The organism is Streptomyces sp. NPDC017095 (assembly GCF_044332325.1).
GTDB lineage: Bacteria > Actinomycetota > Actinomycetes > Streptomycetales > Streptomycetaceae > Streptomyces.
Map to the genome: position 1 here is coordinate 372,071 of NZ_JBIROU010000002.1, position 220,923 is coordinate 592,993.

Consider the following 220,923-nt stretch of genomic DNA (forward strand, 5'->3'; position numbering starts at 1 on the left):
GGTCACCCGCGGCTTCCAGCCGCCGCTTCAGGTCCGGCAGCTGCCCGTCGATGCACCGGGCGTAGGTCGCCAGCAGCACGGCGACGCTGTTCCCGGCCCACTCGGCCACCTGGGCGGGCGGGATGCCGTCGTTGAGCCACTTCGTCAGGCGCGTGTTCCGGTTGTCGTAGACGCGCCGTCCGGTGGGTGACTCGAAGACGTGCGGGGGCAGTACGGCCTTACGCGCGCTGCGCCACGCCCGGCGGATGACGGAGCCGGCGAGGATCCCACCGAACTCACCCTGGAAGAGCAGATCACCCGGCTGGAGCTGTTCATCGGCGATGTGCTGCCGCAGGATGCGCGTCAGGGCCGGATGCCCCGGCACCGTGCGCGTCTCGCCCTCCGCACGGCCCTTCAGGTCACGTTGCTCGTGAATCTCGCCCGTATCGGTCCACTGCTTCCCGACCTCCGGCGTCGCCGTGTGAATAAGCAACTCGCACCACTGGTCGGAGGCGTCGGGTTCTGGCAGGGTCACGTCCTCCACCCTCATGGCTACGGCTTCCTCGGGCCGGGGGCCGCAGTAGTACAGCGTGGCGAAGAAGGCGTGGAGCCGCTTGCCGCCCCGCGGCCGGCGCCGGATCCAGTCGAGGATGGCCGCCGCCTGCTCGGGATTCAGCAAGGACCGCTTGTCTACGGCGTTAGTGGTTTTCGTGACCGCCGTCGACTCCTTGCCCTTGGGAAGAGGATTGGCCCGAAGGATGCGCCGCCGGATCGCGTACTTCATGGCGACGTTGAGAATCCGGCGGTTGCGCTTGCGGGACCAGGCCGCCGCCTGCTTGCCGTCGAGGCGGGTGTCGATGGCTTGCAGGACCTGGTCGACCTTCTCCGGGTCCTCCCAGGCGGAGACGGGCAGGGAGTTCCGCTCCACCCACTTCAGGATGGCCACCACGTCTCGGGGCGCGTCCGGACGTCGGTTGGTGTTGAACGCCCATTCGCGAAGGGCCGTCCGCACAGCCGCAGGCGCGAACTGCGTGGGCTTTGCCCTCAGCAGGGCGATGGTGGTGGCGGTCAGAGTCTTCGCGATGTTCTTGCGGCTGTTGCCGCCGAGTTGAGACCAGCGGGCATCCACGTACTCGACGGCGAACTTGTACCAGCTCATGGCAGCCGACTTGGAGCGATGGGACACCGGGAGACCCGTGGCGACGACGAATGCCTCGCCCTTGCCCGTGGCCCTGATGAGTTCCGAGCGGAAGCCCTCGGCGAGCGCGACGGTGTTGAACGGCTCACGCCAGCGCTTGCCCGCGACCACCCAACGCACGGTGTACGTGGTCTTCCGGGCGCCCTTGTAGGTGAGGATCTTGTAGATCTTCACGTCATACGTCGTCTCCATCAGGCGGCGTCCTCGCGGTCGTCGAGCCAGTGATCGAGGTCGCTCCGCCGGATCCGGAGATCGCCGTTCGGGAGCTTGATGCAGCGCGGCGCGCGGCGCTTGGCCCGCCAGTCGTAGAAGGTTGAGCGGGAGATGGCCAGTTCCTCGCAGACCTCCGCGAGGGTGAGCATGGTGCGTCGTGACCGGATGGCCGTGGTCATTCCGTGCTCCCTTCGTTCAGGAGGGCGTCGCGGGCGGTTTCGCGGTTGGTCTGGAGGTCGCGGGCGATGGTCGCGGCGAGGGCGGCTTCGCCCGGCGTGTGGCCGTGGCCGGCGTACTGCCAGTCCGCCAGGACGAGGACGGTGTCCGGCTCGCGGTCGTCGAGGCCGAGGACGGCGGCCTCCTGGGCGGCGCGGTAGTCGGCGCGCTCCTGGCGGAGGGCGCCGAGGGTGGTGGAGTAGGTGCGCGACTTGGACGAGAAGTGCCCGCGGAAGCCGAGCATGTGGGCCCAGGCCCAGAGGCGCCGGTCCGGGTAGAGGCTGTCCAGATCACGGCACGCGGTGATGAGCCGCCGGGTGTGGTCGGGGACCTGGTGGCGGTCGAGTTCGGCGAGTTCGCCGATGCGGCGGTCCAGAGTGCCGGTGTTCTCGGCGGCCTTGGTGGCGTACTTGGCGACGTACGAGGCGACGGCCTGTTCGGTGATGTCGGAGCCGTCACCGAAGGCCTTGACCGGGCGGACGTCGAGCTGTCGGCCCCAGCGGAAGGTACGGGCGGGCTCGTCACCGGCAGCCGGGACCGAGACGGACGTGTACGAGTGCGCCGCGGCGGCACGTACAGCGTCCGTGAGGACATCGACCGTGGCCCAAGCGGGCGGAGGTGTCCCGGGCCCCTCCGGGCCGTCGAGGCGTACGACGGCGTGGAAGTGCAGGGCGCCGCGCTTCTGGAACTCGGCGACCTTGCCGTACGAGACGCGAAGGTGTTCGGCGAATTCACGGCGGGGCAGGCCGGCACGGGCAGCGAGTTCGCGGCGGAGTCTCGTGGTGAAGCGCTGCCAGAGCTGACCCGCGTAGTTGTTGAACAGCACGGCGCCCGCGTAGTCGTAGCTGTCCGGGTCGAGAGCGGTGCCCAGCTCCGGAGCATCGGACGTGTGCGGGGTGCCGCAGCGGCAGGTGCCGTGATCGGGGCGGTTGTGGACCGGGCCGAACGAGGGGGCCGTGAGGGTGGCGAAGACGCGCGGATGATCGCGGACGGTGGCAGGGACGTCGCGGCGGTCGTCTCCGGCCAGGCCCGCACGGATCAGGTGGTACGTGTCGCCCGCGTAGGTCCAGGCGCAGGACGGGCAGCGGGAGGCGCGGCGGTTGCCGCAGGCGAGGCGGAGGCGTCCGCCCGGCTCCTGCTCGGTGGAGTAGTGGTGCAGGGTCTCGCCGGTGGTCTTGTCCTTGTGGAGGACCCAGCCGGTGAGGTGGATCGGATCGGAGCAGCCGCCGGTACGGCGGATCTGGTCCTCCCAGCGGGCGTAGTCCGGGGCCGCGGCCACCCGCAGCACGTCCCCGAGGGTGATCGGGTCAAGCAATGTGTCGGAAATCGGCGCACTCGGTGTCGCGGATGAGGCGCGGTGGGCCATGCTTGGGGTTCCTTCCGGTTGCGAAATCGGACGGGGACGGCGCCCGGGCGGCGGATGCTTGGCGGTATCGAGGCCGCCCGGGTGCCGGTCAGCGACGCTTGGCGTCGGAAGTGAGCAGGGAACGCAGGACGACCGCGCAGACGGCGACCGAAGCACCGGTGATGGCGACCGCCAGGAACAGGGAGACCAGGACGGCTCCGAGCACCAGGACGACGGCCGTGCCTCCGCCCACGAGGGCGAGGACGGTGCCGGGGGTCAGCTGGACCGTGGGCCGGACCGGCGTCGGAGCCGTCGGGGCGACCGGCGGGGTCCCCGCGTTCGGGGTGATGGCGGTCGGCTCTACGACGGCGGGCGGTGTGCCGAGCCCGGTCGGCGCGGGCATGGTGGGGATCTTCGGACGGAACATCGGTGATCTCCTCTCGCGAGCGGCTACTTGACGAGCGCGTCGATGGCCAGGGCGAGGACGCTGTCGGCGAGGAGGAAGCCGCCGAGCAGGAGAACGCCGATGAGCCAGGCCGGCGGGCGGATGAGCTTGACGCCGAGGTAGCCGACGGCAAGCAGCGCGAACCAGAGCGGGACCTGCATGGCGGATGTCTCCTAGCGGACGCGGCAGCGGTGGGTGCGGGCGGCGAGCTGGGCCGCGGACTGGCTGGAGTAGTCGGCGGACCAGCCGCAGTCGTCGGAGCTGCACACGGCGGTGTGCTTGGTCTGACCGTTGCGGTCGCGGTGCGTGCCGATCTGCACCGGGCCGATGCGCATCACGGAGTGGAAGTGGTCGCGGGCAGGCATGTCAGTCGGCCTCCTCTCGGGTCGTGGTTGGCGAGCAGGTGGGCGAGGAAGGGCCGCCACTGGTCTTCCTCTCTCGCCGATCAGGCGAGGTGGGCGGCGATGGCGTCGGCGAGGTGGGGTGGGACGCCGAGGCGGGAGCGCAGGGTGTCGGGGTCGATCGGGGCCCCGGTGCGAGCGCGGTACTCGTCGGCGACTTTGCGAGCGTGGTCGACCAGGACGGCGGGGACCTGAGGAGCGGGGGCCGCGGCGGGAGCTTGGTCCGAAGGGGCTTGGGCCGCGTTAGGCTCGTGCACGGCTTCTGTGGCCGAAGCGACTTCGAGGTCAGGTTCCTGCTGCTGGGCTGGGGGCTTCGCTCGCTCCGCCTCCACGACGGGTGCCGACGGAAGCGGCTCCGACTCCGCAACCGACGAGTGAGCGAGAAGCGTGCCGCCGAGGAAGGCAAGAGCAGGCCATCCGGCAATGCCGAGGCGGAGCAAGGCGGGCGGGTCGGCCAGGTCGAGGAACCCGGCAGTGGCGACGTTGGCGCCGAGCGAGGCGCATAGCGCGACCAGGAACCAGCACCAGGCCAGCCGAGACGGGCCCTCACTGCGCAGGCGCCGCCAGGCGGCCACCAGGAGCAGGTCGACGCTGACCGGGTAGGCCCACGCCTTCCAACCGTTCTGTCCGGCGGCGGAGGCCAGGTCGTGCAGATGCGCGAAGGACAGTGCGCCGGCGATGACGGCCTGCACCAGGACCGCGTCGACGCGGAGGCCGCGACGGGCGCCCATCAGGAGTCACCCGGGTAGGCGGGGCCACCATCGGGGTCGTAGCCGTCCGGGAACACACCGGGCGGCGGCTCGGGCAGGGAGACGGCGAGGGATGGACTGACGGCTTCGACGAAGTCCAGGTCGGCGCCGGTCGTGTCGGCGTAAAGGGCGAGTTGGCCGAGCAGGAGCACGGTCCGGGCGAAGTCCTCGCAGTTCGGGCACACAGTGGGATCTCCCTCTTTGGGCATGGCGAGGTAGGGACTTGGCGCGAAGGCGGTCACGCCTGCCGGTGGGAATCCGAGGAGTCAGGCGGTGGCCGGGGAAGGCTTGGCCGCCGGCAAGGGAGCATCGGCCGATCCGGAGAGAGTGGGCCGGAACGGAGCCAGCTCGGGCAGGTCCGGCGTCCGGTCGGCATGCCGGTTGCAAATGTTCACGGCCTGCCGGAGCGACGTGTGTGGGGCACGGATGCGGTGCCACCCTCCGGACGAGTCGCCCGCGATGGCGAGCCCTCGCATCTCGGCCGGGATCTGGATGGCGGCGAGGACGGCGTCCGGGGCGATGTCGCCGAAGGCCATGTTGGCGGACGTCTCGTCGTTGACACGGTGCGCGGTACGGCCGGTGAGCTGGGCGCGGAGCATGGTGATGCCCTTGCCGAGTTCGGAGCCGAAGCGCTGCCCGCAGACTTCGAGGTAGATGCCGGCCGCACGGCCGAGCTGGGCGAGGCGGACCAGGGCGGTGATGATGCGGTCCCGGCGCTTCTCCTCATCCTTGTCGGCGTACAGGGCGAGTTCGGCAACCTCGTCGACCAGGACCACGACCGGGGTCGGGCGCAGATCGGACGGCAGGTCCCAGATGTCTGCGGCGATCTCCGCGTCCGGCACGTCCGCGGCGATGCGCTGCTGAGCCCGGATGACCTGATAGATGCGCTCCATCCGGGCCACGAGCCCATCAAGCACGTCAGCAGCGGTGTCGGGGTTGTCGGCCAGCGCGGAGAAGCGGCGGGCCAGTGGGAAAAGCTCAACCCCCTGCTTGCAGTCGATGCCGACGAGGGCGACGTCCATCGGGGCGAGCCCGGCGACCAGATTGCGCTGGTAGACGGACTTGCCGGACTCCGTGGCACCTAGGGTGAGGGCATGGGGTATCGCCCGGTAGTCGCGGTAGTGCACCGAGCCGTCCTGCCGCAGGGCGACCGGAACCCGCATCGGCCGGGTCTCGGTCTCGGCTGGCATCTGCACCCGCTTGAGTACGTCGTACCCAGTCATCCGCACCTCTACGACGCCGGAACGCAGCTCCCTCGAGGTCACGCCGTACATGGAGAACGAGTGCCGGAGCCGGTCCGACGCAGCGGCGATGTCGAAGGCGTCCTGTCCGGGACGGAGCTTGAGCCGCACGACTAGGCCGGTGCGAGTCGGCCGCAGCCGCAGGATGCGCGGGGCCCGTGGTCCCGGTATCGGTCGGTTGGTGGCACGGGCCAGAGCGAGCCGCCACCGCGCGGGCGGCACGGTTAACCCGCACGCATCCATGACGGAGCCGTACCGGACCAGGACCCGCACCACGGCCAGCGCGACCCCGAAGGTCAACCAGTACCAGGCGGGGCGCCGCCACCGCAGAAGACCTACGGCGGCGACGACCAGCACCAGGCAGACCGTGGAGCCGGTCACGATCAGGCCGCCTTGGGCCTAGCAGCGGCGTCGGCGAGCGAGGTGACCGCGACCGCGCGGAACGCGATGCCGTGCCGCTTCTGGCCGTTGAAGTCGTTCTCCCAAGGTCGGGCGATCAGACCGGTAAGCGCGACCGGCGTGCCCATGGCCAGGTCACCGGTGACGCCGGGCTCCGGGACGGTGATGGAGAGGATCTCCACCTCCTCGTTCGCCGCGAACATCACGTCGACCGTCATCAGCATGGCCCCGGTCTCGGCGTCGGTGGCGATCTCACCGGTGCGGCGGTCACGGACTTTGACCTGCGGGGACTTGGCGACCATCACAACGGCGCCGGAGGTGTCAACGGGGATCTGACGCACAGAGACTACTCCTCTATAGATGCTGGACTCCGTCACTCATGTACATGAGTGACACGAAGAAGAGTGCCCGACTCCTGTACATGAGTCAACCCGCCACGAAGAAGAACTCGTGACGGGCTACCGAGAGTTGAGTGCGCGTCAGTCGGCGGCAGGGATCCGGTACTCGAAAACGAACTGGTCAGCGGCCATGAGGGTGTCGCACACCTCGACCACGAGACCCGCGGTCGTACGAGCCTCACGGATCAGATGGACCACAGGCGCACCCGGACTCAGCGCCAGCTCCGAGGCTTCCGCCTTGGAAGCCGGCCTCGCTTGCAGCGTCTCGACGAATTCCGCGAACTCGTGTCCGTGGTCTTCGAGTCGGGCGTAGATGCCACCGCCGCCGGGGTTCTCGGCGAACAGCTCCGGGATGTCCTTCACGACGTCCCAGGGCAGGTACGACGTCGCGGTCTCGACCGGGGTGCCGTTGCGGAAGTAGAGACGCCGGCGAGCCAGTACCTGTGTACCCACCGGGACGCCCAGTCGCTGGGCCGCATCCTCGGGCACCTCCATGGGCCCGATGTAGAGGACGCTCACCTTGGCGGTGGCGCCGGACTGGGCGGACTCCGCGAGGTAGGCCGCCTGCCCGCCCTGCCGGAGTGAGCGGCGGAAGCGATCGGAGGAGCGGTGCCGCACCGGAGGCCGGTTCTTCACGATCGAACCCTTGCCGTGCCGGGTCTCAACGAGCCCGCTCGCCCGCACCTCGACCATGGCCTTGCGGATCGTCCCGCCGGACACGCCGTAGCGCTCCACCAGCTCAGACTCACTCGGCACCATGTCGCCAGGCTTGAGAACTCCCGCCCGGATCTGTTGCACGATCTCGTCCGCGATCTGCACGTACCGAGGTCCGGATCCGACCCCTCCAGCCGCAGTTCCCATAGTCCTTCTCTGCCTCCTATGCTCCTCTACATGAGTCAAGCACAGGAAGTGACACCCTCTCCCCTGCACTCCGTCTCCGTGGCCGGAGTGGTGGTGCGCGAGGACGGCCGCCTCCTGGCAATCCGCCGAGCCGACAACGGCACCTGGGAACTGCCCGGCGGCATCCTCGAACTCAACGAGACCCCCGAGGCCGGCGTCGCCCGCGAGGTCCTGGAGGAGACAGGCATCCACGTCGAGGTGGACGAGCTGACCGGCGTCTACAAGAACCTCACCCGCGGCATCGTGGCCCTGGTCTTCCGCTGCAAGCCGTCCGGCGGCACCGAGCGCACGTCGAGCGAGTCCACGGCGGTTTCCTGGCTCACGCCCGACGAGGTCAGCGAGCGCATGTCCGAAGTCTTCGCGGTCAGGCTCCTGGACGCCTTGGACGGCAACGGCCCCCACGTACGCAGCCACGACGGCAAGCGCCTCATCCCAGCGGGATAAAACCTTCTCTCCTTCATCAAGGCGGCTCGCTCCGCTCACCGCGCGCGGCCCGGCCCCCGGCCGGGCCTGCGCTCCTGTCTCCGCCCCGCTCCAGCCCGGCCGGCGCCCGTGCCGCGCGCGTGGCAGCGAACCTAAGGCCACAGGGCGAGTACGACCGAGAGCGGCCATGGGTCAGAACGATGCCTCCGGCGGGGGATCGGCCGGCACCGGGATGGAGGGGGCACCGTTGCCGACTGCGGGTTCGTCGTGGCGTGCGCGGGGGCTCCCATCCCGTACACCGTCGACCCAACCAGAGCCGAGCAGACGCGGGCCCTGGCGTCCAGGTCGTTCGTACAGTGGCGCGCTCCACCTGGACGCCAGGAACCACGCCTGCTCCACGGTGTGTGGGTCGACGGCGGACGGGATGGGAGCCGGGGTGAGTGGTGGGTTGAGGTTGGAGGTGACCGACTGCCTTGGAAAGCGGGCATACAGAACCGGTCGCCAGCCGTGACAAGGCCTTCACTGATCCGTCTACACACGCCAGCGCCATAGCTCAAGTGAATAATCTTGGCAGATCACTACCCACACACCCCAATGAGGCGGCATCATGATCTAGCGCCTTGATCGGCATGCCACTACAAAGCATGGGGGGACCATGTACTTCAGTGAGCTTTTCGAAATCGAGTACAAGGCCGAGTGTGACTGGTTCGACCCCATACTTGAAAACGACACACTGCTTTTCGTAGACCCCTTTCTTATCTTCGCGGACGCGGACGCTGACTGGCAACGGGCGTACGACGAAATTATGGACTACTTCCAGTCCGCGTTTAAGCTCCTCGCGAGCAGCAAGCTCAATCAAAAGCATCAATATTTTAAGCGTACACTATCCCTCATGGAGTTCCCGGAACCACGTGAATTCCGTCTAGGGTTCGCAAGCAAAAGTAGCGGGGGGTCCGGATCAGGTCCCGGCCTTGCTAAAAAAGTGGTCGAAGCGATGAGTCAGGCCATCCGTCGCGGAATAGAAGATATCGAGCACTTCGAAGAGCTAGGCATCTTGGTCTCGGGAATCAACAAGGACCGCATCTCGGATATCACCTGCAATCTCCTTAAACCGCGCCTCATCAAGTACACTCAGGACATTTGCCACACCTACGACGTTCCCATGCACGTCCGCAAGATTCGGCACAGTCATTACGACGATACACGATCGCGCTGGATGGATACAAAGCATCTAGTGCCCATAGATCCCGAAACTGATAAGCCTATCCTGCTCGTACCGAAGCGATTCTTGCGCGAACTTCCGACACTTTCCTCTGATAACTGGGGCGACTTCCTGGACACTTCACTTAGGGATGATCTCAATATTAAAATCTCTCAGGGGATGAAGAAGGACGAAATCATCGACCTGGCCCGCACTCATCCGGATGCGGTCCGCCGCTGGGTACAGTACATGCAGGAGCGTGGATCGAGTGCCTACGATGTCGATTCAGACCCGATGTTGCATGTCAACTGGCAGCGTCTCGCACGTGAAGCCGCAGACGAGTCACCAATCGAGGAAAAGCCCCAAATCTCCGATGCCGAAGACCTTCTCGCTTTCGCCCATACGGCAATCGAGCACTTCCGCGACTGGGCAGAGAAGAAGGGGGGGTGGCGGGTTTTCTGGCGAGATGTCAAGGAACTCAAGACGATCCCTGAATCGAATATGCAGCTCCTCTTCCTGGGGGTTTTGGAGCGCTACTGCTCGCAGGCCGGAGTTCGCTTGGACCGCGAAGTCGAGACCGGGCGCGGCCCGGTTGACTTTACGTTCACCTCAGCCGATGGCATTCGTGTATTGCTGGAAATGAAGAAGCTCACGCATGGTGAATTCTGGCATGGTCTTCGAACGCAAACGCCAATCTACATGGAGAGTCAGGACGTTAAGCATGCCATTTTCCTAACCGTTCGGGATTCCATGAGCAAGCCAATGAAAGAGCGTTGGATGAAACTTGACGCAGAAGCGAATACGGCAAGTAAAGCTAACTCATGCACGATAGAAGTGGCTCGCATCGACATCATGCCGAAGGAATCCGCTAGTAAATCTTGACGAGGCGGTGCATGGCGCCCGATAGGCCTGCCGCACAGACGCCCCGTCAAAGCAGTGCGCCGGCACTTTAGGCCGCTATCTGTGGTTTCAGGGCGATGCCACACTATGCCGAACGGATGTTACTCGCGCCACACAGATGGGTCTTGTCGGGGTGGCGCATATTGCCTCTGGGGGTCAGGGATGGCGGACGACCGAGATTATCTGACATGGACGCCGAAAGCGGCCACAGCAGCAGCATGCAGATTTTACGAGCAGCATGCGCGAGATATACAGCATGCCGCAGCAGCAAGCATGATTCTCAACGAGTACGAACGCATTTTGAAAGGCTTGGGTGCTGCCTTCGCAGAGATTGCTCCGGACGGCCCCGGGCACCTTTTCCCGGAGTTCTTCCGGCGTCGAGATCAACTAAGAAGCACCGTCGATCTGATCACGCCTGCGGCGGCTGAACTGGGATTGACTCGGTGCGTCGAGAACTTTCTATGCTACATGTCAGACATCATCACTGACACTTTGATCGCACGTCCTGAGCTGTTGAAGACTCAAGAGCAAGTGACGCTTGAGGACGTGCTGCAGCACGACTCTATTGAAGGCTTCATCTCCTGGGCCGCAGAGAATCGCGTAGCGCAACTTTCCTTCAAAGGCCTTGAGGAAATTTCCAGCTACATCAAAAAGCGCCTCGGCTTGGACCTCCATCAAGATGAAGAAGACTGGAGGAAGTTGAAAAAAGGTGTCGCTCTCAGAAACTTGATCGTCCACCGGCGCAGTGTAGTAGATCAGCGATTCATTTACCTGACGGGAGAAAAAGGCCTCATGAAGGGGGCGGTTTATGAAACAACGATGAAAGACTATGTGCGAACCGCAGAGGCCGCCATGAAGATAGTTGGCCAGTTCGATGAGAAGGTGGCTGAAAAGTTCTCGATAACCCGTCGCGGCACCGAAGGGGAGCATTGGTACAGCGAAGGTCGGTGGGGGCCTGAGGGGAGAAAAGGGCGAGAGAAGATACGTACTGTCGACGGTCAGCCGGTTCGAGAAGGGGCAGACGATCAGAGTGGTCAGGCGTCCGCCTCCGGTGTCGATGCAGGGGGGTAGCTTCTGCGAGCAACACCGGGCACGAGTAGCAGCTAACAGGGGGCGCTTCAACTGGACTGGCCAGTCCGTGCCATAACCGTGCCAGATCGTACAGGGAACCGCGGGGAATGGCGGGGACCAGGACGTCGGCCTGCCAGGCCCTCAGGGCCGCTCCACCGCAGGTCGACTCAGTAACTTACTGTAGGCAACCCAAGCTTCCCAAACTGAGGGCTTGGGGCGATCGGCTCCGGCTCGTCCCCACGGCCTGGCCGGCGTGGCTGCTCCCGTCGACGGCGCTGCACCGTGGTTGAGGCCGGTGGGGGTGCAGCGAGACATGCGCGCGCCTGGTCGGTTGGCGTGTCCGCCGTCGTGGCTGGCTGTCGGTGGCTGAGGTTCATACGGCCTGTTCGATGGCGCCGCTGTCAGCCGATGACCGGTACCTGGTGATCGACTCTGGGCCGTCCCTGGGCCGTGCGAGGGTGCCCGAAGCTGACCGACGGCGACCGGCAGTGACAGACGAGACGCAGCGCGCCACAGTGAAACCCCAGGTCAGGGCCCCCGGACGGAACGGGTTTCCCCGTAGGGCTGGCGGTACGGCAAGATAGGGTGTTTCTCTCCATGCCCGTCCCGATCGCCTGCGACATCCCGCATCTCAGCAGCAGGCTCGGTAGGCCCATCGAGTGATTGTGAGCATTCGGCCAGCAGGGTACGTTCGCACGGACCGTTACGACAGACAGGGGGCGGGGTGTCTGCATATGGCCGCAACGACAGCGAGTGGGACTGCCTGGTGGACTCAGGGCGCGAGTTCCTCGTTGAGCGGGCGAAGTTGGGCAAGCTCACTTCGTACACCGAGCTCAACGTCACTTTGGCCAGGCGAACTGGCTGTCGAATCTTCGACTTTGAGCGTGCCGACGAGCGAGCGGCTATGGGACATCTGCTCGGTCTGATCGTGGAACGAGACCAGCAGATTGCACCCTCTGATCCCCCGCTGATGCTGTCGGCTCTCGTCAACTACCTGACCGCCAACGATGCCGGCCCCGGCTTCTACCAGCTCGCCAAGGAGCTTCAACTCCTCCCCATGAGTGCATCAAAGGAGGAGAAAGACAGCTTCTGGATCAAGCAGGTACGACGACTTTACGAGCGCCACGGGGCAAGGCCGTCCCTGGCCTGAGCAGCACCCCTGAGTGTCTAACTGAGTGACAACGCCGACGAACACCGGCGGACGAGCGTGAACGTCGGCGGACCAACGACGCAGGTGAGACACGCGGTGGCCCAAGGCAGCACCCCCGTCCCAGTTGCTTCGGGACGAAGAGGTCATCGCAGAATGCCACACTGCCACGCTTCAGCCGCCGCGCAGCCGCTCTGACGGACGTCGTCGAGCAGCGTGGCTGAGGGCGCTGGGGGTGCAGCGAGGCACACGCGAGTCTGGTCGCTCGGCGCACCCGCCGTCGTGGCTGACCGTCGGCGGCTGAGGGTCGTGCCACAGGCGTGTCAGATGCAGAGGTCAGCCACGATCAACGTGGGTATCTCACAGTCGAGTTCCCATCAGAATGTCCAGGCATCAAAGCCCCACGTCAGCGGCCTGGTTTTCCCGCCTTGACAAAGGACACCGCAACCTGGCATCTCCATTGACGCGCCCCAATCAATCGACCTGGCCCCGCCACTCCGCTTCCCTTACGTAGCAGCCTGAATATTTGCTGGAGGACATGGCCTTGGGCATGTCATCGCGCCAAAAGAAGATGTCCTCCCGACTTGCTCCGTCGCGGATTTCATCAACGGCTTTTTTTGAAATAATCAGGCAGAAACTCTTGGTTAGTGGACTGTGATTCCCGGATCGATTCAGCTGAAGCGATCCCTCATACCGGCCGGGTTGGAAGTTCCAGCCATCTGCCTGGAACAAGAAGGTCGGCTGCTGAGGTTTGTCCTGACTGACGAGGAAGGGGGCGGGATCACCAGACCATCTATACAAGATCCTTTCAGCAGTGGGGTCGAAGTTCCATGTGCCGACCTCTTTCCAGTAGAAAACCGGTCTTTTCGATGAGGAAATCGAGCCGACGGGCGCCAGTTGGAGACGCGCGTCTCGAATGACCTCAACATCCTGGGTCTTGACCCTAGTGGAAACTGTCGGCTGAAGGTAGAAGTGACTGTCCTTGCCCATTAGGCCAATGCGCACGAGATGGGGGAGCGCCAGATCGATTTCAGGTTTCTTTTGAAGTTCAGCGAAATTATATAGTGAAAAGGCTAGGGCGACTACACCCGCAGCTGTAGCAGCCCATTTGTGCACGGCGTCGAAACGACTCCTCCGGGACGTCGTCACTGCGTCATCGCTGTCGACCATGCTCTCAACCTTGGCCAAGATCACAGCCTTCAACCCGTTGCACTGCTCCATATGGCTAGCAGAACCATCACCCAACCAGTTGCGTTCACTCGTCCTGGCCGCACTCCCAGTAACTCTGGAAGTGCGAGCGGTGCGACGCCTGGGCCGTCCCTGCCGACGACGTCAGTCGACGCCGGCCGACAACGACAGAAGCCCACGGCATCCGACGAGGTCAAAGCCGTGGGCTTCCTCTGTTTCGCTGGTCAGCAGTCCTCAGGAGCGATGAAGGTCGCTCACTGCCAGGAGGTGACCGCGGCTGACTGCAACGCGGAGAACATCCCGCAACGCCCTGGTCAGGTCCCTCGTCAGCCGTTGCAAGTCTTCCGGGCCAGCGTCCTGGTCGTCGAGGGTGTCGGAGGCATGCTCCAGCAACTCGGCCGCCGTTCCCAATTGCTCCGCTTCAATGTTGTCCGCCAGGCGGGACATGTAGCTGGCCTTGTCGTCGGTGTCCAAGTAGCAGGGCTTCCCGCCGGGCCCCGACCACGGGAGGAGACGCAGTTCGTTCGGTGCCGTCATCGTTGGGTTGCCCTCTCATCGGTGACGTCGTGGGTGGTGAAAACCGCGTCGACGCGGTCTCCCGGGAACACGAGGAGCGCGGCCTCGACGACTCGACCGGTGGAGTCGGTCGCGACCCGGGTGATCGCGAGGGCTGACGCCGTTGGGCCGATCCGGAGGGTGGATGCCTCGTCCGGTGTCGGTGGACGAGCGCATACCGTCTCCCGGACAGTTGCCGGTGCCGAGCCGAGGACGGCGAATCTCGTGGCCGTGTTCCGCCATGCGGAGTCGTCGCCCAGCACCCCGGCTGGCGCCAGGTCGCGCGGGATGTAGATGCGGGCCAGACCGTGCGGTGAGTCCCCCTCGTGGCTGATGCAGAAGAACTCAGCGACAGGGCTGCCCGTCGGCACCCTCAGCAAGGTCGTCAGGTGGCCGTCTGCCTGCACGGTGGTGGTGCGGACAGTGACGCGCATTGCCGCTTCAGCGGCGGTCCAGGGATCCAGCGTTCCCCATCCCCCGACGTACACAATCTTGCGGAGGGCCCGGCGGACGAAGTTGCCCTTTCCGTGGATCTTCTCGACAAGACCTTCGCCCTGGAGGACTGCGAGCGCACTCCGCAATGTGGTCGTACTGACCTTGTACCGGTCGGCCAGGTCTGCCTCGGAGGGCAGGCGTTCACCCGGTTTGGCTGCGCCGGTTGTGATCTGCCGCCGCAGATCGTCGGCGATGTCGTGATGGCGTGAAGGCACGGACCGGGTCACCGCCTTCTCTGCACGCGAACGGCGACGAGCCGGGTTCGCGTGTGTATGGTCAGCAGCTCGCCCGACTCGAAGAGAATTCGTTTGGCGCCTTGCGGAAGCTGGATGAGGTCCATGACCCGGCACGCTCTGCCGCCCAGTTGAATGACGTCGCCACGCTGCACGGTGGTCGCCGTGACCTCGACCGTGGAAACCATGGCGCCGCCCGGTGCCCAGCCGCTCACCGCTGTGTCTCCCTGGGCGTGGAGTGGTTCGAGATCAGGTGACACGGGCAGGCGCACGTCTCATAGACAACCGGCAGGTCGACCGGCGCGGAGACGGGAGATGACTCCGTGCAGAGGGGGTGTGTGCCCATACGGCAGGCGGTCGACCGGTAGGGGACGGCCGAGGCGTCGGCGACGCGAAGCTGCTGGCGTGGAGACATCAGCCGGCCCCCGCGAGGGTCGCCCAGGCTTCAGCCGGCAGGTGGGAAGCGACGACCACCGCCCGTGGCCGTACTCGTTCCTCCCAGGCCAGCACGTAGGGGCGGACGAGTGCGGTGTCCTCCGCTGCGAGCGGGGGTCGATGGTCGGCACTGTCGGAGAACCGGTCCAGTGGTCGTCTCGACGCATCGGCGGACGCCGGGAAGGTGGGGGCGACCGTCGGCAGGGAGGGCGTTAAGGCGCGGCGGTGCCTGCCCTTGGGGGCGTACCGCGCTCTGGCGAGCGAGACGGCACGGCGGATACGGTTGAGCACGCTGCTCAGCTCCTATCGCTGATGGCTCGGTCCCCCGACATCGCCCGTCGTGGGGACCGCTTTGTGTACGACCGCCCAGAGGGTGCGGCCGTCCAGGCTGGTGGCGAGGAGGCCGAACCGATCTGCCTCGGCCACGGCTTCCAGGGCCTTCCGCCATGAGTCGGCGGAGAGCGCTTCCGGTACCTCCGCTTCGATCGACGTGTACCGGTCGTGCTCCTCCGCGCGCGCGGGGAGTCCGATGGCGGACAGCCGGGCGGCGATGGCCACCGCGCGAGATCCCGAAGCGGGCACAGGGCAGCCTCCGTTAACCGGCGATCACTTTCAGTGAAGCTAGTTAACTAGATTAGAGCTAGTGGACTAGATTTTCCATATGCCTGAGCAGCCGCCCTATCTCCGCATCGCCGACGAACTCCGGCGCAGGATCGCGGAGCACGTATGGGAGCCCGGGGACCGTCTGCCGTCCCGCGCCCAGATCGGCCAGGAGTACGGGGTCGGCGAGAACGTGGTCCGCCGGGCGCAGGAGTTGCTGATCTCCCAGGGTGTGCTGGAGGGCCGCGCCGGTTCGGGCACGTACGTCGCCGAGCCCCGGCAGCGCGTGCGCATGGTCCGGTCGTCGGCGCGTGAGCGGCCCGACGGATCTCCGTTCCGGACGGACATGAAGGCCGTGGGCAGGCAAGGGGACTGGGAGAGCCGGACCGAGGCCAAGGTGCCGGCTCCGGCGCACATCGCGGCCCGGCTCGGCATCGCCGAGGGTGCTCTGTGCGTCCGGACGACGTACGAGTTCCTGGGCGACGGCAGGCCGGTGCAGCTGTCCACGAGCTGGGAGCCGTACGACCTCACCGCCGGCACCATCATCGTCCTCCCCGAGGGAGGCCCGCATGCCGGGGCGGGTGTCGTGAACCGCATGGCCGCGATCGGGATCACCGTCAGCCACGCCGTGGAGCAGCCCGAGCCGAGGCAGGCGACCACCGAGGAGGCGTCACTCCTGGGCATCCAGAAGGCCGCGCTCGTCACGCACATCCGGCGGACGTACTACAGCGACGAGGGGCGGCCCGTGGAGACGGCGGACATCGTGGTGCCCGCCGCCCACTGCGAGATCGTCTATGAGATTCCGATCAACCGGTAGCGGGCCCGCTTCCCGGCAAGGTCGACTCTCTCGGCCCGTATCGTGACCGCATGCGCAACGAGCGGCACGGCGAGCGGCTGTCGGACGAGGAGATGGAGCTGTTCCTTCAGTACCTCCACAGGTTCGCGAACCACGACCTTGATCTCTTCGCGCTCATGGAGGTCGGCGACCCTGAGCACCCCGCGTACGTAACCTTCGCCAGAGAACCCGCAGCAGGTGTCGACTCCTCGGCGTACCAACGGCCGTAGCCTGGAGCCGACAGGCCCACCAAGGGCCGTGTCGAATGCGTGTCGACGGCAGGTGGCATGCGGCGAAGGGAAGGCGTGACTGCGCAGGTCAGGAGCAGGCCCCAGGCAAATACACCAGGCGCCTTCTAAGCGCTTGGCCGCAGGTTCGAGTCCTGCCGGGGGCGCACACAGCCCCTCACCTGCGGAAACGCGTGAGGGATTCTTTGATGTCCGGATGCACAGCGCTGTGAGACCAAGCGCCTTGACTGTCCACGATCGTGGATACATACCCCGACATCGGTGTGACAGTTCGCGCCGACGGACGCCTGGCTACCCCTCCTCGTCCAGCACCTGGGCGGCCGCGCGTGGGTCCATGAGGTTGGACCACGCCTGTTCGGCCGGGAGCAGGTCCCGCTCCGGCAGGGCGTATTCCGGATACCAGCCCTCAGCCTCGCAGCCGGGGACGTTGCGCAGGATCAGCACGGTCAGGTTCGGCGGTACGGAGCCGGTGATCCGGACGGCGAGATAAGTCTCGTGGCCGTCGTCCGCACGCACCTGGAGGCCAAGGGTGAAGGTGTCGAACTCGCGTGTGTGCTCACGGCCGTCGCGTAGCGGCGTGCACCAGGTCCAGCAGAGCTGCCCGCAGACGGCGCACGAAGCGGACACCGGCCTCGGCGCGGTACCGGACGTGGTCCTCGCGCGCGGGCAGGAGGTGAGCGGTGTGCGTCGCGGTCTTCAGGCCGTCGGAATGTTCCGCGTTGTAGCGAGCCCGGGCGGCGCGGCCATCAGCCTCAAGCGCTGCATAGAAGTCATCGCCCGAGCCATCCTCGCGCCGGCCCGCCGAGACCAGCCACGGCAGATCGGCGTCCAGCCATACCGCGCCGCGCCACCGCTGCACCTTGACCTTGAACAGCACCTGGTCGTCCACGGACCGGATGCGTTCGTGCTTGCCGTCCTCGTCCGCGAACTGCTCGGACGCCTTGGTCAGCACCGGGTGGTCGATCTCGTCCAGCGGCGCGGTGACGGGCGGCACCGCGAGGCACAAATCCTCGCGTAAGCAGCGCAGCGTCGGGCGGGCCGGGCGCAGCGGGCCGGGTCCGCTCATTCCTCGATCCCCCCGACCGCGTCGATCTCCTCCGCGGTCAGCCCGGTCAGCAGCATCACATCCGACTTCAGCGAGCCATCCAGCACACTGAGCGCCTCCACCATGCCGGACCGCAGATCCTCACGGCGCTGCTCCAGATATGCCCGGACCGCCTCGGCCACCAGGTCCTTCTTCGTCAGCCCCAGGAAATGAGCGCCCTGGCTGATCAACTTGTCCGTCGCCGGGTCCACCTTCAGCGGGGACTGGCGCACCGGCTTCGCCGCCATCGTCATCGTCAACACCTCCGCTGCCATAGTACCTAAATACCTCACGGTAGAGCTGCTCCGGCGTCACCCTGTCGAACGCCCTGGTTCCAGCCGATGGCACGCGCCTTCGCCACCCGAGACGACCATCGAGCAGGCATCCCGGAATCGACAGCAAGCGCTTTGACGCTTTCCGTTCGTGGACGACCTGCGAACACGCAGGCGAGCACATCGCTCAGGCCCGCGCACCTTCTAACGAGCTGGTGCGTGATAGCAGGTGAGGCGGTGATCACGTGTCGTGTGTGCTGGGCGCGGGACGAGGAGCCTCAAGGCGTAGCACGAGTGCGCGAAGGGCTCGAAGTTCGGCGTCCAGGGCCTGCGCGCCATCATGGGTGAGGGTTACCCATGTTCGGGGGCGTCGACCGGCGTAGCCCTTCTCCACAGTGATCATTCCGGATTCCTCCAGCACCTTCAGGTGGCGGGAGAGATTTCCGTCGGTGACGGCCAGTTGCTTCTTCAGAAAGCTGAAGTCGACCCGGTCGGCTTCACGGGCAACGGTGAGGACGCCGAGCCGCACGCGCTGGTGGACGGTGTCGTTTAGTGCCTGGGTGGGATGCAGTTCCTCTTGGTCGTCCTGCGTAGCAGTCGAGTCTTCGACGCTCATGAATCGACCGTACCCTCGCTGGCGACACCGGGCGCGCCTCGGAGGCGGAGCGCTGCCCACTCGCACAGACCGGCGAGGAGAAGGATCGCGGCGAGCAGAAAAGCCTTGACTTGCGGTCCGTCGGCCCAGCCGGGGTGGACGGGGTGCTGCCAGGGAAGCCATCCACTGCCCCAGGAGGCTCCCAGGTAGCCCGTGAGCAGCAGGGCATGAGCGGTGCCGGCCGCCGCGGCGATCCAACTGCGTTCGGCAATGCCGAGGGCGAGGAGTCCGATGCCGACCAGGTACCACGGGGAGGCGTAGTAGTTCTCCAGCAGCACGGCCTCCCACGGCTGGTCCTTGCCGAACAGCAACACCACCAGAGCTGTCGTGATCACAGTGGTGGCTGCGGCGGTCGCGCGGACCCACATGCCGCGCCGGGGGACGACACCCCGGGCCTCGCCACGCAGGCGGTACCAGCGGGCGAAGACGAACCATGCGAGGGGGAGGAGCGTGAACCACACGCCCCATGCCGCGAAGCGTAGGACGGCTCCGTCGAACTCTCCCTTCAGGCAGGGGGTTCCCGGTTCGTGGACGACGCACAGGCCGGTCAGCTCGGCATAAGCAAAGGCCGGATAGGACCCGATGGAGCGCCCGTGGGCTCCGAAGTTGAAGGCGTACCGGGCGACCGGAATGGCCGCCAGGGCAAGGAGCCCGAAGCCAAGGAGGGGAGCCCATGCTCCGTTGGTCTGCGTGCGGGTCCTCGCCCGGAGGCCTTCCGTCGCAGCCAACAAGGCGGCCGCAGCCGCTCTCGACTCCGATCCCGCGCTGCTCGGTGCGGATGTCCCCATCTGTCCCCCTTGCGGCCGGCGCTTTGGCAGCGCTCTTGAGCGGGCCGTCAGATGATCGCCCCCGCTCCGACTTAACTTTGCAGTACAAAGTACCTGGCAATCAAGAGCTAGCTGTGTCCTGACAACATCGGAAGGCCCTTCCAAGGGGCAACGCCAGGCAGGCCAGCTGATGGCCCGAAGAGACGTCAGCCACTGCTTCTCTCACAGTTCGGTCCCAAGGGGTCGTGCCACACGCGTGCCAGGTTGTACGGGGGAACCACGGGGGATCGAGCGGCAGCCCACCAGGGGCTCCGGCGCTCTTGTCCGCGGGTCAGCAGGTCAGCAGGGCAGCAGGTCAGCAGGGCAGCCGGGCAGCCGGGCAGCCGGGCAGCCGGGGCCAGGAAACACGAGCTTCTCAAGGTGATGTTCAGGCATTGCGCTTCGGACCGGCCGTCGCAACTTCTCCGGTCGACGACATCGCCAGCGTGGCTGAGGTCGGTGGGGTGCGACGACGCACACGCGTGCGTGGTCGGTCGGCGCGCCCGCCGTCGTGGCTGGCTGTCGTCGGCTGAGGTTCGACGGTCAGCGGACAGTGAGCCTCTCCCTGCCTCGATGCCCGGCGTCCAACAGAGGCCGGCATAACGCGACGGGGAGAGGGCCGGTTGGTGCTCCGGCTCCCCTCCCCGCGGGCCCCGCGGGAGATGGAGGGACGTCGTCAGCAGGCGCTGCTTGCGCCCCCGCTTCAGGAGTGGTGAGGTTCCCTCACAGTAGATGCGGGCCAGCCCGTGCGGTGACTTTCCCTCGTGGCTGACGCAGGAGATCTCAGCGAGGGGGCTGCCCGTTGACACCTTCAGCAAAGTCGTCAGGTGCCCCTTCGCCTGCACCGTGGAGGCGCGGACGGTGACGCGCAGGGCCGGTATAGCGGCGGTCCAGGGTTCCCCATCCGCCCACGTACATGACCTCGCGGGGTGAGCGGCGCACGAAGGTGCCCTTGCCGCGGATCTTCTCGACGAGGCCTTCGCCCTGGAGGACCGCGAGGGCGTTCCGCAGCGTCACCGTGCTGACCTTGTATCGGTCGGCCAGGCAGGTCTCGGACGGAAGGCGTTCGCCGGGCTTGATGCGGCCGGTTGCGATCTGGTGACGGAGGTCGTCGGTGATGTCTTGATGGCGTGAAGGTATGGGCCGGGTCACCGCCTTCTCAGCATTCGCACAGCGGCGAGCCGGGTTCGCGTGTCCTGCGCACGGTTCGGTCGTCGGCGCGCGAGCGGCCCGACGGGTCGCCGTTCCGGGCGGACATGAAGGCCGCGGGCAGGCAGGGCGATGGGGAGAGCCGGCCCGAAGCCAAGGTGCCGGCTCCCGCGGACATCGCGGCTCGGCTCGGCATCGCCGAGGGTGACTTGTGTCTCCGGACGATGTACGAGTTCCTGGGCGACGGCAGGCCCGTGCAGCTGTCCAGCAGCTGGGAGTCGTACGACCTCACCGCCGGCACCCTCGTCGTCCTCCCCGAGGGAGGGCCGCATGCGGGGGCGGGTGTCGTGAACCGCCTGGCCGCGATCGGGATCACCGTCAGCCACGCCGTGGAGCAGCCCGAGCCGAGGCAGGCGACCGCCGTGGAGGCGTCGCTACTCGGCATCCAGAAGGCCGCGCTCGTCACGCACATCCGGCGGACGTATGACAGCGACCAGCGAACAGTTGTCTGCCAGGCAGCTTGGGGGATGCAGCGATCATCGCGGTATCGGACGGCCATGACCCGGTCTACCAGCTCGAGACCAGCGTGTGCACTCTCGTCTTCGGCATCGCACTCATCGGATTTGGTCGAATGCTCCGACGAAGCGGCCGGTTGCCCGCCCCTCTGAATTTCGGGCAGAGGATCTCAGGCTCGTTGGTAGAGCGAGAGGAAAAGAGCGCCGGAGTCGTCAGGCTCGGCGTCTTCATGATCGGATTAGGCTGCTTCTTTCTCTTCGGTACGGCGTGTCTCCTGCTCGGTGCGCTGGGAGGCCCGTCATGAAAGGCCATGCCGTGCCCTGTCCCGCGTGCGGTCAGTCCATGAAGCACGATGGGTGGGCTCGCGCTTTCCCGACGGGACGGCCAAGGCGTATCGAGTTGTGATCGTCGGTGGTCCGGTGTGAGGTCTTCGATGCAGAGCATTGAGGAACACAGCCAGCGATGCCAGGGCATTAAGCCTGTTGATCAGGCTCTTGAGAGTGTTCTTCTCCTTGTAGAGGTCGGTGTCGTGATGCGGCGCTCGCCACGCGCACGCGGCCGGTCGGTCGACGCGTAGGTCAGATCAGCTGTGTGTGGTGGCCGGTGGGCCGGCGAAAGCGGTGAGCCGTAGCTTGGTTTCGTCCTCGCTGCCGGGTACGGCGGTCATGATGACGATCTTGAACTCGGAGTCGCCGTCGGTCAGGACGTCGCAGTCCACCGTGACCGGGCCCACCGACGGGTGGTCGATGGTCTTGTGGTCCTCGCGGTGCGCGGCCACCTCTCCGGTCGCCCACAGCTCGGCGAACCTCCTGTTGCCAGCGTTCAGCTCCGTGATCAGCGCGGCCAGGCGGCCGTCCTGGGGGAAGCGGCCGGTGGCGCGGCGCAGGTCTGAGACGACGGCTGCGTCGGTGGCGTCGCGGTCCGTCTCGGCCACGGGCCACAGCGCGAGGCGGGTGGTCCCGGCGTCTACCGGGAACCTGTCGCGGGCGAAGTTGCGCAGCCGCGGTGGCGAGGCGGAGGGATCGCCCAGCAGGCCGGCCCATCCGCTGTTCCACCACACCAGTTGCCAGTCCGCCGCGAACACGGCGACCGCCACGTCCCCGAGACGGGCGAGCACCCGTTGCAGGCCGGGCGGGAGGTGGTCGGCGATCGTGCCGTCCGCCGGCGGTACGAGCTGGGCCAGCCGGTAAAAGTGGTCCCGTTCGGCGGTGGACAGTTGCAGGGCGCGTGCCAGGGACGCCACCACCGACGCCGAGGGTGTCGCGGCCCGCCCCTGTTCCAGGCGTACGACGTAGTCGACCGATATCCCGGCCAGGTCAGCCAGTTCCTCGCGGCGCAGCCCGGCCGTCCGGCGGCTGCGAGCGGCCGGCAGCCCGGCGGCCGACGGGGGCAGCCGGTCCCGCCACGTGCGGATCATCACGCCCAGTCCGGTTCCGGGTATCGCCGACATGCCCTCCATCCTCCTGCATTCCCGGTCGTGCGGGTGGGCCCGAGGGTGGTACTGGTCTTCCTACCGTCGAAGCGTCCCTGGTCCGCCTCCCTCGTGGGGATCAGCATCGAGTGCATGACGATTACCTTCATCACCGGAGCCAACAAGGGTCTCGGCCGCGAGACCGCCCGCCGCCTGGTCGAGTGCGGCCACACCGTGCTCGTCGGAGCGCGCAACCGCGAGCAGGGCGAGGAAGCCGCCGCTGCGCTCGGCGCACGCTACGTCCCCATCGACGTGACCGACGACGCGTCCGTGGCCGCCGCTGCCGCGAACGTCGCCGGACACGAGGGCCGTATCGACGTCCTGATCAACAACGCCGGTGTCCACGGCCCCGTCGGCGACCCCGGCGACCTCACCGCCGCCGACGCCCTCGGCGTCCTCGACGTCAACGTCATCGGCGTCATCCGCACCACCACCGCGTTCCTGCCGCTGCTGCGCCGCTCGGACGACCCTGTGATCGTCAACGTCAGCAGCGGCATGGGCTCACTCGCCCTCACCCACGACCCCGACCGACCCGAGTCGCACGTCGTCGCGCCGCTGTACACGGCCTCGAAGGCGGCACTGACGATGTTGACCACGCAGTACGCCAAGGGGCTCGAGGGCATTCGCGTCAACGCCGCCGATCCCGGCTACACCGCGACCGACCTCAACGGTCACAGCGGCCCCCAAACCGTCACCGAAGGCACGGACGCGATCGTCCGCCTCGCCACCGAGGCGCCCGGCGCCGGCAGCGGACGCTTCGTCTCCCGCCATGGCGACATCGCCTGGTCCTGACACCGGCCGCGCTGGATCAGCTCTTTCGGGCGCCGAGGACATGGCGCAGTCGTTGCGGTGTCCGGGGCGCTCCAGCGTGGGCTATCGAGCGCGCCTCCGTCCTGAAGGCGGCAGCCGCAAGGGGTCCGGCACTTGTGTGAGCGAAGGTGTACTCGACGGGGTCGAGGCCTGCCTGTGCGGAAGGTATCGGGTGGTTACGCACAGCGGTGGGGTGGCCTGGTGTCTCAGGCGCCGTGGGTCCCCGGCGTGCCGTATCGGGCGAGCATGGTCAGCACCGCTTGGTCGACCGCGTGGGTGAGGGCGGAGTCGTCGGGCTCCCAGCGCGCGAGCAGCATCCGTGGCCAGAACACGTAGTTGGAGATCATTCCGAGGAACTGGGTCGCCGCCGTCTCCGCATCGTCAAGCCGGGCTGTACCAGCGGCGTTTTCCGCTTCCAGGTAGCGGCGGACCGAGTCGAAGTAGGGCATCTTGCCGAGCTTGAACTGGGTCTCGCCGAGCTCGGGGAAGCGCGGTACCTCGGCGATGACGATGCGGAAGAGGGCGGCCATGCCGGGCTGGGTGAGCAGCGCCACGTAGCGGCGTCCGATGGTCTCAAGTCCCGCGCGGAGGTTCCCTGGCTCGGGAAGCGGCGCCTCCTCGTCGTCGACCTTCCAGTATTCGGTGACGATCGCCTCGAACAGGGCCGCCTTGGTGGCGAACTGCTTGAACAGTGTCGCCCTCGACACTCCGGCCGCCTCGGCGATGCGGGCCAGCGAGGTGCCGTCGTAGCCGGAGTCGAGGAACAGCTTCGTCGCCGCCTCGATGATGGACGTCCGCTTCTGCGCTGCCACGCGCCGGTGGTACTCCGAAGGCTGTGCCGTCATGCCCTCAGTATGCCTCTCGCTGCGAGGTGAGTCACTTGACTCGCCTCTGGTCCAGCCCCTAGCTTGAGAGAGGAGGTGAGTCACTCGGCTCACCATTAGGCGTAAGCCTGGAAGGAAGCATCATGGGACGCTTCGAGGGCCAGACCGTCATCGTCACGGGCGGCAGCGGGGGCATGGGCAGCAGCCATGTGCGGGGCTACCACGCCGAGGGAGCGAACGTCGTCATCGCCGGCCGCGACGACGACGCGGGTCGCGATCTCGCTGCTCAGCTCGGTCATCGGGCTCTGCCGGTTCACCTGGATGTCACCAGCGAGGACGACTGGGCGGCGGTGGTGCGAGAAGTCGAAGGGCACTTCGGACCGGTCACCATCCTGGTGAACAACGCGGGCGTCCAGAACCCGGCCGCCCCCATCGAGCACACCGAACTCCGCGCCTGGGAACACACCCTCAGCGTCAACGTCACCGGCCAGTTCCTCGGCATCAGGGCCGTGGCTCCGTCGATGCGCAGGGGCGGTGGCGGAACCATCGTCAACATCGCCTCGACCATGGCCCACGTCGGCACGGCCTTCTACGCCCCCTACACCGCCAGCAAATGGGCCGTGCGCGGGCTGACCAAGACGGCCGCGCTGGAGCTGGGGCGGGACAACATCCGGGTCAACTCCATCCATCCCGGCGTCGTCTCCACACCGCTGATCAACGAACCCACCATTGCAGGCCAGCCGGCCATCGCCGACCTCTACTCGCCCGATCCCTTCGCCATCCCGCGCCTCGCCGAACCCTCCGACATCACCCGCCTGTTGCTCTTCATCACCTCCCAGGACGCGTCTTTCGCCACGGGCTCGGAATTCGTCCTGGACGGAGGCCTGCTGCTCGGCCCCGCACTCCAGCCCGAGGCCGGCATCGCAGCTTGAACCGGCATTGCGGTGGGGACCGTGCAGTCGCGGGCGCCTACGGAGGGATAGGGCTGCACGCCATAGTCAGCCGCCGGCGCCTACGACGGCACTGACGTCCGTGACGGCAACGCTGACCGCGCCCTTTCGCGGCTCAGCTCCGCGCGTCGGGGAAGATCAAGCGGGGCGAGCCGCTGACCAAGGCCAGCGAGGACAGCGCCAGGGTCACGCGGCCGAGCGCCTTGGTGCCGTGCCAGTGGTGTGGGGCGCCGAAGACCACCCAGGCGCCCAGGGCGATGCCCGCGATCATGAGTGCCAGTCCGCTGATACGTCGTAAGCCGTGGCTCATGAGGCCATCCTTTACGATCACGAATCGCTGCTTAACGGCCGGAACCGGACGCAACCGGTGGGCTGGCGGGAAAGCTGTCGGCCGCGGTCGGACGGCGCCTGCGCGACGGTCAGCACAGGGTCGGCAGGAAGCCGCCGCGGGTGGCGTCCGAGGCGAGCAGCGCCGGCCAGTCGAGCGTCTCGGGGAGCCGGTCCAGCGACAGGACGACCGCACCGCCGGCCCGTTCGGCGTCGTCGCACCAGTCGGCCATGTCCCCCGGTGCCGTACCGTCCCCCGTTCCGTCGATCACCGGCGCGGCGAGAGCGGGGACCACGACTCCGTGGTCCCCCGGACCGTCCACGACACACAAGGTCAGCCGGGGCAGGATGCCCCAGCCCTCGCACCGGACCGGCTCCCCTGCCGTCGCGGTCAGGCGCGGCAAGGCGTCGTGGACAGACGCCTGAGCCAGCAGCAGCGCGGGCGTGACACCGCGGACGAACAGCGTGTTCCTGGGATCGAGCAGCACGGGTCCACATTCGCAGGCCGGGTCCGGGCCGAGGCGCGGGAGGGGTACGGGAGCGGGCGGAGACATCGGGCGCGGCAGCGGGCGGTCGTACGGCTGCGAGAGCACGCACCGACATCCGGAACGTTTCGCCTGGTCAGCGCCGTCCTCCTGCAATCCCTCACTTCGGTGAAGCGTGTCGCTCCCCCGCAACGGACCGGCCCGGACTCCGGTTGCCCCGGTGTTCCAACAGGCACCCACCGGAAGGGGACCTCCTTTGGCCATGCCGTACTTCAAGCGTCTGGCGCCAGCCCTGGCCGCCGCAGCGTGTGAGTGAGGCATGACCGAGCAGCAGCACAGGACCGGTCGGAAGCAGGCGGATGAAGTGCGGCGGCGACGGGTCGGAGGTGCCGTCTTCGCCGGCGGGGTCGCGCTGACCCTCGGGTTCTTCGTCTTCTTTCCCGGTCTTCCGCACGTCATCGACTGGGGAGCCGTTCTCGTGGCCCTCGCGGTAGGCGCGGTCGCCCGCTGGGGCTGGCTGGTGTGGGGGACCCGGAGGGGAGGGCGGGGAAGGTGAGCGGCGTCGGGGGGTGCCTCGGGTGGGGGCGTGCTGTGCGCGGTCGTTAGAGTCCTTCCCGGGAGGGAGATGACATGCGACTTCGCTGTGCGGTGCTGGATGACTTCCAAGGGGTGGCCCTCGAGTCGGCCGACTGGTCGGTCCTCGATGACCGGGTGGAGGTGGTCGCGCTGCGCGAGCACCTCGACGGTGAGGAGGCCCTCGCCGCGGCCCTCGCCGAGTTCGACATCATCGTCACCCTGCGCGAGCGCGTCCCCTTCCCCGGGTCCCTGATCGCCCGGCTGCCCCGGCTGAAACTGCTCATCGCCTCCGGGATGCGCAACAGCGTCATCGACTACGCCGCCGCCCAGGCGCACGGCGTCACCGTGTGCGGTACGGCGAGTTCGAGCACCCCGCCGGTCGAGCTGACCTGGGCGCTGCTGCTCGGGCTCGCCCGCGGGATCGTCCAGGAGAACAACGCCCTGCGCGCCGTAGGACCCTGGCAGTCCACCGTCGGCGCCGATCTGCACGGCCGCCGGCTGGGACTGCTCGGGCTCGGGAAGATCGGCGCCCGGGTCGCGCAGGTCGGGCTCGCCTTCGGGATGCGGGTCGGCGCGTGGAGCCGGAACCTCACCCGGGAGCGCGCCGAGGAGACCGGCGTGGAACTGGCCGCCTCCAAGGAGCAACTGCTCGCGGAGAGCGACTTCGTCTCCGTCCACCTGGCCCTCGGCGACCGCACCCGCGGTCTCGTCGGTGCCGCCGAACTAGCCCTGATGAAGCCGACCGCCTATCTGGTCAACACCTCCCGCGCGGCCATCGTCGACCAGGACGCGCTGCTGGCCGCGCTGCACGCGGGCCGGATCGCCGGCGCCGGCATCGACGTCTTCGACACCGAGCCACTGCCCGCCGGCCACCCGATGCGCACCGCGCCCCGCCTCCTCGCCACCCCCCACCTCGGCTACGTCTCCCACGCGAACTACACGACGTACTACGGCCAGGCCGTGGAGGACATCCAGGCCTATCTGGCGGGCTCGCCGCTACGACTGCTGCCCTGACGTCCGTCAGGCGGCCGGCGGCCGGCCCCGGGCGGCCATATCTCGGCGGTCCGTCTCGCGGCCCCCCATCTCGCGGCCCCTCGTGTCGCGGCCCCCGTGTCGCGGCCCCCGGTCGGTGGCCGGCTCCCGGCCCCGGGCGTCCGTGTGGCGGGTGTCCGTGTGGAGGGTGTCCGTGTGGAGGGTGTCCGTGTGGAGGGCGCCCCTGTGACGGACGTCCATGTCGCGGCCGCCCGTATCGCGGCCGCCCGGTCGGCGGCCGGCACCCGGCCCCGGCCGTCCCTGTCCCGGCCGGTCCAGCGGCCCGCGGCCCGGTCGGCAACCGCACCAGCCGGATCTCCCCCGCTCCCCCGCACGAGAGCACTTCGGCGGTGGCACCCTCCGTGTCCCCGGGGCTCATCCACGTCCCTGCCCGGAAGCCAGGTGGACGGCTTCACCGGGCGTTCGTGGACAGCCGGTGGTGCGGCACTCCGGTGAGCGCTGCCGATGAAAGGGTGATCCCTTGCTGATCACCGTGACCCGCTTCGCGTGCCGCCGTTGAACGGGGAGTGCGGCGGCTGGTCTGCCGGCGTGCTTCCCCCGAGCTACAAAGGAGAACGTGATGTCTCGCATCGCGAAGGCAACCGCTGTCGCCATCGGCACCGGTGCCGTGATGATGAGCGGGGCCGGGCTGGCCCTGGCCGACGCCGGCGCCGGCGCCGCAGCCGTCGGCTCCCCGGGCGTCCTGTCCGGCAACGTCATCCAGGTCCCGATCCACATCCCGGTCAACGTCTGCGGCAACACCATCGACATCATCGGGCTGCTGAACCCGGCGTTCGGCAACGCCTGCGTCAACGACGGTGGCCACGAGAAGCCCGGCAAGCCCGGCAACGCCGGCCCCGGTCACAACGACGACGGTTACGGCCACTGAGCCGACCGCACACCCAGGCACGAGCCCCGGCACTCCGAGCGCCGGGGCTCGTGCCGTTCACGCCGGTCACCCCGATGAGGCGGGTCACGCGTAACGGTAGATCCGGCTCATGTCCTCCAGCCGGTCCGGGGTCTCGTCCCACGGCGGCAGCTTCTGGTGCCGGGCGACGACCCGGCCGCGCTGGGCGTCGCCGGCCCGGGGCGGCTCGGCCGGGAGATAGCGGTGACTGCGGTGCGCCCGCTGCCAGCGGTACCACTGCAGGTCGATGAAGGCGTGGTGCAGCCAGAACACCGGGTCGTTGACGGACGCGCCGCCGAGCATCACACCGCCGACCCAGCGGTGCACCCGGTTGTGGTTGCGCCAGGAGGCGCTGCCGCTGCCGCTCCCCCAGCCCTCCAGCTTGTTGCGGAAGCCCTTGCGGACGGTCGAGTCCCAGGGCGCCGCGTCGTAGACGGGATCGTCGAGCGCCCACTGCAGCTCGCTCTTGGTGGGCAGCTGGATGGGCGCGGCCGCGCGGCCCAGGTCCCGGGTGAGGAACCTGCCGTCGGTCACGCCCTCCTTGATGATCCAGTGGCCCGCCGCGTAGGCGAACGGGCCGGTCATCACCTGCCGGTCGGATCGCCGCCCGTTCCCGCCGAGCAGGTCCGCCGTCCACGGCACGGAGTTCGTCGTACGGTCCCGGGTCCAGTCCCAGTACGGCACCGTCACCGAGGAGTCGACCCGGCGCAGGGCCCGTTCCAGCTCCAGCAGGAACCGGCGGTGCCAGGGCAGGAACGACGGGGCCATATGGGCGCTGCGCAGCCCGTTCTCGCCGTCGGCGGTGTAGTAGTCGATGTGCATCCGCACGAACTCGTCGTACTCGCCGCGCCGCTTCACCGTCAGCAGCGCGTCGACGAGCCGCCGCCGCTCCCCGGCGGTGAGGGCGCGGACGTTCTTACGCACGTACGCCATGCGGTCCCCCCAGGTGCGTGAGACCGCCCGGGTAGGCGCCGGACCCGTCGCCGCCGAACCCGTGGCGGCCGGGGCCGTCGTATCCGTCCGGCCGGCCCGGCATGGGGTCGCGCAGCCGCCGGCCGGGCCCCATCTCGTCCACGGCCGCCCGGGTCGCCTCCAGCGGTGTCCGGTACGACGTGTAGTGGTCGATCATGCTCAGCCAGGTGCCGTCCGCGCGGCGCATCAGGTGCAGCGGGCGGCCGTCGACGGTGATCCGCCACCCGGCGCCGACCGCCGCCTGGTCCGCCGCGGACACCGGGACACCCCGGATACGGCGGCCCCGGTACGTCTCGTCGAAGGAGCCGTCACCGGCTCCCTCGGACGGGGGCGCGGGCCGGGAGGCGGCGATGACCGGCGTCAGCGCCAGCGCCGCCGCGGAGGCCAGCAGCCCCCGCGCCACCTCCCTGCGGGAGCGTCTGGCCGCCCCCGTTCCGCTCTGCTGCTCGGGACCGACCGCCATGTCGCCGACACCGGTGACCATATCCGCTCCTCGTCCGGGTTCAGATGTACGTACCGGCTAACCGGTCGAGGGCGCGCGGGGTCACCGCCGTAGAGCCATACGGCGGGTACGGGAGGCGGAGCGGATACGGCGGATGGGCGGTCGGGCCGGGCGGGACGGACGCCCGGCGGATACGGCGGGTACGGCGAATTCCGCGGCTACGGCGGCCACGGTGGCTACGGCGGTGCTGCGGGCCGGCGCCGTTAGCGGCCCGGGCCCGGGCCCGTGCCCAGGGTGCCGTCGGCGTCGGTCTGGAGGACCGGGGCGAGGAGGCCGGCCTGGGGCAGCTTGGTGCCGGGGAGGCCGGAGTGGCCGCCGTCGGGCGCGGTCAGCGGGGCGTCCACCGACAGGCCGGGGGCGAGCGCGCGCAGGTCGCCGCCGGGCGCGTCCACGCCGAGGTGGTCGAAGCCGCCGTCGCCGAGGAGATGCGGCAGCGGGGCCGTCGCGTCCAGGCCGGGCAGGCCACTGTTCACCGGCACCTGGGGCAGGGTCCGGGCGGGCAGGAGCCGGCCCGTGACGTACCGGGGCCCGTCGGGGGCACCGGGCGTCGGCAGCGGCAGCTGGGCGCCGAGCCTGGGCACCTCCATGCCGAGCGCCGTGGAGACGCCGCCCAGGGGCAGCGTGACGGGGACCGTGCCGGCCGCGGCGGCGGGTCCGGCGGCCCCCACGGTGGCCGCGACGCCCGTCACGACGGCGGCAAGGGTTCCTCGGGTGATCGGCTTCATGTCAGGCACGGTCCTTTTCACAGGTGCGGGAGTTCGACGTCCGTACCGCGTAACGAGCGGAGAACTCTCCCATGTCGCAATTCCCCCGGGTGCCGTAATAGTCGGCTCGGCAGGGGCGGTGCCGGCCGGGGCAGCGGGCCGGCCGTGCGGCGGGGTGTCAGGCGCGCAGGCCGCGCGCGGGCAGGTACACGTGCGCGGCGGCGTTCGTGGTGTCCGGGGAGCCGGCGAACCGGGCCAGGTCCTGTCCCACGACCGGTCGGCGGGGCGCCGTCGACGGGCAGATCCGGGTGGTGAACATGAAGTAGGCGTACCCGAGTTCCTGCACCGCCCGCACCCACTCCGCCGGCGGCGTGACCTGGCTGTTGATCTGCGGCATCTGCAGGACGATCTGGCCGGCGACGACCAGCATGCTGACTTTCAGGCTCGGCCGGGTCGTACCGTCCACGGGCTCGCCGCCCACGGGCAGGCCCATGTCGTGCAGGAGCCGGGCCACGGCGGCGGACGCGGCCTCCGGGCCGTCCGGGCCGTCGCCGAGGGAGCAGGCGAGCAGACAGGGTGTCCGGCCGTCTCCCACCTCGTTCCTGGCCATCCAGGCGAGCAGCGCGAGCGTGCCGATGTCCGCGGCGCGGAAGGGTCGGGTTTCGCTGGGTACTGAGGTCACCGCGCGACCATACCGACGGGCTGTGGTGCGGCCCGGCGGCTTCTCACCCGTCCGGAGCAGCGCCCGGGAGCGCGCCACACGATCGAGGGAAACCGAGGGAAATCAAGGGAAATCGAGGGAGCCAGTCGCGGACCTGCCCGCGCCGGTGCCGCGCGTGTGCGGCACCGGCGCGGACGGGAAGCGGGGCGGTAAGCCGGGCGTCAGTGCCCCAGGGGCAGGCCGCCGAGCAGTCCAGGCTGGTTCAGCGAGGTGGTGGCGCCCTTGACGCCGTTCAGCACGGAGTCCTTGTTCTCGGTGTCGAGGGCGTCCGACTGGTGCCGGACCGGCATCAGGTCCTGGAGGGCGGGCGGGTGGGCGGCGAGGTGGGAGAGGCCGCCGTTGAGGCTCAGGGGCGGCAGGTGCTGGGCGTCGTAGGCGAACGCGGGTGCGGCGACGCCGGCGAGGGCCACGGAACCGGCGACAACGGCGGCAGCCTTGAGGGACTTCATCGTGTTCCTTTCTTCGGCAACTCACGTCACCCAGGGTTTTCTGACGCCCTGCTCAACGATGTCCGGCCCGGCCGGAAACCCCGCCGTGCGCGTGGATTTCGTCCCGCGTCAGCCGATCGCCGGCTGGGTCCCCTGCCCGGAGAGGGCGGGCAGCGACGGCAAGGAAGGCAGAGAGGGCAGAGAAGGCAGAGAAGGCAGCGAGGGCAGGGAAGGCAGGGATGCGGCGCCGGGAGTGGGCGCGGCGTCGTCCAGGAGGTCCGTGCCCGTGAGGTCCGTACCCAACAGGTCCGTGCCGAGGTCCTTGTCCAGCAGGTCGTCCAGGCCGGACACCACATCGGTGGCGGGCGACAGGAGATCGCCGAGGCCGTCCGTGACCGCCTTCACCAGATTGTCGATCGCGGTCCGCAGCGCGGAGAGCACGTCCGTGATGGGGTCGCCGGCCAGGGACGCACGAAGGTGCGCGTGTCGCGCGGCCATCGGCGCGGTGCGGGCCAGCGGGGCGCCGGAACCCGCGGGAGCGGTGGGGGACGCGGAGGTGGCCGGTGCGCTGGGGGACGCGGACGTGGCGGGGCTGGTGGATGCGGCGGGCTTCGCGGGTGCCGTCGGGGACGCGGGCGCGGTGGGTGCGGCGGGCTTCGCCGCCGTGGTCGGCGTCGCGGGCTTGGCGGGGGTCACCGGCTGGGTCGCCGTAGCCGGCCTGGCGGGCGACGCGGGCTGGGTCGCCGCGGCCGGCTTCGTTACCGGCTTGGCCGCCGTCGTCGGCGTGGCGGGCTTCGCGGCCGACGCCGGTGCGGTGGGCGTGCCCGGCTTCGCCGCGGGCGTCGGGGAAGCCGCGGAAGGCGACACCGGGGCCGATGACGCCGCTGCCGGGGAAGCCGTCGTGGGCTTCGCCGGTGCCGTGAGCGACGCCGGCTCGGCCGGTGTGGCCCGCTTCCGTTCCGCTGCCGCCCCGGCGATCGCCGCCTTCGCCGCCGCGCCGAGCCGCTCGGCCTCGGCGGCGGGGAGCCTGCCCTGCTCCAGCGACCGGGCGAGCAGGTCGACGACCGGGTTCAGCGCGGGGTTCGCGGCGGCCAGGGCTCTGGCCTGGGTGAGCAGCCGTTCCTTCGCCGCCGCCGGGACGGACGCCCCGGACGCGGCGCGCCCGTCCGCCCGGGCCGCGTCGGCGGCGAGGGCCGCCGGGCCGGTGACCCCGACCAGGACGGACGCGCAGAGGACGGTGGACGCCAGACGCCGGGCGGGCAGATCACGCATGGGGGTTCCTTTCGGTGAACAGTGGGACCTGAGCCCACCGTCTGTTCACCGATCGCGTGCCGCAACCGCTCGTCCGCCCCGGGTGATCCGTCCGAGGGAGCGCGAAAACCGGCCGTCCGCCCAGCGGCAGGAGCGCGGGGCGGACGGCCGGCCGAAGGGGTGCGTCCCGACGTCAGTCGTTGACGCAGGTGTTGCCGAAGGCCGGGTTCAGCAGGCCGATGATGTCAATGGTGTTGCCGCACAGGTTGATCGGCACGTGAATCGGGACCTGGATGACGTTGCCCGAGATCACGCCCGGCGAGTGGGCGGCGACGGCGCCCGCACCGGCGTCGGCGGAGGCCACACCGGCACCGCCGGCGACGGCCGCCATGGCGGCGGAGGTCAGGACCAGGCCCTTCGCGATACGCGACATGGAGAAATGCTCCTTGGGATCGACACAGACATCCGGGCGGGATACCCGGCGCTGTGTCAACGGGCGGCGCGGCCGGGGAGTTGTGCCGCCAAAGGGGTGACGTACGCGGGGACATCCGGGCGATTGCGGCGCACTTGACGGTTGGTCGGCTGGCCGGGTCCGCGCTCCCGGTGCTCAGCCCTCCCCGCGTGCGCCGGTCGCATCGGGCGGCCCGGCCGCTCCTCCGAATGACGTAGCGCGCCCCACGGTCCGCGCACCGGGTGATGTACCGGTCAGGCGGCCGACGGCCTACGCCGACGCGCCCGGTGGTGTCCACGCGCTGGCCCATCCAGGCCCGGCTGCGTGCCCTGGCGGTGACCCGCCGGGCTCCCGGCTCGTTTGGCACGCGGACGCGGCGTGGGTCCGCGCGCTCTTCACCGCCGTGGGCGCCCGGAACCCCGGGCGCGTCCACGACCGCAGTCCCGAGCGCCTGTGAGCGAGGTAACCCGCGCATGCACCAGCCACCTTCCGCCTTCCGGCCCCGGGTCCTGCACCTCGCGCAGCCCGTCGACGGCGGTGTCGCCCGGGTCGTGCTCGACCTGACCCGGGCTCAGCTCGCGGCCGGCCTGCGGGTCACGGTCGGCTGTCCCGGCGGCGCGCTCGCCGCGGGTGCGCGGGAACTGGGCGCCGAGGTGCGGGACTGGCCGGCCGGCCGGTCGCCGGGACCCGGACTGCCGGGCGAGGTGCGGCGGCTCGTACGCCTGCTCGACGAGGTACGGCCCGAACTGGTGCACGCGCACAGCGCCAAGGCCGGCCTGGCCGCGCGGCTCGCCGTCCGCGGCCGCGTCCCGACCGTGTTCCAGCCGCACGCCTGGTCCTTCGAGGCGGTCGGCGGACTCCCCGCGGCGCTCGCCCTGCGCTGGGAGCGGTGGGGCGCGCGCTGGGCGCACCGGGTGGTGTGCGTCAGCGAGGCGGAGCGCGCGACCGGCCTGCGCGCCGGGGTACGAGCCGCGTACCGGATCGTCCCGAACGGCATCGACACGACCCGCTTCTCCCCTGCGCCGGCGGTCCCCGCGGCTCCTCTTCCGCCCGCAGGGACCGGGCAGCCCGGTGATCCCGCCCGGACCGGCGACGGCCACCGCACCGCCGGCGAGGCAAGCCCGGACCGGCGGCCCCTCGTCGTCTGCGTGGGCCGTCTATGCCGGCAGAAGGGCCAGGACGTGCTGCTGTGTGCCTGGGACGCCGTCGTGCGCGCGCTGCCGCGGGCGCGCCTGGTGCTGGTCGGCGACGGCCCGGACCACGAGGCGCTACGGCGGCGGGCGCACCCCTCGGTGGAGTTCACCGGCGCGGTCACCGATGTCGTGTCCTGGTACCGGGCCGCCGATCTGGTGGTGCTGCCCTCGCGCTGGGAGGGCATGGCGCTGGCCCCGCTGGAGGCGCTCGGCTGCGGCCGGCCCGTCGTCCTCACCGATGTCGACGGCGCGCGGGAGAGCCTGCCGCCGGCGCTCGCCGCGCGCTGCCTGGTGCCGCCGGCGGACCCCGGCGCGCTGGCCCGGGCGATCACCGGGCTGCTGTCCGATCCACCGCTGCGCGCGGCCCTCGGCGACCAGGGCCGCCGGCACGTCGTGTCCCGGCACGACGTACGGCACACCGCCGCCCGGATCACGGCCGTCTACCGCGAACTCCTCACCGCCGCCCCACCGCCCACCCCCTCCGGCACACCGCACATCCACCACCCCTCGGCACCGCCCGGCCACCACCCGGCCCCGCCTCCGCCCCCGCCCCCGGTTCCCGCCCCGGACCGGTCCGGCCGGGGCCCGGCGGAGAGCGGTGGGGCGGGGCGGCTCGTGCCCGCCGAGCGCAGGGAGCCCAGGCAGTCGTGACCACGGAAACCACCGTTCCCTCCCCCGGCGCGCAGCCGCGGTCCTCCGGACTCCCGCTCGTCTCCGTCGTACCCGCCCGTCCCGCCGGCGGCTTCCCGTTCCCGTCGCGGCGGCCGCCCGCGCGGTCCGCCGCGCCGCTGCCGCTGCTCGCCGCCGACCTGCTCGCCGCGCTGGCGGGCGCGGCAGCGCTGGCGGAGGCCGTCCGCCGGCCGGCGGCGGTCGCCGCACTGGTGGCCGGCGCGCTGCTGCTGCGCCCGCGCTCCGTCCGCCCGGTGCCCGGGCTGCTCGACGAACTGCCCGCGGTGTGCGGGCGGATCGCGGTGACCTGGCTGGGGCTGGCCGCGCTGCTCGCCACCTACGACCCGGGACGCGCCCTGACCGCCCGGACCCTGCTGCTGGGCTGTGCGCTGCACTCGGTGGCGGCCGGTCTGGCCCGGGGCGTGGTGCACTGGCGGCGCCGGGCCGCGCTGCTGCGGCAGCCGCGTACCGCCCTGGTGATCGGGCCCGCCGCGACCGCGCAGCGGGTGGCCGCCGCGCTGCTGCGGCATCCGCGCTGCGGGGTGCGGCCGGTGGCCGTGGTCGCCGGGCACCCGGAGGGCACCGGCGGACTGCCGGTCCTCGGCACCGGTGACGAGGTGGAGCGGGCGCTCGTCCGCGACGGGGTCCGGATGGTGCTGACCGTCCACCCGGACGTGCGCACCGAGCGGGCTCCGCTGCTGCGGGCGCTCGCCGAGTCGGGCTGCGCGCTGTGGGAGGTGGACGCGGACTGCCCGGCGTACGGGACGCCCGACCAGCTCGCCGGGTTCGCCGTGCGCCGCCTGGACTCTGGCGGGGGGCGGCGCGGCCGGGCCGGCAAGCGGCTCCTGGACGTGGCGGTGTCCGGGGCGCTGCTGGTACTGGTCAGCCCGCTGCTGCTGGTGTGCGCGACCGTGCTGCGGCTCACCGGCGGGCCCGGGGTGGTGTTCCGGCAGGAGCGGATCGGCCGGGACGGCCGCCCCTTCACGATGCTGAAGTTCCGCACCCACCGCCCGGCCGACGAGCACGAGGCGGCCACCCGGTGGAGCGTGGCCGGCGAGCGGCAGATGAGCCCCTTCTGCCGGCTGCTGCGGCAGACCTCGCTGGACGAGCTGCTCCAGCTGTGGAACGTCTTCCGCGGCGATATGAGCCTGGTCGGCCCGCGGCCCGAACGGCCGTACTTCGTCGCCCAGTTCAGCCGTCTCCATCCCGGTTACGCGGCCCGGCACCGCATGCGGACCGGCATCACCGGGCTCGCCCAGGTCCACGGGCTGCGCGGGGACACCTCCATCGAGGACCGGGCCCGCTTCGACAACGCGTACATCGACAACTGGTCGCTGTGGCAGGACGTCTGCATCCTGCTGCGCACCGCCGCCGCGCTCGTGCGCTCCACGGGGAGCTGACCCGATGGCCCTCTGTCCGCCCGCCCCCCGCCCCGCGCGGTTCTCCCCGGTGCTGCCGGTGGTGGCCGTGGTGGCGCTGCTCGCGCTGCCGGTCGCGCCCGGCGACGACGGCGGCGCCGGTCCCGCCGACGCGCTGTCCGCGCTGGTCGTCCTCTACTGCGCGGTGCGGCTGCTGCGCGCGCGCCGCCGCCCGCTCCGCCCGGCCGCCGCGGTGATCCTGGCGCTGCCGGTGGCCGGTCTGGTGCCGGCCGCGCTGCACGCGGTGCCGCCCGACGCCGGGATCAGCGGCCTGGGCCGTTACCTCCAGATCTTCGTCCTGGTCCCGGCCGCCGTCGCGCTGCTCGTCCGCGGCCGGTCCGACTTCCGGCTGCTGGCCTGGTCGTTCGTGGCGCTCGCGGGCTGGCAGGGCGCGGTCGGCGTGCACCAGTACGTCACCCGGACCGGCGCCTCCTACCAGGGCGAGGACATCCGGGCGGTCGGCACGTTCGGGGTGACGGACGTGATGGGCATGGCGACGGTGGTGTCCTTCGGGCTGGTGTGCGCGGTGGGCCTGGCGCTGGGCCCGTCCGCGGCCCGGGAGCGGGCGGTCGCGGTCGCCTGCGCGCTCGCCCTGGCGGTGCCGCTCGCCCTGTCCTTCAGCCGGGGCGCCTGGATCGCCACCGTGGTCGCCCTCACCGTCCAGCTGTTCCTGGCCGGTCCGCGCCGGGCGGTGCGGGTCGCGGTGGCCGCGGTGGCCGCGGGCGTGGTGCTGGTGGGCGGGCTGGGCGTGGGTACGGCGATGCTGCGGGAGCGGATCGACAGCATCACCCGGGTCGCCGACGCACCCGACCAGTCGGTCACCGACCGGTACACGATGTGGGCGGCGGCCACCGGCATGTGGCGGGGCCGGCCGCTGACCGGGGTCGGTCTGAAGGCGTTCCCCGAGTACCGCGACGGGCACGCCTCGCTCGCGCTGTCCTCGGGCAGCGACACCGAGGGCGCGGGCGCCGCGTTCCGCCGGCAGCCGCTGCTGTCCCCGCACAACATGTACCTGCTGGTCCTGAGCGAGCAGGGGCTCGTCGGGCTGCTGTGCCTGGCGGGCGGCTGGCTGGCGCTGCTGGTGTGCGCGCTGCGCGGGCTGCGGCGGGCGCGGGCGGCCGGCGGCCGGCGCCTGGACTGCGCGCTGGTGGCCTGCGGGATGCTGGTATGGCAGCTCGTGGACTTCGGGTACGCCGACATCGGCGGCCCGTCGACCGTGCTGACGGCGGTGTGCTTCGGCCTGATAGCCTGGTGGGCGCTGCTGGCCGGCGACGGCCTCGGCCCGGACGGGCACCGCCCGGTCCCGGTCCGGCGGGCACCGGCACCGGCACCCGCGCCGGTGCCCGCGCTCGCCCCCGCACCGGGTACGGCGACCGGGAAGGCGGCCCGCCGATGACGAGCCGTACGACCGGTGAGGCACCGGGCCCCGAGGTGCCCGCGCCCATACCGGTCCACCCGCCCCACCGCGCCCCCGAACCGACACCTCCCGCACCCGCGCACGCCCCGACGACGGCACCCATCGCGCCCCCACACACCCCGGCGGCGCTCCCGCACGCCCCGGCGGCGCCCCCGCGTACCCCCTCACCCTGCCCCGCCGACCCACGCGTTCCCTCGCCCGGCCCGTCCGACCCACGCACCCCCTCACCCCGACCATCCGACCCGTACCTCCCCTCACCCAACCCCTCCGACCCCGCCGCCCCCACCCGTCGTTTCCTCGCCCGGGCCGCTGTGCTCACCGCCTCGCTCTCCGTCGCCGCGGCGCTGCTCGGGCTGGTGCGGGACCAGTCGCTGGCCCGGCTGTTCGGGGCGGGGCGGGACACGGACGCCTTCCTGGTCGCCTGGACCGTGCCGGAGTTCGCGGCCACGCTGCTCATCGAGGACGGGCTGGCCTTCGCGCTGATCCCGGCGTTCAGCGCGGCCCTGGCCCGGCGCGCGCGGGGCGCCGCCGGGGATCCGGTGCGGTCGCTGGTCGCCGGCACCCTGCCCCGGCTGGCGCTGGCGTTCACGGCGGCCGGGGCGCTGCTCGCGGTCGCGGCCCCGTGGTGCGTCGCCGTACTCGCGCCGGGTCTGCCCGATCCGGGCCTCGCCGTGGACTGCACCCGGCTCACCGCGAGCTGTGTGCTGAGCTTCGGACTGGCCGGGTACTGCAGCGCGGCGCTGCGGGCGCACCGCCGCTTCCTGGCGCCGGCCGCGATCTACATCGTCCACAACGTCTGCATCGTCACGGCGATGTACGCGCTCGGTGGCCGCTGGGGCGTGCGGTCGGCCGCGTTCGGGGTGGCGGCGGGCGGCTGTCTGATGGTGCTGGTCCAGCTCCCGTCGCTCGTGCGCGAGCTGCGCCGGCACCGTGCCGCCGGGCCGGAGCCCGCCGGTACCGCGCGTCCGCTGGACGTGCCGCTGCTGGCCACCGTGCTGCTGTTCGCGCTGGCCCGGCAGTCCCAGGTGCTCATCGAGCGGTTCCTCGCCTCCGGGCTGCCCGCCGGCGCCATCTCGCACCTGAACTACGCGCAGAAGGTGGCGCAGATCCCGATGACGCTGTCGATGATGCTGTCCACGGTCACCTTCCCGGTGGTGGCGCGGGCGCTGGCCGACGGCGACACGGAGCGGGCCCGGGGCCGGGTGGAGCGGGACCTGGCGCTGGCCGCCCGGCTGGTGCTGCTCGGCACGGCCGCCGTGGTGGCCTGCGCCCCGCAGCTGATCGGGCTGCTGTTCCAGCGGGGCGCGTTCACGGCCGCGGACACGGCGGCGACCGCCGGGGTGATGCGCGTCTACGCGCTCGGGCTGCTCGGCCAGACCCTGACCGGCGTGCTGGTGCGCTCCTGCTTCTCGGCGGGCCGCGCCACCTGGTACCCGGTGGCCGCGATGGCCGCCGGGACCGCCGCGACCTGGGGCCTCGGCGCTCCCGCGGCCGCTTCCCGGGGCGCCGCCGGGATCGCCGCCGCGAACGCCGCCGGCATCACGCTCACCGCCGTCCTGCTGCTCGCGGGCACGGCCCGCCGTGGTGTGCCGCTGCGCACCGGGCCGGTGCTGCGCGCACTGGTCCGGCCGCTGTGGGCGGCGGCCGGGGCCGCGGTGGCCGGCCGGCTGGTGGCGGGTCTGCCGGCGTCCGCGCCGGCCGGGCTCGTCGCCGGCGGGGCCACGGTGGCCGTCGTCTTCGTCCTGCTCGGCGGGGTCCCGGGCGTCCGTGACCTGGGGCCCGCGCTCCGTTCCGTCCGCAACCTCACCCGGAGGCTCGCCCATGTCCTCGTCCGTTGAGACCCCGGCACCCGCCCGGACCCCCGCGCGCGGCCCGGTCCCGTGGATCGCCATGTACCACTCGGTCGGCGACTGCTCCGACGACCCGTACCGGATCACGGTCGGCCCCGGCCGGCTGGAGACGCAACTGCGCTGGCTGCGCCGGCGCGGGCTGCGCGGGGTGTCGGTGGCCGAGCTGCTGGCCGCCCGCGCGCGGGGCGGGGGCCGGGACCTGGTGGGCCTCACCTTCGACGACGGGTACGCCGACTTCCTCGGCAACGCGCTGCCGGTGCTGGCCCGCTGGGAGTGCACGGCCACCCTGTTCGTGCTGCCCGGTCTGCTCGGCGGCGACAACGCCTGGGACCCGCTGGGCCCGCGCAAGCCGCTGCTGACCGCCGAAGGCGTCCGGCGGGCCGCCGCGGCGGGTGTGGAGATCGGCTCGCACGGTCTCACCCATGCCGACCTCACCCGCGCCGGCGACGCCCTGCTGGCGGACGAGACCGCCGGGAGCCGGGCCGTCCTGGAGGAGCTGACCGGCGGCCCGGTCACCGGGTTCTGCTACCCGTACGGCACGGTGGACCGGCGTGTCGTGGCGGCGGTGCGCGAGGCCGGGTACGGCTACGCCTGCGCCATCGACCCGGGCCCGCTGAGCGGCCCGTACGCGCTGCCGCGGGTGCACATCGGGCAGCACGACACCGCCGTGCGCCTGTTCCTGAAACGGCGGCTGCACCGGCTGCGGCGGCGGCCCGTGGCGGGGCTGCGGTGAGGGTCCTGCACATCATCACCGGGCTCGGCACGGGCGGTGCCGAGCAGCAGTTGCGGCTGCTGCTGCGCCGGCTGCCGGTCGAGTGCGAGGTGGTGACGCTGACCAACCCGGGGCCGGTGGCCGACGGGCTGGCGGCCGACGGGGTGCGGGTGACCCACCTCGGCATGGCCGGCAACCGCGATGCGGGCGCCCTGCCCCGGCTGGCCCGGATCGTCCGGCGCGGCCGGTACGACCTCGTGCACACGCATCTGTACCGGGCCTGTCTGTACGGCCGGATCGCCGCCCGGCTGGCCGGGGTCCGGGCCGTCGTCGCCACCGAGCACTCGCTCGGGGACACGCAGATGGAGGGCCGGCCGCTGACCGCGTCGGTCCGGGCGCTGTATCTGCTCGGGGAGCGGCTGGGCCGGTCCACCGTCGCGGTCTCCCCGGCCGTCGCCGCCCGGCTGGCCCGCTGGGGCGTGCCCGGGCAGCGCGTCACGGTCGTGCCCAACGGCATCGACGTGGCCCGGTTCGCCTTCGACCCGGCGGCCCGCCGCCGGGTGCGGGCCGGACTCGGGCTGGCCGAGGACGCCTTCGTGATCGGCGGTGTCGGCCGGCTCGTGCCCGGCAAACGCTTCGACGTCCTGGTCGACGCCGTCGCCGCGCTGCCCGCCGGCTGCCGGCTGCTGCTGGTCGGCGGCGGCCCGCAGGAGCCGGCCCTGCGGGCCGCCGCGCGCCGGGCGGGCGTCGCGGACCGGGTGGTGTTCGCCGGGGAGCGGCCGTACCTGCCCGACGGCTCGTCCGGACCCGACCTGCCCGCGCTGGCCTCGGCGATGGACGTGCTCGCCGCTCCCTCACCCGAGGAGGCGTTCGGGCTCGCGGCCGTGGAGGCGCTCGCGGCCGGGCTGCCGGTGCGCTACACCTCCTGCCCGGCCCTGGAGGACCTGCCGCCGGGGGCCGCCCCGGAGGCGGTGCGCGTCCCGTGCGACGCCGGCGCCTACGCCCGTGCGCTCGCCGGTGTGCGCAGCGCCGGCCCCGGCCCGCGCACCGCCGCCGACGCGGTCCGCCACTACGACATCGACCGCAGCGCCGCCCGGCTCCTGGACGTCTACGCGGCGGCGCTCGCCCACCCGGTCCCCCCGTCCCGATCCCGGCAGAAAGTCAGTCCGTCATGACCGAGAACCACACCCGGCGCCACCGCACCGCTCGCGGCGCCCGTTCCCGCGCGCTGCCGCCCTGGTCGCTGGTGGCGGCCGGCGTCCTCGCGGGCGGCCTGCTGGGCGGCGGGTACGGCGTGCTGCGGCCCGCGCAGTACACGGCGACCAGCTATGTGGTCGCCGTGCCCGGCGAGCGCTCCGATCCGGCCACCGCGCTGGGCTTCGCGCAGGCCTACGGCCGGGTCGCCACGCAGATCGCGGTGCTCGGCGACGCGCAGGCGCGGGCCGGGGTGCCGGTGGCCACGCTGCGGGCCTCGGTGCGCACCGCGACCTCGCCGGACGCGCCCATGGTCGCCGTGTCCGCCACCTCCGAACGCCCGGACCTGGCCGCCGCCATGGCGGACGCGGTCGCCGCGGCCCTCACCCGGCACGCCGACACGGCCCCGACCCGCACGCAGGTCGAACTGGTGCGGTTCAGCCGCGCGGTGCGGCCGGACGAGCCGTCCTCGCCGTCCGCCGGCCTGACCGGGCTGGTCGGGGCGAGCGCGGGCGGGCTGCTCGGCGCCCTGGCGCTGCTGGTACGGCCGGGGCGGCGGCCCGCGGAGGCGTTCGCGCGCCCGGCCCCGCTGCCCGGACCGGCCGTCGCCGTCGCCGTGGACGCGCGCGGCCGGCGGTGACCGCCACCGTCACGGCGCGCGCCGCGCGCGCCGCCCTCACCGTCGACCTCGTCACCGACGAGGACGCCTTCGCCGCTCTGGCGCCGGACTGGGGCCGGCTGTTCGGGCGGTGCGCCACCGCGACCCCGTTCCAGAGCCACGCCTGGCTGCACTCGTGGTGGCTGTCGTACGGCCGGCCGGGGCGGCTCAGGCTGCTGGTGGTGCGCTCCGGCCGCCATCTGGTGGCCGCCGCGCCGCTGACGCTGGTCCGCCGGCCGCTGCCCGCGCTGGTGCCGCTGGGCTGGGGGATCTCCGACTACGCGGACGTCCTGCTGGACGACGGCGACGACGGCCGGGCGGCCGGCGCGCTCACCGGGGCGCTCGCGGACGCGGCCCGCACGGCCCTGGTCGACTTCCGCGAGGTCCGCCCGGGCGCCGCGGTGGAGCGGGTCTACGACCGCTGGCGCGGGCCGCGCCGCACGCTGGGCGACTCGCCGTGCCTGGAGCTGCCCGCCGTGCCCATGGCCGAGCTGATCGCCCGGCTGCCGTCGGGCAAGTCCGGCCAGCGGGTGCGGGCCAAGCTGCGCAGGCTGTCGGCGCTGGGGGTGCGGCGGCGCACGGTGGGCGCGGCGGAGGTGGACGCGGCGCTCGCCCGGCTGCTGGAGCTGCACCGGTTGCAGTGGCAGGGCCGGCGGGTGACGAGCGAGCATCTGCGGCCCCGGTTCCGGGAGCACCTGCTGCGCGCGGTGGGCCCGATGGTGCGCTCGGGGAACGCGGTGGTCACCGAGTTCCGGATCGGCGACGAGGTGGTGGCCGTCGATCTGACCCTGCTCTCGGGCAGCCTGGCCGGCGGTTATCTCTACGGCGCCCATCCGGGTCTGAGGGAGCGCCGGGCGGACGTGGCGGTGATGCTGCTGGACGCCTGCGCCGAGCACACCGGCGGCGGGCGCGGCACGCTGAGCCTGCTGCGCGGCGAGGAGCCGTACAAGTGGCACTGGCGGCCCGAACGGGTCGTCAACCGGCGGCTGCTGCTGGCCCGGCGGCCCACCGCGCCGCTGCTGACGGCCGCGCTCTACGGGGCGGCCGTCCGGCAACGGGGCCGGGAGGCCCACCACCGGTGGCGGGACCGGCGGCTCGGAGGCCGGTAGTAGCGGTTCGGGTGCGGCGGCCGGCTCTAGGAGTCCAGCGGCCAGCGGCCGAAGCGGGGGCAGAGCGTGCGGCCGAGCCAGTACGCGGTCCAGTCGCCCAGGTCGAGCGGCGAGCAGACGGCCGGCGGCGGGGACTCGGGCGGCGGGGTCGGCCCGGGCGGGACCGGCGCGGGCGGGGTCACCGCGGGCGGGACCGGCGCCGGCTGCCCGGTGCGGCCGTACAGGGCGGTCCGGTAGACCTCCGCCGAGCGCGGGTTGGCCGGGCACTGCCACACGCCGTGCGGGCAGTAGTCGGTCAGCGTCTGGTACAGCGGCCGCTGTTCGTCGATCCAGGTGAGCATCCCGCGCATGTAATCCGGGTTGTCGCCGTTGCGGAACAGTCCCCATTCCGGGTACGAGACGGGCTTGCCGTGGGCCCGCGCGAAGTCCACGTGCTGCTGGAGGCCGTAGGGCTCCGTCACCTGGTCCTCGAAGGGCAGTCCGGCCGGCTGGTCGTAGGCGTCCATGCCGATGACGTCGACCGTGCCGTCCCCGGGATAGCACGCGGTCCACGGTACGGCGTCCCGGCCGCGGCTGGGGGTGAAGTCGAACCGGAACCGCTGGCCCGGCACCGCGCGCATGGTGGCGACGATCCGGTTCCAGTACGCCTTCCAGGCCGCCGGGTCCGGCCCGCAGCGGTGGGTGTAGGTGATGCCGTTCATCTCCCAGCCGAGCACGAGCACCGTGTCCGGCACGCCCAGCTCCACCAGCCGTTCGGCCAGGGTCCTGAAGTGCCCGTCGAACGCGCCGGCCGCGGCCCGCCACAGCAGCCGGCGCACCCGCGCGTCCGGGACGTCCTCCTCGTTGCGTTCCTGCATCGGCACGTTCAGGACCAGCGTCCGGTCCGCCTTCTCGCGCCGCCAGCGCGCCCAGGCGTCCAGGAAACCGGGCGGGCCCTCGATGTCCCGCCAGCGGTCGCCGGGCAGATAGGTGTGGGCGACCTTCAGCTCGGTCCCGCCCAGCCAGCTGCTCAGCCCCTCCATACCGGCCACCCCGGCGGCCCCGGAGTCGAGGAACGCCCCGAAGGGCGGAAGCGCCGGCACGGTCGCGGGCGCCGGCGACGGCACCGGGTCCGCCGGGGATGCGGGGACCGGCGGGGGCACCGGACCGGCCGGGGGCACGGTGATCACCGGAGGTGCGGGGTCCGCCGGAGGGGCGGGGACCACGGGAGGGGCGGGATTCGCCGGAGCGGGGACCACGGGAGGGGCCGGGTCCGCCGGAGGGGCCGGGTCCGCCGGAGGCGGCGGAGCCACCGGTGCCATGACGGCCACGGGGGCCGCCGGGGCCGTGGGAGGCGGTGCGGGCGGGTCGGCGGCGGCACCGGGAACCGCCGCCAGGGTGACCGACGCGACGGCCGACACCGCGAGGACCACCGCCCACGCGCACCGGCCCCCGCGCCCCCGTCGTACGGCCCCGCCCGCCGCTCCTCTCTCCATCAGCCACCACCAGCCACTCTGTCCCGGTCACATATCCGACACCTGACACTCAGTCATATCGATACGACTTATGCCGGCATGCCGCCGGTGTCGGCTCCCGGAACCCCCCGCGCGGGTCAACGCGAGGGAGAGCGAGGGGTCACCCGGGGACGACCCGCCGGTGGTGGCTGCGTCACGGCGGCTAGGAGCGCCGGGCGGCTGCCCGGTTCCGCCGGTACAGGAGGGTGCCGGCCGCGATCATCGCGGCGCCGGCGGCCGAGGCTCCGATCAGGGCCCGGGCCTCACCACCGGTGTGCGGGAGCGTGGGCGGCGGTCCGGGCGGCTGGTGTTCGCTCCCGCCGGGAGGCGGGGTGTACTCGTCGCCGGGCGGCGTGGAGTGGTCATCGCCCGGAGGTGTGCTGTGGTCGCCGCTCGGCGGAGTCGACTCCTCGCCGCCGTAGGGGGGTGCGGTCGTCTCGTCACCGCCGTACGGCGGCGGGGTGGTCTCGTCGTCGCCGTAGCCGGGTGGAGTGGTCTCCTCGTCACCGTAGGCGGCCGGAGTCGTTTCCTCGTCGCCGTACGCGGGTGCGGTCGTCTCGCTCCCGCCGTGCGCGGGCGGGGTGGTCTCCTTGCCGCCGTAGGCAGGCGGGGTCGACTCGCCGCCGTGCGCGGGCGGGGTGGTCTCGCTGTCGCCGTGGGGAGGCGGGGTGGTCTCCTCGTCGCCGTAGGCAGGCGCGGAGTGGGTGCCGCCGGGGCTGGGCCGGGTGTCGTCGTCGGACGCGTCGAAGTCGCCGTAGCCGTCGTGGGGCCGGCTGTCGCCCTGCTCCTTCAGATGCTGGGCCATGTTGGCGCAGGCGTTCCCGAACGCCGGGTTCAACGCGGCCGCGACATCGATGGAGTTGCCGCAGATGTTGACCGGGATGTCCACCGCCACCTGGACGTCGTTGCCTGCCAGCACCCCGGGCGAGCCCTGGGCGATGCCCTGCGCGTGGGAGTCGGCGAGAGCCGAGCCGCCGTACAAGGACAGCATGCCGGTCGCGGCGGCGGCCACGGCCATGCCCTTGCTGAGAGTCTGTCGCAATCTCCTGGTCTTCCTACTCAGAGAAGTGGGAAGGCCGGCCCCGGAACGGAGGATCGACGGATCGATGGTCCGGGGCCGGCCGGTACACAGCCGGGGAAGCTGGCGGGACGTGCGGGCGAACGTCAGTCGTTGACGCAGACGTTGCCGAACGCGGGGTTCAGCAGCCCGATGATGTCGATGGTGTTGCCGCAGACGTTGACCGGGATGTGGATCGGGACCTGGATGACGTTGCCGGACAGGACGCCCGGGGAGCCGACGGCGGCGGCGCCGGCGCCGGCGTCGGCGAAGGCGGGGCCGGCCAGGCCCAGCGCCAGCATGACGCCCGTGACGGCGGCTGCGGTCTTCTTCATGGATGTTCCCTTCTCTGGGGTCATTGCCCCGATGACGGCCAGAACCGTGCGAGCACGACACGGACGGTCGTGGCACGGAATGAGGATTGACACAACCTGAGACCACGGAACACGGACCGCGTGATAATCACTCGATCGCACCGTTTCCTCACGCGTTTCCCTCGCCGGATGCGATGGAAAAGGCCCGGGCAGCCCGCGGACAATGCAGCGGACGGCCCGGGCCCTGCCAGGTCGGATCAGCCTTCACCGTTGGCCGAGAGGACCGACAGGTCCTCCAGGATGTGCGAGAGCGCGCCGTCCCGCTTCGCCTGGGTGGAGTTGTCGGTGCACTGCTGGTCCTGCTCGTCACCCAGGATGTTGACGTCATCGATCGGCACGATGTTGAGGATCGGGACGTTGATGTCCTCGAGCCCGACGCACGGCTTGTTGAGCGTGCCCTGTACCAGCGAGAGCTGCGGGCTCATGTTGCCCTTCGTCGCCGAGTTGCCGAACGACGACACGGCACCGTTGCCGTTGCCGATGGTCGGTCCGTCGTCGTTGCCGATGGCAAGCGCCTGCGGCGCGGCCGCCACCGCCATACCCACAACAGAAGCGGCGGTCGCAGCGGCGACCATTGCCTTCTTGAGCACTTCGTGTTCCTTTCCTCGTAGCGACGCATGCCCTACGGCCCGATCAACCGGCGGCAACGGGAATGGTTCCGGTCATTCACCCGGTTGGCGTGCAACGGTCCGGAAATCATCGTGTCCGCTGAACACACGATCTGTTCGCGTGATGGGCTGGAGGAGTGAATGGGGGAAACTCCGCAGTAACGCGTCCAGTTGAACAAGGCGCTCCGGTGAACGGGGTTTCCTCAGAAAGGACTGGCCAGTGATCAAGAAGGTTGTTGCCGCGGCAGCTGTCGCCGCTTCCGCCATCGGTGCCTCGGCCGCCGCGGCTCCGCAGGCACTCGCCATCGGGAACGACAGCGGGCCGACCGCCGCGAACGGCAACGGGGCGTGGCAGAGCTACGGCAACTCGGCCACCTACGGGAACATGAGCCCCCAGATCGCGCTGATCCAGGGCTCTTTCAACAAGCCGTGCATCGCCGTGAGCGACATTCCGGTCGCCGTGCTGGACATCGTCCCCCTCCAGGACATCAATATCCTGTCGGACCAGATGACCCAGCAGTGCACGGAGAACTCCACGCAGGCCAAGCGCGACGGCGCGCTGGCGCACCTGCTGGAGGACGTGTCGATCCTGTCCCAGAACTCCGAAGCCGGCCACTGAACCGGACGCATGGTGCGGGCCGCCGGGTGATCCGGCGGCCCGCACCGGCGTGGCCGACGGGCCGCGCGCGCCGGGGCTCCGTCAGGAGACGACGTCCTTGCGGGCGAAGTTCCTGAAGGCCAGGGCGAACAGCACCAGGGCGTACGCCACGGACACCGCGGTGCCCTGGATCATGCCGGACCACTCCAGGCGGGGCTGGACGGCGTCCGCCCAGGCGAACTGCCAGTGCGCGGGCAGGAAGTCGCGCCAGTGGCCGAGGGCGGTGACGGCGTCCAGGACGTTGCCGACGATGGTCAGGCCGACCGCGCCGCCGACCGCGCCGAGCGGGGCGTCCGTCTTGGTCGACAGCCAGAACGCCAGCCCGGCGGTGACCAGTTGGGACACGAAGACGTACGCCACGGCCACCAGGAGCCGCTGGACCGCCGTACCGGTGTCCAGCGCGCCGCCGGTGGGTATTTCCAGCGGTCCCCAGCCGTAGGCGGCCGTGCCGGCGGCGAGCGCCACGAGCGGCAGCAGGATCATCGCGGCGAGGGACAGTCCGAGCGCCACGACCAGCTTGGACCACAGCAGCCGGGCGCGCGGCACGGGCGCGGCGAGCAGATAGCGCAGCGAGGACCAGCCAGCCTCCGCGGCGACCGTGTCCCCGCAGAACAGGGCGACCGGGATGACCAGCAGGAAGCCGGCCGACACGAAGAGGTTCACGGCGGCGAAGTTGGCGCCGGAGGCGGTGGCCGTGTCCATCAGCGTGACCTGGCTGTTCCGGCCGCCCGGGTCGCCGCCGACCGCGAAGGCGACCAGCAGCACGAACGGCAGCACGGCCAGCACCGCGCCCATGACCAGCGTGCGGCGCCGCTTGAGCTGGCGGACCAACTCCACCCGCAGGGGCAGGGTGCGGCCCGCCCGGTAGCCGGAGGCGACCTCGGTGAGCGTACTCATGCGGAACCTCCGATCAGGGTGAGGAAGGCGTCTTCCAGGCGGCGGTGCGGGCCGACCGAGGCGACCGGGACCTCCAGCCGCACCAGCTCCACTACCAGCCGCTCGGCCGTGCCGCCGGGGGCGAGCCGGACCAGCAGTCCGGCGTCGGCGCGCACGGCGGAGGCGACGCCGGGCAGCGCGGCCACCTTCTCCACCACGGGCTCCGGGACGGGTGCGGCGGTGCCGACCAGCAGGGTGTCGCCGGAGCCGGTGATCTCCCCGACCGGTCCGGCCTGTACGAGCCGGCCGCGGTCCATGACCACCAGGTGGGTGCAGGACTGCTCCACCTCGGCGAGCAGATGGCTGGAGACGATCACCGTGCGGCCGCCGGCCGCGTAGCGGATCATCACCTCGCGCATCTCGCGGATCTGGGGCGGGTCCAGGCCGTTGGTGGGCTCGTCCAGGATGAGCAGGTCGGGCAGGCCGAGCATGGCCTGGGCGATGGCCAGGCGCTGGCGCATGCCCTGGGAGTAGGTGCGCACCGCGCGGGCGAGGGCGTCGCCGAGCCCGGCGATCTCCAGGGCCTCGTCCAGGTGGGCGTCCCCGGGCGGGCGGCCGGTGGCCCGCCAGTACAGCTCCAGGTTCTCCCGGCCGGACAGGTGGGGCAGGAAGCCCGCGCCCTCCACGAACGCGCCGACCCGGGAGAGCACCGGCGCGCCGGGCCGGATGGCGTGGCCGAAGACCCGGATCTCGCCGTCGTCCGGCCGGATCAGGCCCATGAGCATGCGCAGGGTGGTCGTCTTGCCCGCGCCGTTCGGCCCGAGCAGGCCGAGGACCTGGCCCTTGTCCACCCGGAAGGAGAGGTCCCGGACGGCGTACCGGTCGGCGGACCTCGCGTACCGCTTGCCCAGGTTCTCGATCAGCAGCGGGACCTCGGCGAGCGCCGGGTCGGGGGCGGGGGCGGCCGTGCGGCGGCGGGCGGTGAGCAGCAGGGCCAGGGCGGCGAGGGCGCCGGCCGCGGGCAGCCACCAGACCCAGGCGGGCAGGGGCGCGGCGGCGGTGGTGACGGCGGGTGCCGTGGGCACGCTCAGTCCGCCCTTCAGGGAGACCGTGTACGTGGCCGGGGCGGCCGGTGAGGCGTACCCGAGGTCGGTGGAGGCGAGGACCAGGCGGAGCCGGTGGCCCCGCTGCACCTCGTGGTCGATGGCCGGGAGGGTGACGGTGACGTCCTGGCCGGTCCGGGCGCCGGTCACCCGGAACGGGGTGACGAGCCGGGAGGGCAGCACCGGGCGGCCGCCGTCCGGGCCGATGTCGTAGACCTTGGCGAACAGGACGGCGTCGTCGCGGGTGGCGGAGATGTGCACGGTGGCGGTCGGGGCGCCGGTGATCCGCAGGTCGCGGGTGAGCGGAGCGGACTCGAACTTGGCGTACTGGCCGGGGAAGTCCAGGGAGAGGCCGACGCCGAGCGCGGACAGCCGGGCCAGGCCGCCGGAGCCGCCGCCGAGGCCGGGCAGCGCGGAGACGGCGGGCGGGCTGGCACCGGCCGGGTTGGTGACGTGCTGCGGGCCGCCGGTGAGGGCGACGGGGCGCCGGTGGCCGTGCAGGCCCGGGTAGGCGGGGGCGCTCGCGCCGCGCAGCCGGGCGGTGCCGTCGGTGGAGTCGATGCCGCCGGTGCGGGTGACCCGGAAGGCCGGGCCGGTGCCGGTGCCGCGGTCGCCCTTCAGATAGCGGTCGAACCAGGCCCGCACGCGTGCGTCGACCCGGTCGGTCTCCATGTCGCCGCCGTCGTGCCCGCCGGCGATCCAGTCGACGGCGACCGGCGCGCCGTTCGCGTGGACCGCCCGCTGGGCGGCGTCGGCCTGGTCGAGCGTGAACAGGGAGTCGGTCTGTCCCTGCACCAGCAGGGTGGGCACCTTGACGCGGTCGCCGACGGCGGACGGCGAGCGTTCCTGGAGCAGTGTCCGCGCGGCCTGGTCCGGGCGGCCGGACTCGGCGACCCGGTCGTACATCCGGCACAGCGCGGGTTCGAACCGCGCGCAGCCGCCGCCGGCGCTGATGAAGGAGCCGGCCCACAGCTTCTTGAACACGCCGTTCGGGAAGAGGGCGTCGGCGAGGTTCCAGTAGGTGATCGCCGGGGCGATGGCGTCGACCCGGCGGTCGTGTCCGGCGGCGAGCAGGGCGATCGCGCCGCCGTAGGAGCCGCCGGCCATGCCCACGCGCGGGTCGCCGGGCCGGTCGAGCCGCACCTCGGGCCGCCCGGCCAGCCAGTCGATGAGCCGGGAGACGTCGGCGACCTCGCCGTCGGGGGCGTTGAGCCCGATCTTCCCGGTGGAGCGGCCGAAGCCGCGCGCGGACCAGGTCAGGACCGCGTACCCGGACCGGGCGAGGTCCTCGGCCTGCCGGCGCATGTCGTCCTTGCTGCCGCCGAAGCCGTGCCCGAGCAGGACGGCGGGGTGGCGGCCGGCGTCGGCCGGTGTGAAGTACGAGGTGTCCAGGCGCACCCCGTCGACCGCCATGACCCGGTCGCTGCGGCGCACGGGCCGGGTGTCGTCGGAGGCGACGGCCGCCGTCCACGTCCCGGCGCCGGCGAGCACCGCGACGGCGGCCGCCGCGGCGACGAGCCGGCGCGGCCGGCGCAGCAGTGCCCGCGGCCACGGCAGTCGAAGATCCATGGGTCAACGGTACGGGCCGCCACCGACAACCGCTGCTGCCGCCGGGCGGAGTCCGGTGCCCTCCCTGGGGAGTACGGGCCCGGCCCGGCGTACTTCGGCCGTGGTACGGACGGGCCGTGGCGCTCCGCCGGCCCCCTCTGCCGCCGGAGCGCGGGGAGGGGGCGGTGGCCGGTTTCGTCAGCGGGGTGGAGACCGTCGACCTTGCTAGGCCTGCGCGGCGCCGGGGACCGGCGTGGCTGTGGGGAGCGGGGCGGAGCCGGCCGGGTGGGGTTCCTCGGGGATCTGGGTGTCCTCCGGGATCGACACCAGCCAGCGGGTGTCGCGGCGGGGGCGCAGGTACAGGGCCCAGTAGAGGGTGGCGACGGCGGTGATGCCGCCGGTCCACAGCAGGTAGTCCGTCTCCTGCTGGGTCAGGATGTAGGCCAGGACGGCGATGAGCAGGACCGGCACGGCGGGCCACAGCGGCATCCGCCAGGCGGGCGTGTGCCGGTGGGAGCCGCGGCGGGCGAGCAGGGCGGCGACCGCGACCAGCAGGTACATGCCGGTCACCGAGACGCCGGTGACGCCGTAGAGGGTGTCGAGGTTGACGAAGCAGAGCACCGCGCCGGGGATGCCGACGGCGAGGGTGGCGACCCAGGGGGAGCCGAAGCGGCCGAGCCGGGAGAACACCGTGTTGACCGGGCCGGGCCAGGCCTTGTCGCGGGCGGAGGCGAACAGGACGCGGGAGTTCTGGATGACCATGACGATGCCCGCGTTGATGATGGCGAGGGCCACGCAGAGGCTGACGAAGGTGCCGACCGCGGAGTTGGACCAGGCGGTGACCATGGAGCTGATGTCGCCGCCGGTCAGCTCGGTGAGGTCGGAGGCGCCCAGGGTGATGGCGGTGACCGGCACCAGGATGACCACGGTGGAGATGGCGAGGGTGGCGAGGACCGTGCGGGCGACGTTGCGGCGCGGGTTCTCCAGTTCCTCGGAGAGGTAGACGGCGGTGGAGAAGCCCTGGGTGATGAACAGGGCGATGGCGAGTCCGGAGACCACCAGCATGGCCGTCACGGTGTCGGCGTGGCCGTGGGCGCCGGCCACCTGCATCGAGACCAGGCTGCCCGCCCCGCGGTGGCTGTGCGAGAAGCCCAGCACGGCGACGACCCCGGCGGCGATGACCTCCAGGACCAGGAAGACACCGGTGATCCAGGCGTTGGCGCGCAGGTCGAGCAGGCCGGCGAGGGTGGCGAGGAGCATCACGCCGGCGCCGGTCAGGGACGGGTCGAGGTGGACGAGCGGCGCCAGGTAGTCCGCCGTGCCCATCGCGATCACCGGGGGCACGATCATGACGACCAGCAGGGAGAGCACGAAGACGAGCCAGCCCGCGAGCCGTCCGGCCATCGTGGAGACCATGGCGTACTCGCCGCCCGCGCTGGGGATGAGGGTGCCCAGCTCGGAGTAGCAGAACGCCACCGCGATACAGAGCAGGGAGCCGATGGCGATCGTCAGGGCGGTGGCGGTGCCGAGGGAGCCGAACAGGTCCGGGACCACCACGAAGAGCGTGGACGCGGGCGTGACGCACGACAGTGTCAGCAGGGTGCCGCCCACGACACCGATGGATCGCTTCAGGCCCGGGGCGGGGGCTGAGGCGGGGTCGGCCACGGACTTGTGGGGCGTGTCGGTCATGCGGCGGTTCCGATCGACTCGTGCGAGGTGAGGGTGGGGCTCGGGAGCGCTATCGCCTCCGGCGGATCGTCGTACGTTCGTCTCATCCGCTCCCGGCGCTGCATAGCGAACCCCGACGAAAAGCGCCACGTCAATGGCCGAATACCTGCGGAATCCGCAGGTCCGGTCGACCTGCCGCTCCATCACTTTCCCAGGCCGTTACGCCCCATAGGTGCATCCATCAAGCCCAAACCGGAAGTGACCTTGCTTTCAAAGGCCATCTACCGGCAACCCCTTCGTCATCCGATTCGTCCGCACTGAACGGGAACCGCAGCGAAGGTTTCAAAAAAATGTCAGCCGTCCGCTATGCGGACGGCTGATTCCGGGCGGGTGCGGACGGGCGGCGGCTCAGTGGTTGCGCGGGAAGCCCAGGTCCACGCCCGCCGGGGCGTCGGCCGGGTCGGGCCAGCGCGTGGTGACGACCTTGCCGCGGGTGTAGAAGTGCGTGCCGTCGTTGCCGTAGACGTGGTGGTCGCCGAAGAGCGAGTCCTTCCAGCCGCCGAAGGAGTGGTAGCCCACCGGCACCGGGATCGGCACGTTCACGCCGACCATGCCGGCCTCCACCTCGAGCTGGAAGCGGCGGGCGGCGCCGCCGTCCCGGGTGAAGATCGCGGTGCCGTTGCCGAACGGCGAGGCGTTGATCAGCGCCAGGCCCTCCTCGTAGGTGCCGGCGCGCAGCACGCACAGCACCGGGCCGAAGATCTCGTCCTGGTACGCCTTGGCGGTGGTCGGCACCCGGTCCAGCAGCGAGATGCCGATCCAGTGGCCGTCCTCGAAGCCCTCGACGGTGTAGCCGGTGCCGTCGAGCACGACCTCGGCGCCCTCGTCGGCGGCGCCCGCGACATACGACGCCACCTTGTCCCGGTGCGCCTTGGTGATCAGCGGGCCCATCTCGGACTCCGGGTCGGCGCCCGGACCGATCTTGATCTTCTCGGCGCGCTCGCGGATCTTCTGCACCAGCGTGTCGCCGATCGAGCCGACCGCCACGACCGCCGAGATGGCCATGCAGCGCTCGCCGGCGGAGCCGTAGGCCGCGCTCACCGCGGCGTCGGCCGCCGCGTCCAGGTCGGCGTCCGGCAGGACCAGCATGTGGTTCTTGGCGCCGCCGAGCGCCTGCACCCGCTTGCCGTGGGCGGAGGCGGTGGCGTGGATGTGGCGGGCGATCGGGGTGGAGCCGACGAAGGAGACGGCCCGGACGTCGGGGTGCTCCAGCAGGCGGTCGACGGCCGTCCTGTCGCCGTGGACGACGTTGAAGACGCCGTCGGGCAGCCCGGCCTCGGAGAGCAGCTCGGCGATCCGGACGGAGGCCGACGGGTCCTTCTCGCTCGGCTTGAGCACGAAGGTGTTGCCGCAGGCGATGGCGATCGGGAACATCCACATCGGGACCATCGCCGGGAAGTTGAACGGCGTGATGCCGGCGACCACGCCGAGCGGCTGGCGGATCGAGGCCACGTCGACCCGGCCGGCGACCTCCGTGGACAGCTCGCCCTTGAGCTGGACGTTGATCCCGCAGGCCAGGTCGACGATCTCCAGGCCGCGCGCGACCTCGCCGAGCGCGTCGGAGTGCACCTTGCCGTGCTCGGCGGTGATCAGCTCCGCGATCTCGTCGCGGTGGGCGTCGAGCAGCGCCCGGAACCGGAAGAGGATGGAGGTGCGCCGGGCCAGCGAGGACCGGCCCCAGGCGGTGAAGGCGTCCTTGGCGGCCGCGACCGCCGCGTCCACCTCTTCCACGGACGCGAACGCGACCTTCGTGGTCACGGCGCCGGTCGCGGGGTCGGTGACCGGCCCGTACGTGCCCGACGCGCCCTCGGCGGTCTTTCCGCCGATCCAGTGGTTGACGATCTTCGTCATGCCCTAAGACTCCTTCTACAGATGGCGGCGCCGGGTCGAGACGTGCCGTTCGTACAGCTCACGGGCCTTGACCGCGGACGGCCGGGTCGCGGCTTCGGCCACGGGAACATCCCACCAGGCCTCGGCGGCGGGCGCGCCCGACACAGTGTCGGACGTTTCGGTCTCCACGTAGACACATGTGGCGGTGCCGGCGGCGCGGGCCTCGGCGAGCGCCGCCCGCAGGCCGCCGACGGTCCGCGCGCGCAGTACCCGCATACCCAGGCTGGCCGCGTTGGCGGCGAGGTCCACGGGCAGCGGCGCGCCGGTGTACGTGCCGTCCGCGGCCGGGAAGCGGTAGGCCGTGCCGAACCGCTCGCCGCCCACCGCCTCCGACAGCCCGCCGATCGAGGCGTACCCGTGGTTCTGCACGAGCAGCACCTTGACCGCGACGCCCTCCTGCACGGCGGTCACGATCTCCGTCGGCATCATCAGATAGCTGCCGTCGCCGACCAGCGCCCACACGTTCCGCTCCGGTGCGGCCAGTTTCACGCCCAGCGCGCCCGGGATCTCGTAGCCCATGCAGGAGTAGCCGTACTCCAGGTGGTACTGGTCCGCCGACCGTGTCCGCCACAGCTTGTGCAGGTCGCCGGGGAGCGAGCCGGCCGCGCCCACGATGATGTCGGACTCGTCCGCCAGCGCGTCCAGCGCGCCGATGACCTGCGGCTGGGTCGGGCGTACGGCGGGATCGGGGGCCGCGAAGCAGGCGTCGACGCGCCGCTCCCAGCGGGCCTTGGCCTCGGTGTACTCGGTGACGTACGAGCCGGCGACCCGGTGGCCGTGCGTCCGCAGCCGCCCGGTCAGCGCCTCCAGGCCGCCGCGGGCATCGGCGACCAGCGGGAGACCGGCCAGCTTGTGACCGTCGGAGGGGGCGATGTTGAGGTTCAGGAAGCGGACGTCCGGGTGGGTGAAGAGAGTGCCGGACGCGGTGGTGAAGTCGGTGTAGCGGGTGCCGACGCCGATCACCAGGTCCGCCGTGCGGGCCAGTTCGTCGGCGGTCGCGGTGCCGGTGTGGCCGATGCCGCCGACGTCCTGCGGGTGGTCGTAGCGGAGCGAGCCCTTCCCGGCCTGGGTGGAGGCGACCGGGATGCCGGTGGCCTCGGCGAACGCGGCGAGGGCCGCCTCGCCGCGGCTGTGGTGGACGCCGCCGCCGGCGACGGCCAGCGGCCGGCGGGCCGCGCGCACGGCCCGTACCGCCGCCGCCAGCTCGGCCGGGTCCGCGCCGGGCCGCCGGACGGTCCACACCCGTTCGGCGAAGAACTCTTCCGGCCAGTCGTGGGCCTCGGCCTGGACGTCCTGCGGCAGCGCCAGGGTGACCGCGCCGGTCTCCACCGGGTCGGTGAGGACCCGCATCGCCTGGAGCGCCGCGGGGATCAGGGCCTCCGGCCGGGTGAGGCGGTCGAAGTACCGGGAGACCGGGCGCAGGGTGTCGTTGACCGACACGTCGCCCGCGTACGGCACCTGAAGCTGTTGCAGGACCGGGTCGGCGGGGCGGGTGGCGAAGACGTCGCCGGGCAGCAGCAGCACCGGCAGGTGGTTGACGGTGGCGAGGGCGGCACCGGTGACCAGATTGGTGGCGCCCGGGCCGATGGACGTGGTGACCGCGTGCGCGGACAGGCGGTTGGACTGGCGGGCGTAGCCGACCGCCGCGTGCACCATCGACTGCTCGTTGCGGCCCTGGTGGTACGGCATCACGCCGGCGTACTCGACCAGCGCCTGGCCGATGCCGGCGACGTTGCCGTGCCCGAAGATGCCCCAGGTCGCGCCGATCAGCCGCTGCCGGACGCCGTCCCGTTCGGTGTACTGGGCGGCGAGGAAGCGGACGAGTGCCTGGGCGACGGTCAGCCGGACGGTCATCGGTAGCCCCCTGTGGTCCGCGTGTGGTCCGGGTGGAAGCGGATCCGCCACTCCCGGGTGGGGCCCGGGCCCGCCATGACGTTCAGGTAGTACATGTCGTGGCCGGGCTGGGCGACGGACGGGCCGTGCCAGCCGTCGGGGACGAGGACGGCGTCGCCGGACCGGACCTCGGCGAGGACGTCGGCGCCGCCCGCGCGCGAGGGGGACACCCGCTGGTAGCCGAGGCCGTCCGGGCCCTCGATCTCGAAGTAGTAGATCTCCTCCAGCTCGCACTCCTCGCCCGGCCGGTGCTCGTCGTGCTTGTGCGGCGGGTACGACGACCAGTTGCCGCCCGGCGTGACCACCTCCACGGCGATCAGCCGGTCGCAGTCGAAGGAGTCCGCGGCGGCGAAGTTGCGCACCGTGCGGGCGCAGCCGCCGCTGCCGCGCCGCTCGACGGGGACCTCCGGCGCGGGGCCGTAGCGGGCGGGGAGTCGTCGCTCGCACTTCGCTCCTGCCAGGGCGAAGCGGCCTCCCGCGCCGGAGGCGATCTGGACCCGGGCGTCCCGGGGGGCGTACGCGAAGTCCGAGACGTCCGCGAACACGCTCTCCCGGCCCAGGAGTTGGAACTCGTCCTGCTCGATTCGAACGGTACATCCGCCGTCCAGCGGAAGCACGATCCACTCGCTGCCGCCGGTGGTGAACATATGGCTGCCGCCGGGTGCCAGCGCGACCACGCGCAGGCTGCTGTAGGTCCAGCCGGCCGTCTCGGGGCCGATGTCGACGGCGTACCGGCCGTGCGCGGCGGCGCCCCTGGGCAGATGCAGGTCGGTGCTGGTCATACGGCCCTCACAGCAGTCCTACGGCGGTGTCCACGGCGGCGGCCACATCGCCGTCCGCCGGATACAGCAGCGAGCGGCCGGCCACCAGGCCGCGCACGGTGGGCAGGCGGAGCGCGCCTCGCCACTTCTCGTACGCCGCCTCCTGGTCGTCCCCGACGTCGCCGCCGAGGAGCACGGCGGGCAGGGTGGAGGTCTCCATCACGCGGGCCATGTCGTCGGGGTTCTCGGTGACCGGCACCTTCAGCCAGGTGTAGGCCGAGGAACCACCGAGCCCGGAGGCGATGGCGAGGGACCGGGTGACCGCCTCGGCGGACAAGTCGTTCACCGGGCCGCCCTGGGGCCCGCGGTGGCTGATGAACGGCTCCACGAACACCGGCAGCCGGCGCGCGGCCATGGCGTCGACCGCGCGGGCGGCGGACTCCAGCGTGGTCAGGGAGCCCGGGTCGGTGTAGTCCAGGCGCAGCAGCAGTTTGCCCGCGTCGAAGCCGAGCCGTTCGATGTCCTCGGGGCGGTGGCCGGTGAACCGGTCGTCGAGTTCGAAGCTGGCTCCGTGCAGTCCGCCGCGGTTCATGGAGCCCATGACGATCTTGTGCTCCAGGGCGCCGAGCAGAAGCAGGTCGTCCAGGATGTCGGCGGAGGCGAGGACGCCGTCGACGCCGGGCCGTGACAGCGCGAGGCAGAGGCGTTCGAGCAGGCCGGCGCGGTTGGCCATGGCGAGGTCGCGGTCGCCGACGCCGAGGGCGCCGCGGGCCGGGTGGTCGGCGGCGACGATCATCAGCCGGCCGCCGCCGTCCAGCAGCGGGCGGCGGGCCCGGCGGGCGGCGGCCTCGGCGATCGCCTCGGGACGGGCGGCGCGGACGCGGACGAGTTCGGCCACGTCGATCCGGGGCCGCCGCGCGGTGTCCCCGTCCCCGCCCTCCGTGTGCGTGCCCGCGACCCGGCCGGCCCTCACAGCACGGCTCCGGCCGCCAGTGCGGCGGCCACCTCGTCGGCGGTGGGCATGGCGGAGGAGCACTCCAGCCGGGAGGCGACGATGGCGCCGGCCGCGTTGGCGTGCCGCATGACGGTCTCCAGGTCCCAGCCGGCCAGCAGGCCGTGGCAGAGGGCGCCGCCGAAGGCGTCGCCGGCGCCGAGGCCGTTGAGGACGGTGACGGGCAGCGGCGGGACCTCGGCGCACTCGCCCTGCCGGCTGACGGCGAGGACGCCCTTGGGTCCCTGCTTGACCACGGCCAGTTCGGGCCCGGCGGCCAGCAGGGCGCGGGCGGCGGCGTGCGGTGCGCGCAGTCCGGTGGCGACCTCCACCTCGTCCAGGTTGCCCACGGCGACGGTGGCGTGGCGCAGGGCCTCGGCGTAGAAGGGGCGGGCGGTGTCCGGGTCGGCCCAGAACGCGGGGCGCCAGTCCAGGTCGAAGACGGTGGTGCCGGTGCGGGCCCGGTGGGCGAGGGCCGCCAGGGTCGCCGTACGGCTGGGTTCCTCGCTCAGGCCGGTGCCGGTGACCCAGAAGATCCGGGCCGCGCCGACGGCGTCCAGGTCCAGTTCACCGGCGTCGATCTCCAGGTCGGGGGCCTTGGGCTGCCGGTAGAAGTAGAGCGGGAAGTCGTCGGGCGGGAAGACCTCGCAGAAGGTGACCGGCGTGGGCAGGCGGGGCACGGAGGCGACCCAGCGGTCGTCGACGCCGAAGCCGCGCAGCGCCTCGTGCAGGTAGGTGCCGAACGGGTCGTCGCCGGTGCGGGTGATCACGGCGGTGCGCCGGCCGAGCCGGGCCGCGGCGACCGCGACGTTCGCCGCCGACCCGCCGAGGAACTTGCCGAAGGACGCGACCTCGGCGAGCGGGACGCCGGTCTGGAGCGGGTAGAGGTCCACCCCGATCCGCCCCATGGTGATCAGGTCGTAGGCCATCGGCTTCCCTTCGTCATGGCTCCCCCGGCTTTCTAGCCCCGTACGCCGAACCCTGTCAATGCTTTGTCCGGACATTCGGACGACCCTCGTCCGGCTACCGGTGCCACCCCTTCTCTCACGCTTGCCCCTTGTGACGGCTGTGTCACGAAAACCCGCGTTCCGTCACGTCTGTCACACCTGTATGGCGCTCCGGTCACATCCGGTCGACAGATCCCCTCCCCTGGTCACCGTGCGTCGCCCACCGGGCACAGGCTGGGTGATCACCGACACAGCGCCCCGGCCGCCGCCGCGGCGCGCGCAGGGAGGTGCCGTTCATGACCGACCGAAGGCTCTGGTCCTACAAGGACATCGCGGCGCACATCCGGGTGCAGCCGGACACCGTGCGCTCCTACCGCAAGCACGGACTGCTGCCCGAGCCCGACCACGTGGAGGGCGGCAGACCCTACTGGTACGCCGACACCGTCCGCGCCTGGGCGGCCGCCCGCCCCGGCAACCGCGGACGCCGGGGCTGACCGGACGACCCGGCCCGCGGGCCGGCGCTGGATAAGTACCCCCTGGGGGTATAGAGTGGAGGGGTCGGGCCACCTCCGGGTACCCGTCGACCCCACACGCCACGACGAGGAGTAACGACATGACCGGGCAGACCGGCACCCAGGGCACCGTCACCACCGTCTACAAGGTCACCGGCATGAGCTGTGGCCACTGCGAGGGCTCCGTCTCCGGCGAGATCTCCCAGCTCCCGGGCGTCACCTCGGTCAAGGCCGTCGCGTCGGCCGGCGAGGTGACCGTCGTCTCCGCCGCCCCGCTCGACGAGGAGGCCGTGCGCGCCGCCGTCGACGAGGCCGGCTTCGAGCTGGCCGGCCAGGCCTGAGCCAGAGCCCCGTCCCGTCCCCGACCGGGCCGTGCCGACCAGCTCATACTGGATCCGTACGGCCCGGTCCGATGTCTGGAGTCCGGACATGACCAGCACCACCGCCAGCACCGCGGCCGCGACCGGCGGCACCGAGCAGGTCGACCTGCTCATCGGTGGGATGACCTGCGCTTCCTGCGCCGCGCGGGTGGAGAAGAAGCTCAACCGCATGGACGGCGTGAGCGCCACCGTGAACTTCGCCACCGAGCGGGCCAAGGTCACCTTCGCCGACGGCGTCCGGGTCGCCGACCTGATCGCCACCGTGGAGAAGACCGGCTACACCGCCGAGGAACCCCCGCCGCCGCGGCCCGCGCCCGAGGCCGCGCCGGGCACCCCGGAAGACGGCGCCGGACTCGGCGCCCTGCGGCAGCGGCTGCTCGTCTCCGCGCTGCTCGCCGCGCCCGTGGTCCTGCTCGCGATGATCCCCGCGCTCCAGTTCGACAACTGGCAGTGGCTCTCGCTCACCCTGGCCTCGCCGGTCGTCGTCTGGGGCGGCCGGCCCTTCCACCAGGCCGCCTGGACCAACCTCCGGCACGGCGCCGCCACCATGGACACCCTCGTCTCGGTCGGCACGCTGGCCGCGTTCGGCTGGTCGCTGTGGGCCCTGTTCTTCGGCGACGCGGGCGCCCGAGGCACGCACGACGCGTTCCGCCTCACCGTCTCCCGCATGGACGGCGCCTCCACCCTGTACCTGGAGGTCGCCGCCGGGGTCGTCGCGCTGATCCTGCTCGGCCGCTATCTGGAGGCCCGCTCCAAGCGCCGCGCCGGCGCCGCCCTGCGGGCCCTGATGGAGCTGGGCGCCAAGGACGTGGCGGTGCTGCGCGCGGGCCGCGAGGTGCGCGTGCCGGTGTCGTCCCTGGCCGTCGGCGACCGGTTCGTCGTCCGGCCCGGCGAGAAGATCGCCACCGACGGCACGGTCGTGGAGGGCATCTCCGCGGTGGACACCTCCCTGCTGACCGGCGAGTCGGTGCCGGTCGACGTCGGCCCCGGCGACCGGGTCACCGGCGCCACGGTCAACGCCGGCGGCCGGCTGGTCGTCGAGGCCGCCCGGGTCGGCGCGGACACCCAGCTCGCCCGGATGGCGAAGCTGGTGGAGGACGCGCAGAACGGCAAGGCCGAGGTGCAGCGGCTCGCCGACCGGATCTCCGCCGTCTTCGTGCCGGTGGTCATCCTGATCGCGCTCGGCACCTTCGGCGTCTGGCTGGGCGTCACCGGCGACACCGGCGCCGCGTTCACGGCCGCCGTCGCCGTGCTGATCATCGCCTGCCCGTGCGCGCTGGGCCTGGCCACGCCGACCGCGCTGATGGTCGGCACCGGGCGCGGCGCCCAGCTCGGCATCCTGATCAAGGGCCCGGAGGTGCTGGAGTCCACCCGCCGCGTGGACACGGTCGTCCTCGACAAGACCGGCACGGTGACCACCGGCCGGATGAGCCTGCAGGCGGTGTACGTTGCCGACGGCGAGGACGAGAAGGAGCTGCTGCGGCTCGCCGGCGCCCTGGAGCACGCCTCCGAGCACCCGGTGGCCCGCGCGATCGCCGCCGGCGCCGAGGAGCGGGCCGGGGCCCTGCCCGCGGTCGAGCACTTCGAGAACGTGCCCGGACGGGGCGTACGCGGGCGCGTGAACGGCCGTGAGGTGGCCGTGGGGCGTCTGTACGACGAGCTGCCCGAGGAGGTGGCCCGCGCGGCGCGCGCGGCCGAGCGGGAGGGCCGTACGGCCGTCGTGGCGGGCTGGGACGGGCGGGCCCGCGGGGTCCTCGCCGTCGCCGACACGGTGAAGGAGACCAGCGCCGAGGCGGTCCGCGAGCTGCGCCGGCTGGGCCTGACGCCGGTACTGCTCACCGGGGACAACCGCACGGTCGCCGAGGCCGTCGCCCGGAGCGTCGGCATCGACGCCGCGCAGGTCTTCGCCGAGGTGCTGCCCGAGGACAAGGTGGACGTCGTACGGCGGCTGCAGGGCGAGGGGCGGGCCGTGGCGATGGTCGGCGACGGGGTGAACGACGCCGCCGCGCTCGCCACCGCCGACCTGGGCCTGGCCATGGGCACCGGCACGGACGCGGCGATCGAGGCCGGTGACCTGACGCTGGTCCGCGGCGACCTGCGGGTGGCCGCGGACGCGATCCGGCTGTCCCGCCGGACGCTGGCCACCATCAAGGGCAATCTGGTCTGGGCCTTCGGCTACAACGTCGCCGCGCTGCCGCTGGCCGCCGCCGGACTGCTCAACCCGATGATCGCCGGGGCGGCGATGGCCTTCTCCTCGGTCTTCGTGGTGACCAACAGCCTGCGGCTGCGGACCTTCCGGTGAGATCCGCGATTACCGGGACGGATCTTCCGTCACCCCTGGAGTCCGGCGCGCGCCTCACATAAGCTCTTCACAAGGCTCGCGCATCATCCTTACGCTTGGGTCCCGATTGCGCTATCGGGGCTCTTGCGTACGTAAGGGACATATGCAAGAGACGCACATCACAGTGATGCGAACGTAACCATCGAAGGGGTTCGAAGGTCTAAGTTGGCGATGTCAGACCAGCGTCTTGGGGGGCGCTGACTGGCTTCCGGGGATGTCTTGGGGGACTTTCCCGGATGGGGGTACCCCTCCTGCTCGGCCGTGAGGCGCGAGCCTGAGGGAGCGTTGCCGGGGCACGTACACCGGGTAGCTTTGAGCGGCCCTCCCAGCGTGCGCTGTCCCGGCAGATCGCACCGCATCACTGGAGCACGGCGGGTTCCGCCCGCCCGTGCTCAGACAGCGAATTCAGGCGCTGTCCTCTCCAAGCGCCCGGCCGGATCCCGTGGGGGGAATCCGCACCGGGACATGGGAAGGCGCCCTGGTCGCCGGCCCGTGGGGGGACCGGCGACTCGGGGCGCCTTCCGCTTTTCTTCCGCTCTGTTCACCGCTCGCTCGGGGCCCGCCCGGACGGACAGGCCCCCCGCGTCCGGTGGGTTCAGCGCTCCTCGACCGGCACGAAGTCGCGCTCGACCACACCCGTGTAGATCTGGCGCGGACGGCCGATGCGGGAGCCGGGCTCCTTGATCATCTCGGTCCACTGGGCGATCCAGCCGGGCAGCCGGCCCAGGGCGAACAGGACCGTGAACATCTCGGTCGGGAAGCCCATGGCCCGGTAGATCAGACCGGTGTAGAAGTCGACGTTCGGGTAGAGCTTGCGCTCGACGAAGTAGTCGTCGGACAGCGCGTGCTCCTCCAGCTTCAGGGCGATGTCGAGGAGCTCGTCCTCCTTGCCCAGCGCGGAGAGGACGTCGTGCGCGGCCGCCTTGATGATCTTGGCGCGCGGGTCGAAGTTCTTGTAGACCCGGTGGCCGAAGCCCATCAGCCGGACGCCGTCCTCCTTGTTCTTCACCTTGCGGATGAAGGTGTCGACGTCGGAGCCGGAGTCGCGGATGCCCTCCAGCATCTCCAGCACCGACTGGTTGGCGCCGCCGTGCAGCGGGCCCCACAGCGCGTTGATGCCGGCCGAGATGGAGGCGAACATGTTGGCCTGCGAGGAGCCGACCAGACGGACCGTGGAGGTCGAACAGTTCTGCTCGTGGTCGGCGTGCAGGATGAGCAGCTTGTCCAGCGCGGACACCACGACCGGGTCCGGCTCGTACTCGTCGGCCGGCACCGAGAACGTCATGCGCAGGAAGTTCTCGACGTAGCCGAGGTCGTTGCGCGGGTAGACGAACGGGTGGCCGATCGACTTCTTGTACGCGTACGCGGCGATCGTCGGCAGCTTGGCGAGCAGCCGGATCGTGGACAGGTCGCGCTGCTTCTCGTCGAACGGGTTGTGGCTGTCCTGATAGAAGGTGGACAGCGCCGAGACGACCGAGGACAGCATGGCCATCGGGTGCGCGTCGCGCGGGAAGCCCCGGTAGAAGTTCTTGACGTCCTCGTGCAGCAGCGTGTGCCGCGTGACGTCGTTCTTGAACGCCGTCAGCTGGTCGACGGTGGGCAGTTCGCCGTTGATGAGCAGGTACGCCACCTCAAGGAAGGTGGAGCGCTCGGCCAGCTGCTCGATGGGGTAACCGCGGTAACGGAGGATGCCCGCCTCGCCGTCGAGGTAGGTGACCGCGGATTTGTAGGCGGCCGTGTTGCCGTACCCGCTGTCCAGGGTCACCAGACCGGTCTGGGCGCGGAGCTTCCCGATGTCGAAGCCCTTGTCGCCGACGGTGCTGTCGACCACCGGGTAGGTGTACTCGCCGTCGCCGTACCGCAGTACTACAGAGTTGTCGCTCACGTCTTCCCTCACCGACGTAGTGCCTCATCTTCGAGGTGCCCTGACTGTCTCTACCATCCCCCATTTGGCTCAGGAGAGTGCACTCGGGGTCGACCATTGGGCCTATTGGCGGCACTCAGTGCCGCCAACCTGCTCATCCTGCCCCCTTGCGGGGCCGTCGGGAAGTGCTCTGTGACCTTCACGACTCATTTGATCGATCATTTCCCGCCGAGCCGGTAATCCAGGGCCGTACAGCGCCGTCCGGCCGACACCGTGCGCACCGCCTGCCCGATCGCCTTGCGTGAACCGACGAGGACGACCAGGCGTTTGGCCCGGGTGACCGCCGTGTACAGCAGGTTCCGCTGGAGCATCATCCATGCCCCCGTCGTGACGGGAATCACCACCGCGGGATACTCGCTGCCCTGGGAGCGGTGGATGGTCACCGCGTACGCGTGGGCCAGTTCGTCCAGTTCGTCGAATTCGTACGGAACCTCCTCGTCCTCGTCCGTCAGCACCGTCAGCCGCTGGTCGACCGGATCGAGCGAGGTGACGACACCCACGGTGCCGTTGAAGACACCGTTCTTCCCTTTTTCGTAATTGTTCCTGATCTGGGTGACCTTGTCGCCGACGCGGAAGACCCGGCCGCCGAACCGCTTCTCCGCCAGATCGGGCCGGCCGGGCGTGATGGCCTGCTGGAGCAGCCCGTTGAGCGCGCCGGCGCCCGCCGGGCCCCGGTGCATCGGCGCGAGCACCTGCACGTCCCGGCGCGGGTCCAGCCCGAACCTGGCGGGAATCCGCCGTGCGGCCACGTCGACGGTGAGCCGTCCGGCGGCCTCGGTGTCGTCCTCGACGAAGAGGAAGAAGTCCTTCAGCCCGTCGGTGAGCGGATGCAGGCCCGCGTTGATGCGGTGCGCGTTGGTGACCACCCCCGACTGCTGGGCCTGCCGGAAGACCCGGGTGAGCCGCACGGCCGGGACCGGACCGCCGTCGGCGAGCAGGTCCCGCAGCACCTCCCCGGCGCCCACGCTCGGCAGCTGGTCCACGTCCCCGACGAACAGCAGGTGCGCTCCGGGGGGCACGGCCTTCACCAGCTTGTTGGCGAGCAGCAGGTCCAGCATGGACGCCTCGTCCACGACCACCAGGTCGGCGTCGAGCGGCCGGTCCCGGTCGTACGCCGCGTCACCGCCGGGCTTCAGCTCCAGCAGCCGGTGCACGGTGGAGGCCTCCGCGCCGGTCAGCTCCGCCAGCCGCTTGGCCGCGCGGCCGGTCGGGGCGGCCAGCACCACCTTGGCGCGCCGGGCCCGGGCCAGCTCCACGATCGAGCGGACGGTGAACGACTTGCCGCAGCCCGGACCGCCGGTGAGCACGGCGACCTTCTCGGTCAGCGCCAGCCTGACCGCCGCCTCCTGCTCGGGCGCGAGGTCGGCGCCGGTGCGCGACCTCAGCCAGCCCAGCGCCTTGGCCCAGTCCACGTCCCGGAACCCCGGCATGCGGTCCTCGTCCGTGCGCAGCAGCCGCAGCACCTGGGCGGACAGGGACAGCTCCGCGCGGTGGAAGGGCACCAGATACACGGCGCTGACCGGCTCCCCGGCGCCGTCGGGCCCCGGCACCTTCTCCCGTACGACACCGGGATCGGCGCCGTCCTCCGGGGGCCGGGACAGCTCGGCGAGGCACTCGATGACGAGCCCGGTGTCGACCTGGAGCAGCTTGACGGCGTCGGCGATCAGCCGCTCCTCCGGCAGATAGCAGTGCCCCTGGTCGGCGGACTGCGACAGCGCGTACTGGAGGCCGGCCTGCACCCGCGCCGGGCTGTCGTGCGGGATGCCGACCGACTGGGCGATCTTGTCGGCGGTGAGGAACCCGATGCCCCACACGTCGGCGGCGAGCCGGTACGGCTGCTCCCTGACGACGGAGATGGACGCGTCGCCGTACTTCTTGTAGATCCGCACGGCGATCGACGTCGACACCTCGACGGTCTGGAGGAAGAGCATGACCTCCTTGATCGCCTTCTGCTCCTCCCAGGCGTCGGCGATCTTCTTCGTCCGCTTCGGACCGAGCCCCGGCACCTCGATCAGCCGCTTCGGCTCCTCCTCGATGATCCGGAGCGTGTCCACGCCGAAGTGCTGCGTGATCCGGTCGGCGAAGACCGGCCCGATGCCCTTGACCAGCCCGGAGCCCAGATAGCGGCGGATGCCCTGGACGGTGGCCGGCAGGACGGTCGTGTAGTTCTCGACGTGGAACTGCTTGCCGTACTGCGGGTGGGAGCCCCAGCGGCCCTCCATGCGCAGGGACTCGCCCGCCTGGGCGCCGAGCAGCGCGCCGACGACCGTGAGCAGGTCCCCGCCGCCCCTTCCGGTGTCGACCCGGGCGACCGTGTAGCCGTTCTCCTCGTTGGCGTACGTGATTCTCTCCAGCACGCCTTCGAGCACGGCGAGATGCCGTTCGCCCGGGGAGTTCCCCGCCTGTCGAGCCATGATCCGACGGTACCGGTGGGGTACGACAGCCGTCGCGGGCAGCCGGTCGCGGGCGCCGCTTCCGGTGCCTTTCACGCTCCGGAAGCGTGCTGAAAGCGCGCTGAGGCCGCGGTGAAACCGGGCGGGCGCAGGCTCTGGTCCAGCAGCCGGAAGACAGGCGGCGCGGGTCCCGGCCGGGGCCCGCGAGGAACCCGACCGAGGAGTACACCACCATGTCCGTCACCCTCACCGACCAGGACAAGCAGACCCTGCGGACCGCCGCGTACGGCGCGGTGTCGCTGCTGGCCGCCGCCGACGCGGCCGGCTCGCCGCACCGGGCCGCCACCCGGGGCAGTATCGCGCTGGCGTCCGCGACCGGCCCGGTCGGCCATGTGCTCGCCGAGAAGACCCGGATCACCGGCCTGAACGGCTCGTCGGTCGCGGAACTGGCCGACCGGGTACTGCCGGCGCTGACCGAGGCCATGCGCCTGCTCGGCCGGCAGGACCCGGCGCAGGCCGCCGACTTCCGCGACACCGTCCTCGTCGCCGTCGACACGGCCGCGCGCTCCGGCCGCGGCGAGCCCGGCCCGACCGTGACCGCCATGACCCGAAAGATCACCGAGGCCCTCGACGCAGCCTGAGGGCCGCCGGCGCCCGCCCGGCCCACGCCGGTGCACCGCACACCGCGCTGATGGGGGGTGCGTGGATCTGCGGGTGCCTGGATCTGCGGGCGGGCGCCCCGGGCTTGGCTCCGAGTGGGCGCCTGCGGGCAGGCGGCCCCAGGCGGACAACCCCCAGGCGGGTGGCCCCGGACGGGGCTCGCGGGCGGACGGCTCCCGGCGGGTGGCCCCAAGCGGGTGACTCCGGGCGGGCGCCCCCAGGCGAGCGGCTCCGAGCGGGCGGCCACAGGCGGGCGACCCTGGACGGGCGGCCCCGAGCGAGCGGCTTCGAGCGGGCGCCCTCAGGCGAGTGGCCCCAGGAAGGCGGCCCCAGGCAGGCGGCCCCGGACGGGCGGCTCAGGCGGGCGCCCCTGGGCGGGCCGTCCCGGGCCGGCGTCCGTTTCGTGGGTGGCTCGGGTCAGTGGTGGGCCGGTGGTGGGCTCAAGGGTCTTCGCCGGGAGCGGCCGGGGGTGGCGGGGGCGGGGTCAGGAGGGTGTCCAGGGCGCGCTGGGCGGCGCGGAGTTGGGTGATCGTGGCCTCCATCCGGATGTGCTCCTGGCGCAGGTGGTCGAGCACGCCGGGGCACCCGGTGGTGACGAGCCGTTCGCCGTCGTCGTGGACGCAGTGCAGGATGCGCCCGATGACCGCGGTCGGCAGGCCCGCCGCGAGCAGCGCGCGGATGCGCCCGACCGTGGCGACGTCCGTCTCGGCGTACGCGCGGTAGCCGTTGGGCCGCCGGACCGGCCGGAGCAGGCCCTGTTCCTCGTAGTAGCGCAGCAGCCGCGGGCTCACCCCGGTCGCGTCCGCCAAGGCTCCGATCCGCATGTGCCCTCCCGCCCGGTCCACCGGGAACGGGCCCGCCGCCGACCGGAGTTGACCTTCACACCGATGAGAGACTCTAGTCTTCCGTCGCCGGATCGACGACGACGAAGGAGCACCCATGCCGGGAGCAGTGATCATCGGAGCGGGACCGGGAATCGGCCGGTCGGTAGCCCGCCGCTTCGCGCGCGAGGGCCTGCCGGTCGCGCTGGTGGCCCGGTCCCGGCAGACCCTGGAGGCGACGGCCGCCGCCCTCGCGCCCGCCGGCGTGCCGGTCCTGTCGCTGACGGCCGACAGCACGGACGCGGCGGGCCTCGGCGCCGCGCTGGACACCGTGATCGCGGAGACCGGCCTGCCGGACGTCGTGGTCTACAACGCGGCCCTCATCCGCCCGGACACGCTCGGCGAGCTGTGCGTGGCCCAGCATCTGGAGGCGTGGTCGGTGAACGTGGCCGGCGCGATCACGGCGGCGGCGCACGTCCTGCCGGCGATGGCCGCGCGCGGCAGCGGCACCTTCCTCGTCACCGGCGGAATGCCCCGGCCGAAGCCGCGGTACGTCAGCCTCTCTCTGGGCAAGGCCGGCGTACGGACCCTGGTGGACCTGCTGGACCAGGAGTACGGCCCGGCCGGCGTGCACGCGGCGAGCGTCACCATCGACGGTCCGGTGGCCCCCGGGACGCCCTTCGACCCGGACGTCATCGCCGAGCACTACTGGCGGCTGCACACCCAGCCGCGCGAGGAGTGGGAACAGGAGGTCGTCCACACCGCCGGGACGGGCTGACGGCGGGCCCGGGACGCGTCCCGCCCGCTTCAGCCGGCCTTCTTCTGGGCCTTGTCGCCGGGGGACAGGAACGACATCACGCGCCGGAGCAGCGCGCCTCGCTGTTCACGGCCCGTGTCGCTGAGACTGGCTCGTACGCTTTCGAAGTCGAAGGAGCGGAGCGCTGTGGCCTTCCGCTCCATGTACTCGGCCGGGTCTCTCTCGAACTCCCGGACCGCCGGGTCCGTGTCTAAGACGACCCCGCTCCAGACCTCACTGTGCGCAGCACTCATGCTGGCGTTCCCCCCCGGGTTCGACTCGGAGGACGGGTGGCTCCCGCCGTTCTGGGTCGGCATGCGCCCTCCAAGCGTTGACGGTACAGTCTCGGCTGATGGCTTGTCAGCCTCAACCCGACGGTATGGCCTACGGATTGGCCGTCGGTTCGGTTCAACAAGCTGACATCGTCCCTGAACGAGCCGTCTGCTCGACGGTCACGATCCGGACACCTTCCGTCACCGTATTGATACCCGGTGACACAGTCCCCGAAACGGCGGAAGCACCCACATGGCCTAACTCCGCGTGTAGGCTCCGTCGCTATGTCCTCGAGTGGATTACGGGTCGGCTGGGGCACGGCGACGATGGGCTCCCTGAGCGTCGTCACCTATGTAGCGCCGATCGTCCTCGGTCTCGGCCTGGAACTGCCGATATGGACAGCCATGGTGATCATGGCTGTCGGCGTGGTGGCCACGGTGGCCACCGTCATCATGTCCCGGCGGGAGGCGACGGCCGCCCGGCGCGACCTGGTCACCGCCGAGCAGGCCGCGAAGGTCGCCGCCGAGCGCTCCCGCGGCACCATGGAAGACGTGCTCACGGTGCTGGTCCACCACATCGGCGAGATCGTCAGCGCGAACAGCAAGAGCGCGCGCAGTCCGCTCCAGCAGCAGATGAAGCAGGCCATCGTCTCCCTCACGGCCAAGCTCATCGGGCCGGAGAACACCCGCGCCTGCGTCCTGGAGATCGACCCGGCGTCCGCGGGGACCGGCGTCCGGGAGATGAAGTGCCTGGCCGGCCTGTGGGTGGGCCGGGCGGAGGCACCGCGGACGGTGTTCCGCGAGGACCAGGCGCGCGGGGCGTCCCTGCTCAAGCTGATGGACGACCGCAAGAGCACGTTCGTCGAGAACGTCGACGCGCTGGCCCCGGAACTCCGCCCCGAGACGGACTCGTACAAGACCTACATCACCGCCACCATCACGGCCGCCGGCAAGGACGCGTTCGGCGTCCTGTGCGTGGACGCGCCCAGCCCCGGGGATCTCCGCAAGGGGGACGTCCGCCTGGTGGAGGTCCTGGCCCGCCTGCTGGGCGCGGCCCTCGCGGTCCGCCGCTGAGTTCCGCCCGGCGGCCGGACGTACGGCCGCCGGCCCCGGCCACTCCTCCCACCGGCCGCACACGCCGGTCCCCCGCCCCCGCCCAGGCGCCGGGCGCGGCGGGCCGCGAGACGACACGGCAGCTTCCCGCTCCCACCCGTGAGACCGGCCCCGCTCCGGCGGAACCGCGACACGCACGGGTGAGGCAACCTGCGGCGATCCGGCTCGTTGGGCCTGTCGTACGAAAGGAGAGCTGATGGTCGGCTCGTCGCATGAGGCGTTGCACCGGATCTTCCAAAAGGATCCGGCGCTGCTGACGCGGGCGTTACAGCGGGTGCTGCACGTGCCCTTCCCGGAACCGCGGGAGATCGCGGCGCTGAACGTGGACCTGACGGAGATCGAGCCCGTCGAACGCCGGGTGGACACGTTGCTGCGGGCGGAGACCGACGAGGGCACGTATCTCCTCGTGGTCGAGTCGCAGGGGAAGACGGACGACCGCAAACGGGGCAGCTGGCCCTACTACTTGTCGTACCTGTACGAGAAGTACCGCTGTGAGCCCGTGCTCATCGTCATCACCCAGAGCAGTGCCACGGCGAAGTGGGCTTCGCGGCCGATCCGGCTCGGCTTTCCGGGGTGGGAGTCGCTGACCGTGCGTCCGCTGGTGCTGGGCCCGGACAACGTGCCGGTGATCACGGAAGAGCGGCAGGCGGAACGGGACGTCCCCCTCGCGGTGCTCTCGGCCATGACACACGGGCGTGGCCCGCAGGCCCCGGCCATACTGGAGTCCCTGGCTTCCGCCCTGCGGACCATCGACTCCGACAGTGCCGCGGTCTTCGTGCAGTTCGTCGACTCATGCCTGGCCGACCCCCAGGCGAAGCAGATGTGGAGGGATCTGATGACGGCGATCCAGTACTTCTGGCGACACCCACTGGCTGAACAGGTGCGCCAGGAAGGGCGCGAGGAAGGGCTCGAAGAAGGCCTGCGGCAAGGCCAGGTCGCGACCATGGCCGCGACGATCCTGCGCATCCTGGAATTGCGCGGCATCCCCGTGCCCGCAGACGCCCGCGAGCGTATCGAGGCGTCCAGGGACCTCGGACAACTGGAGCTCTGGACCGACCGAGCCGTCCACGCCACCCAGGCCACCGACCTGTTCACCGACGAGTGAGCAGGCGGCCGCCGGAGCGCTGGCCGGTCGGCTGAAGAGCGGCCCGGGGCGGGGCAGGTCGGATTCCTGTCCCGCCCCTCCTCGGTCACGATCCGGTTTCGGGATGCCGGGAGGGTCTTGCCGTAGCTCGTGTAATCGATTCCAATCCTTCTGAAGCGAGCGTGTAATCGATTCCACGCAGCCACGAGGAGGTGGAGCCGGCGATGGCGAGCATCAAGGACGTCGCCGCGGCGGCGGGCGTGTCCGTCGCCACGGTCTCGCGGGTTCTCAACGAGCACCCGTCCGTGAGCGCCGACGCACGCGCCCGCGTGCTGCGCGCCGTGGCGGCCCTGGGCTACCGGCCCAACGCCGTCGCCCGGTCCCTGCGGACCGACCAGACCCTGACCCTCGGCCTGGTCATCAGCGACGTGCTGAACCCGTACTTCACCGAGCTGGCCCGCTCGGTCGAGGAGGAGGCCCGGGCGCTCGGTTACAGCGTGATCATCGGCAACGCCGACGAGCGGCCCGAGCTGCAGGACCACCACGTGCGCAACCTGCTCGACCGGCGGATCGACGGCCTGCTGGTGTCGCCGACCGACGGCGGCTCGCCGCTGATGCTCGACGCCGCCCGGGCCGGGACCCCCATGGTGTTCGTGGACCGGTGGATCCCGGGCGTGGACGTGCCGGTGGTCCGGGCGGACGGGCGGGCGGCCGTACGGGATCTCGTGGCGCACCTGTACGGGCTCGGGCACCGGCGGCTCGCGATCATCGCCGGGCCCGCCGCGACCACGACCGGCAGCGAGCGCGTGGAGTCCTTCCGGGCCGCCCTCGCCGAGTACGGGCTGCCGCTCCCGGACGCCCTGATAGGCCAGGGCGACTTCCAGGCCGAGAGCGGGCGGCGGGTCACGGAGGGGTTCCTGGACCTGCCCGAGCCGCCGGAGGTCGTCTTCGCCGCCGACAACCTGATGGCGCTCGGCGCGCTGGACGCCGTACGCGCGCGCGGGCTGCGCGTGCCCGACGACATCGCGCTGGCCGCGTTCGACGACATCCCGTGGTTCGTGCACACCGACCCGCCGGTCACCGCCATCGCCCAGCCGACCGGCGAGCTGGGCCGGGCCGCCGTACGGGCCCTGGTGGACCGGATCGAGGGGCGCACCCCGCGCTCCGTGACGCTGCCCGCCCGGCTCGTCGTGCGCCGCTCGTGCGGCGAGCCGCCCGGCCGCCCGCAGTCCCCCTCCCCAGTGCAAAGGAGCACGTCGTGAGCAACCCGGACGAGTTGCTGCGCATCGAGGGCATACGCAAGACCTTCCCCGGCGTGGTGGCGCTCGACGGCGTCGACTTCGATCTGCGCCGGGGCGAGGTCCATGTGCTGCTCGGTGAGAACGGCGCCGGCAAGAGCACGCTCATCAAGATGCTCTCCGGTGCCTACACCCCCGACGCCGGCCGGATACTGGTCGGCGGCGAGGAGGTGCGCGTCCACGGGGCGCAGGACGCCGAACGGCTCGGGATCGCCACCATCTACCAGGAGTTCAACCTGGTGCCCGATCTGACCGTCGCCGAGAACATCTTCCTGGGGCGCCAGCCGCGCCGCTTCGGGATGATCGACCGCAAGCGGATGGAGGCCGAGGCCGCCACGCTGTTGGAGCGGGTCGGCGTCAGCGTCTCGCCCCGCGCGCGGGTGCGGGAACTCGGTATCGCGCGGCTTCAGATGGTGGAGATCGCCAAGGCGCTCAGCCTGGACGCGCGCGTGCTCATCATGGACGAGCCGACCGCCGTGCTCACCTCGGAGGAGGTGGACCGGCTCTTCGGGATCGTGCGGTCGCTGCGCGCGGACGGCGTGGGCGTCGTCTTCATCACCCACCATCTGGAGGAGATCGCCGCGCTGGGCGACCGGGTCACCGTGATCCGGGACGGCCGCAGTGTCGGGCAGGTGCCCGCCGCCACGCCCGAGGAGGAACTGGTGCGGCTGATGGTGGGCCGCTCCATAGAGCAGCAGTACCCGCGGCAGCGGCCCGGCAAGGGCGAGCCACTGCTGTCCGTGGAGGGGCTGACCCGGGACGGCGTCTTCCACGACGTGAGCTTCGAGGTGCACGCCGGGGAGGTCGTCGGCATCGCGGGGCTCGTGGGAGCCGGGCGGACGGAGGTGGCGCGGGCCGTCTTCGGCGCCGACCCGTACGACCGCGGTGCGGTGCGGGTCTCGGGCGCACAGGTCAGGCGGCACGACGTGAACGCGGCCATGGCGGCCGGGATCGGCCTGGTCCCGGAGGACCGCAAGGGCCAGGGGCTGGTGCTGGACGCGTCCGTCGAGGAGAACCTCGGCCTGGTGACGCTGCGCGCCGCCACCCGGGCCGGACTCGTGGACCGCGCGGCGCAGCGCGCCGCCGCCGGGCGGATCGCCGGGCAGCTGGGCGTGCGCATGGCGGGCCTCGGCCAGCGGGTGCGCACCCTGTCCGGCGGCAACCAGCAGAAGGTCGTCATCGGCAAGTGGCTGCTGGCCGACACCAGGGTGCTGATCCTGGACGAGCCCACGCGCGGGATCGACGTCGGCGCCAAGGTCGAGATCTACCAGCTGATCAACGAACTCACCGCCGCCGGCGCCGCCGTCCTGATGATCTCCAGCGATCTGCCCGAGGTGCTCGGCATGAGCGACCGGGTGCTGGTGATGGCCCAGGGCCGGATCGCCGGTGAGCTGTCCGCCGGCCAGGCCACGCAGGACGCGGTGATGTCCCTCGCCGTCTCCACCCCCACCACCGAGAAGGAGGCCCCCCGTGGCCACTGACACGCTCAAGAGCCGGCCGGGCGCGAGTGGCGCCCCGGGGGCCCTGCGCAGACTGCTCCTGGACAACGGCGCGCTGACCGCGCTGATCGTCCTCCTGATCGCCCTGTCGGCGCTGTCCGGTGACTTCCTGACCACGGACAACCTGCTGAACATCGGTGTCCAGGCGGCCGTGACGGCGGTCCTCGCCTTCGGCGTGACGTTCGTGATCGTCTCCGCCGGCATCGACCTGTCCGTCGGCTCGGTGGCCGCGCTCTCGGCGACCGTGCTGGCCTGGAGCGCCACCTCGCACGGGGTGCCGGTGGCACTCGCGGTCGTGCTGGCGGTCGCCACGGGCATCGCCGCCGGCCTGGTGAACGGTTTCCTCGTCGCCTACGGCAAGCTGCCGCCGTTCATCGCGACGCTGGCCATGCTGTCGGTGGGCCGCGGTCTGGCGCTGGTCATCTCCCAGGGCTCCCCCATCGCGCTGCCCGGCTCGGTCTCCCACCTCGGGGACACGCTCGGCGGCTGGCTGCCGGTGCCAGTGCTGGTCATGGTGGTGATGGGACTGCTCGCGGCGCTGGTGCTCGGGCGGACCTACATCGGGCGGTCCATGTACGCGATCGGCGGCAACGAGGAGGCCGCCCGGCTGTCCGGGCTGCGGGTGCAGCGGCAGAAGCTGGCGGTGTACGCGCTGTCCGGGCTGTTCGCCGCGGTGGCGGGCGTGGTGCTGGCCGCCCGGCTGTCCTCGGCGCAGCCGCAGGCCGCCGACGGCTACGAACTGGACGCGATCGCCGCGGTCGTCATCGGCGGTGCCTCGCTGGCGGGCGGCACCGGCAAGGCGTCCGGCACGCTGATCGGCGCGCTGATCCTGGCGGTGCTGCGCAACGGCCTCAACCTGCTGTCGGTGTCGGCGTTCTGGCAGCAGGTCGTCATCGGTGTCGTGATCGCGCTGGCGGTGCTGCTGGACACCGTGCGCCGCAAGGCCGGGGCGGTCCCGGCGGCGGCCGGCGCGGGCGGGCCGAAGGGCCGGCAGGCGGTGACGTACGCGCTCGCGGCCGTGGTCACCGTCGCCGTGGTCGGCGCCACCTCCCTGCTGCATGGCGGGGCCGCCGCGTCCGCGAACCCGCGGCTGGGGCTGTCCCTGTCGACGCTTAACAACCCGTTCTTCGTGCAGATCCGGGCCGGCGCCCAGGCCGAGGCGCGGAAGCGGGGCGTGGACCTGACCGTGACCGACGCCCAGAACGACGCCTCCCAGCAGGCCAACCAGCTCCAGAACTTCACCAGTTCCGGTCTGGACGCGATCGTCGTCAACCCGGTGGACTCGGACGCGGCGGGCAACACCGTCAAGGCCGCGGGTACGGCGGGCATCCCGGTGGTCGCCGTGGACCGGGGCGTCAACCACGCCTCCGTGGCCACCCTGGTGGCCTCCGACAACGTCGCCGGCGGTGAGCTGGCCGCGAAGACCATGGCCGAGAAGCTGGGCGGCTCCGGCCGGATCGTCATCCTCCAGGGCCAGGCGGGCACGTCGGCGGCCCGGGAGCGGGCGGCCGGGTTCGCCAAGGGACTCAAGGCCTACCCGGGCATCCGGGTGCTGGCCCAGCAGCCCGCCGACTTCGACCGCGCCAAGGGCCTCGACGTGATGTCGAACCTGCTCCAGGCCCACCCGGACGTGCAGGGCGTCGTCGCCGCCAACGACGAGATGGCCCTCGGCGCGATCAAGGCGCTCGGTGCCAAGGCCGGCCGGTCGGTGCAGGTGGTCGGCTTCGACGGCACTCCGGACGGTCTGAGCGCGGTCAAGGACGGCACGCTGTACGCGTCGGTCGCCCAGCAGCCGTCGCAGCTCGGCAGGATCGCCGTGGACAACGCCCTGAAGGCGGTCCGGGGCGGGAAGGTGGAGCCGACCGTGAAGGTGCCGGTGAAGGTGGTCACGAAGGACAACGTGGCCGGTTTCACCGGCTGACACGCCACGCCGGGCGGGCCGGCCCCCGGCAGCGGTGCCGGGGCCGGCCCGCCCGGCGTCATCCGACAGGGAGTCAACTGATGTACGACTACGACCTGCTGGTCGTGGGATCGGCCAACGCCGACCTGGTGATCGGCGTCGAGCGGCGGCCGGCCGCCGGCGAGACGGTGCTCGGCGGCGACCTGGCCGTGCACCCGGGCGGCAAGGGCGCCAACCAGGCGGTCGCGGCGGCCCGGCTGCGGGCGCGTACGGCGCTGCTGGCGCGGGTCGGCGACGACGGCCACGGCCGGCTGCTGCTGGACTCCCTGCGCACGGCCGGGGTGGACACGGCGGGCGTGCTGGTGGGCGGCGCCCCGACGGGTGTCGCGCTGATCACCGTGGACCCGGAGGGCGACAACAGCATCGTGGTGTCGCCGGGCGCCAACTCCCGGCTGCTGCCCGCCGACGTCCGGGCGGCCGCCGGTCTGGTCCGCGCCTCCCGGGTGGTGTCGGCGCAGCTGGAGATCCCGCTGGAGGCGGTCGTGGAGACCGTACGGTGCCTGGCGCCGGGCAGCCGGTTCGTGCTGAACCCGTCCCCGCCGCGCGAGCTGCCCGCCGAGGTGCTGGCGGCCTGCGATCCGCTGATCGTCAACGAGCACGAGGCCCGGGTGATCCTCGGCGGTGCCCCGGTGGGCGACGATCCCGCGGAGTGGGCGCGGCTGCTGCTGGCCAGGGGGCCGCGGTCGGTGGTGGTGACGCTGGGCGCCCGGGGAGCGCTGGTGGGCGACGGCTCGGGGGTGACCCGGGTGCCGTCGGTGGCGGTGGCCGCGGTGGACACGACCGGCGCGGGCGACGCGTTCACCGCCGCGCTGGCCTGGCGGCTGGGCGCCGGTGCGGACCTGGCCGGGGCGGCGGCCTACGCGGCCCGGGTGGGCGCTGCGGCCGTGACCAGGCGGGGCGCGCAGGAGTCGTACCCGACGGCGGAGGAGGTCGAGGCCCTGGGCGGCCCCGGAGACGCGCCGGCGCCCGGGGCGGACCGGTGAAGAAGGCGGGCATCCTCAACCGCCGGCTGGCCGGGGCGCTGGCCGGACTCGGGCACGGGCACGAGGTGCTGGTCTGTGACGCGGGCATGCCGGTGCCGGACGGGCCCTGTGTCGTGGACCTGGCGTTCCGGGCCGGCGTGCCGTCCTTCGCGGAGGTCCTGGACGGTCTGCTGGCCGAACTGGTCGTGGAGGGCGCCACGGCGGCCGAGGAGGTCCGGGCGGCCAATCCGGCGGCGGCCGGGCTGCTCGCGGGCCGCTTCCCGGAGCTGGCGCTCGTCCCGCACGCGCGGCTGAAGGAGCTGTCGGCCGGGGCCCGGCTGGTCGTGCGCACCGGAGAGGCCCGGCCGTACGCGAACGTGCTGCTGCGCTGCGGGGTGTTCTTCTAGCCGCCTTCGGGCCGCCTCCAGCCGACGGCACGGACCGGACGTACGAGGGGGCGCCCCTGCTCCGCGGAGGCGCCCCCCGGTCTTCCCCGCTAGCGCATGACGTGCTCCACGAACCGCCGGGCCGTCTCCGCCAGCACCTCGCGGCCGTCGCGTGCCCACAGCCGCTCGTTGAACAGCTCGACCTCGATCGGCCCGGTGTAGCCGGCCGCCTCCACGTACCCCTTCCACTCCCGCAGGTCGATCGCGCCGTCCCCGAGCTGGCCCCGGCCGTTGAGGACGCCCTCGGGCAGCGGGGTGGTCCAGTCGGCGAGCTGGAAGGCGTGGACGCGGCCGCCCGCGCCGGCCCGGGCGATCTGCGCGGGCGCCTGGTCGTCCCACCAGACGTGGTACGTGTCCACGGTCACCCCGACCTGGCCGGCGGGGAAGCGTTCGGCGAGGTCCAGGGCCTGGGCGAGGGTGGAGACCACACAGCGGTCGGCCGCGTACATCGGGTGCAGCGGCTCGATGGCGAGGCGTACGCCGCGTTCGCCCGCGTACGGGGCGAGGACGGCGAGGGCATCCGCGACGCGCTCCCGGGCACCGCGCAGGTCCTTGTCGCCCGCCGGCAGACCGCCGCAGACCAGGACCAGGGTGTCGGTGCCGAGCGCGGCGGCCTCGTCGACGGCCGCCCGGTTGTCGCCGAGCGCCTCGGCCCGCCGCACGGGATCGGCCGCCGTGAGGAAGCCGCCGCGGCACAGGGTCGTCACCGTCAGGCCGGCGTCGCGGACCAGTTTGGCGGCCGCCTCGACGCCGTACGCCCGGACCGGTTCCCGCCACAGGCCCACGTGGCCGATGCCCGACCGGGCGCAGGCGTCGGTCAGTTCGGGCAGCGAGAGCTGTCTGACCGTCATCTGGTTGACGGACAGCCGCGCGAGGTCACGGGTCACTGGTCCACTCCGTACAGGCTCAGCAGGTTCCTCATCCGCTCCTCCGCCAGTTTCGGGTCGGGGAACAGGCCCAGGCCGTCGGCGAGTTCGTAGGCGCGGGCCAGGTGCGGCAGGGAGCGGGCCGACTGGAGGCCGCCGACCATGGTGAAGTGGTCCTGGTGGCCGGCGAGCCAGGCCAGCAGGACCACGCCCGTCTTGTAGAAGCGGGTCGGGGGCTGGAACAGGTGGCGGGACAGTTCCACGGTGGGGTCGAGCAGGGCACGGAAGCCCTGGACGTCACCGGTGTCCAGGACCCGCACCGCCTGGGCCGCCAGCGGGCCCAGCGGGTCGAAGACGCCGAGCAGGGCGTGGCTGAAGCCCTGTTCGTCGCCCGCGATCAGCTCGGGGTAGTGGAAGTCGTCGCCCGTGTAGCAGCGCACGCCCCGCGGCAGCCGGCGCCGCACCTCCACCTCGCGCCCGGCGTCCAGCAGGGAGATCTTGACGCCGTCGACCTTGTCCGGGTGGGCGGCGACGACCTCCAGGAAGGTCTCGGTGGCCGCGTCCAGGTCGGACGAGCCCCAGTAGCCCTCCAGGGCCGGGTCGAACATCGGGCCCAGCCAGTGCAGGACCACGGGTTCGGCGGCCTGGCGGAGCAGTCCGCCGTAGAGCTCCAGGTAGTCGTCGGGACCGCCGGCGGTGGCGGCCAGGGCGCGGGACGCCATGAGGACGGCCTGCGCGCCGGCCTCCTCCACCACGGCGAGCTGTTCCTCGTAGGCGGCGCGGATCGCGGCCGGGCCGCCGGCGGTGAGCTGGTCGGTGCCGACGCCGCAGGCGATGCGGCCGCCCACGGCGCGCGCCTCGGCCGCGCTGCGCCGGATCAGCTCGGCCGCGCCCGCCCAGTCCAGGCCCATCCCGCGCTGCGCGGTGTCCATCGCCTCGGCCACGCCGAGCCCGTGCGCCCACAGGTGGCGGCGGAAGGCGAGCGTGGCGTCCCAGTCGACGGCGGCGGGCGAGTCGGGCGAGACGTCGGCGTACGGGTCGGCGACGACATGGGCCGCCGCGAAGACCGTACGGGAGGTGAAGGGGGCGCCGGCGTGGTGGGACGGCGGGTCGGTGCGCGGGTCGTAGCGGCGCAGGGTGCCGTCGGCGGACGGGAGCTGGAGGGTCACAGGGCGATCTCCGGTACGTCGATGCGGCGGCCCTCGGCGGAGGACCTCAGGCCCAGTTCGGCGAGCTGGACGCCGCGGGCGCCGGCCAGCAGGTCCCAGTGGTAGGGGGTGCCGGCGTAGACGTGCTTGAGGAACAGCTCCCACTGGGCCTTGAAGCCGTTGTCGTACACGGTGTTGTCGGGCACCTCCTGCCACTGGTCGCGGAAGACCTCGGTGGCGGGGAGGTCCGGGTTCCACACGGGCTTGGGCGTGGTGCCGCGGTGCTGCGCCCGGCAGGTGCGCAGGCCGGCCACCGCCGATCCCTCGGTGCCGTCGACCTGGAACTCCACGAGTTCGTCGCGGTGCACGCGCACGGCCCACGAGGAGTTGATCTGGGCGATGGCGCCGCCCTCCAGCTCGAAGATGCCGTAGGCGGCGTCGTCGGCGGTGGCGTCGTAGGGCTTGCCCTGTTCGTCCCAGCGCTGCGGGATGTGGGTGGTGGCCAGGGCCTGCACGGACGTCACCCGGCCGAACAGCTCGTGCAGCACGTACTCCCAGTGCGGGAACATGTCGGTGACGATGCCGCCGCCGTCCTCGGCGCGGTAGTTCCAGGAGGGGCGCTGGGCGGGCTGCCAGTCGCCCTCGAAGACCCAGTAGCCGAACTCGCCGCGCACGGACAGCACGCGGCCGAAGAAGCCGCCGTCCAGGAGCCGCTTCAGCTTCAGCAGGCCCGGCAGGAAGATCTTGTCCTGGACGACGCCGTGCTTCACGCCCTGGTGCCGGGCGAGGCGGGCCAGCCGCAGCGCGCTCTCCAGGCCGGTGGCCGTGGGCTTCTCGGTGTAGACGTGCTTGCCGGCGGTGATCGCCTTGGTGAGGGCCTCCTCGCGGGCGGAGGTGACCTGGGCGTCGAAGTAGACGTCGACGTCCGGGTCGGCGAGGACGGCGTCCAGGTCGGTGGAGACGTGGTCGAGGCCGTGCCGCCCGGCGATCTCCCGCAGGGCGTGCTCGCGGCGGCCGAGGAGGACGGGCTCGGGCCAGAGCACGGTGCCGTCGCCGAGGTCGAGGCCGCCCTGCTCGCGCAGGGCGAGGATCGACCGGACGAGGTGCTGGTGGTAGCCCATGCGCCCGGTCACGCCGTTCATGGCGATGCGCACCGTCTTGCGTGTCACGTCAAGTTCCCTTCGTGAGCCGCCGTAGCAAGCGCTTTCTATCGAGGAGAAGCTAGCCTCTGCCCGTGGTCTGTACAAGACCGTGTTCCAGGGGGAGTTGTCCGAGGTGGCGAACACCTGCACGCCATGGCCGTAAGGTCTGCTCGGAACCGGGGCCCGAGCCCGGTTCGCCTGCGAGGGGCGACTGCCCGACCCGTGACCGGAGGACGACGAGATGACCGTGACCCTGGCGGACGTGGCGGCCCGCGCCCAGGTCTCCCCCGCGACGGTGTCGCGCGTGCTGAACGGCAACTACCCGGTGGCGGCCGCCACCCGCGAGCGGGTGCTGCGGGCCGTGGACGAGCTGGACTACGTCCTCAACGGCCCCGCCAGCGCGCTCGCCGCGGCCACCTCCGACCTGGTCGGCATCCTCGTCAACGACATCGCCGACCCGTTCTTCGGGATCATGGCGAGCGCGATCCAGGGCGAGATCGGCGGACCGGGCGGGCGCGCGGGCGGCGAGCGCCTGGCGGTCGTCTGCAACACCGGCGGCTCGCCCGAGCGCGAGCTGACGTATCTCACCCTGCTCCAGCGGCAGCGGGCCGCGGCCGTGGTGCTGACCGGCGGGGCCGCGGAGCACGCGCCGCACACGGCGGCGGTGGCGGCGAAGCTGCGCAAGCTGGCGGACGCCGGGACCCGGGTGGTGCTGTGCGGGCGCCCGCCGGCACCGGACACCGGGGCCGTCGCGCTCACCTTCGACAACCGGGGCGGCGCCCGCGCGCTGACCGGCCACCTCCTCGGCCTCGGCCACCGCCGGCTCGGCTACATCGCCGGTCCCGCGGAACGCACCACCACCCGGCACCGGCTGGAGGGCCACCGCGCGGCCCTCGCGGCGGCGGGCGTCGCGGAGGACCCGCGCTGGACGGTGTACGCCCGCTACGACCGCCGGTCCGGCTACGAGGCCACGCTGGAGCTGCTGCGCCGCGATCCGTCCCTGACGGCGATCGTGGCCGCGAACGACACCGTCGCCCTCGGCGCCTGCGCCGCGCTGCGCGAGTCCGGGCTGCGCATCCCCGAGGACGTCTCCGTGGCCGGCTTCGACGACCTGCCGTTCAGCATCGACGTGGTGCCGTCCCTGACGACCGTCCGCCTGCCCCTGTCCGAGGCGGGCGCCCGGGCCGGCCGCATCGCCATGGCCCGCGAGGAACCCCCGCCCGGCGGGATCGCCTCGGCGCGCGGGGAACTGATGGTGCGGGGGTCCACGGGGGCGCCGCGGGCGTCCTGAAGCGGGACGGTGACGTACGCCGGTGACGTACAGGACCCGTGACCGGCGCCGCGGGCTTCCTGAGCGGGACGCGTGGCGGACAGGGCCGGGCGCGGTCGGGCCGGCTCGCGGTGCCGGGGCCGGTGGGGGCATGGCCGGGGGGCTGGCGGGTACGTTCCGATGTCATGAAGCTGGCGTTCTCCACTCTCGGTGTCCCCGGTCTGCCCGTCCCGGAGGTCCTCGCGCTCGCGACGGCGCACGGTTACCACGGCGTCGAGCTGCGCGCCCACCCCGAGGAGCCGGTGCACCCGGGCCTCGGCCCCGCCGAACGCGCCGATGTCGCCGCCCGGTTCCGGGCCGCCGGGGTCGGGGTGCTGGGCCTGGCCGGGTACGTCCGGGTGGCCGCCCCGGGCGAGGACGCGCCCGTGCTGACGGAGCTGCGGGACCTGCTGCGGCTGGCCCACGACCTGGAAGCGCCCTTCGTCCGGGTCTTCCCGGGCGCCGGGGCCGACCTGCCCGTGGAGGAGGCGGACGCGGTCGCCGCCCGGCGGCTCGGCACCGCCGCCGAGGACGCCGCCGCGCTCGGCGTCCGCATCCTGCTGGAGACCCACGACTCGCACCGCACCGGCGCCGACGCGATCCGCGTGCTCGGCCCGGTCGGGCACCGGCAGGTGGGCGCGCTGTGGGACGTGCTGCACACCTGGCTCGGCGGCGAGCAGCCGGCGGACAGCTACGCGGCCCTCGCCCCGCACCTGGGCTATGTCCAGGTCAAGGACGTGGCCTCCGCCGAGGACACCACCCCGCTGCCGCTCGGCGCCGGTGTGCTGCCGCTCGCCGAGTGCGTGGACGTGCTCTCCCGGCACGGCTGGGACGGCTGGCTGTGCTGGGAGTACGAAAAGCGCTGGCACGAGACGGCCGCGCCGCTGCCCGGACTGCTGGACGCCGGCCGCGAACACCTGCTGCGGCTGCTGGGCGAGGCGGCGTAACCGGCCGGACGGGGCAGCGTAACCGGCCGGACGGGGCAGCGTAACCAGTCGGACGAGGCGGCGTAACCAGTCGGGCGAGGCGGCGTGCCCGGTCGGGCGGGGCCGCCGGCCAGGGAAAAACGGCTGGCGGCGGCCGGAAGGGGCGGCTAGCCTCCCCCGGTGATCCCGCCCCCGGGGCCCTGCGCCCGCTTCCGCTCATGAGCCTTGCCCGCTCGCTCGTCGACGTACGGCCGCTGCGCGCCTCCCCCGTCTTCCGGCGGCTGCTGATCGGGCGGACCGTGTCCGTGCTCGGCGGGTTCATGACCATGGTGACGGTCATGTACCAGGTGTGGGACATGACCCACAGCACGGCCTGGACCGGCGCGGTCGGGTTCGCCAACGCGCTGCCGCTGGTGGTGTTCGGACTGTTCGCCGGGGCGTGGGCGGACCGGGCCGACCGGCGGCGGCTGTTCCTGATGGCCACCGTCGGCCAGGCGGTCTGCTCGCTGGCGCTCGCGGTGCAGGGGTTCACCGGGCACGTCCCGGTGGCCGGTGTGCTGCTGCTGGTCGCCGCGCAGTCCACGTTCGGCGCGCTCGGCGCCCCGGCCGCCGGGGTGTTCCTGCCGCGCCTGCTCCCGCGGGACCAGGTGGCCGCCGGGCTGGCGCTGCAACAGGTGACCGCGCAGTCGATGATGCTGCTCGGGCCCGCGCTGGCCGGGGTGCTGCTGGGCTGGTTCGGCATCGGCGTCTGCTATCTGCTGGACGCGCTGAGCTTCGGTCTCGCCTTCTACGGCGCCTTCGGGCTGCCCGCGCTGCCGCCGGAGGGCGAGCCGTCCCGGGCGGGGCTGCGCGGCGCGCTGGACGGGCTGCGGTTCCTGGCCGGGCACCGGGTGGTGCGCGGCGCGCTGATCACCGACCTGGCCGCCACCGTGCTGTCGTTCCCGGTGAGCCTGTTCCCGCTGGTCAACGCCGAGCGGTTCGGCGGCGATCCGCGCACCCTCGGGCTGTTCCTGTCGGCGCTCGCGGTGGGCGGTGTCCTGGCGACCGGCCTGTCCGGTGCGCTGACCCGGCTGGGCCGGCCGGGCCCGGTGATGCTGTGCGCGTCCGCCGCCTGGGGCGCGGCCCTGGTCCTGTTCGGCCTGTCCACCAGTGCCTGGGCCGGTCTTGCGCTACTGGTGGTGGCCGGGGCGGCGGACGCCACGGCGGTGGTCTCGCGCTCCACGATCGTGCAGACCCGCACCCCGGACGCGCTGCTCGGCCGGGTCACGGCGGCGGAGCACATCGTCGGACAGGCGGGCCCGAGCCTGGGCAATGTGCGCGGCGGGCTGCTGGCCGGCTGGACGTCGGGCGTGACCGCGCTGGTGAGCGGCGGGGTGCTGTGTCTGCTGGCGGTGGCCTCGGTGGCCGCGACGACACCCGGGCTGCGGGAACGGGAGACCGCCGCCGGGGAGCGGGAGACCGCCGCCGGGGAGCCCGCCGGACCGTGAGCGGCGCGGAGGCCGGCCGGGCACCGGCCCGCGCGGTGTGCGCGGTGGCGGGCCGGACGCGCGCCTGGTGAATGCGCCGCCCGTGGCCCCTTCCTGGTTACTGTGCATTCCCTTGACGGAAAGAAACTTCCCGGATATTGGTGATTCCTCGGAAGTTTCCTTCAGCGGTTCTCCTCTGGAAGGAGCGCACGTGCACGACACCAGCACGGGAAGCGACACCGGCACAGGAAGCGACACCGGCTCAGGAAGCACCGGACACACCGCGCGGCCCTCCAGACGCGCCGTCCTCGCCGCGAGCGCGGGCCTCACCGCCGCGCTGACCGTACCGGCGAGCGCGCACGCCGCCGCCCACGGCGTCCCCGGCGAACGCGCGCTGCGCGGTCTGGTCTCCCGCATGACGCTGGAGGAGAAGGTCGGCCAGCTCTTCGTGATGCGGGTCTACGGCCACTCCGCCACCGCTCCCGACCAGGCCGACGTCGACGCCAACCTGACCGAGATCGGCGTCCGCACCGCCGCCGAGCTGATCGCGAAGTACCGGGTCGGCGGCATCATCTACTTCACCTGGGCGCACAACACCCGTGACCCACGGCAGATCGCCGCGCTCTCCAACGGCATCCAGCGGGCCTCGCTGGACCAGCCGCGCGGGCTGCCGGTGCTCATCGCCACCGACCAGGAGCACGGCGCGGTGTGCCGGATCGGCAGGCCCGCCACCCTCTTCCCGGGCGCGATGGCGCTCGGCGCGGGCGGCTCCCGCTCCGACGCCCGGACGCTCGGCCGGATCTCCGGTGCCGAACTGCGCGCGCTGGGCGTCAACCAGGACTACGCGCCCGACGCCGACGTGAACGTCAACCCGGCCAACCCGGTCATCGGCGTGCGCTCCTTCGGCGCCGACCCGGACGCGGTCGCCGCGCTGGTCGCCGCCGAGGTGAAGGGCTATCAGTCGGCCGGGGTCGCGGCGACCGCCAAGCACTTCCCGGGCCACGGGGACACCGCCGTCGACAGCCACTACGGCTTCCCGGTCATCACGCACAGCCGGCGGCTGTGGGAGGAGCTGGACGCCGTGCCCTTCCGGGCCGCGATCGCGGCCGGGATCGACTCCGTCATGACCGCGCACATCCAGTTCCCGGCCCTGGACGACTCGGGCGACCCGGCCACGCTCTCCCGGCCGATCGTCACCGGCATCCTGCGCGGCGAACTCGGCTACGACGGTGTCGTGATCACCGACTCGCTCGGCATGCAGGGCGTGCGCACCAAGTACGGCGACGACCGGGTGCCGGTGCTGGCGCTCCGGGCCGGTGTGGACCAGTTGCTCAACCCGCCCTCGCTGGACGTGGCGTGGCACGCGGTGCTGACGGCCGTGCGGGAGGGCGAGCTGACCGAGGAACGGCTGGACGCATCGGTCCTGCGCATCCTGCGGCTGAAGGCCCGGCGCGGCCTGTTCGACCGGCCCTGGGCCGATCCGGCGGGCGTCGGCCGCGCGGTGGGCACCAGGTCCCATCTGGCCGCCGCCGGCCGTATCGCCGACCGGACCACCACCCTGCTGGTCAACGAGGACGGCACCCTGCCCTTCGACCGCCGCCGGGAACCCCGGCTCCTGGTCGTCGGCGCCGATCCGGCCTCCCCGTCCGGGACCACCGGCCCGCCCACCGGCGTCCTGGCCGCCGCCCTCACCGAACTGGGCTTCGCCGCCACGGCCCTGTCCACCGGCACGGCGCCCTCCGCCGCGACCGTCGACCGGGCGGTCACGGCGGCGCGGGACGCGGACGCGGTGGTCGTGGCCACCTACAACGTGACGGCGGGCAGCTCCCAGCGGACCCTGGTGGACCGTCTGCTGGCGACCGGCAGACCGGTCGCCGTGGTGGCGGTCCGCAACCCGTACGACATCGCGCACCTGCCCGCCGTCCGGGCCTTCCTGGCCGCGTACGGCTGGACGGACGTCGAGCTGCGCGCCGCCGCACGGGTCGTCGCCGGCCGGGTGGCACCGCGCGGGAAGCTGCCGGTGCCGGTACAGCGGGCGGACGACCCGGCGCGGGTGCTGTACCCGGTCGGGTACGGGCTCACGTACTGACTCAGGGCCGCAGCGCGGGCTCCCGCTCGGCGTCCCGGACGTCCAGCCGCGTGTCGTACCGGGCCAGCGGTTTGGCCTGGGCGACCGTGGCCGGCGGCAGGCCCGCCCAGTCCAGGATGCGGGCCGTGGCCAGGCGCCGCTGGTCCGCGACCAGGCCCGCCACGTTCGCTCCGTGGTTCATGCCGGGCGCGGTCAGGACGTAGGAGTCACGGGCGCCGGCGCCCGTCCGGAAGCGTTCCGAGCCCCACGGGTCGTTCTGGCCGTAGACGAAGAGCATGTGCGTGGCGTGGTGACGCACCCAGGTGTCCACGTCCCGCATCGCCGCCGGCCGGAAGCGCATCGGGATGGAGCGCGGCACGTACTGGCGCGGCGGCTGGTAGCCGTAGCGGATCAGGCGCCGTTCGATGTGCGGGAAGTGGATGGTGGGCGCGCCCAGCTGGGTGCCGGCCTGGTAGTAGTACGGGAGGTACGGCTCCAGGCCCTGGTCGGTGTAGGCGGAGAAGCCGGAGATGGTGTCGACCGAGGTCCAGATCGCCTCGTCGCTCGCCGTGGCCGCGTCCGCCGGGACGGTGTCGCAGTCCTTGAGCAGGCTGTACTGCCAGAAACCCCACACGTAGTCCAGGACGACCGCCTCGTACGCCCGGTCCAGGCCGCCGATGGTGTCGAAGGTGTAGCCCTTCTCGGCGGCGTACGCGGCGTACCTCTTCTCCAGCGGCCCGCGGCGCACCAGGGCCTCGCGCTGTACGGCGTTCAGCCGGTCCCGGCACTCCTTGGTGCCGACCCGGGCGAAGAACCGGTCGTAGGCGGAGTCCTCGTTGTTCACCACGTCGTTCGGGGCGACGTAGGCGACGACGCCGTCCATGTCCCGGGGGTAGAAGCGCTCGTAGTAGGTGGCCGTCATGCCGCCCTTGGAGCCGCCGGTGGCCAGCCAGTTGGCGGAGTAGATCCCCTTCAGCGCCTGGAACACGCGGTGCTGGTCGGCGGCCGCCTGCCAGATGTCCAGCGTGGACCAGTCGGCCGGGTCGGGGCGGGAGGGGGTGAAGAAGCGGTACTCCAGGGAGACCTGGTTGCCGTCCACGATCTGGGTGGGCTCGCGGCGCGAGGGGGTGGTGGAGACGTTGTAGCCGCCGGTGTAGAAGACGGTGGGGCGGCTGGTGTCCTTGTGCAGCACGGTGATCCGCTGCCGGAAGGTGCCCCGGTCCGGGTGGCGGTGGTCGACGGGCTGGGTGTATTCGAGCACGAAGTAGCGGTAGCCGGGGTACGGCTTCTCCTGGACCAGGCTCATGCCGGGTATCGACAGCAGCCGGTCCTTGATGTCGGTGGGCTCCGCGGCGGTGGCCGCGCCGGCCGTCGTGCCCAGGGTGCCGATGAGCACCGTGAGCGCGAGCAGCCATCCGAGCGCCTTGCGCATGCGCACTCTCCCCTGTGAGACAGATGTGCGCCGGAAACTATCCCAGCAACTGCCGTCCCACCAGAGGGCTTTGCCGGACCGGCCCCGGAACGGCGCCCGGCGGCTCAGCGGCTCAGCGGCTCAGCGGCTCAGCACAGGATCCAGCCCGAGCTGACCGAGTAGGCGCCCACCGCGCCCTTGACCCAGACGCAGCGGTGGCCGGCCTGCACGGTCACCGGGCCGGCATGGTGCGTGTAGCGGCCCTTGTCGACGACCGGCCGGTTGCCGCGGGCCTGCACGCTGACCGACATGGTCCGCACGGGGCCGGGGTGCCGGGCGACGGTGACGGCGCAGACGTAGCCGTCCCGCTTGTAGACGTGGGTGACGCCGGTCTTGAACGGCAGCGTCCGCACCTCTCTCCCGCCGCAGGCCCCGGACGCGGCCTGGGCGGTCCCCGTCGCCGTCAGCGCGAGCGCGCCGGACGCGGCCAGCACGGCCGCGCCGAGTGCCAGCCGCCGGCGTATCGCACCACTGTCCACTCTCGTCCTCCCCGTACCCGGTCACACACTCCCCCGTGCCCGTACTGATGTACGGACGCACGGGGGTACCGGATGGTTGCACGGCCGCCGGCCGTCCGGCCCGCCGGCCACGGCCTCAGCGGGCCGCGCCGACCGGCTCCTCCGGTTCGGACTGCCCGACGAAGGTCCGCCACAGCTCGGCGTACCGGCCGTCGCGGGCCAGCAGTTCCTCGTGGGTGCCGTCCTCGGCGACCCGGCCGCGGTCCATCACCACCACCCGGTCGGCGCGCGCCGCCGTGGTCAGCCGGTGCGCGACCACCAGCGTGGTACGACGGCCCGCCAGCCGGTCGGTGGCCTGGTTGACCTGCGCCTCGGTGGCCAGGTCCAGCGCGGCCGTGGCCTCGTCCAGCAGCAGGACGTCCGGGTCGACCAGCTCGGCGCGGGCGAGCGCGATCAGCTGGCGCTGGCCCGCCGAGAGGTTCCGGCCGCGTTCGGCGACCTCGTGCAGATAGCCGCCCGGGAGCCGGGCGATCATCTCGTGCGCGCCGACCGCCCGGGCCGCCGCCTCCACCTCGGCGTCGGTGGCGTCGGGGCGGCCGTAGGCGATGGCGTCCCGGACCGTGCCCGGGAAGAGGTACGCCTCCTGCGGCACGACCCCGAGCCGGTGCCGGTAGGCGGTCAGGTCCAGGGCGCGCAGGTCGGTGCCGTCGGCCGTGACCCGTCCGGCGGTCGGGTCGTAGAACCGCGCGACCAGCTTGACCAGCGTCGACTTGCCGGCGCCCGTCTCGCCGACGAAGGCCACCGTCTGCCCGGCCGGAATCCTGAGATCGACGCCCGACAGAGCCTCCTCCTCGTCGCCGTACGCGAAGTGCACGTCCTCGAAGACGATCTCGCCGCGCAGGGAGAGCACGTCGAGCGGCGCGTCGGCGGACTCGGTGGAGGCCGGCTCGCGCAGCAGCTCCTGGATGCGGCCCAGCGAGACCGTGGCCTGCTGGTAGCCGTCGAAGACCTGGGAGAGCTGCTGGACGGGCGCGAAGAACAGGTCGATGTAGAGCAGGTAGGCGACCAGGGCGCCCGTGGTGAGCGTGGCCGCCTCCACCCGGCCCGCGCCCGCGATCAGCACGGCCGCCGCGGCGACCGAGGACAGCAGCTGCACGAACGGGAAGTAGACCGAGATCAGCCGCTGGCCGCGGACGCGGGCGCGCCGGTAGCCGTCGCTGCGCTCGGCGAACCGCCGCGCGCCGTCCCGCTCCCGCCCGAAGGCCTGCACGATCCGCAGCCCGGCCACGGTCTCCTGGAGGTCGGCGTTGACCGCGGAGACGCGCTCGCGGGCCAGCTCGTACGCCTTCACGCTGGCCCGGCGGAAGAAGAAGGTGGCCACGACCAGCGGCGGCAGGGTCGCGAAGACGACCAGCGCGAGCCGGAGGTCGAGCACCAGCAGCGCGACCATGATGCCGAAGAAGGTGACGACCGAGACGAACGCCGTGACCAGGCCGGTCTGGAGGAAGGTCGACAGGGCGTCGATGTCCGTCGTCATCCGCGTCATGATCCGGCCGGTCAGCTCGCGCTCGTAGTAGTCCAGGCCGAGCCGCTGGAGCTGGGCGAAGATCTTCAGCCGCAGCGCGTACAGCACGCGTTCGCCGGTACGGCCGGTCTTCCGGATCTCGCCGGTCTGCGCGGCCCACTGCGCCAGCACGGTCAGCAGGGCGAGCAGCGAGGCCGACCACACCGCGCCGGTGGCCGCCTTCGTCACACCGGAGTCGATGCCGTGCCGGATCAGCACCGGCAGCAGCAGACCGGTGCCCGCGTCCACGGCGACCAGCAGCAGGCTGACGAGCAGGGGACGCCCGAAGCCGCGCAGCAGCCGGCGCAGGCCGTAGGACTCCTCGGGCAGGACCGCGCGGCCCTCGTCGATGTCCGGGGTGTCGGTGGCCGGCGGCAGCGCGTCGACCTGGGCGAGGAGGTCCGGGGTGGCCGGGGTGCCGGCCAGGGCCGGGTCCCTGGGGGTGCGGTCGCCGGTCCACAGCCGGGGCGTGACGCCGCGCTCGGCGTCGTACTCGGCGTCCAGCTCCTCGCGGACGGAGGTGTCCTCGGCGGGCGCGGCCGGGCGGACGGGGCCCGGGGAGGCGCCGCCCAGCTCGTCCGGGTCGGTGAGCAGCCGGCGGTAGAGGGCCGAGCGCTCCTGGAGCTCCTCGTGGGTGCCGAGGTCGGCGAGCCGGCCGCCGTCGAGTACGGCGATGCGGTCGGCGAGGTTCAGGGTGGAGCGGCGGTGGGCGATGAGCAGGGTGGTGCGGCCCCGCATCACCTGCTTCAGCGCCTCGTGTATCTCGTGCTCGACGCGGGCGTCCACGGCCGAGGTGGCGTCGTCCAGGACCAGCAGGCGCGGGTCGGTGAGCAGGGCGCGGGCGAGCGCGACACGCTGGCGCTGGCCGCCGGAGAGGGTGAGGCCGTGCTCGCCGACCTTGGTGTCGTAGCCGTCGGGCAGCTCTCGGATGAAACGATCCGCCTGGGCGGCGCGGGCGGCGGCCTCGATCTCCTCCATGGTGGCGTCCGGGCGGCCGTAGGCGATGTTGGCGCGGAGGGTGTCGGAGAAGAGAAACGAATCTTCGGGGACGAGTCCGATCGCGGCCCGCAGCGAGTCCAGGGTCAGCTCGCGGACGTCGTGGCCGCCGATCAGGACGGCGCCGTGGGTGACGTCGTAGAAGCGCGGCAGCAGCAGCGCGAGGGTGGACTTCCCGGAACCGGAGGAACCGACGACGGCGAGGGTCTCGCCCGGCCGGATCTCGAAGCCGAGCCCGTCCAGGACCGGGCGCCCGTCCTCGTAGCCGAAGGTCACGTCGTCGAACTCGACGGACGCGGGCGCGTCGGCGGGCAGGGTCTTCGTGCCGTCCGCCAGGGACGGTTCGGTGTCGATCAGCTCCAGCACCCGCCCGGTGCCGGCCCGGGCCTGCTGGCCGACCGTGAGCACCATCGCGAGCATGCGGACCGGGCCGACGAGCTGGGCCAGGTAGGTGGAGAAGGCCACGAAGGTGCCGAGCGTGATGTGCCCGCGCACCGCCAGCCAGCCGCCGAGGGCCAGCATGGCGACCTGGCCGAGCGCCGGGACGGCCTGGAGCGCCGGGGTGTACCTGCTGTTGAGGCGGATGGTGCGCAGGCGGCCCGCGAACAGCCGGCGGCCGACCTCGCGGAGCTTGTTCGTCTCCTGCTCCTCCTGCCCGAAGCCCTTCACCACGCGCACGCCGCTCACCGCGCCGTCGACCACACCGGCCACGGCTGCGGCCTGCGCCTGGGCGTACCAGGTGGCCGGGTGCAGCCGGGTGCGGCTGCGCCGGGCGATCCAGCCGAGGGCGGGCGCGACGGCCAGCGCGACCAGGGTCAGCGGCAGCGACAGCCACGCCATGATCACCAGGGACATCAGGAAGAGCAGGACGTTCCCGATGGTCATCGGGAGCATGAAGAGCAGGCCCTGGATCAGCTGGAGGTCGCTGGTGGCCCGGCCGACGACCTGCCCGGTGGACAGCTCGTCCTGGCGGCGGCCGTCCAGCCGGGTGATCGTGCCGTACATCGCGGTCCGCAGGTCGTGCTGGACGTCCAGGGCGAGCCGGCCGCCGTAGAAGCGGCGGACGTAGGTGAGGGCGTAGACGAGGACGGCGGCGCCGACCAGGGCACCGGCCCAGGGGCCCATGCGGCGGCTGTGGTCGCCGATCACGTCGTCGAGGATCACCTTGGTGATCAGCGGGACGACCGCCATGACGGCCATGCCGGCGAGGGAGGAGCCGAGGGCGAGGACGACGTCCTTCGGATACCGCCAGGCGTACCCCGCCAGCCGCCGTGCCCATCCCCGTTGCGCTGCCACGCGGGTGCCTCCCTGTCGACCTGGTCTACCGGAAGGCACCAACGCCGGCGGATGCGGATTTCATCCCTCCGCAACAATTGCGCCGGCCGCGGTCGGAGGCGGACCGCAGGAAGCAGACCTGGTCGTCTGGGCCGGGTCCTGGTTGCCGTCGCTCACCACGGCGGCCTTCGGGCGGCCCTCGCCGTCACGGCCGGTGACCGTCGGCGGGCGACGCTCGGGGCGCCTGCGGGTGGCGCATCTGCCGCTGCGGCTCCGTCGGGCGACGCTCGGGGCGCCTGCCGCTGGCGGACCCGTCGCCGCGGCTCCTCGGCCGGCGACGGCCCGCACGACACCAAGGGGTCGTGCAAGCCGTCGTACCAACGGGCCGTCGTGACGCGGGTCCCCGCGGTCACCGGCCGGCTGCGGTGACCGCGGGGGCCTTCGCTCAGGTCAGACGCCGAGTTCGCGGGCCGCCCGGGCGGTGCCTTCGACGCGGGCCCTGATCTTGGCGAAGGCGGTGTCGCGGGAGGTGGAGGTGTCGTCGGCGAAGGGGGAGAAACCGCAGTCGTCGCAGGTGCCCAGGCGGTCCGGCGGCAGGTGACGGACGGCGGCCAGGACCCGGTCGCGCACCTCCTCGGGCGTTTCGATCCGCGGGTCGATCGGGTCGATGACGCCGATGAACACGTGCGCGCGGTCGGGGAGGTGCTCGGCGAGCACGGCGAGGACCCGGTCCGGGTCCCGCTCGCCGGCGAGCTGGACGTAGAAGGCGCCGGCCTCCAGCTTCAGGAGCGCCGGCAGCAGCAGCGCGTAGTCGACGTCCAGGCTGTGGGTGGAGTCCTGGTCGCCGCCGGGGCAGGTGTGGATGCCGATCCTGGTCTGTTCGGTGGCGGAGAAGCGTGCCAGGACCCGGTTGTTGAGGGCGATGAACTGTTCCAGCAGGCTTCCGCTCGGGTCGATCTTCAGCGCGAGACGGGCCTCGGTGAAGTCGATCTGGACGCGGTGGGCTCCGGCGTCCAGGCACCGGCGGATGTCCGTCTCGGCCTCGTTGGTGAGGTCGTCGAGGAAGGCTTCGCGGGGGTAGCCGTCGATGCCGTCGGGCGGGTAGAGGAGGCTGAGCGCGGAGGGCGCGATGACGGCCTGCTTCACCGGGGAGGCCGCGTGCCGGAGCGCCGCTTCGAGGTAGCGGTCGGCGTACACGCCGTAGCGCAGGGGTCCGGCCGTCAGACGGGGCAGCCGCCGATGGTGTCCGTCGGCGAACGGGATGACCACGCCGTCGGGCGCGAGGTGCTTCAGACCGGTCAGGGGGTAGGTGGCGAAGCTGGGCTTGGCCTGTTCGCCGTCGGTGACGACCGGGGAGCCGAGCTCCTCCAGACGGCGGACGGTGTCGCCCACCGCGCGGTCCTGGGCGGCGGCGAGGTCGTCGTCGCCGATCCGGCCCGCGGCGTGGTCCGCCATGGCGGCGAGCAGCTCGGCGGGCCGGGGGAGACTGCCGATCGGTTCGGTGGGGATGCCCGCCGAGGCCCCGCTCACGGCAGGATCTCCAGCTGCGCCTCACCACCGCTGCCCCGCAGCCCGGACAGCAGGCAGGCGGTGGGCAGCTCGCTGGGGAGCGCGGCAACGATCCGGTGCGCCGACAGCCCCGCACCGCGGCCCTCGACGACCCGGCCCGACAGCCTGACCACGAGGACGCCGGCGACCCGGATGCTGGTGCTGCTGTCGTACACGATCGAGGACCGTTTCCCGTCGGCGTAGCGGACGACCTCCTCCAGGCGCGGGCTGTTCACCGTGACGCAGGACGCCCCGGGCGAGGTCCCTTCCATAAGGCCGGTGGCCGGCACCGTCCGGCCGGGGGCGATCCCGCAGGTGTAGCTCGCCTGGGTCCGGACGTGGGTCTGCTGGGGCAACAGGCCCAGGGGCGGATCGTAGGTGCTGGTGCTGGGGCCCGTGCACACCACGCCCTCCGTACGCACGGGCTCATGGGCCTGGCCGGCCGGGGCCCACACCACCGTCGAGCCCACCAGGGCCAGGGAACCGACTGCCACCGCAGTGCTGTGTCTGCCGAACATCCACCCTCCACGGATTGCGATCTTCCACAAAGGCTGCTTCTACCCACGCCCGTATCTGCCGGCGCCGGCTCCTTGAAGCACGCCACCCGCGCGCGACGCGCGGCACGCGTGCGAAGACGCCTCCGCGCCCCCCGGATGGCGTCTTGATCGGCAGGCGGAGGGAGAGGACAACCAATGCGTCATGCGGTGCGCTCACACCCGACGCCACGACGGAAGGAACCACGATGAACCAGACAGCCGCGCAGCAGCTCGTCTTCGCCATGCTGGACGCGGACGGCGACGGCATCGTCTCCCGGGAGGAGTACCTGGCGCGCACCACGAACGTGGCGCGTGCCATGGGGCTGGACCAGGACGACCCGGCCGTCGTCACCGCGCGCACCCTCGGCGAGCGCGCCTGGGAGTCGATGGACGCCGACGGCGACGGGAGGCTGGCCTTCGACCAGTACACGGCATGGGCCGGCGCCGAAGCGTTCGACACCGTCTGCGCGCCCGTGCTCGGCGCGCTCTTCGACCTCGCCGACACCGACCACGACGGCGCCCTCGGCCTCGCCGAGTTCACCGCCCTGCGCACCGCGTTGAACAACCCGGCCGCCAACGCGGAAGCGGCGTTCACGGCCCTGGACGCCGACGGTGACGGCCGCGTCGGCCGCGACGACTACATCGCGTCCATCCGCGCCCACGTCACCGGCGACGGCTCCCCCATGGGCAGCGCCCTGTACAGCGCGGCGGGGGCGGAGAGGCTGCCGGCGTAGGGCCCTCGTACGCCGTCCGCCGTCCGCCGTCTTGCCGGGCGCGTCGGAGACGCGGTCGAGGACGACGTGTGGGGAGCGGCACGGCGGGCCGGGGCGGTGGCGGGCCCGGAGGCGGCGGGTCCGGCGGCGGTCGGGCAGTCGACCGCCGCCGGGCCGGCGGCGAGGCCGGCGAGTACGGTGCTCAGGCACCTGGCCGCCCCCTGGGAGCGGCCGGTGGCGTGCGGGAAGCCGCCTCGTGAAGGGTCAGCCCCGCGGCGCGGCGACGAACGCCTCGCGCGGCTCGCTGGTCGGGGTGTAGCGGGTGACGCCGGAGGTGGCGGGCACCAGGTCCTTGTGGATCGCCTTGGCCACGTTCTGGATGGTGGTCACGCCGTAGTTCATGGTGGCGTTGTCCTGCGTGAGCACGCTGATCATGTAGTCGTGGCCGGCGCCCTTGAAGGTGCCCAGGCTGTGCACCCGCCAGCCGTGCGTGGAGCGCTGGAGCCAGCCGTTCTTGACGTGCACGGAGACGGAGGACGGGGCGCCGGCCGGGGTGCCCCAGCGCTGCGAGGAGACGACCTGGCCCATCAGCTTCAGGATGTAGGCGCGGGAGTTGTCGCTGAGCACGCTGTTCTTGGCGGTGATCAGCTTCAGCAGCTTCTGCTCGTCGTTGACGTTCTCCTGGGTCAGACCCCAGTAACCGCCCGTGCCCGGCACGGTCTTGGTCATCTTGGCGGCCGTCAGGAAGCCCTTGATCTTCGTCAGGCCCAGCTGCTTCCACAGCTTGCTGGTCGCGTTGTTGTCGGACTGGGTGATCATGGCCTTGGCGAGCGACTGCTCGGTGCTCGTCAGGTACCGGTTGTGCTTCTTGGCGTCCCACAGCAGCGTGGCGAGCACGGTGACCTTGACGGTGCTGGCCGAGTCGTAGGCGCTGGTGGCCCGGAGGGTGCAGGTGGTGCCGGTGCTGCGGTCGTACAGGCCGACCGCGACGGTGCCCTTGCGGTTCGCCAGGGCGGCCGTGATGTCCTTCTTCAGCTTGGTGGCCAGGCCCGCCTTGGCGGACGTACAGGCCACGGCCGGTGTCGCCGCGGCGGCCGGGGTGGCGGCGGCGACGGCCGGTATGAGCAGCGCGGCGCTGACGGTGGCGGCCAGCGCGCCGGTCCGGCCGGAGATCCGGTGAGTCATGGAAAAGTCCCCTTGGAGGTTCGTACGGGCGTCCCCCTGAACGCCGTTGAGCGCACCCGTGCGCTACAAGAGGTGACTCACCAGAGGCTTCGATAGTTGCACGCGCGTTCGAGAAACGGGAGTTGCCCGGGGAACGCGCGACTGCGGTACGGCGCCGGAGCGGCCCGGCTCACGCCTCGAAGTCGTACTCCAGCACGTAGGCCGACGCGTCCAGCACCATCTCGTTGACCTCGACCGCGAGTCCCTGGGCGTCCAGTTCCCGGTCCCCGATGTCGGTGGACCAGACGGACCGCCCCTCGGCCCACCCCTCCCGCGCGAGCCGCTCGATGCCCCGGCGGCGGATAGGCCGGAAGTCCCGCACGAACACCCCGGCCCCCTTGCGGGCTTCGGCGATGCGCTGGTGTTCGGGCTGCCGCTCAGATTCCCGGCTGCTCATCCCCGCCCCTCCTTCGCTCACCTCTGGTCATCCCTCGTCCGGCCGTCGCCGAAACGGGCGGTGGCCGGACGAGCAGGGCCGCTGCCCGGCCCTCGCCGGTGCGCTCGCGGTGCGTTGGGGCTGCCGACCGGTGATCAGTCCAGGTGTGTCGGGGCGAACATCCGCAAGACCGCCGGGAGTACGACCACCGACGGGCCCGGGGTGGACAGGGCCTCGGACAGGGACTCCTCCAGGGTTTCCGGGGTGGCGCGGGTTGCCGGGACGCCGAACGACTCCGCCAGGGCCACGTAGTCCGGGCGGGTGAGTTCCGTCGCCGTGGCCTGGCCGAAGGCGTCCGTCATGTACTCGCGGAGGATGCCGTAGCCGCCGTCGTCGACGATCAGCCAGGTGACGGGGAGGCCGTACTGCTTGGCGGTGGCCAGTTCGGCGATCGAGTAGAGGGCACCGCCGTCGCCGGAGACCGCCAGGACCGGGCGCGTCGGGTCGGCCGCCGCCGCGCCGAGGGCCGCCGGGAAGCCGTAGCCGAGGCCGCCCGCGCCCTGGGCGGAGTGCATGAGGTTCGGGCCCTGCGCGTCGAACGCCGACCAGGCCCAGTACGCCAGGATCGTCATGTCCCAGAAGGACGGGGAACCGGCGGGCAGTGCGCGGCGGACGGCCGACAGCACGTGCTGTTCCAGGGTCAGGTCCTGCCCGTCGATGCGGGCCGCCACCTTCGCCAGCAGCTCGCGCACCCGCTCCGGTGCCGTCTCGTCCGGGCGGTCCTGTGCCGTCTCCAGCAGGGCCTGGAGGGTCAGGCGGGCGTCCGCGTGGATGCCGATCGCCGGGTGGTTGGACTCCAGCTTGCCGAGGTCGGCCTCGATCTGGATCACCCGGCCCCGGGGCGCGAACGTGTGGTAGTTCGAGGACAGTTCGCCGAGGCCCGAGCCGACCACCAGCAGGACGTCGGCGTCCTCCAGGAAGTCGGTCGTGTGGCGGTCCTCCAGCCAGGACTGCAGGGACAGCGGGTGGTGCCAGGGGAACGCGCCCTTGCCGCCGAACGTCGTCACCACCGGCGCGGTCAGCTTCTCCGCCAGCAGCCGCAGCTTCCCCGAGGCGTCCGACCGTACGACCCCACCGCCCGCGATGATCGCCGGGCGGGCCGCGTGCGACAGCAAGTGGGCGGCCAGCGCCGTCAGTTCGGGGCGCGGGACCAGCTCGTCCGGGGTGGCGTCCATCGCCGTCACCACCGGCAGCGCGGCCGGAGCCAGCAGCACGTCCTGCGGGATCTCCACCCACACCGGGCCGTGCGGTGCCGTCAGCGCCGACTTCCAGGCCGCCGCGATGGCGGAGGGGATCTGGGACTGGCTGCGGACCGTGTGAACCGACTTCACCACACCCCGGAACGCGGCCGACTGGTCGGGGAGTTCATGGAGGTAGCCCTTGCGGGCCCCGCCCAGGCCCGCCACCGGGATCTGGCTGCCGATCGCCAGGACGGGCGCGCTGGCCGCCGCCGCCTCCTGGAGCGCGGCCAGCGAGGTCAGCGCGCCCGGGCCCGTGGAGAGCAGCAGCGGGGCCGCCTCGCCGGTGACCCTGCCGTACGCGTCCGCGGCGAAGCCCGCGTTGTTCTCCACCCGCAGGCCCACATAGCGCAGCGCCGAGCGGCGCAGGGCGTCGAACATGCCGAGGGCGTGCTGGCCGGGCAGGCCGAAGACGGTCGTCGCGCCGAGCCCGGCCAGCGTCTCCACGACCAGGTCTCCGCCGTTGCGCCCCCCGGGAGGGTTCAGGGCGGCGGTGATCTGCGCCGGCGTCGGGCGGAGTACCAGGTCGTGGTCGTGGGTCACTTCGCCTCCGGGGCCTTCCGGGCCGCCGCGATCTGGCGGCTCATGATGGTGGTCAGTTCGTACGCCGTGTGGGAGGCCGCGACGGAGGTGATCTCGGCGTGGTCGTACGCCGGCGCGACCTCCACCACGTCCGCCGAGACCAGGTTGCAGGACGCCAGCCCGCGCAGGATCTCCAGCAGTTCGCGGGAGGTCATGCCGCCCGCCTCCGGGGTGCCGGTGCCGGGCGCGTGCGCCGGGTCCAGGCAGTCGATGTCGATGGAGATGTACAGCGGGCGGTCGCCGATGCGCTGGCGGAGCTGGTCGGCCACCTCGTCGGCACCGCGGCGGTAGACGTCCGCCGAGGTGACGATGCCGAAGCCCATCTTCTCGTCGTCGGTGAGGTCCTGCTTGCCGTACAGCGGGCCGCGGGTGCCGACGTGGGAGAGGGCGGAGGTGTCGAGGATGCCCTCCTCCACGGCGCGCCGGAACGGGGTGCCATGGGTGTACTCGGCGCCGAAGTAGGTGTCCCAGGTGTCCAGGTGGGCGTCGAAGTGCAGCAGGGCCACCGGGCCGTGCTTCTTCGCGACCGAGCGCAGCAGCGGCAGGGCGATGGTGTGGTCGCCGCCGAGGGTCATCAGCCGGGCGCCGGTGCCGAGCAGGTCGTCCGCGGCGGCCTCGACCGTCTCCACGGCCTCGTTGATGTTGAACGGGTTCACGGCGATGTCGCCGCCGTCGGCGACCTGCGCGAGGGCGAACGGCGAGGCGTCCTGCGCCGGGTTGTAGGGGCGCAGCAGCCGGGACGCCTCGCGGATGGCGTTGCCGCCGAAGCGGGCGCCCGGCCGGTACGAGACGCCGGAGTCGAACGGCACGCCCACCACGGCGACGTCGGCGGTGCCGACCTCGTCCAGGCGGGGCAGCCGCGCGAAGGTGGCGGGGCCGGCGTAGCGCGGGACGCGGGAGGAGTCGACGGGGCCGCGGGGCGTCTCGTTGCTGCTCATAGCGGAATGCCTTCTTTCCTGCGCTTCGTCGCGCATGTACTGCTTGTACTTCTTGTCATACGACTCTACTGGTGAGCCGGGACCGCTTCGGACGGGAGTTCGGGTGACCGTCCGGCGAGGCGCTCGCGCCAGGCGGCGAGGACCGCCTCGTCGGTGGGCCTGGTGGCCAGGGACACCACGACGTAGGCCGCGAGGGAGGCCAACAGGCCGTAGTAGACGGGCTCGTTGGCGAGGATGCCGTAGCCGGCCATCAGGCCGATGACGGCCAGGCCGCCGACGGCGACGGCGGCCAGCGCGCCCCCGGCCGTGCCGCGCTTCCACAGCAGGCCGCCCAGGATGGGCACCAGCAGGCCGCCGACGAGCAGGTTGTAGGCCACGGTGAGCGCCTCGACCACGTTGTTCAGCGCGATCGCGGTGCCGATCACGGCGAGGCCCATGACCAGGATGAAGACACGGTTGCCCCGGACCTCGTCGTGCTCCCCGGACCGCCGGGCGAGGCCCCGCAGCCGCGACCAGATGTCGTTGTTGGCGACGGTGGCGCAGGCGATCAGGGCGCCGGAGGAGGTGGACATCACGGCGGCCAGGGCGGCGGCCAGCACCAGGCCGCGCACGCCGACGGGCAGTTCGTCCTTGACGATGGTGGCGAAGGCGTCGTCGGCGCTGCCCAGGTGCGGGTAGAGCACCTTGGCGGCCGTGCCGATCACCGCGCCGGCGAGGGCGTAGGCCAGGCAGTAGGTGCCGGCCACCGTGCCGCCCCACCGGGCGGTGCGGTCGCTGCGGGCGGTGAACACGCGCTGCCAGATGTCCTGGCCGATCAGCATGCCGAAGGTGTAGATCAGCACATAGGTGAAGATCGTCTGGCCGCCGATGCCCAGCGGGTCGAAGTAGCCGGCCGGCAGCTCGTCCCGCATCGCGCCGAAGCCGCCCGCCTTGACGACCGCGATGGGCAGCAGCAGGAGCAGCACGCCGATGGTCTTGACGACGAACTGCATCATGTCGGTCAGCGTGATGGACCACATGCCGCCGAGGGTGGAGTACGCCACGACGATCGCGCCGCCGAGGATGATCGCGACCGTGCGGTTCACGTCGAACAGCACGTCGAAGATGGTGGCGTAGGCGATGGTGGAGGTCACCGCGAGCATGAGGGTGTACGCCCACATGACCACGCCCGAGATCAGGCCGGCCCGGCCGCCGTAGCGCAGGTCGAGCATCTCGGAGACGGTGTAGACCTTCAGGCGGGAGACGCGGGCGGAGAAGAAGACCGACAGGGCGAGCAGTCCGAGGCCGATGGTGAAGACCATCCAGGCGCCGGACAGGCCGTACCGGTAGCCGAGGCCCACGCCGCCGATGGTGGACGCGCCGCCGAGGACGATCGCCGCCATGGTGCCGGAGTACAGGGCGGGGCCCAGCCGGCGGCCGGCCACCAGGAACTCGCTCTTGGACTTGGCGCGGCGCATGCCCCACCACCCCATGGCCAGCATGCCGGCGAGATAGACGACGATCACGGTGTAGTCGACGGCCATGGGGCGGTCCTCCTTCGCGCACTGTCCGGTGGCGTGTCGTGCAGCTGCTTCGGTGTGGTGCCGGCAGCGGCTCGCGGGGACATCCGCCCGTACCCGCGGCTGCCGTGCTCCCCCTGACAGTAGGTGGCCGGAAAGCGACTGCGAAGTGTACGTTTCATCCATAGGGACGGGGTGGGATGGAGGGATGGCACACCATGCCGGAGACGACCGCCCCCGCCGTCCCGCCGACCCCGCCGGTGCCGCTCCAGGCGCTGCTGGCCCGCGAGGACCTGGCCCTGCGGCAGATCGCCGGGCCGGCGGGCCCGGACACCGTGATCCACTGGGCGCACACCTCGGAGATGGCCGACCCCTATCCGTATCTGCTGGGCGGCGAACTGCTGCTCACGGCCGGGGTGCACATCCCGGCGGGGGCCGGCCCGGACGGGACGGACCTCCCGGCGGCGACCGGCCCGGACCTTCCCGCGGGGGCCGGTGGCGGCCGGGGTGCCGCCGGCCGGCCGGTGCCGGTGCCGGGGCCGGGCGACTACTTCGACGGCTACGTCTCCCGGATCGTGGCGGCCGGCGGCGCGGCCCTCGGCTTCGGGGTGGCGCCGGTGCACGACACGGTCCCGCCCGCGCTGGCCGCCGCCTGCGACCGGCACGGCCTGCCGCTGCTGGAGGTCCCGCCGCAGACCACGTTCTCGGCGGTGGCCCGCGCGGTCTGGCAGCTCATGGCCCAGGCCCGGCTGGCCGAGCTGCGCCGGGTCACCGAGGCCCAGCAGGGTCTGGCCGCGGCCGCCTCCCGGCCGGACCCGGTGCCCTCGGTGCTGCGCCGGCTCGCCCGGCACCTCGGCGGCCGGGCGGTGCTGTACGGCCCCGACGGCACGGAGGTCGCGGGAGCGGGCCCGGAGGCTCCGGAGGGCCTGCGCACGGCCCTGGCGGATCTGTCCGCCGTAGTCAGACCCGCACCCCGGCCCGCCTCCCCGCCCGCATCCGCGTCCCGGCCCACCCCGCCGCCCGGCGCCCCGCCCGCAACTCCCCCGGCCGCTCCCGCCGCCCGGCCCCGTCCCGCGTCCGCCACGGCCGCCTTCGGGACCGCTCACCTCGCCGTCTACGCCCTCGGTGCCGGCGAGGGCTTCGTCCTCGGCGTGGCCGGCGACCGGCGCGAACCCGGTGACCACACCATCGCCTCGGTCGCCGCCGTCCTGCTGGCGCTGCTGACCGGGGAGCACCACAGCGGGGCCGGCGCGGCCCGGTCCTCCGCGCTGGTGCGGCTGCTGCTGGGCGCCGCGCCCGAGGAGGCGGCGCCGCTGCTCGGGACCGGGCCCTGGCTCGTCGTGCACGCCCGGCCGCAGGGCCAGGCGCCGGACCCGGTCGCCGCGTCCGCGCTCGGCGCCGCCCTGGGTTCGCCGCTGGTCGACCTCGCCCGGGACGTCGTACGGGTGCTGGTGCCCGCCGGCCGGGCGCCGCGGCCGCAGCCGGGCTGGACGCTCGGGGTGAGCGCCCCGGCCGGGCCGCGCGAGTGGCCGGCCGCCGACACCCAGGCCGCCCGCGCGCTCGCCCGGGCCCGCGCCACCCGGGTCCCGCTGCTGCGGCACGCCGTCCGGCCGGCGCTGGCGGACCTGGTGCCGCCCGCGGAGGCCGAGACGCACGCCCGTACGCTGCTCGCCCCGCTCGCCGGCCGGGAGGCGCTCGCCGAGACCCTGCGCACCTGGCTGTCGCTGCACGGCAGTTGGGACCGTACGGCGGTGGCACTGGGCGTGCACCGCAACACCGTGCGGCAGCGCATCGCCCGCTGCGCGGCCCTGTTGGAGACCGATCTGGACGACCCGGACACGCGCATGGAGCTGTGGTTCGCGCTGCGGCGGGGCTGAGGCGTGACGCCCGTCCCAGCGGGCGATATGCCGAGGACGCGCGCGGCACGCTGCCCCACAATGGGAGCCATGCCGATATCCGGGACACCCAGCCGCGCCCAGCTCGTCGACCATCTGGTGCGCACCCGTATCGCGGGGGACGTCGCCACGCCCCGCGAGAACAACCTCTCCCACTACCGCCAGCTCGCCAACGGTGTCCGCACCTTCTGGCTCGGCCTGGAGCTGGGCGACCGCTGGACGGACGAGCAGGACGTGCTCGCGGTCATGGCCGAGCGGGTGGGCGTCAACGACGACCCGGAGTACCGGCACGGGCAGGACACCATCGACCCGGAACTGACCGTGGACGCGCTGGAGCGGATGGCGGCCCGGCTGCGCAAGGCGGCCGCGGGCCGGCAGCGGGTGCTGTTCGCCACCGGCCACCCGGGCGGGCTGCTGGACGTGCACCGGGCCACGGCCGCCGCGCTGCGCGCCGCCGGCTGCGAGATCGTCGTCATCCCGGAGGGGCTGCAGACGGACGAGGGCTACGTCATGCAGTTCGCGGACGTGGCCGTGCTGGAGCACGGGGCGACGCTGTGGCACACCCACTCGGGGGAGCCGATGCGGGCCATCCTGACCGGGCTGGAGCGCGCCGGGCGCGCGCTGCCCGACCTGGTGGTCGCCGACCACGGCTGGGCCGGGTACGCGGGACAGCACGGCGTCGACTCCGTCGGGTACGCCGACTGCAACGACCCGGCGCTGTTCCTCGCGGAGGCCGAGGGGACGGTGCAGGTGGTCGTCCCGCTCGACGACCACGTGGTCAGCCCGCGCCACTACGACCCGATGACGGCGTTCCTGCTGGCCGAGGCGGGTCTGTCCTGACGGTCCGGCAGGCTCTCGGCCTGAGTCCGGGAAACCCTGACTGAGCGCGGGAAAAGGGGGATGCGGCCCCGCGAACGGGGCCGCACACCGTGTCGGATCCGGGACGGATCAGTGACCGCCACCGCCACCGCCGTGACCGCCGCCACCGCCGCCGCCGTGGCCACCGCCACCGCCGCCACCGTGACCGCCGCCACCGCCGCCGTGGTCGCCACCGCCACCGCCGTGGTCGCCACCGCCACCGCCGTGGTCGCCACCGCCACCGTGGTCGCCGCCGTAGCCGCCGCCATGGTCACCGCCATAGCCGCCGTTGTCGCCGTAGCCGCCGTTGTCGTAGCCACCGCCGTGGTCGCCGCGGCCGTAGTCGTCGTCGTCGTTGTTCCACCAGCCGCCGTGGTTCTGGCTGTAGGAACTGTCGCCGCTGTGTTCCGAGGCGGCGGCCGTTCCGGCGGTGCCGATCGCGGCACCGCCGGCCAGCAGCAGGCCGGAGGCGGACAACGCGACAAGACGCCTCGTGCGCTGTGATCGCATGGGAATACCTTCCATCATCGTCTCTCGCGGTTCCCCGGAGGGAAGGGCGAGGTGATGGCCGTCGCCGCGGCTCCTGAGGAGGATGCGGCGCGGTCTTCGGGTGTCACCGCAGCGGCATGGAACGAAAACGGCTCTTCACCGACACCCTCACAGTCCACCCGTGCGTCTCGCGCCGGTCGGGTGCTGCGGCCGGGAGTCCGTTGGTCCGGAAACCCGGGTAAGGGGCATGCCGTTCACTGCGGCTTTCACTCCAAGAGCCTAGTCCCGCATGTGGCGCACGTCATCCGGAAGGGCGCATCCGTCACGGCTGTCTCGGCACGCGGACAACACCCTCCTGGATGACCGTCAGGGCGAGCCGTCCGTCCTGGGTGTATATCCGCGCCTGGCCCAGGCCGCGGCCGCCGTGCGCGGACGGCGACTGCTGGTCGTACAGCAGCCATTCGTCGGCCCGGAACGGCCGGTGGAACCACATCGCGTGGTCCAGGGACGCGCCGACGACGTCGCCGACGGCCCAGCCGCCGCGCCCGTGCGCGAGCAGCACGGAGTCGAGCAGCGTCATGTCGGAGACGTAGGTGGCGAGGACGACGTGCAGCAGCGGGTCGTCGCCGTCCAGCTTGCCGTTGGTGCGGAACCACACCTGGGAGCGCGGCTCGCGCGGCTCGCCGTACCGGCCGTACGGCGGCTCGTCCGCGTAGCGCAGGTCGATCGCCTCGCGGGCCTCCAGGAACCTGTCGACGACCTCGGGCGCGAGGTGGCGGTAGCCGCGCAGCCGCTCCTGGGAGGTGGGCAGGGTCGCCGGGTCGGGCGCGGCGGGCATCGGCTCCTGGTGGTCGAGCCCTTCCTCGTACGTCTGGAAGGACGCCGAAAGGTGGAAGACCGGCTTGCCGTGCTGGACGGCGACCACGCGGCGGGTGGTGAAGGACCGGCCGTCCCGGATGCGGTCCACGGTGTAGACGATCGGCGCGCCCGGGTCGCCGGGGCGCAGGAAGTACGCGTGCAGGGAGTGGGCGGCCCGGTCGGCGGGGACCGTCCGCCCGGCGGCGACCAGCGCCTGCGCGGCGACCTGTCCGCCGAAGACGCGCGGGACGACGGCGGAGCGGGACTGGCCGCGGAAGATGTCCTCCTCGATCTGCTCCAGGTCGAGCAGATCGAGGAGGTCCTTGAGTGCCTGGCTCATGACGTGCAGGTATACCGCCCGGTCGTGACGGCGTCCTTACAGGCCCATGTCCTTGGCGATGATCGTCTTCATGATCTCGCTGGTGCCGCCGTAGATGCGGTTGACGCGGTTGTCCGCGTACAGGCGGGCGATCGGGTACTCGTTCATGTAGCCGTAGCCGCCGTGCAGCTGGAGGCAGCGGTCGATCACGCGGTGCGCGACCTCGGTGCAGAACAGCTTGGCGGAGGCGGCCTCGGCGGGCGTCAGCTCGCCGGCGTCCAGCGCCTCCAGGGCGCGGTCGGCGACGGCCTCGGCCGCGTCCACCTCGGCCTGGCAGGCGGCCAGCTCGAACTTGGTGTTCTGGAAGTGGGCGACCGGCTTGCCGAAGACGGTGCGCTCCTGCACGTACTGCTTGGCGAACCGGACGGCTGCCTTGGCCTGGGCGTAGGCGCCGAAGGCGATGCCCCAGCGCTCGGAGGCCAGGTTGTGGCCGAGGTAGAAGAAGCCCTTGTTCTCCTCGCCGAGCAGGTCCTCGACCGGCACCTTGACGTCGACGAAGGCCAGCTCGGCGGTGTCGGAGGTGCGCAGGCCCAGCTTGTCCAGCTTGCGGCCGATGGAGTAGCCCTCGGACTTGGTGTCCACGGCGAACAGGGAGATGCCGTGCCGGCGGTCCTCGGCGGTGGGCGCGGAGGTGCGGGCGCACACGATCACGCGGTCGGCGTGGACACCGCCGGTGATGAAGGTCTTGGAGCCGTTGAGGACGTAGTGCGTGCCGTCCTCGCTCAGCCGGGCGGTGGTCTTCATGCCCGCGAGGTCCGAACCGGTGCCCGGCTCGGTCATCGCGATGGCCCACATCTCCTCGCCGGTGACGAACTTCGACAGGTAGCGCTTCTTCTGGTCCTCGGTGGCCAGCATCTTGAGGTACGGCAGGGCGAGCAGCACGTGCACGCCGGAGCCGCCGAACTGCACGCCCGCGCGCGCCGTCTCCTCGTACAGGACGGCCTCGAACTTGTGGGTGTCCAGGCCCGCGCCGCCGAACTCCTCGGGCACGCTGATGCCGAAGACGCCCAGCTCGCCCAGCTTGTAGTAGAAGTCGCGCGGCGCCTGGCCGGCGGCGAACCACTCGTCGTACACCGGGACGACCTCGGCCTCGATGAAGGCGCGAAGGGTCTCCCGGAACGCCTCGTGATCCTCGTTGAACACCGTACGGCGCACGCCGCCACCTCCACGTACCTTGGCATGACTTCGGCATGTCTAAGCGCTTGCTCATCCACCGTACCGGCGAGTACGGAACCCCGTCCAGAGGGACCCGGCCGTAATGCGCGTCACGCCCGGCACCGGCCCCAGCCCCAGCCCCAGCCCCAGCCCCAGCCCCAGCCCCAGCCCCAGCCCCAGCCGCTACCCCTCCCCCGCCGCCGCGAAGGCGCCCCGCGCCATCCGGTGCAGCAGGGCCGCCGTCGCCCCGCGGCCGGGCAGGGTGCCGGCGCGGCCGAGGTGCGGGGTGGAGTTGAGCAGGCCGAAGACCGAGTGGACGGCGGAGCGGGCGGCCGGTTCGGTCAGGCCCGGATACACCTCGCGGACCACCTGCACCCACAGCTCCACGTACTGCCGCTGGAGCTGCCGCACCAGCTTGCGGTCGCTGTCGCGCAGCCGGTCCAGCTCCCGGTCGTGCAGGGTGATCAGCGGGCGGTCGTCCAGGGCGAAGTCGATGTGGCCCTCGACGAGCGAGTCCAGGACGCGGCTCGCGGGCACCCCGTCGGCCTCCGCCAGCCGCCGCCGGGCGCCGGTGAGCAGCTGTCCGCTGATGCCCACCAGCAGCTCGGCGAGCATCGCGTCCTTGCCGGGGAAGTGGCGGTAGAGACCGGGTCCGCTGATGCCGACCGCGGCTCCTATCTCGTCGACACCGACCCCGTGGAAACCGCGGTCGGCGAAGAGCCGCGCGGCCTCCTTGAGGATCTGCTGGCGGCGGGTGGGGGCGTCGGTTCTGCTGGCCATGCCGACAATTCTAGACAGCGAGGTTAGCGCTCGTTAACCTAGAGGAAATGGTTAACGCTCATTAACAGGTCGAACACCGGGTGAGGGGACCGCAGGATGCACGAGGCACCGGAGCTTCAGAGCGCGGCAGATCCCGCGTCGGAGGGCTGGCGGGCCAATGAACGGGCCCATCTCGCCCTCGTCGAGGAGCTGCGCGGCAAACTGGCCGCGGCGGCGCTCGGCGGCGGCGAGCGGGCGCGGGCGCGGCACACCGCGCGCGGCAAGCTGCTGCCCAGGGACCGGGTGGACACACTGCTCGACCCGGGCTCACCCTTCCTGGAGCTGGCCCCGCTCGCGGCCGACGGGATGTACGACGGGCAGGCGCCGGCCGCCGGCGTGATCGCCGGTATCGGGCGGGTCTCCGGACGCGAGTGTGTGATCGTCGCGAACGACGCCACCGTCAAGGGCGGCACGTACTACCCGATGACGGTCAAGAAGCACCTGCGCGCCCAGGAGGTGGCCCTGGACAACCGGCTGCCGTGTCTGTACCTAGTCGATTCCGGCGGCGCCTTCCTGCCGATGCAGGACGAGGTCTTCCCCGACCGGGACCACTTCGGCCGGATCTTCTACAACCAGGCCCGGATGTCGGGCGCCGGCATCCCGCAGATCGCGGTCGTCCTCGGCTCCTGCACGGCGGGCGGGGCGTACGTGCCGGCGATGAGCGACGAGGCCGTGATCGTCCGCGGCCAGGGCACGATCTTCCTCGGCGGCCCGCCCCTGGTGAAGGCGGCCACCGGCGAGGTCGTCACCGCGGAGGAGCTGGGCGGCGGCGAGGTGCACTCCCGGGTCTCCGGAGTCACCGACCACCTCGCGGAGAACGACGCGCACGCGCTGCGGATCGCCCGGACCATCGTGTCCACGCTCCCGGCCCGGCCGTCCCCGCCCTGGGAGGTCCGGCCGGCCGTCGAGCCCAAGGTCGACCCGTACGGCCTGTACGGCGCCGTCCCGGTCGACTCCCGCACCCCCTACGACGTCCGCGAGATCATCGCGCGCGTGGTCGACGGCTCCCGGTTCGCCGAGTTCAAGGCCGAGTTCGGGCAGACCCTGGTCACCGGTTTCGCGCGGATCCACGGCCACCCGGTCGGGATCGTCGCCAACAACGGCATCCTGTTCTCCGAGTCCGCCCAGAAGGGCGCCCACTTCATCGAGCTGTGCGACCAGCGCGGCATCCCGCTGCTCTTCCTCCAGAACATCTCGGGCTTCATGGTCGGCAAGGACTACGAGGCGGGCGGCATCGCCAAGCACGGCGCCAAGATGGTCACGGCGGTCGCCTGCACGCGCGTGCCGAAGCTGACGGTGGTGGTCGGCGGGTCGTACGGCGCGGGCAACTACTCGATGTGCGGCCGGGCCTACTCCCCGCGCTTCCTGTGGATGTGGCCCAACGCCAAGATCTCCGTGATGGGCGGCGAGCAGGCCGCGTCCGTGCTGGCCACCGTCAAGCGGGACCAGCTCCAGGCGCGCGGCGAGGAGTGGCCGGCCGAGGAGGAAGAGGCGTTCAAGGCGCCGGTCCGCGCGCAGTACGAACGCCAGGGAAACGCCTACTACGCCACCGCCCGCCTCTGGGACGACGGCGTGATCGACCCGCTGGACACCCGTCAGGCCCTCGGTCTCGCCCTGACGGCCTGCGCCAACGCGCCGCTGGGAGAGCCCCGGTTCGGCGTCTTCCGGATGTGAGGAGGGGAACCGTGTTCGACACAGTACTGGTGGCCAACCGGGGCGAGATCGCCGTACGCGTGATCCGTACGCTGCGCGCGCTGGGCGTGTGCTCGGTGGCGGTCTTCTCCGACGCCGACGCCGACGCGCGGCACGTCAGGGAGGCCGACACCGCGGTGCGGATCGGTCCGGCGCCGGCCGCCGAGAGCTATCTGTCGGTGGAGCGGCTGCTGGAGGCCGCCGCCCGCACCGGCGCCCAGGCCGTCCACCCCGGGTACGGCTTCCTCGCCGAGAACGCGGGCTTCGCGCGCGCCTGCGAGGAGGCCGGGCTGGTCTTCATCGGCCCGCCGGCGGACGCGATCGCGCTGATGGGCGACAAGATCCGGGCCAAGGAGACGGTCCGGGCGGCCGGGGTGCCGGTGGTGCCCGGCGGTCGCGATCCCGAGCTGGCCGAGGCCGCCCGCGAACTGGGCGCGCCCGTGCTGCTGAAACCGTCCGCCGGCGGCGGCGGCAAGGGCATGCGCCTGGTGCGGGACATGAGCCGGCTGGAGGAGGAGATCGCCGCCGCCCGCCGCGAGGCCCGCGCCTCCTTCGGCGACGACACCCTGCTGGTGGAGCGGTGGGTCGACCGGCCCCGGCACATCGAGATCCAGGTGCTGGCCGACGGCCACGGGAACGTGGTGCACCTCGGCGAGCGGGAGTGCTCGCTCCAGCGGCGCCACCAGAAGATCGTCGAGGAGGCGCCGAGCGTGCTCCTCGACGAGGAGACCCGGGCCGCGATGGGCGAGGCGGCCGTGCAGGCGGCCCGCTCGTGCGGCTACCGGGGCGCGGGCACGGTGGAGTTCATCGTGCCGGGCAGCGACCCCTCGCAGTACTACTTCATGGAGATGAACACCCGTCTCCAGGTGGAGCACCCGGTCACCGAACTGATCACCGGGCTGGACCTGGTGGAGTGGCAGCTGCGGGTGGCGGCCGGGGAACGGCTCGGCTTCGCCCAGTCCGGCGTCACGCTCACCGGGCACGCGGTCGAGGCCCGGATCTGCGCCGAGACCGTGTCCGTCAAGGAGGGCGCGCGCGGCTTCCTGCCCTCCGGCGGCACGGTGCTGCTGCTGGACGAGCCCCGGGGCGAGGGCGTGCGCACCGACTCCGGGCTCAGCCGGGGCACCGAGGTCGGCAGCCTGTACGACCCGATGCTGTCCAAGGTGATCGCCTACGGCCCCGACCGGGAGACGGCGCTGCGCCGGCTCCGGGCGGCCCTGGCGGAGACGGTCACGCTGGGCGTGCCCACCAACGCGGGCTTCCTGCGCCGGCTGCTGGCCCACCCGGCGGTGGTGGCCGGCGAGCTGGACACGGGCCTGGTGGAGCGGGTGATGGACGACCTGGTCCCCACGGACGTACCGGAGGAGGTGTACGAGGCGGCGGCCGCCGTCCGTCTGGAGGCGCTGCGCCCGCGCGGGGACGGCTGGACCGATCCGTTCTCGGTGCCGAGCGGCTGGCGGCTGGGCGGCACCCCGAAGCCGCCCGCGTTCCACCTGCGGGCCGGCGAGCCGGTGACGTACACCCCGCGCGGCACCCACACCGTCACCGGCGACCGGGTCGACGTCACCCTGGACGGCGTCCGGCACACCTTCCGCCGCGCCGGCGACTGGCTGGGCCGGGACGGCGACGCCTGGCACGTCCGCGACCACGACCCGGTCGCCGCGTCGCTGGGCGGCGCGGTCCACGCGGGCGCCGACTCGCTCACCGCCCCGATGCCCGGCACGGTCACGGTGGTCAAGGCGGCCGTCGGCGAGGAGGTCACCGCGGGCCAGACCCTGCTGGTGCTGGAGGCGATGAAGATGGAGCACGTCATCTCCGCCCCGCACGCCGGCACGGTCGCCGAGCTGGACGTGACGCCCGGCGCCACGGTCGCCATGGACCAGGTGCTGGCCGTCGTCGCGCCGCACGAGGAGGCGGCCCGGTGACCGCCCCCGGACTGCCCATGGCCGTACCGAACCCGGAGCTGCCCGCCCGGGTGCGGATCCACGAGGTCGGCGCGCGCGACGGGCTGCAGAACGAGAAGGCGGCCGTGCCGACGCCGGTCAAGGCGGAGTTCATCCGCCGGCTGGCCGGCGCGGGCCTGACCACGATCGAGGCGACCAGCTTCGTGCATCCCAAGTGGGTGCCCCAGCTCGCCGACGCGGAAGAGCTGTTCCCGAGGGTCAGGGACCTGCCGGGCATCGCCCTGCCGGTGCTGGTGCCCAACCGGCGGGGCCTGGACCGGGCGCTATCCCTCGGCGCCGACCGGATCGCCGTGTTCGCCAGCGCCACGGAGTCCTTCGCGAAGGCCAACCTCAACCGGACGCTTCAGGAGTCGCTCGCCGTGTTCGAGCCGGTGGTCCGGCACGCGAAGGACGCGGGCGTGCGGGTGCGGGGCTATGTGTCGATGTGCTTCGGCGACCCGTGGGAGGGCCCGGTGCCGCTGCCCCAGGTGGCGCGGGTCTGCACGGCCCTGCGGGACATGGGCTGCGACGAGCTGAGCCTCGGCGACACCATCGGGGTGGCCACCCCGGGCCACGTCCGCGCGCTGCTGTCCCTGCTGAACGAGCAGGGCGTGCCGACGGACGTGATCGGGGTGCACTTCCACGACACCTACGGCCAGGCGCTCGCCAACACCCTGGCCGCCCTCCAGCACGGCGTCACCACCGTGGACGCCTCGGCGGGCGGGCTCGGCGGCTGCCCGTACGCCAAGTCCGCCACCGGCAACCTCGCCACCGAGGACCTCGTCTGGATGCTGCACGGGCTCGGCATCGAGACGGGCGTCGACCTCGGCCGCCTGACCGCGACCAGCGTGTGGATGGCCGAACAGCTGGGCAGGCCCAGTCCGTCCCGTACCGTCCGCGCTCTCTCCCACAAGGAACAGTGATCAGCATGGACCACCGTCTCAGCCCTGAGCTGGAGGAACTCCGCCGTACGGTGGAGGAGTTCGCGCACGACGTCGTGGCGCCGAAGATCGGTGACTTCTACGAGCGGCACGAGTTTCCGTACGAGATCGTCCGCGAGATGGGCCGCATGGGCCTGTTCGGGCTGCCGTTCCCGGAGGAGTACGGCGGCATGGGCGGCGACTATCTGGCCCTCGGCATCGCCCTGGAGGAGCTGGCCCGGGTGGACTCCTCGGTGGCGATCACCCTGGAGGCGGGCGTCTCGCTGGGCGCCATGCCGCTGCACCTGTTCGGCACCCCGGAGCAGAAGCGGGAGTGGCTGCCCCGGCTGTGCGCCGGCGAGGTGCTGGGCGCGTTCGGGCTCACGGAGCCGGACGGCGGCAGCGACGCCGGGGCCACCCGCACCACGGCCCGCCTGGACCCGGACACCGACGAGTGGGTGATCAACGGCACCAAGTGCTTCATCACCAACTCGGGCACGGACATCACGGCTCTGGTCACGGTCACCGCCGTCACCGGCCGCAAGCCGGACGGCCGGCCGGAGATCTCGGCGATCATCGTCCCGTCCGGCACCCCGGGCTTCACGGTGGCGCCGCCCTATTCGAAGGTCGGCTGGAACGCCTCCGACACCCGCGAGCTGTCCTTCCAGGACGTCCGGGTCCCGGCCGCCAACCTGCTCGGCGAACAGGGCCGCGGCTACGCGCAGTTCCTGCGCATCCTGGACGAGGGCCGGATCGCCATCGCGGCCCTCGCGACGGGCCTGGCCCAGGGCTGCGTGGACGAATCGATCAAGTATGCGAAGGAACGTCACGCCTTCGGCCGTCCGATCGGCGCCAACCAGGCCATCCAGTTCAAGATCGCCGACATGGAGACCAAGGCCCACACGGCCCGCCTGGCCTGGCGCGACGCGGCCTCCCGCCTGGTGGCGGGCGAGCCCTTCAAGAAGGAGGCGGCCGTGGCCAAGCTGCACTCCTCCACGGTCGCCGTCGACAACGCCCGCGACGCCACCCAGATCCACGGCGGCTACGGCTTCATGAACGAGTACCCGGTGGCCCGCATGTGGCGCGACTCCAAGATCCTGGAAATCGGCGAGGGCACGAGCGAGGTCCAGCGCATGCTGATCGCCCGAGAGCTGGGCCTGACGGGCTGACACGGGCCGGCTCTGATGGAGCTGCGGGTGTCCGGGAGGCGTTCGGCCCAACTCCTCCCGGACACCACCCACCCGGGCACTGGGGTGCCTGCAGAGCCGGTCAGCGGGTGGCACGGACCATCACGGTGAGCACGGGTGCGGCGGCCGACGGCTGGCTCTGTCCGATGTCCTCGTAACCCCACGAGCGGTAGAGCGCGTGGACCTTTCCGTCACCGGCTGCTTTGTTGACCATGAGGGTCACGTAGGGCTCTTCACGGCCGGCGAGCAGCGCGTCATGGATACGCCGCGCGACCCCTCTACCGCGCTAAGGGGGCCGTACGCCCTCTTCCAAGGCCAGGCCGCGCACCCGGTGTACTTCTCCGCTGGAGCGGGGCAGATCCGCTGCCAGTACCGGTCACCCGATCCGATGGTGTTGCCGTAGCCGTAACGGACCGGGTGTGCAGGAGCGGCGCACGCACGTCGTAGTACACGTCGAGCAGGTCGCCGCGGGCGGCATCGAGCACGGTGAACCTTCGGAGTTCGGGAGCAGGAGCCGTGGTCATGGGCGGAACGCCCTCCACACAGCGGAGGTGTGCTCGTTCCAGGTCTGCACGGTGCAGCTCCCCGGCGCGGTGGCGCGCAGTGCAGCGCCGAACTCCTGCAACATGCGCGAGACGCGGGCGTGCCGGGTAGCGGTGATCGCCGGGACTTTCATGGCGGTGGCCGTGGCGGCCTCGGCAGCCCCTTGCGCAAGCTGGGCGTGAGCGAGTCGAACGGTGTTGATGGCACGGTCGCGCTGCATCTGTGGGCGCAGCAAGGTCAGGCTTCGGTGGGCGTGTGCTTCGGCTCGTCCGAAGTTCCCGAGGCGGAGGTGAGCGGCGAGGGCAAGCGTTTCCAGTTCCGCTCCGTCGCAGGCCGCAGTCATCCACACCGGCCGGGCAAGGCTGCGATCGGCGCGGCCGAGTGTGTCCTGAGCGTAGCCGAGGGCGCGCTGTACGGCTGCGGTGTCGCCGGCGAGGCCGAGGGTGGCGGCCTGGCGAGCATGCCCCAAGCTGGCGAACAGGGGATCGCGGCGGGTGATGTGCAGATTGCGCGCGACGTCATTCGCGGCGAGCGCGTCCGCGGGTCGGCCCATGTGCCGGTACATGGTCCCCGCGTGGCTCCAGATGCGGAACTTGATCGCCTGGTCGCCTGACATCTCGGCGAGAGCCTGCGCTTCCCTCATATGCGCCTTGGCGTCGCCGTAGCGACGGCCGTCGATGGCTGCCCACATCGCCGAGGAGCGGAACGCTGCGGCGGCTGCGTAGAGGTTGCTGCGCACACGCTGGGAGGCGCTGCCGGCATTCTGGAGGTTCAGCGCCTCGTCGGCGAGCGCCGCGGCCCGCTGTTCGAGGCCGAGTCGCCCGCCCTGGCGATGGTCGCTGGCGATGATCTCGGCGAAGCGCGTTTGCAGGCGGTCGACATCGTTCATGCCGATACGGCGGGGCGGTGCGGTGCCGGGAGCGGCCGCTGCGGCAACGGCGGCGGCGATGCCACCGACAAGCGTGCGGCGCTTCATGGTCTCGGGATCCTCCTGCGGCGGAGCCGGGGCAGACGGGGCACGGCCCCGTGGCACGAAGCCTAAGGCCGTGGCGGACAGCCCAGTGACGTCTTCAAGGGCCTTGCGGGTGGCCGTCTTCGGCCACTTGACCCGGCCTGCTTTCCAATCGCGGACCGATGAGCCGTCCAGGCCGCCGGTACGGCCCGTAAGTCGTTCCAGAGCCTTGTTCACGGCGTCGGCCAGGCTGTTGGAGCTGTGGCCGTGCTCCTTCATCCACGCCTCAAGAACGGTGTTACGCGCGGTGTTCACGCACGCACCGTAGCGCCGCGGCCTCATCCGGTCAGGCAAACCCGAGGCCAAATCACCCTAGGGGGTTCTTCTGCGGGGTCACCCGATCACCCTAACCACGCTCGGCACAGGCGGAGTTGTCTGTTCACTGGCCCCTCTGCCGAGGGGCGAGCCAGCACCGAGACGGCACGAAGGTTCCCTCCGCTATGACGAGTCTCCGTACGCCAGCAGAGGCCGCCCCCACCGGCCACCCCGCCTACAGCCAGACCTTCCCGTGCGAGCCGGAGACGGCTGAGCACGGTCGCAGAATCGTCCGCATCGCTCTCGGCGCCTGGCACCTCGGTGGCCTCACCGACCCGGCCGAACTGATCATCTCGGAACTGATCGCGAACGCCGCCAGGCACACTCCGTGCCGCTCGATTCGCCTGCTCGTCGAACGGCCGAACCCGATGCGGGTAGGCATCGGGGTGGTGGACAAGGCACCGTCACTCCTGCCCGTACTCGGTCGGGCCGGTGCCGACGCGGAGTCGGGCCGTGGACTGGTCCTCATCGACGCGCTCGCGGACCGCTGGGGCTACACCTTGCTCGGCAGTCATCGCGCCCGCGGCCCCTGGGGCAAGAAGACCTGGGCGGAGCTGAAGGCAGCCCCGTGATCCGCTCCGCCCTCCCGGCCCCGGCACCGCCTGCCCCGGCGGCCGGAGACCGGTGCCCGCCCCTGGACTTCTACTGAGGTTAGGCTAACCTACCTTGGAACGTGTCCGGCGGGCGCTTCGCCCCGGTCGAAAGCAGTCATACCCATGTCCCATGCCCGTGCCACCCACCTCACCCGCCGCGGACTGCTCGCCGCGGGCGGCGTCCTCGGCCTCGGTGCCGCGCTCGCCGCCTGCGGGGACGGCGAGGGCAAAGACGGCGGGTCCGGCGCGGGCTCGGGGGCGGGCGCCTCGGGTCCCTGGTCGTTCGAGGACGACCGCGGTACGACCGTGAAGCTGGACAAGGTCCCCGCGAACATCGTCGCGTTCACCGGAGTCGGCGCCGCGCTGTACGACTACGGCATCCAGGTGAAGGGCGTCTTCGGCCCCACCAGGACCAGCGCCGGCAAGGCGGACGTCCAGGCCGGCGACATGGACATCAGCAAGGTGACGGTCCTCGGCAACACCTGGGGCCAGTTCAGCATCGAGAAGTACGCCTCGCTCGCCCCGGACGTCCTCATCACGACGATGTTCGACGGCGCCGGCACCCTCTGGTACGTGCCCGAGGAGTCGAAGGACAAGATCGCCCGGCTCGCGCCCAGCGTCGGCGTCTCCGTCTACGACCGTCAGCTCACCCGGCCGCTCCAGCGCGTGTGGGACCTCGCCGAGTCGCTCGGCGCGGACATGAAGGCCGCCAAGGTCACCGACGCCAAGAAGCGGTTCGAGGCCGCCGCGGCCCGGCTGCGCGCCGCCGCCAAGGCCAAGCCCGGCATCAGGGTGATGGCGGGCAGCGCCAGCGACCAGCTCTTCTACGTCTCCGGCAGCAACCTCTCCGTGGACCTGGAGTACTTCAAGGCGCTCGGCGTGAACTTCGTGGAGCCCCCGGAGAGCGCCAAGAAGCAGGGCGGCGGCTGGTACGAGTCGCTGAGCTGGGAGAACGTCGACAAGTACCCGGCCGACATCATCATGCTGGACGACCGCACCTCGGCCATCCAGCCGGCCGACATCACCAAGGCCACCTGGAAGAAGCTGCCGGCGGTCAAGGCCGGCCAGGTGATCCCCCGCTCCCCCGAGCCGATCCTGTCGTACGACAAGTGCGTGCCGCTGCTGACCCACCTCGCCGAAGCCCTGGAGAAGGCCGAGAAGGTCGCCTGACCTCGGGCCGAAGCCCCCGACAACGCCCTGAACCATCCCCTCAGGAGCCACACATGACGACGGCCGTAGCCGCCCCGTTCCGTTTCTTCCCCCTTCAGGTCGTACGGACGAGGCGGCTCGGCCCGTCTCTGCTCCGCATCACCTTCACCGGCCCCGACCTGCACGCCTTCCACTCCGCCGGACGGGACCAGTCCCTGTCGCTGTTCCTGCCGCAGCCGGGGCAGAGCGAGCCGGTCGGGCCGTTGGAACTGGGCGACGGCTGGTGGCAGGGGTGGCGGGAACTCCCGGACACCGTGCGGGCCGTGATGCGCTCGTACACGCTGCGGGCGCTGCGGCGCGACCCGGACGAGATCGACATCGACTTCGCCCTGCACGGCGTCGGCCCCGGCGCCTCGCTGCCGGCCGGCCCGGCCTCCCGCTGGGCCGCGCGGGCCGCCGCGGGCGACCGGGTGCTGCTGCTCGGGCCGGCGGTCGCCGACAACCGGGCGATCCGCTTCCGCCCGCCCGAGGGGACCGACCTCGTCGTCCTGTGCGGCGACGAGACGGCCGTACCGGCCGCGACCGCGATCCTCGAAGCCCTGCCCGCCGGCACCCGGGTGCGGGCCTGGCTGGAGGTGCCGCACGCCGGGGACATCCAGGACGTGCGCACCGCGGCGGACGCCGAGATCACCTGGCTGGTGCGGCACGACGGCTCCCCCGTGGCCGTGGACGCCGTACGGGCCGCCCGGCTGCCGGCCGCCGAGCGGCCGTACGTGTGGATCGCCGGGGAGTCCGGCCAGGTGAAGGCGGCGCGGCGGCACTTCGTCGGCGAGCGCGGGGTGGACCGGCGGTGCGTCACCTTCGTCGGCTACTGGCGGCAGGGCATGACGGAGGAGCAACTGCGCGCCGCAGGCGGGTGACCTGGCGCCGCCCGGCGAAAGCCCGGGGAAAGCCCAGGGAAAGGGAGGGGCGCGCCCTGGTCAGATCAACTTAGGTTAGGCTAACCTAAGTTATCCGCTCCGGACCGTCCCTCGGAGGATCCCCCCATGCGCTCGCACCTGCTCAATGGCCTCACCGCGGAGCACTACCGCCGCTCCGTGACCGAAGGAGTCGAGCGGGTGGCGGCCAAACTCGCCACCACCGACCGTCCGTTCACCGGCGTCACCCCGGACGCGCTCGCCCCCGTGATCGACGCGATCGACCTCGACCGCCCGCTGGGCGACACCGGTGCCGTCCTGGACGAGCTGGAGGACGTCTACCTCCGGGACGCCGTCTACTTCCACCACCCCCGCTACCTCGCCCACCTCAACTGCCCGGTCGTCATCCCGGCGGTGCTCGGCGAGGCGGTGCTCTCCGCGGTCAACTCCTCGCTGGACACCTGGGACCAGTCGGCCGGCGGCACCCTCATCGAGCGCAAGCTCATCGACTGGACGGCCGCCCGCATCGGCCTCGGCCCGGCCGCCGACGGCGTGTTCACCTCCGGCGGCACCCAGTCCAACCTCCAGGCGCTGCTGCTCGCCCGGGAGGAGGCCAAGAGCGACGCGCCCGGGAAACTGCGCGTCTTCGCCTCCGAGGCCGGCCACTTCAGCGTGCGCAAGTCCGCGAAACTGCTCGGCCTCGGGCCGGACGCCGTCGTCACGATCCCCGTCGACCACGACAAGCGCATGCAGACGGTCGCCCTCGCCCGCGAACTGGAGCGCTGCGCGCGCGACGGCCTGGTCCCGATGGCCGTCGTCGCCACCGCCGGCACCACCGACTTCGGCTCCATCGACCCGCTGCCGGAGATCGCCGGGCTGTGCGCGCAGTACGGCGCGTGGCTGCACGTGGACGCCGCCTACGGCTGCGGACTGCTGGCCTCGCTGAAGTACCGCGACCGCATCGACGGCATCGAGCGCGCCGACTCGGTCACCGTCGACTACCACAAGTCCTTCTTCCAGCCGGTCAGTTCCTCCGCCGTACTGGTCCGGGACGGGGCCACCCTGCGGCACGCCACCTACCACGCCGACTACCTCAACCCGCGCCGCATGGTGCAGGAACGTATCCCCAACCAGGTGGACAAGTCCCTCCAGACCACCCGCCGCTTCGACGCCCTCAAGCTGTGGCTGACCCTGCGCACCATGGGCGCCGACGGCATCGGACAGCTCTTCGACGAGGTCTGCGACCTGGCCCGGGAGGGCTGGCGGCTGCTGGACGCCGACCCCCGCTACGACGTCGTCGTCGAGCCCAGCCTGTCCACCCTCGTCTTCCGCTACCTCCCGGCGGCCGTCACCGACCCCGCCGAGATCGACCGCGCCAACCTCGCCGCCCGCAAGGCCCTGTTCGCCTCCGGCGAGGCCGTGGTGGCGAGCACCACGGTGGCCGGCCGCCACTACCTGAAGTTCACCCTGCTCAACCCCGAGACCCGGACGGCCGACATCGCCGCCGTCCTCGATCTGATCGCCGGCCATGCCGAGCAGTACCTGGGAGTGTCCCTTGACCGCGCGTCCTGAGAACCCGACCAAGACCCACGACTTCGTCGGGATCGGGCTCGGCCCCTTCAACCTCGGCCTGGCCTGCCTGACCGAGCCGATCGCCGGGCTCGACGGCGTCTTCCTGGAGTCCAAGCCGGACTTCGAGTGGCACGCCGGCATGTTCCTGGACGGCGCGCACCTCCAGACCCCGTTCATGTCGGACCTGGTCACCCTGGCCGACCCCACCTCGCGGTACTCCTTCCTCAACTACCTGAAGGAGAAGGGCAGACTGTACTCGTTCTACATCCGCGAGAACTTCTACCCGCTGCGGATCGAGTACGACGACTACTGTCGCTGGGCGGCCGGGAAGCTGAGCTGCGTCCGCTTCGGGACCACGGTCACCGAGGTGACGTACCAGGACGAGCTGTACGTCGTGCGCACCGCGGCCGGGGACACCTACCGGGCCCGGCACCTGGTCCTCGGCACCGGCACCGCGCCCTACGTCCCGCCGGCCTGCCGGGGGCTGGACGGGGACCTCCTGCACACCTCGCAGTACACGCACCGCAAGGCGGAGCTGCTGACGAAGAAGTCCGTCACCGTGGTCGGCAGCGGCCAGAGCGCCGCCGAGATCTACTACGACCTGCTCGCCGGCATCGACAGCCACGGCTACCAGCTCAACTGGGTCACCCGCTCCCCGCGGTTCTTCCCGCTGGAGTACACCAAGCTGACCCTGGAGATGACCTCCCCGGACTACATCGACTACTTCCGGGCGCTGCCCGAGGAGACCCGCTACCGGCTGGAGAAGCAGCAGAAGGGCCTGTTCAAGGGCATCAACGCGGACCTGATCGACTCGATCTTCGACCTGCTGTACCAGAAGAACGTCGAGAGCGGCGACCGCCCTGTGCCCACCCGGCTGCTCACCAACTCCACGCTGCGCACGGCGGCGTACCAGGACGGCGCCTACACCCTCGGCTTCCACCAGGACGAGCAGGACAAGGACTTCACGCTCCGCACCGAGGGCCTGGTGCTGGCCACCGGCTACCACTACACCCCGCCGGACTTCCTCGCCCCGGTCCGCGAGCGCCTCCGCTTCGACGGCCACGGCCGCTTCGACGTCGCCCGCAACTACTCCATCGACACCACCGGCCGCGGCGTCTTCCTCCAGAACGCCGGCGTCCACACCCACAGCGTCACCAGCCCCGACCTCGGCATGGGCGCCTACCGGAACGCGTACATCATCCGCGAGCTGCTCGGCACGGAGTACTACCCGGTGGAAAAGACCATCGCCTTCCAGGAGTTCTCGGTATGACCTTCACCTTCCGCCCCGTAGACCCCCCGGCCGACGCCGCGTTGCTGCACTCCTGGGTCACCCATCCCAAGGCGGCCTTCTGGATGATGGGCGACGCGCGGCCGGAGGACGTCGCGCGTGCCTACGGGGAGATAGCGGCCGACGAGCACCACGAGGCGCTGCTCGGGCTCAGGGACGGCACGCCCGTCTTCCTGATGGAGCGGTACGACCCGGCGCACCGGGAGCTGGCCGGGCTGTACGAGGCACGGCCGGGGGATGTCGGCATGCACTTCCTGGTGCCGGCGACCGACACGCCCGTGCACGGCTTCACCCGGTCCGTGCTCACCGCGATCATGGCCCGGCTCTTCGCGGACCCGGCCGTGGAGCGGGTCGTCGTGGAGCCGGACGTCCGCAACACGGCCGTGCACGCGCTGAACGCGGCCGTCGGCTTCGTGGCCGAACGCGAGATCGACAAACCGGAGAAGCGGGCCCTGCTCAGCTTCTGCACCCGTGAACAGTTCGAGAAGGCGGTGACCGCGTGACCCTCGCCGACGCCGTGGCCCATCTGTCCCCCGAGCGCTGGGCGACCGCCAACCGGCTGCTGCTGGCCAAGGCGCTCGCCGAGTTCGCACACGAGCGGCTGATCACCCCCGAGGAGGACGGCGGCGGGTACGTCGTCCGCAGTGACGACGGGCTCACCGGCTACCGGTTCCGCGCCGTGCGCCGGGCCCTGGACCACTGGGAGGTCGACCCCGGCTCGATCACCCGGCACCGCGACGGCGGGGAACTGCCGCTCGCCGCGCTGGACTTCTTCATCGAGCTGAGGAAGTCCCTGGGGCTGAGCGACGAGATCCTGCCCGTCTACCTGGAAGAGATCTCCTCCACCCTGTCGGGCACCTGCTACAAGCTGGCCAAGGAGCCGGTGACCTCCGCGGAGCTGGCCCGCGGCGGCTTCCAGGCCATCGAGACCGGGATGACCGAGGGCCACCCGTGCTTCGTCGCGAACAACGGGCGGCTCGGTTTCGGCGTCCACGAGTACCTGTCGTACGCGCCCGAGACGGCGAGCCCGGTGCGGCTGGTGTGGCTGGCCGCGCACCGCTCGCGCGCGGCGTTCACGGCCGGGGCGGGCATCGAGTACGAGTCGTTCCTGCGCGCGGAGCTGGGCGCGGCGGCCGTGGAGCGGTTCCGTGCCGTCCTCACCGGCCGTGGCCTGGACCCGGCGGACTACCTGTTCATCCCGGTCCACCCCTGGCAGTGGTGGAACAAGCTCAGCGTCACCTTCGCCGCCGAGGTGGCGCGCGACCTGCTGGTCTGTCTCGGCGAGGGCGACGACGAGTACCTGGCCCAGCAGTCCATCCGGACCTTCTTCAACACCAGCGCCCCGCACAAGCACTATGTGAAGACGGCCCTGTCGGTGCTCAACATGGGTTTCATGCGGGGTCTGTCGGCCGCCTACATGGAGGCGACCCCGGCCATCAACGACTGGCTGGCCCGGCTGGTCGACGGCGATCCGGTGCTGAAGTCCACCGGTCTGTCCGTCATCCGGGAGCGGGCCGCCGTCGGCTACCGGCATCTGGAGTACGAGCGGGCGACCGACCGCTACTCGCCGTACCGCAAGATGCTGGCCGCGCTGTGGCGGGAGAGCCCGGTGCCCTCGCTGCGGGAGGGCGAGTCCCTGGCGACCATGGCGTCCCTGCTGCACGTGGACCACGAGGGCGCCTCCTTCGCGGGCGCGCTGATCGAGCGGTCGGGGCTGGACCCGCGGGAGTGGCTGCGGCGGTACCTGCGGGCGTACTACGTCCCGCTGCTGCACTGCTTCTACGCCTATGACCTGGTGTTCATGCCGCACGGCGAGAACGTGATCCTGGTGCTGGAGGACGGCGTGGTGCGGCGGGCGGTCTACAAGGACATCGCCGAGGAGATCGCCGTCATGGACCCGGACGCGGACCTGCCGCCCGAGGTGCGGCGGATCCGCGTGGAGGTTCCCGAGGACAAGAAGCTGCTGTCCGTCTTCACGGACGTGTTCGACTGCTTCTTCCGCTTCCTGGCCGCCCGTCTGGCCGCCGGGGGAATCCTGGAGGAGGACGGCTTCTGGCGCACGGTCGCCGAGGTCACCCGTGCGTACCAGAGGGCCAACCCGGAGCTGGCCGACCGGTTCCGCCGGTACGACGTGTTCGCGCCCGAGTTCGCGCTGTCCTGCCTCAACCGGCTCCAGTTGCGCGACAACCGGCAGATGGTGGACCTGGCCGACCCGTCCGGCGCGCTCCAGCTCGTCGGGACCCTGAAGAACCCGATCGCCGGGTTCTGACGGCCGCGCGGACGCGGCGGGCACCCGGGAGTACGGTCCTCCGGGGTGCCCGCCGGCCCGGGGTCAGCGCGCCGGCCAGGGGACCTGCGGCGACCGGTAGTAGTGGATGCCGAGGGCGTCCCAGCGGGGGCCCTGCGCGGCGAGCCGCTTGCGGTAGGCGCTCCAGTCGTGGCGGGCCGCCGGCGACCAGCCCAGCTCGGCCGCCCCGGCGAGCCGCGGGAACGCCAGGTATTCGATGCCGGCGGAGGTCTTCACGGTCTCCGACCACAGGGGTGCCTCGACGCCCCGGACCGCCGAGGCGGGCACCCCGGCGAGATAGGTGCCCGGGTTCCAGTCGTAGGACCGGTGCACCTCCACCAGGCCGGCCCACTTGGTGCCCGGCCCGGTGCGGGCGGTGTACTTCATGTCGAGGTAGACCCGGTCGGCCGGGGACAGGATCAGGTGGGTGCCGTTCCGGGCGGCCGCGGCGACCTGTGCCTTCTCCGCGGCGCCGGTGCCGTCCACGCCCCAGTACTGGGCGAGGGCGCCCTTGGCCGGGTGGGCGCCGGTGAGCTGGTGCCAGCCGATGACGGTCTTGCCGTACCGGGCGACGAGCGGCTGGACGCGGTCCATGAACCGGACGTAGTCGGCGTGGGCGGTGGAGTGGGCCTCGTCGCCGCCGAGGTGCACATAGCGGCCCGGGGTGAGGGCGGCCAGCTCCCGGATCACGTCGTCGGCGAAGTCGTAGGTGGCCTTCTTGGACACGCACAGCGAGCTGAAGCCGACCTGGGTGCCGGTGTACCGCGGGGGTGCCACGCCGTCGCAGTTCAGCTTGGCGTAGGAGGCGAGGGCCGCGTTGGTGTGCCCGGGCATGTCGATCTCGGGCACGACCTCCAGGTAGCGGGAGGCCGCGTAGCGGACGATCTCCCGGTAGTCGGCCTTGGTGTAGTGGCCGCCCCGGCCGCCGCCGACCTCGCCGGCGCCGCCGTAGGAGGCCAGGCGCGGCCAGGAGTCGACGGCGATGCGCCAGCCCTGGTCGTCGCTGAGGTGGAGGTGCAGCTCGTTGATCTTGTAGAGGGCGAGCTGGTCGATGTAGCGCTTGACCTGGGGGACGGTGAAGAAGTGCCGGGCGACGTCCAGCATGGCGCCCCGGTAGGCGTAGCGGGGGCGGTCCTGGAGGGTGCCGGCGGCGATCTGCCAGGGGCCGCGCTGGACGGTCGTGCGCTCGACGGCCGCCGGGAGGAGCTGGCGCAGGGTCTGCACGGCGTGGAAGAGGCCGGCGGGGGTGCGCGCGGTGAGGGTGACGCCGTCGGCGCCGCTGTGCAGCCGGTAGCCCTCGGCGCCGTAGTCGCCCTGGGTGAGGCGGAGCAGGATGCCGCCGTCGCCGTGGTCGGTGACCGGCAGCGGGTAGCCGGTGGCGGGCCGCAGGAGCCCGGCCAGGTAGGTGCCGATCCGGTGGACCTCGGCGGGGCCGTCGACGTGGATGCCGGTGGCGCGGGTGACGCGGTACGGCGTGCCGCCCGGGGTGACCGAGACGGGTGCCGGGACGATCCGGTCCAGCGGGACCGGGGCGGCGGCGCGCGCCGCGGGGGCCGCGCCGAGGGTGAGGCCGCCGGCCGCCGCGATCAGCAGCAGCGAACCGAGGACGCGGGCGGTTCGGGGAGTGGTGCCGTGGTGCCGTCTCACATGCGCTCCCTTCCGAAGTGGCCGACCGCCGGGCGGAGTCGGCCGCCCGGTCCGGTCGGCACCACTGTCCCGCAGATCGGGCGGAACGGTCCCCCGCCCGGCGGAAAGCGGCCCCGGGACCACCCGCGCCGGGGTCGGCTACTTGGCCGTGCGGGACACGGTGAAGTGGTCGATGCGGTCGCCGGTCTCGGCGATGCCCGACACGGTCAGCGTGGTCTGACGGCCCTTCGGCGCGGGGGTGACGTCCACGCGCAGGAAGGAGTAGTCGAGGTAGCGCACCCGGGACCAGGTGACGGTCTCGTTCGCCTTGCCGTCCTTGGTGTTGACGAAGGAGGCCACGGAGTCGGTCTCGTGCTCGTGGCCCTCGTAGGAGTCGGGGGCGGAGAAGGCGTACAGGCTGCGGCCGGCCGCGCCCGCGGTGACGTAGACCACGCCGTCGGTCTCCGGGTAGGCGGTGCCGCCGACCGGCAGCTTCCTGGTGACCCGGCCGGCCTTGATGACGTCGGTGCGCTCGTACTGGTGGTTGTGGCCGTTGATGACCAGGTCCACGGTGTACTTCTCGAACAGCGGCACCCATTCCTGGCGCACTCCGCCCTCGGAGGCGTGGGCGGTGGAGGTGCAGTAGGCGCAGTGGTGGAAGAAGACGACGACGAAGTCCACGTCCTTGGCGGCGCGGAACTTCTTCAGCTGGGTTTCCAGCCACTTGGTCTGGGTTCCGCCGGAGATGCCCAGGTTCGCCGGGATCTCGAAGGAGATGTCGTTGGCGTCGAGCGAGATGACCGCGGTGTTGCCGTAGACGAAGGAGTAGACGCCCGGCAGGTTCCGGGGGTCGGGGCCGTTGTCCGGGAGGTTCCAGCGGGCGTCCTCGCCGCCGTAGCCGTTGGGCGAGTACCAGGCCTCCATGTCGTGGTTGCCGTAGGCGGGCATCCACGGGACCTGCTTGGCGACCGTCTCGGTCTGGGCGAGGAAGGAGTCCCAGGTGCGGGCGTCGAAGCCGCTGTCGGTGGTCTTGCCCGCGCCGGCGGGGTCGGCGTAGGCGATGTCGCCGGCGTGCAGGTGGAAGGCCGGGTTCTGGCCGAGGAGGAGGCTGTTGTTGGCCAGACCGTGGTAGCCGACGCCCTCGTCGCCGAAGGCGGTGAAGGTGAACGGCGCCTTGTGCGCGGGCGCGGTGGTGAACGTGCCGACGGTGCCGAGCAGGTGCGGCGCGGCCGGGTCGAAGCCCCTGTGGCCGACGCCGTAGTAGTACGTCCTGCCGGGGCGCAGGTGGGTGAGTCTGGCGTGCAGGTAGTACTGGGTGTGGTCGCCGCTCGCGCCGACGCCGGCCGGGGTGTGCAGGGTGCGGACCTCGGCCTCGATCTTCCGGGAGAGGTCCCAGGGGTGGGCGCCGACGCGGAGGAAGGGCTTGCGCACGGCGACCGGGACCTGCCAGGAGACGGAGATCTCGGTGCGCGGGTCGTTGCCCCAGGCGAGGTGGCGGCCGAAGGGCGCGACGAAGGCGCCGTCGACGCGTTCGGCGGCGGGGACGGTGTGCCCGGCGGGCGCGGCGGCCCGGGCGGTGGCGCCCGGCACGAACGCGCCGCCGGCGACGGCGCCCAGCGTGACGGCGCCGCCCCGGAACACGCTGCGCCGCGAGAACCTGGCGCGCAGGTATTCATGCTGCTCGGCCATGCTCATGCGCTCGGCCAGCTTCTCGGGTACGCCCATACGAGGAATGTCCATGGCGTCTGAAACTGGTCGGCTCGGGCAACGGGATGCCGGACACGGGATGGACGGACGGCGAACAGAGCGCCATAAGAGATTCAACAGCCGCTTGCCCGGAATCGGGCACGATTCTTGCGAAACCGGCTCCGGTACCCCAGGATCTACCGGGTGCACGACGAACTTGTTGATCATCTGACGCGGTCCACGCCCCTGAACCGGGGCGAGGCGATGCGGGTGATACAGGACGTGCTCGCCTATTTCGACGAGACGACCCAGGAGTTCGTCCGCCGCCGCCACCGCGAACTCCAGGCCCAGGGCCTGGTGAACGCGGAGATCTTCCAGCGGATCGAGGCGGACCTGACCTACCGGGCGGTGGCGCCGCCGGAGCTGACGCTCAGGCAGCTGCGCCGCATGGTCTACGGCTGAGAAGCGGCCGGACCGGACCAGCGACACCCAAGGGATACCTCTATACATGTGCGGAATTGTCGGATACATCGGGAAGCGTGATGTCGCTCCGCTCCTCCTGGAGGGCCTCCAGCGCCTGGAGTACCGCGGCTACGACTCCGCGGGCATCGTCGTCACCTCCCCGAAGACACCCGGCCTGAAGATGGTCAAGGCCAAGGGGCGGGTGCGGGACCTGGAGGCCAGGGTCCCGGCGCGCTTCAAGGGCACCACCGGCATCGCCCACACCCGCTGGGCCACCCACGGCGCGCCCTCCGACGTCAACGCCCACCCGCACATGTCGGGCGACGGCAAGGTCGCGGTCGTGCACAACGGCATCATCGACAACGCCGCCGACCTGCGCCGCAAGCTGGAGGCGGACGGGGTCGAGTTCCTCTCCGAGACCGACACCGAGGTCCTCACCCACCTCATCGCCCGCTCGGGCGCGGAGAAGCTGGAGGACAAGGTCCGCCAGGCGGTCCGGCTGATCGAGGGCACCTACGGCATCGCCGTCCTGCACGCCGACTTCCCCGACCGGATCGTGGTGGCCCGCAACGGCTCCCCGGTCGTCCTCGGCATCGGCGAGAAGGAGATGTTCGTCGCCTCCGACATCGCCGCCCTGGTCACCCACACCCGCCAGATAGTGACCCTGGACGACGGCGAGATGGCCACCCTCAAGGCCGACGACTTCCGCACCTACACCACCGAGGGCACCCGGACGACGGCCGAGCCCACCACGGTGGAGTGGGAGGCCGAGTCCTACGACATGGGCGGCCACGACACCTACATGCACAAGGAGATCTTCGAGCAGGCCGACGCCGTCGACCGCGTGCTGCGCGGCCGCATCGACGAGCGGTTCTCCACCGTGCACCTCGGCGGGCTCAACCTGGACGCCCGCGAGGCCCGGCGGATCCGCCGCGTGAAGATCCTCGGCTGCGGCACCTCGTACCACGCGGGCATGATCGGCGCCCAGATGATCGAGGAGCTGGCCCGCATCCCCGCCGACGCCGAGCCCGCCTCCGAGTTCCGCTACCGCAACCCGGTCGTCGACCCCGACACCCTGTACATCGCGGTCTCCCAGTCCGGTGAGACCTACGACGTGCTGGCCGCCGTACAGGAGCTGAAGCGCAAGGGCGCGCGGGTCCTCGGCGTGGTCAACGTGGTCGGCTCGGCGATCGCCCGCGAGGCCGACGGCGGGGTCTACGTGCACGCCGGCCCCGAGGTGTGCGTGGTCTCCACGAAGTGCTTCACCAACACCACGGTCGCCTTCGCCCTGCTCGCGCTGCACCTCGGCCGCACCCGCGATCTCTCGGTGCGCGACGGCAAGCGGATCATCGAGGGCCTGCGCCGGCTGCCGCAGCAGATCACCGAGATCCTCAAGCAGGAAGAGGCCGTCAAGGAGCTGGCGGAGAGCTACGCCGACGCCCGCTCGATGCTCTTCATCGGCCGCGTCCGGGGCTACCCGGTGGCCCGTGAGGCCTCCCTGAAGCTGAAGGAGGTCTCCTACATCCACGCCGAGGCCTACCCCGCCTCCGAGCTGAAGCACGGCCCGCTGGCCCTCATCGAGCCGGCCCTGCCCACGGTCGCGATCGTCCCCGACGACGACCTGCTGGAGAAGAACCGCGCGGCCCTGGAGGAGATCAAGGCCCGCGAGGGCAAGATCCTGGCGGTGGCCCACCGGCACCAGGAGAAGGCGGACCAGACGATCATCGTCCCGAAGAACGAGGACGAACTCGACCCGATCCTGATGGGCATCCCGCTCCAGCTCCTCGCCTACCACACGGCGAAGGCCCTGGGCCGGGACATCGACAAGCCGCGCAACCTCGCGAAGTCCGTGACGGTCGAGTAGCCGCCCGGCGGAGGGGACCCCCGCGTGTGCCACCGGACACGCGGGGGTCCTTCCCATGCCGCTGGGTCCGGCCGGCGGCCGTCACCCCCCGGCCGGCGGCACGCGGAGATGACCGGTATATGCCCTCCACCAGGGCGCGGACACCTCCTACGCGCCAGTAGTCCGGTGCGCAGGGCGGAAGTTGACGGAGCGTGAGGTGTTCAGGGGATGACGATCACGGGCCGCCGCGCGCGCTTGGCCAGCCGTCCCGCGACGGAGCCGAAGATGCGGCCGACGATGCCGTGCGTGGAGCCGACGACGATCGCGTCCGCCTCGTACTCCCGGCCGACCTCTTCGAGCTCGTGGCAGATGTCCCCGCCGCGCTCGACCAGGATCCAGGGCACCTCGGCCAGATAGTCCGCGCAGGCCAGCTCCAGCCCCAGCACCTCGGTGCGGTGGTCCGGGACGTCCACGAAGACGGGCGGCTCGCAGCCGGCCCACACCGTGGTGGGCAGACGGTTCGCGACATGCACGATGATCAGACCGGACTGGGAGCGGTGGGCCATGCCGATCGCGTAGGCGAGGGCGCGCTCGCTCGAGGTGGAGCCGTCGAAGCCGACGACGACACCGTGCCGGAAGGCGGGGTCGCAGGAGTGACGTGCCTCTTCCGCCGCCAGGGGATCGGCCGCCGTGGGGTCGGCGACCGGCCGCTTGCGGTCCGCGGGTTCGAAGAATTCGTGACCGGCCATGGCTGTCTCGGCGTTGTGATCCTTTATGGGAAGGGATGACCGTGTGCAGCGGAGCTGTGTCCGGGAAACATCTTCCCAAGCCCATACCCCCAAGGGTACGGCGGCACGCCTCCCGCGCCCAGATCCCGCGCACGCTCCGTAAGCGGTCCCCCCGGCATGCGCAGGGGTTCACCGGAGCATGCACGAGCCGCGCCCGTAACGCAATGGTTGCTGCCCCGTACAGGCGGTTTGCGCGGCCCGCTCAGGTGTACCGGTGGTGACTGTCCGGTATCCCGGACGTTGAACCGGGTGAGCCACCACTTCAGGGAGTACGAGATGCCCGCACCCGGACCCGGCCCCGACCCGACCCCCGCGCCGGACACGGTCGGTGATGTGATCCGCTGGGCGGTCTTCTGCTGCGTACTCGTACCGGTCGTCCTGCTCTGGTACGGCAGCTCGCTGGCCGGCACCACCGGCACCGCACTGGGTCTGGCGGCCGTCACGGCCGTGTGCCGCATGCTGCTGCGCCGCTCCGAGCGGTGCCGCGCGCGGTGCGCCGCCCGGAGCGGCGGACGGCACACCCGGGGCCAGACACCGGTCGACTGACCTGTTTTCGCGCTTCCGAACGCTGCTTTTCAGCCAACTTCTCGATATCGGCCAAGAGGGGTCCGACCCGCCCCCCAACCCCCGTTCCACCTGCACGGAAAGGGTCCGGAGGCCGGCGTGCACCCTACGCGGTTTGGCCACGGCGACAAGGCGCACTTCCCTGCACGCCTCGTGAGTGCAACGCTTCGTGATCGAATGCTTCACGCCAAGTTGTCATGTCGACAATGTCCGGCGTGTCTAACCGGCCACCCCGTGATCGCGGGAGCCAGTAGATTCGATCTTGACTGTCTTACGGCGGGGGACTCGTGCAGGACCGAGGGGAAACGTGCAGGAGCGACACAACCGAGGAGCCGCGACCACCGAGGGGGGCTTAGCAGTATGAGCCACGACTCCACTGCCGTGCAGGATGCCGCAGCCCGGAAACTGTCCGGGCGGCGCCGCAAGGAGATCGTCGCGGTGCTGCTCTTCAGCGGCGGCCCCATCTTCGAGAGTTCCATCCCGCTGTCGGTGTTCGGCATCGACCGCCAGGACGCCGGCGTGCCGCGCTACCGCCTGCTGGTGTGTGCCGGCGAGGAGGGCCCGCTGCGGACCACAGGGGGCCTGGAACTCACGGCGCCGCATGGGCTGGAGGCGATCTCGCGCGCCGGGACGGTCGTCGTACCGGCCTGGCGTTCGATCACTTCGCCGCCACCGGAGGAAGCACTCGACGCGCTGCGCCGGGCACACGAGGAAGGCGCCCGCATCGTCGGGCTGTGCACGGGCGCCTTCGTGCTCGCGGCGGCCGGACTGCTGGACGGCCGCCCGGCGACCACCCACTGGATGTACGCGCCGACGTTGGCCAAGCGCTATCCGTCGGTGCACGTCGATCCGAGAGAGCTGTTCGTCGACGACGGCGATGTGCTGACGTCGGCGGGCACGGCGGCCGGGATCGATCTCTGTCTCCACATCGTGCGCACCGACCACGGCAACGAGGCGGCCGGCGCGCTCGCCCGGCGCCTGGTCGTCCCGCCGCGCCGGACCGGCGGGCAGGAGCGCTACCTCGACCGGTCTTTACCCGAGGAGATCGGCGCCGACCCGCTCGCCGAGGTCGTCGCCTGGGCGCTGGAACACCTCCACGAGCAGTTCGACGTGGAGACACTGGCGGCACGCGCCTATATGAGCCGTCGCACGTTCGACCGCCGGTTCCGCTCGCTGACCGGGAGCGCGCCGCTGCAATGGCTGATCACGCAGCGGGTCCTCCAGGCCCAGCGGCTGCTGGAGACGTCGGACTACTCGGTGGACGAGGTGGCGGGCCGCTGCGGCTTCCGCTCCCCGGTGGCCCTGCGCGGCCACTTCCGCCGCCAGCTCGGCTCCTCCCCCGCCGCCTACCGGGCCGCCTACCGGGCCCGCCGGCCGCAGGGCGAGAAGCCGGGTGAGGCGGAACCGCCGATGCCGGTCTCCGGCCAGCCGGGCGTGCCCGCGGGCCTGTCCGGAGCCGGACCGGCCGGGCCGGCCCCGGCCTCGCTGTACGACCACCGGGACGGCGGGGTGCCGATGCAGAGCCGGCGCGCCCCGGCGGGCGCGGTGGGCCTGCTGCCGGGACCGCGCGGCGCCGGCTGACCGGCGCCCGGCGGACAGCACGACGAGGGGGCGGAGCCCGACTCCGCCCCCTTCGCCGTGTCCGTGCGCCGGCCGGCCCGGCGCACGGCCGGTCCCGCTCGGCGCGGCTCACCGTAAGGTGAGACACATGAACGATCGCATGGTGTGGATCGACTGCGAGATGACCGGCCTCTCGCTGTCCGACGACGCGCTCATCGAGGTGGCCGCCCTCGTCACCGACTCCGAGCTGAACGTACTCGGCGAGGGGGTGGACATCGTCATCCGGCCGCCGGCCCGGGCCCTGGAGACGATGCCGGAGGTGGTGCGTCAGATGCACACCGCGTCCGGGCTGCTCGCCGAGCTGGACCGGGGCACGACCCTGCAAGACGCCGAGGAGCAGGTCCTCGCGTATGTACGGGAGCATGTGAAGGAGCCCGGCAAGGCGCCGCTGTGCGGCAATTCGGTGGGCACCGACCGGGGCTTCCTGCTGCGGGACATGCCGGCCCTGGAGGGCTACCTCCACTACCGGATCGTCGACGTGTCCTCGGTCAAGGAGCTGGCCCGCCGCTGGTACCCGCGGGCGTACTTCAACAGCCCGCAGAAGAACGGCAACCACCGGGCCCTCGCCGACATCCGCGAGTCGATCGCCGAACTGCGCTACTACCGCGAGGCCGTCTTCGTGCCGCAGCCCGGCCCCGACTCCGAGACCGCGAAGGCGATCGCCGCCCGGCACGTGCTGCCCGCCGGGTGACCGTCCGTGCGGGCCCGCCCGCCGGGCCCGCGCGGAAACGCGTGCGCGAGCACCCCTTCGGACCCTGTAGACTTCTTCTCGGCCGGTCGGGGAAACGAACGTTCCACCGCCGGTCGTGGTGGGTGTAGCTCAGATGGTAGAGCACCTGGTTGTGGTCCAGGATGTCGCGGGTTCGAGTCCCGTCACTCACCCTTGAACATCAGCCGGTGATGTCGTCGAAAGACGAGATCACCGGCTGATGTGTTTTTCGCCTGCCCTGAGCCGGCAGCCCGCCGAAGCGCCCGGACCCCGGCCCTGGATCGGGGCCGGGGTCCGGGTCGGCGGGTCAGGAGGACGCCCGGACCACCAGTTCCGTGGGCAGGACCGCCCGGCGCGGGCCGTGGGAAGCCGGCGGGCGGTCGGCGATCTCCGTGAGGAGCAGGTCGATCATCACCCGGCCCATCTCCTGTATGGGCTGACGGACGCTGGTGAGCGGCGGGTCCATGTGGCGGGCGATGGCGGAGTCGTCGTAGCCGACCAGCGCGACGTCGTCGGGGATGCGGCGGCCCGCCTCGCGCAGCACCTGGCGGGCGCCCGCCGCCATCACGTCCGAGCCGGCGAAGACCGCGTCCAGGTCCGGCCGGCGGGACAGCAGCGTCGCCATCGCGCGCCGGCCGCCCTCCTCGGTGAAGTCGCCCGGCTCGATGAGGAGTTCGTCCTCCGGGTGGCCCGCGTCACGCAGGGCCTCGCGGTAGCCGGTGGCGCGGCGCTGGGCGCCGTAGACGTCCAGCCGGCCGGTGATGTGCGCGATCCGGCGGCGGCCGCGGGACAGCAGGTGCTCCACGGCCGAGCGGGCGCCGCCGTAGTTGTCCGAGTCCACCGAGGTGAGCGTTTCGGCCGCCGAGCGCGGGCCGCTGATCACCGCCGGGATCTCCAGTCCGGCCAGCAGGTCGGGCAGCGGGTCGTCGGCGTGGACGGAGACCAGCAGGACGCCGTCCACGCGGTGGGCCGCCAGGTACTGCGCCAGCCGCTGCCGCTCCCGGTCGCTGCCCGCGAAGATCAGCAGTAGCTGCATCTCGGTGTCGGAGAGTTCGCCGCCGACGCCGCGCAGCATGTCGGAGAAGTAGGGCTCGGCGAAGAACCGGGTCTCCGGCTCGGGGACGACCAGGGCGATGGCGTCGGTCCGGTTGGCCGCGAGGGCGCGGGCGGCGGTGTTGGGCACATAGCCCAGCTCGGCTACGGCCGCCTCGACGGCCGCGCGGGTCGCGTCGCTGACCCGGGGCGAGCCGTTGATCACCCGGGAGACCGTGCCCCGCCCGACCCCGGCCCGCGCGGCGACCTCCTCCAGGGTCGGCCGTCGGCCGCCCCGGCCTCTCACACCGCTGCCCGCCATGGTCGCCGCCTTCCGTTCACCGCCGTCAGGCCAGGAATGTACAGGCCAGGAATGTAACAGCGGGACGGCGGCGCCCTCGATTCCGCGGGCGGCGGGCCCGGCCGGGTGCCGGGGCCGCCGCCCGCGCGCCGGTCAGGCGGGCAGGGCGTTGTTCCGGATCACCTCGGCGTACCACCGGGAGCTGGCCTTGGGGATGCGGCGCTGGGTGGCGTAGTCGACGTAGACCGCGCCGAAGCGCTTCGAGTAGCCGTAGGACCACTCGAAGTTGTCCAGCAGGGACCACAGGAAGTAGCCGCGCACGTCGGCGCCGTCGGCGATGGCACGGCGGACGGCGTCCAGGTGGGCGTGCAGGTAGGCGATGCGCTGCGGGTCCTCGACCCGGCCCTCGGGCGAGACGTAGTCGTCGAACGCGGCGCCGTTCTCGGTGACCATCAGGGGCAGCCGCGGGTGCGCGGCCGCGAGCCCGGTCAGCAGCGTGTGCAGACCGCCGGCGTCGATGGCCCAGTTCATCGCGGTCAGGTTGTCGTTGGCGAGGTGGAAGGCGACGTCCTCGGAGCCGGTCCACGGCGAGTGGTCGCTCGCTCCGTGGCCGTCGTTCCGGGTGGCGCCGACACCGTCGGCGGGCCGGGAGACCACGGTCGGCGCGTAGTAGTTGACGCCGAGCATGTCGAGGGGGCGGGAGATCTCCGCCAGGTCCCCGTCGCGCACCAGCTCCGCCCAGTCGACCACGTGCGCGGTGTCGCGCAGCAGGTCCTCGGGGTAGGCGCCGTCGAGCAGCGGGCCGGTGAAGATCCGGTTGCCGACGGCGTCGATGCGGCGGGCGGCGTCGGCGTCCTCGGGGCTGTCGGTGAGCGGGCGCACCTGGTGCAGGTTCAGGGTGATGGAGGTCTGCGCGGACGAGGGCAGGGCCGCGCGGAGCGCGCCGACGGCCTGGCCGTGGCCGAGGTTGAGGTGGTGCGCGGCGCGCAGCGTGGCGGCCGGGTCGGTCCGGCCCGGGGCGTGCACGCCGGAGCCGTAGCCCAGGAACGCCGAGCACCAGGGCTCGTTGAGGGTGGTCCACAGGCCGACCCGGTCGCCCAGGGCGCGGGCCGCCAGGTCGGCGTAGTCGGCGAACCGGTGGGCGGTGTCGCGGTTCGGCCAGCCGCCGGCGTCCTCCAGCTCCTGCGGCAGGTCCCAGTGGTACAGGGTGGCGACCGGGGTGATCCCGGCCTCCAGGAGGGCGTCGGTGAGGCGGCGGTAGAAGTCCAGGCCGCGTTCGACGGCGGGGCCGCGTCCGGTGGGCTGGATCCGGGTCCAGGAGAGGGAGAACCGGTAGGCCTTCAGGCCGAGGTCCTTCATCAGCGCCACGTCGTCGCGGTACCGGTGGTAGTGGTCGGCGGCGATGTCCCCGGTGTCACCGTTGCGGATCTTGCCGGGAGTGTGGCTGAAGGTGTCCCAGATGGAAGGCGTGCGGCCGTCCTCGGCGGCGGCGCCCTCCACCTGGTAGGCGGCGGTGGCGGCACCCCAGACGAAGCCGGTCGGGAAGGAGGTGTCCAGGGCCGGCTGGGCCGTGGTCTCGGGTCGTACGGCGGTCATATGAGAGCGCTCCCAAAGCGAGGTGAAGTCGACGGACGCCGGACGGCGGTCCGGGAGGTACGGGGAGTGTGGGCGGGGAACCGGGCGCGGCCCGCGGACGGAGGCGGCGCCGGACGGACGGTGCCTGCCCCGGTGGTGGGTGCCCGGTCCGGTACGGCCCGCCGCGGGGCGGCTGGAGGAGGCGGGTGCGTACCGGACCGGGCACGAGTGCGGGGCCGGCGCGGCGAGGCGCGCGCCGGCCGTGGGTGCGGGGCCGGCGCGTGCGGCCGGCCCGGCGGCGGGGACGGCTCAGCCCTTGACCGCACCCGCCATGATTCCCCCGACGATCTGCTTGCCGAAGATCACGAAGACCAGCAGCAGCGGCAGGGTGCTGATCAGCGCGCCGGCCATGACGATGCTCTGGTCGGGCGTGTAGGCGGCGCTGAGCTGGCCCAGCGCCACCTGGATGGTGGGGTTCTCCTGGTTCAGCGCGAGGAAGGGCCAGAAGAAGTCGTTCCAGGCCTGGACGAAGGTGAGCATGCCCAGCACCATCATCGCGGGCCGGGCCACGGGCAGGACCACGCTCCACACGATGCGGATGTTGCTCGCGCCGTCCACCTTGGCCGCCTCGATCAGCTCGTACGGCAGCGCCTCGATCAGGTACTGGCGCATGAAGAAGACGCCGAAGGCACCGACCAGGGTCGGGAAGATCACCGACTCCAGCTTTCCGTTCCACCCGATGTCCGACACCATCATGAACAGCGGTACGACGCTGAGCTGGGGCGGGATCGTCAGGGTGGCGATGACCGCGGTCATCAGCACGTTCCGGCCGCGGAAGCGCATCTTGGCGAAGGCGTATCCGGCCAGGGTGCAGAAGAACAGCGTGGCGGCGGTGATGCAGCCGGCCACGATCACGCTGTTGACGATGGCCTTGCCCAGGTGCGCCTGGTCCCAGGCCGCCTGCAGATTGCTCCACAGCCTGCCGCCCGGCACCAGCGGCGGCGGGCTGTCCAGCACCCGCTGCTGGTCGTGGGAGGCGGCCACCAGGGTCCAGTACAGCGGGAAGACGGAGCCGAGGCCGACGACGATCAGGGCGACGTAGGTGAACGGGCCGCCCCGCAACTGCTGTCCGGCGCCCATGCGCAGGCGGCTGCGGGTCTTGCGGGGGGCGGCGAGGGGCGGTACCGGGACGAGGTCCGGGGAGGTCGTGGTGGGACTGGTCGTGGTCATCGAGGTCGCTCCCGTCAGGCCGCGTTCTTGCGCGTGAACCGGCCGACGATCCAGTTGATCAGGGCGATGAGCAGCAGCAGGACGAGCATGGCCCAGGCCACGGCGGCGGCCGGTCCCAGATGGCCCAGCTTCCAGCCGTAGTTGAAGAGGTAGATGCTGAGCGTCTCGTACTGGTGCTCGCTGCCGCCGATCGAGCCCAGGGTGCCGCCCTGCAGCAGCAGCGGCTCACCGAACAGCTGCATCGAGCCGATGGTGGAGATGACGATGGTGAACAGGATCGTCGGCCGCAGCGAGGGGATGGTCACCTTGCGGAACTGCTGCCAGCGTGTCGCCCCGTCGATGGAGGCGGCCTCGTACAGGTCGGCGGGGACCGACTGCATGGCCGCGAGGTAGATGAGGGCGTTGTAGCCGGTCCACCGCCAGATCACGATGACCGAGATGGCGATCTTGGAGGTCCACTCCCCGTTGCCCCAGTTGATGTTGCCGGCGCCGAAGAAGTGCAGCACCCAGTTGAGGATGCCGCCGTCGGCGCGGAAGACCAGCGCGAAGACCAGCGCGGCCGTGGCCACCGAGGTGGCGTACGGGGTGAGGATGACGGTCCGCCAGAAGGTGCTGGCGCGCAGCTTGTAGTTCAGCAGGTGGGCCAGGCCCAGGGCGACCAGGAGCTGCGGGACGGTGGAGATGACGCCGATGACGAACGTGTTGGTGACGGCGGTCCAGAACTCGGAGTCCTGGAGGATCCTGGTGAAGTTGTCCCAGCCGACCCACTCGGACTGGTCGAGGGCCGTCATCTCCACCCGGTGCAGGGCGATCCAGCCGGTGTAGAGCAGCGGGTAGAGCCCGAAGGCGCCGAAGACCAGGAAGAAGGGGGCGATGTAGGCGTACGGCGACGCCTTGTCGTCGAAGCGCCACAGCCGGGTGCGCCATGAGCGGCGTCCGGGTGACGCGGCGCCGCTGCCGCCGGGCGGCGGGGTGTAGGCACCCCGGGCGGGGGTTGTCGTTGCCACGGAGGGAGTCCTTCCCTGAAGGTTTCGGCCGGGTGCGGGCGCGGGGGCGTTCGGGGACCGGGACCGGTCCGCCGCTCCCCGCGCGGACCGGTGCGGTGGCGGACGGCCCACGCCGCGGCCTGACGTGCGTATGAGGCGGAAGACCGGCCGTCGGCTGCCGGTCCCGCCGGGTGACGCCGCGGCGGCGCCCCGGGCGGGGCACCGCGCACGCCGTCGGATGGTGTCCGCCCGGGCCGCGGGCCCCGGGCCGGGTACCCGTCGTGCGTACCCGGTGGCGGAGCCGGCGCGCGGGCGGGGTGCGGGCGGCCGGCGGGCCCCCCGCACCCGGTCCGGCTAGCCGAGCGCCTTGTCGACCGTGTCGGTCGCGGCCTTCCAGGCGTCGTCGGGCGACGTGCTCCGCTGCTCCATGTTGTTGATCTGGTTGGAGATCGTGTCCTTGATCGTGGCGTCCTTCGCGCCGAGCACCGCCTCGGGGATGGACTTGGCCTCCTCGGCGTAGATCTGGCCGACGGGGGCGTCACTGAAGTACGGCAACTTGGCGTCCTTCACGTCGGCCAGCTCGTAGGCGCCCTTGTTGGACGGGAAGACACCGATCGCCTTGAACACCGCGGCCTGCTGCTCCGGGGCGGTCAGCCACTTGACCAGCTCGGTGGCCTCCTTGACGTGGTCGCCGCTCTTGGGGACGGCGAGGAAGGAGCCGCCCCAGTTGGCCGCGGTCGAGCCGGGGGCGCGGGAGATGTCCCACTTGCCCTTGTAGCCGTCACCGGAGTTGGTGGAGATCTGGCCGGCCATCCAGGCGGGGCAGGCCACGGTGGCCACGGAGCCCTTGCGCAGCGCCGCGTTCCAGGCGTCGGTGAACTGGGGCAGGCCCTGGGTCAGCTTCTTCTGGGCGGCCTCGGCGGCCAGGTTCCAGCCCTGCTTCACGGACGGGCTGTCCTTGTAGACCGCCTTGCCGTCGGCGTCGTAGTACTGCTGCGCGGAGGAGCTGACGACCGCGTTGTACATGGCGGAGGCGGAGTCCATGAAGTAGGTGCCGGACGGCGCCTTCTTCTTGTACTGCTCACCCAGCTTCAGGTAGTCCTCCCAGCCGCCGGCGACGGCCTTGGCGACGGCCTCGCGGTCGGTGGGCAGGCCCGCCTTCTGGAAGAGGTCCTTGCGGTAGCACAGGGACATCGGGCCGATGTCGGTGCCGGCGCCGACCACCGTGCCGTCCTTGGCGGTGGCCTGCTTCTCCTTCCAGGAGACCCAGTCGGCCACGTTGATCGTCTTGCTCAGGTCGGCGTACTTGGCCGCCTGGGTGTCGACGACCTCCTTGATGCGCCCCACCTCGATGCCGGTGACGTCCGCCAGACCGCTGCCCGAGTTCAGCTGCTGAAGGAGCTTCGGGTAGTAGTCCTGCTCGTTGGCGGTGGTCTCTTCCTTGACCGTGATGTTCGGGTGCAGTTCGTGGTACTTGGCGAACAGGCCGGCCTCCTTGTAGCCGAACTGCCCGTAGTCGGCCAGCGTGAGGGTGATGTTCCCGTTGGCGTCCGTGCTGCCCGAGTCGTCGTCGCTGCTGCAACCGGTCAACAGCAGGGCGGATGCCGTGAGGACCGTCGTGGTGACGGCCGCTGCTCTGCGGCCGTGACCGCCGCCGGTACGGGTGATGCGCATTCCACTACTCCTTGTTCCAGTGGGGAACGGGACCTCAGGAATCGGACCGCCGGACCCGGCGGCCCGGACCTGCCCTCTCGGTACGAGCAGCGGCTGGCCAACAGCACGCGTCGTGCGGTTGAAAGTGCTGGTCAACGGTGTGCCATGCAAGGTAGAGGGGAAGGCCATGGGTGGTTCTGTCCGAACGGAAGAGAGACCCCGGTCACCCCGTGGGACCGCTCCCACGAGGCATGCCGGAAGACTCGTTGGTGCCGGGCCGGGTGTCAAGACTTGAAGTCGGCGTTGTTGCGCAAGCGTGTTCCGTACGTCACGGGAACGTGTCGCGCGCCAAGCCGCCACCGGCCCCTGATCCGGCTGCTGTCTCCAGCGTCGGGGCAGGTCACCGGCGGGTCAATCCCCGTGACCGGACAACTGCGCGCCGGCGCGGGACGGTTGCCGGAATTCCTGGGACAGAATGAAGGCCCCCTCCCACGGACCCGCTGGAAGGTGAACGATGAGTCCTCCCGAACAGCCGCAGCCGCCCGGACCGGCGGACGTGCGGCGCCCGACCCTGAACGCCGTGGCGGCCCTCGCCGGCGTGGGCCGCGGCACGGTGTCGCGGGTGATCAACGGCTCCCCGAAGGTCAGCGACCGCTCCCGGGCGGCCGTCGAGCAGGCGATCGCGGAACTCGGCTATGTCCCGAACCGCGCCGCCCGCTCCCTGGCCACCCGCCGCACGGACTCGGTCGCGCTGGTCGTGCCCGACGCCCAGAGCCGGCTCTTCTCCGAGCCGTACTTCTCGGAGATCATCCTCGGCGTCTCCGCCGGACTCGCCAGCGCCGGGATGCAGCTGCTGCTCGTCCTCACCGGCGACGAGACGGAGCACGCCCGGCTGGCCGGCTATCTCGCCGCGCAACGCGTGGACGGCGTGCTGCTGATGGCCGTCCACGCCGACGACACCCTGCCCGACCGGCTGGCGGAGCTGGCCGTGCCCACCGTGCTGGCCGGGCGCCGCAGCGACCGCGAGCGGCTCGGCCATGTCCGCTCGGACAACCGGGGCGGTGCCCGGCTCGCCGTCCGGCATCTGCTGGCGGGCGGCCGGCGGTGCGTCGCCACCATCACGGGGCCGATGGACATGGACGTGGCGCGGGCGCGGCTCGACGGCTACCGGGAGGCGCTGCGGGAGGCCGGGGTCGCCGTCGAGGAGGAACTGATCGCGGCGGGCGACTTCACGGAGCAGGGCGGCCGCGCGGCCATGCGGGAGCTGCTGGCCCGGCGCCCGGATCTGGACGCCGTGTTCGCCGCCTCGGACGTGATGGCCTCCGGCGCGGTGCTGGAACTGCGCGCGGCGGGCCGCCGGATCCCGGGGGACGTGGCGCTGGTGGGCTTCGACGACTCGATCGTGGCCCGGCACATCGACCCGCCGCTGACCAGCGTCCGCCAGCCGCTGGCGGACATGGGCCGCACGATGGCGAGCCTGCTGCTGGAGGAGATCGCCCAGCGGGGCACCGGCCAGCGCGGGGTGGTCCTGCCGACGGAACTGGTGGTGCGCGAGTCGGCCTGAGGGGGCGTACTCCCGCCGGCGCACCGGCCGTTCTCCCGCCGGGTGGTTGTGCCGGGGCGCCGGTGCGGGCAGGGTGCCGGTGGAGGCGTGACGCCGGCGAGGGCGGGACGTCCGGCGGGGGCGGGCACCGAAAGGCGCCGGCACCCATCGGGCGCGGGTACCCCCTTCCCTTGTGGGAGCGCTCCCATGCATAATGCAAGCACCCGACCCGTGGGAGAGTCCCCATGCCCGAACCGATGACCGTGGCCTTTCCGCCGGCCTTCCGCTGGGGCGCCGCGACCTCGGCGTACCAGATCGAGGGAGCGGTGCGGGAGGACGGCCGCACCGCGTCGATCTGGGACACCTTCAGCCATACGCCGGGCAAGACGGCCGGCGGCGAGACCGGGGACACCGCGGTCGACCACTACCACCGCTACCGCGACGACGTGGCGCTGATGGCGGAGCTGGGCCTGACCGCGTACCGCTTCTCCGTCTCCTGGCCCCGGGTGCAGCCGGCGGGCCGGGGCCCGGCACTCCAGCGCGGCCTGGACTTCTACCGCAGGCTGGTGGACGAGCTGCTGGCGCACGGCATCAAGCCGGCGCTCACCCTCTACCACTGGGACCTGCCGCAGGAGCTGGAGGACGCGGGCGGCTGGCCGGAGCGGGACACCGCCTTCCGGTTCGCCGAGTACGCGCAGCTCGTCGGCGAGGCCCTGGGCGACCGGGTGGAGGACTGGATGACCCTCAACGAGCCGTGGTGCAGCGCCTTCCTGGGCTACGGCTCCGGGGTGCACGCGCCCGGCCGCACCGACCATGCGGCCACGCTGCGCGCCGCGCACCACCTCAACCTGGGCCACGGGCTGGCCACCTCGGCCCTGCGGACGGCGCTGCCGGCCGGCCGCAACATCGCGATCAGCCTCAACTCCGCGGTCGTACGGCCGCTCACCCAGGACCCGGCCGACCTGGCCGCCGCCCGCCGGATCGACGATCTGGCCAACGGCGTCTTCCACGGGCCGATCCTGCACGGCGCCTACCCGGAGTCGCTGTTCGAGGCCACCCGCGCGGTGACCGACTGGTCCTACGTCCTGGACGGCGACGTCGCCACCATCAACGCCCCGCTGGACGCGCTGGGCCTGAACTACTACACGCCGGCGCTGGTCTCGGCCGCGTCCGCCGGCGCCAAGGTCCCGCGGGCCGACGGCCACGGGTCCAGCGAGCACTCGCCGTGGCCGTGCGCCACCGACATCGTGTTCCACCAGACGCCGGGCGAGCGGACGCAGATGGGCTGGACGGTCGACCCGACCGGCCTGTACGACCTGATCATGCGCTACTCCCGGGAGGCGCCGGGCCTGCCGCTCTACATCACCGAGAACGGCGCGGCCTACGACGACAAGCCCGACCCCGAGGGCCGCGTCCACGACCCGGAGCGCATCGCCTACCTGCACGGCCATCTGACGGAGGTGCGCCGCGCGCTCACCGACGGCGCCGATGTGCGCGGCTACTTCCTGTGGTCCCTGCTGGACAACTTCGAGTGGGCGTACGGCTACGAGAAGCGGTTCGGCGCGGTCTACGTGGATTACGCCACGCTGGAACGGACACCCAAGTCGAGTGCCCGCTGGTACGGGGAGACGGCTCGCACGGGAGTGCTGCCGCCGCTCCCGTCCATCTAGCCCGGAGGACGCGGCCTGCCGTGGGGGGACGGGCCGCGTCCTTCGCCGTATCCGGCCGGTGCCGGGTGTGCGCTACGAGCGGGCGGCGAACGCCTTCATGAAGGCGAACGGGGTCTGGGCGACGGAGCTGCACGTGGCGTCGGCGGTGGGCTTGGGGCCTCCCGCGCAGCTCTTGTCGCGGGCCGCGGACCACATGGAGAGCCAGCCGAGGCCCTTGGACCGGGCGAAGCCGGCCAGCTGGGCGGCGTCGTCGACCGTGAAGACCTCGGAGGAGACGTCGTTGACACCGATCATCGGTGTGACGGCGACGGTCTTCCAGGCGGCGGAGTCGGACAGCCCGAGCACGCTCTTGACCTGGGCCTGGGTGGCGGTGGCGGCCTGCTCGGCGTAGGTGCCCATGTCACCGCTGTACGAGGCGCCGTAGTCCATCGCCATGATGTTGACGGCGCCGATCCGCACGCCGTGGGACTTGGCGTCGGCGAGGAGGTTCACGCCGTCCTGGGTGAGGCCCTCGGGCATCACCGGCAGGGTGAAGGAGACGTCCAGGTCCGGGTGCTGGGCCTGCAGCTTGGCGATGGCCTGGGCGCGGCGGGTGTTGGCGGCGGTGTCGGGCAGCGCGCCGCCCTCGACGTCGAAGTCGACCTTGGTCAGCTTGAACGCGTCGACCGCCTTGCCGTAGGCCGCCGCGAGCGTGTCCGCGGAGGAGCAGGTGGTGGCCAGCTCGGAGCCGGAGGCGCCGCCGAAGGAGACCCGGACGTCACCGCCCTTGGCGCGCAGCGCGCCGATCTGCGCGGCCACGGCGTCGCCGGTGAGGTCCGTGACGCCGCCCCACTTGGGGGTGCAGCCGCCGCCGTCGGTGAGGAAGGCGAGGTGGTAGGTCTTCACACCGGTCGCGTCGGCCGCGCCGAGCAGGTCGAAGGCCGGGTAGAGGGAGGTGTCGACGTAGGGCGCGAAACCGGCGGTGGTGCCGGTGCCGGTGCCCGTGCTCGGGGTCGGGGTCGGGGTGGCGGTCGGGGTGGCCGTCCTGGTGGGCGTGGGGTCCGGCGACGGGGTGGTCTGGGTCGGACGGCCGCTCGGCTCGGGGGTGGCGCCGCCGTCCGCGGAGCACGGGGCGTCGTCGATGCGACAGCCGGCCGGGTCACCGCTGCCGTTGACCACGAAGCCGACCGTCACCGACTTGCCGGGGGCCAGGCCACTGGTGTCCCAGGCGGCGGGCCGCACGGTGACGTGCCGGCCGCTCACGCCGGACTCGCCGTTCCACAGCGAGGAGAGCGTGGCGCCCGCGGGCAGGTCGAACTCCAGCGTCCAGGTCTTCTCCGCCTGGCCGGTGTTGTTGGTGACGACGTACTGGGCGGTGTAGCCCGTGGACCAGTCGCTGGTCCTCGTGTACGCGGCGTTCACCCCGGCCGCGTGGGCGGTGCCGGTGAGCAGGACCGCGCCCCCGCCGATCACGGCCGCGGCCAGCAGACCGCCTATCGCCTTGTTCCTGCCGCTGATCCTGCGCCGGTGCGTGCTCATGCGCGTGCCTGCCTTCGCTGTTCACGGGGGTGGGGTGCGGGAGCACGCTAGCGATCCGGAAAGGGACAAACCGCTTCTTCGGGGTGCCGGGCGCCGTCCTTAGGGTTCGCTTAAGGGAGCGATCGGGGGCGGTTAAAGGTGACGGCCGGTCTGCGCGCCCGCCGTCTGCGCACCGGGCCCCGCCGGCCGCGCCCCGCCTGCCCGCCTCCGTCGAGCTGGAACCAGATCCGCACCTCCGTGCCGCCCAGCACCGAGGAGCCGATGCGGACGTCCCCGCCGGTGGACTCGGCGAGCCGGCGGACGATGTCGAGGCCGAGTCCGGTGGAGCCGGTGTGGCCCGAGCCCCGGCCGCGGGCCATCGCCGCCGCCGGGTCGGCTATGCCGGGGCCCGCGTCGGAGACGAGCACGATCACCGCGTCCCCGGCGTGGTGCACGTCGACCGCGAAGGCGGTGCCCTCGGCGGTGTGCCGGAAGACATTGCCGAGCAGGGCGTCGAGCGCGGCGGCCAGGTCGGCCCGTGCCACGGGCAGCCGCACCGGCCGCTCCACGCCGGCCACCCGCCATCTGCGGCCCTCGTCCTCGGCGAGCGCGGACCAGAACTCCATGCGCTCGCGGACCACTTCGGCCACGTCACAGCCGGCGCCAGGCCCGGCGGCGGCCGTCTGCGGCTTGGCCTCCCGGGCCGTCCGGATGATGGTGTCGACCTCCCGCTCCAACTGGGCGACGGCGGCCCGGGTCTGCTCGGCGGCCGGTCCCGCCCCGAGCGAGGCCGCGTTCAGCCGCAGCACGGTGAGCGGGGTGCGCAGCCGGTGCGAGAGGTCGGCCGCCAGCTCGCGTTCGTTGGCGAGGAGCTGGACGACCTGGTCGGCCATGGAGTTGAACGCGACCGCCGCGAGCCGCAGTTCGGTCGGCCCGTCCTCCGGGACGCGGGCGCCCAGTCTGCCCTCGCCCAGCTCGTGCGCACCCTCGACCAGCCGCCGCGCCGGGCGCACCATGCGCACCCCGAGCCGGTCGGCGACCGCGACCGAGCCGACGGTCAGCGCCAGACCGACGGCGGCGAGCACCGCCCAGGCCGTGCCGACGCCGTTGGTCATCTCGGACTCCGGGACGTACACCTCGACCACCGCGATCGCGGTCGAGCCGAGGGCGACCGGCTGGAGCAGGGCGGAGCCGCCGGGCACGGTGGCGGTGGAGGCGCGGCCGAGTCTGCGGACGGCCTGGACGTCCCGGGCGGTGGCGCGCGGCCGGCCGAGGTCGAGCGCGGGCCGGCCGGTGCCGGCCGGCAGGTGGACGGTCATCCGGGAGCCGGTGCCGGCCGCGGCCACCACGCGCTCCAGTTTGTCCCGGTCGGTGGTGATGGACAGGGCGGGCGCGACCGCGGCGGCCTGCCGTTCGGCACGGGCGAAGGCGCGGTCGCGGGCCATCTCCTTGACGACCAGGCCGAGCGGGACGGCGAAGGCGACCACGACCATCGTGGTGACCGCGAGACAGACCTTGACCAGCGCCCACCTCATCGCGGCTCCCCCTCCGCGGGCGGTTCCAGCTTCACGCCGACGCCCCGCAGGGTGTGCAGATAGCGCGGCCGGGCGGCCGTCTCCCCCAGTTTCCGGCGCAGCCAGGACAGATGGACGTCGATGGTCTGGTCGTCGCCGTAGGACTGCTGCCAGACCTCGGCGAGCAGTTCCCGGCGCGGGACGACGACGCCGGGCCGGCCGGCGAGGAAGGCGAGCAGGTCGAACTCGCGGCGGGTCAGATCCAGCCGGACGCCGTCCAGTTCGGCCTGGCGGCGCAGCGGGTCGACGGTCAGGCCGCCGACCCGGAGCACGGACGGCGGCGCGGCCTCCGCGCCGCCGCCCCGGGACCGGCGCAGCACGGCCGCCATCCGGGCGGCGAGGTGCTCCACGGAGAACGGCTTGGTCAGATAGTCGTCCGCCCCGGCGTTGAGCAGCCGGACGATCTCGGTCTCGTCGTCCCGGGCGGTGGCGATGATGACCGGCACGTCGGTGATGCCGCGGAGCATCTTCAGGGCCTCGGAGCCGTCCAGGTCGGGCAGTCCGAGATCCAGGATGACCAGGTCGAAGCGGAAATGTGCGACCTCGCGCAGCGCCTCCAGTGCCGTACCGACGCTGCGCACGAGGTGTGCGGCGTCGGTCAGATGCCGGATGAGCGCCGAGCGTACGAACTGGTCGTCCTCGACCACGAGCACACTTGCCATGCGCCGCACCGTACGCCATGTGGTCCGGACCGGCCGGGGCCTGTGGACGACCGCGCGGTTGTGGACAGCCGGTGTGGCCGGTGAGGCAGTATGACGCCGATGCGCAGAGGACTCGTACACGTACTGGCCTGGCTGTCGGCGACGGGAGCGGCGGCCACGCTGTCGTGGTGGGGCGTGCACACGGTGATGGCGGGCACGGTCTACGACCCGCCGCGCGCACTGCCGGTCACGGCGGCCGACGCGGCGGCCACGCAGGCGGATTCGGCGTCCCCGGCACCGTCGCCCTCCCCGTCCCCGGCGCGGACACGGTCGGTCCTTCCGGCGCCGGCCCCCACGCCCGCGCGCGCCTCCGCCCACTCCCGGCCCCCGTCCCCCGCCGCCCCGGCCACCACTCCTACTGCCACTGCCACCGCGTCCGGCCGGGTCAGGGCCTACGACACGGACGGCGGCCGGGCGGTGTTCGACCTCGGTCCGGCCGCCGCGACACTCGTCTCGGCGGCGCCGGGGGCCGGTTGGTCGATGCAGGTGTGGAAGACGGAGCGCTGGATCCGGGTGGAGTTCAGCCGGGACGCGGACCGGGTGTCGGTCTTCTGCACCTGGCACGACGGGCCGCCGCGGGTCGAGGTGGTGACGTACTGACATCCACGACGGTCCGGCGCGGGTCTAGGTGGTGACGTACCGACCACCAGACCGCCGGCCGGCGCGAGCCGGGGTCCTGGACCAGGGTTCTAGCGGAACACCGAGGGCGGCGGGGCCGGGGAGGCGACCGCGGCCGCGTCCGACACGGGCGCCGCGCCGCCGGTGAAGTCGGTGAGCCGGCTGCCGTGTTCGACCCGGCCGGGGTGCGGGTCGGACGCGGCGCGGCGGGTGAGTTCGGCGAGCGGCAGCGGCGCGTCGGAGGCGGCCAGGATGGCGTTGCCGAAGCGCTTGCCGCGCAGCACGGCCGCGTCGGCGATCAGCGCGAGTTCGCCGAACCGGGCGGCGGCGGTGGCGATCTGGCCGCGCAGATGCGCGAGCGGCGGGCCGTCGGCCAGGTTCGCCGCGTAGACACCGGAGGGCTTCAGGGCGCGGCGGACCTCGTCCAGGAACTCGGTGGAGGTGAGGTGGGCGGGGGTGCGGGCACCGCTGAAGACGTCGGCGACGACCAGGTCGGCCCAGCCGTCCGGCACCTTGGCCAGACCCGCGCGGGCGTCCGCCGCGCGCACCCGGATGCGCGCGCCGGGGTCCAGCGGCAGTTCCCGGCGGACCAGTTCGACCAGGCTCGCGTCCCGCTCCACGACCTGCTGGGTGGAGCGGGGCCGGGTAGCGGCGACGTACCGGGCGAGGGTGAACGCGCCGCCGCCGAGGTGCACGGCGTGCACGGGCCGGCCGGTCGGGGCGACGAGGTCGATGACGTGGCCGAGGCGGCGCTGGTACTCGAAGGAGAGGTACGCCGGGTCGTCCAGGTCCACGTGCGACTGCGGCGCCCCGTCGATCAGCAGCGTCCAGGCCCGGTCGCGGTCCGGGTCGGGGACGAGCTGCGCGAGCCCGCCGTCGACCGGTTCCTCGACGGCCGCGGCCGATCTGCGCCGGGTATTCCTTGACCTGCCCATCCGCCTATTTTCGCAGCCTCCGCGAGGGCGCGCGCCGGCGGTGGGCGCAGACCCGTGGGGCACCCTGAGAGTGACCGACGGCGACCCGAGAGCGACCGGGGGCGGCCCGCAGGAACGGCCTCGGAGCGTCCGGCGGCGACCCCGGAGTGACCGGTGGTGGCCCACGGGGACGGCCTCAGCAGCAGTTGTCGGCCACCTCGATCAGCCGGGCCGCCTCGTCCAGGGCCCGGCGCAGCACCGCCGGGTCGGTGGCGGCGTCGGCGTCGCCGGGCGGCAGCAGCCAGGCGGAGCCCTCCATCGGCGGCCCGGGGTCCAGCCTCAGCCCGCGCCCGTTCGTCTCGGTGCAGGTGCTGCCGGGCACGTCCCAGCCGGCCGCGGTGCCGGGCGGCACCAGGAAGCCGAGGGTGTCGCGGCCGTCGTCGTGCAGGACGGGTCCCACCGCGTCCGCGGCCCCGCGCCGCAGGATGTCGACCGCCTCCAGCCCCTGCCGGGCCGGCACCGTCACGAGGTCGCACGCCGGGTCGCCCGCCGCGGGCGCGGCCGACGGTGGTGACGGTGACGGTGACGGTGACGGTGACGGTGACGTACAAGGTTCGTTGCTCCGGCTGGTGTCCATGCCTGGCCTCCACCACACAGCCCCGTTGCGGTCCGTGATGTCCAACGCGCGAGCGCGTCAACGGCTACGGCGCAAGTGCGCCGCAAAGGATGGCACTTCATGGCAGATCCTGGAGGAGGTATCCGCTTTGTGACCAAACACCGCGTGGCGAGCCCTTCACAACAGGTACGTTCATGCCCGCCGGAACCAAGGCGTCATCCGGGCGGCTCGTCCGGAATCGCCCCGGTTCCGGCATGGTTCGACGGTTCGCACGAGAGGACCCGGCCATGGCGTCGTCCACGGTGACCTCGTCACAGCCCGAGCGGCCGGCCCGGCCGAATCTCGCCTTCCGGCGGCTGCGCGGCCGGCGCTCACCGGCCGAGTTCGCGGCCCTGGTACGACGGGCCGCGCGCGAGATCGGTGAGCGGGTGAGCTGTGACGCGCGCTACATCGGCCGGGTCGAGGCGGGCGAGATCCGCTGTCCCAACTACGCGTACGAACGGGTGTTCCTGCACATGTTTCCCGGCCGCACGCTCACCGATCTGGGGTTCGCGCCCCGTTCGTCCGTCCGCGGCCGGGCGGCGCGTACGGCCCCGGAGGCGCCGGAGGCGTCCGTGCCCGGCAGGGCACCCGGTGAGTCGTCCGGGGCCGTCGAGCCGTACGACCCGCTGGACCCGCAAGAGGAACACCCCCCGAACCACGAGGAGAGCGACGTGCTGCGTCGCGCATTCATGACCGGCTCAGGCGCCACGATGGCCGCCGCCACGCTGGCCCCGCTGGGGCTCACCACCGGTGCGCGGGCGGCGGACCGGCCGCCGCGGCGGGCCGGGACCACCGAGGCGGCGGCGCTGGAGGAAGCGGTCCGCCGCATCCGGCTGCTGGACGACCGGCACGGCGCGGACGGCCTGTACCGGCGCGCGGCGGCCCCGCTGCGCGCCGCCTACGCGCTGCTCGACGCCGGCGCCACCCGGCAGGCCACCGCCGACCGGCTGCACACGGGCGCCGGTGAACTGGCCATCTCCGTCGGCTGGCTGGCCCACGACTCCGGCCGGTTCGACGACGCTCGCTCGCACTACGCGGAGGCGCTGGCCACCGCGCGCATGACCGGCGATCCGGGGCTGGAGGCGCACGCCTTCTGCAACACCGCGTTCCTCGCCCGGGACGCGGGCCGGCCCCGGGAGGCGGTCAGGGCCGCGCAGGCCGCGCAGCGCGCCGCCCGGCCGCTCGGCTCGGCCCGGCTGATGTCCCTGCTCGCCCTGCGCGAGGCGGGCGGCTGGGCGGGGCTCGCCGACCGCACCGGCTGCGAGCGGGCGCTCGCCCGGGCACAGGCCCTCTTCCAGCGGGGCCACGCGGACGCCGACCCGGAGTGGATGAGCTTCTACGGCGAGGCCGAGCTGGCGGGGCTGGAGGCACAGTGCTGGTCCACGCTGGGCGACTGGCGCCGGGCGTCCCGGCACGCGCGGCGGGCGGCGCGGCTGCAGGACCCGCACTTCACCCGCAACATCGCGCTGTACACCGCGGAACTGGCCGACGACCTGGCCCGCGAGGGCCGTCCCGACGAGGCGGCACAGGCGGGGCTGCGGGTGCTGGCGCTGCTGGACCAGGTCCAGTCCTCCCGCATCCAGAACATGCTGGCGGGTACGGCGAGGGTACTGCTGCCGCACCGGCGGGCCTCGGGCGTATCGGAGTTCCTGAACCGTCACGCGTCCCTGCCCCGCCGGACCTAACCGGCCGGCGCCGGGAGGGGACGGGAGGGGACGGGCCGGGGTGGTCACCGGCCGGCGGGGCACCGGGGCCGGCCCCGCGGCCCCGGGCACGGGCAGGCGCGGGTCGCCGGCCCGCGGACCTGACCACGGCCGGTCCTCGCCACCCCCGGCGCGGGCAGGCGCGGTCGCCGTACGCCCGTCCACCCGGTCCGGGGACGGGCCGGTGCGGCCACGGGACCGCGAGGCGGCCCGGCCGGTCACCGTGGTCCGGGCGGGGCCGGTGCGGCCACCGGACCCACCGGGGTCCGTGGCCGTGGGCGTCGTCCCCGGTGGCGGTCGCGTCCGGGGGCGCCGGAGGGCGCGCGGTGGCCGGCGCGGGTTCCCCGTGGACGGCTGTGGTCGCGTCAGTGGGTTCCTATGGACGGCGATGGCCGCGTCAGTGGGTCCCCCGTGGACGGCGGTGGTCGCGTCAGAGGGTCAGGTGGCCCAGGTCGTTCCAGCTCTCGATCGCCGGCTCGCCGTAGGCCCAGCCCAGGACGGACAGCGAGGTCGGGTTCAGCCGTATCCGCGCGGCGAAGTCCAGCGGCAGGCCCAGCCACCGCGCGCCGATGGACCGCAGGATGTGCCCGTGGGCGAAGACCAGGACGTCCCGGTCGGCCGAGCGGGCCCAGGAGACGACCTCGTCCGCGCGCGCGGTGACCTCGGCGACGGTCTCCCCTTCCGGCACCCCGTCCCGCCAGATCAGCCAGCCCGGCCGGGTCGCGCGGATCTCGGCCGGGGTCATCCCCTCGTACGCGCCGTAGTCCCACTCCAGCAGCGTGTCCCAGTGCTCGGCGCGCTCGCCGAACCCGGCGAGTTCGCAGGTCTCCCGCGCGCGTGCCAGCGGGCTGGTGCGCACCTCCGCGTCCGCCAGCCCGTCCAGCGGGGCGCGGTGCAGCCGCTCGCCGAGCAGCTTGGCCCCGCGCCGGCCCTCCTCCAGCAGGGGCACATCGGTCCTGCCGGTGTGTTTACCGGACAGCGACCACGCCGTCTGTCCGTGCCGGGCCAGCAGGATGCGCGGTGCCATGGGAGACCTCTCCGGGAGGGTGACGCCACGAGGACGTCACGGAAACGACGGCTGACTGCGGTCCCTCCATCATCGCGCACCCCACGGACAGGCAACCCGGCGGGCGATCCCGGCGTCTTCGAGGGCTGAGCCCGCGTCCGGGCGGGACCCCAGCGGCCCGCACGGTCGGCGCGGGGACACGTAAAGTGGCACGGTCGCCCGCCGGGGGCGCACCGCGCAGCGCGCCGAAGGGGAGGGCGATCGGATTGCCGCAGACCGAGACACCGGGCACCGAGGTGGCCCCCCGTACCCGGCTGCGCTGGTGGACCGAGCTGCCGTTGATCGTGCTGGTCTACAGCTGCTATTCGGCCGGCCGGCTCCTCGCGCGCGGTGACGTCTCCGGCGCCGTCGATCACGGTCTGGCGCTGCTGCGCATCGAGAAGGCCCTGCGCCTGAACGCCGAGCACCCGCTGAACCGGCTGTTCACCCAGGAGGCCTGGCTCGGGGTCCCGGCCGACTTCTGGTACGCCTCGCTGCACTACCTGGTCACGCCCGCCGTCCTGGTCTGGCTGTTCCGCGCGCGTGCCCGGCACTACCGCGCGGCCCGCACCTGGCTGATGACCTCCACCTTCATCGGCCTGATCGGCTTCACCCTGCTGCCGACCTGCCCGCCCCGGCTGCTGGCCGCCGACCACGGCTTCGTGGACACCATGGCGCAGTACAGCTCGTACGGCTGGTGGGGCGGCGAGGCCAGCGCCCCGCGCGGCATGGGCGGCATGACCAACCAGTACGCGGCGATGCCGAGCCTGCACGTGGGCTGGGCGCTGTGGTGCGGTGTGATGCTCTGGCGGCACGGCAACACCCGGCTGGCCAAGGCCGTCGGCGTCGGCTACCCGCTGGTGACCGCGATCGTGGTCATGGGCACCGCCAACCACTACCTGCTGGACGCGGTCGCGGGCGTCGCCGTGATGGGCGTCGGACTGCTGCTGGCGCCGTACGTGCTGCGCGCCGGGAACCTGCTGCGGACCCGGGCCGCGCGCCGTACCCCGGCGGTCGCCGACGTCGCCCGTTCCCCGATTGTCAGTGCCGGATGCCAGACTTCCGCGGGTGAGCGAATTCCACGCCAGCGCGAGTCGCGGCTCGACCCCGCGGCCGGACCGGACCCCTCCCCCACCGACGCGGGGGAAGGGGCTGCGGCACCGGCTCGCTGAGCTGCGCGGACCCGAGGTACCGGCCAAGGCCCTGGACGCGCGCGCCCTCGCGGCGCTCGCCGCGAACCCCGGGTGCGCACGGCGGGCGATACTGGACGGCGCCGGGGTGGACAAGGCCCGGCTGGCCACCGCGCTGGGCGCGCCGTCCGGCTTCGGGCAGTCGCAGTTCGCGCTGACCCGGGGCAACGCGTTCGAGGCGCGGGTGAAGGCGGACGGCGGCGCGGAGCTGCTGCGCCTGGTGCACGCCCGGCTCGATCCGCGCGCCGAGCCGCCCGCCGGCGCGGCGGTGCCCGACCTGACGGCGCACGGCCCCGAGGGGCGTACGGCGCGTACGGCGCTGGCGCTGCGCGAGGCCACGCGGGCCGGCGGCTGGACGCTGCTGGACCATCCGATGCTCGCCCTGGACGTGGCGGGTTCCCTCGCCTTCCTGGAGCCGGACGCGGTGGTGGTGCACCCGGACGGCAGCTGGTCGGTGGTGGAGATCAAGTCCTTCCCGATGGTGGACGGCGTCGCGGACCCGGCGAAGGTCGGCGCGGCGGCCCGCCAGGCGGCGGTGTACGTGCTGGCGCTGGAGGAGGTCGCCGCACGGCTCGGCGCGGAACCGGAACCGGCCGGAAAGCACCTCGCCCCGGAGCCCGCCGAGGCGCCCCGCGACCGGACGACGGCCGAGGCGCCGCACGACGCGGAGTCCGCCGAGCCACTCAGCGGCCGGGAGACAGCCAAGGCGCCGCGCCCCGAGCCCGCCGAGACGCCACGCGACCGGGAGACGGCCAGGGGGCCGGGCGACCCGGAGCCCGCCGAGGCACCCCGCGCCCGGACGACGGCCGAGGCGCCGCGCGACGCGCAGTCCGCCGAGACACCCAGCGGCCGGGAGACAGCCAAGGGGCCGCGCGACCCTGAGTCCGCCGGGGCGTCCCGCGGTCCGGGTGCCCGGGTGCCCGTCGTGCGTCACCGGGTGCTGCTGGTGTGCCCGCGGGACTTCTCGAACCTGCCGGCGGGCTCCGCCGTGGACGTCCGCAAGCAGCGCGCGGTCACCGCCCGCCAGCTTGCTCGGCTGACCCGGGTCGAGGAGATCGCCGACACGCTGCCCGAGGGCACGTGCTTCGCGCCCGACCGGCCCGCCGAGGAGCTGACGGCGGCCGTGGAGGCGGTGCCCGCGGCCTATGCGCCCGAGTGCCTGTCCGCCTGTGAACTGGCCTTCCACTGCCGTGAGCGCTCCCGCGCGGCCGGCGCGGTCACCCCGCTCGGCCGGCCCCTGCGGGCCGAGCTGGGCGGCCTGGCCACGGTCGGGGAGGTCCTGGCGGCGGCCCGCGGCGAGAGCGGCGACCCGGACGACCCGGCGGTGGCCGCGCTGCGCCGGGCGGCGGCGCTGCGCGCGGAGGCCCTGCGGGCGGCCGGCGAGGCGGCCGCGGCGCGCGCGCAGGCACCGGCGGCCGGCGGGGAACTGCCCGCCGCGCGCGGTGCGGCGCCGGCGCCCGTCCGGGAGGTGCCGGCGTGTCGCTGATCACCGCCCTCGCCCGGCTGGAGGCCGTCGACCGGGGCCGGGCGCAGCCGGCCGCGACCGTCCGGCACCGGCATCTGTCCGACCGTCCGCTGGTGTTCGTGCCGTTGACCACCGCCGGTGAGACCGGCGCCCCGCTCGGCGCGCTGGTCGGCACCGACCGGGACGCGCCCCGGCTGCTGGTCGTGCCGCAGCCCCGGGACCGCGATCTGCGGTTCACGTTCCTGGCCGACCTGGCCGGTGTGGTCCTGCCGCACATCGACGCGTACGCGGACGCCGTGGAGGCCGCCGAGCGCACCGAGACCGACCCGGAGACCGGCAAGCGGGTCAAGGTGGAGGCCGAGCTGTGCGCGGACGCGCCGCAGCTGATCGTGCCGAGCCGCACCGGCCTGGACTTCGTCCGGCTGCTGGGCCGCTCCATGCGGTTCCGGCGCACCGCCGAGCAGGACCCGGACGCGCCCTATCCGGCGCCGCCCCGGGTGCCGCTGCTCGGCCGCTGGCTGACCCACTACGGCGAGCGTTCCAGGGTGCCCGGCTCCTCGCTGCTGCTGGCCCTGACCGACGTGCTGTCCCGGCACTGGGTGACCGGCCAGTCCGGCCTGGAGGACGAGCACCTGGGGGCGCTGCTGGCCTGGATCGACCCGCCCGAGGGCCTGTCCGGCGCCGGGGCCGCCCGCCGGGCGGAGCTGGCCCGGGACGCGGACGGGCAGTTGCTGTGCCCGCCGGCCGGACCCGCCACCGACCCGGCGTTCGACAACAAGCTGCTGGCCCCGGCGATCGAGCGCTACGACCGCGCGCGCACGGCGCTGGCCGCCGCCGAGGACCCGCTGGAGGCGGACGGCCGGCTGGCCGCGCTGACCCGGGCCGAGCGGGAGGTCCGCGATCTGGTCGAGAGCCGCACCCGGCCCACCTGGGACGCGGTGTGGCGGGGACTTGACCTGCTGCGGGAGCTGCCGCCGGGCGCGCACGTGGCGGAGCGGTGGACCCGGGACCGCTGGTCGTTCACCGCGCACCGGGACCGGGTGCGGGCCGGCGAGCCGCCGCAGCCGCGCCGGGACGACGCGGTGACGGCGGCGAACAAGCTGGCCACCCGCGAGCGGGAACAGGCCCGGCTGGAGGCGCAGGAGGCGCTGGACGATCCGCTGGTGATGGCCGGGCGGCGGCTGGCCGGGGAGGCGTTCGCGGGCGAGGTGACCGAGGTGGTGATGGCGTACTCCGAGGGCCGGCGGCCGAGCCCGCGCCCGCTGGTGACGGTCCGCACGGAGGACCGGCCGCACCTGGCGGAGCGGGCGCGGGTGTTCCGGTCGCTGGAGGGCAGACCGCAGTCGGCGGAGTTCGTCGGGTACGAGGCCGACGGAGTGCTGACGCTGCGCGTGCTGGACAAGATGGGCCGCGGCAAGGAACCGGAGCCGGGTTCGGTGCCGGACCCGGGCGACCGGGTCTGCTTCACGCTGTTCGAGCACGAGCAGCGCGGCGGCGCGAAGCTGCCCGACCCGGAGGAGACCCCGTGGACGCATGGCGGCCCGCCGGGCGAACCGGTACCGGAGACGCCCGATCCCGTCACCGAGGAGGACGTGCTGTGACGACCGTCGGCTTCGACCCCGCCGCCGCGGCGGGCCGCGCCACCGAGGCGATCCTGCACGACACACTGCACGGCACCGAGCGGGGCGTGGTGGTGGACTCCCCGCCCGGCGCCGGCAAGTCCACGCTGGTGGTCCGCGCGGCGCTGGAACTGGCGGAGGCGGGCCGCCCGCTGATGGTGGTGGCGCAGACGAACGCCCAGGTCGACGACCTGGTCCTGCGGCTGGCCGAGCGGAACGGGGAGCTGCCCGTCGGCCGGCTGCACAGCAGCGACACCGACGCGTACGACAAGGCGCTGGACGAGCTGCCGCAGGTCCGCACCTCGGCGAAGGCGGCCGACCTGGCCGGTCTGCCGGTGGTGCTGTCCACCGCCGCGAAGTGGGCGCACGTGAAGACGGACGAGCCGTGGCGGCACGCGATCGTGGACGAGGCGTACCAGATGCGCTCGGACTCGCTGCTCGCCGTGGCCGGCCTGTTCGAGCGGGCGCTGTTCGTGGGCGACCCCGGCCAGCTGGACCCGTTCTCCCTCGTGGGCAGCGAGCAGTGGGCGGGGCTGTCGTACGACCCGTCGGCGTCGGCCGTGACCACGCTGCTGGCGCACAACCCGGGCCTGCCGCAGCACCGCCTGCCCGTGTCCTGGCGGCTGCCCGCCTCGGCGGCGCCCCTGGTCTCGGACGCCTTCTACCCGTACACGCCCTTCCGCAGCGGCACGCTCCACGGCGAGCGCCGGCTGAGCTTCGCCGTGCCCTCGGACGGTTCCGCGCCGGACCGGGTGCTCGACGAGGCAGCGGAGTCCGGCTGGGGCCTGCTGGAGCTGCCCGCCCGGCACACGCCGCGCACGGACCCGGAGGCGGTGCGCGCGGTCGCGGCGGTGGTGCGCCGGCTGCTGGACCGGGGCGGCGCGGCGCTCTCCGAGCGGTCCCCGGCGCCCGCGCCCGTCACCGCCGACCGCGTCGCCGTGGGCACGGCCCACCGCGACCAGGCGGCGGCGGTCCGCGCGGCCCTGGCCGAGCTGGGCGTCCCGGGTGTCACGGTCGACACCGCGAACCGGCTCCAGGGCCGTGAGTACGACATCACGGTGGTCCTGCACCCGCTCTCCGGCCGTCCCGACGCCACGGCGTTCCACCTGGAGACGGGCCGCCTGTGCGTCCTGGCCTCCCGCCACCGCCACGCCTGCATCATGGTCTGCCGCGCCGGGGTGAGCGACCTCCTGGACGACTACCCGTCCACGGAACCGGTCCGGCTGGGCACCCTGGTGAAGTTCCCGGACGGCTGGGAGGCGAACCACGCGGTCCTGTCCCACCTGGCGGAACACAGGGTGAGCTGGCGGCCGTGAACCGGCCCGGCGCGCGGCCGGCGCCGGAATAAACGGAGATCGCCTCCTGTTGGGGCGCGGAGGACAGTCCAGGACCGGTGACAGGAGGCCATACCGTGGCGGCAGACGAGGCAGACGAGATCCGGGGCACCGCGCACGGGACCGCGCCCGTGCCCCTGTCCGTGCTGGACCTGGTGACCGTCGGAGCGGGCAGCACGGCGAGTGACGCCCTGCGCACCAGCGTGGCGCTCGCCCGGCTCACGGAGGCCCGGGGCTTCCACCGGTACTGGGTGGCCGAACACCACTCCATGCCCGGGGTGGCCTCCTCCTCGCCCGCCGTGATCCTCGCCCACCTCGCCGCCCACACCGGCCGCATCCGGCTCGGCTCGGGCGGTGTCATGCTGCCCAACCACGCCCCGCTGGTGATCGCCGAGCAGTTCGGCACGCTGGAGGCGCTCGCGCCGGGCCGCGTCGACCTCGGGCTGGGGCGGGCGCCGGGCACGGACGGGGCCACCGCCGCCGCCCTGCGCCGCACCGACACCCTCAACGAGGGCGCCGACGACTTCCCGCAGCAGCTCGCCGAGCTGACCCGGTTCCTGGACGACGACTTCCCGGACGGGCATCCGTACCGGCGGATCCACGCGATCCCGGGTCCCGTGCAGGGCACCTCGCCCGGCGGCGTGCAGTCCCCGCACCGCCCGTCCGTCTGGCTGCTCGGCTCCTCCGGCTTCAGCGCCCGGCTGGCCGGTCTGCTCGGTCTGCCGTTCGCCTTCGCGCACCACTTCTCCGCGCAGAACACCCTCCCGGCCCTGGACCTGTACCGGCAGACGTTCCGGCCCTCCGCCGTCCTGTCCGAGCCGTACGCCCTCATCGGCGTCAACGCGCTCGCCACGGACGACGAGCGGGAGGCCCGCCGGCAGGCCCGGGCGCTGGCGCTGAACATGATCCGGCTGCGCACCGGCCGGCCGGGGCTGTTCCCCGACCCGGACGAGGCCGAGCGGTACGAGTTCAGCCCGATGGAGGAGGAGTTCGCCACCAGCTGGACGGCGAACATCGTGCACGGCACGGTCGACGAGGTCCGCGCCGGCCTGGACGAGCTGCAGAAGCGCACCGGGGCCGACGAGCTGATGCTCACCTCGCACGCGCACCGCGGCGAGACCCGGCTGCGCTCCTACGAACTGATCGCGGACGCCTACGGATTGCCGACCGCGTAGGTCCGCGTCCCCAGCAGCTCGGAGATGCGGTCCGGCGGCACCGGACGGGAGTAGAGCCAGCCCTGTCCGGTGTCGCAGCCGATCCGGCGCAGCCGGGTGGCCTGCGCGGCGGTCTCCACGCACTCCGCGGTGACGGTCAGGCCCAGCCGGTGGGCGAGCTGGATCATCGCCTCCACGATGACCTCGTCGGCGGGGTTCGGCACGGCTCCCTTGGCGGTCTCCTCGTACTGGAAGCCGCGCACGAAGGAGCCGTCCAGTTTCAGCGTGGAGACCGGCAGGCGGCTGAGGTAGGCGAGGTTCGAGTAGCCGGTGCCGAAGTCGTCGATGGCGATCCGCACGCCCATGTCGCTGAGCGCCTGGAGAGCCTGGATGGGGCGGCCCGCGGAGCCCATCACCGCGGACTCGGTCAGCTCCAGCTGGAGCAGGTGCGGGGCGAGCCCGGTCTCGGCGAGGGTCTCGGCGACGTCGGCCACCAGGTCGGAGTCCCACACCTGCCGTACGGCCACGTTGACGCTGACGAAGATGGGCGGCTCGCCGGGCCGGTCGAGCTGCCAGCGGCGGGCCTGCCTGCAGGCGGTGACCAGCGCCCAGCGGCCCAGCGGCACGATCGAGCCGTCCTCCTCGGCCAGTCCGATGAACCGATTCGGCGTGAGCGTGCCGAACTGCGGGTGGTGCCAGCGGATCAGCGCCTCGACGCCGTTGAGCCGGCCGTCCTCCATGGCCACCAGCGGCTGGTATTCGAGGGCGAACTCCCCGCGGTCGATGGCGGGGCGCAGCGTGGAGGACAGCGCCTGGCGGGTCATGCGGTGGGCGTTGCGCTCGGGGTCGAACAGGGTCCAGCGGCCCTTGCCGTCGGCCTTCGCCCAGTACAGCGTCGTATCGGCGGCCTGCATCAGACCGGTGGCGGTGGTGCCCGCCGCGTGCCGTTCGACGACTCCGATCGAGGCGGTCAGCGACAGTCGGCGGCCGGCCAGGTCGAACGGTTCCTGGAGTGCCTTCAGCGCGGACTCGGCGAGGTCGGCGAGCTGTTCGGTGCCGGTGGAGTCCTCCACCAGCAGCGCGAACTCGTCGCCGCCGAGCCGGGCCACCAGGGGTGTGGCGGCCCGGGCGTACCCGGCCTCGTCGGCGACCCTGGTCAGGCGTTCGGCCACGGCCGCCAGGAGCCGGTCGCCGATCCGGTGGCCGAGGGTGTCGTTGACGGCCTTGAAGCCGTCCAGGTCCAGGTAGCACAGGCCGATCCGGCCGGTGCCGCTCTCCTCGTACGACTCCGCCTCCAGCGCGGCCGTGAGCCGCTCGAAGAACAGGGTGCGGTTGGGCAGCCGGGTCACCGGGTCGTGCATCTGCAAATGCCGCAGCCGGGCCTGGAGTTCGCGGCGGGCGCTGATGTCGGTGACGGACAGCAGGACGCCGGGGTCGTCGCCGCTCAGCGGGGCGATGGTGACCTGCGCCCACACCGAGTGCCCCGCGGGGTGCTTGATCCGGCGGGTGCAGCGCAGCCGGGCCCGCCGGCCGCGCAGCACCTCGTGGTAGGCGTGCCGGCTGCGCGGGTCCGAGCCCAGGTCGACCAGGTCGGCGGCGACCCGCCCGACGAGGGTGTCCGGGTCGATGCCGAGCAGTTCGCCGAGGGCGCTGTTGGCCGTGACGACACAGCCCTCGGGGCCCACGACCGCCATGGCGAGCGGGGCGTTCGCGAAGACACGATGATAGGTGGTGTGGTGACTTTCTGTGACGGCTGACCGGTCGAGGTCTGCCGCGGGCGTCGGCCCTTCGGACGTTCCGCTCACCGCTCGCTCCCGCGTGCACTCGATCTGAAGTCCGTGCCGGAAAGTGTGCCGATCATAGAGGCTGGCCCCGGGCCCTTCCAGCCACTCTCCAGTGTCCCGGACCGGGCACCGGTTCTGACAGATCGTTTCTGCCCGCACCTGGACGGGTTCTTCGGCCTGCCGACCAGTTGTGACGTTCCGTGAATGTTTCGGGAGGTCGAGAGCCGGGGTGCGCCGGCGCCCGGCGGGGGCGCGCTCACTCTTCCGGTGCAGACAAACAGGGCATAAACCAATGAATACCAGCAATCTGGGTGCGGGTCCCGCGAACCGCATCCGGAGGTCATGTCCGTGCCCAAGCTGCGCAGCACCGCCGCCGTGTTCACCACGATGTCGGCGCTCGCCGCGACCTCGATCCTCACCGGCCCCTCGGCCGCCGGGCCCTTCTCGCCGGAGCCCTGTGCCCTGCACCGCACCGAGGCCCACCACTCGGAGGGCGTGGACACCTGGAGCCCCGCCTATCCGCACCCGGCCGGCGCGCTCGACGCCGTCCTGGTCTTCCTGTCCTTCCCGGACGCCGCCCCGCGCACCACCCCGGCCCAGCTGACGGCCGACCACTTCCCCGCCACCAGCCGCTTCTACGAACAGTCGTCCTACGGCAGGTTCACCCTCCGCCCGCATCCGCTCGGGCGCTGGCTGCGCATGCCGCGCCCGTCGACGGCGTACGCCATGCGGCGGGACTGGAACGCCGAGGACCGGGCCGCCTACCTGCGGGACGCGTTCGCCGTGGCCGACAAGGAGGTCGACTTCTCCCGCTACCAGGTGGTCTACCTCGTCGCCGACCCGGACGCGCCCGGTGTCGACTCCGACGCCACGAAAGTCGTCAACCTGGACACGCCCCTGCGGGCGGACGGCACCGGCATCCGCCGGGTGGTCACCGTGTTCGAGCACCATCCACCGGACCGGCTGGTTCTCGCCCACGAGACCGGCCATGTCTTCGACCTGCCCGACCTCTACCACCGCCCGGCCGACGGCAAGGGCGACTGGGACACCCATGTCGGCGACTGGGACCTGATGGGCAGCCAGTTCGGTCTGGCGCCTGATCTGTTGGCCTGGCACAAGTGGAGACTGGGCTGGCTGGATCCGCGGCAGGTGGTGTGCGTGCGCGGCGCCACGCCGGCCCGCCTCACCCTGGAGCCCCTGGCGGCCGGGCCGGGCGTCCCGGTGCGGGACACGGCCGGCGCGCCCGCCTTCGGGCTCGGCCACGGCGTGAAGCTGGCCGTGGTGCGCACGGGCCCGGACAGCGCCCTCGCCTTCGAGGCGCGCGGCGCGGCCGGCGCCGACCGCGCGGTCTGCCGCCAGGGCATCCTGGTGTACCGGGTGCGCGGCGGCGCCCCGTCCGGCGACGGCCCGGTCCGGGTGGTGGACGCCCACCCGCGCACCGAGGCCTGCTGGGAGAACTCGGTCTATCCGCCCCTCGCCGACGCGCCGGTCTTCCTCGGCGAGAGCTTCACCGTGCCCGGGGAGGACGTGCGGGTGGCGGTGGAGGACAGGACGGCCTCGGGGGCGTGGACGGTGTCGATCACACCGGGCGTGGGGGACTGAGCGGGACGGCTGACGCGGGGCCGAGCGGGGCGGCGGGCGTATACGAAAACGACGGGCCGGATTCTTTCGAACCGGACCCGCCGTTTCCTTCGCGTGCGCCGCCAGGGACTCGAACCCCGGACCCGCTGATTAAGAGTCAGCTGCTCTAACCAACTGAGCTAGCGGCGCCTGCTGACGTCGTAGACCTTAGCATCCTGGTCGGCGGGGGGAGAAATCGACCTCCGCACGGCGGACCGGGCCGCGCCCACGGCCGCCCAGAGCAGCACCTCGGGACCGGGCAGCCGGGGATTCCGGCTGTCCGGGGCGATCAGCCAGCGGGCGGCGCCGGGCGCGTCGTCGCCGGTCGGGGCGGCCGGGGACGGGACGGTCACCGCGTCGCCCGGGCCGTGGCACAGCAGCGGTGGCACCGCCCGCGCCCGCCGGGAGCCCCGGTCCTCCCAGGCCAGCAGCGAGGGCAGCCGCTGGGCCGTGCCGGGGGCGGCGAAGAAGCAGCGTCCGGCCCCGGAACACCGCGACCGGGCCCACCGCCGCGCCCTCGCTCCACAGCCGCTCCAGCATGCGGCGCCCGAACGGCACCGGGGCGCTCACCACGTCGAAGACGGTGCCGCAGGGCAGCACCACGGGGGCGTCCGGGCGCTCCCGCCACAGGGCGAGGGTGCTGCGCGGGTGGCTGGCCGCCGAGGCGAGCCAGGCGACGCCGTCGGAGCCGGCACGGAGGACGTTCGGGGCGCTGGTCATGACACCCATGTCTACCGTGCGTGAGCATCCGGTTCTCCTGAGTTGCCGAAAACGGGGACAGAGGCGACTCGGGTGGAGTATCTTGCCCGCCTGGCATATGCCGGACGACTCGGCCACCGCCGGAGCGGGGGCCTGACCGGCCGCCGGGGGCCCGGAGCGGCACCGCGGCCCGGGCTCCGGGCCGCTACCGCAGGTCGGCCGGGGTGCGGTCGTCGCCGTCGCCGCGCATCAGGTCCCGGCCGAACTCGACCATCTTCTTCGCGTAGTCCTCGGTCCACTCCGCGCGCTCGGCGATGTCCGCCGGGGTCAGCCGGTCGAACCGGCGCGGGTCGGCGAGCTGGGCCGCCGCGACGGCCTGGAACTCCACGGCCCGGTCGGCGGCCGCGCGGAAGGCCTGGGCCAGCTCCGTCGCCCGGGCCAGCAGCTCCCGCGGATCCTCGATCGACTCCAGGTCGAAGAAGTGCTCGGGATCGGCGGCCGCCTCCGCGGGCTCGAAGAGCAGGGGCGCGGGGCGTAGCCGCGGTTCGTGGTGACGCGGCGTGGGCTCCGCCATGTCTGGTCTCCTCCTCGTACCGGTTCACGGGCACCGCCTTCGGGTGGGCCACCGTCCATTGTCCCGCGCCCGCGCAAGAGGCCCCGGGTGAGGAGGCGGGGAGGCCCCGGGTGAGGAGGCGGCGAGGCCCCGGGTGAGGAGGCGGCGAGGCCCCGGGTGAGGAGGCGGCGAGGCCCCGGGTGAGGAGGCGGCGAGGTCCCGGGGTGAGGAGGCGGCGGCTCTATCCCTGCACCAGCGGCTCCCGGGTGAACAAGGCGCCCAGGGCCGGCGCGTTCACCCGGCGGTCCGCCAGCCGCAGGCCCTCCCAGACCGTGACCTGGCTGGCGGTGAGCACCGGCTTGGACAGGGCCTTCTCCAGCAGCCCGAGGTGCGCGGCCGTGTGCAGGGCGGTGTGCGGCAGCAGCACGGCCTCGGCGTCCGCGGTGTCCGCCGCGCGGGCCAGGGTGAGCACGTCCTCCTCGTCCCAGGTGCCGACCTCCGCCGCGGTGACGTGCCCGGAGGCCCGCACCCCGGTCACCTCCAGGCCGCCGGCCCGCAGGAAGTCCGCGAACAGCGCGGCGAGGTCCTCCGGGTAGGGCGCGCCGACCGCGACCCGGCGGGCGCCGATCTCCCGGGCCGCGTGCACGAAGGCGAACGAGGTCGAGGAGGCCGGCATCCCGGCCAGCCGGGCCAGGGTCCGCACCTGGTCCTGGGCGCCGTCCCAGCCGTGCGCGAAGCCGCCGCTGGTGCACGCCCACACCAGCGTCTCGGCCCCGGCCAGCCGCAGCCCCGCCACCTCCTCGGCGAGCCGTTCGGCGGAGCCCGGCCCGCTCGGCGCCGACGGGCCGTACGCGTCCTCGCCGAGGTCGGTGTGGCTCAGGTCCACCCGGATGTCGCTGCCCAGGAGCTGCTCGATGCGCGGATAGTCGTCCTCGGCGAAGTGGCCCGGATAGAGGAATCCGAGTGCGGTCATGTCCAGCCTTCCTGCTGTCGCTTCCGGCGGTGCGGGCCGGGTTCCGGGCAGCGCCGTCCGGCGGCGCCCGGGGACGGCCCGGCGTTCCGGGTACCCAGCCCGCGCGGCGCCGCCCACCCGGTGCCCCGGTTGGCCGAGAACCCGCGGGTCCCGGCTGGCCGAGAACCCGCGCACCCGGGTGCTGCCGGGCCCGGTGCCCCGGTTGGCCGAGAACCCCGTACCCGCCGTACGGCCTGGTTGACGGGGGTGGGCGCGGGTGCGAGCGTGGTCCGGCCACGCGCGCCCCACGCGTGCTCCGCGCGCCCACCGCGCACAGCCCGCGCACCATCCGTTCAGGCCGGACGCCGGGAGCCGCCCCGCATGACGCCGCCGCACCCCACCGTCGTGGTCCTCGACGCCGACCCGCCGCCCCGGCTCGGCCGCCTCACCGGACGCGCCCGGATCGTGCGCACGGACGCGGCGCACCTGGCGGAGCGGCTGCCCGGCGCGGACGTGCTGCTGGTGTGGGACGTCGCCTCCCAGGCCGTGCGCGAGGCGTGGCCCGGCGGCGGTCCCCGGCCGCGCTGGGTGCACACGGCGAGCACGGGCGTGGACCATCTGCTGTGTCCGGAACTGGTCGCGTCGGACACGGTGGTGACCACCGCGCGCGGGATCTTCGAGCAGCCGGTCGCCGAGTACGTGGCGGCGCTGGTGCTGGCCGCCGCCAAGGACCTGCCGCGCACCCTCGCGGCGCAGCGGGAGCGGAGCTGGCGGCCCCGGGAGACCCGGCCGGTGGCGGGCACCTACGCGTGCGTGGTCGGCTCGGGCCCGGTCGGCCGGGCCGTCACGCGCACGCTGAAGGCCCTGGGGATGACGACGGCGCTGGTCGGACGGGTGCCGCGGACCGGTGTGCACGGCCCGGACGACCTGGACCGGCTGCTCTCCCGAGCGGACTGGGTGATCTCCGCGGCGCCGCTGACCGAGCGGACGTACCGCATGTTCGACACGCACCGGTTCAACGTGATGCAGCCGTCGGCGTTCTTCGTGAACGTCGGCCGGGGCGCCCTGGTCGACGAGGACGCCCTCGTCCACGCCCTGTCCCGGCGCTGGATCGCGGGCGCCGCGCTCGATGTGTTCGCGGCCGAACCGCTGCCGCCGGACAGTCCGCTGTGGGAGCTGCCGGGGCTGCTGGTGTCCCCGCACATGAGCGGTGGCACGGTCGGCCTGCGGGACGAACTGGCCGCGCAGTTCGTGGAGTTGTACGACCGCTGGGCGGCGGGCAGGTCACTGCCGAACGTGGTCGACAAGACGCGCGGGTACGTGCCCGGCCACTGAGCCCGGCCCGGCCGCGCACGCACGCGGCGACGGTCCCGGGAGTTCGTCAGTGAGGTCCCCTGGGCGCGGGCCGGCCAGGGTTCGATGCCGGCCCATGCTGGCGGCATATGCCCAAAGATCTCCGTCCCGGTGGGCAGGACGGGATCGCGCCGACCCCCTCTCCCCGGCCGCCCCTTCCCGGCTATCGTGGGCACGATCCGCCGACCGGATCGCGGCCCAGGGGGACCGAATGAGGATCGAGCCGACCGCCCCGTACGACTCCGCCCAGGACGCCCTGCGCGTGCTGGAGACCGTGGCCAGGCACCCCGCCGGCGCCACCGTGACCGAGCTGGCCCGCCGCACCGGCCTGGGCCCCGAGCGGCTCGCCGGCCTGCTGCGGATGCTGCGCCGGGAGGGCTACGTCGAGCAGGTCGACGAGGCCGCCTACGTCACCGGCGCCACCCTGCGCCGGCTCACCTCGGCGCACGACCGGGAGCGGGCCCTGCGCGACCAGCTCCAGCACCTCCTGGACCGGCTGCGCGACGCGGTCGGCGCGGCCGTCTACCTGAGCCGGTACGTCGACGGCGAGGTCCGGGTCACCCAGTACGCGGCCGGGCCGGCCACCCCGGCGGTCAACGAGTGGGTGGACTTCCGCTGCTCCGCCCACGCCACCGCCCTCGGCAAGAGCCTGCTGACCCAGCTGGACCACGAGGCCCGGCGCGACCATCTCGCCCGGTACCGGATGGCCCGGCTCACCTCGCGCACCATCACCAGCGACAAGCTGCTGCTGTCCCGGCTGGAGTGCCAGCCGCCGTCGGTGCCGGTGCTCGACCTCCAGGAGTACGCGGTCGGCACGGTCTGCGCGGCCGTGCCGCTCACCGCGGGCTCCTCGGCCGGCTGTCTGGCCCTGTCCCTGCCGGTGGCGCACGCGCACCGGCTGAAGCGGGCCGCGGACACCCTGAACCGGCACGCGGCGCCGGTGCTGCTCTCACTGACGCTCTAGACCTGTCCGGGGCCGTCCGGGGCGGTCACGAGCACCCCTCGGGACCGGGTAGTATTTTCTTCGTCGCCAGCCGCGGGAGCAGGAAATCCGCGGTCGGCGGGAGTCATGCGCCGCTAGCTCAGTTGGTTAGAGCAGCTGACTCTTAATCAGCGGGTCCGGGGTTCGAGTCCCTGGCGGCGCACGTGATCGAAGGGCCCCTCGCCGATGCGAGGGGCCCTTCGGCGTACCGGTCAGAAGGTGACGTCCGAGCAGGCGTAGAACGCGTTGCCCGTGTCGGCGACCGTCCACACCGAGACGATGACGTGGTGCCCGCTCAGACCGGACGGCAGGGTGCCGCTGTGGCTGAGCGTGGACGGCGGGCGCTGGCCGTTGTAGGGCACCGTCAGGAACGGCGTGAGGTTGAGGTCCGAGCGGGACAGGTTGTGGTTCTGGTTCCAGCCCTGCTTGGTGATGTAGTACCTGAAGTCCGTCGTGGCGTGCATGGCGGTGAACTGCCAGCGGAACGTGTACGACTGGCCGCCGGTCACCCTGGTGGTGGGCCAGTCCGTGCCGGACGGCGTCTTCGGCGCGCTGAGCGGGGCGAACTGCCCCAGCCCGGCGTTGCAGATCTGGCCGTCGGCGGGACCGCCGGCCGGGAAGCCCTTGGGGCCCTCGACGCTCTGCGGCTCCCACTGGATCTGGCCGCAGTTCGCCACGGTGCCGTTCTGGCAGAGCTTCTGCCTGCTGATGGGGAGGTCGGTGTAGCCGTGGCCGCTGGCGCCGCCGGTGGAGAGCGCGAAGGCTCCGGCGGTGACCGCGCCGAGGACGACCGCGGACAACTTGGTCTTGGTGCGCATGCTGCCGCTCCTGGAGGAGGTGAGGAGTTCGGTGAGCCGTGCCGGTAGGTCTAGACCAAGCCACAGATTATGGCCGCTAGATGAACATGTCCATACCAAAAGTGAGGCTGCCGCGCACCCTCCCTACACCGGCTCCCCGCGCCCCGAGCAGAACGCCACCGTGAGATCGCGGACCAGCACCTTGCGTTCGTAGTCGTCCAGTTCGACCAGCCCCCGCACGGTCAGCCGGGTCACCGTGTCCTCCACCGAGTCCACCACCGAGCCGAGCATGCTGGCCCGCTGCCGGGCGTCCAGCGCGGCGATCCGGCGCCGGTGCACGGCGGCGGCCACCTCCGGGGCGTACTCCACCCGGACCGGCTGCACCGAGAACACCTCCACGCCGACCGGCGCCGTCTCCTCCGCCACCAGCCGGGTCAGCGCGTCCCCGGCCGCCGTCGTCCCGCCCCGCGTCCCGCCCGCCGGCTCCACCGGCACCCGGGCCAGCGCCGCCTCCACGCACTCGCGCAGATACGTCTCGTGGTCGTCGACGCCGAGCAGCGCCCGCGCGGTGTCCCGCACCCGCCACACCACCAGCACCACCACCCGCAGCGCCAGCCCGTCGGGATCGGCGGCCGGCATGGTCTCGCTGCGCCAGTGCCGCAGCCGCACGTCCACCCGGCGGCGCGGCACCAGCGGGTTCACCCACAGCAGCCCGGTGCGCCGGACCGTGCCGCGGTACCGCCCGAACAGGCCCAGCACCCAGGCCCGCCCGGTCAGCCCCCGGGTCAGTCCGCCGAGGCCGAACGCCCCGAGCAGCCCGGCCCCGGCGTACGCGGCCCACTGCGCCGGTCCCAGGCCCGCGCCCGCGTACGCCGGCAGTCCCAGCGCCCCGGCCGGCAGCAGCCCCGCCCACCAGGTGGTGGCCGCGCAGCCGGTGAGCCCGCACGCCCCGGCGAGCAGCCCGGCCGCTCCCGGCAGCACCCGCGCCGGGCGTTCCGCCAGCTCCGGGTCGGCCCGGGGCAGCGGCCGTCTGCGCACCGCCGCCGGGCGGCGCAGCCGGGGCTGCTCTCCGGTGCCCTGCCGGCGGGCCACCACGGCCGGTCTCAGCGGCATCGCCACCGGGTCGGGATCGTCCCGGAAGAGCAGGTGGACGGGGATCTCGGTGGTCGCCTCGTTCTGGATCAGACGGGCCGGCCGGACTCCGGGACCGGCCCCGGAACCGTCCGACTGCCCCTCGGCACCGGACGGCGTGTGGGATGTGGTCGTACTCATGCGTGCTCCAGCCTCCGCGCCAGACGCGTCATGAAAGGGGGGTGGGATGTGCGGGAAGGTGCCGGGGCCGGCCGGGGCGGCGGCCGGACCGGTCAGGCGAACAGCCGGCGCCAGGTCTCCGGCCCCGGATAGCCGTCCGCCGCGCCGCCCCGCCAGCCCTGGGTGCGCTGGAACGCCTCGACGGCCCGCCGGTCCGCGTCGCCCCAGCGCGGGCCCGGGCCCAGCGGGTAGAACCGGCCGAAGCCCTTGCGCACCAGCTGGGCGCCGAGCCGGGTGACGTGGTCGCCGGCGGCGCCCGGCCGGAAGTGGTGCCGGCCGGGATAGCCGGGCACCCCGTGCGAGGCGGGCCGTCCGTCCGCGCCGGCCGCGCCCTGGTCCGGCCGGGCCGCCCGGGAGCCGGCCGCGCCCTTGGGCAGGCCCTTGTAGCGGTAGGGGACGTACTTGCCGGTGTTGTTCCAGTAGGGGTACGGGGTGGACTGGCGCCGGGCGTGCGGGGGTGTCTGCTCGTAGGCCGTGTAGGAGGTGTGCGTGTGGTCCGTCCAGCCGCCGAAGATCACCACGTGCGAGCCCTTCTCGGGGTTGTCGGGGTTGTGGTATAGCAGGATGTCCCCGGGTTGCAGCTCCGCCTTGGTGATCTTCACGCCGAACGAGCCGAGGCTGCCCGTCCACTCGTTGCCGGGCAGGCCCCAGGCCATGGAGACATAGCCCGAGCAGTCCTGCCGGTAACCGTCGGACCAGAAGGCGTACATGCTGTACGGCACCTTGGCGGCGACCCAGGTCTTGGCCCGGTTGATGATCTCGGTGCGGGTGGTGGCGGGGGTCGGGACGGCCGGGGACTTCGCGGGGCTGCCCGCCGGGCCGTGCAGCGGGGCCCTGGGGCCCTGCGGGGTGGCGGGCACGCCGTCGCCGGGCCGGGCCTCGCGGTGCGGGGCGTGGCCGGGGGCGGCGGCCGCGGCCGCCGGGGCCGCGCCGAGGGCGGCGGAGGCGGCGGCCACGACCACCACCGACCGGGCCGCCGGGTGGCCGCGGCCGGGCCGGGCCGGAGGGGGCGTCCGCCGGGTGCGGCGGCAGCCGGGACAGTCGCAGTCGCTCGCGGGATCGATTTCCTCGAACATCGGAGCGGTCATGCGATCTGCCTCACATTCGGGGGGACGTGTCCGCGAGGGTGCACGTTGATCAGTTTCCCAACCGCGTTCGGAACGCGCATTCTGACGGTCCGAATGATGTACGCGGGCCCCCCGGACGCCGGACGGACCTGCCCGGAGGTGGTGCGGAGCACCCCTGGGGTTCGGGTAGAGTTTCCCCTGTCAGCAGGCGCCGCTAGCTCAGTTGGTTAGAGCAGCTGACTCTTAATCAGCGGGTCCGGGGTTCGAGTCCCTGGCGGCGCACCGACGGAGAAGCCCCTCGCGCGAGCGGGGGGCTTTTCGTCTGCCCGGAGTCCCGAACGGCCGGTTACGCTCTGGCCATGGCAGCCCGGGACCTTCAGGAGCGGATCAAGAGACTGATCGTGGACGAGCGGCTGCCCTCGGGGGCCCCGCTGCCCACCGAACCGGAGCTGATGCGGCTCCTCGGGGCCAGCCGGAACTCGGTGCGCGAGGCCCTGAAGGCGCTCCAGGCGATGGGCATCGTGGAGATCCGGCACGGGTTCGGGACGTACGTCGGCTCGATGTCGTTCGCGCCGATGATCGAGGGGCTGGCCTTCCGGACCGTCGCCGGCCACTACCGCGGCGAGGACTCCCTGCTCCAGTTGCTGGAGCTGCGCGAGGCCGTGGAGACCGGGCTGGTGTCCCGGCTGGCCGGGCGGCTGCCGCAGGCGGACCTGGTGGAGCTGGAGGCGCTGGTGGAGCGGATGGAGCGGGAGGCCGCCGAGGGCACCGGGCTCGCCGCGACCGACCGCGCCTTCCACGCCACGCTCTACCGGGGACTGGACAACGTGCTGCTGGGCGAGGTGCTGGAGGCGTTCTGGGACGCCTTCCACCGGGTGCAGCGGGATCTGGTGGCCGCGCCGCAGGATCCGCGGGTCACCTGCCGCCAGCACCGGGAGATCCTGGACGCGGTGCGTTCCGGGGACTCGCTGCGGGCGGAGCGGGCCATCCGGGACCACTTCGGCCACCTCCGCGCCCGGCTGTCCCGGGTGGCCGCCGCCGACCGCTGACCGGGTCCGCTCATCCCGCCGGTCCCGCCGGTCCCGCCGTTCCCGTCAGGCCCGTGAGGTACGCGGAGACGACCACGTTCGCGGTGTAGCTGCGGCTCGCGCGGTCGAAGGTGCCGCCGCAGGTGATCAGGCGGAGTTCGGCGCGGCCCGGCTCCCGGGGACCGTACGCCTGGTGGGCGTCGAAGCCCTCGCGGGGCAGGACGCGGACGTCGTCCACGGTGAACTCGGCGACCTTGCCGTCCGCGCGGAACACCCGGACCCGCCGGCCGGGCCTGAGGCTGCCGAGCCGGTGGAACACCGCGGGCCGGGTCGCGGTGTCGACGTGGCCCACCAGCAGCGCCGGTCCGGCGGCGCCGGGCAGGGGACCGGCGCCGTACCAGCCGACCACGCCCGGCTGGTCGTAGGGCGGCGGGTCGACGGCGCCGTGGGCGTCCAGGCCGCGGGCCACCACCGGGGCCTGGACGCCCAGGGCCGGGATGTCCACGCGCTGGGGCACCGCGCCGGACAGCGGCCGTACCGCGCGCGGCAGCCGGGTGCCGTCGGCGGCGCGGCCCACGGCGAAGACGTCACCCGTGGCGGGGCCGTCCCCGCTCGGCGGCACGTCGGTGGCGGCCCGTCCCCACAGCCACAGCCCGCACAGCAGCAGCGTCCAGACCAGGCCGGCGGCCAGCCGCCCGGAGCCGGCGCCGCGCTCCCGGTCGTCGTCGGACACGGGCGGTCAGCGGGTCCCGCGGCTCCGGCGGGCGCGCAGCCCGACCGCGACCGCGGCGATCCCGGCGAGTGCCAGTCCGGTCACCGCCTGGCCGGTGGCGGGCCCGGAGCCGCCGGTGGCCACGGTGGCGAAGTGCGCGCTGCCGCCGCCGCCCGCGGGCACCGGGGCGACCGGCGAGGCGGGCGCGGTGGGCGGGCCGGCGGGCGCCGCGATCCTGGCGCCCGCCGGGCCGCCCACCGTGAGGCTGCCGGTGAGCATGCGGCCGGCGCAGGTCACCTTCACGGGGTAGGCGCCCGGCGGAAGGCCGGACCGGACGCGGGTCTGCCCGCTCAGCGCGCCCGGGGTGCCGGTCAGCCGGGCGTCGGAGACGAAGGCGGCCGAGACGGCGGTGCCCTGGTCGCCGGCGCAGCCGCCGGCCGTCAGCGTGATGTCGGCGCCCGGCGCCGGGGAGGCCGGGGTCACGGCGACCGCGCCGTCGTCCGCCGCGTGGGCCGCGGGAGCGGCCGCGGTGAGCGCGGCGGCGAACAGTGCGGTGCGGACAGTGAGGCGTGCTGAGCCCATCGTGAACCTCCAGTTACCAGGAGGCTCCCCCGCACCGGGCGCCCCCGCATCCTCGGGAGGCGCCCGGTGCTCCGATCGGGTGAGGCCGGTTCCGCCGGCCGACCGCGCTCAGACCAGGTCGACCAGGTCCGCGATGGAGTCGACGACCCGGGACGGGCGGAAGGGGTAGCGGTCGACGTCCGCGGGCCGGGTGACGCCGGTCAGCACCAGGAAGGTGCGCATCCCGGCCTCCAGGCCCGCGAGGACGTCGGTGTCCATCCGGTCGCCGATCATCGCCGAGGACTCGGAGTGCGCGCCGATCGCGTTCAGTCCGGCCCGCATCATCAGCGGGTTGGGCTTGCCCACGAAGTACGGCTTCTTGCCGGTGGCGGCGGTGATCAGCGCGGCGACCGAGCCGGTGGCGGGCAGGTCGCCCTCGGTGGAGGGGCCGACGTTGTCGGGGTTGGTGGCGATGAACCGGGCCCCGTTGTTGATCAGCCGGACGGCCTTGGTCAGGGCCTCGAAGGAGTAGGTGCGGGTCTCGCCGAGGATCACGAAGTCGGGCTCGTGGTCGGTGAGGATGTAGCCGATGTCGTGCAGCGCGGTGGTCAGGCCGGCCTCGCCGATGACGTAGGCGCTGCCGCCGGGCCGCTGGTCGTTCAGGAACTGGGCGGTGGCCAGGGCCGAGGTCCAGATGTTCTCCACCGGCACGTCCAGGCCCATCCGGCGCAGCCGGGCGTGCAGGTCGCGGGCGGTGTAGATGGAGTTGTTGGTGAGCACCAGGAAGGGCCGGCCGGACTCGCGCAGCTTCTTCAAGAAGGCGTCGGCGCCGGGGATGGGCACGCCCTCGTGGATCAGGACGCCGTCCATGTCGGTGAGCCACGACTCGATGGGCTTGCGGTCTGCCATGTGTTGCGTCTCCTGGCGTGTCAGCGGTCGGGAACGGGGGCGCCGGAACCACGGCGTACCGACGCCCCCACCCTAGTCAAGCCCGCTCGATCCCGACCCCGTCGATCACCCAGTACCAGTTGTTGCCGCCGGTGTACCGGAAGCGGACCCGGGCGCTGCTCGCGCCCGCCGGCACCTGGAGGGCGACGGTCTCGGTGCGCGAGGGCACGTCGGCGGTGTACGTGCGCACGGTGACCGGGGTGCCGCCGTCGTAGGAGACGAGGACCTCGCCCTTCTGCGGGGCCTCGTGCCGGTAGTAGGTGGTGTACGTCAGGACGGCCGGGCCGCCGCCGGTGACCGGGTAGGCGGGGCTGACCAGGGTGGAGTCGAAGGTGCCGGTGACCGCCTTGTCGCTCCACTCGTCGCCGTCGGCCACCGCGAAGACGTTCCGGGCCCGGATGTTGCCCTCGCGGTTCTGGTCGCGCTGGGCCTGGGTCCAGAACTCGTCCGTGGTGAAGGTCCAGCCGCGCCACTCGGTGACCCCGCCGCCGCCCATCGCGGAGTTGTCGACGGACCAGCCGGGCGGCGGGGTGTGGGTGAAGCCCACGGTGGCCGCCGGGATGCCCGTCTCGTCCACGCGGGTGCCCAGGGAGCCGCGCAGGGCGTCGAAGTCGTCGGGCGCGGGCCGCTGGACCGGGCGGCCGTCCAGGTCCCAGGCGGGGTCGAGCGGGATGCCGAGGTGGGCGAGGGCGGAGGCGGCGACGTCCGGCATCTTCACGTCGTGGCGCACCGATCCGGGCGCGAGCGCCGTACCGGTGGCGATGAGGAAGGTCCCCCGTTCCTGGAGGGTGGAGCCGCCGTGGCCGCCGGCGTCGGTGTGGCCGTGGTCGGCGGTGACCATGATCAGCCAGTCCTCGGCGGCGTACCCGGGCCGGGCCCGTACGGCGGCCACGAGCTGCCCGACCTGCGCGTCGGCGCCGTGGATGGCGTCCAGGTACTGCGGGGAGGCGGCGCCGTAGGTGTGGCCGGCGTGGTCGATGTTGTCCAGGTGGACGAAGACCGCGTCCGGATTCGCGTCGCGGAGCCGGGCGACCGCGCGGGCGGTGGTGCCGGTGTCGTACTCGGCGCCGGGCGTGGAGACGCGGGTGTCGACCTTCGCGGAGAACACGGTGTCGGTGAGCGGCGCCCAGGAGGAGACGGCGTACGTGGACAGGGCCGGCCTGGCCGTCTCGATACGGGTGAGGAAGTCCGGGTACCGGTCGAACCGGGAGCCGGTGAAGCTGTTGTCCTTGACGTTGTGCTTGTCGGGCCAGACCCCGGTGAGGATGGTCGACCAGCCGGGCCCGGAGAGGGTGGGGGCGAGCGGGTTGGCGTAGATGCTGCCGGGCGCGGTGAGACCGGCCGCCATCAGGGCGTCCAGGTTCGGTGCGTCGGCCTCCTTGATCCGGCCGAGCAGGGCGCCGTCCAGGCCGATGACCAGGACCTTGGGGGTGCGGGCGGCCGCGCGGGCGACGGCGGCGAGCGGACCGGCGGACGCGGCCGCCGCGGCGGCGGACAGCAGGAGGGTACGACGGGACAGGGGCACGGAGGACCTCCGGGGAAGGGCGGGCGTGCGGAGCGCTGCGGTCGTGCCACCGCCCCCGGTGGTGCCAGGGGCGGTGCGGTGCGTGCGGTGCTGCCCCTGGGGCGCGCGTTGTCGCGCGGCCGGCCGCGGCGGCGGGGCGGGACCCGCCGGGCCGGTGGACCGCCGCCGGCTCAGCCGCCGGTGGCGGACTTCCAGTCCTCGACGTACGACGTGAGGTTCTCCTCGATGTCGTCCCAGTCGGGCTGGAACACCTCGACGCCGTCCATCAGCCGGGTCAGCTCGGCGGCGCCCGCGCCGGCGGCCGCGACATCCCGGCGGACGGGGAAGCCGCCGCCGACCGGACCGGCCTCCTGCTGCTGCTTGCGGGCGAGCATGAAGTCGAGCAGCTTCCTGCCGTTCGCGCTGTGCGGGGCCTTGGTGACCAGGCCGGCCGCGTAGGGCAGGGCGAAGGTGGTGGGCCTGCCGCCGGGCCCGGCCGGGAACCAGATGCCGAGGTTCGGCATGGTCTTGGTCTGGGCGTGGCTCATCTGCACGTCGCCGTTGGCGACGAGGAGTTCGCCCTTGTCCACCTTGGGCGCCAGTTTGCCGGTGGAGGCGGACGGGCCGACGTTGTTGGCCTGGAGCCTCTTGAGGTAGGCGAGGGCCCGGTCCTTGCCGCCGAAGTCGTGGATCGCCTTGATCAGTACGGCCGTTCCGTCGCCGGCGACGCCCGGCGTGGAGTACTGGAGCTTGTTCTCGTAGCGGGGGCCGAGCAGGTCGTCCCAGGTCTTCGGGGGCTGCTTCAGCTCCTTCTTGTTGTAGACGAACCCGACGTAGTTGTTGACGACCGAGGTCCAGGTGCCGTCGGGGGCCTTGTCGGCGCCGGCGACCTGGTCGGCGCCGCGGGGGACGTACTTCTGGAGCAGGCCCTTGCCGGCGGCCTGCTGGATGAACGGCGGCAGGGTGACCAGCACGTCGGCCTGTGGGTTGCTCCGCTCCCGGACGGCGCGCTGCACCATCTCGCCGGAGCCGCCCTCGACGTAGGCGACCTTGATGCCGGTCTGCCGCTCGAAGTCCTCGAAGACCTGGTCGTACCAGCCGTCGCCGTTCTCGCCCTTGAGGCCGTCGGCGCTGTAGACGGTGACGACCTTCGCGTCGGAGGCGGCGGAGGAGCCGCCGCACGCGGACAGCGCGGGAGCGGCGAGGAGGACGAGGGCCACGGCGAGCGCGGGACGGGTTCTGGGCATGGCGGGACGGACTCCTGGCGTGGTGGCGGGAAGGACCGGGGGTGGGTCAGCGGTACGACGCCCGGGTGCGGACCCGGGAGACGGCGAACAGGACGAGCAGCGTCGCGGCCATGAGGACCACGGCGACGGCGGAGCCGGTGAACAGGGCGCCGCGGTCGGTGGCCGCGTAGACCAGGACGGGCAGCGGGATCCAGTCGGGCGGGTAGAGCATCATCGTGGCGCTCAGCTCGCCCATGGAGAGCGCGAAGCACAGACCGGCGGCGGCGGTCAGCGAGGGCAGCAGCAGCGGCAGCCGCACCCGCAGCAGGACGGTGGCCGGCCGGGCGCCGAGGGAGGCGGCGGCCTGCTCGTAGGCCGGGTCCAGGCGGGTCAGGGCCGCCGACACCGACTGGTGGGCGAAGGCGGTGACCAGCACGGTGTGCGCGGTGATCACGATCCACCGGGTGCCGTTGAGCAGCAGCGGCGGCTGGGAGAACGCCACCAGCACCGCCAGCCCGACCACCACCGACGGCACCGCGACCGGCAGCACGAACAGGGCGTCCAGCACCCGGCGGTGGCGCTTGCGCAGGGCCGCTCCGGCCAGCGCGGCCCAGGTGCCGGCGGTCAGCGCGAGCAGGCTGGCGGCGGCGGCCGTGAGCAGGCTGGTGGTGAGCGCCTGGAGGGACTCGCCCCGGGTGGCGGCACGGTAGTGCGCGGTGGTCGGGCCCGAGGGCAGGGCGCCGGACCAGTGGGTGGCGAAGGAGGCGCCCAGGACGACGAGGAGGGGCAGCGCGAACAGCGGCAGGAAGAGGACGAGGAAGACGGCCCACACGGCCCACCGGGCCTTGCGGCTATGCACCAGCACGACGGCTCACCACCCGGTACAGGCCGTACAGGCCCACGGAGATCAGGACGTTGACGACGGCGACCGCGCAGGCGCCCGGGTAGTCGGACTCCAGGATCGCCTTGCTGTAGACGAGCGTCGGCAGGGTGGTGACGCCCTTCGCGCCGGTGAACAGCACGATCCCGAACTCGTTGAGGCACAGCACCAGGACGAGGCTGCCGCCGGCCGCGAGCGCGGGCAGCGCCTCGGGCAGGATCACCTGCCGGACCACGCGCGGCGCCCGCGCGCCCAGCGAACCGGCCGCCTCCAGCAGGGCGGTGTCGAGCTGCGCGAAGGCGGCGAGCAGCGGGCGCATCACGAACGGAGTGAAGTAGGTGACCTCGGCCAGCAGCACGCCCCACGGGGTGGTGAGGAACGGGACGGAGCCGAGGATGCCGGTGGTGCCGTAGAGGAACAGCAGCGCCAGCGTGATGAGGAAGGACGGGAAGGACAGGTACACGTCGACGAACCGCGCCACCGCCTTCGCGCCCGGGAACGGTACGAAGGCGATGACCAGCGCCAGCAGGAAACCGAGGACCAGACAGCCGGCGGTGGCGGCGGGCGCCAGCCACACGGTGGTCCACAGCGCGTGCCGGAACGCCCCGGAGGCGAAGACGTCGGTGTACGGCCGCAGGGAGGTGCCACCGGTGTCGGGGCGCAGGGACTGCCGGACGACGAGGGCGAGCGGGTAGAGGAAGAAGAGGCCGAGCAGGGCGGCCGGGGGGAGGGCCCACAGGACGCGCCGGGTCATGCCAAGACCCCGGCCGGCAGCAGCACCGCGTCCTCGGGGGCGAAGTGCAGGGTCACCGGGTCGCCGTGGGCCGGCGGGTCCTTCAGCTCCCGCACGTCCGCCATGACGGAGTGGCCCGCGACCCGCACGTACAGCCGGTGCGTGGCGCCCCGCCACTGGATGTCGGTGACCGTGCCGCTGATCCGGTTGGGCCCCTCCCCCAGCCCGACCAGATGCGGCCGTACGCACAGCGTGGCCCGCGCTCCCGCGGCCGCGTCCCCGGTGTCGGCTTCCAGCCCGGTCCCCGCGAAGTCGACGCCCCGGGCCGCCACCGTGACCGGCAGCAGGTTGGCGCCGCCCACGAAGGAGGCGGTGAACTCGTCGGCGGGCGCCCGGTACAGCTCCCGCGGGGTCCCGCACGCCCGCAGCCGTGCCGTGTCCATCACCGCGATCCGGTCGGCCAGGGTGAGCGCCTCGATCTGGTCGTGGGTGACGTACAGCATCGACACGTCCGGCAGCTCGCGGTGCAGCCGCGCCAGTTCGGCGAGCATCCCGGAGCGCAGTCGGGCGTCCAGCGCGGACAGCGGTTCGTCCAGGAGCAGTACGCGGGGCCGGATGGCGAGCGCGCGGGCGATGGCGACGCGCTGCTGCTGCCCGCCGGACAGCTCGCGCGGGTAGCGGCGGGCGTGGCCGGCCATGCCGGTCAGCTCCAGCGCCTCGGCGACCCGCTGCCGTATCCCGGCCCGGGGTGTCCGGCGGGCCTTCAGCCCGAAGGCCACGTTGTCCTCGACGCGCAGGTGCGGGAAGAGGGCGTAGCTCTGCACGACCATGCCGATGCCGCGCCGGTACGGCGGGAGGTCCGTCACGTCCTCGCCGCCGAGGTACACCCGCCCGGACGCGGGCCGGACGAACCCGGCGACCGCCCGCAGCGCGGTGGTCTTGCCGGACCCGGACGGCCCGAGGAGCGCCATGACCTCGCCGGGCTCGACGGTCAGGTCGAGGGAGTCGAGGACGACCCGGCCGTCGTAGGCGACCGTGACGGAGTCGAAGCGGATGCTCATGTCAGCGGGCTCCGGCGAGCAGACCGGGCAGGCCGGCGACGGAGTCGAGGACATGGGTGGCGCCGGCGGCGGTGAACTCCGCGTCGCCGTGGGCGCCGGTGCGCACCCCGGCGACCAGGCCGGCCCCGGCGCGTACGCCGCTGAGCACGTCGTACGACGTGTCCCCGGCCACGGCGACCTGCCGTACGTCCTGCGCGGCCCGGGTCCGGAGGAACGCCTCCAGCACCATGTCCGGGTACGGCCGGCCGCGCCCGCCGGCGTCGGCCGGGCACAGCGTGAGCGGCACCAGGCCGCGCCAGCCGAGGGCGTCCAGGATGGCGTCCTGGGTGACCCGGGCGAAGCCGGTGGTCAGCACGACGGTGCGGCCGCCGGCGGCCAGTTCCTCGATGGCCTCGCGGGCGCCCGGCACCGGGGCGATCAGACCGTCGTCGACCAGGGCGCCGTACGCCTTCTCGAAGGCGGTGTTGGCGCGCCGGGCGCGGTCCTCGTCGCCGAACAGGTGCCGGAAGACGGAGATCTTGGACTCGCCCATGGTGGCGCGGACGTAGGCCAGGTGCCCGGCGTGCTCGGGGGAGCCGGGCTCGACGCCCAGTTCGGCGGCGGCCGCGGCGAAGGCGCGTTCGACCAGGCCGCCGTCGGCGACGGTCGTGCCGGCCATGTCGAGGACGACGAGCCGGATGTCGGGGGTGACGGGGGTCATGTCGGTGCTCACCAGCCCAGTTCGTTCGCGGTGGTCTCGGCTATGGCGGGGGCGCAGGTCATGCCGCGCCCGCCGGGCCCGGTGACCAGCCACACCCCGTCGCGCACCCGCTGGCGGTGCACGACCTTGCCGGGTTCGGTGCACTGCGCGTACACGCCCGCCCAGCGGCGCCGGACGCGCGGCAGCGGCCGGTCGAGGAGCGCTTCCACGACACCGGTGAGGTGCTCGTACGGCTCCTCCACGGTGTCGAAGGCGAAGGGGTGCTCGTACTCGTGGGTGTCGCCGATGGTCAGGCCGCCGTCGGCGCGCTGCACCATGAGCAGCTGCATCCGGTGCGCGGCGGCGGTCTCGGGCTGCGGCTGCCGGGCGTTCAGCTCGTCCAGCGCCGGGGAGGCGTAGGCCGGGTAGTAGCGGAAGCTGTCGGCGTCGGCGACCGAGGTGGTCAGCGGCTCGCCGAGCGGGTCGGTCTGCATCATCTGCAGCCGCACCCGGCGCACCGGCAGTGCGGGCCCGGCCAGTTCGCGGACCAGGCCGCCGAGCCAGGCGCCGGTGCACAGCACGACGGCGTCGGCCCGGTGCACGTCCCCGTGGTCGTCGCGCACGGTGCCGGGGCCGGTCACCTCGCGCACCTCCCGGCCGGGCAGGAACGTGTAGGCGGGGGACTTCAGCAGCTCCGCGCGCAGGGCGAGCTGGGCGGTGCGGGGCTCGACGGCCGCGTCCCGCTCGCAGTACAGGGCGGCGGTGAAGTCGCCGCGCAGGGCGGGGTTGAGGGCGCGGGCCTCGGCCGGGGTGAGCAGCTTGTAGCCCCGGGCGGCGGCGTCGGCGCGGGCCACGGCGGCCTCGGCGACGGCGAGTTCCAGCGGCCCGCGGACCGGGGTCAGCGAGCCGTTGGCCCGGAACCCCAGCGCCGGGACCCGGCCGCCGATCCCCTCCCACAGCTCCCGCGCCCGCAGCGCGGCCTCCAGCTCCGCGCCGGCGGCGCGCCCGCTGACCCAGATCTGCCCGAAGTTGCGCAGCGAGGCGCCGCGCGCCTCGGCCTCGCGCTCTATCTGTACGACCTGGTGGCCGCGTTCCACTGCGTGCCAGGCGTGCATGGTGCCCACCACGCCTGCTCCGACAACTGTCACTCTCACGGCGGCAACGCTCCTCGCTGTCCGGGAACCGGAGACATCCGGCTGACGACGAGAGCGTGAACGACCTCGCAAGTCTGGGCTAGACCCGTTATGTTTTCGTGATGTTCCGGGAGGGGTGATTCCCGGCCGTACGCGGACGATTCAGCCCGTGAGATGGGCGGTGAAGGAGAACCGGTCGCCCCGGTACAGCGACCGCACCCGCTCCAGCGGGCGGCCCCCGGTGTCCCGGGACACCCGGTGGATCAGCAGCATGGGCAGGGCGGGCGGGGTGCCGATGAGCAGGGCCTCGCGGGGCGTGGCCAGCACGGTCTCGATCCGCTCGTCGGCGTCCCCGAAGGAGATGCCCTGGGCGGCGAGATAGCCGTAGAAGGACGAGTCCGGGTCGAAGTCGCGGTCCAGCCGGGGCACCCGCGCGACGGCGACGTAGGTGCTCTCCAGGCCGACCCGCTCGTCGTCGGCGAGCAGCACGCGCTCCAGGTGCCAGACGGGTTCGCCCCGGGTGAGCCCGGTCTCGGCGGCGAGCGCCTCCGGGCACGGGAACCGGTCCAGGGTGACGAGGGTACGGCCGGGCGTCCGCCCCTGCCGGCGCACGCCCTCGGTGTAGCTGGCCAGGGACAGCGGCTGGGCCAGCTTGGGCCCGGCGGCCACCGTGCCCCGGCCCTGACGCCGCAGCCGCCCCTCCAGCACCAGCTCCCGCACGGCCTGCCGCACGGTCTCCCGCGCCACGTCGTACCGCTCGGCGAGGTCCCGCTCGGTGGGGATGAGACCCCCCTCCCCCAGCTCCTCCAGCAGCGCGGCGATCCGCGCCTTCACCGCGTAGTACTTGGGAATGCGCCCGTGCTCGGGAATGCCGGCGCGGACGGGGGCACCGGGGGCCTGATCGTTCGGGTAGTCCACGGGAGGGATCGTCGCAGACGGGGGTGGCGGGCCGGGGGCGGGGGCGGGAGCGGGGTCAGCGGCGGGGGCGGGGGGCGGGCCGAGGGGCGGGGGCGGATCGGGGTCAGTGGCGGCCGCGGGAACGGGTAGGCGGCGGCAGGTCAGCGGCGGGCGCGGGACCGAGGTCAGCGGCAAGGGCGGGAACAGGTAGGCGGCGGGGGCGGGAACGGGGTCAGCGGCGGGGGCGGGAACGGGGTCAGCGGCGGGCGCGGGAGCGGAGGTAGGCGGTGGTGCCGAGGGCGATCAGGGCGGTGACGGCGGCGAGCAGCCCCTGGGCGAGCCCGAGCCCGCCGGTGCGCGCCAGCTCGTGCGGCCGCTCCCCGGCGTCCCGCGCCTCCCGGGCGAGGGGGAAGTCGGAGTGCGGGGAGGAGCCCGGGGACGGGTCCGTGGCGTCGGTGCCGGCGGGGAGGGACGGGGCGGCGGAGGTCGGGACGGGGGGTACGGCCGCGGCGTCCAGGGAGTTGGGGGTGGGCTCGGCACCCTGCGGGTCCTGGGTGCCTGCGGTGTCCGGGTCGCGGGTGCTTTCGGTGTCCGGGTCTTGCGTACCTTCGGCGTCCTGCGGGGTGTCGGTGCCCCGGGGGTCCCGGGTGTCGTGGGGGTCCGGGGTCCTGCGGGGGTCTCCGGTGCGCTGCGGGGGCCCGTCCCCGTCCCGGGTGACCTGGAAGCGGTAGGCGCCGGACGCGCCGACCCAGTCCCCGTCCTGGCCCCGCCGCTGGACCACGGCGGTGTTGGCGGTGACCCGGCCGGGTACGGCCTCGGAGGTGAACGAGAGCCGGACGCGGACGCTGACGGTCCGGCCGGGCGGCACGGTGAACCCGGCGAAGCCGGCGCCGTCCAGCACACCGACCAGTTCCTGCGCGTCGGTGGCCTCGAAGGTGACCGGCCGGACCCGGGAGCCTTCGTAGAAGTCCATCCGGGGCTGGCCCGGCCGCAGCGCGCGTGCGTCGTCGACGAGGACCACGACCGGGTGGATGCCGGCGCAGCTCCGGCGGGTGGTGTTGCTGAGGTCGATGTACCAGGTGCCGTAGCCGCCGCCGGCCTCGTAGGAAGCGGGACCGCCCCGGATCCGGCCGGCCAGCGGGAAGGTCCCCGCGTCGGCACCGGCACAGGACGGGCCCGCGTCGGCCTGGGCGGCTCCCGGCGACCCGGGGACGACGACGGTGGCGGCGGCTGCGGCGAGGCAGAGGGACAGGGACGTGCACAGTCGCATGAACACATGACCATGCCGGACGAACCGGACGAACGCCGACGCCATGCCGATCCCCCCGGGAAGTCCCCTCGAACAGCGGGGGCAACGGCGACGCGGCGGGCACGCCGTCCTGGCCGTGGACGACACCGGCCGGGCCTGCCGGTGGCCGGTCGCGGACCCGGCTCCTCGCAGGGATGAGATTCTGCGGAGCCGCCCCGGTCCCGGGCTGCGCCTGCCAGGATGCCGCGGGTGTCGACCACCACAGACCTCTGGCACCACTACGGCCGCACCCGCGCCGGACGCGACCATGCCGTCCCGAGGACCTTTCACTGGAGCTGGAGCCAGGACGGCGGACCCGGCCCGGAGGTCCTGGGCGACCTGACCGGTGCCGTCGTCGGTGACCTCGGCGCCGGCGCCGCCTGGCACGCCGCCTGTCTGGCTGCCCGCCACACCCCCGCCCGCGTCGACGCCGTCGACGCCTCGCCCGCGCAGTACGCCATGGCCGCCGACCTGTTCGGCCACCTGGCACCGCGCCTGCGCATCCTCCGCTCCGATGCCGTGCGGCACCTGCGGGACACGGCCGGTACCTATGACGTGCTGTACAGCGTCTTCGGCGCGGTCGACTTCACCGACCCCCGCGCGCTGCTGCCGGCCGCGGCCATCGCCCTGCGGCCCGGCGGCCGGCTGGTGTTCTCCACTCTCGCCCACTACCTCGGTGGCGCCCCCGCCGAGCCTGACGTCGTACCGGCCGGCATCCCGGCGCGAACGCCGGACGGAGAAGCGGCCACGCTGCGCCGCTGGGTGCTCCGGGAACACGTCTGGACGAAAGTCCTGGACGACTCCGGATTCACCCGGATCAGCACCGACCTGCTGCCGCCCACGGCCGACGGGCGGCGCAGCGCGGCCACACTGCTCGTGCAGGCGGTCGTACGAGACCGCCCTCCGCCTCGCGGGCATCCGCATCCGGACCCGGCGCTGGCCAAGCCGGCCAAAGGGCCAGAACCTCGCCCGCTTGCAGGCGGGAGCGACCACGGCCCCGGTTCGGCCGGGGCGGCTTGCCCGCCCCGGGTCTGATCGTCCCGTCACCGCTCGGGGCCACGGCACCCTGTCCGCTCGGGGACCGGTCGTCCCGTCCCGGGCGGCAGCGGCACCGCCCGGTTCCGGTGTCGGTCGGTTCCGGTGGTGGCCGGATGGGCGTCCACCTCCTCACCTCCCCCGCCCGAACACCGGTGCCAGTAGCAGTTGCGCGGCTCCCTCGGCCACCAGTCGTTCCCCGCGTGGTGCGGCCCGGACCGGCACCGGCTCGCCTCGTGGAGCGACCCGCCGGGCCCGTGCGGCCAGGGTCTCCGCGACGCCCCGTACGTACACCTCCGGTGCCTCGGCGACCGCACGCCCGCCGAGCAGGACCACGTCGATGTCCAGCAGGCCCACCAGGTTCCCCGCCGCCACCCCCAGCACCCGCGCCGCCTCGCCGGTCTCGCCCCGCGCCGCCGCGCCCAGGCACAGCACCTCCACGCAGCCCCGGTTCCCGCACTCGCACAGCGGTCCGTCCAGTTGGAGGACCTGGTGTCCGAACTCCCCGGCCCCGGTCCGCGCCCCGCGGTGCACACCGCCGTCGATCACCAGGCCGGCCCCGAGCCCGGTGCCGAGGTGGAGGTAGGCGAACGATCCGCCCGCCACGTCCGGCGCGCCGGTCGCCAGCCCGAGCGCCGCCGCGTTGGTGTCCTTGTCCACCACCACCGGCACCCCGAGCCGTCCGGCGAGCGCGTCCCGCAGCGGGAAGCCGTCCCACTCGGGGAACCCGGTGACCCGGTGCAGCACGCCCCGCGTATGGTCCAGCGGCCCGGGCAGCGCCACCCCGACCCCGAGCAGGGTCCCGGCCCAAGCGACTCCGCCGGCGCCGGGAAGCCCCGCCGCACCGGCCCGTCCCGCGTCCGCCCGTTCCCCGGCCAGCTCCCGGACCGCCGCGCACACCGCCCCGAGCACGGCCTCCGCCCCGGCCCCCAGATCCAGTGCGCCGCGCCGTTCCCCGACCACGGTCCCGTCCAGGTCGACGAGGACCACGCGCAGCTCGTCGCGGTCCAGGTGCACGCCGACCGCGTGTCCGGCCGCCGGCACCAGCCGCAGTACGGTCCGCGGCTTGCCCCCGGTCGACGCCCGCCGGCCGGCCTCCGCCGCGAGTCCGGCCTCGCGCAGCCGAGCGCTGATCTTGCTGACGGCCTGCGGGGTCAGCCCGGTGCGCTCGGCCAGCTCCAGCCGGCTGATGCCCTCCGGGCCGGCGTCCCGCAGCAGCCCCAGCACCAGCGCGGTGTTGTGGCTGCGCACCAGAGCCAGGTTCGCCCCGGCGGCCCGTGCCGTGCCCGTCTGCCCCGTCGCGTGCGCCGCCGCACCCGGCGCCGCACTCGCCCCCGTACTCGCCGTCGTGTCTGCCGTACTCGCCGTCGTGCCCGCCGTCGGCCTCGTCCTGTCCACGCCACCATTCTCCCCACCGCTTGCACTTTCGCAACAGCGTTGCCAAAGTGGAGCGCATGACTGCTACTCCCCTCCGCGTCGGCCTGATCGGCTACGGCCTCGCCGGCTCCGTCTTCCACGCACCGCTGATCGCCGCCACCGAGGGCCTGGCCCTGGACGCCGTGGTCACCGCCAACCCGGAGCGGCAGGGGCAGGCCCGCGCCGAGTTCCCGGACGTGCGGCTCGCGGCCACCGCCGAGGAACTGTTCGACCGGGCGGACGAGCTGGACCTCGTCGTCGTGGCCTCCCCGAACAAGACGCACGTCCCGCTGGCCACGGCCGCCCTCGAAGCGGGCCTGCCGGTGGTCGTGGACAAGCCGGTCGCCGGCACCGCGGCCGAGGCCCGGCAGCTCGCCACCCTCGCCGAGGAGCGCGGCCTGCTGCTGTCGGTCTTCCAGAACCGCCGCTGGGACAACGACTTCCTCACCTTGCGCAAGCTGCTGGCGGACGGCGCGCTCGGCGACGCCTGGCGCTTCGAGTCCCGTTTCGAGCGCTGGCGGCCGAAGCCCAAGGGCGGCTGGCGCGAGTCCGGCGACCCGGCGGAGATCGGCGGTCTGCTCTACGACCTCGGCAGCCACGTCGTCGACCAGGCCCTGGTCCTCTTCGGCCCGGTCACCGAGGTCTACGCCGAGACGGACGTGCGCCGCCCGGGCGCCGAGGCCGACGACGACACCTTCCTCGCGCTCACCCACGCGAACGGTGTCCGCTCCCACCTCCATGTCTCCGCGACGACCGCCCAGCTCGGCCCCCGCTTCCGGGTGCTGGGCTCCCGCGCGGGCTACGTCAAGTACGGCCTGGACCCGCAGGAGGCGGCCCTGCGCGAGGGCAGCCGCCCCGCCGCCCTCGCCGACTGGGGCGCGGAGGACGAGTCGCTGTGGGGCCGGATCGGCTCCGGGGAGTCGCCGCTGTCCGGTGGCGGCACCCCCGTACCGACCCTGCCGGGCGACTACCCCGCCTACTACGCCGCCGTCGCCGCCGCCCTGCGCGTCGCCGGCCCCAACCCGGTGACCGCCCTGGAGGCGGCCGCCGCGCTCGACGTACTGGAAGCGGCCCGCAGGTCCGCCCGGGACAAGGTGACGGTGACCCTCTGATGACCCGGACCACCCCTGAGACCACCCCCGGTACCCCGTCCGGTGCCACCCCCGGGACCACTCCCGGCCCCCCGTCCGAGCCGGTCCCGTCGGTGGCCGAACTGGAGGCGCAGCAGCGGCGCCTGGTCTTCCGGCGGTTCACCCACGAGGACGCCTGGGACCTCGGCTGCCTCCTGGTCGAGCGGGCCCGGGAGCGGCGGGCGCCGGTCGCCATCGACATCCACCGCGCCGGCCAGCAGCTCTTCCACGCCGCCCTGCCGGGCGCCGCCCCGGACAACGACGCCTGGATCACCCGCAAGCGCCGGGTGGTGGAGCGCTACGGCGCCCCGTCCTACCTGGTCGGCGCCCGCTTCCGCGCCAAGGGCACGACCTTCGAGGACTCCTCCCGGCTGGACCCCGACGCGTACGCGGCCCACGGCGGCTCCTTCCCCCTCACGGTGGAGGGCGTCGGCGTGATCGGCGCGGTGACCGTCTCCGGTCTGCCGCAGCTCGAGGACCACCGGTTCGTGGTGGAGGCGCTGGAGGAGTTCCTGGGCCGTTCGGCCGACTGAGGGAACGGCGGGAATCACCCGGGACACCCTCCGGTTGGCACTGGCCGAGGACCGATGATCATGGCAGGCCCACCACCGGAGGGATCACCCGGATGACCACCCCACTGAAGCAGGCCGTCGGCCGGTACGGCGTCTGGAGCGTCGAGCTGCGCGCCGAGGACCCGGACCGGCGCGGCGAACTGGACGAGGCCGCCGCCGAGCTGGAGGAACTCGGGTACGGCGCGATCTGGCTGGGCGGCAACAGCACCGCCGACCACGCGGCCCCGCTGATCGGCGCGACGCGGCACCTCGTCGTCGGCACCAGCATCCAGAACATCTGGCAGCAGGACGCGGCCACGTCGGCGGCCGGCTTCACCGAGGTGGAGACGGCCCATCCCGGCCGCTTCGCGCTGGGCCTGGGCGTGAGCCACGGCCCGCTGGTGAAGGACTACAGCCGGCCGTACGCGGCGATGGTCGGCTACCTCGACGAGCTGGACAAGGCGGGCGTGCCCGCCGACCGCCGGGTCCTGGCCGCGCTGGGCCCCAGGATGCTGGAGCTGTCCCGCGACCGCTCGGCCGGCGCGATCCCCTATCTGGTCACGCCCGAACACACCGCGCGGGCCCGGGAGATCCTGGGCGACGGTCCGCTGCTGGCCCCGGAGCTGAAGGTGGTCCTGGAGTCCGACCCGGCCACCGCCCGCGAGACCGCCCGCGGCTACCTGGGCCGCTATCTGCAACTGCCGAACTACACCGACAACTTCCTGCGCACCGGCTTCACCGAGGACGACGTCGCCGACGGCGGCAGCGACCGGCTCATCGACGCGGTCTTCGCCTGGGGCGAGGAGTCCCGGATCCGCGCGCGGATCGCCGCTTTCCACGAGGCGGGCGCGGACCACGTGGCCCTCCAGGTGGTGACGGCGAACACGGGCGAGGTGCTGCCACGCGAGGGCTGGCGCCGCCTGGCTTCCCTGCTCGGCTGACCGGCGCCCGGCTGACCGGACACGGGTGACCGGCGCCCGGCTGACCGGACACGGGTGACCGGCGCTCGGGTCACCTGACTCGGGTGACCGTGACCGGGCTCGGGCTCGGCCTCCGCTCGGGTGACCAGGCCCCGCTGACCGGCGCTCAGGTCACCCGACTCGGCCGGCCGGGCTCGGTCACCCGACTCGGCCGGCCCGGCTCGGTCACCGGCCCGGCTGCCTCGGCTCGGTCACCCGGCCCCGCCGGGAGGCGGGGAGCAACCGCGGCTCCGCCTTGCCTCGCTTCCGGCCGCGCACCGCCCGCGCCCGGAAGCGAGGCCGCGGCGATTCCGCCGCGGCCGCCCCCGCCGCCGCCCCCGAAGCGGCTACGCGTCCTTCAGCTCCTGCCGCTGCCGGCCGAGCCCCTCGATCTCCAGCTCGACCACGTCGCCGGCGCGCAGATACGGCTTGGGCTCGGGCTGCCCCATGGCCACTCCCGCCGGCGTCCCCGTGTTGATCACGTCACCGGGGTACAGGGTCATGAAGTGGCTGAGGTAGCGCACGACCTCGCCCACGGGAAAGATCTGCTCGGCCGTCGTGCCGTCCTGCTTCAGCTCCCCGTTCACCCACAGGCGCAGCGGCAGGTTCTGCGGGTCGGCCACCTCGTCGGCGGTCACCAGCCAGGGGCCCAGCGGGTTGAACGTCTCGCAGTTCTTGCCCTTGTCCCAGGTGCCGCCCCGCTCGATCTGGTACTCCCGCTCGGAGACGTCGTGCGCCACCGCGTACCCGGCGACGTGCGCGAGCCCTTCGTCCACCGAGCGCAGATAGCGGGCCGTACGGCCGATGACGACCGCGAGTTCGACCTCCCAGTCGGTCTTCACCGAGCCGCGCGGCACCAGCACCGTGTCGTGCGGCCCGACGACCGTGTCCGGCGCCTTGAGGAAGACGACCGGCTCCCCGGGCGCCTCGGCACCGGTCTCGCGGGCGTGGTCGTGGTAGTTCAGCCCGATGCACACGACCTTCCCGATGCGGCCGACCGGGGGCCCGGTCCGCAGTCCGGCCGGGTCCAGCGCGGGCAGCTCGCCGGCCTCGGCCGCCGCCCGTACCCGGCCGAGCGCGGTGTCGTCGGCGAGGAACGCGCCGTCGATGTCGTCCACGAGGCCGGACAGGTCCCTGAGCGTCCCCCCGGCGTCGAGCAGTGCCGGACGCTCGGCCCCGGCCGTACCGACTCGCAGCAGCTTCATGGTCACCATCTCCCTCGGTCGCGGTCGCCCGCCGGATGTGTGCGGCCATCGGAGGACTGGCTGATCCTCCAATTCCCCTGTCCACTCCGCAAGACCTTGTTCAGCTACTGGACCGTAACCGGACCGCCCGGCACGGCTCGGCGGTCAGGGGTCAGGGGTCAGGGGTCAGCGGTACAGCAGGGACTGTTCCGCCGCGCTCCACGCCGTACTCGTGACGACGTACAGCGCGGCGGCCAGCGGGACGACCGCCACGGTGACGAGGGTGAAGAAGGACATCAGCGGGGCGACCCGGGTGACCGCGGCGAGTCCGGGGACCTGCTCGCCGCCGACGGCCGGGGCGGGCAGTCCGGCCGTCGTCCGCCGGGCACGCCGGTAGTTGACGGTGGCGACGGCCGCGACGAGGGCGAACAGGGCGAGGTAGACCAGTCCGGCCGGACCGAACGCCCCGCCGTCGGCGAGCGCGTCGGCCCAGTGCCCGCCGAGCGGCGCCCCGAGCAGCCGGTGACCGAGCAGGCTGTTGCCCTCGCCGCCGATCGTGGTGCTGGAGAAGAGGTGGTACAGCAGGAAGAAGGCGGGCAGTTGGAGCAGGCTGGGCAGACAGCCGGACAGCGGTGACACCTTCTCCTGGGCGTGCAGTTCCAGCACCGCCCGCTGGAGCCGCTGCGGGTCCTTGGCGTGCTGGGCGCGCAGCGCGTCGATGCGCGGCTGGAGCGCGGTGCGGGCGCGCCGGCCGCGCGCGGCGGCCCGGGACAGCGGGTGCACGAGGAGCCGTACCAGCGCGGTGAACAGCACGATCGCGGCGGCCGCCGCGGAAGCGTGGAAGAGCGGGGTCAGCAGGCCGGCGAGGTGCTCGACCAGGGAAGCGAAGACGGAGAAGACAGCGGAAAAGGACATGGGTGAGCCCTCCGGGGGGTCTCGTCGTGCCGGAAGATCGGGAACGGCATGACGACCCGCGCGGGTCACACGTCGGCGCTGTGGCGCGGAGGTGCCCTACGCGGCGGTCGCCGGACCGGCCCGTCCGGGTGCCCTGGGCCGCCGCCGGCCGGGCGCGTCGGGATCGCGCTGCGGCAGGAAGGCCGTACGACGGGCCCGGTCGCGGATGGCGGTGCGGACCCGGGTCGGCGGTACGGCGGGCACGCTGCGCGCGGCCAGCAGGGTGCAGACGGTGAGCGTGGCGGCGGCGGTGGCGGTCGCGGCGAGGGCGACGGCGGTGGTGAGACCGCCGGCGCCGAGGAGCGCGGCCTGGAGCACCGACACCTGCGCCAGGAACAGCAGCAGGGCGAGGGGACGCGTGACGGCACCATTGCGCATCGCCGCTCCCCCTTCCTTCTCCGACTGCCCCAGTCTGCCAGACACCCGGGCCCGCGAGCCTGCGGACCGACTTCCTCAACTGGGCGACGGAAGGGCCGACATCACACTCGACAACCTCCTGCGGCGGCTCGATGCTGCCTGTTGGCATGCCGGGGGACGCGTCGGCACCGCTCTCGGGAACGCGGTGCCGAAAGCCGCACGGAGAGGCACGAACGACCCATGATCCGACGCAGAACACTCCTGGCCGCCACGGGCGGCGGTCTCCTCGGCAGCGCCCTGGCCACGGGCACGGCCCGGGCGGACGCGACCATCGCCGTGAACCCGGCCGCCACCTACGGCACGTGGGAGGGCTGGGGCACCTCCCTGGCCTGGTGGGCGAACGTCTTCGGCGCCCGCGACGACTTCGCCGACATCTTCTTCACGACCGGGAACACGACGTACAACGGCACCACGCTGCCCGGCCTCGGGCTGAACATCGCCCGCTACAACCTGGGCGGGTGCGGCTGGAACAGCGTGAACGGCGCGTCGATGGCCGTCTCCCCGAACATCCCCGCCTACAAGCAGATCGAGGGCTACTGGCAGGACTGGACGAACGAGGATCCCGCCTCCGCGGCCTGGAAGTGGACGGCGGACGCCGCCCAGCGGGCCATGCTGGTGAAGGCCACCCAGCGCGGCGCGACCTCGGAGCTGTTCGCCAACTCCCCGATGTGGTGGATGTGCGCGAACCACAATCCGTCCGGTGCGGCCGACGGCGGCAACAACCTCCAGTCCTGGAACCACCGCCAGCACGCCGCCCACCTCGCCGCCGTGGCCCTGTACGCCAAGCAGCACTGGGGCGTGACCTTCGCGACGATCGAGGCCTTCAACGAGCCGTCCTCGTCCTGGTGGACCGCGACCGGCACCCAGGAGGGCTGCCACGTCGACGCGAGCGTGCAGGCGGCCGTACTGCCGCATCTGCGCGCGGAGTTGGACAAACGCGGCCTGACGGGCACCCGGATAGCCGCGTCGGACGAGACCGGCTACGACCTGGCCCGCACCACCTGGAACTCCTTCTCCGCCACGACGAAGGGCTACGTCGACCGGGTCAACGTGCACGGCTACCAGGGCTCCGGAGGCCGCCGCGACCTGCTGTACACGGACGTCGTCTCCACGGCCCGCAAGGCGCTGTGGAACTCGGAGACCGGCGACGGCGACGCCACCGGCCTGACGACGGCCGGCAACCTCCTCTACGACTTCCGCTGGCTGCACCCCACCGCCTGGGTGTACTGGCAGGTGATGGACCCGAGCGCGGGCTGGGCGGCGATCGCCTACGACCCGGGCACGCTCCGGCCGGGCGCGGTGCAGACGAAGTACTACGTCCTCGCCCAGTTCACCCGCCACATCCGCCCCGGCATGACGATCCTGGACACCGGCGCCGGCTCTGCGGCCGCGGCCCTGGACCGTACGGCGAGACGCCTGGTGATCGTGGCCGCGAACACCTCCGCCGCCGCCCAGACCCTGACCTTCGACCTCTCCCGCTTCTCCGCCGTCACCGGCGGCCCGGGCGGCCTGGTCCCGCGCTGGAACACGGTCACCACCGGCGGCGACCGCTACACGGCCCATGCGGACACCTACCTGAACGGCAGGTCGCTGTCGGTCCCCTTCGCGGCGAAGTCGGTCCAGACACTCCAGATCGACGGTGTCATGGTGTAGGCGCCGCCTCCCACCCCCTCCGCACCGCCCGTTTGTCACCGGCCGGCAGTACGGTGTCCCCCATGCGCCCCGACACGCCTGCCGAGAACGTCGACCACACCGCAGAAGCGGCACGCCTGGAGCGGACCGCCGGCCTGTATCCCGAGGACGCCGAGACCCTTCTGCTGCGGGCGGCGGCCCACCTGGAACTGTCCGGCGACCGCCCCGCGGCGACCACGCTCTACGACCGTCTGCTGGCCTCCGCCGCAGGACTGGACAACCCCGCCCTGGTCCGCGCCCTGAAGGCGTCGAACCTGTGGGAGTACGGCCACGAGGCGGAGGCGCGGGCGATCATCGAGGGCGTCCGCACCACGGCACCGCGGGACCCGGCGCCCTGGGTGATCGTGGCCGAGGCCCTGGAGTCGCACGACGAGCTGGAGGCGGCGGAGCAGACGTTCACGGAGGCCGCGCGCCTGCTGCTGCCGGACTCCGCGAACCCGGCCCCCGCCACCCACCCCGTCCTCTACGGCCGCCACCGCGTCCGCCGCATGCTGGGCCTGCCGCACGACGACTGGGACACCCTGGCGGACACCCTCCATACGGCCCCGGTCTCCCTGGACGAACTCCACGACCCGAAACGGGTGTGGTCCCTGGGCTCGGACAACCCGGCGGAACTGGAGGCGGAGATCTCCCGCCTCCGCGCCGAACTGGGCGCCTACCGGGAGGCCCTGTCCCGCCCGTTCCCGGTGGCGGTCCTGCACTGGCCGGCCCCGGAGCTGACCGAACTGGTGTCGGCGTACCCGGCGCTGTCCACGGAGTACCCGTCCCACTCCGAGCACCTGGCGACCATAGAGTCCGCCCTCCGGGAACTCGCCGCCTCCGGCACCGCCAACCTCGGCATCGTCACCGGCACGGTCCCGTCCTACGAGGCCTTCGCAGCCTCGGAAGCCAGCCCTCCGACGGACACCACCCTGCTCCCGCAGTACGCGACGACCCTGGCATCCCGAGGCCGAGCAACAGCGTGGCCACCGGAACGGGGGGCGGAGTGCTGGTGTGGGGCCGGGCAGGCCTACGCACAGTGTCATGGCGCCTGAAGTCAGCGGGCTAGGCTTGTCAACGTGTCCGAAGAGCTTCCCTGGAAACCGCCGCCAGGCTCCTGGGCCTCATCCGCGGCACGTCGTCGCAATATGCAGGCGATCCGCAGCCGGGACACCAAGCCGGAAACGCTGATCCGGCGGCTGGTGCACGCCCGGGGGCTGCGCTATCGCGTTGCCGCACGCCCTTTGCCGGACCTCCGCCGGACGGCGGACATGGTCTTCGGTCCGGCGAAGGTGGCGGTGTTTGTCGACGGCTGCTACTGGCATGGCTGCCCCGAACATTACGTCCCGCCGAAAACCAACTCGGGTTACTGGTCCGAAAAGGTAGTCCGCAACGTCGAGCGGGACCGGGACACCGACCAGCGTCTGCAGAACGCCGGATGGCTCGTGCTCCGCTTCTGGGAGCACGAGCCGTCAGACGCCTGCGCGGACAAGATCGCCGCGGCTGTGCGCCGGCGCCGAAGGGCTGCTGGTTCCGGGAGCAGCTGACACAGGCAGGATCATCTGCTCCGACTGTGGCAAGACGGACCGGCGCTGTAAGCGTCGGAAGGCGCCCCGAGACTCGTCGTCAGTCTCTACGCCGTCGCCGCCAGTTCCGCTCGGCCGAACAGGAGGGCGTAGCCCGGGGGGAGTTGGGTCAGGATTCGGGTGGTCAGGGTTTCGCCTAGGTGGGTGGACAGGACGCCCAGGACCGAGCTGACGTCCCAGCGGGCCGTCGCCGGGGTCGCGTCATCCAGGCGGGTGGCCACCGACTCGACGAACTCGCGTGCCGTCAGCGGGTGGACCGCGGGGATCTGGGACGCGATCACCCGGCCCGCCTCCCGGGGGAGCGCCTGGGCCAGGGACACGCGTTCCTCGCCGGTCACGTGGCCGCCCAGGGCCGCCAGGACGGTGCGGGTGATACGTTCCGCCTCCGCCCTCGTCGGGTACTGGCCCGCCTCCCTTACCGCCTCGGTCAGCTCCAGCCAGCCGGTGTCCTCGGCCGCGTCCCGGGTGCGGGGGAGCGGGGAAGAGGTCGGGGCGGGAATGGTGGTTCTGGGCTGCGGGGTCGTCACGGTCATCGTGCTGGCTCCTCCTCCGGGACGCTTCGGGGCACCGCAACCCCCGGTACCCCGTAATGCGGGCCGCATGAGCGGGAGTTCTGCCAACCTGTGGCCTGGGATGTGCCTGGGGGGCATGGGGTGCCTGGGGCGTGGGGTGTGGGCGGACGGGGATGCTTGGGCATCCGGCGCTCGCATTCGCACGTAGGTGCGGTCGCGTCCCGGTCCCGGTCCGGTCCCGGGACGCGCTCGGTTCGGCAAAGTGCGGTGTCAGCCGCTCAGTTGCCTCGGGCCGCCGCCCCCGCCGGTGATCGGGATGCGGCGCGGCCTGGCCTGTTCGGCCACCGGGATGCGCAGGGTGAGGACGCCGGCGTCGTACGAGGCGTCGATGCGGTCCGTGTCGAGTGTTTCGCCCAGGAACAGTTGGCGGGTGAAGGTGCCCGCAGGCCGTTCCGCGACCAGCACCTCCGCGCCCTCCGGAGCGGGTCCGCGGCGCTCGGCGCGGACGCTGAGGACATTGCGCTCGACGTCCAGCGCGATCGTCTCGGGGTCGATGCCGGGCAGGTCGAAGTGGACGAGGAACTCGTCTCCGGACCGGTAGGCGTCCATCGGCATCGCGGCCGGGCGGGCGGCGTCGCCGCCGAGCACCTGCTGCGCGAGCCGGTCGAGTTCACGGAAGGGGTCCGTGCGCATGAGCATCACAGGTCACTCCTCTCTTCAGGCGCTGTGTGCGATGCCCTACGGCTTCTTATATAACTCTCCGCCGAAAACTTGACAACCCTCGACTCAGGTCCGCTCCGTCCACCGGTCCCCACGTCGGTTCCGCCTGGTTCCCCGCGTTAGTCTCGGGAGCGGACCGACAGACATAAGGGATGACGAGGGTTACGAGGAGGCACTCATGGCCAGGGTTCCCAGCGCGGTCGTCGCCGCTACCGGGCTCGTCGGCGGCTACGGCGTCGCCCGCTGGACCAAGAAGCGGCAGCTCGGCGGGGCCGTTCTGGCCGTCGCGGGCGCCGCGGCGGCGCAGCAGTGGCGCGCGCGGGCCGGCGGGAAGGCCGCGGGCGCGCTGACCGCCGCGTACGTCGCCGCCTTCGCCGGGTCCCACCCGCTGGCCAAGAAGGTCGGCGCCTGGCCTTCCGTCCTCGGTGTCGCCGGCGCCGTCGCCCTCGCCTCCTGGGCCGTCGCCGACCGCGGCAAGGAGTGAGCGCGGCGGCACCAGCAGCGTCCGGCCCGCCCCTCCCCCGCGAAACCGTGCACGACACCGTTCACGGCATCGTTTACGGCGCCGTTCACGACACCGTCTCCCGGAACGCCTTCCGGTAGCCGTGCGGGCTCGTGCCCACCACCCTCCGGAAGCGTTCCCGGAAGGCCGTGGGCGAGCCGAAGCCCGTCTGCGCGGCGATGCGTTCCACGGGGTGGTCCGTGGTCTCCAGCAGGTACTGGGCCCGCCGTACCCGCGCCCGGTGCAGCCACTGCAGCGGTGTCGTCCCGGTCTGGTCGCGGAAGCGGCGGTTGAGGGTGCGCGTGCTCATGCCGGCCTCGGCCGCGATGCCCTCCAGCGTCAGATCGCGGTCGCAGTGGTCCTCCAGCCAGTGCAGCAGGGGCTCCAGGGTCGCGCCGGCCGGGGCCGGGGGCAGGTCGTGGACGATGAACTGGGCCTGCCCGCCCTCCCGTTCCAGCGGCATCACCGACATCCGGGCCGCGTGCGCGGCGACCGCCGAGCCGAAGTCGGCGCGGATCATGTGCAGGCACATGTCCAGGGCCGCCGCCGCGCCCGCCGAGGTGAGGAACTGGCCGTTGTCGACGTACAGGACGTTCGGGTCGACGGTCACCTCCGGGTACCGCGCCGCCAGGTGGCCGGCCGCCACCCAGTGGGTCGTCGCGCGCAGTCCGTCCAGCAGGCCCGTCGCCGCGAAGAGGAACGCGCCGACGCAGATCGACGCGATGCGGGTGCCGTTCGCCGCCGCCGCGCGCAGCGCCTCGGCGACCCCGGGCGGCAGCTCCGGCGGCGGTTCCGCGACGCCGGGCAGGATGATCGTGTCCGCCTCGGCGAGCGCTTCCAGTCGGTACGGCGCCCGGACCGTGAAGGCGCCCGCGCTCACCTCCTCGCGCAGCGAGCAGACCCGCACCCGGTACGGTTCCCGGCCGTCGGGCAGCCGGGCCCGGCCGAAGGTGTCGACGGGAGCGGAGAGGTCGAACGGGATGACGCCGTCCAGCGCGAGTACGGCCACGGTGTGCATGGCGGGAAACTAGCTGTACGACAGGTTGTCGCCAAGTCGGCCGACCAGCGGGGGTGCCGCCACGGCCGGGCAGGCGCCGGGTGGCGGGAATCCGTTGGGGTGTGGCAATCCTGCCGGTTCTCCATGATCCTCGCGGCCCCTAGCGTCGGCCCGTGACCAAGTTCCTGCTCGCCGTCCACGTCATCGCCGCGATCCTCGCCATCGGTCCCGTCGCCGTCGCCGCCAGCATGTTCCCGCCCGCCGCGCGCCGGGCCTTCGTCACCGCCACCGGTGCCGGCACCGGGGCCAGTGCCGATGCCTCGGACGGCCCCGACGCCGCCGGAACACTGCACCTGCTGCACCGGATCTGCCGGGTCTACGCCGTCGTCGGCGTCGTCGTCCCGGTCTTCGGGTTCGCCACCGCGAGCCGACTGGGCGTGCTCGGCAGTGCCTGGCTGATCGTGTCGATCGCGCTGACCGCCCTCGCCGCCCTCGTCCTGGCCGCGCTGGTGCTCCCCGCCCAGTCGGCGCTGCTGGACGGCGCGGGCACCCGGCGGACGACCGCGCGGCTCGGGATGTACACCGGGCTGTTCAACCTGCTGTGGGCCGCCGTCACCGTGCTGATGATCGTACGGCCGGGCTCCACGACCGGCGCCTGAGCCCGCCCGAACCCGACGCAGCCCGCGGCAGTGCGCCGTAAACCGCAGCAGTCCGCCGCAGCTTCCAGCAGCCCTCCGTAGTCCGCCTGACGCGGCCGGCGTCGGCACCACAGGCACCGAACCAGCACCCGACCGGCACCGGCCGCGTCACCGCGGTCAGCCCCCTCCGCTCACGGCCTGCCCACCGCCGGCGGCGCCGTCGGGCCGCGGCCCTGGGTGCCGGGGCGCGTGCCCTTGGCCGCCGACTTGGCCCGGCCCGCCACCGCCGTCAGCGGGCGGGCGATGTCCTCCAGGGAGCGGCGTTCGGCCCGTACCGCGAGGAACACGGCGACCAGACCGGCGGCGCACATCAGCGCCGCGCCGACGCAGAAGGCGAGGACCGTGTCGCCGACCCGGCCGGTGCCGGTGAGGTCGGCGAAGAGCAGCGGGCCGCTGATGCCGCCGGCCGCGGTGCCGAGGGCGTAGAAGAAGGCGATGGACATCGCCCGGGTCTCCATCGGGAAGACCTCCGACACCGTGAGGTAGGCGCTGGAGGCGCCCGCCGAGGCGAAGAACAGCACCGCGCACCAGCAGGCGGTCAGCGTGACCGCGTTCAGCGCGCCCCGGTCGAACAGGTACGCCGTGCCGAACAGCAGCACGCCCGACAGCAGGTAGGTCGAGGAGATCATCACGCGCCGGCCGACCGTGTCGAACAGCTTGCCGAGCAGCAGCGGGCCGCAGAAGTTGCCGACCGCGATCACCGCGAAGTAGTAGCCGGTGCGGCCGGTGGGCACGTCGAAGAACTTGGTCAGGATGGCGCCGAAGCCGAAGGTGATGGCGTTGTAGAGGAACGCCTGGCCGATGAAGAGGGCGAAGCCGAGCACCGCGCGCCTGCGGTAGCGGCCGAAGACCGTGCGGGCGATCTCCAGGAAGCCCACGCTCTTGCGCTGGCGGATCTCCAGCTCGCCCTCGGCCTCGGGCAGCGGCTCGCCGCGGTCCGCCTCGACCTGCCGTTCGATGCCGGAGACGATCTCCTCCGCCTCCCGGTCCCGGCCGTGGATCAGCAGCCAGCGCGGGCTCTCCGGAACGTGCCGCCGTACCAGCAGGATGACCAGTGCGAGGACGGCGCCGAGGGCGAACGTCAGCCGCCAGCCGACGTTCGCGGCCAGCAGGTTCGTGTCCAGCGCGACGATCGACAGCAGGGAACCGCCGACGGCGCCCAGCCAGAAGCTGCCGTTGATGATCAGGTCGACGCGGCCCCGGTAGTCGGCCGGGATCAGCTCGTCGATCGCGGAGTTGATCGCCGCGTACTCACCGCCGATGCCGAAGCCGGTCAGGAAGCGGAACAGGAAGAACCACCAGGCCTCCCAGGAGACGGCGGTCATGGCCGTGGCCGCGAGATACACCGCCAGGGTGATCATGAAGAGGTTCTTGCGGCCGAAGCGGTCGGTCAGCCGGCCCCAGAACAGGGCTCCGACGCAGGCACCCGCGACATAGAGCGCGGCGGCGACGCCGGTGATCTGCCCGGAGGAGATCGACAGGCCGCTGCCGGGCTCCGCCAGCCGGCCGGCGATGTTGCCGACGACCGTGACCTCCAGGCCGTCCAGGATCCACACCGTGCCCAGACCGATCACGATCGTCCAGTGCCAGCGCGACCAGGGCAGCCGGTCCAGCCGGGCCGGGATGTTCGTGGTGATCGTCCGGCCGGCCTCGGCGGGCGGCGTCTGAGCAGTGCTCATAGGGGCTCCCTCCTCCTCGAAGGACGGATCATCGGGTGCCCTGACCTCGCCGGAACAGTCCGGTCAGGCCCCCAGCCCGCGCGAGAGGGCGTAGATCGCCAGTCCCGCCAGGGATCCCACCACCGTGCCGTTGATCCGGATGAACTGCAGGTCGCGGCCGATGTGCGCCTCGATCTTCCGGGTGGTGTGCTCGGCGTCCCAGCCCGCCACGGTGTCGGTGATCAGCGAGGTGATCTCCCTTTGGTAGGTCGTCACGACGTGCACCGCCGCGCCCTCCACCCAGGAGTCGACCTTGTCCTGCACCTTCGCCTCGGTCGCCATCCGGGAGCCCAGCGACAGCAGCGCGGCCCGCACCCGCAGCCGCAGCTCGCTGTGCTCGTCCTCGGCCGCGGCCACGATCATCGACCGTACGGCCGTCCACACGGACGCGATCAAGTCCTGCACCTCGCCCCGGCCCAGCACCTCGCCCTTGAGCCGCTCCACCCGCGCCCGGGTGTCGGTGTCCGACTGGAGGTCGGCGGCGAAGTCGGTGAGGAAGCGGTCCAGCGCGCCGCGCGCCGGATGCGAGGGCATGTCGCGCATCTCGGTGACGAACCGCAGCAGTTCCTTGTAGACCCGCTCGCCGACCTTGCGGTCCACGAACCGCGGGGTCCAGCCGGGCGCCCCGCCCTCCACGGCCACCATCACATCGGACCGGTGCACCACCAGCCAGTCGTGCGCGCGGTTCACCACCAGGTCCACCACCCGCCGGTGCCCGCCATCGGCGACGATCCGCTCCAGGGTCTTGCCGATGCCGGGCGCGATCTCCTGGGCCTCGGCCCGCCGGGTGATGGCCTCGCCGACGACCGCCTGCACATCGGAGTCGCGCAGCACGGTCAGCGCGCCGCGCAGGGCGGTGGCCAGTTCCGCCGTCACCCGGTCCGCGTGCTCGGGTTCCGCCAGCCAGGCGCCGAGCCGGCCGCCGATGCCGACCGCGCGCAGCCGCTGCCGTACGACGTTCTCGGAGAGGAAGTTCTCGCCGACGAACTCGCCCAGCGAGACGCCCAGCTGGTCCTTCTTGGTGGGGATGATCGCGGTGTGCGGGATGGGCAGCCCGAGCGGGTGCCGGAACAGGGCGGTGACCGCGAACCAGTCGGCGAGCGCGCCCACCATGCCGGCCTCGGCCGCCGCCGCCACATAGCCGGTCCACGCCCCGGCGCCCGCGTTCCCGGCCGTCTTCGCCAGGACGTACACCACCGCGACGCACAGCAGCAGGCCCGTCGCCGTGCGTTTCATGCGCCGCACCCCGCGCCGGCGTTCCTCGTCGGCCGGGGTGAACGCCGTCATGGTGCGGTACGACGCGGCCCGCTCCGGTGTTCCGGTCTCGGTAGGTTCCATCAGCTCCACCCGTTCGGTGATCCCGCCCACAATTGTCCCTTCCCGGCCGGCTCGCGGAACGCGACAGGGGGTCCCGGCGTCTGTACGACGGGAGCGGTGGCAGGGTCCTGTCAGGCTTCCCGGCCCGTATCGCATCATGGGTGCGGCAAGACCGGAGCCTCGCCGCTCCCCTTCCGAGGAGAACAACTTCAGCGTGACCAAGCGTCATGGTTATGCCGTCCTGAGCGCGCTCGTCGCGCTGGTCGTGGCCCTGTCCGCCGCCATCTACGGCGCTGTCGCCGCCGGCCACGGCAGTCCTCGCGGCACGCTCGCCTCGGGCGCCTACGGCCATCCGGACGCCGCTCCCGCCTCCACCGGCACCTGGGCCGCCGCCTGGGCCGCCGCGCCGGTCGGCGGGGAGCCCGGCACCGAGGCGGCCGGCCTCGCGGGCCGCTCGGTCCGCAACGTGGTGCACACCAGCGCCGGCGGGACGGGCGCCCGGGTCACGCTGTCCAACCTCTACGGCCGGTCGGCCCTCACCCTCACCCATGCCTCCCTCGCCCTGGCCGCCGGCGACGGCGGTGCCGCGGCCGCGGCGGGGACGATGCGGCGGCTCACCTTCGGCGGCAGCACCGGCGTGGTCATACCCGCCGGCGGGCAGGCCGTGAGCGACGCCGTGCGCCTCACCGTCCCGTACGGCGCCGACGTCCTGGTGACCACCTACTCCCCCACCCCGTCCGGGCCGGTCACCTACCACCCGCACGCCCGGCAGACCTCGTACGCCGCCACCGGCGACCGCACCGAGGACACGACCGGCACCCCGTACACCGGACGGACGCCGTACTGGCGCTACGTGACGGCCCTCGACGTGTTCGGCGACGAGGCCGACGGCACGGTGGTCGTGTTCGGCGACTCCATAACCGACGGCATCACCTCCACCGCCGACGCCAACCGCCGCTGGCCCGACGTCCTGGCCGGCCGGCTGCGCGGCGCCCTGGAGGAGGGGCGGCGGCTGCCGCGCTACGGGGTCGTCAACGAGGGCATCAGCGGCAACCAGGTCCTCGCCGACGGCCCCGGCCGGCCGGCCCGGAACCAGAGCGGTCTGGGCCGCTTCGGGCGGGACGCCCTGGACCGCACGGGCGCCCGGGTCGTCGTCGTCGACCTCGGCGTCAACGACATCCTGCGCCGGCGCACCCTCGCCGACCCCGACCGGATCGTCGCCGGCCTGCGCACCCTCGTCCGCCGGGCGCACGAGCGCGGCCTGCGGACCGTCGGCGCCACCCTGATGCCCTTCCGGGGCCACCGCGGCTGGACGCCGGCCCGGGAGGAGGTGCGGCAGCGGATCAACGCCCTGATCCGGGCGGGCGGCGTGTACGACGCGGTCGTCGACTTCGACCGGGTCCTGCGCGACCCCTACGACCCGCGCCGGCTGCGCCCCGAGTACGACTCCGGTGACCATCTGCACCCCTCCGACCTGGGCTACCGCACCATGGCGGAGGTCTTCGACCTGCGGGCGCTGCGGGGCGCGGGACAGGCCCGGCTGTGACCGGGCGCCGGGGAACGCGGTACGGGGAGGAATACTGGCGGGCATGACCCGCTTGATCCTCGCCACCCGCAACGCCGGAAAGATCACCGAGCTGAGGGCGATCCTCGCCGAGGCCGGACTGCCGCACGAACTGATCGGCGCCGACGCCTTCCCCGAGGTCCCCGACGTCAAGGAGACCGGCGTCACCTTCGCCGAGAACGCCCTGCTCAAGGCGCACGCGCTCGCCCAGGCCACCGGGCTGCCCGCGGTCGCCGACGACTCGGGCCTGTGCGTGGACGTCCTGAACGGCGCCCCCGGCATCTTCTCCGCCCGCTGGGCCGGCCGGCACGGCGACGACCAGGCCAACCTGGACCTGCTGCTCGCCCAGCTCTCCGACATCGCCGACGAGCACCGCGGGGCCTCCTTCGCCTGCGCGGCGGCCCTGGCCCTGCCCGACGGCACGGAACGGGTGGTGGAGGGCCGGCTGAACGGCACCCTGCGGCATACCCCGGCCGGCACCCACGGCTTCGGCTACGACCCGATCCTCCAGCCGGAGGGCGAGACGCGCACCTGCGCGGAGCTGAGTCCGGCGGAGAAGAACGCCATCAGCCACCGGGGCAAGGCGTTCCGGGCCCTCGTGCCCGTCGTGCGGGAGCTGCTGGGCTGAACGCTGGTGCGGCCGGAGGGACTCGAACCCTCACGGGAGTTACCCCACTGGGACCTAAACCCAGCGTGACTGCCAATTCCACCACGGCCGCCTGGTGCTGCCCGGCCATGCTAGCGGCCGGGCAGCGCCCTCGGACGTCAGATGCCGAGATCCTTGATGATCTTGGCTACGTGCCCGGTGGCCTTGACGTTGTACAGGGCGCGTTCGACCTTGCCCTCCTCGTCCACGACCACCGTGGAGCGGATGACGCCGACGACCGTCTTGCCGTACAGCTTCTTCTCGCCGAAGGCGCCGTACGCCTCCAGGACCCGCTTGTCCGGGTCGGCCAGCAGGGTGACCTTCAGGGACTCCTGGTCGCGGAACTTCGCCAGCTTCTCCGGCTTGTCCGGCGAGACGCCGATGACGTCGTAGCCGGCGGAGGCCAGGACCTCCAGGTTGTCGGTGAAGTCGCAGGCCTGCTTGGTGCAGCCGGGCGTCAGGGCGGCCGGGTAGAAGTACACGATGACCTTGCGGCCCTTGTGGTCCGACAGGGACACCTCGTTGCCGTCGGCGTCGGGGAGGGTGAAGGCGGGGGCAACGTCCCCGGGCTGCAGTCGCTCGCTCATCGGACCAGCGTAACCGGGGGCCCTTGGGGTGCGATGCGGCCGTGAGCTGACAGACTGTCCGCAACAGCAGCAGAGACTTCGGAGGCCGTACGGTGGCGGACACGTCGGACACCAGAACCCCGGCGCAGATCGAGGCGGACATCAGGCGCCGCCGCGAAGTGCTGGCCGAGACGCTCGACGAGATCGGGGTGCGCGTGCATCCCAAGACCATCGTCGGGGATGCGAAGGCCAAGGTCGTCGCGAACGTCGACCACACGGTCGGCCGGGCGTACGTGCAGGTGAACCGGGTCGTGAGCGAGGTGCGGGCCCGGTTCGTCGACGAGGAGGGGGCGCCCCGGCTGGAGCGGGTCGTGCCCGTCGCGCTCGTCGTCGTGGGTGTCGTGGGGCTGCTCACCCTCGGGGCCCGGCGGCGCCGGGACTGACCGGGACAGGTAGGTTCGACGCGTGAGCGCCAACAGAAACGAGCACAGCACCCCCCATCACGACAAGCTGCCCATCCGGATGCTGCACGACCGGGTTCTCGTGCGGCAGGAGACCGGTGAGGGCGAGCGGCGGTCGGGGGGCGGCATCCTGATTCCCGCCACCGCGGCGGTCGGGCGGCGGCTGGCCTGGGCCGAGGTCGTCGCGGTCGGGCAGAACGTACGGACGGTGGAGCCCGGCGACCGGGTCCTGTTCGACCCGGAGGACCGGGCGGAGGTCGAGGTGCGGGGCGTGGCCTACGTCCTCATGCGCGAGCGTGATCTGCACGCCGTGGCCGCGGACCGGTTCGAGGGGTCGGAGGACTCCACGGGGCTGTACCTGTAGGACCGGGACTCCTCCCGGCGGACCGCCAGAGGGCCGGTGACCATCGTCACCGGCCCTCTTCGGCGTGGGCTTGCTATGTTCGAAGGGAACCCGACGAGACGCGCCGTACCGGGTCGAAGGCAAAGACGACGCACCCGCGGAGAAATGCCGTCGTGTCCCGGAAGGTGTCTGTCATGGCCTGGGTTCTGCTCGTCGTCGCCGGTCTGCTGGAAGTGGCCTGGTCGATCGGGATGAAGTACAGCGAGGGTTTCACCCGGCTGGTCCCGAGTCTGTTCACCGGCGCCGGCATCGTCGCCAGCATGGTCCTGCTGTCCTACGCCGCGAAGTCCCTGCCCATCGGCACGGCCTACGGCGTCTGGGTGGGCATCGGCGCGGCCGGGGCGGCGGTGCTCGGCATGGTGGTGCTGGGCGAGCCGGTCACCGCCGCCCGGATCTTCTTCGTGTGCCTGCTGCTGGTCGCCGTCGTGGGTCTGAAGGCGACCAGCGGTCACTGAGCCGGGCCGTCAGGTGCCGGGGCCGCCTCCCGGTCCCGCGAGCGTGCCGGTGTCGCCGCCGGTGCCGGCACCGCCGCCGCCCGGGGTGCCGCCGCCCGTCGCCGTACCGCCGCCGTCCGTGGTGGCGCCGCCGGTGCCCGGGGTGCCACCGCCGGTGGTCGCGCCGCCGGTGGCGGTGTCCCCGCCGGTCGCCGTGCCGCCGCCGTCCGTGGTGGCGCCGCCGGTGCCCGGGGTGCCGCCGCCGGTCGTCGTGCCGCCGGTGGCGGGCGTGCCGGTGGTGCCGCCGGTGTTCGGCGTGGCGGTCGCGCCGCCGGTGGCCTGGCCGCCGTCGGTGGTGGTGGTGCCGGCGTCGCCCTGGCCGGCGTCGGTGCCGGGCTCGGCCGTGGCGGTGGCGGGCGGCTCCTGGATCTCGTCGGCGCCCTGTTCGAGCTGGAGGTCGAAGTCGGCGGCCGGCTTGCCCGCCAGCGCGTCGTGCGTGTACTGGGCCCAGATCTGGGTGGGCGGGCCGCCGCCGTTCATGCGGGCCGCGCCGAGGGCGCCGTAGAGCGGCATGTGCTTGGCCGTCACCGGGTCCTGGCCCATGACGGAGACCACCGTGGCGAGGTCGGGCGTGTAGCCCGCGAACCAGGCGGCGGTGTCGCTCTCGGCGGTGCCGGTCTTGCCGGCCGCCGGGCGGCCGGCGGCCTGTGCGGCGGTGGCGGTGCCGCTCTCGACGACGCTGCGCAGCACCGAGGTGGTGGTGTCGGCGGCCTCGCGGCTGACGGCCTGCTTGGCCGGCCGGCCGGGCAGCTTGAGCACCTCCCGGTTGTCCTTGGTGACCTTCTCGACCAGGGTGTACGTGCCGTGCCTGCCGTGGTTGGCGAGCGTGGCGTAGGCCTCCGCCATCTCCAGGACGCTGGCGTTGGCGGTGCCGAGCGCGATGGACGGGGACGGGTAGAGGTCCGGGGTGTCGGCCGGGATGCCGAGGGCGACCGCGGTGTCCTTGACCTTGCCGGGGCCGACGTCGGCGGCCATCTGCGCGTACACCGAGTTCACCGACAGATCGGTGGCCTTGCGCACGGTGATCGGGCCGTAGGACTTCTGGTCCTCGTTCTCGGGGGCGTACGGGGTGCCGCTCCAGCCCTGGACGGTGCGCTGGTTGGTGCCGTCGTAGAGGGTGTTCGGCGTGATCCGCCGGCCGTCCTGGGTGGTGGAGCCGTTCTGTACGGCGGAGGTGAACACGAACGGCTTGAACGTGGAACCGACCTGGAAGTCACCGCGGGTCGCGCCGTTGGTGTACTGCTTCACGTAGTCGATGCCGCCGTACATCGCGACGACCTTGCCCGTCTTGGGGTCGACGGAGGCGCCGCCGGCCCGGACGTAGGTGTCGGCCTTGCGGTTCTCCTTGTCCAGCTTGCTGATCAGCTGGTCGTCGACCGCCTTGACGAAGGCGTCCTGACGGTTCTTCTGGATGGTCGTGGTGATGCGGTAGCCGCCGGCCGCGAGGTGGTCGGAGTCGATGATGTCGTTGCTGGTCAGGTACTGCTTGACCGCCTCCACCAGATAGCCGCGCTGGCCGGACATGCCGGTGGAGATCGTCTGCTCCTTGGGCATCGGGAACTTCATGCCGGCCCGCTCGGACTCCTTGAGCCAGCCCTTCTTGACCATGCCGTCCAGCACGTAGTTCCAGCGGGCGACGGCCGCCTTCTTGTTCTCGGGGTGGGCCACGACGTCGTACTCGCTGGGCGCATTGACGAGCGCGGCGAGGTAGGCGGCGCGGGCCGGGTCGAGGCCGGCGGCGTCCCGGCTGTAGTAGGCCTGGGCGGCGGCCTGGATGCCGTAGGCGTTGCGGCCGAAGTAGCTGGTGTTGAGGTAGCCCTGGAGGATCTCGTCCTTGGACTTGTTCTGGTCCAGCTTGATCGAGATGAAGAACTCCTTGGCCTTGCGGGTGACCGTCTGCTGCTGGCCGAGGTAGTAGTTCTTCACGTACTGCTGGGTGATCGTGGAGCCGGACTGCTTGCCCTTGCCGGTCGCGGTGTTCCAGGCGGCGCGGAGCATCGCCTTGGGGTCGACGGCGGACTCGCTGTAGAAGTCGCGGTCCTCGGCGGCCAGGATCGCGTGCTGGGCGTCCTTGGAGATCTCGGCGAGCCCGACGTTCTCGCGGTTGACCTGGCTGTCGCGTGTGTCGCGGGCTATCTGGGAGCCGTCGGCGTAGAGGTAGATGTTGGCCTGCTTGGTCGCGAACGCGTTGGCCGGCGGGATCTGCACCAGGGAGTAGCCGACGAAGAACACGCCGATCAGCAGCAGGACGCCGACGACGAAGGTGCCGAGCACCATGCGCCAGGTCGGGAAGATCCGCCGCCAGCCGGTCCGCTTGGGCCGCTTGCCCTTCTTGTCCTTCTTCCCGCCCTTGCCCTTGCCGCCGCCGGCCGCACCGTCGGCGGCGGCGAGCACGGTGGTCGCGTCTTCGGTGCCCTCCGCCTCCGCGGCGGCACCGGCGCCGGTGGCCTGGGGGCCTTGAGCACCGGCGGCGCCCGCGGTGCCTGCCGCGCGGGCGGCGCGGGCGGCTCTCGCGGCGGCCGGGGAGGAAGCCGGGGAGGAAGGAGACGACGACGGGGATGACGGGGACGACGGGACGGACGGAGTCGCACCGGTCGTACGCTCCGCGCCCTTGGCACCCTTGGCGCCCTTGGCTCCCGTTCCGGCGCGGGGCGCGGGCACGGCGGCACCGGCGGACGCGGCACCCGCTGCACCGGCGGCCTGGGCGCCCTGGGCAGCGGCGGCACCGGCACCGGCGGCGCCCGCGGCGCCTGCCGCACGGGCGGCCCGGGCCGCTCTCGCGGCGGCCGGGGACGACGGGGCGGACGAGGAGGCCCCGCCGGTCGTACGCTCCGCGCCCGTGGCGCCCGTTGCGGCGCGAGGCGCGGACGCGGCGGCACCGGCACCAGTGGCCTTGGCACCCTGAGCACCGGCGGCGGCACCGGCCGCGGAGGCGCCACCGGCGGACGCGGCGCCCTGGGCACCGGCCGCTGCACCGGCAGCCGCACCGGCCGACCGGACGGACCGGTTCCGGTCGGCGGGCTGCTTCCCGTCCGTGGGACGGTTCCCGTCGGCGTGCGGAGTGGGCCCGGCCGGCTTGCCCTGCTTCTCCGGTCCGGCCGGCTTCCCCGCGCGGGGCGCGGTGACCCGGCGGAGCACCTGGGTGGTCTCCGGCGGCGGGCCGGACTCCTCCGGGGACGTCCGGGGTGCCTTGGGCGGCGTGATGCGCCGCAGCACCTGGGTGCTCTCGGCGGACTGCGCGCCCGCCGGACCGGTGCCGGCTCCCTCGGCCCCCTTCCGGTCCGCCTGCCCCTCCGGCCGGGCGGACCGGGCCGTGGACGCCGTCCGGTCCGGGGCCGCCGGTCCGGAGCCGTTCCCGGCCGCCGGACCCGCACCCCGGTCACCCTTGCGGGTGCTTCCGGTGCCCTCGGCGGCTTCCGGGCGGACGGCAGGGCGGCTTTCGGCCACCGGCCTGTGCCGGGGCCGGTTTTCGGGCTGTCCGGAGGACTTCTCCTCGTGGCCCCCCGGCTTCCCGGGCCCTTCAGCCGGCAGCGGCTTTTCCGGTGCCACGCCTTCGTTCGGCTGCTGCGGCTGCGGCTCGTCGCTCATGTCGTGCACGGACTCCTGTTTCGCGTCGTACGTTCCCGTACGCCTCATACGCTTCTGCGCTCCCCCTGTCTGAGACACCCGCACCTGGCGTTCCGTTCCCGGATTCCGGCACGCTTCCGGCGGAAAACGCGTGGCCGGCCACCGGGCCTCCGGACTAGGCTCCCGCGCTTCGGTGTCGAGTGGTCCGAGGAGGTCGACTTGCGTGGGCGCGGGACGGTTGTACGCGGCGGTCGCGGCAGGGGGGTTCCGACGGTACGCGACCTACCGCGCCGCCACTGCGGCAGGGGTGTTCACGAACACCGTCTTCGGTCTCATCCTCGTCTACACCTACCAGGCGTTGTGGTCGGAGCGACCCCACCTGGGCGGGTATGACCAGGCACAGGCGACGACCTACGTCTGGCTCGGGCAGGCGCTCCTGTCGACGCTGGCGCTCGGGGGTGGCGGTGTCGAGGACGAGCTGATGGAGCGCATCCGCACCGGGGACGTGGCGATCGACCTGTACCGGCCGGCCGACCTCCAGCTGTGGTGGCTGGCGGCGGACCTGGGCCGGGCGTTGTTCCAGCTGCTGGGCCGGGGCCTCGTGCCGTTCGTGTTCGGCGCGCTGTGCTTCCCCGTGTACCTGCCGTCCGACGCCGGCACCTGGGCGGCGTTCCTCGTCGCCGTCGTCCTGGCGATGCCGGTCGGCTTCGGCATCCGGTACCTGGTGGCGCTGAGCGCGTTCTGGCTGCTGGACAGCACCGGAGTGGTGCAGATGGCGTGGCTGCTGGGGTTCTTCTGCTCGGGCATGCTGCTGCCGCTGAACGTGTTCCCGGGCGTGCTCGGCGAGGTCGTACGGCTGCTGCCCTGGTCCTCGCTGCTGCAGGCCCCGGCGGACATCCTGCTGGGGCGGGGCGACCCGCTGCCGACCTGTCTCTTCCAGGCGGCGTGGGCGGTGGTGCTGCTGGCGGCCGGACGGCTGGCGCAGTCGGCGGCGACGCGGCGGGTGGTGGTGCAGGGTGGCTGAGGGCCGGGGGCGACTGGCCGAGGGGGTGCGGGCGTACCGGCTGATCGCGGCGATGTGGGTGCGCTCCACGATGGCGTACCGGGCGTCGTTCGCCATGACCACGGTCGGGAACTTCGCGGCGACCTTCCTGGACTTCGTCGCGATCATGCTGATGTTCTCCCGGGTGGACGCGCTGGGCGGCTATCCGCTGCCCGACGTGGCGTTCCTGTACGGGCTGTCCGCGACCTCCTTCGGGCTGGCGGACCTGCTGATCGGGTCGATGGACCGGCTGGGCCGGCGGGTGCGGGACGGCACGCTGGACACGCTGCTGGTGCGGCCGGTGCCGGTGCTGGCGCAGGTGGCGGCGGACCGGTTCGCGCTGCGCCGGCTGGGCCGGGTGACGCAGGGCGCGCTGGTGCTGGGCTGGTCGCTGACCGGGGTGGACGTCGACTGGACGGCGGAACGGCTGCTGCTGATGCCGGTGATGGTGGTGAGCGGCTGCGGGATCTTCTGCGCGGTGTTCGTGGCCGGGGCCGGGTTCCAGTTCGTGGCGCAGGACGCCTCGGAGGTGCAGAACGCCTTCACCTACGGCGGTACGACGCTGTTGCAGTACCCGCCGACGGTGTTCGGCAAGGAGCTGGTCCGCGGGGTGACGTTCGTACTGCCGCTGGCCTTCGTCAACTGGCTGCCCGCCACCCGGGTGCTGGGGCGGCCGTACCCGCTGGGGCTGCCGGGATGGGTGGCGTGGACGCCGCCGCTGGTGGCGGCGGGGTGCGGGGCGCTGGCGGGACTGGCCTGGCGGGCGGGACTCCGTTCGTATCGCAGCACAGGGAGCTGAGCGTGGACGACGTGGCCGCGGGCGAGGACTTCATCGTCCTGGAGCGGGTGGAGAAGATCTTCCGGGTGCGCCGCAGGACCGGGTTCCTGCGGCGGGAGCGGCGCGAGGTGCGGGCGGTGGACTCGCTGTCGTTCACCGTGGCCCGCGGGGAGATGGTCGGGTACATCGGGCCGAACGGCGCCGGGAAGTCGACCACCGTCAAGATGCTGACCGGGATCCTCACGCCGAGCGCCGGGCGGCTGCGGGTGGCGGGCATCGACCCGGCGCGGGAGCGGACGCGTCTCGCGCACCGGATCGGGGTGGTGTTCGGGCAGCGGACCACGCTCTGGTGGGACCTGCCGCTGATCGACTCCTACCGGCTGGCGCACCGCATGTACCGCATCCCGGACGCCCGTTACCGGCGCAACCTGGACCGGCTGGTGGAACTGCTGGAGCTGGGCGCCCTGTTGGACGTGCCGGTGCGGCAGCTCTCGCTCGGGCAGCGGATGCGCGGGGACATCGCGGCGGCGCTGCTGCACGATCCGGACGTGCTGTACCTGGACGAGCCGACGATCGGCCTGGACGTCGTGTCGAAGGCCAAGGTGCGGGAGTTCCTGCGCGAGGTGAACGCCGAGCGCGGCACGACCGTGCTGCTGACCACGCACGACCTGACCGACATCGAGCAGTTGTGCTCCCGGGTGATGGTGATCGACCACGGGCGGCTGGTGTACGACGGCTCGCTCCCTGAGCTGCATGAGGCGGGCGGGAGCGAGCGGACGCTGGTGGTGGACCTGGAGCGGGAGCTGCCGCCGGTCGAGGTGCCGTCGGCGCGGGTGGTGCGGGTGGAGGGGCCGCGGCAGTGGCTGGCGTTCCCGGCGGGGCAGTCGGCGGCGCCGGTCGTCGCGCACCTGGCGGCCCGGTACCCGCTGGTGGACCTGTCGGTGCGGGAGCCGGACATCGAGGCGGTCATCGCGCGGATGTACGCGGAGAAGGCGCTCTCGTAGCCCACGCCCACGGCCCGCCGGCGCGCCCGTTCCCGGGCGGCCCTACGCCGTGCAGACCTTGGTCAGTTCGCCCGCCGCGGCCGTGACCGGCCTGACGTCCGGTGTCCGGTCGCCGTCCTGGATCGCCGTACGGACGTCGCCGACGGCCTGGCGCAGGTCGTCCACGGCCTTGTCGACGTCGGCGTCGTCCGTCTTGCCGCCGATCTCGCGCAGGCTCTTGTCGATGGAGTCGAGCGAGGCGTCGGCCTGCGCGGGGTCGTTCGCGGCGTTCTCCACGGCCTGCTGGAGTTCGGTGACGTGGTCGGCGATGGTGTCGGCGGTCTGTACGCAGTCCAGCGCCTTGTCCACGGCGTCACAGCCGGTGGTCAGGCCTGCGGTGAGCGCGGCGGCGGCCACCACGGCGACGACGGTGACCCGGCCCCGATGTGGGCGTGGGCGTCGGCTGGCGGGCATGGCGGGTTCCCTCCCCTGGTACGGCTGGCCGGGCGCGCGGCGGCGGGCCGCGCGCCCGTACCCTGAGGGACGCCCGCGGGGCGGGGCGGGTTGCCCCGGGACCGCGGCGGGTTCGCCGGGCCCGGCCTGATCCGGACGAGAGGCCCTACGCCCGCGCGTCGGCCAGCGCCGCCTGCTGGAGCGCGGCCAGCTCGGTGCAGCCGGTGACGGCGAGGTCGAGCAGGGCGTTCAGCTCGTCGCGGGCGAAGGGCTCGGCCTCGGCGGTGCCCTGGACCTCGACGAAGCGGCCGTCGCCGGTGCAGACGACGTTCATGTCGGTGTCGGCGCGCACGTCCTCCTCGTAGCAGAGGTCGAGCAGCGGGACGCCGCCGACGATGCCCACGGAGACGGCGCTGACGGTGCCGGTGAGCGGCTGCCGGCCGGCCTTGACCAGCTTCTTGCCGCGGGCCCAGGCGACGGCGTCGGCCAGGGCGACGTAGGCGCCGGTGATCGCGGCGGTGCGGGTGCCGCCGTCGGCCTGGAGGACGTCGCAGTCGAGGACGATGGTGTTCTCGCCGAGCGCCTTGTAGTCGATGACGGCGCGCAGGGAGCGGCCGATGAGCCGGGAGATCTCGTGGGTCCGGCCGCCGATCTTGCCCTTGACGGACTCGCGGTCGCCGCGGGTGTTGGTGGCGCGGGGCAGCATGGAGTACTCCGCGGTGACCCAGCCCTCGCCGCTGCCCTTGCGCCAGCGCGGGACGCCTTCGGTCACGGAGGCGGTGCAGAAGACCTTGGTGTCGCCGAAGGAGATGAGCACGGAGCCCTCGGCGTGCTTGCTCCAGCCGCGTTCGATGGTGACCGGGCGGAGCTGTTCGGGCGTACGGCCGTCGATGCGAGACATGCGCCGAGCCTAGCCGCACCGGCGGAAGGGGCTCCTCCCGCGTCGGGAAGAGCCCCTTCAGGGTGAACCGGAGGCTCACATCATGTCTTCGATCTCCGCGGCGATCGGGTCGGCGTCGGTGCCGATGACGACCTGGATGGCGGTACCCATCTTCACCACACCGTGGGCGCCGGCGGCCTTCAGGGCGGCCTCGTCGACCAGCTCGGGGTCGGCCACCTCGGTGCGCAGCCGGGTGATGCAGCCCTCGATCTCCTCGATGTTGTCGATGCCGCCGAGCCCGGCGACGATCTTCTCAGCCTTGCTGGCCATGTTCCTTCTCCCTGATCCGAACCGCTTTGTCGCAGTAACCCACAGTTGGCCCCTCTTCGCGAGCGGTCATGCCGTCCGTGTCCGATGATGGCGATCACGACAGCGGAACCGTCCGCCGACTGGTCTACACCACCGTGGGGAGGGTCGCCAAACCCATGACCGCCGAGACTACGGCCCCTCCCGTCCGGACCCGCTTCCACCGCCTCTTCCAGGCCATGCAGAAGATGGGGCGCAGCCTCCAGCTGCCCATCGCCGTGCTGCCGGCGGCGGGCATCCTGAACCGGCTCGGGCAGCCGGATCTGTTCGGCGCGGACGGCCTGGGCTGGACGGACGTCTCCAAGGTGATGAGCGGCGCGGGCGGGGCGCTGCTGGACGGCCAGCTGGGACTGCCGCTGCTGTTCTGCGTGGGCGTGGCGATCGGCATGGCGAAGAAGGCGGACGGTTCGACGGCGCTCGCGGCGGTGACGGGTTTCCTCGTCTACTACGGCGTGCTGCGGCAGTTCCCGCTCGGGTGCCCGGCGGCCGGGAGGGTGGTGGCGACGGGCTGCCAGGGGGCGGACGGCACGGTGACCGCGTTCACCTACCAGAACCCGGGCGTGTTCGGCGGCATCGTCATGGGCCTGCTCGCGGCCCGCTTCTGGGCCCGGTACCACCGCACCCGGCTGGTGGACTGGCTCGGCTTCTTCAACGGGCGCCGGCTGGTGCCGGTCATCATGGCGTTCGTGGCGATCCTGTTCGCCGTGGTGTGCCTGTTCGTCTGGCCGCCCGTCGGCGCCGCCCTGGAGGGCTTCGGCGGGTGGCTGCGGGACGCGGGCGCCTGGGGCGCGGGCCTCTTCGGGCTCGCCAACCGGGCGCTGCTGGTGGTGGGGCTGCACCAGTTCCTGAACGTGCCCGTCTGGTTCCAGTTCGGCAGCTACACCAAGCCCGACGGCACGGTGGTGCACGGCGACATCAACATGTTCCTCCAGGGCGACCCGGCCGCCGGGCAGTTCACCTCGGGCTTCTTCCCGATCATGATGTTCGCGCTGCCGGCCGCCGCGCTGGCCATCACGCACTGCGCGCGTCCCGAGCGCCGCAAGGAGGTCGGCGGTCTGATGCTGTCGGTGGCGCTGACCTCGTGCGTGACCGGCATCACCGAGCCGCTGGAGTACTCGTTCCTGTTCATCGCGCCCGCGCTGTACGCGGTCCACGCCGTGCTCACCGGTGTCTCGATGGCGGTCACCTGGGCGCTCGGGGTGCACGACGGCTTCAGCTTCTCCGCGGGCCTGATCGACTACGTCATCAACTGGAACCTGGCGAGACGGCCGTGGGCCGTCGTCCCGATCGGGCTGTGCTTCGCCGCCGTGTACTACGCCGTGTTCCGGGTCGCGATCGGCCGGTTCGACCTGAAGACACCGGGGCGGGAGCCGGCGGAGGAGGTGGAGGACGTCACCAAGGTCTGATACGGCGCGTAGCGTTGTCGTAGCGGATTCGCGGGTTCCTTACGCCGCCTTCATCGTGCTACAACAGGTCTACACCACAGGTGGTGTAGACCAGAGACGCTGCCGTCCCCTTCCTTGGTTCCCGGGCGGCGCCTTGCCCGATGGAGGAAGTATGAGCACCGCCAGCGAGACGGCGGCCCCGGCGGCCAAGCCGGCCAAAAAGCGGGGAGCGGGCCTGTTCCAGGGCCTGCAGAAGGTCGGCCGCAGCCTGCAGCTGCCGATCGCCGTCCTGCCGGCGGCGGGCATCATGGTCCGCCTCGGCCAGGACGACATCTTCGGCAAGGACGGACTGGGCTGGGACAAGGTCGCCACCGTCTTCAACGCCGCGGGCGGCGCCATCACCGGCAGCCTGCCCCTGCTGTTCTGCATAGGCGTGGCCATCGGCTTCGCCAAGAAGGCGGACGGCTCCACCGCGCTCGCCGCGCTGGTCGGCTTCCTCGTCTACAGCAAGGTGCTCCAGGCCTTCCCGGTGACCGAGGAGCACATCGAGAAGGGCAGCATCGTCGGGGCGACGTACAACGACCCCGGTGTGCTCGGCGGCATCATCATGGGCCTGCTCGCCGCCGTGCTGTGGCAGCGGTTCCACCGCACCCGGCTGGTGGACTGGCTCGGCTTCTTCAACGGGCGCCGGCTGGTGCCGATCATCATGGCCTTCGTCGGCACGCTGGTCGGTGTCCTCTTCAGCCTCGTCTGGGAGCCCATCGGCAAGGGCATCACGAACTTCGGCGAGTGGATGACGGGCCTCGGCTCCGTCGGCGCGGCCCTGTTCGGCCTGGTCAACCGTGGTCTGATCCCGATCGGCATGCACCAGTTCGTCAACACCGTGGCGTGGTTCCAGCTCGGCGACTACAAGAACGCCGCCGGCGACATGGTGCACGGCGACATCACCCGGTTCCTGGCCGGCGACCCGTCCGCCGGTCTCTTCCAGACCGGTTTCTTCCCGATCATGATGTTCGGTCTGCCGGCCGCCGCGATCGCCATCGCGCACTGCGCCCGCCCCGAGCGCCGCAAGGCCGTCATGGGCATGATGGTCTCGCTCGCGCTGACCTCCTTCGTGACCGGTGTGACCGAGCCGATCGAGTTCACCTTCATGTTCATCGCCCCGGTGCTCTACGTGCTCCACGCGGTGCTGACGGCCGTGTCCATGGCGCTCACCTGGGGGCTCGGCGTCCACGCGGGCTTCAACTTCTCGGCCGGCGCGATCGACTACGTGCTGAACTGGAACCTCGCGACCAAGCCCTGGCTGATCATCCCGGTCGGCCTGGTGTTCGCGGCGGTCTACTACGCCGTCTTCCGGTTCGCGATCCTCAAGTTCGACCTGAAGACCCCGGGCCGCGAGCCCGAGGAGGAGGTCGAGGACCTCACCAAGGCGTGAGTCCCGGCCGGCACGGCATGCCGAAGGGCCCCGGAACCGAGGAGGTTCCGGGGCCCTTCGGTCCGTCCGGGCTCAGATCTCGTACGTCACCCGGGGCGCGGCGAGTTCCACCGGGCCGGTGAACACCTCCCGGGCGTCCCGCAGGTTGACCTCCGGGTCGGTCCACGGCGGGATGTGGGTGAGCAGCAGCCGGCGGGCACCGGCGCGGGCGGCCGTCTCGCCGGCCTCGCGCCCGTTGAGGTGCAGGTCGGGGATGGTCTCCTTGCCGTGCGTGAACGCGGCCTCGCACAGGAACAGGTCGGTGTCCCGGGCCAGCCCGTCCAGCGCCTCGGTGACCCCCGTGTCCCCGGAGTACGTCAGCGACACTCCCCCGTGCTCGACGCGGATGCCGTACGCCTCCACGGGATGGCGCACCCGCTCGGTGTGCACGGTGAACGGGCCGATCTCGAACGTGGACGGCTTCACCGTGTGGAAGTCGAACACCTCGCTCATGGAGGAGGCGGAGGGGGTGTCCGCGTAGGCCGTGGTGAGGCGGTGTTCGGTGCCCTCGGGGCCGTAGACGGGGAGCGGGGCGCACCGGCCGCCGTCGTGGCGGTAGTAGCGCGCCACGAAGTACGCGCACATGTCGATGCAGTGATCGGCGTGCAGATGGCTGAGGAAGATCGCGTCGAGGTCGTAGAGACCGCAGTGGCGCTGCAGCTCGCCCAGGGCGCCGTTGCCCATGTCGAGGAGCAGCCGGAAGCCGTCGGCCTCGACGAGGTAGCTCGAACAGGCCGATTCCGCGGACGGGAACGACCCCGAGCAGCCGACGACGGTGAGCTTCATGAAGCAGAAACCTCCGTTGGCGGAAAGAGCGGTGGGCGGGTGCGGGAGGCCACTCGGGATGAGGGCTGTCGGGGGTCGTGCGGTCCGTCGAGCGTAAGGCGCGAGAGGGCGGGTCGCTCCTTTGCCAGGGGCCGTTGTGGGCGAACTCACCTGTGCTGTCACCGGTTCGGCTGGACGCGGGGCGCACCAGGGTCAGAAGAGGGCGCGCATTGAGCGGCGCGCGCCGGTAACGTCGTCGTATGGACACGTCCTGGTGGCTCGCCCTCGCCGCGGTGGTGCTGCTCGCGCTGGTCGCCGCGCTGGTCGACGGCTGGGGCCGCGGCCGCCGGCCCGCCGGGCGGCGCCTGCGGCCGCCGGGCCGGCCGGGCCCGCGCACCGCGCACGCGCCGCGGCCCTCGCCCGGGGACATCTGGTGGGCGGCCGTCCCGTACGAGGACCGGGCCGGGCGCAAGGACCGGCCCTGTCTGGTGCTGACCGTGCGCGGCGACCGGGCCACGGTCGCGAAGATCACCAGCAAGTACCACGACGAGCGCAGCGGGGTGATCCCGCTGCCGCCCGGCGCGGTCGGGGACGCGCAGGGCCGGCCCAGCTTCCTGGAGACCGACGAACTGCGCGAGGTGCCGGTGGCCGGCTTCCGGCGCCGGGTGGGCGTGGTCGACCCGGTCCTGTGGGACCAGGTACGGCACCTGGCGGGCTAGGCCCGTGCCCTAGCCCATGGCGTCAGGTTCTAGCCGACCCGCACGGTGACCGCCCAGTCCTCCTCGCCGTCCGCGCAGCCCGCGCACGGCGGACGGGAGGAGGTGAGGCGCACCGTGCCGGCGGCCACCGCCCGGTAGGCGGCCGTGGCGTCACCCGGCTGGAGGACGAGGCCGGCGTTGACCGCCTCCAGTCCCGTGCCGCTCGCGGTGACCGGTTTCCAGGGGCGGTCCTTGGTGCCGTCCAGGGTGAGCCGGACCTCGCCGCCCCGGGTGACACAGACCTGGCGGCCGTGATCGGCGGCCGTCAGCTCCGCCCGGCCGGAACAGGCGGCGGAGCGGCCGGCCGACGGGGTGCCGCCGGACGGCGCCGGTGCGTCGCCGCCGCTCCCGGTGGACTGGTGCGTGCCGCAGCCCGCGAGGAGCAGCGCTGCGGCCGCGAGGGCGAGGGGCGTCGTACGGCGCATGGGGTCCGCCTTTCTGCCGGGGTGCTGGTACGGATGTGACGTACCACCGGCGCGCCCGGATCCCTCGCTACGCCCAGAGCTGGCCGTGGAGCGTTTCGATGGCCTCCTCGGTGGTGGCCGCCGTGTAGACACCGGTGGACAGGTACTTCCAGCCGCCGTCGGCCACGATGAAGACGATGTCGGCGCTCTGCCCCGCCTTGAGGGCCTTGCGTCCGACGCCGATCGCCGCGTGCAGGGCGGCGCCGGTGGAGACGCCCGCGAAGATGCCCTCCTGCTGGAGGAGTTCACGGGTGCGGGTGACCGCGTCGGCCGAGCCGACCGAGAACCGGGTGGTGAGCACGGAGGCGTCGTACAGCTCGGGGACGAAGCCCTCGTCGAGGTTGCGCAGGCCGTAGACCAGGTCGTCGTAGCGCGGCTCGGCGGCGACGATCTGGATGTCCGGCCGGTGTTCGCGCAGGTAGCGGCCGACGCCCATGAGGGTGCCGGTGGTGCCGAGGCCCGCCACGAAGTGGGTGACCGAGGGCAGGTCGGCGAGGATCTCCGGGCCGGTGGTCGCGTAGTGGGCGCCCGCGTTGTCCGGGTTGCCGTACTGGTAGAGCATCACCCAGTCGGGGTGCTCGGCGGCCAGTTCCTTGGCCACGCGCACCGCGGTGTTGGAGCCGCCGGCGGCCGGCGAGGAGATGATCTCGGCGCCCCACATGGCGAGCAGGTCCCGCCGCTCCTGGGAGGTGTTCTCCGGCATCACGCACACCATCCGGTAGCCCTTGAGCTTGGCGGCCATGGCCAGGGAGATGCCGGTGTTGCCGGAGGTGGGTTCGAGGATCGTGCAGCCGGGGGTCAGCCGGCCGTCCTTCTCCGCCTGCTCGATCATGTGCAGGGCGGGGCGGTCCTTGACCGAGCCGGTGGGGTTGCGGTCCTCCAGCTTGGCCCAGATCCGCACGTCCGGGGACGGCGACAGCCGCGGCAGGCGCACCAGGGGGGTGTTGCCCACCGCGGCCAGCGGGGAGTCGTAGCGCATCGCTGCTCGGGAGCCGATCAGCGCATGCCGCCGGCCACGGCCGGCAGGATGGTCACGCTGTCGCCGTCGGCCAGCTTGGTGTTGATGCCGTCGATGAAGCGGACGTCCTCGTCGTTCAGGTACACGTTGACGAAGCGGCGCAGCTGGTCGCCGTCCACGATGCGGGCCTGGATGCCCGCGTGCCGGGTCTCGAGGTCGGCGAACAGCTCGGCGAGGGTCTCGCCGCTGCCCTCCACCGCCTTCTGACCGTCGGTGTACGGGCGGAGGATGGTCGGGATGCGGACCTCGATGGCCATGGCTCAGGGCTCCTGTCGGAAAGTGTCGTCGGTTCGGTCAGGCGCGCGCCGGAGGCGGGACACCGTGGCTCACGGCCGGACGGCGGCAGCGGGGTGGGTCAACAGATGGCGCTGTTCAGCCTGCACAGGTCGACGTGGAGCCGCGCCACGAGCAGGGTGCCCGGCGCCTTGTCGCCCACGTCGAGAAGAACCATGGGCTCATCGTATCGATTCCCCCTCCTGGTCCCGGAGGGTGATTCCGCATGCCGGACCGATTTCGTCCGGTGGGCGAGATCAGTAGGCGTCGACGACCGTGACCTCCTCCTCCGTCACCTCGCCGTCCACGATCCGGAAGGAGCGGAACTGGAAGTCGCCGAGGCCGTCGGTGTCGGCGGTGGAGACCAGGACGTAGTGGGCGCCCGGCTCGTTGGCGTAGGAGATGTCGGTGCGCGAGGGGCGGGCCTCGGTGGCGGTGTGGGAGTGGTAGATCACCACCGGCTCCTCGTCGCGGTCGTCCATCTCGCGGTACAGCCGGAGCAGATCGCCCGAGTCGAACTCGTAGAAGGTGGGCGACATCGCCGCGTTCAGCATGGGGACGAAGCGCTCGGGACGGTCCGAGCCGGCCGGGCCCGCCACCACGCCGCACGCCTCGTCGGGGTGGTCCTTGCGCGCGTGGGCGACGATCTGGTCGTACAGGGCCTGGGTGATGGTCAGCATGGGGGTCAGGATAAGCAGAGGGGAAAGGGGCCGCGCCCGGCGCGTCGGGCAGGCGGCGGCGGACGACGACGGGCCGCCCCGTACCGGGGAACGGTACGGGACGGCCCGTATGCCGGACGTCCTGAGCGGCGGCCGGCGGGGGCGCCACGAGAGCCCCCGGCGGCCGGACGTCCTTTCCGGGAGGTTCCGGGTCAGCGCTTGCGGAAGGCGGCGGCCTCCGGGTTGCGGCGCTTGAGCACCAGATAGGCGACGGCGAGGACCAGGCCCCACGCCGGCGCGCAGTACAGCGAGATCCGGGCGTCCTTGTCGATGCCCATCAGCACGATCACCATGCCGATGAAGGCGAGCGCGAACCAGCTCGTGTACGGCGCGCCGGGCGCGCGGAACTCGGAGCGGGGCAGTTCGCCGCGGTCGGACTTGGCCCGGTAGCGGATCTGGCAGATCAGGATGACGATCCAGGCCCACATGCCGGAGATGGTCGCGAAGGACACCACGTAGTCGAACGCCTTGCCCGGCCACTGGTAGTTGATCCAGACGCCGACCAGCATCAGCGCGGCGGAGAACGACGTGCCGATGAGCGGGGTGCCGCTGGGCGTCAGCCGGGTGAACAGCTTCGGGCCCTGGCTGTTGAGCGCGAGGTCGCGCAGCATGCGGCCGGTGGAGTACATGCCGGAGTTGCAGGAGGACAGCGCGGCGGTGAGCACGACGAAGTTGACGATGCCCGCGCCGGCCGGGAGGCCCATCTTCTGGAAGGCGACCACGAAGGGGCTGTCGCCCGCGTGGAAGCTGGTCCACGGCACGACCGAGAGGATCATGATCAGCGCGCCGACGTAGAAGACGGCGATGCGCCACGGCACGGTGTTGATCGCCTTGGGCAGGACGGTCTTCGGGTCCTTGGACTCGCCCGCGGTGACGCCGACCAGCTCGACGGCGAGGAAGGCGAACATCACCATCTGGAGCGTCATCAGGGTGTCGCCGATGCCGTGCGGGAAGAACCCGCCCTGGTTCCACAGGTGGCTGACGGACGCGGTGTGGCCGGCGTCGGAGAAGCCGATCGTCAGGATGCCGGCGCAGATCAGGATCATGCCGATGATGGCGGTGACCTTGACCATGGAGAACCAGAACTCCAGCTCACCGAAGAGCTTCACGGAGATCAGGTTGGCGCCGTACAGGACGACCGTGAAGACCAGGGCCGTCACCCATTGCGGGATGTCGAACCAGTACGTCATGTACTTCGCGGCCGCTGTGACCTCGGTGATGCCTGTGACCACCCAGAACAGCCAGTACGTCCAGCCGGTCACGAAACCGGCGAACGGGCCGATGAACTCGCGCGCGTACTCGGAGAACGAACCCGACACGGGGCGGTACATCAGCAGTTCGCCGAGCGCCCGCATGATCATGAAAATGACCAGGCCCGCGACGGCGTACGCCAGGATGAGGCTCGGGCCCGCCTTGGAGATGCCCTTGCCCGCGCCGAGGAACAGGCCGGTGCCGATGGCTCCGCCGATGGCGATCATCTGGATCTGCCGGGCCCCCAGCCCGCGCTGATACCCCTCGCCGCCCTCGCTGCCCTCGCCCCGCGCGGCCTCGTTGCCGTCGTGATGCTGGTCGACCTGCGCTGAGGTCATGTGTGGTGCGCCTTTCTCCATGCCGACCCGGGCCTTTCGTCGGCCTCGGATCGGGTCTCGATCCCCCCGGATTGATGGAGCTGTTGCCTGGCCGACGGTCGTCGGCTCGGTGGCGCACCCGGCCGAACATGGGTGGTGTGGGCCGGGCGGTCGTGAAGATTTATCACGGCCGCAATACTGATCACACCGGTGCGTTGTGATCCATCACACAGGTAAAAGCGGACAAAGAGCGCCCAAATGCGTCAAAAACGGCCAGGATGGTGATGGGATCGTTATCCGAAGTTGAGCGTCCTCTGAGCGGACATGACCGGGTTCACAAAAGGAACCAGCCATACCGGCTTACGGCATCAGGGTCGTCACCAGGGTCTCCTGGAGCCCGCCCAGCCAGAGGTAGGCCAGCACCATCGGCTTGCGCGGGTCCTCGTCCGGGAGCCGGTAGAGCAGTTCCGTGTCGTCCTCGTCGGTGATCTCCAGCCGGGCGCCGATCGCCAGCCGCAGGTCGTTCAGCGCGCCGAGCCACTGCCGGGACTCCTCCGGGGACAGCTTCAGCACGGCCCCGCCCGCGTCCACCGGGGCGAGCGCGTCCAGGCTGCGGATCACGCCGAGCGCGTTCGTCCGCTTGCCGGCGCGCAGGTCGTTCTCGGTGAAGCGGCGGAACTCCGCGGAGTGCGCCCGCTGCTTCTCGGCCTCGGCCGCGGCGCCGGGAACGTGCTCCGGGTCGCCGTAGGCGTCCGGGAAGAGCCTGCGCAGCACCGGGTCGGCGGGCGGCTCGCTCGGGCCCTGCGCGAAC

General features: G+C 72.7%; 207 protein-coding genes, 6 tRNA genes, 5 pseudogenes and 1 riboswitch (2 of these 219 only partly in view). Of the genes and pseudogenes, 92 read left to right on the forward strand and 126 right to left on the reverse strand.

All coding sequences use genetic code 11. The features are described from left to right. The 11 genes from ACH4OA_RS04620 to ACH4OA_RS04670 form a co-directional block, all read right to left on the reverse strand. Positions 1-1,369 carry the 5' portion of a tyrosine-type recombinase/integrase gene (locus tag ACH4OA_RS04620; protein ID WP_397967591.1) on the reverse strand. 32 nt of this gene lie to the left of the window's left edge, so only the first 1,369 of its 1,401 coding nucleotides appear in the window; its start codon is at positions 1,367-1,369; its stop codon lies off the left edge, out of view. Further along, positions 1,369-1,569: an AlpA family transcriptional regulator gene (locus ACH4OA_RS04625; protein ID WP_171156200.1), complete on the reverse strand. Its 201-nt coding sequence runs from the start codon at positions 1,567-1,569 to the stop codon at positions 1,369-1,371. The genes ACH4OA_RS04620 and ACH4OA_RS04625 overlap by 1 nt, the downstream gene beginning before the upstream one ends. Next, positions 1,566-2,933, reverse strand: a complete 1,368-nt coding sequence (gene repSA, locus ACH4OA_RS04630; protein WP_397967863.1) for a replication initiator protein RepSA — start codon at positions 2,931-2,933, stop codon at positions 1,566-1,568. Before repSA ends, ACH4OA_RS04625 begins: the two co-directional genes overlap by 4 nt. Positions 2,934-3,060: 127 nt before the next feature. Further along, positions 3,061-3,378 (reverse strand): SpdD-like protein, encoded by a 318-nt coding sequence (locus ACH4OA_RS04635; protein ID WP_397947752.1) that lies wholly within the window; start codon positions 3,376-3,378, stop codon positions 3,061-3,063. Positions 3,379-3,401: 23 nt separating this feature from the next. After that, positions 3,402-3,557 (reverse strand): hypothetical protein, encoded by a 156-nt coding sequence (locus tag ACH4OA_RS04640; protein ID WP_397967593.1) that lies wholly within the window; start codon positions 3,555-3,557, stop codon positions 3,402-3,404. A gap of 12 nt (positions 3,558-3,569) precedes the next feature. Further along, complete coding sequence (locus ACH4OA_RS04645) at positions 3,570-3,761, reverse strand: mobile element transfer protein (RefSeq protein WP_397939803.1); 192 nt, start codon at positions 3,759-3,761, stop codon at positions 3,570-3,572. An 80-nt stretch (positions 3,762-3,841) separates the two neighbouring features. Continuing rightward, positions 3,842-4,528 carry a DUF2637 domain-containing protein gene (locus ACH4OA_RS04650; protein ID WP_397967595.1) on the reverse strand — a complete coding sequence of 229 codons (687 nt, stop codon included), beginning with the start codon at positions 4,526-4,528 and terminating at the stop codon, positions 3,842-3,844. Continuing rightward, positions 4,528-4,731, reverse strand: coding sequence for a hypothetical protein (locus tag ACH4OA_RS04655; protein ID WP_171156186.1), 204 nt, complete (start codon positions 4,729-4,731; stop codon positions 4,528-4,530). Before ACH4OA_RS04655 ends, ACH4OA_RS04650 begins: the two co-directional genes overlap by 1 nt. Positions 4,732-4,812: 81 nt before the next feature. After that, on the reverse strand, positions 4,813-6,168 hold the full coding sequence (locus ACH4OA_RS04660; protein WP_397967597.1) for an FtsK/SpoIIIE domain-containing protein: 1,356 nt from the start codon (positions 6,166-6,168) through the stop codon (positions 4,813-4,815). A gap of 2 nt (positions 6,169-6,170) precedes the next feature. Further along, a complete protein-coding gene (locus tag ACH4OA_RS04665) occupies positions 6,171-6,527 on the reverse strand; it encodes a hypothetical protein (RefSeq protein ID WP_397967598.1) in 357 nt (118 codons plus the stop codon). A gap of 138 nt (positions 6,528-6,665) precedes the next feature. Continuing rightward, entirely contained in the window at positions 6,666-7,445 is a 780-nt protein-coding gene (locus ACH4OA_RS04670) for a GntR family transcriptional regulator (protein WP_397967600.1), read from the reverse strand. An 18-nt stretch (positions 7,446-7,463) separates the two neighbouring features. On the opposite strand from ACH4OA_RS04670, the gene ACH4OA_RS04675 reads away from it, so the two are divergent. The 4 genes from ACH4OA_RS04675 (at position 7,464) to ACH4OA_RS04690 (ending at position 12,229) form a co-directional block, all read left to right on the forward strand. Then, the gene (locus ACH4OA_RS04675) at positions 7,464-7,928 is read left to right on the forward strand and encodes an NUDIX hydrolase (protein WP_167403930.1); all 465 of its coding nucleotides are present in this window, start codon (positions 7,464-7,466) and stop codon (positions 7,926-7,928) included. Between the two features lie 634 nt (positions 7,929-8,562). Next, positions 8,563-9,990 carry a hypothetical protein gene (locus tag ACH4OA_RS04680; protein WP_397967603.1) on the forward strand — a complete coding sequence of 476 codons (1,428 nt, stop codon included), beginning with the start codon at positions 8,563-8,565 and terminating at the stop codon, positions 9,988-9,990. Positions 9,991-10,281: 291 nt separating this feature from the next. Then, complete coding sequence (locus tag ACH4OA_RS04685) at positions 10,282-11,079, forward strand: hypothetical protein (protein ID WP_397967606.1); 798 nt, start codon at positions 10,282-10,284, stop codon at positions 11,077-11,079. 724 nt (positions 11,080-11,803) lie between these two features. Next, complete coding sequence (locus ACH4OA_RS04690; protein ID WP_397967608.1) at positions 11,804-12,229, forward strand: hypothetical protein; 426 nt, start codon at positions 11,804-11,806, stop codon at positions 12,227-12,229. 471 nt (positions 12,230-12,700) lie between these two features. Here the strand turns inward: ACH4OA_RS04690 and ACH4OA_RS04695 are convergent, their stop codons facing one another. The 6 genes from ACH4OA_RS04695 to ACH4OA_RS04720 form a co-directional block, all read right to left on the reverse strand. After that, entirely contained in the window at positions 12,701-13,447 is a 747-nt protein-coding gene (locus ACH4OA_RS04695) for a hypothetical protein (protein ID WP_397967611.1), read from the reverse strand. 201 nt (positions 13,448-13,648) lie between these two features. Beyond that, a complete protein-coding gene (locus tag ACH4OA_RS04700) occupies positions 13,649-13,951 on the reverse strand; it encodes a hypothetical protein (RefSeq protein WP_397967613.1) in 303 nt (100 codons plus the stop codon). Next, complete coding sequence (locus tag ACH4OA_RS04705) at positions 13,948-14,691, reverse strand: GntR family transcriptional regulator (protein ID WP_397967615.1); 744 nt, start codon at positions 14,689-14,691, stop codon at positions 13,948-13,950. The genes ACH4OA_RS04700 and ACH4OA_RS04705 overlap by 4 nt, the downstream gene beginning before the upstream one ends. After that, positions 14,688-14,912, reverse strand: coding sequence for a hypothetical protein (locus ACH4OA_RS04710; RefSeq protein ID WP_397967616.1), 225 nt, complete (start codon positions 14,910-14,912; stop codon positions 14,688-14,690). The genes ACH4OA_RS04705 and ACH4OA_RS04710 overlap by 4 nt, the downstream gene beginning before the upstream one ends. Positions 14,913-15,111: 199 nt before the next feature. Then, complete coding sequence (locus ACH4OA_RS04715) at positions 15,112-15,423, reverse strand: hypothetical protein (protein WP_397967618.1); 312 nt, start codon at positions 15,421-15,423, stop codon at positions 15,112-15,114. A gap of 12 nt (positions 15,424-15,435) precedes the next feature. After that, positions 15,436-15,714, reverse strand: coding sequence for a hypothetical protein (locus tag ACH4OA_RS04720; protein ID WP_397967621.1), 279 nt, complete (start codon positions 15,712-15,714; stop codon positions 15,436-15,438). Between the two features lie 79 nt (positions 15,715-15,793). On the opposite strand from ACH4OA_RS04720, the gene ACH4OA_RS04725 reads away from it, so the two are divergent. From ACH4OA_RS04725 to ACH4OA_RS04735, 3 genes are all read left to right on the forward strand, one after another. Then, a complete protein-coding gene (locus tag ACH4OA_RS04725; protein ID WP_397967623.1) occupies positions 15,794-16,549 on the forward strand; it encodes a GntR family transcriptional regulator in 756 nt (251 codons plus the stop codon). Positions 16,550-16,599: 50 nt separating this feature from the next. Then, complete coding sequence (locus ACH4OA_RS04730; RefSeq protein WP_397967624.1) at positions 16,600-16,797, forward strand: hypothetical protein; 198 nt, start codon at positions 16,600-16,602, stop codon at positions 16,795-16,797. 98 nt (positions 16,798-16,895) lie between these two features. Continuing rightward, a tRNA-Arg gene (locus ACH4OA_RS04735) sits at positions 16,896-16,961 on the forward strand. A gap of 145 nt (positions 16,962-17,106) precedes the next feature. Here the strand turns inward: ACH4OA_RS04735 and ACH4OA_RS04740 are convergent. The 6 genes and pseudogenes from ACH4OA_RS04740 to ACH4OA_RS04765 form a co-directional block, all read right to left on the reverse strand. After that, positions 17,107-17,331 carry a hypothetical protein gene (locus tag ACH4OA_RS04740; protein WP_397947238.1) on the reverse strand — a complete coding sequence of 75 codons (225 nt, stop codon included), beginning with the start codon at positions 17,329-17,331 and terminating at the stop codon, positions 17,107-17,109. Positions 17,332-17,371: 40 nt separating this feature from the next. Beyond that, positions 17,372-17,881 (reverse strand): hypothetical protein, encoded by a 510-nt coding sequence (locus ACH4OA_RS04745; protein ID WP_397967626.1) that lies wholly within the window; start codon positions 17,879-17,881, stop codon positions 17,372-17,374. Beyond that, the gene (locus ACH4OA_RS04750; RefSeq protein WP_397967628.1) at positions 17,878-18,174 is read right to left on the reverse strand and encodes a hypothetical protein; all 297 of its coding nucleotides are present in this window, start codon (positions 18,172-18,174) and stop codon (positions 17,878-17,880) included. The genes ACH4OA_RS04745 and ACH4OA_RS04750 overlap by 4 nt, the downstream gene beginning before the upstream one ends. Before the next feature lie 238 nt (positions 18,175-18,412). Continuing rightward, complete coding sequence (locus ACH4OA_RS04755) at positions 18,413-18,787, reverse strand: winged helix-turn-helix domain-containing protein (RefSeq protein WP_397967630.1); 375 nt, start codon at positions 18,785-18,787, stop codon at positions 18,413-18,415. Beyond that, on the reverse strand, positions 18,784-19,287 hold the full coding sequence (locus tag ACH4OA_RS04760; protein ID WP_397967631.1) for a hypothetical protein: 504 nt from the start codon (positions 19,285-19,287) through the stop codon (positions 18,784-18,786). The genes ACH4OA_RS04755 and ACH4OA_RS04760 overlap by 4 nt, the downstream gene beginning before the upstream one ends. A 1,073-nt stretch (positions 19,288-20,360) precedes the next feature. Next, positions 20,361-20,784: pseudogene (locus ACH4OA_RS04765) on the reverse strand (GntR family transcriptional regulator); the annotation flags it as partial. Positions 20,785-20,810: 26 nt separating this feature from the next. Here ACH4OA_RS04765 and ACH4OA_RS04770 point away from each other — a divergent pair. Next, positions 20,811-21,287 (forward strand): annotated as a pseudogene (locus tag ACH4OA_RS04770) (UTRA domain-containing protein); the annotation flags it as partial. A gap of 593 nt (positions 21,288-21,880) precedes the next feature. On the opposite strand, the gene ACH4OA_RS04775 reads toward ACH4OA_RS04770, so the two are convergent. Further along, on the reverse strand, positions 21,881-22,747 hold the full coding sequence (locus tag ACH4OA_RS04775) for a helix-turn-helix transcriptional regulator (protein WP_397967633.1): 867 nt from the start codon (positions 22,745-22,747) through the stop codon (positions 21,881-21,883). 114 nt (positions 22,748-22,861) lie between these two features. On the opposite strand from ACH4OA_RS04775, the gene ACH4OA_RS04780 reads away from it, so the two are divergent. Beyond that, entirely contained in the window at positions 22,862-23,560 is a 699-nt protein-coding gene (locus ACH4OA_RS04780) for an SDR family NAD(P)-dependent oxidoreductase (protein WP_397939774.1), read from the forward strand. Positions 23,561-23,784: 224 nt separating this feature from the next. On the opposite strand, the gene ACH4OA_RS04785 is transcribed toward ACH4OA_RS04780, so the two are convergent. Continuing rightward, positions 23,785-24,423 (reverse strand): TetR/AcrR family transcriptional regulator, encoded by a 639-nt coding sequence (locus ACH4OA_RS04785; protein ID WP_397967637.1) that lies wholly within the window; start codon positions 24,421-24,423, stop codon positions 23,785-23,787. Positions 24,424-24,545: 122 nt separating this feature from the next. Between ACH4OA_RS04785 and ACH4OA_RS04790 the strand changes: the two genes are divergently transcribed. Beyond that, positions 24,546-25,334: an SDR family oxidoreductase gene (locus tag ACH4OA_RS04790; protein ID WP_397967638.1), complete on the forward strand. Its 789-nt coding sequence runs from the start codon at positions 24,546-24,548 to the stop codon at positions 25,332-25,334. A 133-nt stretch (positions 25,335-25,467) separates the two neighbouring features. On the opposite strand, the gene ACH4OA_RS04795 is transcribed toward ACH4OA_RS04790, so the two are convergent. Further along, the gene (locus ACH4OA_RS04795) at positions 25,468-25,662 is read right to left on the reverse strand and encodes a hypothetical protein (RefSeq protein ID WP_397967641.1); all 195 of its coding nucleotides are present in this window, start codon (positions 25,660-25,662) and stop codon (positions 25,468-25,470) included. Between the two features lie 109 nt (positions 25,663-25,771). After that, entirely contained in the window at positions 25,772-26,167 is a 396-nt protein-coding gene (locus tag ACH4OA_RS04800) for a hypothetical protein (RefSeq protein WP_397967642.1), read from the reverse strand. Positions 26,168-26,794: 627 nt separating this feature from the next. Here ACH4OA_RS04800 and ACH4OA_RS04805 point away from each other — a divergent pair. Both ACH4OA_RS04805 and ACH4OA_RS04810 read left to right on the forward strand, forming a co-directional pair. Beyond that, positions 26,795-27,754: a D-2-hydroxyacid dehydrogenase family protein gene (locus tag ACH4OA_RS04805; RefSeq protein ID WP_397967644.1), complete on the forward strand. Its 960-nt coding sequence runs from the start codon at positions 26,795-26,797 to the stop codon at positions 27,752-27,754. Between the two features lie 598 nt (positions 27,755-28,352). Beyond that, complete coding sequence (locus ACH4OA_RS04810) at positions 28,353-28,661, forward strand: chaplin (protein WP_397939765.1); 309 nt, start codon at positions 28,353-28,355, stop codon at positions 28,659-28,661. A gap of 84 nt (positions 28,662-28,745) precedes the next feature. On the opposite strand, the gene ACH4OA_RS04815 is transcribed toward ACH4OA_RS04810, so the two are convergent. The 7 genes from ACH4OA_RS04815 to ACH4OA_RS04845 all read right to left on the reverse strand — a co-directional run bounded on the left by ACH4OA_RS04815 (position 28,746) and on the right by ACH4OA_RS04845 (position 33,690). Next, positions 28,746-29,612, reverse strand: coding sequence for a tyrosinase family protein (locus ACH4OA_RS04815; RefSeq protein WP_397967645.1), 867 nt, complete (start codon positions 29,610-29,612; stop codon positions 28,746-28,748). Next, positions 29,596-30,135: a tyrosinase family oxidase copper chaperone gene (locus ACH4OA_RS04820; RefSeq protein WP_397939761.1), complete on the reverse strand. Its 540-nt coding sequence runs from the start codon at positions 30,133-30,135 to the stop codon at positions 29,596-29,598. The genes ACH4OA_RS04815 and ACH4OA_RS04820 overlap by 17 nt, the downstream gene beginning before the upstream one ends. Before the next feature lie 221 nt (positions 30,136-30,356). Further along, positions 30,357-30,878, reverse strand: coding sequence for a hypothetical protein (locus tag ACH4OA_RS04825; RefSeq protein WP_397967646.1), 522 nt, complete (start codon positions 30,876-30,878; stop codon positions 30,357-30,359). Between the two features lie 157 nt (positions 30,879-31,035). Beyond that, complete coding sequence (locus ACH4OA_RS04830) at positions 31,036-31,539, reverse strand: DUF5949 family protein (protein ID WP_397939757.1); 504 nt, start codon at positions 31,537-31,539, stop codon at positions 31,036-31,038. A 200-nt stretch (positions 31,540-31,739) separates the two neighbouring features. Further along, positions 31,740-32,027 carry a hypothetical protein gene (locus ACH4OA_RS04835; protein WP_397967647.1) on the reverse strand — a complete coding sequence of 96 codons (288 nt, stop codon included), beginning with the start codon at positions 32,025-32,027 and terminating at the stop codon, positions 31,740-31,742. A gap of 108 nt (positions 32,028-32,135) precedes the next feature. Beyond that, positions 32,136-33,278 carry a hypothetical protein gene (locus ACH4OA_RS04840; protein WP_397967650.1) on the reverse strand — a complete coding sequence of 381 codons (1,143 nt, stop codon included), beginning with the start codon at positions 33,276-33,278 and terminating at the stop codon, positions 32,136-32,138. Between the two features lie 172 nt (positions 33,279-33,450). Further along, on the reverse strand, positions 33,451-33,690 hold the full coding sequence (locus ACH4OA_RS04845) for a chaplin (protein WP_397939754.1): 240 nt from the start codon (positions 33,688-33,690) through the stop codon (positions 33,451-33,453). Between the two features lie 491 nt (positions 33,691-34,181). On the opposite strand from ACH4OA_RS04845, the gene ACH4OA_RS04850 reads away from it, so the two are divergent. From ACH4OA_RS04850 to ACH4OA_RS04885, 8 genes are all read left to right on the forward strand, one after another. Beyond that, complete coding sequence (locus ACH4OA_RS04850) at positions 34,182-35,552, forward strand: glycosyltransferase (RefSeq protein WP_397967652.1); 1,371 nt, start codon at positions 34,182-34,184, stop codon at positions 35,550-35,552. After that, the gene (locus ACH4OA_RS04855) at positions 35,549-36,970 is read left to right on the forward strand and encodes an exopolysaccharide biosynthesis polyprenyl glycosylphosphotransferase (RefSeq protein ID WP_397967654.1); all 1,422 of its coding nucleotides are present in this window, start codon (positions 35,549-35,551) and stop codon (positions 36,968-36,970) included. Before ACH4OA_RS04850 ends, ACH4OA_RS04855 begins: the two co-directional genes overlap by 4 nt. 4 nt (positions 36,971-36,974) lie before the next feature. After that, positions 36,975-38,384: an O-antigen ligase family protein gene (locus ACH4OA_RS04860; RefSeq protein WP_397967656.1), complete on the forward strand. Its 1,410-nt coding sequence runs from the start codon at positions 36,975-36,977 to the stop codon at positions 38,382-38,384. A gap of 122 nt (positions 38,385-38,506) precedes the next feature. Continuing rightward, positions 38,507-40,243 (forward strand): lipid II flippase MurJ, encoded by a 1,737-nt coding sequence (locus ACH4OA_RS04865; RefSeq protein ID WP_397967866.1) that lies wholly within the window; start codon positions 38,507-38,509, stop codon positions 40,241-40,243. After that, positions 40,227-40,988, forward strand: coding sequence for a polysaccharide deacetylase family protein (locus ACH4OA_RS04870; RefSeq protein WP_397939747.1), 762 nt, complete (start codon positions 40,227-40,229; stop codon positions 40,986-40,988). Before ACH4OA_RS04865 ends, ACH4OA_RS04870 begins: the two co-directional genes overlap by 17 nt. Further along, positions 40,985-42,142, forward strand: coding sequence for a glycosyltransferase (locus ACH4OA_RS04875; RefSeq protein WP_365871443.1), 1,158 nt, complete (start codon positions 40,985-40,987; stop codon positions 42,140-42,142). Before ACH4OA_RS04870 ends, ACH4OA_RS04875 begins: the two co-directional genes overlap by 4 nt. Continuing rightward, positions 42,139-42,801, forward strand: a complete 663-nt coding sequence (locus tag ACH4OA_RS04880; protein WP_365871445.1) for a lipopolysaccharide biosynthesis protein — start codon at positions 42,139-42,141, stop codon at positions 42,799-42,801. Before ACH4OA_RS04875 ends, ACH4OA_RS04880 begins: the two co-directional genes overlap by 4 nt. Next, the gene (locus ACH4OA_RS04885) at positions 42,798-43,928 is read left to right on the forward strand and encodes a GNAT family N-acetyltransferase (RefSeq protein WP_397947262.1); all 1,131 of its coding nucleotides are present in this window, start codon (positions 42,798-42,800) and stop codon (positions 43,926-43,928) included. Before ACH4OA_RS04880 ends, ACH4OA_RS04885 begins: the two co-directional genes overlap by 4 nt. 26 nt (positions 43,929-43,954) lie before the next feature. On the opposite strand, the gene ACH4OA_RS04890 is transcribed toward ACH4OA_RS04885, so the two are convergent. The 4 genes from ACH4OA_RS04890 to ACH4OA_RS04905 form a co-directional block, all read right to left on the reverse strand. Then, on the reverse strand, positions 43,955-45,403 hold the full coding sequence (locus ACH4OA_RS04890; protein ID WP_397967657.1) for a glycoside hydrolase family 26 protein: 1,449 nt from the start codon (positions 45,401-45,403) through the stop codon (positions 43,955-43,957). A 181-nt stretch (positions 45,404-45,584) separates the two neighbouring features. Then, the gene (locus tag ACH4OA_RS04895) at positions 45,585-46,463 is read right to left on the reverse strand and encodes a chaplin family protein (RefSeq protein ID WP_397967659.1); all 879 of its coding nucleotides are present in this window, start codon (positions 46,461-46,463) and stop codon (positions 45,585-45,587) included. Positions 46,464-46,585: 122 nt separating this feature from the next. Then, positions 46,586-46,813, reverse strand: coding sequence for a chaplin (locus tag ACH4OA_RS04900; protein WP_397939737.1), 228 nt, complete (start codon positions 46,811-46,813; stop codon positions 46,586-46,588). A 236-nt stretch (positions 46,814-47,049) separates the two neighbouring features. Continuing rightward, positions 47,050-47,442, reverse strand: a complete 393-nt coding sequence (locus ACH4OA_RS04905) for a rodlin (RefSeq protein ID WP_397939735.1) — start codon at positions 47,440-47,442, stop codon at positions 47,050-47,052. Positions 47,443-47,680: 238 nt separating this feature from the next. Between ACH4OA_RS04905 and ACH4OA_RS04910 the strand changes: the two genes are divergently transcribed. After that, a complete protein-coding gene (locus tag ACH4OA_RS04910; protein ID WP_365871455.1) occupies positions 47,681-48,079 on the forward strand; it encodes a rodlin in 399 nt (132 codons plus the stop codon). 81 nt (positions 48,080-48,160) lie between these two features. Here ACH4OA_RS04910 and ACH4OA_RS04915 read toward each other — a convergent pair whose 3' ends face one another. The 8 genes from ACH4OA_RS04915 to iolC form a co-directional block, all read right to left on the reverse strand. Then, a complete protein-coding gene (locus tag ACH4OA_RS04915) occupies positions 48,161-49,015 on the reverse strand; it encodes an ABC transporter permease (RefSeq protein ID WP_365871457.1) in 855 nt (284 codons plus the stop codon). After that, a complete protein-coding gene (locus ACH4OA_RS04920; protein ID WP_397939733.1) occupies positions 49,012-51,666 on the reverse strand; it encodes a CocE/NonD family hydrolase in 2,655 nt (884 codons plus the stop codon). The genes ACH4OA_RS04915 and ACH4OA_RS04920 overlap by 4 nt, the downstream gene beginning before the upstream one ends. 204 nt (positions 51,667-51,870) lie before the next feature. Then, on the reverse strand, positions 51,871-53,334 hold the full coding sequence (locus ACH4OA_RS04925; protein WP_397939727.1) for an APC family permease: 1,464 nt from the start codon (positions 53,332-53,334) through the stop codon (positions 51,871-51,873). 387 nt (positions 53,335-53,721) lie between these two features. After that, entirely contained in the window at positions 53,722-55,224 is a 1,503-nt protein-coding gene (gene mmsA / locus ACH4OA_RS04930; protein ID WP_397947270.1) for a CoA-acylating methylmalonate-semialdehyde dehydrogenase, read from the reverse strand. A 15-nt stretch (positions 55,225-55,239) separates the two neighbouring features. Continuing rightward, a complete protein-coding gene (gene iolD / locus ACH4OA_RS04935) occupies positions 55,240-57,117 on the reverse strand; it encodes a 3D-(3,5/4)-trihydroxycyclohexane-1,2-dione acylhydrolase (decyclizing) (RefSeq protein WP_397967662.1) in 1,878 nt (625 codons plus the stop codon). Continuing rightward, complete coding sequence (iolB, locus tag ACH4OA_RS04940) at positions 57,114-57,938, reverse strand: 5-deoxy-glucuronate isomerase (RefSeq protein ID WP_397939723.1); 825 nt, start codon at positions 57,936-57,938, stop codon at positions 57,114-57,116. The genes iolD and iolB overlap by 4 nt, the downstream gene beginning before the upstream one ends. Positions 57,939-57,945: 7 nt before the next feature. Beyond that, positions 57,946-58,890, reverse strand: coding sequence for a deoxyribose-phosphate aldolase (locus tag ACH4OA_RS04945; RefSeq protein WP_397967664.1), 945 nt, complete (start codon positions 58,888-58,890; stop codon positions 57,946-57,948). After that, positions 58,887-59,837, reverse strand: a complete 951-nt coding sequence (gene iolC, locus ACH4OA_RS04950) for a 5-dehydro-2-deoxygluconokinase (RefSeq protein ID WP_397939721.1) — start codon at positions 59,835-59,837, stop codon at positions 58,887-58,889. The genes ACH4OA_RS04945 and iolC overlap by 4 nt, the downstream gene beginning before the upstream one ends. A 314-nt stretch (positions 59,838-60,151) precedes the next feature. Between iolC and ACH4OA_RS04955 the strand changes: the two genes are divergently transcribed. From ACH4OA_RS04955 to ACH4OA_RS04965, 3 genes are all read left to right on the forward strand, one after another. Next, complete coding sequence (locus ACH4OA_RS04955) at positions 60,152-60,349, forward strand: MerR family transcriptional regulator (RefSeq protein WP_365871475.1); 198 nt, start codon at positions 60,152-60,154, stop codon at positions 60,347-60,349. A 119-nt stretch (positions 60,350-60,468) separates the two neighbouring features. Beyond that, positions 60,469-60,708 (forward strand): heavy-metal-associated domain-containing protein, encoded by a 240-nt coding sequence (locus ACH4OA_RS04960; RefSeq protein ID WP_365871477.1) that lies wholly within the window; start codon positions 60,469-60,471, stop codon positions 60,706-60,708. Positions 60,709-60,796: 88 nt separating this feature from the next. Beyond that, on the forward strand, positions 60,797-63,049 hold the full coding sequence (locus tag ACH4OA_RS04965; RefSeq protein ID WP_397967666.1) for a heavy metal translocating P-type ATPase: 2,253 nt from the start codon (positions 60,797-60,799) through the stop codon (positions 63,047-63,049). Positions 63,050-63,683: 634 nt separating this feature from the next. Here the strand turns inward: ACH4OA_RS04965 and ACH4OA_RS04970 are convergent. Next, the gene (locus ACH4OA_RS04970) at positions 63,684-64,973 is read right to left on the reverse strand and encodes a citrate synthase (RefSeq protein ID WP_397939719.1); all 1,290 of its coding nucleotides are present in this window, start codon (positions 64,971-64,973) and stop codon (positions 63,684-63,686) included. Positions 64,974-65,170: 197 nt separating this feature from the next. Beyond that, entirely contained in the window at positions 65,171-67,426 is a 2,256-nt protein-coding gene (locus tag ACH4OA_RS04975) for an ATP-dependent RecD-like DNA helicase (RefSeq protein WP_397947274.1), read from the reverse strand. A 212-nt stretch (positions 67,427-67,638) separates the two neighbouring features. On the opposite strand from ACH4OA_RS04975, the gene ACH4OA_RS04980 reads away from it, so the two are divergent. Then, entirely contained in the window at positions 67,639-68,046 is a 408-nt protein-coding gene (locus ACH4OA_RS04980; RefSeq protein WP_397939715.1) for a hypothetical protein, read from the forward strand. Positions 68,047-68,505: 459 nt separating this feature from the next. On the opposite strand, the gene ACH4OA_RS04985 is transcribed toward ACH4OA_RS04980, so the two are convergent. After that, on the reverse strand, positions 68,506-68,889 hold the full coding sequence (locus ACH4OA_RS04985; RefSeq protein ID WP_397967668.1) for a MerR family transcriptional regulator: 384 nt from the start codon (positions 68,887-68,889) through the stop codon (positions 68,506-68,508). Between the two features lie 115 nt (positions 68,890-69,004). Here ACH4OA_RS04985 and ACH4OA_RS04990 point away from each other — a divergent pair, with 115 nt between their 5' ends. Continuing rightward, positions 69,005-69,664, forward strand: coding sequence for an SDR family NAD(P)-dependent oxidoreductase (locus tag ACH4OA_RS04990; protein ID WP_397939711.1), 660 nt, complete (start codon positions 69,005-69,007; stop codon positions 69,662-69,664). A gap of 29 nt (positions 69,665-69,693) precedes the next feature. Here the strand turns inward: ACH4OA_RS04990 and ACH4OA_RS04995 are convergent, their stop codons facing one another. Then, positions 69,694-69,936: a hypothetical protein gene (locus tag ACH4OA_RS04995; RefSeq protein ID WP_365871497.1), complete on the reverse strand. Its 243-nt coding sequence runs from the start codon at positions 69,934-69,936 to the stop codon at positions 69,694-69,696. Positions 69,937-70,239: 303 nt separating this feature from the next. Here ACH4OA_RS04995 and ACH4OA_RS05000 point away from each other — a divergent pair, with 303 nt between their 5' ends. The 7 genes from ACH4OA_RS05000 to rbsD all read left to right on the forward strand — a co-directional run bounded on the left by ACH4OA_RS05000 (position 70,240) and on the right by rbsD (position 78,277). Beyond that, positions 70,240-71,028, forward strand: a complete 789-nt coding sequence (locus ACH4OA_RS05000) for a hypothetical protein (RefSeq protein ID WP_397967671.1) — start codon at positions 70,240-70,242, stop codon at positions 71,026-71,028. 235 nt (positions 71,029-71,263) lie between these two features. Beyond that, a complete protein-coding gene (locus ACH4OA_RS05005; protein ID WP_397947279.1) occupies positions 71,264-72,172 on the forward strand; it encodes a hypothetical protein in 909 nt (302 codons plus the stop codon). A 203-nt stretch (positions 72,173-72,375) separates the two neighbouring features. Continuing rightward, the gene (locus ACH4OA_RS05010; RefSeq protein ID WP_397939707.1) at positions 72,376-73,413 is read left to right on the forward strand and encodes a LacI family DNA-binding transcriptional regulator; all 1,038 of its coding nucleotides are present in this window, start codon (positions 72,376-72,378) and stop codon (positions 73,411-73,413) included. Then, the gene (locus ACH4OA_RS05015) at positions 73,410-74,930 is read left to right on the forward strand and encodes a sugar ABC transporter ATP-binding protein (protein WP_397967673.1); all 1,521 of its coding nucleotides are present in this window, start codon (positions 73,410-73,412) and stop codon (positions 74,928-74,930) included. The genes ACH4OA_RS05010 and ACH4OA_RS05015 overlap by 4 nt, the downstream gene beginning before the upstream one ends. After that, the gene (locus tag ACH4OA_RS05020) at positions 74,920-76,869 is read left to right on the forward strand and encodes a substrate-binding domain-containing protein (RefSeq protein WP_397939703.1); all 1,950 of its coding nucleotides are present in this window, start codon (positions 74,920-74,922) and stop codon (positions 76,867-76,869) included. The genes ACH4OA_RS05015 and ACH4OA_RS05020 overlap by 11 nt, the downstream gene beginning before the upstream one ends. 80 nt (positions 76,870-76,949) lie before the next feature. Continuing rightward, complete coding sequence (locus tag ACH4OA_RS05025; protein WP_397967675.1) at positions 76,950-77,891, forward strand: ribokinase; 942 nt, start codon at positions 76,950-76,952, stop codon at positions 77,889-77,891. Next, a complete protein-coding gene (gene rbsD, locus ACH4OA_RS05030; RefSeq protein ID WP_365880361.1) occupies positions 77,888-78,277 on the forward strand; it encodes a D-ribose pyranase in 390 nt (129 codons plus the stop codon). The genes ACH4OA_RS05025 and rbsD overlap by 4 nt, the downstream gene beginning before the upstream one ends. A gap of 89 nt (positions 78,278-78,366) precedes the next feature. On the opposite strand, the gene ACH4OA_RS05035 is transcribed toward rbsD, so the two are convergent. Genes ACH4OA_RS05035 through ACH4OA_RS05045 form a run of 3 tightly spaced genes read right to left on the reverse strand, consistent with a single transcriptional unit; the run spans position 78,367 to position 81,499 of the window. Further along, positions 78,367-79,167, reverse strand: coding sequence for a sugar phosphate isomerase/epimerase family protein (locus ACH4OA_RS05035; RefSeq protein ID WP_397967867.1), 801 nt, complete (start codon positions 79,165-79,167; stop codon positions 78,367-78,369). Positions 79,168-79,199: 32 nt separating this feature from the next. Further along, a complete protein-coding gene (locus ACH4OA_RS05040) occupies positions 79,200-80,351 on the reverse strand; it encodes a dihydrodipicolinate synthase family protein (RefSeq protein ID WP_397939700.1) in 1,152 nt (383 codons plus the stop codon). Then, positions 80,348-81,499: a Gfo/Idh/MocA family protein gene (locus ACH4OA_RS05045; protein WP_397939698.1), complete on the reverse strand. Its 1,152-nt coding sequence runs from the start codon at positions 81,497-81,499 to the stop codon at positions 80,348-80,350. Before ACH4OA_RS05045 ends, ACH4OA_RS05040 begins: the two co-directional genes overlap by 4 nt. Before the next feature lie 214 nt (positions 81,500-81,713). Between ACH4OA_RS05045 and ACH4OA_RS05050 the strand changes: the two genes are divergently transcribed. From ACH4OA_RS05050 to ACH4OA_RS05065, 4 genes are all read left to right on the forward strand, one after another. Next, entirely contained in the window at positions 81,714-82,763 is a 1,050-nt protein-coding gene (locus tag ACH4OA_RS05050) for a LacI family DNA-binding transcriptional regulator (protein WP_365880355.1), read from the forward strand. A 164-nt stretch (positions 82,764-82,927) separates the two neighbouring features. Continuing rightward, positions 82,928-83,728 (forward strand): sugar phosphate isomerase/epimerase family protein, encoded by an 801-nt coding sequence (locus ACH4OA_RS05055; protein WP_365880353.1) that lies wholly within the window; start codon positions 82,928-82,930, stop codon positions 83,726-83,728. Positions 83,729-83,925: 197 nt separating this feature from the next. Continuing rightward, complete coding sequence (locus tag ACH4OA_RS05060; RefSeq protein ID WP_397967678.1) at positions 83,926-85,194, forward strand: MFS transporter; 1,269 nt, start codon at positions 83,926-83,928, stop codon at positions 85,192-85,194. A gap of 190 nt (positions 85,195-85,384) precedes the next feature. Further along, entirely contained in the window at positions 85,385-87,262 is a 1,878-nt protein-coding gene (locus ACH4OA_RS05065) for a glycoside hydrolase family 3 protein (RefSeq protein ID WP_397939695.1), read from the forward strand. Position 87,263: 1 nt separating this feature from the next. On the opposite strand, the gene ACH4OA_RS05070 is transcribed toward ACH4OA_RS05065, so the two are convergent. The 5 genes from ACH4OA_RS05070 to ACH4OA_RS05090 form a co-directional block, all read right to left on the reverse strand. Continuing rightward, positions 87,264-88,673 carry a S28 family serine protease gene (locus ACH4OA_RS05070; RefSeq protein WP_397967680.1) on the reverse strand — a complete coding sequence of 470 codons (1,410 nt, stop codon included), beginning with the start codon at positions 88,671-88,673 and terminating at the stop codon, positions 87,264-87,266. A gap of 128 nt (positions 88,674-88,801) precedes the next feature. Then, the gene (locus ACH4OA_RS05075) at positions 88,802-89,191 is read right to left on the reverse strand and encodes a hypothetical protein (protein WP_397967682.1); all 390 of its coding nucleotides are present in this window, start codon (positions 89,189-89,191) and stop codon (positions 88,802-88,804) included. A gap of 115 nt (positions 89,192-89,306) precedes the next feature. Next, positions 89,307-93,026: an ABC transporter ATP-binding protein gene (locus tag ACH4OA_RS05080; RefSeq protein WP_397967684.1), complete on the reverse strand. Its 3,720-nt coding sequence runs from the start codon at positions 93,024-93,026 to the stop codon at positions 89,307-89,309. Positions 93,027-93,455: 429 nt separating this feature from the next. Beyond that, on the reverse strand, positions 93,456-94,535 hold the full coding sequence (locus tag ACH4OA_RS05085; protein WP_397967686.1) for a cobalamin-independent methionine synthase II family protein: 1,080 nt from the start codon (positions 94,533-94,535) through the stop codon (positions 93,456-93,458). After that, positions 94,532-95,047: a hypothetical protein gene (locus tag ACH4OA_RS05090; RefSeq protein WP_397967688.1), complete on the reverse strand. Its 516-nt coding sequence runs from the start codon at positions 95,045-95,047 to the stop codon at positions 94,532-94,534. Before ACH4OA_RS05090 ends, ACH4OA_RS05085 begins: the two co-directional genes overlap by 4 nt. 248 nt (positions 95,048-95,295) lie before the next feature. Between ACH4OA_RS05090 and ACH4OA_RS05095 the strand changes: the two genes are divergently transcribed. Further along, positions 95,296-95,823 carry an EF-hand domain-containing protein gene (locus ACH4OA_RS05095; RefSeq protein WP_397967689.1) on the forward strand — a complete coding sequence of 176 codons (528 nt, stop codon included), beginning with the start codon at positions 95,296-95,298 and terminating at the stop codon, positions 95,821-95,823. A 243-nt stretch (positions 95,824-96,066) separates the two neighbouring features. Here the strand turns inward: ACH4OA_RS05095 and ACH4OA_RS05100 are convergent, their stop codons facing one another. The 5 genes from ACH4OA_RS05100 to ACH4OA_RS05120 form a co-directional block, all read right to left on the reverse strand. After that, entirely contained in the window at positions 96,067-96,987 is a 921-nt protein-coding gene (locus ACH4OA_RS05100; protein ID WP_397967690.1) for a serine hydrolase, read from the reverse strand. 169 nt (positions 96,988-97,156) lie between these two features. Continuing rightward, positions 97,157-97,423: a hypothetical protein gene (locus tag ACH4OA_RS05105; RefSeq protein ID WP_397967693.1), complete on the reverse strand. Its 267-nt coding sequence runs from the start codon at positions 97,421-97,423 to the stop codon at positions 97,157-97,159. Between the two features lie 134 nt (positions 97,424-97,557). After that, positions 97,558-99,243, reverse strand: coding sequence for a thiamine pyrophosphate-binding protein (locus ACH4OA_RS05110; protein ID WP_397967694.1), 1,686 nt, complete (start codon positions 99,241-99,243; stop codon positions 97,558-97,560). Beyond that, positions 99,240-100,220 (reverse strand): agmatinase, encoded by a 981-nt coding sequence (gene speB / locus ACH4OA_RS05115; RefSeq protein WP_365880951.1) that lies wholly within the window; start codon positions 100,218-100,220, stop codon positions 99,240-99,242. Before speB ends, ACH4OA_RS05110 begins: the two co-directional genes overlap by 4 nt. Before the next feature lie 65 nt (positions 100,221-100,285). Continuing rightward, entirely contained in the window at positions 100,286-101,743 is a 1,458-nt protein-coding gene (locus tag ACH4OA_RS05120; RefSeq protein ID WP_397967697.1) for a sodium:solute symporter, read from the reverse strand. Positions 101,744-101,919: 176 nt separating this feature from the next. Here ACH4OA_RS05120 and ACH4OA_RS05125 point away from each other — a divergent pair, with 176 nt between their 5' ends. Then, a complete protein-coding gene (locus ACH4OA_RS05125; RefSeq protein ID WP_397967698.1) occupies positions 101,920-103,596 on the forward strand; it encodes a helix-turn-helix domain-containing protein in 1,677 nt (558 codons plus the stop codon). A 69-nt stretch (positions 103,597-103,665) separates the two neighbouring features. Further along, positions 103,666-104,454, forward strand: a complete 789-nt coding sequence (locus tag ACH4OA_RS05130) for a phosphatase (RefSeq protein ID WP_365874368.1) — start codon at positions 103,666-103,668, stop codon at positions 104,452-104,454. Positions 104,455-104,562: 108 nt separating this feature from the next. Here ACH4OA_RS05130 and ACH4OA_RS05135 read toward each other — a convergent pair whose 3' ends face one another. The 4 genes from ACH4OA_RS05135 to ACH4OA_RS05150 form a co-directional block, all read right to left on the reverse strand. Continuing rightward, on the reverse strand, positions 104,563-104,982 hold the full coding sequence (locus ACH4OA_RS05135; protein ID WP_397967700.1) for a hypothetical protein: 420 nt from the start codon (positions 104,980-104,982) through the stop codon (positions 104,563-104,565). 301 nt (positions 104,983-105,283) lie between these two features. Continuing rightward, positions 105,284-106,159, reverse strand: a complete 876-nt coding sequence (locus tag ACH4OA_RS05140) for an acyl-CoA thioesterase II (RefSeq protein ID WP_365874372.1) — start codon at positions 106,157-106,159, stop codon at positions 105,284-105,286. Between the two features lie 36 nt (positions 106,160-106,195). After that, on the reverse strand, positions 106,196-107,353 hold the full coding sequence (locus ACH4OA_RS05145; protein ID WP_397967702.1) for an acyl-CoA dehydrogenase family protein: 1,158 nt from the start codon (positions 107,351-107,353) through the stop codon (positions 106,196-106,198). A 183-nt stretch (positions 107,354-107,536) separates the two neighbouring features. Further along, positions 107,537-108,133, reverse strand: coding sequence for a TetR/AcrR family transcriptional regulator (locus ACH4OA_RS05150; RefSeq protein WP_365874376.1), 597 nt, complete (start codon positions 108,131-108,133; stop codon positions 107,537-107,539). Between the two features lie 96 nt (positions 108,134-108,229). Here ACH4OA_RS05150 and ACH4OA_RS05155 point away from each other — a divergent pair, with 96 nt between their 5' ends. From ACH4OA_RS05155 to ACH4OA_RS05170, 4 genes are read left to right on the forward strand one after another with little or no spacing between them, the layout of a single operon-like run. Continuing rightward, positions 108,230-109,846, forward strand: coding sequence for a carboxyl transferase domain-containing protein (locus ACH4OA_RS05155; protein ID WP_365874378.1), 1,617 nt, complete (start codon positions 108,230-108,232; stop codon positions 109,844-109,846). Between the two features lie 11 nt (positions 109,847-109,857). Beyond that, entirely contained in the window at positions 109,858-111,789 is a 1,932-nt protein-coding gene (locus ACH4OA_RS05160; RefSeq protein ID WP_397967705.1) for a biotin carboxylase N-terminal domain-containing protein, read from the forward strand. Next, on the forward strand, positions 111,786-112,730 hold the full coding sequence (locus ACH4OA_RS05165; protein WP_397967706.1) for a hydroxymethylglutaryl-CoA lyase: 945 nt from the start codon (positions 111,786-111,788) through the stop codon (positions 112,728-112,730). The genes ACH4OA_RS05160 and ACH4OA_RS05165 overlap by 4 nt, the downstream gene beginning before the upstream one ends. A gap of 5 nt (positions 112,731-112,735) precedes the next feature. After that, entirely contained in the window at positions 112,736-113,896 is a 1,161-nt protein-coding gene (locus tag ACH4OA_RS05170; protein WP_397939673.1) for an acyl-CoA dehydrogenase family protein, read from the forward strand. A gap of 100 nt (positions 113,897-113,996) precedes the next feature. Here the strand turns inward: ACH4OA_RS05170 and ACH4OA_RS05175 are convergent. Beyond that, positions 113,997-114,438 (reverse strand): annotated as a pseudogene (locus ACH4OA_RS05175) (GNAT family N-acetyltransferase). After that, complete coding sequence (locus ACH4OA_RS05180) at positions 114,435-115,724, reverse strand: XRE family transcriptional regulator (protein WP_397967708.1); 1,290 nt, start codon at positions 115,722-115,724, stop codon at positions 114,435-114,437. Before ACH4OA_RS05180 ends, ACH4OA_RS05175 begins: the two are co-directional and overlap by 4 nt. Before the next feature lie 185 nt (positions 115,725-115,909). Between ACH4OA_RS05180 and ACH4OA_RS05185 the strand changes: the two genes are divergently transcribed. The 7 genes from ACH4OA_RS05185 (at position 115,910) to ACH4OA_RS05215 (ending at position 123,572) form a co-directional block, all read left to right on the forward strand. After that, on the forward strand, positions 115,910-116,356 hold the full coding sequence (locus ACH4OA_RS05185) for an ATP-binding protein (protein WP_397967710.1): 447 nt from the start codon (positions 115,910-115,912) through the stop codon (positions 116,354-116,356). Positions 116,357-116,500: 144 nt separating this feature from the next. Further along, on the forward strand, positions 116,501-117,547 hold the full coding sequence (locus ACH4OA_RS05190; RefSeq protein ID WP_397939671.1) for an ABC transporter substrate-binding protein: 1,047 nt from the start codon (positions 116,501-116,503) through the stop codon (positions 117,545-117,547). Positions 117,548-117,600: 53 nt separating this feature from the next. Continuing rightward, positions 117,601-118,446 (forward strand): siderophore-interacting protein, encoded by an 846-nt coding sequence (locus tag ACH4OA_RS05195; protein WP_397967713.1) that lies wholly within the window; start codon positions 117,601-117,603, stop codon positions 118,444-118,446. Between the two features lie 126 nt (positions 118,447-118,572). Then, positions 118,573-120,015, forward strand: a complete 1,443-nt coding sequence (desA, locus tag ACH4OA_RS05200) for a lysine decarboxylase DesA (protein WP_397967714.1) — start codon at positions 118,573-118,575, stop codon at positions 120,013-120,015. After that, on the forward strand, positions 119,999-121,285 hold the full coding sequence (locus ACH4OA_RS05205; protein ID WP_397939666.1) for a lysine N(6)-hydroxylase/L-ornithine N(5)-oxygenase family protein: 1,287 nt from the start codon (positions 119,999-120,001) through the stop codon (positions 121,283-121,285). The genes desA and ACH4OA_RS05205 overlap by 17 nt, the downstream gene beginning before the upstream one ends. Continuing rightward, positions 121,282-121,806 (forward strand): GNAT family N-acetyltransferase, encoded by a 525-nt coding sequence (locus tag ACH4OA_RS05210; protein WP_397967717.1) that lies wholly within the window; start codon positions 121,282-121,284, stop codon positions 121,804-121,806. Before ACH4OA_RS05205 ends, ACH4OA_RS05210 begins: the two co-directional genes overlap by 4 nt. Continuing rightward, a complete protein-coding gene (locus ACH4OA_RS05215) occupies positions 121,803-123,572 on the forward strand; it encodes an IucA/IucC family protein (protein WP_397967719.1) in 1,770 nt (589 codons plus the stop codon). The genes ACH4OA_RS05210 and ACH4OA_RS05215 overlap by 4 nt, the downstream gene beginning before the upstream one ends. Before the next feature lie 63 nt (positions 123,573-123,635). Here ACH4OA_RS05215 and ACH4OA_RS05220 read toward each other — a convergent pair whose 3' ends face one another. Further along, positions 123,636-125,237: a beta-N-acetylhexosaminidase gene (locus ACH4OA_RS05220; protein ID WP_397967722.1), complete on the reverse strand. Its 1,602-nt coding sequence runs from the start codon at positions 125,235-125,237 to the stop codon at positions 123,636-123,638. 138 nt (positions 125,238-125,375) lie between these two features. Next, on the reverse strand, positions 125,376-126,956 hold the full coding sequence (locus ACH4OA_RS05225) for a purple acid phosphatase family protein (RefSeq protein ID WP_397967724.1): 1,581 nt from the start codon (positions 126,954-126,956) through the stop codon (positions 125,376-125,378). A gap of 150 nt (positions 126,957-127,106) precedes the next feature. Here ACH4OA_RS05225 and ACH4OA_RS05230 point away from each other — a divergent pair, with 150 nt between their 5' ends. Both ACH4OA_RS05230 and glmS read left to right on the forward strand, forming a co-directional pair. Then, the gene (locus ACH4OA_RS05230; protein WP_365874402.1) at positions 127,107-127,364 is read left to right on the forward strand and encodes a hypothetical protein; all 258 of its coding nucleotides are present in this window, start codon (positions 127,107-127,109) and stop codon (positions 127,362-127,364) included. 46 nt (positions 127,365-127,410) lie between these two features. Further along, on the forward strand, positions 127,411-129,228 hold the full coding sequence (gene glmS, locus ACH4OA_RS05235; protein WP_397939657.1) for a glutamine--fructose-6-phosphate transaminase (isomerizing): 1,818 nt from the start codon (positions 127,411-127,413) through the stop codon (positions 129,226-129,228). A gap of 200 nt (positions 129,229-129,428) precedes the next feature. Here glmS and ACH4OA_RS05240 read toward each other — a convergent pair whose 3' ends face one another. Next, a complete protein-coding gene (locus ACH4OA_RS05240) occupies positions 129,429-129,956 on the reverse strand; it encodes a universal stress protein (protein ID WP_397939655.1) in 528 nt (175 codons plus the stop codon). Positions 129,957-130,271: 315 nt separating this feature from the next. Between ACH4OA_RS05240 and ACH4OA_RS05245 the strand changes: the two genes are divergently transcribed. The 4 genes from ACH4OA_RS05245 to ACH4OA_RS05260 all read left to right on the forward strand — a co-directional run bounded on the left by ACH4OA_RS05245 (position 130,272) and on the right by ACH4OA_RS05260 (position 133,061). Beyond that, positions 130,272-130,541 carry a hypothetical protein gene (locus ACH4OA_RS05245; protein WP_365874407.1) on the forward strand — a complete coding sequence of 90 codons (270 nt, stop codon included), beginning with the start codon at positions 130,272-130,274 and terminating at the stop codon, positions 130,539-130,541. A 378-nt stretch (positions 130,542-130,919) separates the two neighbouring features. Then, the gene (locus tag ACH4OA_RS05250) at positions 130,920-132,140 is read left to right on the forward strand and encodes a helix-turn-helix domain-containing protein (protein WP_365874409.1); all 1,221 of its coding nucleotides are present in this window, start codon (positions 130,920-130,922) and stop codon (positions 132,138-132,140) included. 127 nt (positions 132,141-132,267) lie between these two features. Then, positions 132,268-132,870, forward strand: coding sequence for an oligoribonuclease (gene orn, locus ACH4OA_RS05255; RefSeq protein ID WP_365874411.1), 603 nt, complete (start codon positions 132,268-132,270; stop codon positions 132,868-132,870). 118 nt (positions 132,871-132,988) lie between these two features. Next, positions 132,989-133,061: transfer RNA gene (locus ACH4OA_RS05260), tRNA-His, on the forward strand. Between the two features lie 134 nt (positions 133,062-133,195). Here ACH4OA_RS05260 and ACH4OA_RS05265 read toward each other — a convergent pair. The 5 genes from ACH4OA_RS05265 to ACH4OA_RS05285 all read right to left on the reverse strand — a co-directional run bounded on the left by ACH4OA_RS05265 (position 133,196) and on the right by ACH4OA_RS05285 (position 139,686). Beyond that, complete coding sequence (locus tag ACH4OA_RS05265; protein ID WP_365941466.1) at positions 133,196-134,242, reverse strand: LacI family DNA-binding transcriptional regulator; 1,047 nt, start codon at positions 134,240-134,242, stop codon at positions 133,196-133,198. A 132-nt stretch (positions 134,243-134,374) separates the two neighbouring features. Further along, entirely contained in the window at positions 134,375-135,817 is a 1,443-nt protein-coding gene (locus tag ACH4OA_RS05270; protein ID WP_397939653.1) for a GH1 family beta-glucosidase, read from the reverse strand. Between the two features lie 288 nt (positions 135,818-136,105). Further along, complete coding sequence (locus ACH4OA_RS05275; RefSeq protein WP_365884239.1) at positions 136,106-137,026, reverse strand: carbohydrate ABC transporter permease; 921 nt, start codon at positions 137,024-137,026, stop codon at positions 136,106-136,108. Positions 137,027-137,040: 14 nt separating this feature from the next. Continuing rightward, complete coding sequence (locus ACH4OA_RS05280; protein WP_365884238.1) at positions 137,041-138,033, reverse strand: sugar ABC transporter permease; 993 nt, start codon at positions 138,031-138,033, stop codon at positions 137,041-137,043. A gap of 333 nt (positions 138,034-138,366) precedes the next feature. Further along, positions 138,367-139,686 (reverse strand): ABC transporter substrate-binding protein, encoded by a 1,320-nt coding sequence (locus tag ACH4OA_RS05285; protein ID WP_397967727.1) that lies wholly within the window; start codon positions 139,684-139,686, stop codon positions 138,367-138,369. 493 nt (positions 139,687-140,179) lie between these two features. Here ACH4OA_RS05285 and ACH4OA_RS05290 point away from each other — a divergent pair, with 493 nt between their 5' ends. Both ACH4OA_RS05290 and ACH4OA_RS05295 read left to right on the forward strand, forming a co-directional pair. Then, on the forward strand, positions 140,180-141,229 hold the full coding sequence (locus ACH4OA_RS05290; protein WP_397939650.1) for a LacI family DNA-binding transcriptional regulator: 1,050 nt from the start codon (positions 140,180-140,182) through the stop codon (positions 141,227-141,229). Between the two features lie 224 nt (positions 141,230-141,453). Beyond that, positions 141,454-142,878, forward strand: coding sequence for a GH1 family beta-glucosidase (locus ACH4OA_RS05295; protein WP_397967728.1), 1,425 nt, complete (start codon positions 141,454-141,456; stop codon positions 142,876-142,878). 72 nt (positions 142,879-142,950) lie between these two features. Here ACH4OA_RS05295 and ACH4OA_RS05300 read toward each other — a convergent pair whose 3' ends face one another. From ACH4OA_RS05300 to ACH4OA_RS05310, 3 genes are all read right to left on the reverse strand, one after another. Beyond that, on the reverse strand, positions 142,951-144,396 hold the full coding sequence (locus ACH4OA_RS05300) for a cellulose binding domain-containing protein (protein ID WP_397967731.1): 1,446 nt from the start codon (positions 144,394-144,396) through the stop codon (positions 142,951-142,953). A gap of 110 nt (positions 144,397-144,506) precedes the next feature. After that, entirely contained in the window at positions 144,507-145,910 is a 1,404-nt protein-coding gene (locus ACH4OA_RS05305; RefSeq protein WP_397947315.1) for a sensor histidine kinase, read from the reverse strand. Beyond that, complete coding sequence (locus tag ACH4OA_RS05310; protein WP_365875916.1) at positions 145,907-146,611, reverse strand: response regulator transcription factor; 705 nt, start codon at positions 146,609-146,611, stop codon at positions 145,907-145,909. The genes ACH4OA_RS05305 and ACH4OA_RS05310 overlap by 4 nt, the downstream gene beginning before the upstream one ends. 99 nt (positions 146,612-146,710) lie before the next feature. Here ACH4OA_RS05310 and ACH4OA_RS05315 point away from each other — a divergent pair, with 99 nt between their 5' ends. Then, the gene (locus ACH4OA_RS05315) at positions 146,711-147,250 is read left to right on the forward strand and encodes a hypothetical protein (protein WP_397967734.1); all 540 of its coding nucleotides are present in this window, start codon (positions 146,711-146,713) and stop codon (positions 147,248-147,250) included. Positions 147,251-147,339: 89 nt separating this feature from the next. On the opposite strand, the gene ACH4OA_RS05320 is transcribed toward ACH4OA_RS05315, so the two are convergent. Both ACH4OA_RS05320 and ACH4OA_RS05325 read right to left on the reverse strand, forming a co-directional pair. Further along, a complete protein-coding gene (locus ACH4OA_RS05320) occupies positions 147,340-148,203 on the reverse strand; it encodes a spermidine synthase (RefSeq protein ID WP_397939641.1) in 864 nt (287 codons plus the stop codon). 175 nt (positions 148,204-148,378) lie between these two features. Further along, positions 148,379-148,819: a hypothetical protein gene (locus tag ACH4OA_RS05325; RefSeq protein WP_397947317.1), complete on the reverse strand. Its 441-nt coding sequence runs from the start codon at positions 148,817-148,819 to the stop codon at positions 148,379-148,381. Positions 148,820-149,085: 266 nt separating this feature from the next. On the opposite strand from ACH4OA_RS05325, the gene ACH4OA_RS05330 reads away from it, so the two are divergent. Then, positions 149,086-150,525 (forward strand): hypothetical protein, encoded by a 1,440-nt coding sequence (locus ACH4OA_RS05330; RefSeq protein WP_397939637.1) that lies wholly within the window; start codon positions 149,086-149,088, stop codon positions 150,523-150,525. A 448-nt stretch (positions 150,526-150,973) separates the two neighbouring features. Here ACH4OA_RS05330 and ACH4OA_RS05335 read toward each other — a convergent pair whose 3' ends face one another. Beyond that, complete coding sequence (locus ACH4OA_RS05335) at positions 150,974-151,570, reverse strand: histidine phosphatase family protein (protein WP_397947319.1); 597 nt, start codon at positions 151,568-151,570, stop codon at positions 150,974-150,976. Positions 151,571-151,815: 245 nt separating this feature from the next. Between ACH4OA_RS05335 and ACH4OA_RS05340 the strand changes: the two genes are divergently transcribed. The 5 genes from ACH4OA_RS05340 to ACH4OA_RS05360 all read left to right on the forward strand — a co-directional run bounded on the left by ACH4OA_RS05340 (position 151,816) and on the right by ACH4OA_RS05360 (position 158,371). Then, positions 151,816-152,760, forward strand: coding sequence for a phosphatase PAP2 family protein (locus tag ACH4OA_RS05340; protein WP_397947320.1), 945 nt, complete (start codon positions 151,816-151,818; stop codon positions 152,758-152,760). Next, positions 152,657-154,264 carry a hypothetical protein gene (locus ACH4OA_RS05345; protein ID WP_397967736.1) on the forward strand — a complete coding sequence of 536 codons (1,608 nt, stop codon included), beginning with the start codon at positions 152,657-152,659 and terminating at the stop codon, positions 154,262-154,264. The genes ACH4OA_RS05340 and ACH4OA_RS05345 overlap by 104 nt, the downstream gene beginning before the upstream one ends. Further along, a complete protein-coding gene (locus tag ACH4OA_RS05350; protein WP_397967738.1) occupies positions 154,255-155,844 on the forward strand; it encodes a hypothetical protein in 1,590 nt (529 codons plus the stop codon). The genes ACH4OA_RS05345 and ACH4OA_RS05350 overlap by 10 nt, the downstream gene beginning before the upstream one ends. Beyond that, a complete protein-coding gene (locus ACH4OA_RS05355; protein ID WP_397939631.1) occupies positions 155,841-157,178 on the forward strand; it encodes an AAA family ATPase in 1,338 nt (445 codons plus the stop codon). Before ACH4OA_RS05350 ends, ACH4OA_RS05355 begins: the two co-directional genes overlap by 4 nt. Positions 157,179-157,273: 95 nt before the next feature. Beyond that, a complete protein-coding gene (locus ACH4OA_RS05360; RefSeq protein ID WP_397939629.1) occupies positions 157,274-158,371 on the forward strand; it encodes an LLM class flavin-dependent oxidoreductase in 1,098 nt (365 codons plus the stop codon). Here ACH4OA_RS05360 and ACH4OA_RS05365 read toward each other — a convergent pair. After that, positions 158,350-160,155 (reverse strand): putative bifunctional diguanylate cyclase/phosphodiesterase, encoded by a 1,806-nt coding sequence (locus ACH4OA_RS05365; RefSeq protein ID WP_397967741.1) that lies wholly within the window; start codon positions 160,153-160,155, stop codon positions 158,350-158,352. The two genes, ACH4OA_RS05360 and ACH4OA_RS05365, sit on opposite strands and share 22 nt — an antisense overlap. 321 nt (positions 160,156-160,476) lie before the next feature. Here ACH4OA_RS05365 and ACH4OA_RS05370 point away from each other — a divergent pair, with 321 nt between their 5' ends. Then, on the forward strand, positions 160,477-161,736 hold the full coding sequence (locus tag ACH4OA_RS05370) for a M6 family metalloprotease domain-containing protein (protein ID WP_397947325.1): 1,260 nt from the start codon (positions 160,477-160,479) through the stop codon (positions 161,734-161,736). A gap of 94 nt (positions 161,737-161,830) precedes the next feature. Here ACH4OA_RS05370 and ACH4OA_RS05375 read toward each other — a convergent pair. From ACH4OA_RS05375 to ACH4OA_RS05390, 4 genes and pseudogenes are all read right to left on the reverse strand, one after another. Beyond that, positions 161,831-161,904: transfer RNA gene (locus tag ACH4OA_RS05375), tRNA-Lys, on the reverse strand. Continuing rightward, positions 161,895-162,474: pseudogene (locus tag ACH4OA_RS05380) on the reverse strand (bifunctional DNA primase/polymerase). The gene ACH4OA_RS05375 and the pseudogene ACH4OA_RS05380 overlap by 10 nt, the downstream one beginning before the upstream one ends. Before the next feature lie 184 nt (positions 162,475-162,658). Then, positions 162,659-163,027: a hypothetical protein gene (locus ACH4OA_RS05385; RefSeq protein ID WP_365875944.1), complete on the reverse strand. Its 369-nt coding sequence runs from the start codon at positions 163,025-163,027 to the stop codon at positions 162,659-162,661. A gap of 220 nt (positions 163,028-163,247) precedes the next feature. After that, complete coding sequence (locus tag ACH4OA_RS05390) at positions 163,248-163,979, reverse strand: decarboxylase (protein WP_397967744.1); 732 nt, start codon at positions 163,977-163,979, stop codon at positions 163,248-163,250. Between the two features lie 360 nt (positions 163,980-164,339). Between ACH4OA_RS05390 and ACH4OA_RS05395 the strand changes: the two genes are divergently transcribed. The 3 genes from ACH4OA_RS05395 (at position 164,340) to ACH4OA_RS05405 (ending at position 166,456) form a co-directional block, all read left to right on the forward strand. After that, complete coding sequence (locus tag ACH4OA_RS05395; RefSeq protein ID WP_397947327.1) at positions 164,340-165,293, forward strand: D-2-hydroxyacid dehydrogenase; 954 nt, start codon at positions 164,340-164,342, stop codon at positions 165,291-165,293. A gap of 229 nt (positions 165,294-165,522) precedes the next feature. Further along, positions 165,523-166,275 carry an IclR family transcriptional regulator C-terminal domain-containing protein gene (locus tag ACH4OA_RS05400; protein ID WP_365883950.1) on the forward strand — a complete coding sequence of 251 codons (753 nt, stop codon included), beginning with the start codon at positions 165,523-165,525 and terminating at the stop codon, positions 166,273-166,275. Positions 166,276-166,382: 107 nt separating this feature from the next. Next, a tRNA-Lys gene (locus ACH4OA_RS05405) sits at positions 166,383-166,456 on the forward strand. Between the two features lie 49 nt (positions 166,457-166,505). Here the strand turns inward: ACH4OA_RS05405 and ACH4OA_RS05410 are convergent. The 3 genes from ACH4OA_RS05410 to ACH4OA_RS05420 all read right to left on the reverse strand — a co-directional run bounded on the left by ACH4OA_RS05410 (position 166,506) and on the right by ACH4OA_RS05420 (position 169,489). Beyond that, entirely contained in the window at positions 166,506-167,111 is a 606-nt protein-coding gene (locus ACH4OA_RS05410) for a lytic polysaccharide monooxygenase (RefSeq protein WP_365883723.1), read from the reverse strand. A 123-nt stretch (positions 167,112-167,234) separates the two neighbouring features. Further along, the gene (locus ACH4OA_RS05415; protein ID WP_365883724.1) at positions 167,235-168,362 is read right to left on the reverse strand and encodes an SPFH domain-containing protein; all 1,128 of its coding nucleotides are present in this window, start codon (positions 168,360-168,362) and stop codon (positions 167,235-167,237) included. Positions 168,363-168,454: 92 nt separating this feature from the next. After that, positions 168,455-169,489 carry a peptidoglycan-binding protein gene (locus tag ACH4OA_RS05420; RefSeq protein WP_365883725.1) on the reverse strand — a complete coding sequence of 345 codons (1,035 nt, stop codon included), beginning with the start codon at positions 169,487-169,489 and terminating at the stop codon, positions 168,455-168,457. A 187-nt stretch (positions 169,490-169,676) separates the two neighbouring features. Here ACH4OA_RS05420 and ACH4OA_RS05425 point away from each other — a divergent pair. Beyond that, a tRNA-Lys gene (locus ACH4OA_RS05425) sits at positions 169,677-169,750 on the forward strand. A 77-nt stretch (positions 169,751-169,827) separates the two neighbouring features. After that, positions 169,828-170,517 (forward strand): FadR/GntR family transcriptional regulator, encoded by a 690-nt coding sequence (locus ACH4OA_RS05430; protein WP_397941083.1) that lies wholly within the window; start codon positions 169,828-169,830, stop codon positions 170,515-170,517. Between the two features lie 10 nt (positions 170,518-170,527). Here ACH4OA_RS05430 and ACH4OA_RS05435 read toward each other — a convergent pair whose 3' ends face one another. From ACH4OA_RS05435 to ACH4OA_RS05490, 12 genes are all read right to left on the reverse strand, one after another. Continuing rightward, entirely contained in the window at positions 170,528-171,229 is a 702-nt protein-coding gene (locus tag ACH4OA_RS05435) for a class F sortase (RefSeq protein WP_397967747.1), read from the reverse strand. 6 nt (positions 171,230-171,235) lie between these two features. Continuing rightward, positions 171,236-171,790, reverse strand: coding sequence for a hypothetical protein (locus ACH4OA_RS05440; protein ID WP_397967750.1), 555 nt, complete (start codon positions 171,788-171,790; stop codon positions 171,236-171,238). A gap of 108 nt (positions 171,791-171,898) precedes the next feature. Beyond that, complete coding sequence (locus tag ACH4OA_RS05445; RefSeq protein ID WP_365872304.1) at positions 171,899-172,678, reverse strand: HAD-IIA family hydrolase; 780 nt, start codon at positions 172,676-172,678, stop codon at positions 171,899-171,901. A 76-nt stretch (positions 172,679-172,754) separates the two neighbouring features. Further along, positions 172,755-174,242, reverse strand: a complete 1,488-nt coding sequence (locus tag ACH4OA_RS05450) for an alkaline phosphatase family protein (RefSeq protein WP_397967753.1) — start codon at positions 174,240-174,242, stop codon at positions 172,755-172,757. Positions 174,243-174,412: 170 nt separating this feature from the next. Next, positions 174,413-175,468, reverse strand: coding sequence for a 2-aminoethylphosphonate ABC transporter substrate-binding protein (locus ACH4OA_RS05455; RefSeq protein WP_397967755.1), 1,056 nt, complete (start codon positions 175,466-175,468; stop codon positions 174,413-174,415). Positions 175,469-175,514: 46 nt separating this feature from the next. After that, complete coding sequence (locus tag ACH4OA_RS05460) at positions 175,515-176,312, reverse strand: ABC transporter permease (RefSeq protein ID WP_397967757.1); 798 nt, start codon at positions 176,310-176,312, stop codon at positions 175,515-175,517. Then, positions 176,299-177,081: a 2-aminoethylphosphonate ABC transporter permease subunit gene (locus tag ACH4OA_RS05465; RefSeq protein WP_397967759.1), complete on the reverse strand. Its 783-nt coding sequence runs from the start codon at positions 177,079-177,081 to the stop codon at positions 176,299-176,301. The genes ACH4OA_RS05460 and ACH4OA_RS05465 overlap by 14 nt, the downstream gene beginning before the upstream one ends. Beyond that, positions 177,078-178,121: an ABC transporter ATP-binding protein gene (locus ACH4OA_RS05470; protein WP_397941091.1), complete on the reverse strand. Its 1,044-nt coding sequence runs from the start codon at positions 178,119-178,121 to the stop codon at positions 177,078-177,080. Before ACH4OA_RS05470 ends, ACH4OA_RS05465 begins: the two co-directional genes overlap by 4 nt. A gap of 1 nt (position 178,122) precedes the next feature. Further along, the gene (locus tag ACH4OA_RS05475) at positions 178,123-178,821 is read right to left on the reverse strand and encodes a phosphonatase-like hydrolase (protein WP_397947409.1); all 699 of its coding nucleotides are present in this window, start codon (positions 178,819-178,821) and stop codon (positions 178,123-178,125) included. Between the two features lie 8 nt (positions 178,822-178,829). Then, positions 178,830-179,954, reverse strand: coding sequence for a TIGR03364 family FAD-dependent oxidoreductase (locus ACH4OA_RS05480; RefSeq protein ID WP_397967761.1), 1,125 nt, complete (start codon positions 179,952-179,954; stop codon positions 178,830-178,832). Positions 179,955-180,095: 141 nt separating this feature from the next. Further along, a complete protein-coding gene (locus ACH4OA_RS05485; protein ID WP_397947344.1) occupies positions 180,096-180,851 on the reverse strand; it encodes a GntR family transcriptional regulator in 756 nt (251 codons plus the stop codon). Positions 180,852-181,086: 235 nt separating this feature from the next. Continuing rightward, the gene (locus tag ACH4OA_RS05490) at positions 181,087-182,100 is read right to left on the reverse strand and encodes a hypothetical protein (protein ID WP_397947345.1); all 1,014 of its coding nucleotides are present in this window, start codon (positions 182,098-182,100) and stop codon (positions 181,087-181,089) included. 219 nt (positions 182,101-182,319) lie between these two features. On the opposite strand from ACH4OA_RS05490, the pseudogene ACH4OA_RS05495 reads away from it, so the two are divergent. Beyond that, positions 182,320-183,003 (forward strand): annotated as a pseudogene (locus ACH4OA_RS05495) (methyltransferase domain-containing protein); the annotation flags it as partial. A 282-nt stretch (positions 183,004-183,285) separates the two neighbouring features. Here ACH4OA_RS05495 and ACH4OA_RS05500 read toward each other — a convergent pair. Next, on the reverse strand, positions 183,286-184,413 hold the full coding sequence (locus ACH4OA_RS05500; RefSeq protein ID WP_397967869.1) for an ROK family protein: 1,128 nt from the start codon (positions 184,411-184,413) through the stop codon (positions 183,286-183,288). Positions 184,414-184,607: 194 nt separating this feature from the next. Here ACH4OA_RS05500 and ACH4OA_RS05505 point away from each other — a divergent pair, with 194 nt between their 5' ends. From ACH4OA_RS05505 to ACH4OA_RS05515, 3 genes are all read left to right on the forward strand, one after another. Next, complete coding sequence (locus ACH4OA_RS05505) at positions 184,608-185,681, forward strand: Gfo/Idh/MocA family oxidoreductase (protein ID WP_397967763.1); 1,074 nt, start codon at positions 184,608-184,610, stop codon at positions 185,679-185,681. After that, a complete protein-coding gene (locus ACH4OA_RS05510; RefSeq protein ID WP_397967765.1) occupies positions 185,681-186,232 on the forward strand; it encodes a heme-degrading domain-containing protein in 552 nt (183 codons plus the stop codon). Before ACH4OA_RS05505 ends, ACH4OA_RS05510 begins: the two co-directional genes overlap by 1 nt. Positions 186,233-186,324: 92 nt before the next feature. Then, positions 186,325-187,191: an LLM class F420-dependent oxidoreductase gene (locus ACH4OA_RS05515; RefSeq protein ID WP_397947348.1), complete on the forward strand. Its 867-nt coding sequence runs from the start codon at positions 186,325-186,327 to the stop codon at positions 187,189-187,191. A 365-nt stretch (positions 187,192-187,556) separates the two neighbouring features. On the opposite strand, the gene ACH4OA_RS05520 is transcribed toward ACH4OA_RS05515, so the two are convergent. From ACH4OA_RS05520 to ACH4OA_RS05530, 3 genes are all read right to left on the reverse strand, one after another. Then, the gene (locus ACH4OA_RS05520; protein ID WP_365872278.1) at positions 187,557-188,414 is read right to left on the reverse strand and encodes a fumarylacetoacetate hydrolase family protein; all 858 of its coding nucleotides are present in this window, start codon (positions 188,412-188,414) and stop codon (positions 187,557-187,559) included. Positions 188,415-188,579: 165 nt separating this feature from the next. Beyond that, a complete protein-coding gene (locus ACH4OA_RS05525; protein WP_397967767.1) occupies positions 188,580-189,308 on the reverse strand; it encodes a YidC/Oxa1 family membrane protein insertase in 729 nt (242 codons plus the stop codon). 96 nt (positions 189,309-189,404) lie between these two features. Continuing rightward, on the reverse strand, positions 189,405-189,725 hold the full coding sequence (locus ACH4OA_RS05530) for a DUF6412 domain-containing protein (RefSeq protein ID WP_397941113.1): 321 nt from the start codon (positions 189,723-189,725) through the stop codon (positions 189,405-189,407). A 219-nt stretch (positions 189,726-189,944) separates the two neighbouring features. On the opposite strand from ACH4OA_RS05530, the gene ACH4OA_RS05535 reads away from it, so the two are divergent. From ACH4OA_RS05535 to ACH4OA_RS05545, 3 genes are all read left to right on the forward strand, one after another. Further along, the gene (locus tag ACH4OA_RS05535; protein ID WP_397967770.1) at positions 189,945-191,417 is read left to right on the forward strand and encodes a glycoside hydrolase; all 1,473 of its coding nucleotides are present in this window, start codon (positions 189,945-189,947) and stop codon (positions 191,415-191,417) included. Between the two features lie 62 nt (positions 191,418-191,479). Continuing rightward, complete coding sequence (locus ACH4OA_RS05540; protein WP_397967773.1) at positions 191,480-192,490, forward strand: SEC-C metal-binding domain-containing protein; 1,011 nt, start codon at positions 191,480-191,482, stop codon at positions 192,488-192,490. Positions 192,491-192,514: 24 nt separating this feature from the next. Next, positions 192,515-192,982, forward strand: a complete 468-nt coding sequence (locus ACH4OA_RS05545) for a very short patch repair endonuclease (RefSeq protein WP_397941119.1) — start codon at positions 192,515-192,517, stop codon at positions 192,980-192,982. An 86-nt stretch (positions 192,983-193,068) separates the two neighbouring features. Here ACH4OA_RS05545 and ACH4OA_RS05550 read toward each other — a convergent pair whose 3' ends face one another. Then, entirely contained in the window at positions 193,069-193,554 is a 486-nt protein-coding gene (locus tag ACH4OA_RS05550) for a DUF2267 domain-containing protein (protein WP_397967776.1), read from the reverse strand. Positions 193,555-193,803: 249 nt separating this feature from the next. Further along, complete coding sequence (locus ACH4OA_RS05555; protein WP_397947354.1) at positions 193,804-194,232, reverse strand: Hsp20/alpha crystallin family protein; 429 nt, start codon at positions 194,230-194,232, stop codon at positions 193,804-193,806. A 199-nt stretch (positions 194,233-194,431) separates the two neighbouring features. Here ACH4OA_RS05555 and ACH4OA_RS05560 point away from each other — a divergent pair, with 199 nt between their 5' ends. Further along, a complete protein-coding gene (locus tag ACH4OA_RS05560) occupies positions 194,432-194,737 on the forward strand; it encodes a hypothetical protein (RefSeq protein WP_397941140.1) in 306 nt (101 codons plus the stop codon). Between the two features lie 85 nt (positions 194,738-194,822). On the opposite strand, the gene ACH4OA_RS05565 is transcribed toward ACH4OA_RS05560, so the two are convergent. Further along, entirely contained in the window at positions 194,823-195,773 is a 951-nt protein-coding gene (locus tag ACH4OA_RS05565) for a GlxA family transcriptional regulator (protein WP_397967777.1), read from the reverse strand. 152 nt (positions 195,774-195,925) lie between these two features. Here ACH4OA_RS05565 and ACH4OA_RS05570 point away from each other — a divergent pair, with 152 nt between their 5' ends. Continuing rightward, positions 195,926-196,411 carry a hypothetical protein gene (locus ACH4OA_RS05570; protein ID WP_397967778.1) on the forward strand — a complete coding sequence of 162 codons (486 nt, stop codon included), beginning with the start codon at positions 195,926-195,928 and terminating at the stop codon, positions 196,409-196,411. A 170-nt stretch (positions 196,412-196,581) separates the two neighbouring features. Here the strand turns inward: ACH4OA_RS05570 and ACH4OA_RS05575 are convergent, their stop codons facing one another. Continuing rightward, positions 196,582-198,129: an MFS transporter gene (locus tag ACH4OA_RS05575; RefSeq protein ID WP_365872244.1), complete on the reverse strand. Its 1,548-nt coding sequence runs from the start codon at positions 198,127-198,129 to the stop codon at positions 196,582-196,584. Between the two features lie 63 nt (positions 198,130-198,192). Next, the gene (locus ACH4OA_RS05580) at positions 198,193-199,506 is read right to left on the reverse strand and encodes a DUF445 domain-containing protein (RefSeq protein WP_397941148.1); all 1,314 of its coding nucleotides are present in this window, start codon (positions 199,504-199,506) and stop codon (positions 198,193-198,195) included. A gap of 193 nt (positions 199,507-199,699) precedes the next feature. Between ACH4OA_RS05580 and ACH4OA_RS05585 the strand changes: the two genes are divergently transcribed. Further along, positions 199,700-201,031, forward strand: a complete 1,332-nt coding sequence (locus tag ACH4OA_RS05585; RefSeq protein ID WP_397967780.1) for an SGNH/GDSL hydrolase family protein — start codon at positions 199,700-199,702, stop codon at positions 201,029-201,031. Between the two features lie 43 nt (positions 201,032-201,074). Continuing rightward, complete coding sequence (gene rdgB, locus ACH4OA_RS05590) at positions 201,075-201,677, forward strand: RdgB/HAM1 family non-canonical purine NTP pyrophosphatase (protein WP_365872238.1); 603 nt, start codon at positions 201,075-201,077, stop codon at positions 201,675-201,677. Positions 201,678-201,681: 4 nt separating this feature from the next. Here rdgB and ACH4OA_RS05595 read toward each other — a convergent pair. Together ACH4OA_RS05595 and bcp are read right to left on the reverse strand one after the other, a co-directional pair. Continuing rightward, positions 201,682-201,768, reverse strand: a tRNA-Leu gene (locus tag ACH4OA_RS05595). A gap of 46 nt (positions 201,769-201,814) precedes the next feature. Continuing rightward, entirely contained in the window at positions 201,815-202,282 is a 468-nt protein-coding gene (bcp, locus tag ACH4OA_RS05600) for a thioredoxin-dependent thiol peroxidase (protein WP_365872236.1), read from the reverse strand. Between the two features lie 92 nt (positions 202,283-202,374). Here bcp and ACH4OA_RS05605 point away from each other — a divergent pair, with 92 nt between their 5' ends. From ACH4OA_RS05605 to ACH4OA_RS05615, 3 genes are all read left to right on the forward strand, one after another. After that, complete coding sequence (locus tag ACH4OA_RS05605; protein ID WP_397941153.1) at positions 202,375-202,704, forward strand: DUF3618 domain-containing protein; 330 nt, start codon at positions 202,375-202,377, stop codon at positions 202,702-202,704. A 22-nt stretch (positions 202,705-202,726) separates the two neighbouring features. Continuing rightward, on the forward strand, positions 202,727-203,086 hold the full coding sequence (locus ACH4OA_RS05610) for a co-chaperone GroES (protein ID WP_014672972.1): 360 nt from the start codon (positions 202,727-202,729) through the stop codon (positions 203,084-203,086). Between the two features lie 64 nt (positions 203,087-203,150). After that, positions 203,151-203,221, forward strand: a riboswitch (guanidine-III (ykkC-III) riboswitch). Between the two features lie 38 nt (positions 203,222-203,259). After that, the gene (locus ACH4OA_RS05615) at positions 203,260-203,580 is read left to right on the forward strand and encodes an SMR family transporter (RefSeq protein WP_365872232.1); all 321 of its coding nucleotides are present in this window, start codon (positions 203,260-203,262) and stop codon (positions 203,578-203,580) included. A 9-nt stretch (positions 203,581-203,589) separates the two neighbouring features. Here ACH4OA_RS05615 and ACH4OA_RS05620 read toward each other — a convergent pair whose 3' ends face one another. Next, positions 203,590-206,013: a transglycosylase domain-containing protein gene (locus tag ACH4OA_RS05620; RefSeq protein ID WP_397967871.1), complete on the reverse strand. Its 2,424-nt coding sequence runs from the start codon at positions 206,011-206,013 to the stop codon at positions 203,590-203,592. A 1,396-nt stretch (positions 206,014-207,409) separates the two neighbouring features. On the opposite strand from ACH4OA_RS05620, the gene ACH4OA_RS05625 reads away from it, so the two are divergent. From ACH4OA_RS05625 to ACH4OA_RS05635, 3 genes are read left to right on the forward strand one after another with little or no spacing between them, the layout of a single operon-like run. Next, positions 207,410-208,210 (forward strand): ABC transporter permease, encoded by an 801-nt coding sequence (locus ACH4OA_RS05625; protein ID WP_397941156.1) that lies wholly within the window; start codon positions 207,410-207,412, stop codon positions 208,208-208,210. 52 nt (positions 208,211-208,262) lie between these two features. Beyond that, complete coding sequence (locus ACH4OA_RS05630; RefSeq protein ID WP_397947412.1) at positions 208,263-209,027, forward strand: ABC transporter permease; 765 nt, start codon at positions 208,263-208,265, stop codon at positions 209,025-209,027. Next, entirely contained in the window at positions 208,925-210,010 is a 1,086-nt protein-coding gene (locus ACH4OA_RS05635; protein WP_397941158.1) for an ATP-binding cassette domain-containing protein, read from the forward strand. Before ACH4OA_RS05630 ends, ACH4OA_RS05635 begins: the two co-directional genes overlap by 103 nt. A gap of 42 nt (positions 210,011-210,052) precedes the next feature. Here the strand turns inward: ACH4OA_RS05635 and ACH4OA_RS05640 are convergent, their stop codons facing one another. The 3 genes from ACH4OA_RS05640 to ACH4OA_RS05650 all read right to left on the reverse strand — a co-directional run bounded on the left by ACH4OA_RS05640 (position 210,053) and on the right by ACH4OA_RS05650 (position 211,652). Next, positions 210,053-210,463, reverse strand: coding sequence for a hypothetical protein (locus ACH4OA_RS05640; RefSeq protein WP_397967782.1), 411 nt, complete (start codon positions 210,461-210,463; stop codon positions 210,053-210,055). A gap of 145 nt (positions 210,464-210,608) precedes the next feature. After that, on the reverse strand, positions 210,609-211,343 hold the full coding sequence (gene rph / locus ACH4OA_RS05645; RefSeq protein ID WP_365876652.1) for a ribonuclease PH: 735 nt from the start codon (positions 211,341-211,343) through the stop codon (positions 210,609-210,611). Positions 211,344-211,418: 75 nt separating this feature from the next. Further along, the gene (locus ACH4OA_RS05650; protein ID WP_365876654.1) at positions 211,419-211,652 is read right to left on the reverse strand and encodes a PTS glucose/sucrose transporter subunit IIB; all 234 of its coding nucleotides are present in this window, start codon (positions 211,650-211,652) and stop codon (positions 211,419-211,421) included. Between the two features lie 155 nt (positions 211,653-211,807). Here ACH4OA_RS05650 and ACH4OA_RS05655 point away from each other — a divergent pair, with 155 nt between their 5' ends. After that, on the forward strand, positions 211,808-213,094 hold the full coding sequence (locus ACH4OA_RS05655; RefSeq protein WP_397967784.1) for a PTS transporter subunit EIIC: 1,287 nt from the start codon (positions 211,808-211,810) through the stop codon (positions 213,092-213,094). 151 nt (positions 213,095-213,245) lie between these two features. Beyond that, positions 213,246-214,508 carry a PTS transporter subunit EIIC gene (locus tag ACH4OA_RS05660; protein ID WP_365876658.1) on the forward strand — a complete coding sequence of 421 codons (1,263 nt, stop codon included), beginning with the start codon at positions 213,246-213,248 and terminating at the stop codon, positions 214,506-214,508. A 72-nt stretch (positions 214,509-214,580) separates the two neighbouring features. Here the strand turns inward: ACH4OA_RS05660 and ACH4OA_RS05665 are convergent, their stop codons facing one another. After that, on the reverse strand, positions 214,581-215,333 hold the full coding sequence (locus tag ACH4OA_RS05665; protein ID WP_365876660.1) for an MBL fold metallo-hydrolase: 753 nt from the start codon (positions 215,331-215,333) through the stop codon (positions 214,581-214,583). A gap of 239 nt (positions 215,334-215,572) precedes the next feature. Between ACH4OA_RS05665 and ACH4OA_RS05670 the strand changes: the two genes are divergently transcribed. Beyond that, entirely contained in the window at positions 215,573-216,031 is a 459-nt protein-coding gene (locus tag ACH4OA_RS05670) for a type II toxin-antitoxin system PemK/MazF family toxin (RefSeq protein WP_365876662.1), read from the forward strand. A 29-nt stretch (positions 216,032-216,060) separates the two neighbouring features. Here ACH4OA_RS05670 and ACH4OA_RS05675 read toward each other — a convergent pair whose 3' ends face one another. The 7 genes from ACH4OA_RS05675 to ACH4OA_RS05705 form a co-directional block, all read right to left on the reverse strand. Next, positions 216,061-216,495, reverse strand: a complete 435-nt coding sequence (locus ACH4OA_RS05675) for a hypothetical protein (RefSeq protein ID WP_365876664.1) — start codon at positions 216,493-216,495, stop codon at positions 216,061-216,063. A 67-nt stretch (positions 216,496-216,562) separates the two neighbouring features. Continuing rightward, entirely contained in the window at positions 216,563-217,513 is a 951-nt protein-coding gene (locus ACH4OA_RS05680) for a cysteine synthase (RefSeq protein WP_365876666.1), read from the reverse strand. Between the two features lie 17 nt (positions 217,514-217,530). Then, positions 217,531-217,809 carry a MoaD/ThiS family protein gene (locus tag ACH4OA_RS05685; RefSeq protein ID WP_365876668.1) on the reverse strand — a complete coding sequence of 93 codons (279 nt, stop codon included), beginning with the start codon at positions 217,807-217,809 and terminating at the stop codon, positions 217,531-217,533. 98 nt (positions 217,810-217,907) lie between these two features. Then, positions 217,908-218,003, reverse strand: a complete 96-nt coding sequence (locus ACH4OA_RS05690) for a putative leader peptide (protein WP_313895875.1) — start codon at positions 218,001-218,003, stop codon at positions 217,908-217,910. A gap of 79 nt (positions 218,004-218,082) precedes the next feature. Then, on the reverse strand, positions 218,083-218,505 hold the full coding sequence (locus tag ACH4OA_RS05695) for a Mov34/MPN/PAD-1 family protein (protein WP_397967786.1): 423 nt from the start codon (positions 218,503-218,505) through the stop codon (positions 218,083-218,085). A 191-nt stretch (positions 218,506-218,696) separates the two neighbouring features. Next, a complete protein-coding gene (locus tag ACH4OA_RS05700) occupies positions 218,697-220,133 on the reverse strand; it encodes an amino acid permease (protein WP_365876672.1) in 1,437 nt (478 codons plus the stop codon). A 339-nt stretch (positions 220,134-220,472) separates the two neighbouring features. After that, positions 220,473-220,923, reverse strand: the 3' portion of a protein-coding gene (locus ACH4OA_RS05705) for a DUF2017 domain-containing protein (protein ID WP_397941170.1). It continues 155 nt past the right edge of the window; 451 of the gene's 606 nt are visible here — the last part of the coding sequence; its start codon lies off the right edge, out of view — the gene reads right to left on this strand; its stop codon occupies positions 220,473-220,475.

What these genes read in the sequence shown, in the direction of transcription:
- ACH4OA_RS05565 (WP_397967777.1), bottom strand. Translation starts at nt 195,773, where the DNA reads ATGCACACCGTGGCCGTACTCGCGCTGGACGGCGTCATCCCGTTCGAC.
- ACH4OA_RS04795 (WP_397967641.1), bottom strand. Translation starts at nt 25,662, where the DNA reads ATGAGCCACGGCTTACGACGTATCAGCGGACTGGCACTCATGATCGCG.
- ACH4OA_RS04870 (WP_397939747.1), top strand. Translation starts at nt 40,227, where the DNA reads ATGTCCTCGTCCGTTGAGACCCCGGCACCCGCCCGGACCCCCGCGCGC.
- desA (WP_397967714.1), top strand. Translation starts at nt 118,573, where the DNA reads ATGCGCTCGCACCTGCTCAATGGCCTCACCGCGGAGCACTACCGCCGC.
- ACH4OA_RS05670 (WP_365876662.1), top strand. Translation starts at nt 215,573, where the DNA reads ATGGACACGTCCTGGTGGCTCGCCCTCGCCGCGGTGGTGCTGCTCGCG.
- ACH4OA_RS04925 (WP_397939727.1), bottom strand. Translation starts at nt 53,334, where the DNA reads ATGACCGACACGCCCCACAAGTCCGTGGCCGACCCCGCCTCAGCCCCC.
- ACH4OA_RS05630 (WP_397947412.1), top strand. Translation starts at nt 208,263, where the DNA reads ATGTGGGTGCGCTCCACGATGGCGTACCGGGCGTCGTTCGCCATGACC.
- ACH4OA_RS05270 (WP_397939653.1), bottom strand. Translation starts at nt 135,817, where the DNA reads ATGACCGCCGTACGACCCGAGACCACGGCCCAGCCGGCCCTGGACACC.
- ACH4OA_RS04985 (WP_397967668.1), bottom strand. Translation starts at nt 68,889, where the DNA reads ATGCGGATCGGAGCCTTGGCGGACGCGACCGGGGTGAGCCCGCGGCTG.
- ACH4OA_RS05300 (WP_397967731.1), bottom strand. Translation starts at nt 144,396, where the DNA reads ATGAGCACGCACCGGCGCAGGATCAGCGGCAGGAACAAGGCGATAGGC.
- ACH4OA_RS05665 (WP_365876660.1), bottom strand. Translation starts at nt 215,333, where the DNA reads ATGAAGCTCACCGTCGTCGGCTGCTCGGGGTCGTTCCCGTCCGCGGAA.
- ACH4OA_RS04975 (WP_397947274.1), bottom strand. Translation starts at nt 67,426, where the DNA reads ATGGCTCGACAGGCGGGGAACTCCCCGGGCGAACGGCATCTCGCCGTG.
- ACH4OA_RS05105 (WP_397967693.1), bottom strand. Translation starts at nt 97,423, where the DNA reads ATGAGCAGCCGGGAATCTGAGCGGCAGCCCGAACACCAGCGCATCGCC.
- ACH4OA_RS04695 (WP_397967611.1), bottom strand. Translation starts at nt 13,447, where the DNA reads ATGGAGCAGTGCAACGGGTTGAAGGCTGTGATCTTGGCCAAGGTTGAG.
- ACH4OA_RS05445 (WP_365872304.1), bottom strand. Translation starts at nt 172,678, where the DNA reads ATGGCAGACCGCAAGCCCATCGAGTCGTGGCTCACCGACATGGACGGC.
- ACH4OA_RS05100 (WP_397967690.1), bottom strand. Translation starts at nt 96,987, where the DNA reads ATGACTCACCGGATCTCCGGCCGGACCGGCGCGCTGGCCGCCACCGTC.
- ACH4OA_RS05315 (WP_397967734.1), top strand. Translation starts at nt 146,711, where the DNA reads ATGCGCAGAGGACTCGTACACGTACTGGCCTGGCTGTCGGCGACGGGA.
- ACH4OA_RS05615 (WP_365872232.1), top strand. Translation starts at nt 203,260, where the DNA reads ATGGCCTGGGTTCTGCTCGTCGTCGCCGGTCTGCTGGAAGTGGCCTGG.
- ACH4OA_RS05680 (WP_365876666.1), bottom strand. Translation starts at nt 217,513, where the DNA reads ATGCGCTACGACTCCCCGCTGGCCGCGGTGGGCAACACCCCCCTGGTG.
- ACH4OA_RS04850 (WP_397967652.1), top strand. Translation starts at nt 34,182, where the DNA reads ATGCACCAGCCACCTTCCGCCTTCCGGCCCCGGGTCCTGCACCTCGCG.
- ACH4OA_RS04815 (WP_397967645.1), bottom strand. Translation starts at nt 29,612, where the DNA reads ATGGCGTACGTGCGTAAGAACGTCCGCGCCCTCACCGCCGGGGAGCGG.
- ACH4OA_RS05000 (WP_397967671.1), top strand. Translation starts at nt 70,240, where the DNA reads ATGTCCTCGAGTGGATTACGGGTCGGCTGGGGCACGGCGACGATGGGC.
- ACH4OA_RS05335 (WP_397947319.1), bottom strand. Translation starts at nt 151,570, where the DNA reads ATGGCACCGCGCATCCTGCTGGCCCGGCACGGACAGACGGCGTGGTCG.
- ACH4OA_RS04625 (WP_171156200.1), bottom strand. Translation starts at nt 1,569, where the DNA reads ATGACCACGGCCATCCGGTCACGACGCACCATGCTCACCCTCGCGGAG.
- bcp (WP_365872236.1), bottom strand. Translation starts at nt 202,282, where the DNA reads ATGAGCGAGCGACTGCAGCCCGGGGACGTTGCCCCCGCCTTCACCCTC.
- ACH4OA_RS05010 (WP_397939707.1), top strand. Translation starts at nt 72,376, where the DNA reads ATGGCGAGCATCAAGGACGTCGCCGCGGCGGCGGGCGTGTCCGTCGCC.
- ACH4OA_RS05540 (WP_397967773.1), top strand. Translation starts at nt 191,480, where the DNA reads ATGCGCCCCGACACGCCTGCCGAGAACGTCGACCACACCGCAGAAGCG.
- ACH4OA_RS04980 (WP_397939715.1), top strand. Translation starts at nt 67,639, where the DNA reads ATGTCCGTCACCCTCACCGACCAGGACAAGCAGACCCTGCGGACCGCC.
- ACH4OA_RS05275 (WP_365884239.1), bottom strand. Translation starts at nt 137,026, where the DNA reads ATGACCACGACCAGTCCCACCACGACCTCCCCGGACCTCGTCCCGGTA.
- ACH4OA_RS05250 (WP_365874409.1), top strand. Translation starts at nt 130,920, where the DNA reads ATGAGCCACGACTCCACTGCCGTGCAGGATGCCGCAGCCCGGAAACTG.
- ACH4OA_RS05135 (WP_397967700.1), bottom strand. Translation starts at nt 104,982, where the DNA reads ATGCGATCACAGCGCACGAGGCGTCTTGTCGCGTTGTCCGCCTCCGGC.
- ACH4OA_RS05470 (WP_397941091.1), bottom strand. Translation starts at nt 178,121, where the DNA reads ATGAGCATCCGCTTCGACTCCGTCACGGTCGCCTACGACGGCCGGGTC.
- ACH4OA_RS05655 (WP_397967784.1), top strand. Translation starts at nt 211,808, where the DNA reads ATGACCGCCGAGACTACGGCCCCTCCCGTCCGGACCCGCTTCCACCGC.
- ACH4OA_RS05130 (WP_365874368.1), top strand. Translation starts at nt 103,666, where the DNA reads ATGCCGATATCCGGGACACCCAGCCGCGCCCAGCTCGTCGACCATCTG.
- ACH4OA_RS04635 (WP_397947752.1), bottom strand. Translation starts at nt 3,378, where the DNA reads ATGTTCCGTCCGAAGATCCCCACCATGCCCGCGCCGACCGGGCTCGGC.
- ACH4OA_RS05535 (WP_397967770.1), top strand. Translation starts at nt 189,945, where the DNA reads ATGATCCGACGCAGAACACTCCTGGCCGCCACGGGCGGCGGTCTCCTC.
- ACH4OA_RS05190 (WP_397939671.1), top strand. Translation starts at nt 116,501, where the DNA reads ATGTCCCATGCCCGTGCCACCCACCTCACCCGCCGCGGACTGCTCGCC.
- ACH4OA_RS05400 (WP_365883950.1), top strand. Translation starts at nt 165,523, where the DNA reads ATGAGGATCGAGCCGACCGCCCCGTACGACTCCGCCCAGGACGCCCTG.
- rdgB (WP_365872238.1), top strand. Translation starts at nt 201,075, where the DNA reads ATGACCCGCTTGATCCTCGCCACCCGCAACGCCGGAAAGATCACCGAG.
- ACH4OA_RS05700 (WP_365876672.1), bottom strand. Translation starts at nt 220,133, where the DNA reads ATGACCTCAGCGCAGGTCGACCAGCATCACGACGGCAACGAGGCCGCG.
- ACH4OA_RS04965 (WP_397967666.1), top strand. Translation starts at nt 60,797, where the DNA reads ATGACCAGCACCACCGCCAGCACCGCGGCCGCGACCGGCGGCACCGAG.
- ACH4OA_RS04845 (WP_397939754.1), bottom strand. Translation starts at nt 33,690, where the DNA reads ATGTCGCGTATCGCGAAGGGCCTGGTCCTGACCTCCGCCGCCATGGCG.
- ACH4OA_RS05170 (WP_397939673.1), top strand. Translation starts at nt 112,736, where the DNA reads ATGGACCACCGTCTCAGCCCTGAGCTGGAGGAACTCCGCCGTACGGTG.
- ACH4OA_RS05060 (WP_397967678.1), top strand. Translation starts at nt 83,926, where the DNA reads ATGAGCCTTGCCCGCTCGCTCGTCGACGTACGGCCGCTGCGCGCCTCC.
- ACH4OA_RS04750 (WP_397967628.1), bottom strand. Translation starts at nt 18,174, where the DNA reads ATGGCAGCGGAGGTGTTGACGATGACGATGGCGGCGAAGCCGGTGCGC.
- ACH4OA_RS05465 (WP_397967759.1), bottom strand. Translation starts at nt 177,081, where the DNA reads ATGACCCGGCGCGTCCTGTGGGCCCTCCCCCCGGCCGCCCTGCTCGGC.
- ACH4OA_RS05055 (WP_365880353.1), top strand. Translation starts at nt 82,928, where the DNA reads ATGAAGCTGGCGTTCTCCACTCTCGGTGTCCCCGGTCTGCCCGTCCCG.
- ACH4OA_RS04725 (WP_397967623.1), top strand. Translation starts at nt 15,794, where the DNA reads ATGCCTGAGCAGCCGCCCTATCTCCGCATCGCCGACGAACTCCGGCGC.
- ACH4OA_RS05150 (WP_365874376.1), bottom strand. Translation starts at nt 108,133, where the DNA reads ATGGCCAGCAGAACCGACGCCCCCACCCGCCGCCAGCAGATCCTCAAG.
- ACH4OA_RS05290 (WP_397939650.1), top strand. Translation starts at nt 140,180, where the DNA reads ATGAGTCCTCCCGAACAGCCGCAGCCGCCCGGACCGGCGGACGTGCGG.
- ACH4OA_RS05240 (WP_397939655.1), bottom strand. Translation starts at nt 129,956, where the DNA reads ATGGCCGGTCACGAATTCTTCGAACCCGCGGACCGCAAGCGGCCGGTC.
- ACH4OA_RS05555 (WP_397947354.1), bottom strand. Translation starts at nt 194,232, where the DNA reads ATGCTCATGCGCACGGACCCCTTCCGTGAACTCGACCGGCTCGCGCAG.
- ACH4OA_RS04835 (WP_397967647.1), bottom strand. Translation starts at nt 32,027, where the DNA reads ATGAAGTCCCTCAAGGCTGCCGCCGTTGTCGCCGGTTCCGTGGCCCTC.
- ACH4OA_RS05265 (WP_365941466.1), bottom strand. Translation starts at nt 134,242, where the DNA reads ATGGCGGGCAGCGGTGTGAGAGGCCGGGGCGGCCGACGGCCGACCCTG.
- iolD (WP_397967662.1), bottom strand. Translation starts at nt 57,117, where the DNA reads ATGACCGTCCGGCTGACCGTCGCCCAGGCACTCGTCCGCTTCCTCGCC.
- ACH4OA_RS05370 (WP_397947325.1), top strand. Translation starts at nt 160,477, where the DNA reads ATGTCCGTGCCCAAGCTGCGCAGCACCGCCGCCGTGTTCACCACGATG.
- ACH4OA_RS05490 (WP_397947345.1), bottom strand. Translation starts at nt 182,100, where the DNA reads ATGCGACTGTGCACGTCCCTGTCCCTCTGCCTCGCCGCAGCCGCCGCC.
- ACH4OA_RS05440 (WP_397967750.1), bottom strand. Translation starts at nt 171,790, where the DNA reads ATGGGCTCAGCACGCCTCACTGTCCGCACCGCACTGTTCGCCGCCGCG.
- ACH4OA_RS04790 (WP_397967638.1), top strand. Translation starts at nt 24,546, where the DNA reads ATGGGACGCTTCGAGGGCCAGACCGTCATCGTCACGGGCGGCAGCGGG.
- ACH4OA_RS05695 (WP_397967786.1), bottom strand. Translation starts at nt 218,505, where the DNA reads ATGCTGACCATCACCCAGGCCCTGTACGACCAGATCGTCGCCCACGCG.
- mmsA (WP_397947270.1), bottom strand. Translation starts at nt 55,224, where the DNA reads ATGACGAAGATCGTCAACCACTGGATCGGCGGAAAGACCGCCGAGGGC.
- ACH4OA_RS05635 (WP_397941158.1), top strand. Translation starts at nt 208,925, where the DNA reads ATGGGTGGCGTGGACGCCGCCGCTGGTGGCGGCGGGGTGCGGGGCGCT.
- ACH4OA_RS04960 (WP_365871477.1), top strand. Translation starts at nt 60,469, where the DNA reads ATGACCGGGCAGACCGGCACCCAGGGCACCGTCACCACCGTCTACAAG.
- ACH4OA_RS04860 (WP_397967656.1), top strand. Translation starts at nt 36,975, where the DNA reads ATGGCCCTCTGTCCGCCCGCCCCCCGCCCCGCGCGGTTCTCCCCGGTG.
- ACH4OA_RS04775 (WP_397967633.1), bottom strand. Translation starts at nt 22,747, where the DNA reads ATGTCGGCGATACCCGGAACCGGACTGGGCGTGATGATCCGCACGTGG.
- glmS (WP_397939657.1), top strand. Translation starts at nt 127,411, where the DNA reads ATGTGCGGAATTGTCGGATACATCGGGAAGCGTGATGTCGCTCCGCTC.
- ACH4OA_RS04955 (WP_365871475.1), top strand. Translation starts at nt 60,152, where the DNA reads ATGACCGACCGAAGGCTCTGGTCCTACAAGGACATCGCGGCGCACATC.
- ACH4OA_RS04785 (WP_397967637.1), bottom strand. Translation starts at nt 24,423, where the DNA reads ATGACGGCACAGCCTTCGGAGTACCACCGGCGCGTGGCAGCGCAGAAG.
- ACH4OA_RS05395 (WP_397947327.1), top strand. Translation starts at nt 164,340, where the DNA reads ATGACGCCGCCGCACCCCACCGTCGTGGTCCTCGACGCCGACCCGCCG.
- ACH4OA_RS05330 (WP_397939637.1), top strand. Translation starts at nt 149,086, where the DNA reads ATGGCGTCGTCCACGGTGACCTCGTCACAGCCCGAGCGGCCGGCCCGG.
- ACH4OA_RS05155 (WP_365874378.1), top strand. Translation starts at nt 108,230, where the DNA reads ATGCACGAGGCACCGGAGCTTCAGAGCGCGGCAGATCCCGCGTCGGAG.
- ACH4OA_RS05185 (WP_397967710.1), top strand. Translation starts at nt 115,910, where the DNA reads ATGACGAGTCTCCGTACGCCAGCAGAGGCCGCCCCCACCGGCCACCCC.
- ACH4OA_RS05650 (WP_365876654.1), bottom strand. Translation starts at nt 211,652, where the DNA reads ATGGCCAGCAAGGCTGAGAAGATCGTCGCCGGGCTCGGCGGCATCGAC.
- ACH4OA_RS04880 (WP_365871445.1), top strand. Translation starts at nt 42,139, where the DNA reads ATGACCGAGAACCACACCCGGCGCCACCGCACCGCTCGCGGCGCCCGT.
- ACH4OA_RS04755 (WP_397967630.1), bottom strand. Translation starts at nt 18,787, where the DNA reads ATGAGCGTCGAAGACTCGACTGCTACGCAGGACGACCAAGAGGAACTG.
- ACH4OA_RS05095 (WP_397967689.1), top strand. Translation starts at nt 95,296, where the DNA reads ATGAACCAGACAGCCGCGCAGCAGCTCGTCTTCGCCATGCTGGACGCG.
- ACH4OA_RS04745 (WP_397967626.1), bottom strand. Translation starts at nt 17,881, where the DNA reads ATGAGCGGACCCGGCCCGCTGCGCCCGGCCCGCCCGACGCTGCGCTGC.
- ACH4OA_RS05035 (WP_397967867.1), bottom strand. Translation starts at nt 79,167, where the DNA reads ATGACGGTCAGACAGCTCTCGCTGCCCGAACTGACCGACGCCTGCGCC.
- ACH4OA_RS05690 (WP_313895875.1), bottom strand. Translation starts at nt 218,003, where the DNA reads ATGGTTCTTCTCGACGTGGGCGACAAGGCGCCGGGCACCCTGCTCGTG.
- ACH4OA_RS05225 (WP_397967724.1), bottom strand. Translation starts at nt 126,956, where the DNA reads ATGGACATTCCTCGTATGGGCGTACCCGAGAAGCTGGCCGAGCGCATG.
- ACH4OA_RS04890 (WP_397967657.1), bottom strand. Translation starts at nt 45,403, where the DNA reads ATGGAGAGAGGAGCGGCGGGCGGGGCCGTACGACGGGGGCGCGGGGGC.
- ACH4OA_RS04675 (WP_167403930.1), top strand. Translation starts at nt 7,464, where the DNA reads ATGCTCCTCTACATGAGTCAAGCACAGGAAGTGACACCCTCTCCCCTG.
- orn (WP_365874411.1), top strand. Translation starts at nt 132,268, where the DNA reads ATGAACGATCGCATGGTGTGGATCGACTGCGAGATGACCGGCCTCTCG.
- speB (WP_365880951.1), bottom strand. Translation starts at nt 100,220, where the DNA reads ATGAGCAGCAACGAGACGCCCCGCGGCCCCGTCGACTCCTCCCGCGTC.
- ACH4OA_RS05390 (WP_397967744.1), bottom strand. Translation starts at nt 163,979, where the DNA reads ATGACCGCACTCGGATTCCTCTATCCGGGCCACTTCGCCGAGGACGAC.
- ACH4OA_RS05120 (WP_397967697.1), bottom strand. Translation starts at nt 101,743, where the DNA reads ATGGCCGTCGACTACACCGTGATCGTCGTCTATCTCGCCGGCATGCTG.
- ACH4OA_RS05640 (WP_397967782.1), bottom strand. Translation starts at nt 210,463, where the DNA reads ATGCCCGCCAGCCGACGCCCACGCCCACATCGGGGCCGGGTCACCGTC.
- ACH4OA_RS05515 (WP_397947348.1), top strand. Translation starts at nt 186,325, where the DNA reads ATGACCACCCCACTGAAGCAGGCCGTCGGCCGGTACGGCGTCTGGAGC.
- ACH4OA_RS04915 (WP_365871457.1), bottom strand. Translation starts at nt 49,015, where the DNA reads ATGAGTACGCTCACCGAGGTCGCCTCCGGCTACCGGGCGGGCCGCACC.
- ACH4OA_RS05525 (WP_397967767.1), bottom strand. Translation starts at nt 189,308, where the DNA reads ATGTCCTTTTCCGCTGTCTTCTCCGTCTTCGCTTCCCTGGTCGAGCAC.
- ACH4OA_RS04700 (WP_397967613.1), bottom strand. Translation starts at nt 13,951, where the DNA reads ATGACGGCACCGAACGAACTGCGTCTCCTCCCGTGGTCGGGGCCCGGC.
- ACH4OA_RS04805 (WP_397967644.1), top strand. Translation starts at nt 26,795, where the DNA reads ATGCGACTTCGCTGTGCGGTGCTGGATGACTTCCAAGGGGTGGCCCTC.
- ACH4OA_RS05005 (WP_397947279.1), top strand. Translation starts at nt 71,264, where the DNA reads ATGGTCGGCTCGTCGCATGAGGCGTTGCACCGGATCTTCCAAAAGGAT.
- ACH4OA_RS05125 (WP_397967698.1), top strand. Translation starts at nt 101,920, where the DNA reads ATGGAGGGATGGCACACCATGCCGGAGACGACCGCCCCCGCCGTCCCG.
- ACH4OA_RS05140 (WP_365874372.1), bottom strand. Translation starts at nt 106,159, where the DNA reads ATGAGCCAGGCACTCAAGGACCTCCTCGATCTGCTCGACCTGGAGCAG.
- ACH4OA_RS05415 (WP_365883724.1), bottom strand. Translation starts at nt 168,362, where the DNA reads ATGAGTACGACCACATCCCACACGCCGTCCGGTGCCGAGGGGCAGTCG.
- ACH4OA_RS05195 (WP_397967713.1), top strand. Translation starts at nt 117,601, where the DNA reads ATGACGACGGCCGTAGCCGCCCCGTTCCGTTTCTTCCCCCTTCAGGTC.
- ACH4OA_RS05505 (WP_397967763.1), top strand. Translation starts at nt 184,608, where the DNA reads ATGACTGCTACTCCCCTCCGCGTCGGCCTGATCGGCTACGGCCTCGCC.
- rph (WP_365876652.1), bottom strand. Translation starts at nt 211,343, where the DNA reads ATGTCTCGCATCGACGGCCGTACGCCCGAACAGCTCCGCCCGGTCACC.
- ACH4OA_RS04900 (WP_397939737.1), bottom strand. Translation starts at nt 46,813, where the DNA reads ATGAAGAAGACCGCAGCCGCCGTCACGGGCGTCATGCTGGCGCTGGGC.
- ACH4OA_RS04995 (WP_365871497.1), bottom strand. Translation starts at nt 69,936, where the DNA reads ATGAGTGCTGCGCACAGTGAGGTCTGGAGCGGGGTCGTCTTAGACACG.
- ACH4OA_RS04730 (WP_397967624.1), top strand. Translation starts at nt 16,600, where the DNA reads ATGCGCAACGAGCGGCACGGCGAGCGGCTGTCGGACGAGGAGATGGAG.
- ACH4OA_RS05455 (WP_397967755.1), bottom strand. Translation starts at nt 175,468, where the DNA reads ATGCCCAGAACCCGTCCCGCGCTCGCCGTGGCCCTCGTCCTCCTCGCC.
- ACH4OA_RS04840 (WP_397967650.1), bottom strand. Translation starts at nt 33,278, where the DNA reads ATGCGTGATCTGCCCGCCCGGCGTCTGGCGTCCACCGTCCTCTGCGCG.
- ACH4OA_RS05560 (WP_397941140.1), top strand. Translation starts at nt 194,432, where the DNA reads ATGGCCAGGGTTCCCAGCGCGGTCGTCGCCGCTACCGGGCTCGTCGGC.
- ACH4OA_RS05675 (WP_365876664.1), bottom strand. Translation starts at nt 216,495, where the DNA reads ATGCGCCGTACGACGCCCCTCGCCCTCGCGGCCGCAGCGCTGCTCCTC.
- ACH4OA_RS05410 (WP_365883723.1), bottom strand. Translation starts at nt 167,111, where the DNA reads ATGCGCACCAAGACCAAGTTGTCCGCGGTCGTCCTCGGCGCGGTCACC.
- ACH4OA_RS04920 (WP_397939733.1), bottom strand. Translation starts at nt 51,666, where the DNA reads ATGGATCTTCGACTGCCGTGGCCGCGGGCACTGCTGCGCCGGCCGCGC.
- ACH4OA_RS05685 (WP_365876668.1), bottom strand. Translation starts at nt 217,809, where the DNA reads ATGGCCATCGAGGTCCGCATCCCGACCATCCTCCGCCCGTACACCGAC.
- ACH4OA_RS04640 (WP_397967593.1), bottom strand. Translation starts at nt 3,557, where the DNA reads ATGCAGGTCCCGCTCTGGTTCGCGCTGCTTGCCGTCGGCTACCTCGGC.
- ACH4OA_RS04990 (WP_397939711.1), top strand. Translation starts at nt 69,005, where the DNA reads ATGCCGGGAGCAGTGATCATCGGAGCGGGACCGGGAATCGGCCGGTCG.
- ACH4OA_RS05025 (WP_397967675.1), top strand. Translation starts at nt 76,950, where the DNA reads ATGTACGACTACGACCTGCTGGTCGTGGGATCGGCCAACGCCGACCTG.
- ACH4OA_RS05305 (WP_397947315.1), bottom strand. Translation starts at nt 145,910, where the DNA reads ATGAGGTGGGCGCTGGTCAAGGTCTGTCTCGCGGTCACCACGATGGTC.
- ACH4OA_RS05530 (WP_397941113.1), bottom strand. Translation starts at nt 189,725, where the DNA reads ATGCGCAATGGTGCCGTCACGCGTCCCCTCGCCCTGCTGCTGTTCCTG.
- ACH4OA_RS04650 (WP_397967595.1), bottom strand. Translation starts at nt 4,528, where the DNA reads ATGGGCGCCCGTCGCGGCCTCCGCGTCGACGCGGTCCTGGTGCAGGCC.
- iolB (WP_397939723.1), bottom strand. Translation starts at nt 57,938, where the DNA reads ATGACCAGCACCGACCTGCATCTGCCCAGGGGCGCCGCCGCGCACGGC.
- ACH4OA_RS04645 (WP_397939803.1), bottom strand. Translation starts at nt 3,761, where the DNA reads ATGCCTGCCCGCGACCACTTCCACTCCGTGATGCGCATCGGCCCGGTG.
- ACH4OA_RS05660 (WP_365876658.1), top strand. Translation starts at nt 213,246, where the DNA reads ATGAGCACCGCCAGCGAGACGGCGGCCCCGGCGGCCAAGCCGGCCAAA.
- ACH4OA_RS05295 (WP_397967728.1), top strand. Translation starts at nt 141,454, where the DNA reads ATGCCCGAACCGATGACCGTGGCCTTTCCGCCGGCCTTCCGCTGGGGC.
- ACH4OA_RS05245 (WP_365874407.1), top strand. Translation starts at nt 130,272, where the DNA reads ATGCCCGCACCCGGACCCGGCCCCGACCCGACCCCCGCGCCGGACACG.
- ACH4OA_RS04810 (WP_397939765.1), top strand. Translation starts at nt 28,353, where the DNA reads ATGTCTCGCATCGCGAAGGCAACCGCTGTCGCCATCGGCACCGGTGCC.
- ACH4OA_RS05070 (WP_397967680.1), bottom strand. Translation starts at nt 88,673, where the DNA reads ATGCGCAAGGCGCTCGGATGGCTGCTCGCGCTCACGGTGCTCATCGGC.
- ACH4OA_RS05575 (WP_365872244.1), bottom strand. Translation starts at nt 198,129, where the DNA reads ATGAGCACTGCTCAGACGCCGCCCGCCGAGGCCGGCCGGACGATCACC.
- ACH4OA_RS05520 (WP_365872278.1), bottom strand. Translation starts at nt 188,414, where the DNA reads ATGAAGCTGCTGCGAGTCGGTACGGCCGGGGCCGAGCGTCCGGCACTG.
- ACH4OA_RS04685 (WP_397967606.1), top strand. Translation starts at nt 10,282, where the DNA reads ATGATTCTCAACGAGTACGAACGCATTTTGAAAGGCTTGGGTGCTGCC.
- ACH4OA_RS04680 (WP_397967603.1), top strand. Translation starts at nt 8,563, where the DNA reads ATGTACTTCAGTGAGCTTTTCGAAATCGAGTACAAGGCCGAGTGTGAC.
- ACH4OA_RS05420 (WP_365883725.1), bottom strand. Translation starts at nt 169,489, where the DNA reads ATGACCGCTCCGATGTTCGAGGAAATCGATCCCGCGAGCGACTGCGAC.
- ACH4OA_RS04825 (WP_397967646.1), bottom strand. Translation starts at nt 30,878, where the DNA reads ATGAAGCCGATCACCCGAGGAACCCTTGCCGCCGTCGTGACGGGCGTC.
- ACH4OA_RS04670 (WP_397967600.1), bottom strand. Translation starts at nt 7,445, where the DNA reads ATGGGAACTGCGGCTGGAGGGGTCGGATCCGGACCTCGGTACGTGCAG.
- ACH4OA_RS04780 (WP_397939774.1), top strand. Translation starts at nt 22,862, where the DNA reads ATGACGATTACCTTCATCACCGGAGCCAACAAGGGTCTCGGCCGCGAG.
- ACH4OA_RS05050 (WP_365880355.1), top strand. Translation starts at nt 81,714, where the DNA reads ATGACCGTGACCCTGGCGGACGTGGCGGCCCGCGCCCAGGTCTCCCCC.
- ACH4OA_RS05580 (WP_397941148.1), bottom strand. Translation starts at nt 199,506, where the DNA reads ATGGAACCTACCGAGACCGGAACACCGGAGCGGGCCGCGTCGTACCGC.
- ACH4OA_RS05385 (WP_365875944.1), bottom strand. Translation starts at nt 163,027, where the DNA reads ATGGCGGAGCCCACGCCGCGTCACCACGAACCGCGGCTACGCCCCGCG.
- ACH4OA_RS05210 (WP_397967717.1), top strand. Translation starts at nt 121,282, where the DNA reads ATGACCTTCACCTTCCGCCCCGTAGACCCCCCGGCCGACGCCGCGTTG.
- ACH4OA_RS05320 (WP_397939641.1), bottom strand. Translation starts at nt 148,203, where the DNA reads ATGGGCAGGTCAAGGAATACCCGGCGCAGATCGGCCGCGGCCGTCGAG.
- ACH4OA_RS04820 (WP_397939761.1), bottom strand. Translation starts at nt 30,135, where the DNA reads ATGGTCACCGGTGTCGGCGACATGGCGGTCGGTCCCGAGCAGCAGAGC.
- ACH4OA_RS05510 (WP_397967765.1), top strand. Translation starts at nt 185,681, where the DNA reads ATGACCCGGACCACCCCTGAGACCACCCCCGGTACCCCGTCCGGTGCC.
- ACH4OA_RS05475 (WP_397947409.1), bottom strand. Translation starts at nt 178,821, where the DNA reads ATGACCCCCGTCACCCCCGACATCCGGCTCGTCGTCCTCGACATGGCC.
- iolC (WP_397939721.1), bottom strand. Translation starts at nt 59,837, where the DNA reads ATGGCCTACGACCTGATCACCATGGGGCGGATCGGGGTGGACCTCTAC.
- ACH4OA_RS05310 (WP_365875916.1), bottom strand. Translation starts at nt 146,611, where the DNA reads ATGGCAAGTGTGCTCGTGGTCGAGGACGACCAGTTCGTACGCTCGGCG.
- ACH4OA_RS05430 (WP_397941083.1), top strand. Translation starts at nt 169,828, where the DNA reads ATGGCAGCCCGGGACCTTCAGGAGCGGATCAAGAGACTGATCGTGGAC.
- ACH4OA_RS05325 (WP_397947317.1), bottom strand. Translation starts at nt 148,819, where the DNA reads ATGGACACCAGCCGGAGCAACGAACCTTGTACGTCACCGTCACCGTCA.
- ACH4OA_RS05550 (WP_397967776.1), bottom strand. Translation starts at nt 193,554, where the DNA reads ATGACCGTGACGACCCCGCAGCCCAGAACCACCATTCCCGCCCCGACC.
- ACH4OA_RS05285 (WP_397967727.1), bottom strand. Translation starts at nt 139,686, where the DNA reads ATGCGCATCACCCGTACCGGCGGCGGTCACGGCCGCAGAGCAGCGGCC.